Source organism: Sulfitobacter pontiacus (assembly GCF_040790665.1).
Lineage (GTDB): Bacteria > Pseudomonadota > Alphaproteobacteria > Rhodobacterales > Rhodobacteraceae > Sulfitobacter > Sulfitobacter pontiacus.
Genome location: NZ_CP160849.1, coordinates 1,720,498 through 1,945,547 on the forward strand (window position 1 = coordinate 1,720,498; position 225,050 = coordinate 1,945,547).

The following is a 225,050-nucleotide window of genomic DNA, read 5'->3' on the forward strand; positions in this document are numbered from 1 at the left end:
AGCGTGACGTTGACCATCTTGCCTTCGTCCGACAGCACTTTACAAGCTTTCAGACCGTCCCATGTCAGGGGCAGCTTCACGGTGATGTTTTCCGCGATCTCGGCCAGTTTGCGGCCTTCGGCGATCATGTCGTCCGCCTTGGTCGCGACAACTTCGGCAGAGACGGGGCCGTCGACCAGATCACAGATCTCTTTCGTGACTTCCAGAATGTTGCGGCCGGATTTCAGGATCAGCGACGGGTTTGTTGTTACCCCGTCTACCATGCCCAGATCGTTCAGCTCGGCGATGGCATCGATTTCGGCGGTATCTACGAAGAATTTCATGTTACGTCCTTCAGGTTGGAATAGGCAGCAGGAATGGCTATGTCTGTCGCCTAGGGCTTTAGCGCATCATCCGCCAAGCTGGAACCCTAATTCCCGTAACCCCGTTCCGGAGCGATTGGTGAAACCGCCAGAATTTTTTCATGCAAATGAGCTGGTGGCCGTGATGACCACCCAGCCGCTGGGCCGTGCGCTGGATTACAAAGCGCCCGAAGGCGGCTGCCATATGGGGGCTTTCGTCGAGGTGCCTTTGGGCCCGCGCAAGGTGATCGGTGTCGTCTGGGGCGCTGGGCAGGGGGATTACGATCTGTCCAAGATACGGTCGGTGATCCGCGTGCTCGATGCGGCCCCCATGCGCGAAGAACTGCGCAGTTTTCTGACCCGTGCCGCCGCATATACGCTGACGCCTATGCCCGCGATGCTGCGGCTGGCGACGCGTGCGCCGGGGTTGGGCGACCCGCCGTCGATGCGCAAGATTTACCGGCGTGGCGAGGGGGAGCCTGACCGGATGACCGACGCGCGCCGTCGCGTGTTGGAAACTCTGGCGGAGTATGGCGACCTTTCGTTCACGCTCAAGGAACTGGCCGAGATGTCGGGGGTGACGGCGTCGGTGATTAAGGGGTTGGTGACCCAGGGCGCAGTGCTGGAACAGGACAGCCCGCGCGATCTGCCGTTCATGCGCATGGACCCGAGCTTGCCCAGCAAAGAGCTGACGGAGGATCAGGCATCGGCGTCGGCGCTGCTGGCGGCGGGGGTGGCCTCGGGCACATATGGCACCACCTTGCTGCGGGGCGTGACCGGATCGGGCAAGACCGAAGTCTATCTGGAGGCCGTGGCCGCTGCGCTGAAATCCGGCAGGCAGGCTTTGGTGCTGCTGCCGGAAATCGCGCTGACCGAACAGTTCTTGCACCGTGTGCAGGCGCGGTTTGGCGCGAAGCCTGCGGAATGGCATTCGGGTGCCACGATGACAGAGCGGCGTCGCATCTGGAAAATGGTCGGGCAGGGACAGGCTCAGGTGGTGATCGGTGCGCGGTCGGCGCTGTTTCTGCCGTTCCAGAACCTTGGTCTGATCGTCGTCGACGAGGAACATGACACCTCGTACAAACAGGAAGAAGGCGTGCTGTATAACGCCCGTGACATGGCGGTGCTGCGGGCGTCGATCTGCGGGGCGCAGGTGGTTCTGGCCTCTGCCACGCCGTCGTTGGAAAGCTGGGCCAACGCCGAGGCGGGCAAATATACGCGGGTCGAGCTGACATCGCGCTTTGGGCCGGCGGTGATGCCGACGATGGGCGCGATCGACATGCGCAGCGAAGGCCTGCCGAGCGATAAATGGGTGTCGCCCACGTTGAAGGTCGAGGTCGACAAGCGGCTGGAACGGGGCGAACAGGCGATGCTGTTCATCAACCGCCGCGGCTATGCGCCGGTGACCCTGTGCCGCGCCTGCGGGCATCAGATCGGCTGCGATCATTGCGATGCGCGGATGGTCGAACACCGCTACCTCAAACGGCTGGTCTGCCACCAATGCGGCGAAAGCAAGCCCATGCCCGAGGTCTGCCCGTCGTGCGAGGTCGAAGGCAAGCTGGCTGCCGTGGGTCCGGGGGTGGAACGTCTGGGCGAAGAAGCCGCCGCCCTTTGGCCCGAGGCGCGGGTCGCGACGCTAAGCTCGGACATGTACGGTTCGGCCCGCGCGCTCAAGGCCGAGATCGCGGGGATCGCTGATGGGGCGGCGGATATCATCATCGGCACGCAGCTGGTTGCGAAGGGGCACAACTTTCCCAACCTCACGCTGGTGGGGGTCATCGACGCGGATCTGGGGCTGATGGGATCGGACCTGCGCGCGGCAGAACGAACCTATCAGCTGATGCGGCAGGTGGCGGGGCGCGCCGGTCGGGCGGAGGCTCCGGGCACCGCGCTGCTGCAGACCTTTCAGCCGGATCACCCCGTGATCCGCGCCATTCTGGCTGGGGATGAGGAGGGGTTCTGGAAAGCCGAAGCCGGAGAGCGCCGCCACGCCGGCGTGCCGCCCTATGGCCGGATGGCGGGCATCATCCTGAGCGGCCCTGATGTGGCCGCGCTGTTTGATGCGGGCAACCAGCTGGCGCGGCAGGATGCGCCGCTGCGGGCTATCGGCGCGCAGGTCTATGGCCCCGCGCCCGCGCCAATCGCACGGGTGCGCGGGCGCCATCGCGTGCGGCTGCTGGTCAAGGCCGAAAAGGCCGCGCCTCTGCAAGAGGCATTGGCGAAATGGGTCGCACAGCTGCGGTTGAAGAATGATGTGCGCATCGCCGTCGATATCGATCCGCAGAGTTTTTATTAGCGGTGCGAAGTGCTTGCCCCTGCGGGGCAAGGGCCTTCGGCGAGGATTTTAGGCCATCTGGAAGCTGCGGTTGCGCGGAGCATACGCGTGAGGCGGGTGATTTGATCTCGTCAAGGGCCGGGAACGGGGGTAAGGAATTGCCCATGACCCAATATGTGACCCTTGAAGATGCCAAGCATCAACCGTTCTGGCGCCGCCCTGTGGCGCTGCTGTTCCTGATGGCGCTGGCGATGCCGATTGCCTTCAACACATGGTCGGCGCTGCTGAATAACTTTGTGATCGAGGTCGCAGGGTTCGACGGATCGGACATCGGGTTGCTGCATACGGTGCGCGAGATACCGGGCTTTCTGGCGGTCGGCGTGATCGCGATTATCCTATTCGTGCGCGAACAGGTATTGGGGTTGGTATCACTGGTGCTGCTGGGGGTGGCGACGGCGCTGACCGCGTGGTTCCCGTCGATGGGCGGTATCCTGACGATCACCATGCTCAGCTCTATCGGGTTTCACTATTACGAGACGGTGAACCAGTCGCTGCAGCTGCAGTGGCTCAAGATCGAGGACGCGCCCCGCATGATCGGCTGGCTGATGGCGGCGGGGTCGTTGGCGACGCTGGTCGCCTATCTGGCGATCATGGCGCTGTGGGATACCTTGTCGCTGTCCTATAACATCGTCTATGTGATTGGCGGCGGGGTGACGGCGGTGATCGCGCTGGTCGCGCTGCTGGCCTATCCGCAGTTCGAGGCCCCGACACCGCAGGTCAAGAAGATGGTGCTGCGCAAGCGGTACTGGCTGTATTATGCGCTGCAATTCATGTCTGGCGCGCGGCGGCAGATTTTTGTCGTTTTTGCGGGCTTCATGATGGTCGAACGCTTTGGCTTTGATGTGCATGAAATCACCCTGCTCTATCTGATCAACCTGATCGCCAATATGATCTTTGCCCCGCTAATGGGCCGTGCAGTCGGCTTCTTTGGCGAACGCCGCACGCTGAGCTTTGAATACATCGGGCTGATCATCGTGTTTCTGGCCTATGGCGGCGTCTATTATCTGGGCTGGGGCGTGGTGGTGGCCGCGACGCTTTATGTGCTGGATCATATGTTCTTTGCGCTGGCGCTCGCGCTCAAGACCTATTTCCAGAAGATCGCCGACCCCGCCGACATTGCGCCGACGGCGGCGGTGGCTTTTACCATCAATCACATCGCGGCGGTGTTCCTGCCTGTGGGGCTGGGGCTGCTGTGGCTGATCTCGCCCGCGGCGGTCTTTTTCCTTGCGGCGGGGATGGCGCTGGTGTCGCTGTTGCTGTCGCTGATGATCCCGCGCCATCCCGTGCCGGGCCACGAGACGATCTTTTCCAATCCGCTGCCGGCCCCGGCCGAGTAGCACCCCCCTGACATAGCCGGATGTCGCGCGGCGATATCGGCGATCCTGACGGAGTTTCCCATGCCAACATTCACAGCTTTGACGACCCTAGAAGGACGCAAGCCCGCCTATGCTTTGGGCGAGGCGATGGAACGGCTGGTGCCGGAACCCACCGGTGTCGGCGTTTTCGAGATGGAAGACGGCTCGGGCCTGTGGGAAGTCGGCGGCTATTTCGAGGAAAGCCCGGATGAGACGGCGCTGGCGGTGTTGGCGGCCTCTATGGGGGCGAAGGAATTTGTCGTTTCAGAGCTGCCGGAAACCGATTGGGTCGCCCATGTGCGCCGCGAGTTGTCGCCGGTCGAAGCGGGGCGGTTCTTTGTCTACGGCAGCCATGACGCCGACAAGGTGCCCGAAGACTGCGAGCCGCTGTTGATCGAGGCGGCGATGGCCTTTGGCACCGGGCACCACGGCACCACATTGGGCTGCTTGCGCGCGTTGGACCGGTTGGCGAACGGCGGCATGGTCGGGCAGAACGTGGCAGATATCGGCTGCGGTACAGCGGTGCTGGCGATGGCGGCGGCGCGCATCTGGCCGAACCCCGTGTTGGCCAGCGACATCGACGAGGTTGCCGTCGACGTGGCCCGCGCCAATGCGGCGGCGAATAATCTGGCCGACCGTTTGATCTGCGTCGAGGCAGCGGGGTTTGACCATCCCGAACTGGCATCGCGCGCGCCCTTCGATCTGGTATTCGCCAACATCCTGAAAGGGCCGCTGGTCGCGCTTGCCCCCGATATGGCCGAGGCGCTGGCCCCCGAGGGCTATGCGATTCTATCTGGCATTTTAAACGAACAGGCGGATGACGTGATCGAGGTTTATGCGCAATCCGGCATCAATCTTGTCAACCGAGAGGTGATTGGTGACTGGACCACATTGACTGTCCAGAAAATGCCATAATCTTTGTCACTTTTCGCCACGAACAAGGTCGAATTGCAGAGAATTTGACGCATTCTTGCTTTATTATGATCTTGCGAGAGGTGGGGGCCTTTAGCGACTAGAGGCTGCCATGGTTGATGCTCGTCAACAATTTGGGACACGCGTAAAGAGTTTAGAGAGTAAGAACGTCAAGCTCGCTCGGGGCTATTACACCACCATCCGCGCCGACGGGCTGGTTGTCGCGCGGCCGGCGCGGCGCGGCCTGCGGGTGCCGACCAAATTACTGGTTGCGTTGGTGGCCCTGTTCGTCTGCTTCAAAGGGTTCGTTCTGGCGGCGATCGGTCCCACGGCCTATGACAGCAGGCTGGACAGTTTGGCGCAGGGCACCGTGATCGAACAGGCGGGGGCTTGGGTTTTGCAGGTCGATCCGGTGACGCAAACGCTTGCCCGTAAGCTGGGGCCGGTCTTTCGCGGATAGGGACGCTGCGGGACGGTGGCTTGCACCGTCATATTTCACTGTCGTAGAATAAATGAAGCCACGCAGATCATTCAGATGTGCGTGGCTTGTGCTTTGGGTTGGCAGCCCCTTGGGCGCTATGAAACATCGACCCTTAGCGGATGAAGTGGTTCATTGCGACGCGTTCGATGTCGCCACGGACCAGACCAATATCGTCGAGTTCACGGTCGGACAGCGCGGACAGGGCGTTGCGTGTGACACGTGCGTCGTTCCATTTGATGATGCTGCCGACAACGTCGCCAAGATGCGCGAAAAAGCGGTTAACAGCTGCGGCGGTGCCGTAGGTGGTTGGGGTATTATAGTAAACAGCCATGGAGCCATCCTTGAATAAAGAAAAGCCGGATAATCCGGCGGTGCGCTGTGCAATTAGGCAGAATGAAAACACTTCACAACACCCACCGGCGCATGTGTGTTCTGCGTTTGCTGCATAGCAGCATTTGGCGGTTTAGCGCCTACTCATAAGGGGTTTGCCGCTATTGGCGCGGGGGTCGTTTTCAGCGTCTTGAGCGTCGCAACCCGCCCCGAAATTCAGCTTCTAAGTTGAATTGTGACTTTTGTGTGGCGCGGTGCAAAAACCTTGGTGGATGTTCGCGTTTCGTGCTACTGCCTTGGAAAAAGAAAATTCTTGAGGATAATGGGCATATGATACGGGTAATCGGCATTGATCCGGGCTTGCGCAATATGGGCTGGGGCGTCATCGACGTGGCGGGCAGCCGCATCACGCATGTGGCGAACGGCATTTGTCAGTCCGAGGGGGCCGATCTTGCCACGCGTCTTTTGTCGCTCCATGCGCAGTTGACGCGCATCATGGTGACCTATCGACCCGATGCCGCGGCGGTAGAACAGACTTTTGTGAACAAGGATGGTGCTGGGACGCTCAAGCTGGGGCAGGCGCGGGGGATCGCGATGCTGGTGCCTGCGCAGGCGGGGCTGGCGGTGGGTGAATATGCACCCAATACGGTCAAGAAAACGGTCGTTGGCGTCGGCCACGCGGATAAGGGGCAGGTGCTTCATATGGTACGCATGCAATTGCCGGGGGCAGAGATTGCCGGCCCCGATGCCGCGGATGCTTTGGCGATCGCGATCTGTCACGCGCATCACGGGGGGGCCTCGACATTGGCGCAGGCCGTCGCAAGGGCAAGCGCATGATTGGCAAGATCACAGGACGTATTGATTATCGCGCGCCGGATCATCTGCTGATCGACGTGCGTGGTGTTGGTTATCTGGTCTATTGCTCTGACCGAACGATGGCCGCGCTGCCCGGCGTGGGCGAGGTGGTGGCGCTTTTCACCGATCTGGTGGTGCGCGAAGACCTGATGCAGCTTTTCGGCTTTCAGACATTGGCGGAAAAGGAATGGCACCGGCTGCTGACCTCTGTTCAGGGGGTGGGGGCCAAGGCCTCGCTGGCCATTCTGGGCGCGCTTGGGCCAGATGGTGTCAGCCGCGCCATCGCGCTTGGGGACTGGAACGCGGTCAAAGTGGCCAAGGGCGTCGGCCCCAAGATCGCGCAGCGCGTGGTGCTGGACCTCAAGGATAAGGCTCCGGGGGTGATGGCGATGACCGGTTCGCTGGCCGAGGCGCATGGCGAGGTCGAGGCAGCAGCAGAGGTGATCGAAACCGCTGCCCCCAAACGCCGCCCCGTGGCCCCGCCGAACCAGTCCGCGCAGGCAGAGGCGCTGTCGGCGCTTGGCAACCTTGGCTATGGTCCGGGCGATGCGGCAGGGGCCGTGGCGCAAGCCGCCGGAGAGATGCCAGAGGCCGACACCCCGCAGCTGATCCGCGCGGCGTTGAAACTGCTTGCCCCCAAAGGATAGGATGCGCATAGCCGCGTGGCCGTCCGTATGAACCTTGCTTGGATATTTGATGATCGACAGTGACCCAACTTTGCGGCCGGACCCGCAGCCCGGTGATATAGACCGCGCCCTGCGCCCGCAGATGCTGGATGAATTCGTCGGTCAGGCCGAAGCGCGGGCCAACCTCAAGGTGTTCATCCAATCCGCCAAGCAGCGGGGCGAGGCGATGGACCACACGCTGTTCCACGGCCCGCCCGGATTGGGGAAGACCACGCTGGCGCAGATCATGGCGCGCGAGCTGGGGGTCGGGTTCCGCATGACCTCTGGCCCTGTGCTGGCAAAGGCGGGCGATCTGGCGGCGATCCTGACCAACCTCGAAGCCCGCGATGTGTTGTTCATCGATGAAATCCACCGCCTGAACCCAGCCGTGGAAGAGGTGCTGTATCCCGCGTTGGAAGACTTTGAACTCGACCTCGTGATCGGCGAAGGGCCCGCCGCGCGCACCGTGCGCATCGAGCTGCAGCCCTTCACGTTGGTGGGCGCGACAACGCGGATGGGGCTGTTGACCACGCCGCTGCGCGACCGTTTCGGCATCCCGACGCGCTTGCAATTCTATACCGAGGATGAGTTGTTCATCATCGTCGATCGCAATGCCCGCAAGCTGGGGGCCCCCGCCGATGAGGGGGGCGCACGCGAGATCGCCAAGCGCGCCCGCGGCACCCCGCGTATCGCGGGCCGTCTGCTGCGGCGCGTTGTGGATTTCGCCGTGGTTGAAGGCGACGGCCGCGTGACCCGCGCGCTGGCGGATATGGCGCTGACCCGTCTTGGCGTCGACAAGCTGGGACTGGACGGGGCCGACCGCCGCTATCTGCGTCTGATCGCCGAGAATTATCAGGGCGGCCCGGTCGGGATCGAAACCATGTCGGCGGCGCTGTCTGAATCCCGTGACGCGCTGGAAGAGGTGATCGAGCCCTACCTGCTGCAACAAGGGCTGATCCAGCGCACGCCGCGGGGACGGATGCTGGCGCAGAAAGCCTGGACGCATCTGGGGATGGCTCCGCCCAAACCCCAAAGCGATTTGTTTGGCTGAGGGCGGGGAAGCCTTCGGCGAGGATTTAAGACCATTTGGAAATTGAGATGACACCACAAGAGATCGAAGCGCTGTTTACCCGAAGCGACGACAGCTATGCCTTTGCCCGTTGGGGCCGTCCGTTGGCACCTGTGGTCTTTGGCGTGGATGATGCGACGCTGACCGTGGTCAAAAGCGCGATCGAGGCGGTCTGTCAGTTGGCGGGGCACAGCATGTCAGAGACCGACCCCGAGCTTGGCAGCAATCTGATGATGTTCTTTTTCAAGGATTGGGCAGAGCTGTTGGAGGTGCCCGATCTGGACCGTCTGGTGCCTGATCTTGCCCCGTTGGTGGAAAAGCTGGATGCGGCGGGGGCCAATCAGTATCGTCTGTTCCGCTTTGACGAGACAGGCGCCATCAAGGCATGTTTCGTCTTTCTGCGCATGGACCAGCAGCTGAGCGCGATGCCCGCGCAAGCCCTGGCACTGGGGCAGATCGTGCAGTCTTTCTTGCTGTGGTCTGATACTGCGTTCCGCGAGGTGTCGCCACTAGCACTGCACGAGGGGGCGACGATCCTGAAGCCGGAGGTGGCGGCACTGTTGCGTGCGGCCTATGACCCCGTGATGCCCGTGGCAGCGCAGGACCCGTCTCATGCACTGCGTTTGTTCGCGCGGGTGGGGGCGGCGCAATGACCCACCATCTGCCGATCCGCGTTTACTATGAAGACACCGATATGGCGGGGATCGTCTATTACGCGAATTACCTGCGCTATATCGAACGGGCGCGCAGTGATTGGGTGCGCGAGATGGGAATTGACCAGTTGGCCATGAAGGCCGAAGGCGTGGTCTTTGCCGTGCGGCGGGTAGAGGCGGATTACATCCAGCCTGCGGTATTCGATGATATGCTTGATGTAGAGACATGGGCCACGTCGATCACGCCGGCCCGCATGGTGATGCAGCAAGAGGTCAAGCGCGGCGATACGATCTTGTTTCGGGCGGTGGTTACGATTGTTTGTATCGCGGCGTCAGGCAAACCCTGCCGATTGCCAGCGAAACTTCGCTCAATCCCCGTCTAGCAGGCGGATTGGCCCCATAATCCTAGCAATAGATATTGCACTCGGCTAAGCTTGTGCCAAATAGCGCCTTGGAAAACAGGGCCGTTGAGGCAGATGAAGCCCCTTTTGGGCGCAACAAAAAGAGCAGAACCGATGGAAGCAGAAACGCTGGCGGCGGCAAGCGAGATTGATTTCTCGCTCTTGGGTCTATTTCTCCGCGCAACGATTACCGTAAAACTCGTGATGATCATGCTGATCGTCGCGTCCTTCTGGTCGTGGTCGATCATCATTCAAAAGATGATCCAGTACCGCCACGCCAAAGCCGAGGCAGAGCGGTTTGACCAAGCATTCTGGTCGGGCGAACCGTTGGACGGGTTGTATGACACGATCGGGCCGGATCCGGATGGGGCCGCAGAAAAGATTTTCGCCGCCGGTATGACGGAATGGCGCCGGTCGCACCGCGAGGATGGCGGGCTGATCCCCGGTGCCACCGCGCGGATCGACCGCAGCATGGATGTGGCGATTGCCAAAGAGGCAGAGCGTCTGCAAAAGGGCTTGCCCGTGCTGGCGACCACCGGGTCCACCGCGCCATTTATCGGTCTGTTCGGGACCGTGTTCGGGATCATGAACTCTTTCATCGAGATCGCGGCCCAGCAAAATACCAGCCTTGTCGTCGTCGCCCCCGGTATTGCCGAGGCGCTTTTGGCCACAGGTATTGGCCTTTTGGCGGCTATTCCCGCGGTTATCTTCTATAACAAGCTGAGCGCGGATTCTGATCGTATTTTGGGCGGCTACGAAGCCTTTGCTGATGAATTCGCCACCATCCTTAGCCGTCAGCTGGATAGCTGAGCCATGGCAGGTGGGGTGATGAAAAAGCAGGGCGGGGGTGGCCGTGGCCGCCGTCGCGGCCGTGCGCAGCCGATGGCAGAGATCAACATCACGCCGTTCGTTGACGTGATGCTGGTGCTCTTGATCATCTTTATGGTCGCAGCACCTTTGCTGACCGTTGGCGTGCCGGTCGAGCTGCCTAAAACAGCGGCCACCGCCCTGCCGTCCGAGCAGGAGGAGCCGTTGACCGTGACCGTTCTGGCGGACGGGTCCGTGCAGATCCAGAAGACAGAGACCGGGCGTGATGATCTGGTTGCCAAGCTGCGTGCCATTTCGGCGGAGCGTGCGAGCGACCGTGTGTTCCTGCGTGCGGATGGGGCTGTGCCCTATGCCTCTATTATGGAAGTCATGGGGGCGCTGAACGCAGGTGGCTTTAGCAACATTGGTCTGGTGACTGAAACCGGCGGGCCGAAGTTGGACGGCACAGGCGCGTCAGGCGGGTAACCATGCACAAGGGGCATTACATCTCTGGCGCGGGTCACTTGGGGCTCATCGGCTGGCTATTGCTGGGGAATATCTTTACCTCGCACAGCGACCCTGTGGAGATGCAGGAGGTGTCGGTCATCTCTGCCGCGCAATATGACGAGATGGTCGCCGCAGCGCAATCCGCGCAGGCGGAGGCCGCAGCGCAGCCCGAGCCTGCCCTTGAACCGGAACCTGCGCCCGAACCAGAACCGACCCCTGAGCCCGAGCCCGAGCCCGCCCCGGAGCCGGAGCCTGTGCCAGAGCCTGAACCCATCGCACCGCCCCCCTCGGAGGACGTGAGCGATCAGGCCCCCGAGCTGCCCGAGCCGCCTGCCGATGTCGCCGTTCTGACGCCAGAGGAAGCACCCGTCGCCGTGCCGCGCCCTGTAGAGCGTGTGGCCCCCGAACCTGTAGAGGCTCCGGATCCCGAGGCGCGCACCGATGATGTGCTGCGCGAGGCCGCGACACCGGATGCGCCGGCAGACAAGGTCGTGGAAGAGGCACAGGAAGCCACCGCCCCCGAAGAGGCGACGACGCAGATTGTGACCGAAGCAACGGAAGCGCCCAAAGCGTCGCCGACCCAATCCGCACGTCCTCCGGCCCGCCGCCCCACACCTCCTGCGCCGCAGGTGGCAGAGGCACCCGTGGAGACGCCGAAACCCGAAACGCCGAAACCCGCCACACCGAAGCCGGAAACACCCAAGCCAGAGGCCCCCAAGCCGACGCCCGAACCGGCAACGGATAAGGACGCCGTGGCAGCTGCGCTCGCCGAAGCCATGGGAGAGACCGACGCGCCTGCAACGCCGGCGGCACCCTCTGGCCCGCCATTGTCGGCTGGCGAGAAAGAATCGCTGCGCGTGGCGGTATCGTCGTGCTGGAACGTGGGGTCCCTTTCCTCCGAGGCATTGCGCACTACTGTAGTGGTGAGTGTCGCAATGAACCAAGATGGCACGCCACAGACCAATTCGATCAAGATGACCAGCAGTTCGGGCGGATCACAGGGGGCTGCCAATCAGGCGTTCGAGGCCGCACGGCGGGCAATTATCCGCTGCGGCGCGCGCGGGTATCAGCTTCCTGTAGAAAAATTCGGTCAATGGCAGAATATTGAGATGACCTTTAATCCTGAAAGGATGCGCATCAAATGATTGTACGAATTCTGAGCCTCTGTCTCGCGCTTATCGGCGGTGTTGCCTCGGTCGCGCAGGCGCAGGATGGACCATTGCGGATCGAGATTACCGAAGGTGTGATTGAACCCTTGCCCTTTGCCGTGCCCAGCTTTCAGCCCGAAAGCGGGGACGCGGGGCAGATGGCCGTTGATCTGGCGCGGGTCGTGTCCGAAGATCTTGTCGGTTCTGGTCTGTTCCGCGAAGTACCGGCAAGCGCCTATATCTCGACCGTAAGCGATTTTAACGCGCCGATCCAATATGCTGACTGGAAGGCGATCAACGCGCAGGCGCTGATCACTGGTGCCGTCAGTGTCTCGGGCAATACGTTGAATGTGAAGTTCCGTCTGTATGACGTATTTTCGGGCGCTGAACTGGGGTCGGGCTTGCAGTTTTCGGGCACGGTCGATGGCTGGCGTCGCATGGCGCATAAGGTGGCGGATGCCGTCTATTCGCGTATCACGGGCGAAGGGGGCTACTTCGACAGCCGCGTCGTCTATGTCTCTGAGACGGGGCCCAAGGATGACCGCGCGAAACGGCTGGCTGTGATGGATTATGATGGGGCTAATGTGCGCTATCTGACCGACAGCTCGTCCATCGTGCTGGCACCGCGGTTCTCGCCCTCGGGGGATCGTATTCTCTACACCAGCTACGAAAGCGGCTTCCCGCGGATCTATGTGCTTGACATCGGGTCGGTGCAGCGTCGTGTGCTGGAAAGCGCTGAAGGCACCATGAGCTTTGCGCCGCGGTTCTCTCCGTCCGGCAATACGGTTGTGTATTCGCTGACCCAAGGCGGGAACACGGATATCTACACAATGGATATCAACACCGGCCAGTCGACACGGCTGACCAACACACCTGCGATCGAAACCGCGCCCAGCTATTCGCCGGACGGCAGCCGGATCGTTTTCGAAAGCGACCGTTCGGGATCGCAGCAGCTGTATATCATGCCAGCAACGGGCGGCGAGGCGACGCGGATCTCGTTTGGCGAAGGGCGCTATGGCACGCCGGTCTGGTCGCCGCGGGGCGATCTGGTGGCCTTTACCAAGCAGAACAAGGGCCGGTTCCACATCGGCGTGATGCGGCTGGACGGGTCGGAAGAACGTCTGCTGACCGCGTCGTTCCTGGATGAAGGCCCCACATGGGCCCCCAACGGCCGCGTCATCATGTTTGCGCGGGAAACCCAAGGGGCAGGCGGGGCGTCGTCGCTTTATTCGGTCGATATCTCGGGCCGGAACCTCAAGCCTGTGCGCACCCAAGAGGGCGGATCGGATCCGTCTTGGTCGCCGCTTCAGAAGTAAACAACAGCCATAGTGCCTTGGTGTTTCCCAATACCAAGGCACTATGGTAACACCGTCACAACAGACACATTAAAATGCTATCGTCAAAAAGGCACAGTCCATGAACCGCATTCTCACCGCAACTCTATTGATCGCAGCCCTGGCCGTATCGGCCTGTACCAACCCTGACCGCTTTGGCGCGGATGGCATGAATAACGGTGCCGCGAATGGCGCAGGCCTGAACGGGGGCATTATCCCCGGCAGCGCGAACGACCCGGCTTCTACGGCATATTTCCAGCAAGCCGTTGGGGATCGCGTGCTGTTCCTGGTCGACCAATCCAACCTGACCCCCGAAGGCCAAGCGACGCTGGACGGTCAGGCAGCCTGGTTGAACACCAACACCGATTACCAAGCCGTGATCGAAGGCCACGCGGACGAGCAGGGCACACGGGAATACAACCTTGCGCTTGGCGCACGCCGTGCCAATGCAGCGCGCGAATATTTGATCTCGCGCGGGATCGCCGCCAGCCGTCTTCGCGTTGTAAGCTATGGTAAGGAACGCCCGATCGAAGTCTGTTCGAGCGAGGCATGCTATGCCAAGAACCGTCGGGCCGTGACCGTACTTGCGGGCGGTCTGACCAGCTAAGTCGTCTACGTTAGGTTAGGATTTTAATATGCGGTTTGCTTTGATTGTAGCGCTTGGACTGGCCTTTGGGCCGGTCACAGCGCAGGCGCAGGATGCGCAGACTTTGGCGGATGTGCGTCAGGAACTGACGGTACTGAATGTCGAGGTGCAAAAGCTGCGCCGGGAACTGTCCACCACCGGCGGCGCGAGCGTTGCCGTGACCGGTGGATCGGTGCTTGAGCGCGTCAATGCAATGGAAAGCGAACTGCAGCGCCTGACCTCTAAAACCGAAGAGCTGGAAAACCGGATCAACCGCGTGGTCACCGACGGGACCAACCGGATCGGTGATCTGGAATTCCGGCTCGTGGAGCTTGAAGGCGGCGATGTGGGCAGCCTCGGCCAGACCTCTACCCTTGGCGGGGGCGAGATGCCCGCGACCATGGCGCCCGCCACGCCCGTGCCCGCACCAGCGGACCCGTTGGCCAATACTTCTACCCCCACCAATACCGCAGAGCTTGCAGTGGGTGAAAAAACAGACTTCGAGCGGGCGAAGGCGGCGCTCGCTGACGGTGACTTTCGCAGCGCCGCAGACCAGTTTGCGACCTTCAATCAGACCTATCCGGGCGGACCGCTAGGCCCCGAAGCCGATCTGCGGCGCGGCGATGCGCTGGACGGTCTGGGGGATACCCGCGAAGCGGCACGCGCCTATCTGGCAAGCTTTAGCGCCGATCCCGCGGGGCCTGTCGCGGCAGAAGCACTGTACCAGCTTGGCAGTTCTTTGGGGGCCTTGGGCCAAACCCAAGAAGCCTGCGTGACCTTGGGCGAAGTCGCATCGCGCTTCCCCACAAGCCCCTTCGTCGCGCAAGCCCAATCCGAACGCAGCGTGCTTGCCTGCCAGTGATCCGATGACCGACCCGCTGGCGCAGAGCATCGCCGCCAGCTTTGACCCCGCGCCGCCGCCCGTATTGGGTGTGGCGGTGTCGGGGGGCGGCGACTCTGTCGCGCTTTTACATCTTCTGAATGACTACGCCCGCAGCCACGGGATCGCGCTGCACGCAGCGACCGTCAATCACGGCCTGCGACCCGAGGCCGCCCGCGAAGCCGCGATGGTCGCCCGCCAGTGTCGCGCGCTTGGCGTTCCGCATGATACGTTGAGGTGGACGGGCTGGGACCACAGCGGCAATTTGCAGAACGAGGCCCGCAAGGCGCGTTACCGGTTGTTGGCGGATTGGGCACGGGGGCAGGGCATTGGCGCTGTCTGCATCGGGCATACCGCCGACGATCTGGCAGAGACTTTCGTGATGCGTTTGGGGCGCCGGGCAGGGGTCGACGGGCTATCCGCCATGCCTGCGATGTTCGACCGACATGGCATGCGTTGGCACAGGCCCTTGCTCAACGCTCGCCGCGCCGACCTGCGCGCGCATCTGACGCGTCGCGGGGTGACTTGGGTCGATGACCCCAGCAACGAGGATGACAGCTTTGCGCGGGTGCGCATCCGCAAGGCGCTGGCGGTGCTGACCGATCTAGGCGTTGATTCTGCCGCACTTGCCGATGTCTCGCGCCACCTTGCCGATGCCCGTACCGCGCTCGACGCGCAGATGTTTGCCGCCGCACGCGCCCATGCTCACGTTCAATGCGGTGCCGTGGCGATGGATTGGCAGGCGCTGTGTGACCTCCCGACAGAGACACGCCGCCGTTTGCTGACCCACACGATCGCCTGGATCAACGGGGCCACCTATGCTCCACGCAGCAGCGCCGTGGCAGAGGTGCTGACGGCGCTTGATGATGCCGGTGCCGCGACCGTGCAGGGGTGCGAGCTGCGGTTGAAGCGCGATAAACTGTGGAGTTACAGAGAGTTGCAGGCAGTGCGGGCGGTTGATGCGCCCGTGGATGCGCTCTGGGACGGCCGCTGGCGTCTGGAACCTTGCGGCGATGCGCCCGCGCCCGACACGCAAACCATGATCCGTGCCTTGGGCGCTGAGGGGCTGCGCAGCTTTGCTGATTGGCGCGATTTGGGCGTGCCGCGCGGCGTCTTGCTGGCCTCTCCGGCGGTGTGGCAGGGCGCGGAACTGGTCGCTGCCCCCCTTGTCGGTCGGTCGCAAAACTGGCAAGCAGTGCTCGAACGCGGCGAAGATGCCTTTTTCGCCGCACATATGACGCATTGAACATGCGCCGATCGTGTCTATCTTACACGCATTGGGCGCTGTGTTTGGTGCCGTCCCCCGGATGTAGGAGACTTTCCTTTGGGTAATATGCGCAATCTCGCCTTTTGGGTTGTATTGATGCTTTTGGTTTTGGCGCTGTTCAATCTGTTCAGCGGCTCGACCGGCGGGCTGCAAAGCCGTGAAATCAGCTATTCCGAATTTGTGACCGCTGTCGAAGCAGGGGACGTGCGCAACGTCACGCTTGATGGTGAACAGGTTCGTTTCCGTCGTGCCGATGGCAGTGACTATGTCACGATCCGGCCCGAAGACGCCGAGGTCACCAGCCTGCTGATGTCCAAGGACATCCCTGTGCGCGCTGAACCCCAGCAGCAATCCGGTTTCCAAACCTTCCTGATGTCGCTGTTGCCCATCCTTCTGCTGATCGGTGTGTGGATCTATTTCATGAACCGCATGCAGGGCGGTGGCAAAGGCGGGGCGATGGGGTTCGGCAAGTCCAAGGCCAAGATGCTGACCGAAAAACACGGTCGTGTGACGTTTGACGACGTGGCGGGCATCGACGAGGCGAAGGAAGAGCTGGAAGAGATCGTCGAATTCCTGCGCAACCCGCAAAAGTTCAGCCGTTTGGGCGGCAAGATCCCCAAAGGCGCGCTGCTTGAGGGCCCTCCCGGTACCGGTAAGACGCTGCTGGCGCGGGCGATTGCCGGCGAAGCGGGTGTTCCGTTCTTCACGATCTCGGGCTCTGACTTCGTCGAGATGTTCGTTGGCGTCGGTGCTAGCCGCGTGCGCGACATGTTCGAACAGGCCAAGAAAAATGCGCCCTGCATCGTCTTCATCGATGAGATCGACGCCGTGGGCCGGTCTCGTGGCGCGGGCTACGGTGGTGGCAACGACGAGCGTGAACAGACCTTGAACCAGCTGCTGGTCGAGATGGACGGCTTTGAGGCGAACGAAGGCGTGATCATCATCGCCGCGACCAACCGCAAAGACGTGCTGGACCCTGCCTTGCTGCGTCCGGGCCGCTTTGACCGTCAGGTCACCGTAGGCAACCCTGACATCAAAGGCCGCGAGAAAATCCTTGGGGTGCATGCACGCAAGACGCCGCTTGGCCCTGACGTAGACCTGCGCATTATCGCGCGCGGTACGCCCGGTTTCTCGGGTGCGGATCTGGCGAACCTCGTGAACGAGGCCGCGCTGACCGCCGCACGCGTGGGCCGTCGCTTTGTCGCGATGATGGATTTCGAGGCCGCGAAAGACAAGATCATGATGGGTGCCGAGCGCCGGTCGATGGTGTTGACGCAGGACCAGAAGGAAAAGACCGCCTACCACGAAGCCGGTCACGCCATCGTCGGGATCAAGCTGCCGAAATGCGACCCTGTCTATAAGGCCACGATCATTCCGCGCGGCGGTGCCTTGGGTATGGTGATGAGCCTGCCCGAAATGGACAAACTGCAAATGTTCAAAGACGAAGCCGAGCAAAAGATCGCCATGACGATGGCGGGCAAAGCGGCTGAAATCTTCAAATATGGCGCTGAAACCGTGTCGTCGGGCCCGATGGGCGATATCATGCAGGCCAGTCAGTTGGCGCGTGGCATGGTGATGCGCATGGGCATGTCCGACAAGGTCGGGAACATCGACTATTCGGAAGCGGCGGCTGGTTACCAAGCCAACGGCGGTGCGGGCGGGTTCAGCGTTTCTGCGGCCACGAAAGAGCTGATCGAATCCGAAGTGAAGCGCATCATCGACGAAGGCTACGACCGCGCCTTCAAAATGATCACCGACCACGAGGAAGAATTCGAACGTCTGGCCCAAGGTTTGCTGGAGTACGAGACCCTCACCGGCGACGAGATCAAGCGCGTCATGGAAGGCAAACCGCCACAAGACCCGGACGGCGAGGACACCAGCGGCACGGACAAACCAAGCCTGACCGCGATCCCCAAGGCCAAAGGCAAGAAGACGCCTCCGCCAAGCGGGATGGAGCCAGAGCCAAGCGTCTGACGCCTAGGCATTGATCACCAGAATACGAAAGAAAAGGCCCTGCACCCGCGGGGCCTTTTCTTTTGTCGCGGCTTTGCGCAGGTTACGGACAACGCAGCGCGAAAGGATGCCGGTCATGCCGACGATGAAAGAAACCGAGTTTACCGCAACGATCACATGGCTTGGTGTGGTGCCCAAGCTGGCCAAGGGCATCCGCGCCGAACCCCGGAGCGAAGCTTTCGCCAGCTACGCCGGTTTCGAGGATGACGTGCATGCGGGGCTGACCCGCGCGTCCTGTGTGCGGGTCACGAACCTCTATCCCAAGGGCACCGAGATCCGGAACGTGCGGCAGCTGTCGATCCTGTCTGCGGAAGAAATGGCCCTGATCGCGGCCGACATGGGGATGGAGACACTGGACCCCATGCACCTTGGCACGTCGATGGTGATCAAGGGCATCCCCGATTTCACCCATGTGCCGCCCAATGCGCGGCTGCAGGCTGCCTCGGGTGCGACGATCACGATTGATACCGAAAACCGCCCCTGCGTGCTGCCCGGTCGCGAGATTGAACAAGACAGCCCCGGCCACGGTCCCAAGTTCAAATCCGCGGCCGAGAACCGTCGCGGCGTGACCGCCTGGATCGAACGCGAGGGGCTGTTGCGCGTCGGTGATACGCTGCGCCTGTTCATCCCCGACCAGCCAGCCTGGCAGCACGGCTAGGCCCAATGGAGCGCGGGGTCACAGCGACCCGCCATGCTCAAATCAGCGACACACCCGCCGGATCGCCGCATCAAGCGCCGGATATGTCGGAATTGCCCCCTCTGCCCATGCCCTCACAGGCGTATTGAGGACATAAGAAACATAGAACGCCGACGGCGCATCAGGGAGGACATATGACCTTTAAATCCGACATCCAAATCGCACGCGAAGCCAGCAAGCGCCCCATTCAGGAGATCGGGCAAAAGCTGGGCATCAGCAGCGATGATCTGCTGCCCTACGGCCATGACAAGGCGAAGGTGTCGCAAAAGTTCATCAACTCGGTGCAGGACCGTCCCGATGGCAAGCTGATCCTCGTCACCGCGATCAACCCCACCCCCGCGGGCGAGGGGAAAACCACGACCACCGTTGGTCTGGGCGACGGGTTGAACCGCATCGGCAAGAACGCGGCCGTCTGTATCCGCGAGGCGTCTCTGGGGCCGAACTTCGGCATGAAGGGCGGGGCCGCGGGGGGCGGCTATGCGCAGATCGTCCCGATGGAAGAGATGAACCTGCATTTCACCGGTGACTTCCACGCGATCACATCGGCTCACAACCTGCTCAGCGCGATGATCGATAACCACATCTATTGGGGCAACGCGCTAGAGATCGACCTGCGCCGCGTCGTCTGGCGCCGCGTCGTCGACATGAACGACCGCGCTCTACGCCAGATCACGGCGTCCCTGGGTGGTGTGTCGAACGGTTTCCCCCGCGAGGCCGGTTTCGACATCACCGTCGCGTCCGAAGTCATGGCAATCCTCTGTCTGGCCAAAGACCTGAACGACCTGCAAAAGCGCCTTGGGGACATGATCGTCGCCTATACCCGCGAGCGTAAACCGGTCTATGCGCGCGATATCAAAGCGGATGGTGCGATGACCGTGCTGCTGAAAGACGCGATGCAGCCGAACCTTGTGCAGACGCTTGAGAACAATCCTGCCTTCGTACATGGCGGGCCCTTTGCGAATATCGCCCACGGCTGCAACTCTGTCATCGCGACCACCACCGCGCTGAAGCTGGCGGATTATGTGGTGACCGAAGCGGGCTTTGGTGCCGATCTGGGGGCAGAGAAGTTCCTGAACATTAAATGCCGCAAGGCGGGGCTGGCACCGTCCTGCGTCGTGGTCGTGGCCACGGTGCGCGCGATGAAGATGAACGGCGGCGTGGCCAAGGCCGATCTGGGCGCTGAAAACGTCGACGCCGTGCAGGCCGGTTGCCCCAACCTTGGCCGCCACATCGAGAACCTGAAATCCTTTGGCGTGCCCGTCGTCGTCGCGATCAACCATTTCGTCACCGACACCGACGCAGAAGTGCAAGCGGTCAAAGACTATGTCGCCTCGCAAGGGGCCGAGGCCGTGCTGTCCCGCCACTGGGAATTGGGCAGCGCTGGCTCTGCCGAACTTGCCGAGAAAGTGGTCGAGACGATTGATAAGGACCAGGCGGATTTCGCCACGCTCTACCCCGACGCGATGCCGCTGGCAGATAAGATCAACACCATCGCCACAAAGATCTATCGCGCGGATGGGGCGGTGATGGATCAGAAGATCCTCAACCAGTTGAAAGACTGGGAAGAGCAGGGATATGGCGATCTGCCGGTCTGTATGGCCAAAACGCAATACAGCTTTACCACCGATCCCGAAGCCCGCGGCGCGCCAACCGGCTTTACCATCCCCGTGCGCGAGGTGCGCCTGTCTGCCGGCGCGGGCTTTGTCGTGGCCATCTGCGGTGAGATCATGACCATGCCGGGCCTGCCACGGGTGCCTTCTGCCGAAAATATTCGTCTCAATGACATCGGCGATGTTGAAGGTCTGTTCTAAGCGCGTATGAACAGGGCGCGGAGGGTCGCCCCTTCGCGCCTTCGCCTGCTGTGGCAGGTGATAGCAGCGCCACAACAGACAAAGGACGGTCCCCATGACAGCGACGATCATTGACGGCAAGGCATTTGCAGCACAGGTGCGGGGGCAGGTCGCCCAGCATGTCACGCGGCTGAAGGACGATCACGGGATCACGCCGGGGCTGGCTGTGGTGCTTGTCGGGGCCGATCCTGCCTCCGAGGTTTATGTCAAATCCAAGGGCAAGATGACCAAGGAAGTGGGCATGAAATCGGTCGAACACCGGCTGGCGGACACCACATCAGAGGCGGAGCTTCTGGCCCTGATCGACACGCTGAACAAGGATGATACGATCCACGGTATCCTCGTGCAGCTCCCCTTGCCCGATCACCTGAACGAAGACCTTGTGATCGGCGCGATTGATCCGGCCAAGGATGTCGACGGGTTTCATATCTCGAACGTCGGTCTGTTGGGCACCGGGCAGAAATCCATGGTGCCCTGCACGCCGCTTGGCTGTCTGATGATGCTGCGCGACCACCACGGCACCCTGTCAGGGATGGATGCCGTTGTGATCGGGCGCAGCAATATCGTTGGCAAACCGATGGCCCAGCTTCTGCTCAACGACAGCTGCACCGTGACCATCGCCCATTCGCGGACCAAAGACCTTGCCGCTGTTGTGCGCCGCGCTGATATCGTGATCGCCGCCGTGGGCCGCCCCGAGATGGTGCCGGGCGACTGGATCAAACCGGGGGCCACAATCATCGACGTGGGCATCAACCGTCTCGACGCGCCAGAGCGGGGTGAGGGCAAGACCCGTCTGGTCGGGGATGTGGATTTTGACAGCTGCGCCAAGGTGGCCGGTGCGATCACCCCAGTGCCGGGGGGCGTGGGCCCGATGACGATCGCCTGTCTGCTGGCCAATACGGTTACAGCCTGCTGCCGTGCCCATGAGCTGCCCGAACCCGAAGGGCTGACCGCCTAAGCGGCGGTTGCCGGAACCGGCACCATCGTGCCCTGAAGCACGGCGATCAGCACCTGCTGGTCGCCGGTTTGGGCAAAGACTTCGGCCGTGACCACACAAAGCCGCTTGCCCGGTTTCACCACCTTGCCAATCGCGATCAGCCGGTCTCCGCGGGCGGGGGCCAGCAGGTTGATCTTGATCTCTGCGGTGACGACCTCGGTATCCAAGGGCAGTGTCGTCAGCGCGGCATAGCCCGCAGCGCTGTCCCCGATAGAGAACGTCAGCCCCGCGTGGCCAAACCCCTGCTGCTGGCGCGTGCCGGGCAGGATCGGTGCCTCGATCCGGATGAGCCCCTTTGACACATCACTAAGTTCAGCGCCGAGGGTCTGCATCATCGATTGTGCGTCAAAGCTGTCGCGGATGCGGGCGATTTCTTGAGGGGTCATAGGGGCTCTTTCAACATGGATGGCCGGCCCCGTGGCTGCGACTAGCGCGGCATGGGGATCGCGGTGGGCTGCGGTCCGGTAAGTATGGCGCAGGCCTGCGGACCCATCAATGCCTGTAGCACCGGCGCGTCACTGTACAACCCGCCGGTATAGGTGCCAAAGGCAGGCATGATCAGCCGTCGGTCGTCATAGAGGAAGGTCGGACGCGTCACCGACCGTCCGCGCAGCCGCAGCCGTGCCTTGGGGTGATAATGCCCCGAAACCTCGGCCTGCGCGCTTTCCTGCGCGATATGCCGGAACTGCAAGGGGCCGATCACAAGCTCGGCCAGATGCTCCCCGCCCAGTTCGACGGGACCGGGGTCGTGGTTGCCCTCTACCCACAGCCACTGCCGCCCCGCCTGCAGCCGCGCCAGCGTCAGCCGTGCCGGCTCGGGTAGGGCATGGGCCGCGTGCAGATCGTCGAAACTGTCGCCCAGACACATCACAACGCGCGCGGGCACACGGTCAAGCGCCGCCGCAAGCCGGGTCAACGTGTCCATCGTCTCGTAAGGGGGAAGCGCCGTGCCGCCGCGCCGCGCAATCCGTTCGGCTTTGCCAAGATGCAGGTCGGACACGCAGAGCAGCCCGTGATCTGCCCACCACAAGGCACCAGAGCCAAGCGCCGTCAGCCGCGCGCCGCAAAAGTCGAATTCATACCCGATGTTCATGCTGCGTTCATCACCAAGTTTGCCCGCGGGCGCAAGGGGCGCTGGCCGATGGACGCGCCTATGGCGGGGCGCAGGAGTATTTAAAAAAGGGTGAAGCGGAAGACGCCCCCGCCTGATCCCGAGGGGCGTGGGGGCGTCTTCACCCTTTGCGGTCATCGGCTCTCCAGCCTGTACCGCGGGGCGATCATGGGGCAAAATACCTAAGCGAAGGTTAATTCACCCTTTCAAAAATACTCAGCTGCGCAGCGATTGCCATGTCTAGCGCCGTTTGAGGGGGATGTTATCCGGCGCGGGTGTGATCTGTGCGAGGCCGGAGGCTTCCATCAACCGCGCGGATTCCTCGGCCAGCAGACGCTCTTCCGCCTGTCCCTTGACCGGCACACGGCCCATTTCCAGAAACAGCGGTGCGGACAGCGGGCTGACGCGGTCGAGGATACGGTGGTCAATCCGGCCCTTGATACGATGCAGCATTTCCTCGATCCGGCCAAAGTCGACCAGTCCGCGCAGGGCCTCTTCGCGGGTGATATCGAGCAGGAGGTGATCGGGTTCGTATTTCTGCAAGGTGTCATACAGGATATCAGAGCTGAAGGTCGCCTGCCGGCCAGACTTACGGGCTTGGGGAGTGTTCCGTTCGATCAGCCCTGCGATGGTGGCGGCGGCGCGGAACGTGCGTTTCATCACCGCATTGCCGGCCAGCCAATGGTCCAACCCGTCATGCAGGACTGTGGCATCAACCAGCGGGGCGGGGTCGTCGACCGGATCCAGCCCCCAGATCAGCGTGGCATAATCGGTGGCGACGAAGCCCAGGGGGTTGAGGCCCAGTTCCTCCATCCGTTTTGTCAGCAGCAGCCCGAGCGTTTGCTGCGCGTTGCGACCGGCGAAGCCGTAGAAGACCGTTTGGGCGCGGCCCTCATGGGGGAAGCTTTCGATCAGCAGGCGGCCCGGCTGCGGCAGTTGGCTGACTTCGCGTTGCAGGGTCAGCCATTCGGCCGTGTGGCGCGGCAGCTCGGGCCAGCTGTCTTGGGTGAACATGCGTTGCACGCGGGCGGAGAGCTGGGTCGAGGTGGCGAATTTGGTACCCATGAACGTGGCAACGCGTGGTTTCTTGGCGGCAGAACGGCTGACCTCTACGGTCATTTCCCGCAGCCCTTCGTATTTGACGATCTGGCCGCCGATCAGGAATGTGTCGCCCGCGCTGAGCGAGGCGGCGAAACCTTCCTCGATTTCGCCCAAAGGGGCACCGCCGCGGTTGCGTTTCATGCGGACCTTCAGCGTGTCCGTATCCTGAATGGTACCGATGTTCATGCGGATGCGCTGGCTGCTGCGGGGATCGCGCAGGTGCCATTTGCCGTTTGTGCACATCAGACGTTGCCATCTGTCGTAGGCGCGCAGGGCGTAGCCGCCTGTGGCACAGAAATCGAGGCAGGCATCAAAGGCGGCGCGGCTGAGGCTGGCATAGGCCCCGGCAGAGGTCACCTCGGCATAGAGCGCATCGGCGTCGAATGGGCCGGCGCAGGCGGTGATCAGGATATGCTGGCATAACACATCGCGGGGGCCGGGGCCGCGCGGGTCGCCGTCAAGATCGCCTGCCAATACGGCGTCGAGGGCGGCGACACATTCAACCACCTCGAACCGGTTTGCAGGTACCAGCAGCGCTTTGGAGGGCGCGTTATAGCGGTGGTTGGCCCGCCCGATGCGCTGGACCAGCCGTTTGACATTCTTAGGCGCACCGATCTGGATCACGAGATCGACATCGCCCCAGTCGATCCCCAGATCAAGGCTGCCGGTACAGACAATCGCGCGCAGATCACCGCGCACCATCGCGGCTTCGACCCGTTCGCGTTGCTGCCGATCGAGCGACCCGTGGTGGATGCCAATGGGCAGGCTATCTTCGTTGGCGAGCCAGAGATTGTGAAAGAAAATCTCGGCCTGAGCGCGGGTATTGTGGAAAATCAGGGTGGTTTTATGCTGGCGTATCTGGTCGAGCACCGCCGGAATCGCATAGGCAGCCCCATTGCCGGACCACGGCGGGGCTGCGTCCGTGCGCAGCATCCGGATGTCGGGCGGCGGGCCGGGATCGGCCAGCAGGATCGGGCAGGGGTCGGGGTGACGCGCCATGAAATGCGCGATGGCGGCGGGATCTTCGACGGTGGCTGACAGGCCCACCCGTTTCAGCCCCGGACACAGACGTTGCAGCCGCGCCAGCGCCAGCATCAGCTGGTCGCCCCGCTTGCTGTCGGCCAGCGCGTGGATCTCGTCGATCACGACACGTTTGAGCCCTTTGAACATGCGCGGTGCATCCTCGTAGGAAGTCAGCAGCGCAAGGCTTTCGGGGGTGGTCAGCAGGATATGGGGCGGGTCGGCGCGTTGCCGGCGTTTGCGCGTTTGCGAGGTGTCGCCGGTGCGGTTCTCGATCCGGATGGGGAGGCTCATTTCGGTCACCGGGGTGGTGAGGTTGCGCTTGATATCCGCGGCCAGCGCCTTGAGCGGCGAGATATAGAGCGTGTGCATGCCGTCGTGACCGCCCTCGGCCAGATCGACCAGCGTGGGCAGAAAACCCGAAAGCGTCTTGCCGCCCCCGGTCGGCGCGATCAACAGCAGGGCGGGCACCTCGGCGCGGTCCAGCATGTCTTGCTGGTGGGGGTGGATGGACCAGCCTTTGGTGGCGAACCAGTCGGAGAACTTGGGGGGCAGGGTCTGCATGGGGTGCAAGATAGGCTGTTTGCACGCGGGGGCCAGCCCCCGCACCCCCGGAGTTTATCTGGCAAAATGAAGCAGATGCCCGCGCCGGTGTCGAGCGCGGTGCTACCTGACGATGGTTTCATCCTCGACGAACATATTGGCCCAAGCACGGTCGATCAGATCAGGGCGCATCTGGTGCGGGATACCTTCGAAATCGCAGATGGAAATCATCTGGTCGATCAGGAAGATCGGCTGATAGTTGGCGAACACGTTGTTGATCGTAGGGTATTTTGTTTTCAGCAAATGGATCAGCGTCGCCTCGTCCAGTTTGATGTTTCGTTTCTTGGCGACCATGGCAAAGATCTTGAGGAAGTTTTCCTGATTGGGCCCGTCGATCTTGATCTTGAAGAAGATCCGGCGCAGGGCGGCCTGGTCGAAGATCTCATTGGGGTGGAAGTTGGTGGAGAAGACCACCAGCGTGTCGAAGGGAACTTCGAACTTCTCGCCCGATTGCAGGGCGAGGATGTCTTTGTTTTCTTCCAGCGGCACGATCCAGCGGTTGACCAGCGCCTGTGGCGATTCTGCCTGTCGGCCAAGGTCGTCGACGATGAAGATGCCGCCGGTGGATTTCAGCTGCAGCGGGGCTTGATAGGTCCGTGCGGTGGGGTTGTAGACCAGATCAAGCATATCGAGCGTCAGTTCGCCCCCGGTGATCACTGTGGGGCGTTCGCATTTGACATAGCGGGTGTCAAAGCGCGTCACGCGGCGCAGGGATTTCGGATCTTGTTTCTCTTCGGAAATGGCGGTGTGCACGATGGGGTCATAGACCGTGATTACCTGACCGGCGTATTCAATCGCGCGGGGGACATAGATGCGGTCGCCAAGCGCGTCGCGAATCCCGTTGGAGATGCTTGATTTACCATTGCCGGGGGGGCCGTACATCAGGATGGAGCGACCGGCCGTCACGGCTGGGCCAAGGTTGCCGATCAGCTCGGACGGGAGCACCAGATGGCCCATCGCCGTTTCGAGCTTTGCGCGGGTGATCTGCATGTTGCGCACGGACTGGCGCTTGATCTGTTCGCGGTAGACATCAAGCGGCACGGGCATCGGGCCGAAGTATTCCGATTGCGCCAAGGCATCCAGCGCGCGGGCCTTGCCCAGATCGGTCAGCTGGTAGCCCATTTCATTGCCGTTATTCGCGTTGAGCGTGCCCGTCGCTTCGAGAAGGCGTTGGTCGCGCGACAGATCCACCAGTTCCTGCGTGACCTGAAGCGGCAGGCAGATCGCCGCTGCGAGCTCGCTGACCATGGTGACGTTCTTGCGGAACATCGTCTTGATCATGATGTCGCGCATCATCACCACGGGCAGCTTCATCTCTTGGATGGTGCGCGGCGGAGGAGGGGCCATGACGGCGCTGGCTTGCATATTCATGAAGGCTTCTTTCATGGGGACACGGGCGTGCCCCAAGGCGTAGCGGTTGAATATGGCGAAATCAGGCCCCGAAGTAGGCACCGAGCATTAAATATGCCGCAAGCACAGTTCCAAGGGCGAGGCCCATGGGGAACTTCTTGGCTTCGTGCCAGCTGACCCATTGCGGGGCAAGATTGCGCAGGGGGGAGTATTTGGCGGCGCGGTGAATGATATAGGCGGCAACCAGCGTCGCCATGAACAGCGCCATGACAAAGCGCACATCCCCAAGCGCGATAAAGGGCGTGGCGGCGGCGATGAATTTCGCATCCCCCGCGCCCATCAGCCCGCCTGCGTTCATGAAGATGCCCACAACAAGGGCTACCACCATCGCCAGCAGGTGCCAGAGGTAGCTGTCAAAGGGCAGGGCAATCGGGCCGATCAGCACAAATACGGCGGCCAATGCGATCACCGTGACATTGGTGATCCGCATAAAGGCCAGATCGGTGTAGATCGTATAGGCACAAAGGGGCAGCGCGAAGGGCAGGAACCACAGCGCTGCGTAGCTGGTGATCTCCACGCGTTAGCCTGCGTTTTCCAGCGCGCGCAGCGACCGGACGGCGGCCTCGAAGTGCTGCGGGTGGGTGCTGATGGCGTCGCGCAGCAGCCCTTTACCGGTTTCAACGTCGCCCTTCTTGATCGCGGAGAGGGCGAGGGTGTGCAACAGTTGCGCGCGCTCCGTCTGGTCCATCTCGATCGGGGGGAGGCTGTATTCACGTTGCGCGCCACGGGCGAGGATCAGGTTGTTCTTGGCGGTAAACAGCGTTGAATCCTGCTTCACGGCCTCGCCGAAAAGGCGTTCGGCAGCCTGATAGTCGCCGCGGGTCAGTTTGGAGTAGCCCCAGTTGTTCATGACCGAACCGGGCTTGGTGGTCAGACCGATGGCGATCTCGTAAAAACTGTCGGCCTTGTCCCATTCCTGTTTGCTGTCAGCGACGATCGCCTCGAGCCGGTAGCGGTTGTAGGTTTCATGGGTGGGCGGGACGGAATCCAGCGTCTTTTCCGCTTTGGCCCAATCGCCTGCGCGGATCAGCGCATCGGCGTAATCAACCTTGTCGTCGGCGGTGGCATCCTTGGAAGCGGCAACTTTGCCCCAGACGGATGCGGCCTCTTGGTTGCGTTTGGCGCGGATCAGGGATTTGCCCAAGCTGCGCTGGATGTCGATGCGGTCGGGGTTTTCCTGCGCGGTGCGGGTGAAATAGCTGACCGCCTCGTTCGGGTCGGCCACTGTCAACATCACATCGTTGAGGTTGCTTTCATCCACGACGTTCACGTCCTGGAAGGCGCGGGTGACGGTATCCTCGCCGGATTTCTTGCCGCAGCCTGCTACTGCGACGACGCCTGCAATGCAGGCGGCCAATAGGATAGGGTGGCGCATTTTTGCGTCCTTTTACTGCTCTGCCTCGTTATGATGCTGGCCGAACCAGATAGTCGCCCGAGCCGCGCCGCACCAATTTATAACTGTCTTCTTGATCCGGGATCGTAACAGAGTTTTCCGATTTTGCGAGTGCTAAGCGCAAATTGTCACGGATTGCGTCACTTTCGCCATTATCAAGCGCATAGGCCTTGCGAAAGGTCAGCTGGGCTTCGGCGAGTTTGCCGCGTTCCATCAACACAACGCCGAGATTGTTCCAGACCTCGGGGTGGGTTTCGTCCTTTTCTACAGCGTCGCGCAGCAGCTTTTCCGCCTGACCCAATCGCCCCAGCCCAAGGTTGGCGCTGCCCAGTCCCGACAGGATTTCGGCGTCCAACTGGGAGGCGAGCGCCGCGCGGTTGAAGGCGCGGATGGCCAGTTCGTATTCGCCCGCGCGCATCAGACGGTGGGCGACCTCTACCCCGTCTTCGGCGTCCTTGCGGGTGTTGACACCGGGGGCAAAGGGGTTGTCAGGGCTGGCGCGCTTGCCCCCAAACGCGGAAAGACCGCCTGCAGAGCAAGCGGCCAATCCGGCGATCAGGGTCATACAAAGCGCGAGCCTAAAGGGTAACGCGCGCTTGGGAATGTGGATCATGCAGAGCCTTACTGACCTAGTTTGGTAATGTTCATCACCGATGGCGCGACCAGAATGATCAGCAGCGGAGGAACGGTCAGCATCATTGTGGCAAGTGTCATCTTGGTTGGCAACTTGTTTGCGGCTTCTTCGGCGCGCATCACGCGTTTGTCGCGCATCTCGGCGGCATAGACCCGCAGCGCGTCGGCGATGGATGTCCCGAAGGCGGCGGATTGTACCAGCACCGTCACAAAGGACGACACATCTTGCACGCCGCAGCGTTCGCCCATGGCGTTCAGCACGCTGACCTTGTCTTTACCGGCCTTCATCTCATAGGCGACGATTTCGAACTCTTCCGCCAGCGCAGGGTAGGAGGCGCGCAATTCGCGGGCCACACGGACGATACATTGATCAAGTGACTGGCCGGCTTCGACGCAGACGAGCATCATGTCCAGCGCATCGGGAAAACCGCGTGTGATTTCCTCTTTCCGCTCGGCGACGCGGCGGGTCACCCAATAGCGCGGCAGGAAATATCCGATGCCGCCGGGGCCCACGGTATACAGCATCATCTTGTTGGTGGTCATGCCTTCGCCGCCGCCAAGGAAGTTGATGTAGACGGTGCCGATCACCAGCCCGGCAATACCAAGCGCCATCTGTGCAAAGTGAAAGAACCGTACCGCATCGCGCGAGCTATAGCCCGCCTGACGCAGCAGCAGCGCCTTGGCGCTTAGCTCTTCCACGTCTTCGGGTTCAAGGAACTTGGCGAACTTTTGCAGCTTCTCGTTGCGGTCCGACTGGCGCAGGCGCTGTTGCTTGCCTGCATCGGCAGCCTCGGTCTGGCTCCGTTTGAGCTTGGCCAAAGGGTCTTCGGGCTGGCGCAGGATCATGACAAGCGTTGCGCCCACCATGGTCAGGCCCAATGCGCCCAGAATGGCGATCCAGCCCATGGGACCAAGTGCGGTGTCGAGTGAGTTGAGGAAATTCACAGTGAGGCCCCCTTAGACTTTGATATCGGTCAGCTTGCGCATGACGATGAGGTTAAGCGACAGGAACAGGACAACCGCGATACAGCCGGGGATGAACAGCGGGTGGGTCATGACTTCGTCATAGTAATGCGGGTCACCGAGTTTGATCACGATGAGCGCGAGGATCGGGAAGGCGGACAGGAACTTGCCGGACCATTTCGCCTCGGCAGTGATAGCACGCACGCGGCGGAACAGGCGGAAGCGGGCGCGGATGACCTTGGCCAACCCCGCAAGGATTTCGGCAAGGTTACCCCCCGATTGCTGCTGGATGGTCACAGCCACCGCGAGGAAGCGCAAATCCTGCATATCAAGCCGTTCGGCCATATCCTTGAGCGCCTCGCCAATGTCGCGGCCATAGGCGGTTTCATCGGCGATTACGCCGAATTCCGACGCAAGCGGGTCCTGGATTTCCTTGGACACGATAGAGATCGCGCTGGTGAAAGGGTGGCCCACGCGCAACGATCGCACCATCAGTTCCACCGCGTCAGGCAGCTGCTCTTCGATCATGTCCATACGCTTCTTCGCTTTGGACGAGATCCAGAAAAATACCGCCCCGACACCGATCCCGACAGAGATCAGGATGCGCACGGGCACTTCGGTATTGGTGCCGATGGTCAGCCCCAGAAAGGCGACGACCGAAAGGCCGGCCATGATCATGATCAGCTGTTTTGGCGCAAAGGCGATCGCGGCCTTTTGTGCTTTCTCGGCGAGCAGGGAATAGACCGGAATGGATTTATTATCCATGTGCTGCTGCATTTCCTTGCGCAGCTTGTCCAGAACCTCTTCGCGGCGGGCCCCTTTTTCCAGCATTTCAAGCCGGCGGTTGACCTTGCTGTTGAGGCTGATGGATTTACCGAAAGCGACCAGATACAGCCCTTCGACCAGCACAAGGACACCGACGAAGATCAGGCCATAGATAATGGGTTCTGCACTCATGATTGATAATCCTTACTTGACCACAACGGGTTCATAGATCGACGATGGCAGGTCATAGCCCCACATCTTGAAACGTTCAGAGAAGTGGCTGCGCACGCCGGTGCCGGTGAAGTGGCCGATGATCTTGTTTTCGGGCGTCAGGCCGACGCGCTGAAAGCGGAAGATTTCCTGCATAGAAATCACGTCGCCCTCCATGCCGGTGATTTCGGTGATCGACGTCATGCGGCGCGACCCGTCCTGCAAGCGCGATGCTTGTACGATCAGGTTCACAGCCGACGAGATCTGGCTGCGGACCGCTTTCAGCGGCATTTCGATACCGGCCATGGCGATCATGTTTTCCAGACGGCTGACACCATCGCGGGCAGAGTTGGCGTGGATCGTGGTCATCGACCCGTCGTGGCCGGTGTTCATCGCCTGCAGCATGTCGATTACTTCCTCGCCGCGCGTCTCGCCGACGATGATCCGGTCAGGACGCATCCGCAGGGCGTTTTTCAGACAGTCGCGCGGGGATACCTCGCCCTTGCCTTCAACGTTGGGCGGGCGGCTTTCCATGCGGCCCACATGGGTCTGTTGCAGTTGCAGTTCGGCGGTGTCTTCGATGGTCAGGATCCGTTCATCGTTGGCAATAAACGATGACAGCGCGTTCAGCGTGGTGGTTTTACCAGAACCTGTACCGCCCGAGACGATGATATTCAGACGGGTGGCGACGGCGGCTTGCAGATAGGCTGCCATCTCTTCCGAGAAGGCCCCAAAGCTCACCAGATCATCAATGCCCAGTTTGTCTTTCTTAAACTTACGAATGGAGACAAGGCTGCCGTCCACGGCAATCGGCGGGACCATAGCGTTGAAACGCGAGCCGTCTTTCAAGCGCGCATCGACATAAGGGTTGCTTTCATCGACGCGACGGCCAACGGCGGAAACGATCTTGTCGATGATCCGCAGCAAGTGCTTTTCGTCTTTGAAGGTCACGTCGGTCAGCTGCAGTTTACCCGCGCGTTCCACAAAGATCTGTTGCGGGCCGTTAACCAGAATATCGTTGACGCTGTCGTCTTTCAGCAGCGTTTCCAGCGGGCCAAGGCCGGTCACCTCGTCATACAGTTCCGAGTTCAGTTGAACGCGATCCTCGCGGTTCAACACGATGGATTTCTCGGCCAGAATCTCGGTCGAGATTTCGTTGATCTCGCTGCGCAGATCCTGTTCCGAGGCGTGTTCAAGGGCGGCGAGGTTCAGGTTCTCAAGCAGGGCACGGTGCAGTTCGAGCTTGATGTCGCTCATGCGTTGCTTACGCTTCACGTCGCGATCCTGCGGGGCGACGGTTGCGGCTTGGGCCACGCGGCGCATGCTGGCGGGTTTGGGCGCGACCGCTTCCTCTGGCTGTTGCTGGGGCGCGGGAGCCTTCGCCTTTGGGGCGGGTGTGGCTACGGCAACGTCACCTGGCTTTTTATACTTCGAGAACATCTGAATACTCTTTCTAAATTATCTGGCGCTTGGGCCGGATCAGGCGGCTTTGGCTTCGTCAGCCTTGAGGTCGTGGATAGAAGACGCGAGCTTTGCAATCTCGCGACGTAGCGGGTTCTTGGCGGCGGTATTGGCGAGCGGCAGACCGTGGTCGTTGGCCTGCGTCACCTGCTTGCCGCCATCAGGCAGCTGCACGTCGATGGAGATACCAAGGCTTTCTGCCATCCGTTTGACCCGCGCTTTGGCGTTAAGGTCGGTAAATTTCGGCGCGCGGTTCATGACATAACGCAGCTTTTCGACCGGCAGCTCTTCGGATTGCAGCGCGCGTTTGAAACGCAGGGCGTTTTGGGCGCAGCGCATATCCAGTTCGAGCATGGCAAAATAGACATGCGCATTGCTCAGCACGGTTTCGGTCCATTGCACCAGCGTCGACGGCATATCGACAACAACGTAGTCGAACTGGTTGCGCGCCATATCCAGAATCCGCGTCACATCTTCCGAGGTGATCAGATCAAGCGGCAGCATATCGGCGGGGGCGGTCAGGACCTGAAGCGTGTCTTCATAGGTCAGCAGGGCCTGACCAAAGCTTTCCTCGTCCATCTCGTCTGTCTCGATCAGCATGTCATAGACGACTTCGCGGCGCGGCAGGTCCAGATAGGTCGCCACGGCCCCGAACTGCAGATCGAAATCCAGCAGGCAGACCTTTGGCGGGTTCTTTTTGTCGGAAGTCGCCAGCTCCCACGCCAGATTAACGGCCATGCTCGTCGCACCGGTGCCACCGGCCAAACCATGTACCACGATCACAGCGCCGTCTTTATCGGCACCGGGTTTCAGCTTGGGGCCTGCCTCGATATGTTCGGCTGTGGGCTCGGGGCCTGCGCGCAGACGTTCGATGGTCGCCGCCAATTCGCCTTCGGGCAGCGGGTAGGGAACGAATTCATCCGCACCTTGACGCAACAGGGAATGGAGCGAGGCCGGAGACATGTCTTCGGCGATCAGGATCACCTTGATATGACGCGATTTGGCCTGCGAGATGATTTCGGACATCATCGGCAGGTTCTCTTCGTCCTCGGAATCAAGCGCCAGTGCAATCAGCTCGAGCGTCGCCGCTTCGGGCTGGCTGAAAAAAGCGAGGCTTTCAGAAAAGCCGAGATCACCCCAGGCTTCGCCCAAAGCTGATTCCATATCCTCGATCAGCAGGTCAAAGTTCTGTACATCACGGCTGACAGTGCAGGCGATGATCTGTGGTGCGTCAATCTGTGGCATACTGCTGCTCATACCTAAACTTCCCCTTCTTCTCTTTGGGGCGCGGCAAGGGCGGATCGGGCGTCGCCCTGTTCTTTGCCTTGCGGTCCCCTGCGTCAGACCACGGTGGCCGGGCGCAACTGTCCTATTGCAGTGAATATCCCTGCCAAGTGGGGCAAGATTGGGGCTAAATAGTTTCTATTGTTTGGTCTTTTGAAACGATCCGCAGTGATTTGCCGGATTGAAACGCAAAAGGTCCGACCGTCAGCGACGATCAGGCCTTTCTCGAGGTATCTGTTATCCGGTTATTCCGTCGCTGTACCGGTAGCAGCGGCACCGCCCGTTAGCTGAGTCGGTGGCACGGCGCTGGCAACGTAATCGCGATAGATGATCTGCGCGTATTTGCCGTCCAGAACGGTGGGATGGCGCCCGACAAAGCCGCTGACTTCGGTCACTGTGCGACGGTTCGCCCGTGCGCGGCCCTGTGTCACGATCAACGGCTGCGTTTCGCCAAAGGAAACAACGGCCTCAAGACGGCTGCGGCTGATGCCTTGTGTTGACAGATACGCAACAACGGATTGTGCTCGGCGCAGGCCCAACGCTTTATTGTAGCTGTTTGATCCGACAGCATCGGTATGGCCATACACGCGGAAGCGGACCTCGGGGAATTGGCGAATCCATCCCGCTTGGCGCCGCAGCACGGCCTGCGCGGCCCCGTCCAGCTGGGCCGAGTTAAAGGCAAAGGTCACCGTGGATTCGACTTCGCCGGCAAAGCGGTTGGCCAGATCGAAGGTGTACTGGCGTTCGCCTGTCATCACCAAACGGTTGTTCAGCGTGGCGTTTCCAAAGGTGCCCAGATCGGTCAGGGATCCTGCTTCGCGGTGGAACTGGGTATAGACCGGATCAGGGCTGCTGGCACAGCCTGCCACGGTCATCGCCAAAGCGGCGCATAACCCGGTGATTTTGCCTGTCGAAGGGATCGCTGATGTCATCTGATCAATCCAATACATAGCCATATGACCCGCTAAAGTCCTGTTTGGCAACCTCGCCAGCCGCCCCTTTGGTGGGCGCTGTGCTGCCTTTGGACGTGCGACCTGACAGGAACAATTCGCTTTCCGTGGGCGGTTTGATCCGGTCGGTGGGCAGGGCCAAAGCCTCGCCGCGGGTGGGGGTCACAAGATGGGCCGTGATAATGATCACCAGTTCGGACTGGCTGCGCTGATAGTTCGCGCTGCGGAACAACGCGCCCAATACAGGCACATCGCCGATCCAGGGTAGCTGGCTGGAGTTATCGGTGAAATCGTCGGTCAGCAGACCCGCGATCGCAAAGCTTTCGCCGTCGCGCATTTCAACCGTGGTCGAGGTTTCGCGGCGGGTGAAGGCCGAGATGTCGAAACCATTGCCCAAGGACACGCTGTTGCTGGCATCAATCGCCGACACAGCGGCTTTGAGTTCGAGGTTAATCAGGTCTTTATCCACGACACGGGGGATAAAGCTCATCTCTACGCCGAAGGGTTTGTACTGCACCGAAATCTGGTCGCCGGTCTGGGCGACAGGCACCGGGTATTCGCCACCGGCAAGGAACGTCGCCTCTTGCCCGGACAGCGCGACGAGGTTCGGTTCGGCAAGGAAGCGTACGGCGCCCTTCTGCTCCAGGGCTTCAAGCAGCAGGCCGACTTGGGTGGACCCTGCGTTAAAGCCAAACAGTACCGCGCCTGCGTTGCTGTTGGACGCAGGTGTCGTGCCGCCAAGAGAGTTTGCAATCGCGCCTGACGTATTTGTCGTATTGGTCCCGCCGTTGATCGCAAGATCATTGCCCACCAGCCCGTTCAACGCGAGCGACGCGCTTAGGGATTTGGAGACAGATCGGCTCATCTCGGCAAAGCGGACTTTCATCATCACCTGCTGGATGCCGCCGACGCTCATCAGGTTGGAGACGCGTTCTGGCGCATAGCGTTCGGCCAGATCAAGGGCGCGCTGCAGGCGTTGGGTGGAGGACACGATGCCCGACAGGACGATACCGTCGTTGGCTGTGCGCACTTCGATCTTTTCGCCGGGCAGGATCTGCCGCAGGCGTTCCTTGAATTCAGAGACATCCGCCGCGACGCGCACATCCACGTTGGTGATCAACTGACCGGCCGCATCCAGCAGGGTCAGCGTGGTCAGGCCAGGGGATTTGCCCAGCACATAGATGGTGCGATCGGAGAGGGATGAGATATCTGCGATCCCCGGATTGGCGATGCTAAGCTCGGCAAAGGGGATGTCGCTTTCAACCACAACCGCGCGGTTCATCGGGACTTCCAACACACGGTTGGTACCCTTCTTGACCACGCGGAGCGTGTTGGCCTGCGCGTCGATCGGCGCAGTCAATGCAAATGGCATCGCACCAATGGTCAGTCCCAATAGGGCTGCTTTAATAAACTTATCGATTTTCATGTGACCTGCCTTTGTGATCACGCCTCAAAATAGGGTCTTTGCGCCCGCCGTTTGCGACACTGTGCGGTCCTTTGCGTTTTTTTGCAAGAATCAATGACAGGGGGGGGCGGGTATATGTGGATTAACAGCAACATATCCGAAATGGCAAAACGCCGCGCAAAGTGATGCGCGGCGGTGTTGAGGTCCGTATTTGCCCTGCCTGACAAGCAGATCAGTTGGTGCAGGGGATCGGGATTTCGACCACTTCAGCACCACGACGAGTCCGGATGGTGCAGACTTTTTCTGTAGTTGTTTCGACTTTGACCGTTTCTTCCGTCAGGCCGAGCAGGCGGCGTTGGTCGACTTCGATCTCACCGGCGACGGTGTCATCCTCTGCCCCGACGAGCGAGAGGGATAGGTCACCCGTCGATTGCGCCTGTGCCAATGCGGCAACTTGATAGGGCTGAACGGCAACAGTCACAGTATTCGCGATGGCCGCCTCGCTGCGTTCGCCGCCGGCGCTTTGGTCGATCGCGATGATCTTGACGCCTGCCTCGATCAGTTTGGTCACGTCTCCGGTATCGGCGCGGTCGTTGCCGCCCCGGTTGATGCGGCCGGTCCAGTAGACATCGACACGGTCACCGGGGCGCAGGAAGCCCGAGACGCCGCTTGATACATCGACGCGGATCGCGAAAGCACGGCTGCCCCGTTCCAGCTGCGAGGTGAGGCCGGTATCGGCACCGGGTTCGGTCACCTTTGCCGCCATAATGGCTTCGTCTTTTTCCATCGCACGCAGCACGACACGCAGGTCATCGCTGTTTTCGGGGAAAAGCGCTGCTTCTTCGATAAATGTGCCTTCGGGGATCGCATCCTCGGGCCATTTTACCTGCCGCACATCTTCGCGGGTCAGGCGCTGCCCGTATTTCAGCGGCCCGTTGGCCACGTATACACCAACCGTCGGCACGATCTGCGCCAGAGCCTCTTGGGCCTGTTGGTTGGCGCGTTGATATTCACTGATGCGGCCCTTTGCCAGATACACAGCACCACCTGCCAAGGCGATACCGGCGAGCAGGACCAGTCCAAAAACCATCCGCATGTTACTTACCTCTCTTGAGTGTGTGCCGGTCCCAGGACGCGGCGCGAAACTTATACCAGTGGATAGGCGGTGATTGTGTTCAGACTATGGATAATCCGCGACCAAGCTGGGTCATTATAGTGGTGGATTGGGTTAGATGTCGCCCGGCGTCTGGGTCATCACCCGGTCTGCTAGATCCACAGTTCCGGTAGTCATGCTGACGACAATGAGAACCGCCAGAGATACCACGGCTGCACATAGAACAACCCAGTCAACTGTGACCGCACCGCTTGGGCTTCGCCAGAATTTGATAAGCTTCGAGAGCATTGTTTCGCCTTGCGTGATGAAGGTCTAAAAAACTGGCCGCATTCTGTCGAGCAGAATGCGGCCAGCGAAATCTCTTGGCGCGACGAACGCTTAGCCGCCAGATTTAGCCAGGGCTTTGTGTGGCCATGTAGGAGTTGGTTTTCGACGTCAGGTTGGAAGCGCCTGTTTCGATCGAGGAGTAAGCTGCGACGGCCAGGCCAACAACGGCGGCGGTCAGAACAACCCAGTCAACAGTCACAGCGCCGGATTCGTCGTTTTTGAAGTTCTTGATAAAGTTCATCATGGTATGTCCCTCCAAGGATCATAAAGTTTTCAATCTCAACCCTGTCGTCCGTTTCGATGCTTCTCTCTCAATTCCGCATCTGGCTGACTTGGTATGAGCCTATATAGCCTTGTGAATGGGGCACGAATTTGGCGGCAATTGTGACATTTCGTTTTTCAGGGCCGGTTTTTGGCAGAATTATTGTAGCCCGCTGATACGAAAAGATTTTCCATCTTCATTTTTTGTTATCCTTGATGAGAAGCGGGGCAGGATTGCATCAATTATGGCGAAATCGCCATGTTCCCTGCCATGTTTGGTTGGTTTGGCGAGGGTTTCCGTGCGAGATTGCTGAAAAAGAGCATTAAATAATCAGTGCAGGCAGCGATGTTTCGACGAATGACCGTATCTTTGATGGTGGGGATGCTGGCGGCCTCGGCTGTCTGGGCAGACGCGCCCAAGCCATTTCCGAAGTTCGAGGCAAAACGCGTAAAACCGCCCAAGCCGGGCAGTACCAATCGGATCAATGTCTTTATCGAACCCAAGGCCGACGACGTCCCCGATGTGGTCGCAACCGACTCCGGTGCCATCGTGCCAGCGTCACCGGGGCAGTATGATTGGTTCTGGGATCGTGTCTCTCCGGCGGTCGAGAAATCTGGCCCGGGCCGGCTGGAGGCCGCGATGGTCACGCTGGCAACGGCCAGCAGCAAAATCCCCGCGCCACGCATGCAACAGATGCAAGAGATCGCCAAGGCCAACGGGATCGACATCCTCCGCTCTACCATCGGGACACAGGTGTCACCTGCGCTTGTGCTCGCGGTGATCACGGTTGAATCCGCGGGGCGGCCCGATGCCATCAGCGGGGCAGGGGCGCAGGGATTGATGCAATTGATGCCTGATACAGCGACGCGCTTTGGGGTGACCGATAGTATGGTCCCGACGCAGAATATCGCGGGCGGCGTAAAATACCTGGATTGGCTGATGGGCGAATTTGATCGCGATCCGATATTGGTGCTGGCGGGCTATAACGCGGGCGAAGGGTCCGTGCACAAGCACGCGGGCGTGCCGCCTTTTGCCGAAACCCGTGACTATGTGCCCAAGGTGCTGGCCGCTTTTCAGGTCGCCAAGGGCCTGTGCCAGACCCCGCCCGAGCTAATCTCGGACGGATGTGTCTTTGCGGCGATGAACTGACACCAGTTTGGGGCCGAGTGTAAAAAGGGGCGCGGCCATCGCTGGCTGCGCCCCTTGTCGTTCATCGCGTCAGCGGATTAGACGATTGTCGCTTCGGTCGCGGCGCGCAGTTCGTCTTCCGTGACGCCATCGGCGCATTCAACGATCTTCAGCCCGCCTTCAACGACATCCAGCACACCTAGATTGGTGATGATGCGGTCAACGACGTTCTTGCCGGTCAGCGGCAGGGTGCATTCTTTCAGCACCTTGCTGTCGCCATGCTTGCTGGCGTGGTCCATGACCACCACAACGCGGCCCACACCCGCGACCAGATCCATCGCGCCGCCCATGCCTTTGACCAGCTTGCCGGGGATCATCCAGTTGGCGAGGTCGCCGTTTTCAGCCACTTCCATCGCGCCCAGAATGGCCATGGCGATCTTGCCGCCGCGGATCATCCCGAAGGAGGTCGAGCTGTCGAAATACGAGGTGCGATCCAGCTCGGTGATGGTCTGCTTGCCCGCGTTGATCAGGTCGGCGTCTTCCTCGCCCTCGATGGGGAAAGCCCCCATGCCCAACATGCCGTTTTCCGACTGTAACGTCACATCCATCCCCTCGGGGATGTAGTTGGACACCAGCGTCGGAATCCCGATGCCAAGGTTCACATACCAACCGTCTTGCAGTTCCTGCGCGGCGCGTGCCGCCATTTGATTGCGATCCCAAGCCATTATGCCGTCCTCACTGTGCGCTGTTCGATGCGTTTCTCGTGATCACCCTGAATGATGCGGTGCACATAGATGCCGGGCAGGTGGATCGCATCGCCGCCAAGGCTGCCACGGGGAACGATCTCTTCGACCTCGGCGATGCAGATCTTGCCACACATGGCCGCTGGCGGGTTGAAGTTGCGCGCCGTCTTGCGGAATACGAGGTTGCCGGTGTCATCTGCTTTCCACGCTTTGACAATCGCCAGATCCGCAACGATGCCCCGCTCAAGGATATAGGTCTCGCCGTCGAAATCCTTGTGCTCTTTGCCTTCGGCGATCACGGTGCCAACGCCGGTCTTGGTATAGAAGCCGGGGATGCCCGCACCACCCGCACGCATACGTTCGGCCAAGGTGCCTTGCGGATTGAATTCCAGCTCAAGCTCGCCGCCGAGATACTGGCGCATGAATTCCTTGTTCTCGCCGACGTAAGAGCTGATCATTTTCTTGACCTGCTTGGTCTGCAACAAGATACCGATGCCGAAATCATCTACGCCCGCATTGTTCGAGGCAAAGGTCAAATCCTTGGTGCCCGCGTCCCGGATCGCGTTCAGCAGCAGTTCGGGAATACCGCAAAGGCCAAAGCCCCCCGCTGCGATCAGCATGCCATCGTGCAGCACGCCTTCCAGCGCCTCGGCAGCGCTTCCATAGATTTTCTTCATTCCGGCTCCTTTCAAGAGAGGCTCACGGCCCTGTCGTACTATCGTTATACGACTTCTATGACGCGGCGTAACGAACGTGTCAAACCGCCGACGCTAATGTCAGCGGTACCAGTGAAGCTTGCCGGAAAATTCGGGGGAATGCGCGCCCACCCTGCGTCGGGTGGGCAGCTGTCGTCGCGGGATCAGTGCAGCCCGCAGCGAGGTCAGACGATGCGTACCTGCGTGCCGATGGGGGCAATCTGGTACAGCGCCTCGATCATGTGGTTGTAAAGCCCGATGCACCCGTCAGAGCTTTGCCGCCCGATCTTGCGCGTGTCATGGGTGCCGTGGATCAGATAGGCGGGCCAGCTGAGGTACATCGCATGGGTGCCAAGCGGGTTGTCCGGACCGGGCGGCATATACTTCAGATCGGGGTCGCGTTCGATCATGCTGGGTGTCGGTGTCCAGTCGGGCCCAACACGTTTGCGCACAATGCGGGTGTAGCCGCGTTTGGTCAGCTCGTCGCTGCGGGGCACGGAGGTCGGGTAAATCTTGTAGGTCTCGCCATCGCCGCCCCAATAGTGCAGCGCGCGGGAAGAGGTATCAGCCACGATCGCGGCTTTGCCCAATGTATCAAAGTGGTCCTGCCAGTTCTGGCTGGAAAATCCATTGGTGTTATGACGTACCGGTGCCGCGATCTCTGGCACCGGCGTCTGTGCGCGCAACAGGGCCGGCGTGAAAAGCGCCGCGCCCGCTGTCAGGATCAACCCGCGTCTTGAGAATGTCTGCTCTGCCATCTTTATGTCCTTCTACCGTGGCGATTGTCACAGGTAAAAGCAGCAAGGGCAGGGCGGGGCAACTCACATATATGTCATTTCATGAATATGTGAGTTGCGCTCTCACTCTTCCGGTGCGGTGGCCGATTTTGCGGGTGCCTTTTTGGCCGCTGGTTTCTTTGCGGGAGCCTTCTTGGCCGGAGCCTTTTTCGCAGCGGTTTTCTTTGCTGCGGGCTTCTTGGTCGCGGCTTTGCGCTTGGCAGGGGATTTCGCCAGCTTTTCCTCGATCAGCTCAACCGCACGTTCCATGGTCAGATCGGCAGGCTCGACCTCTTTGGGGATGGTGGCGTTGACTTTCTCCCACTTCACATAAGGCCCGTATTTGCCTTCCATGATGTTGACCTCGCCGCCCAGATCAGGGTGTTCGCCCATCTCGCGGATCGGTTTTGCCGCTTTGCCACGCCCGCCACGGCTGGCGACTTTCTCGGCCAGAAGCTGCACGGCGCGGTTCATGCCAACGGTGAACACCTCGTCCAGTGTTTCGAGGTTCGCATTGGTCCCGCCACGGTTCGACGTGCTGTCGGCGTGTTTGATATAGGGGCCGTAGCGCCCGATATTGGCCCAGACCATCACCCCATCTTCCGGGTGCGGGCCGATCTCACGCGGCAACGACAGCAGCATGACAGCGCGTTCCAGCTCCAGCTCTTCGGCGGGCCAGTCCTTGGGCACCGATTGACGCGGCGGTTTTTTGTTCTCTTCGGTGACGGGGCCGCGCTGCACATAGGGGCCGAAGCGCCCTTTGAACACGCGAATCTCGTCGCCCATATCCTCGCCCAGCAGTTTGCCATCGGGCGGAATAGCCGAGGCTTCGGCCTCGGGGTCGGGCGGGCCGAAGGGGCGGGTATAGCGGCATTCAGGGTAGTTCGAGCAGCCGATGAACGCGCCGCCGGACCGTGCGGTGCGCATGGACAGACGCCCAATCTCGCAGTTGGGGCACAGGCGCGGGTCGCTACCATCCTCATTGGGCGGGAAGAGATGCGGCTCGAGTACCTCGTTGATCTTCTCCAACACCTCGGTGATGCGCAGATCGGCTGTTTCCGCGATCGCAGCCGAAAAATCCTGCCAGAACCGGCCCAGCACATCCTTATAGTCGGCATCCGCCGCGCTCACCTTATCAAGCTGGTTTTCCAGATCGGCGGTGAAATCATAGCCCACATATTTGCGGAAGTAATTCTCGAGGAAGGCTGTCACCAACCGGCCCTTGTCCTCGGGGAACAGACGGTTGCCTTCCTTACGAACGTATTCGCGGTCCTGAATGGTGGTGACAACGCTGGCATAGGTCGACGGGCGCCCGATTCCCAGCTCTTCCATGCGCTTGACCAATGTCGCTTCAGTGTAGCGGGGGGGCGGCTGGGTAAAGTGCTGCTCTGGCGTGACAGAGCGTTTGTCCATCTTGTCGCCTTGGGTGATCTGCGGCAGGCGCTTGTCATCCTCGTCCACGACATCGTCGCGGCCTTCTTCGTAGACGCGCAGGAAGCCGTCGAATTTCACCACCTGACCGGTGGCGCGCAGCCCGACCTGTTCGTCCTTGCTGCCGATCTCTACCGTGGTGCGTTCCAGACGCGCACTTTCCATCTGGCAGGCCAGCGTGCGCTTCCAGATCAAATCGTACAGCTTGCGTTGATCCGGTTCGGTCAGTTTCAGCGCGTCGGCATCTTTGGTCATGTCGGTGGGGCGCACACATTCGTGCGCCTCTTGCGCGTTCTTGGCCTTGTTCTTGTAGATACGCGGTTCAGACGGGACGTATTCTGCCCCGAACCGGTCCGAGATGGCATCCCGTGCCATCGTGATCGCCTCGGGGGCCATGTCGATGCCGTCGGTCCGCATATAGGTGATGTGACCGGCTTCATAGAGCCGCTGCGCTGTGCTCATGGTCTGGCGTGCGCCCATGCCGAACTTGCGGCTGGCTTCCTGCTGCAACGTCGACGTCATGAACGGGGCCGAGGGGTTGCGGCTCGCGGGTTTTGCCTCGACGCTGGTAACCGTCAGATCGCGGCTGGTAATCGCCTGTACCGCCATCTCGGCTTGCGTTTCATTGCCAAGATCAAAACGGTCCAGCTTCTTACCGGCAAGCGTCACCAGACGGGCCTCGAACTCTTGCCCGCGCGGCGTGGCGACCAGCGCCTTGACGCTCCAGTATTCGCGGTTGCGGAAGGCCTCGATCTCCATCTCGCGCTCGACGATCAGCCGCAAGGTGACCGACTGTACCCGCCCCGCTGATTTCGCGCCGGGCAATTTGCGCCACAGCACCGGCGACAGGTTGAAGCCCACCAGATAATCCAGCGCGCGCCGTGCCAGATAAGCCTCGACCAGCGGCATATCGACCTGACGCGGGTTCGCCATTGCTTCGGTCACTGCCTTTTTGGTGATCTGGTTGAACACCACGCGGCTGACCGGCGTGTCCTTCTTGATCGACTTGCGCTTGGTCAGCGCCTCTTGCAGGTGCCAGCTGATCGCTTCGCCTTCGCGGTCAGGGTCAGTCGCGAGGATCAATGCGTTGTCGTCTTTCAGCGCATCCGCGATGGCTTTGACGTGTTTCTTGCTTGCTGCGGCGACTTCCCAAGTCATGTCGAACCCGTTTTCCGGGTCGACCGATCCGTCTTTGGGCGGCAGATCGCGGACGTGGCCGTAGGACGCAAGCACGGTGTAATCACTGCCGAGATACGAGTTGATCGTTTTAGCTTTGGCAGGTGATTCGACGACGACAACTGGCATAAAATTCGGCACCTTGGATCAAATTAATTCGCGTGGCTTATGCTGTGACATGTGGCGTGAAGCGAAGTTTGTCAATCCGCAGAACAGCGCGCCCCCTTTGATACACGGGCTATAAAGCGCCTTTTCGGGGGTGTTTCACGGTGTAATCCGGCCGGGGTTCCGGCTTCCAGATGGTCTAAATCCCGGGGGCGCTTTGGAGGGTCTCCAAAGCGGGGGCTGGCCCCCGATCTGCGGCCGCGTCACGCTCAGTCCGCGCGGGATACCAGCCCGCCTGCGTGGCGCAGGATATGCCCGTTCAGCTCAAGCTCGACCAGAACAGGCGTGGCGATCCCCGGTGCGACCGCCAGATCGCGCAGCAGCTGGTCTTCGGCAACGGGGCTGGGGCCAAGGCGTGACAATATATCGGTGTGCAGCGCTGCAATGTCGCGCTGGGGCGCGGGGGCGGCTGCTGTGGAAATGGGCGGGCTGGCGGCGGCAGCCTTTGCCGGCCCCAGTTGATCAATCACATCTGCGGCATTGCGTACCAGCGCCGCCCCGTCACGGATCAGCATGTTGCAGCCCGCGGCACGGGCATCGAAGGGATGGCCGGGCACGGCAAGCACCTCTCGCCCCTGATCCAGCGCGTCACGGGCGGTAATCAGGCTGCCGGATTTCGCCGCCGCTTCGACCACGACCGTTGCGCGGCTTAGCCCTGCGATGATCCTGTTGCGGCTGGGGAAATGCCGCGCCATCGGTTGCAGCCCCATCGGTTGTTCCGAAATGCGCAGCCCTTGGGCCGCGATGTCTTGGGCAAGCGTCGTATTCTCTACCGGATAGATCACATCGACGCCCCCCGCTTGCACCGCGATTGTGCCAGTGTCGAGCGTGGGCAGATGTGCCGCGGCATCAATCCCCCGCGCCAATCCCGAGACGACCGTAAACCCCGCCTCACCCAAACCGGATGCCAAGGCGCGGGCCATGCGCGTCCCGAGCGATGAGGCGTTTCGCGCGCCCACAATCGACACCAAGGGGCGGTGCAGCAGCTCGATATCTCCGATTGCCCATAGAAACGGGGGGGCGTCGTCAAGCTCTGCCAGAGGCGGGGGGTAGGCTGCGCAATCATGGGCAATCAAGCGCGCGTTCGCGGCCTTTGCCGCGCGCAGCTCTGCATGGACGACATTCTCGGGGCAGATGCGATAGTCTTTCACACCTGCGGCGCGGGCGACGTCGGGCAACGCCTCAAGCGCGGTACGCGCGGTGCCGTAGTCGCGCAGCATGCGGTAATAGGTGACAACGCCGACACGGCGCGAGCGCAACAGACGAAGCCGCGCAAAGCTGTCGTCTTCCAGGGTGGGTGGGACCAAGGGGGGCGTGGAAGAGGAAGGAGTGTTGTTCCTGTCAGTCATCCCGCGTCTCCGTCCGTTGCCTCACCAGCTTTAGGCAAAGCTGCTTAACGAAACGTGAACGGCAAAGGTTTAATCCGAACTACTAATCTTCTTCGGTGTGCGATCCGGTATCGGATCACCGGAGCACCTAAGTGCATTCCGGTAATCCGTTTTCACTTAGGCGGCAGCGGCACCGCCGACGGTCAGGCCGCCGATCATCAATGTGGGCTGTCCAACGCCCACGGGCACCCATTGGCCCGCCTTGCCGCAGTTGCCCATGCCCGGATCCAGCGTGGGATCATTGCCGATGGCGCGGATCTGTTGCAGCGCTGTGGCCCCGTCTCCGATCAGCGTGGCCCCTTTGACGGGGTCGCCGACCACGCCATTGCGCACACGGTAGGCTTCGGTGCAGGAGAAAACGAATTTGCCGTTGGTGATATCCACCTGCCCGCCGCCAAAACCGACCGCATAGATGCCGTCCTTGAGGTCCGCGACGATATCACCGGGGGCCACGTCGCCGCCCAGCATATAGGTGTTGGTCATGCGCGGCATCGGGGTGTGGGCATAGGATTCGCGGCGGCCATTGCCGGTTGGGGCCACGCCCATCAGCCGGGCGTTCTGCCGGTCCTGCATATAGCCTACCAGCACACCGTCCTCGATCAGCACATTCTTGGCCGAGGGCGTGCCCTCGTCATCAACAGAGATAGACCCGCGCCGGTCGGGGAGGGTGCCATCATCCAGCACCGTCACGCCTTTGGCGGCGATGCGTTGGCCCATGAGGCCGGCAAAGGCGCTTGAGCCCTTGCGGTTGAAATCCCCTTCCAATCCGTGACCGATGGCCTCGTGCAGCAGGATGCCGGGCCAGCCGGGGCCAAGCACAACATCCATGACGCCCGCAGGCGCGGGCACGGCACGCAGGTTGACGCAGGCGATGCGCAGGGCTTCGCGCGTTTTGGCCTGCCAGTCGGCGGGGTCCAGCAGCCCGTCCAGCCCGATACGCCCGCCACCACCGGCGGTCCCGCTTTCGCGGCGGCCATCCTGTTCGACGATGACCGACACGTTCACCCGCGTCATCGGGCGCACATCGCGGACAGAGGTGCCTTCGGGGCGCAGAATCTCGACCTCCTGGATAGAGGCAGAGATAGAGGCAGAAACCTGCACGACTCGCGCGTCAAGGCTGCGAGCGAAATCGTCGATCTCGCGCAGGGTGTCGACCTTGACGGGAAAGGCCGCGCCCGCGATCGGATCTTCGTCGGTATAGAGCTTTTGATTGGTCGCGGCTGGCGCATCCGCCCATGTGCCGCCCCCCGCACCCACGGCCAGCCGTGCGGTTTCGCTTGCGCGGCGCAGGGCGGCTTCGGTGATCTCGGTCGAGTGGGCGTAGCCAGAGACATCGCCCCGCACCGCCCGCAAGCCAAAGCCTTCGGAGGCATCGTAGCTGGCCGTTTTCAGCCGCCCGTCGTCAAACACCAACCCTTCAGACCGCCGGCGTTCGAAAAACAGTTCCCCGTCGTCGGCACCTGCCACAGCGTCGCGCAGGATGGACAGCGCGGCGTCACGGTCAAGCTGCGCCTCAAAGGGGTTGAAAGGCGGCTGGCTCATAAAAATGTTCCCTGAATCGTGTCATAAAAATCGCTTCGCGTCCGTTTGACGCAAGCAGAAGTCTTTATCTTGAAGTTAGAATATGATTGTAAGCGTACAGATTACAACGGGACAGCTGCCTCCAATTGCGGGGTGCTGCTGGGATTCGCTTATCAATGGTCACAAGATCAGGACGACATATGAAACATCTTCTCTCTTTTTCGGGTCTCATGGCCGCTTTTTCCGCCGTGCCAGCAATGGCGCAGGAAAACCTTCGCATCGACGGGCTGGAAATCATTGGTGAGCCGGTAGACGGCAAGATGGGCTTTCAGCCAGCCGTGACCCGCGTCGCGCAAGACATCCACGATCTGGACCACCTGATCCTGATCATCATCACCTTGATCACCATCTTCGTGACCGGTCTGATCCTTTGGGTGGCGATCCGCTATAACCGCAAGCGCAACCCCGTTGCCGCATCCTTCACACACCACACGCCGGTTGAAATCCTCTGGACAGTCGCACCGATCGTGATTCTGGTGCTGATCGGGGCCTATTCGCTGCCGATCCTGTTCCGTCAGCAGGAAATCCCGCAGGCCGACCTGACCATCAAAGCGACCGGCAACCAGTGGTACTGGTCCTATGAATATGTCGACGAGGGCTTTGGCTTTGACAGCTATATGATCGGTGCACCGGCTGTTGGCGGCGAAAACCGCAAAACACCCGAAGTTATCGCGCAGCTTGAAGCGGCCGGCTATACCGAACAGCAGTTCCTGCTGGCGACCGATACCGCCGTTGTGATCCCTGTCGGTCAGACCATCGTTGTTCAGGTCACCGGTTCCGACGTGATCCACTCCTGGGCGATGCCCGCCTTTGGTGTGAAACAGGACGCCGTGCCCGGCCGTCTGGCGGAAACATGGTTCACCGCCGAGAAAGAAGGCGTGTACTTTGGTCAGTGTTCCGAACTGTGCGGCAACGCCCACGCCTATATGCCGATCACTGTGAAAGTCGTCTCGGAAGAGGCCTATGCCCAGTGGCTTGGCAACGCGAAAGAAGAGTATGCGGGCATCCCGCAGACTCTGACCGTTGCGTCCAAGTAAGGCACAATTGCTGATGCGGGGTGCGCGAGGCGCGCCCCGGGTTCCTTTTGTATGAGAGATCGCATGACAGATACCAGCACGACACCTGCGGGCGAGTATGAGGCGCAGTTCGGCGATTATTTCGCCCTGATGAAGCCGCGCGTCATGCAGTTGGTGGTATTTACCGCACTTGTTGGCATGCTCGCAGCGCCCGAGTCTGTGCACCCCGTGATCGGCTTTGCCTCGATCTTGTTTGTCGCCATCGGGGCAGGGGCCTCGGGCGCGCTGAACATGTGGTGGGACGCTGACATCGACGCGATCATGCGCCGGACCCAAGGCCGCCCGATCCCGTCGGGGCGCGTCCAGCCGGGCGAAGCGCTGGCGATCGGTGTGGCGCTGTCGGGCATGTCTGTCGTCATGCTGGGGCTGGCGGCCAACCTGCTGGCCGCGGGTATGCTGCTGTTCACGATCCTCTTCTACGCCGTTTTCTATTCCATGTGGCTTAAGCGTGCGACGCCGCAGAACATCGTCATCGGCGGTGCTGCGGGGGCGTTCCCGCCCGTGATCGGCTGGATCATCGCCACCGGCAGCTTCTCGGTCGAGGCATGGCTGATGTTCGCGCTGATCTTCATGTGGACCCCGCCGCACTTCTGGGCCTTGGCGCTGTTCATGCGCAATGACTATGACGACGCGAAGGTGCCGATGCTGACCGTGACCCACGGCCGCCGCTCCACCCGTCGTCACATTCTGGCCTATACTGTTTTGCTGGTCATTCTGGCGGTCGGCACCGGCTTCACCTCGATCGGCGGGCCAATCTATCTGGCGACCGCGGGCGTGCTGAACCTGTTGTTCCTGATCGGGGCCTTCCGCATCTGGCAACGTGATGAAGACGACAGCGAAGCCGATGATTTCCGCGTTGAACGCAAGTTCTTCCGCCTGTCGCTATGGTATCTCTTTTTGCACTTCGGTGCCATTCTGCTTGAGGCCACCCTGCGGGGCTACGGTTTGGGAGGCTGGTAATGGGTATTCGCGCTGAACACGAGATTCACACACGCCGCCGCGGGCGCAACCTTGGCGTCGGTCTGCTGCTGGCCGCCTTCGTCGTGCTGGTCATGGCGCTGACCTTTGTCAAAATCACCAACATCGATTTCAACGATCTGCCCGGTGGTGAGCTTCAAACACAGGAGAGCAACTGATGGCCCTGTCCGGACCCGCAAAGACTGTGGTGCAAACCGTCTCTGTCGTCATCCTGATGGGGGGGCTGGCTTGGGCATCGGTACCGTTCTACGATTGGTTCTGCCGCGTCACCGGCTTTGGCGGGACGCCGGGGCAGGTCGCGGGGGCCGAGGGCGAGGTGCTGGATCAGACGATCAAGGTGCGTTTCGACGGCAGCTTGAACGAAGATATGCCGTGGGAATTCAAACCCGTCGTCAACGAGATGGAACTGCGCATCGGCGAGACCGGGCTGGCGTTCTACGAGGCCTATAACCCAACCGATCACCCCGTCGCGGGGCAAGCGTCCTACAACGTGACGCCCTATGCCGCCGGGGCCTTCTTTGAAAAGATCGAATGTTTCTGCTTTACTGAACAGGTGCTCGCCCCCGGTGAGCGTGTTCAAATGCCCGTCAGCTTCTTTGTTGACCCCGAAATCGTCGAAGACCGTGATGCCAAGTATGTACATACGATCACACTGTCTTATACGTTCTATGAAATTGACCTGCCCGAGGACTATGAAGCCCCCGATCAGGACAGCGAGACAAACCTGAATTAAGAAAAAGGTGAGGGACTGAACCAATGGCCCATGAAAAGAACCATGACTATCACATTCTGCCGCCGTCCACATGGCCATTGCTCAGCTCCATCGCCGGCTGTGTCATGCTGGTTGGTGGTGTCTTCTGGATGCACGATGTAACCCCCTTCGTCTTCTTGGGTGGTCTGGTTGCCGTTCTGTACTGCATGTTCGGATGGTGGTCCGAGGTTGTTGCTGAAAGCCACGTCGGCGATCACACCAACGTCGTGCGCATCGGTCTGCGCTATGGCTTCATCCTGTTCATCATGTCCGAAGTGATGTTCTTTGTGGCGTGGTTCTGGACCTTCTTCAAAGAAGCCCTGTACCCGATGGATGAATTCCCGGGCTCCACATATGTGCAGCCGGATATCATTCCCGTTGACGCCTTCCACCTGCCGCTGATCAACACGCTGATCCTGCTGCTGTCGGGCTGCGCTGTCACATGGGCACACCACGCGCTGGTACATGAAAACAACCGCAAAGACCTGATCGCCGGCCTGTCCATCGCGATCGTTCTGGGCATGCTGTTCACCGCGTTCCAGGCCTATGAATACTATGAACTGCTGGCCCATGACGACTGGACCTTCGGCGGCGACCTGTTCTTCTCCAGCTTCTTCATGGCGACAGGCTTCCACGGTTTCCACGTTGTGATCGGTACGATTTTCCTTGCGGTCTGCCTGTTCCGCGCGATGAAAGGCCACTTTACCCAAGAGCAGCACGTCGGCTTCGAAGCCGCTGCCTGGTACTGGCACTTTGTTGATGTGGTCTGGCTGTTCCTCTTCTTCGCCGTCTACATGTGGGGCATCTAAGCCCGCAGTCGGCTTGCAAACCGGGCCGCAATCACTAAAAGCAACAGGCGCGCGAGGGGGACCTTGCGCGCCTTTGCATTGCCGCCACCCGTCCACGGGTGCCAACCTCAAGAGAGCTTTATGCGTCGTACGCTATTCCTGCTGATTGTCGGCCTTGGCGGGGCTGCTATCCTGATCTGGCTGGGCATTTGGCAGATCCAGCGGCTGGAGTGGAAAGAGGCGATTATCGCCGACATCAACACCCGCATCGCCGCCGCCCCCGTCGACCTGCCCCCTACCGTCAACGCCGAGGATGACGCCTATTTGCCCGTCGCCGTGACCGGTTCCTATCACGCAGGCGAGGTGCATGTGCTTGTGTCCCAGAAAGACGTCGGCGCAGGCTACCGCGTTATCGCGCCTTTCACGCTAGAGGATGGCCGCCGCATCATGGTCGACCGCGGCTTTGTCCGGACGACGGACAAGGACGCCCCCCGCGCTTTGGGCCCCGCGACGGTGACGGGCAATCTGCAATGGCCGCGCGAAACCGATAGCTTCACCCCCGAGGCCGACCTGAAGGGCAACATCTGGTTCGCCCGCGATGTGCCGGATATGGCGCAAACGCTTGGCACCGACCCCGTTCTTCTGGTTGCGCGCAGCAGCATGCCTCAGCCAGCGGGGATCAGCCCGTTGCCCGTTGATACCGCCCGTATTCCCAACGACCACTTGCAATATGCCATCACTTGGTTCTCTCTTGCCGCGATCTGGCTTGGGATGAGCCTGTTCTTCTTGCGCCGCCGCCGCGCGCCCAAAACCGAAAGCTGACCCTTATGCGTTATGTCTCCACCCGTGGTTCCGCCCCCGTTTTGTCGTTCGAAGAGGCACTGCTGACCGGCCTCGCCCGTGACGGCGGCCTGTATGTGCCCGAAACGATCCCGACGCTAGGCACCGATGAGCTGCGCGAGATGGCCACGATGTCCTACGAGGATGTCGCCTTTCGTGTGATGAAGCCCTTTGTCGGCGACACATTCAGCGACGATGAATTCAAGGCACTGATCGCCAAGGCTTATGCGGGCTTCAACCACAAGGTGCGCGCGCCGCTGGTGCAGCTTGAACAGGGGCACTTCCTGCTTGAACTGTTCCACGGTCCCACGCTGGCGTTCAAAGACTTTGCCATGCAGTTGATCGGCCACATGTTCCAGGCCGTGCTGTCGCGCAAGGGGGAACGGGTGACCATCGTCGGTGCGACCTCGGGCGATACCGGATCGGCCGCGATCGAAGCCTTCCGCGGGCTGGATAACGTCGATGTCTTCATCCTCTTCCCCCATGGCCGCGTGTCCGAAGTGCAGCGCCGACAGATGACCACACCATCGGAAAGCAACGTGCACGCGCTGGCGTTGGACGGTGATTTCGACGACTGTCAGGCGCGCCTGAAAGACATGTTCAACGACCACGCTTTCCGTGACGGGGTGCAACTGGCAGGAGTCAATAGCATCAACTGGGGCCGCGTGCTGGCGCAGGTGGTCTATTACTTCACCGCAGGGCTCGCTATGGGCGCGTTGGACCGCAATGTCAGCTTTACCGTGCCCACGGGCAACTTCGGCGACATCTTCGCGGGCTACATCGCGCGCGAAATGGGCCTGCCGATTGCCGATCTGGTGGTCGCGACGAACCAGAATGACATCCTGCACCGCTGCCTGACCACAGGCGGCTACCACAAGGGCGAGGTTCATGCCTCTATCAGCCCGTCGATGGATATTCAGGTCAGCTCCAACTTTGAACGCGCCTTGTATTTCGCCTACGGCCAAGACAGCGACGCGATCAATGCGCTGATGGGCGATCTGGCGAAGGGTGGGTTTGACGTGGGCGACAATGCCCTGCGCGACCTGCAAAACACCTATAAATCCGGCCGCGTGTCCGAAGAGGAAACCAGCGAGACGATCAAGGCCTTCTACGCCGACACAAACGAACTGCTGTGCCCGCATTCTGCCATCGGGGTGCGCGTGGGGGCGGCCTTGCGTGATCCGGCGACGCCGATGATCACGCTGGCCACCGCGCATCCGGCCAAGTTCCCCGACGCGGTCGAAGCCGCCACAGGCCAGCGCCCGCCGCTGCCCGACCACATGGCCGATCTGTTCGACCGCGAAGAACGCGTGACCCGCGTGCCGAACGACCTTGAGGCGCTCAAGGATATAATTAAAGGGGGCATCGCTCAGTGAGCTTGCAACAACACCGCCTGTCCAACGGCTTTCGTATCGTAACCGAGCATATGCCGGGGCTTGCATCGGCATCTATCGGGGTCTGGGTTTCGGCGGGCGCGCGGCATGAGACGGCCACGCAAAACGGTATCGCGCATTTCCTTGAGCATATGGCGTTCAAGGGCACGGCCAAGCGCACGTCGTTGCAAATCGCCGAAGCGATCGAGGATGTGGGCGGCTATATCAACGCCTATACCTCGCGTGAAGTGACGGCTTATTACGTGCGCGTGTTGGAAAATGACGTGTCGCTGGGGTTGGATGTGATCGCGGATATCTTGCGCAATCCCGTCCTTGATAATGGCGAGATCGAGGTAGAGCGCGGCGTGATCCTGCAAGAGATCGGTCAGGCGCTGGATACGCCGGATGATGTGATCTTTGACTGGTTGCAGGAAAAGGCATACCCCAACCAACCCATCGGGCGCACCATTCTGGGCCCGTCCGAACGCGTGTCGAATTTTAGCCGCGAAGACCTGTCGGGCTTTATCAGTCAGCATTACGGCCCCGACCAGATGATCCTCGCCGCCGCTGGGGCGGTGGACCATGACGAAATCGTGCGCCTTGCTGAACAGCTGTTCGGCGACATGCCCCCCAAGCCTCTCTTCGACGTTGATGCTGCCAAATTCAGCGGCGGTGAAGTGCGCCAGTTGAAACCGCTTGAGCAAGCGCATTTCGCCCTCGGGTTCGAAGCGCCCGGCTACCGCGCCGATGATATCTATGTCGCGCAGATCTATGCCTCTGCCCTGGGGGGCGGCATGTCGAGCCGCCTGTTCCAGGAGGTCCGCGAGAACCGCGGCCTGTGCTATACGATCTTTGCGCAGGCGGGGGCCTATGCCGATACGGGCATGATGACGATCTATGCTGGCACCAGCGGCGAACAGCTGCCCGAACTGGCGGGCATCACCATTGACGAGATGAAGCGCGCCGCCTCCGACATGTCCCCGGCCGAGGTTGCAAGGGCGCGGGCGCAGATGAAAGCTGGCCTGCTGATGGGGCTGGAAAGCCCGTCGAACCGCGCTGAACGTCTGGCGCGTCTGATCCAGATCTGGGACCGCGTCCCCCCGCTGGAAGAGACCATCGCGCAGATCGACGCGGTCACCACAGGCGACGTGCGCGACTTTGCCCAGAATATCGCCGCCAGCGCCCCTGCGGCATTGGCGCTTTATGGCCCGGTAGACGGCGCCCCCACATTGGAAGAACTTCAGGAGCGTCGCGCTGCCTGATGCAACTGCTGAAACGAAAGCTTGCCATTGAAACCGAAAGGCTGACGTTGCGCCCTCCGGTGCATGCTGACTTCCGCCCCTGGGCCACCCTGCGGTCGGACAGCATCACCTACCTCACCCCGTGGGAGCCGTCCTGGGCACCGGACCACCTGTCGCGCAAAGCGTTTACCAATCGGGTCTACTGGGCCAACCGGTCGGTCTCTGCGGGGACGGCGCTGCCGCTGTTCCTGATCCGCCGCAAGGATAACATGCTGATCGGGGCGATCACGCTGGATAATATCCGTCGCGGCCCGGCACAGGCGGGCACCTTGGGGTATTGGACCGGCGAACAATTCGCCCGCCGTGGCTATATGCGCGAAGCGATCGAGGCGACGGTGCACCACGCCTTCACCCGCCTGGACATTAGCCGCGTCGAGGCCGCCTGCCTGCCCGAGAACATCGCCTCGCGCGGGTTGCTGGAAAAGACCGGTTTCAAATACGAAGGCGTCGCGCAAAGCTATCTGCAAATCGACGGGCGCTGGCGGACCCATGTGCTGTATGCGCAGCTGCGCGGGGACCGTCGGGGCAAGACCGCAGCGGGGTAGGGGTTTCTTATGATCGCTTATGTCACTGTCGGGGCAGACGACCTTGCACGTGCCAAACGCTTCTATACCGCTTTCCTGCCAGCCTTGGGCTATGCCTTGACCGAAGGTCCCGAGGGCTTGAGCTTTGTGTTGCCGAAGGCTGCGGGGCAGCCCGTGGCCTTGCCGGATTTCTACGTCAAACCGACCTTTGATGGCGCGCCGGCTTCTGCTGGCAACGGGTCGATGATCGCGTTCGAAGCAACCAACCAGGCACAGGTGCGCGTGCTACACGCCGCAGCGCTGGCCGCGGGCGGCAGCGATGAGGGCCAGCCGGGGTTTCGCGCCACCTATGGTCCGCGCTTCTACGTCAGCTACCTGCGCGACCCCCAAGGCAACAAGATCGCGTTGTTCTGTGATAATCCGGCAGAGCCGGGCAGGGATGATCCACCCCCTGCGCCGACGCGTTGATATGAAAAAGGCCAGACATCGCTGTCTGGCCTTTCGTTACTCTGATGTCCGCAGCGGCTTACTGGCGGCTTAGCGGCGGCGGTCGCGCCGCGCGCTCATCGGTTGGAAGGCGACGCCGACGTGCGCCTCGCAATAGGGCTTGCCCTGCTGTACGGGCAGACCACAGAACCAGAAATCATCCGTTGCAGGGTCACCGACGGGCCATTTGCAGGTCCGCTCTGTCAGGTCCATCAGGCCGATCTTCTTCGACTTTTTCTCGACCTCGCTCACCTTGGCAAGCGCTTCCGGGCTGATCTCGTTCGCGGAGGGCTGCGGCGGCAGCGGCTGACCGGCGGGAATGATCTTGGCGCGCGCGGGCAGGTTGGGACGGGGCGCTGGCGCGGCCTCTGCCGGTTCCGGCTCTGCGGCTTCGGGGGCGGGTTCAGCCTTGGGTTTGGCGGCTGCGGCGGGTTTTGCGGCCGGCTTGGCCTTGGCTTCCGGTTTGGCAGCCGCAGCAGGGGCGGCGGCGGGCGCTGCAGTCGCGGTCCGGTTGGACAGCCCCAGACGATGCACCTTGCCGATCACGGCATTGCGGGTCACACCGCCCAACTCCTTTGCAATCTGGCTTGCGGATTGGCCCTCGCCCCACATTTTCTTCAGGATCTCTACGCGGTCATCGGTCCAAGACATTTGGCGTCCTTAGCTAACAAGCGGCCCTTCTCAGGACCGCCGTGGAAAAATCTCAAGCCCCTATACTAATCACTGACAGCTTGGGTGCAAGGCGCGAACGGGCGATTGGGACGGCAGCGGGGACAAACGCTCCCTTAAAACCACAGCAAAGCAGCCCCGGCACCGTTCGTGCGACAGATTGCGGCGATCGCGCGCCAATTTTTGCTTTGCAAGCCGCGAAAAGCTGCTTATGCAAACGGCATGATCAACCGTTCGACATCCTCTTTGCGACGACGCCAAGGCTAATTGGCGACACCGGCCCCTGACACGGGGGGCACGGCATTGATCTTTTGCGACATAAATTGCGTCGCACCCCTTCAAATCTTATTGACCCTCTCCGTCACACATGGCCTTTTGTGCCTTTGATGCGGCCAACCCATAAGGATGATCCTGATGATCCCATCTGTTCTGCCGACCTATTCACGCGCCCCCCTGAGCTTTGTCAAAGGCGAAGGGTCCTGGTTGATTGAACAGGACGGCCGCCGATTTCTGGATCTGGGCGCAGGCATTGCGGTGAACGCGCTTGGCCATGCGCACCCCGCGCTGGTGGCGGCGCTGACCGAACAGGCGGGGCAGCTTTGGCATACCTCGAACCTCTACGAGATCCCCCAGCAACAGGAACTGGCCGACCGGCTGGTCGCACTCAGCTTTGCCGATACGGTGTTTTTCACCAACTCCGGCACCGAGGCATGCGAACTGGCGGTCAAGATGGCGCGCAAGTATTTCTACGACAAGGGCCAGTCCGACCGAACCGAGATCATCACCTTCTCGGGTTCGTTCCACGGGCGGTCATCTGCCGGGATCGCGGCGGCAGGGTCCGAGAAAATGACCAAAGGCTTCGGCCCGCTGCTCCCCGGTTTCAAACATATCGAATTTGGCGATATGGAGGCGCTTGGCGCGGCGATCACCGATACCACAGCCGCCATCATGATCGAACCGGTGCAGGGCGAAGGCGGCATCCGTCCCGTGCCGGACGCTGACCTCAAACAGATGCGCGCGCTGTGCGACACACACGGGCTGCTGTTGATCTTTGACGAGGTGCAATGCGGCGTGGGCCGCACCGGCAAGATGTTCGCCCATGAATGGGCCGGCGTCACCCCCGACATCATGATGGTCGCCAAAGGCATCGGCGGCGGTTTCCCCCTGGGCGCAGTGCTGGCTACAGAGAACGCGGCCTTTGGCATGACGGCGGGCACCCACGGGTCGACCTATGGCGGCAACCCGCTGGGCTGTGCCGTGGGCAATGCTGTGGTCAATATCATCGGCACAGACGCCTTTCTTGACGATGTGAACCGCAAGGCCGGCCTGATGCGCCAAAAGCTCGAAGGGTTGGTCGCCAGCCACCCTGACGTGTTCGAAAGCGTGCGCGGCAGCGGGCTGATGCTGGGGCTGAAATGCAAAGCCACCAACAGCGATGTCGTCTCTGCGGGTTACCGTCACGAGGTTATCACAGTACCGGCGGCGGATAACGTAATCCGCCTGCTGCCCCCTCTCAATATCACCGATGAAGACATCGCCGAGGCCGTCTCCCGCCTTGATCAAGCGGCCAGCAGCCTTGCTGCCAGCTGACCTTCATTTTGCCCTATAAACTCCGGGGGGCCGGGGGGCTGGCCCCCCCAACTCCCTAAAATTAAAAGAATACCCCATGAAACATTTTCTCGACATTCACCAAACCGATCCGGCTGACCTGCGCAGCATCATCGACAATGCCGCCACGATGAAATCGTCCCGTCTGGGCCGCCCCCGTGGTGCGCCGGATGATGAACAGCCGCTCAAGGATCACATGGTCGCGCTGATCTTTGAAAAGCCCTCGACACGGACGCGCGTCAGCTTTGACGTGGGCGTGCGTCAGATGGGCGGGCAGACGATGGTGCTCTCTGGCGCAGATATGCAGCTCGGCCACGGAGAGACCATCGCCGACACGGCACGGGTGCTCAGCCGCTATGTCGATCTGATCATGATCCGCACCTTCGAAGAGGCAACCCTGCTGGAAATGGCGGAATATGCCTCTGTCCCGGTGATCAACGGGCTGACCAACCGCACCCACCCCTGCCAGATCATGGCCGATATCATGACCTTTGAAGAGCATAGCGGCCCGATCAAGGGCAAAAAGGTGGTCTGGTCCGGTGACGGTAACAACGTCTTTGCCAGCTTTGCCCATGCGGCCAAAGCCTTTGATTTCGAACTTGTGTTTACCGGCCCGCAGACACTGGACCCCGAGGCCGCGCTGAATGGCCTCTACACAACCGAGCGTGACCCGAACAAAGCGGTAGAGGGCGCGGATCTGGTCGTGACAGACACATGGGTGTCGATGCATGATCCGCAATCGGCGCGTGAACGTCGGCACAACCAGCTGCGCGGCTATCAGGTGAATGACGCGCTGATGGCCAAGGCAAAGCCTGACGCGCTGTTTATGCACTGTCTGCCCGCGCACCGCGACGACGAGGTGACAAGCTCTGTTATGGACGGCCCAAGCTCGGTCATTTTTGACGAGGCTGAAAACCGGCTGCACGCGCAAAAGTCGGTCATGCGCTGGTGCTTGGGGAAATGAGCGACCGGCGGCCCATCGTTGTCGCGGGTGCGGGGGCGATCGGCTGCTTTGTGGGGGGCATGCTTGCCGCCCACGGTCGGGATGTTACGCTGTTGGTTCGCCCCCGCGTGGCAGAGCAGATCCGCAAGCATGGTCTGCGGCTGACGGGTTTTGACGGGCTCGACCAGCAGGTGCCTGCCGCAAGCCTGACCCTGTCACAGGACCCTGCCTGTCTTGCCGGGGCGGGAATCGTGCTGGTCACGGTCAAGACCGACGACACCGCCGATATCGCGCGGCTGGTGGCGCAGCACACGCCGGCGCTGTCGACTATTGTCAGCCTGCAAAACGGCCTCGACGCGGCCGAGATCCTGCGCGAGGCCTTGCCGCTGCATGATGTACGCGGGGGCATGGTGCCTTTCAACGTCGTCCCCCATGGCGACGGGCGGTATCACCGCGCGACCAGCGGGGATATCTTCGTCGAAACGGGCCGGATGCCACTGGCGGGCTATCTGTCTGTGCCGGGATTGCAGGTTACGGGGACGGGGGCGATCATCGGCGTTCAATGGGGCAAGCTGCTGCTGAACCTGAACAACGCGCTGAACGCCCTGTCAGGGCTGACCTTGCAGGAACAACTGCTTGACCGGCGCTGGCGACGTGTGATGGCGGCCCAGATGGCCGAGGCGCTCGCCGTGTTGAAAGCCCATGGCATCCACCCTGCATCCTCCACGCCATTGCCCGCACAGCTGATCCCTTGGGTGCTGCGCCTGCCGACGCCGCTGTTCTCACGTGTCGCGGCCAAGATGCTGACGATTGACCCGATGGCGCGGACCTCGATGTCCTATGACCTGGAAGCGGGTAAACCGACCGAGATCGACGCGCTTCAGGGGCGGATCATCGCGATGGGGGCGCAGGAAGGCGTCGCCACGCCGCTGTGTCAGCGGGTCTCTGATCTGGTGAAAGAGGCGCAGGCGCGCGGTCCGGGGTTGCCCGATATGGACCCCTCGGACCTTCGCTAGGCGGCGAGGCCATGCGCCACAGCGCTTAGTTGACCAGCGCGTTCAGCCCCAGAAAGATCATCGCTGACATGGTTGCTGCCGCGGGGACGGTGATGACCCAGGCCGCGACGATGGTCATGAAGTGCGACCGGCGCACGAGTTTTCGGCGGCGGCGTTCCTCTACAGCGATGCGTTTGACCTGACCGGCTTTGGCACCGGGGCGACGCAGGCGGCGCTCCATATGCCATTCGCGGTAGAAGCCTACGCCAAAAACGCCCCCCACAGCGATATGGGTAGAGCTGACGGGCAGGCCCAGCCACGAGGCGATGATCACGGTAATGGCCGCAGAGAGGGCGACGCAATAGGCGCGCATCGGGTTCAGCTTGGTGATCTGGCTGCCCACCATGCGGATCAGTTTCGGCCCGAAAAGGAACAGCCCGAATGAAATGCCAAAAGCCCCGATCACCATCACCCACATAGGGATAGAGACTTTGGTCTCGAACCCGCCAAATTCAGTGGCGTGTACGATCGCGGCGAGGGGCCCAACCGCGTTGGCGACATCATTGGCCCCATGTGCAAAGCTGAGCAGCGCTGCGGAAAAGACCAGCGGCAGGCCGAACAACACTTTGACGGATTTGTTGCGGTTTTCCATCCCGATCGACGCGCGGCGGATGACGGGGTAGGAAATGGCATAGGCCAGAACGCCACAGGCCAAACCGATCAGCAGGGCCGAGCCCATGTTGATCTCGACGATCTTTTTAAGCCCCTTGAGCGCCAGATAGGTAGCAAAGACACCGGACATGACGCCAATCAGGATCGGCACCCAGCGACGCGAAGCTGCGATCTTGTCGTCTTGGTAGAGGATTTGCGACTTGATCAGCGCAAGGAACATCGCTGCGACAGCGCCGCCCAAGACGGGCGAGATGATCCAGCTAAGGGCGATCATGCTCATCGAAGGCCAGTTGACTGCCGCCATCCCCGCAGCCGCGATGCCGGCCCCCATGACGCCGCCCACGACCGAGTGTGTGGTCGATACCGGCGCGCCCACCCATGTGGCCAGATTGACCCACAGGGCCGACGAGATCAGCGCGGCCATCATCGCCCAGATGAACACTTGGGAATCTGCGACCGACGCGGGGTCGATGATCCCTTTCGAGATGGTCGATACCACGTCGCCGCCAGCCAGCAGGGCACCGGCACTTTCGCAAATGGCAGCGATGATGATCGCACCGCCCATGCTCAGCGCCTTGGCCCCGACGGCGGGGCCCATATTGTTGGCAACGTCATTGGCCCCGATGTTCACCGCCATATAGGCCCCGAAGGCCGCAGCAGCGATCACCACATAGTTGGAAGGCTGCGCGCCAAAGAACAGACCGGCGACCAGCGCGGCCAATACGATGAAGGCAAGGGCAATGCCAAATCCGACCATAGGCCGCGCCACATAGGTCGCGGCCTGTTCCACCCGCGAGATGCGGTTCAGGTCAGAATCCAGTGTTTTCCACTGTTGGCCTTTGGGTCCGTCGGTCATTGCTGCCTCATTTTCTAAAACCATGCGCTCGTGGCACAGTGAAAACGGTTTCGCAAGGCCGCACGGGTGGCTATCGGGGCGTGGCGACTAGAGGTTCAGAAGGATTTCGCGCAAATCAGGCTCTGCCACCAGTTCGGCGGCTTCCTTTGGGGGCATCCAGCGGCGGGTGCGCAGGTCGACCTCGGGGTATTCATCCTCGATGTGACGGACGCGGGTTAGGTATACCTGTGCGATGACGGGCGTGGTCATCCCTTCGGACAGGCCCTTGTCATAGTCATAATACCCGATCGGCTCGCTCTCGATATCGGCCTTGGACACGCCTGCCTCTTCCCATGCTTCGCGCAGGGCGGCACCGGCACCGTCCAGTCCGTCAATCGGCCAGCCTTTCGGCACGATCCACCGGCCGGTGTCACGGCTGGTGATCATCAGGACTTCTTTACCTTCGGGGGTTTCACGGTAGCACAATGCGGCGACCTGAATACGTTTGGGGCGGCGCCAGATGGGGAGGATCATACCCTCCCACGCGCGTTTGAGTTCATGTATCATAATTAAAACGTTAACCTGTAACTTCGTTGTTCTTGCTTTTATCCGGTCATCGTAGCTGAAAAAGAGACGAGAATCAATTTCACCCCCGCAAACCCTTGTGCAGCGGCGGTGTGCATCCCACTGTTTGATGGACCTTATAGGAGATTTAGCGCGATGGCCGCAGATTTAAAGACCGCAGATATTGGCGTTTATGGTCTGGGGACGATGGGCAGTGCACTGGCGCTTAATCTGGCCGAGCAGGGGTTCCGTGTGGCGGTCAGCAACCGCGAAGCCGATTGGATCGCGCCCTTTCTGGAAGAGGCCGGACCGCTGGCGGGTCAGCTCTCGGGCCACGCGACGCTTGAGGATTTTGTCGACAGTATCGCGCAACCCCGCAGCATCTTGTTCATGATCCCGTCGGGTGCTCCGATGGATGCGATGATCGACGCGGTGATGCCGCTGCTGGATGAGGGCGACACCATCATTGATGGCGGCAACGCCGATTTCCACGACACCCGACGCCGCGCCGCCGCCTTTGACGGTACGGGGCGGCATTTCGTCGGCATGGGCGTGTCGGGCGGCGAAGAGGGCGCGCGCCACGGCCCGTCGATGATGGTGGGTGGTACCGATCACAGCTGGACCCAGCTGCGCCCCATGCTCAGCGCGATTGCGGCCAAGTTTCAGGGCGCGCCTTGCGTCGATCATCTGGGGCCGGACGGGGCGGGGCATTTCGTCAAAACCGTGCACAACGGGATCGAATATGCCGACATGCAGATGATCGCCGAAGTCTACGGGCTGCTGCGCGACGCCGGTGGGCAAACGGCACCGCAGATCGGGGCGCTGTTTGAACGCTGGCAGAAAGGGCCGCTCAGCTCGTACCTGATCGAGGTGTCCGCCGCCGCGCTGCAAACCGTGGATGCCGAGAGCGCGACGCCAATGGTGGATCTGATCCTTGATAAGGCGGGTCAGAAAGGCACGGGCCGCTGGACCCTGATCGAGGCGCTGAAGCTTGGCCAGTCGGCCAGTTCGATCGAAGCGGCCGTCGGTGCCCGTGGCTGGTCCAGCGAGAAAGACTTGCGGGTCGCGGCGGCGCCGCTCTTGCCAGATGCGGTGACCGGCGGCACGCTGCCAACCGAGGAAGAGATGAAATCGGCCCTGCTGGCCGCGCGCATTCTGGGTCACGCGCAGGGGTTCCGCGTTTTGTCTGCCGCCTCTGACGAATTTGGCTGGCAGCTGGATATGGCCCGCATTGCAGAGATCTGGCGTGCGGGCTGTATCATCCGGTCGGCCTTGCTGGACGATCTGGCCGATGCGTTCCACGCAGGATTGCCCGAGGGGGCCTTGATCCTCGCCCCCGCCATCCGCGATATGTTGGGCGATCACCTTGCTGGCCTGCGCAAGACCGTCGCCGCCGGGGTGAGCCTGGGTGTGCCCATGCCCGCGCTAAGCGCGTCACTGGCGTGGTATGACAGCATCCGAACCGCACGCGGCTCCGCGAATTTGATCCAGGCGCAGCGCGACTTTTTCGGCGCGCATGGGTTTGAACGCGGCGATATCGCGGGCGCGCACCACGGGACGTGGAACGCGATCCGGCGCGACTAGGGCGCTGGTTTAACCGCGGCGCAGGGGCGATTGCGCGAAAGGGTCTGTCTCGTAGGTGACATGCGACAGATACAGACCCTGCGGCGGGGCGACGGGGCCGCAGGCTTGACGGTCCCGCGCAGCGAGCATCTGTTTCACATCGTCGGGCGCAAATGATCCGGCCCCGACGCGTTCAAGCGTGCCCACGATGCTGCGCACCTGATTGTGCAGGAACGACCGCGCGCGCACGTCGAACTGCACCTCGACACCGCCGCCGACGGGATGCTCTGTCATATCCACACGGTCCAGCGTTTTGACCGGCGTTTGCGCCTGACAGATGGTCGAGCGGAAGGTGGTGAAATCATGCTCGCCGATCAGATGGGTCGCGGCCTCGCGCATGCGGTCGATGTCCAGCGGCTTCTTGACCTGCCAGACCAGCCCCGCCTGATGTGTCGCCGGAGGGCGACGTACCAGCACACGAAACAGATACCGGCGTTCGAGCGCGGAAAAGCGGGCGTGAAAATCATCATCCACCGCGACGCAATCGACAATCGCAATGGGCAGTGGTTTCAGATGATAGTTGATCGCCTCGGACAGGCGGAACGGGGTCCAGTCACGTTCCATATCGCAATGGGCGACCTGCGCCAGCGCGTGGACACCGGCGTCGGTGCGCCCTGCGGCGGCGATGTTATGGGCGCGCGGTTCGATCTTGGCCAAAGCGTCCTCTATCGCGCCTTGGACCGACGCAAGGTCGATCTGGCGTTGCCAGCCGACAAAAGGTGCGCCGTGGTATTCGATTTTCAGGGCATAGCGTTGCATGGCGGGCGTTTACCCTGAGGGTGGCCATCTGGCAATCCCTGACCCGCGTGCCTATGTTAGAGCGCAACGACAGGTGAAGGCGGGCACGGGCTTTGGTACTCTCAAGAATTGCCGATGGCATTTGGCGGCAGGTGGAAAATGTGCAGGACGGGGTGTCCGAGACGTTTTTCGAGCCTGTGATCCGTCTGGGCGTGACCGGTTTGGCGCGCTCCGGCAAGACCGTGTTTATCACCTCGCTTGTGGCGAACCTGCTGGACCGCGGGCGGATGCCGGGGCTGCTTGCGGCTTCCGAAGGGCGGATCGAGGCGGCGTTCTTGCAGCCGCAGCCCGACGATACCGTGCCGCGGTTCGAATATGAAAACCACCTTGCCGCGCTGACGGGGCCCACGCCGCATTGGCCCGACAGCACCCGCGCCATATCGGAACTGCGCTTGTCCTTGCGGGTGCGGCCAAACGGCTTGCTTGCGGGGTTTCAGGGGCCGCGCACGGTGCATCTTGATATCGTGGATTACCCCGGCGAATGGCTGCTGGATCTGGCGCTGATGGATGTGGATTATGCCACGTGGTCGGCGCAGGTGCTGGCGCGGATCGCCAACCGCGAAGAGGCCGCGGGCTACCGCGTGCTGGTGGAGGGGATCGACCCCGAGGCGGCGTTGGACGAACCCGTGGCCCAAGCGCTGGCCGCCAGCTTTGCCGAGTATCTGCAAACGGCACGGGCGAATGGCTATTCCGACTGCACACCGGGGCGGTTCCTGCTGCCCGGTGATCTGGCCGGATCGCCGGTGCTGACTTTTGCGCCCCTGCCGGGCGGCGAGGGGCCGCGCGGGTCACTGCTACGCGAGATGGCGCGGCGGTTCGAGGCGTATAAGCGGCAGGTGGTCAAACCGTTCTTTCGCGATCACTTTGCGCGGATTGACCGGCAGGTCGTGCTGGTGGATGCGCTTGGCGCGATCAATCAGGGCCCCCGTGCGGTCGAGGATCTGCGCGCTGCCATGAGCGATATCCTTGGCAGCTTCAAACCCGGACGCAACGGATTTCTGACGCAGCTTTTGCGCGGCAAACGGGTCGAGAAAATCCTCTTTGCCGCGACCAAGGCAGACCATTTGCACCACAGTCAGCACGCCAGCCTCACCGCGATCATGGAGGCGCTGACACGGGATGCCCGCGACCGCGCGCGCTTTGCGGGGGCTCAGACATCGGCCATGTCGTTGGCGTCTTTGCGTGCCACGACCGAAGCCACAATGACGCACAACGGCGAAACCCTAGAGGTCGTGCGCGGCAGCCTGCTGGATACCGGCAAAGAGGCCGCGTTCTATCCCGGTGAACTTCCCAAAGACCCGGCCCATCTTCTAAGTCCGGCGCGGGCGGGGGCGGAAAAATGGCTGGATCAGGATTATCAGATCATGCGTTTTGCGCCTGCTCGGCTGAACCTGCGCCCCGGTGACGGGCCGCCGCATATCCGTCTGGACCGCGCGGCGGAATTCTTGATCGGGGATCGTCTGTGACCGGTGATGATGTGACCATCGCACCCGCGCGGGTGCTGGATGCCGGTCGCCTGTCAGAGGTGATGGCCTGCGCCAATGCAGATCACGATTGGCTGCCTCAGGCCCACAGCCGCGCAGAAGAGATCGGCACTCTGGGCGATATGATCGACGTGGGCTGGGTGCAGGTGGCGCGGACCGACGGGCATGTTGTGGGCTTTCTGGCACGGCGTGCGGCCGAGATTCACGGGCTGTATCTGCACCCCAAGGCCCAAGGCAAAGGAATCGCGCAGCGTTTGCTGAACGGGGCCAAGGCACAAAGCGATCGGCTCGCGCTGTGGAGTTTCGAGGCGAACCTGCGTGCGTCGCGGTTCTACCGTGCCGCGGGCTTTATAGAGGTGGCGCGCAGCGACGGGGCAGGCAATGATTTCGGGCTGCCTGATGTGCGGTTTGAGTGGATGAAAGGGGCAGCGTGATGGCCAAGGGTCCGGTGCTATTTGACCTTGAAGAAGACACAACCGCGCGGCCTTCGGTATCGGATGCGCCGCCGGTGCCCGATGTGGGGACACCCGCGCCGCAAGGGCAGGCGATGCAGATCGCGGCACGGCTGGCCGCGCGCAAGCCGTCAAAGCTGGTGCGCCTGTTCTGGTGGCTGCTGACCACGCTCATCGGCGCGCTGGTGTCCATTGCCGCGTGGAACTTTATCATGGGGCTGCTGGCGAGCTATCCGCTGTTGGGAATGGCGATGACCGTGCTTATTGGTGCGGTGCTGCTGGTACTGGTGTTGCTCTGTTTGCGCGAATTGGCGGCGTTTAGCCGTTTGGCGCGGCTTGACGGTTTGCATCACGATGTGGGCGAGGCGCTGGCGCAGAATGATCTGAAAGCCGCGCGGGCTGTGACGGACCGGCTGGTCGGCCTGTATCAGGGCCGCGAGGATACCCGTTGGGGCCGCGACCGTCTGGCAGAGCTGCGCGGCGATCAGTTGGATGCGCAGACCTTGCTGGCCCTGACCGAGGCAGAGCTGTTGGGCCCTCTCGACATCGCCGCCAGCCGCGAGGTCGAGGCGGCGGCCCGTCAGGTTGCGACGGTGACGGCGCTGGTGCCCTTGGCGCTGGCCGATGTGGTCGCGGCGATGACCAGCAACCTGCGCATGATCCGCCGCGTCGCCGAGATTTACGGCGGACGCTCGGGCTTCTTCGGGTCGTGGCGTCTGACGCGGGTGGTGCTGTCGCATCTGGTGGCGACAGGGGCCGTAGCTGTGGGCGACGATATGCTGGAACCGATCCTTGGAGGAACGATGCTGGCCAAACTGTCGCGCCGCTTTGGCGAAGGGCTGGTGAATGGTGCCTTGACGGCCCGCGTTGGCGTCGCCGCGATGGAGGTTTGTCGCCCCATGCCGTTCTCTGAACCCCGCCGCCCCAAGGTGCGCAGCATCATCAAACGCGCGCTGTCGGGGCTGTTTTCCAAAGGCAGATAGATGCCGGGGCGAGGGGGCTTGTCGGTCGATCTGCTGCGGCCTATAAGGCTGCATATGACCCGGAACTCCGCGATCATTATTCGAATTATTTTCCCGGCGCTCTGATTGACGAGACGCCGGGCAGAGGTGCTTGAGTTTTTCGCGCCGCATCCGAACATTCACCATTCCGAAATACCGTTGCCAAAGGACGCCCGCCATGTGCGCCGACACCCCCGAAACGCTTGACTATAAATCCACGCTGAACCTGCCAAAAACCGATTTCCCGATGCGCGCGGGCCTGCCCAAACGCGAACCCGAATGGCTGGAGCGGTGGGAAAAGATCGGCGTCTATGACCGCCTGCGCGAAAAGCAGGGGCGCAAGCCCTTCACGCTGCACGACGGCCCGCCCTATGCGAATGGCAACCTGCATATCGGCCACGCGCTGAACAAGACGATCAAGGATATGATCGTGCGGTCGCACCAGATGATGGGCTTTGACGCGCGCTATATCCCCGGTTGGGATTGCCACGGCCTGCCCATCGAATGGAAGATCGAGGAACAGTACCGCCAGAAGGGCCGCGACAAGGACGATGTGCCGATCAACGATTTCCGCGCCGAATGCCGCAAGTTCGCCGCCGGCTGGGTCGATGTGCAGCGTGACGAATTCAAACGTCTGGGCATCACCGGCAACTGGGCTGATCCCTATCTGACGATGGATTTCCACGCGGAACGTGTGATCGCCGAAGAATTCATGAAGTTCCTGATGAACGGCACGCTCTATCAAGGCTCCAAACCCGTGATGTGGTCGCCGGTTGAAAAGACCGCGCTGGCCGAGGCCGAGGTCGAATACCACGACAAGGAAAGCTTTACGATCTGGGTGAAGTTCAAGGTTGTTGGCACGGATGACGCCAGCCTTGACGGCGCGCACGTCGTGATCTGGACCACGACGCCCTGGACCATGCCGTCCAACAAGGCCGTCGTCTACGGCGAAGATATCTCTTACGGTCTGTACGAAGTCACCGGCCGCCCCGAGGAATCCTGGGTCACTATCGGTGATCGCTATCTGCTGTCGGACAGCATGGCGATGGATGTGTTCGGGCGTGCGCGTCTTGATGACACGATGGTGCGCCGTTTGCGGGATGTGACGCAGGACGAGCTGGCAAAGATCAAGCTGCAGCACCCGCTGGCGGGGGCCGAAGGCAGCAATGGCGAATGGGACGATCTGCGCGACTTCCGCGCCGCTGATTTCGTGACCGACACTGAAGGCACGGGCTTTGTCCATTGTGCGCCGTCGCATGGTCTTGAAGAATATGAACTCTACCGCGGTCTGGGGATGCTGGATCAGGTGATCACCTATAACGTGGTCGAAGACGGGTCTTTCCGCGCCGATCTGCCGTTCTTTGGCGGCAAGAAGATCCTCAAACCCAACGGCAAGGAAGGCGACGCCAACACGGCCGTGATCAACAAGCTGGTCGAGGTCGGCGGGCTGCTGGCGCGTGGCAAGATCAAGCACAGCTATCCGCATTCCTGGCGCTCCAAGGCGCCGGTCATCTACCGCAACACGCCACAGTGGTTCGCGGCGATCGACCGGCCTGTTGGTGACGGGCAGGACACATTCGGCAAGACCATCCGTGAACGCGCCCTGACCGAGATCGACAACGTCAACTGGGTGCCCAAAAAGGGCCGCAACCGTCTGCACTCGATGATGGAAGCGCGCCCCGACTGGGTGCTGTCGCGTCAACGGGCCTGGGGTGTGCCGCTGACCTGCTTTACCAAGAATGGCGCGCTGCCAACGGATGAAGACTTCTTGCTGCGTAACCCCGAGGTCAACCAACGCATCGTCGAGGCGTTCGAGGCTGACGGTGCGGATGTCTGGTACGAAGATGGCGCGAAAGAGCGGTTCCTTGGCGGCATCGTGAACCCCGACGACTATACCCAAGTATTCGACATTCTGGACGTGTGGTTCGATTCCGGTTCGACCCACGCCTTCGTTCTGCGCGACCGCGAGGATGGCTCGGAAGACGGTATCGCGGATGTCTATATGGAAGGCACGGACCAGCACCGCGGCTGGTTCCATTCGTCGCTGCTGCAATCCGTGGGCACCACAGGCCGCGCGCCTTATCGTAACGTGGTGACGCATGGGTTCACGCTGGATGAGAAGGGCATGAAGATGTCCAAATCCATCGGCAACACCATCGTTCCTGAAAAGGTCGTGCAGCAATACGGCGCGGATATCCTGCGTCTGTGGGTGGCGCAGACCGATTATACCGCGGATCAGCGGATCGGGCCGGAAATCCTGAAAGGCACCGCCGACAGCTACCGCCGTCTGCGCAACACCATGCGTTATATGCTGGGCGCGCTGTCGGACTTTACCGATGCCGACCGGACAGAGCCTGCAGATATGCCAGAGCTTGAACGCTGGGTGCTGCACCGTGTGGCAGAGTTGGATCAGATCGTGCGCGAAGGCTATGCGCGCTACGACTTCCAAGGCGTGTTCCAGGCGGTGTTCACCTTTGCCACCGTTGATCTGTCCGCGTTCTATTTCGACGTGCGTAAGGATGCGCTGTATTGCGACGGCGATACGTTGCGCCGCCGTGCTGCGCGCACCGTGCTGGACATCCTGTTCCACCGTCTGACGACATGGCTGGCCCCTGTGCTGGTGTTCACCATGGAAGAAGTCTGGCTTGAGCGGTTCCCCGGCGACGAAAGCTCGGTTCACCTGACGGATATCCCTGAAACGCCTAAGGCGTGGCTGGATGCCGATCTGGCAGCGAAATGGGCCAAGGTGCGTGCCGCGCGGCGGGTTGTGACCTCGGCGTTGGAAGTGCAGCGGGTCGAGAAGGTCATCGGGGCCTCGCTTGAGGCCGCACCTATGGTGTTTGTTGCCGATGACGCTCAGCGGGCGGCGCTTGAAAGCGTTGCGTTCGAAGACGTTTGCATCACCTCGCAGATTGCCATCACCGGCGATGACGCCCCGGCAGAGGCGTTCCGTATGCCAGAGACCGACGGCGTTGCCGTGGTGTTCGAGAAAGCTTCGGGCGAAAAATGCGCACGTTGCTGGAAGGTACTGCCGGATGTCGGCACCCACGATCACGCGGGCGTTTGTGCCCGGTGTGACGAGGCTGTGTCCTAAGATGACGCCGCGCCGCTTGATCCGGAAGCTCGGGTGAAGCGGCGCAGCATCCCCACGCGCTTTGGCACCTTGGTCGTGACCGAGGATGCGGGCGCGATTACCCACCTGCATTGGGGGCAGGATACCCTTCACCAAGACAAAAGCGCGCTGCTGGATGAGGCCGAGGCGCAGCTGCGTGCCTATGATGCGGGGCGGCTGACACAGTTCACTTTGCCACTGCGCATTGGCGGAAGTGCCACGTTGCAAGCGGTCTGCGCCGAGATGTCGGCGATCCCCTTTGGCGATACAGTGACCTACGGCGACATCGCGACCAAACTGGCGATCCCGGCGCAAGTGGTGGGGCAGGCCTGCGGGCAGAATCCTGTCCCGGTCATTGTGCCGTGCCACCGTGTGATGGGGGCTAAGGGGCTGACCGGATACTCGGGTGCTGGCGGGGTAGAGACCAAGGTCGCCCTGCTACGCCACGAAGGGGCGGCAGGGCTGCTGATCTAGTTTAGAGGTTTCGTGCCGCTGCTTTGGCCCTGAGCGCCTCTATCAGGCCTCGCGGTCGTAAAGATACTGCTGCGCGACACCGGCAAACATCAGATAGACGCTGGTGATGATCAGGCCCCAATGCGCCCAGCTTTGCGGGTGGAAATCGACCCACGCGGCCCAGCCGGCAAAGAACGTCCAGCCCAATGCCATGGGCAGGGTGACCATGCGCCAACGCTCTGTCCGGACGGGATGCACGAATTTCAGCGGGGCGAACATGGTAATGGCCAAGACCGTGACAAGCACCAGCGACACCCACCATGGCGGCGACAGGGCAAAGAGCACCAGCACCAGCATGTTCCAGCATCCGGGGAAGCCCCAGAAGGAGTTATCCTTGGTTTTCATGCGTGTGTCGCAGAAATACATGGCGCTGGCGAAGGTGACGATGATGATCATGACCCAACCGCTCCACCCGTCCATGAGGCCGGAATGGAATAGCGCAAAGGCCGGAATAAACACATAGGTGAGATAATCGATGATCAGATCAAGCAGCACGCCGTCGAATTCCGGCGCGTTGGTCTTTACGTCGTATTTACGCGCCAGCGGCCCGTCGATCCCGTCGACAAAGAAGGCGACAACCAGCCAGAGAAACATCATATCCCAGCGTTCGTCGGCGGCAGCAAGCATGGCCAGCATGGCGAAAATCGCACCCGTCGCAGTGAACAGATGGACGAGAAGGGCGCGGGAATGAATATTCATATGCGACAGATGACAAATCTTTTCGACGGATGCAAAAGGAAAAGCGTGTGTTGCCGCGCAGGCTTGGGTTGACCCCGCTCGCGATTCCGCCTAAAGCCAGCAAACCAATTTCAGGGTTTGCCGTAGCGCGGCCCATATGGGTATTGCACCGGATCGCCGGAAATGCCCCGCAGCAAAAGGATAGACCCATGTCGCGCGTTTGCGAATTGACCGGAAAAGGCCCGATGACGGGCAACAACGTAAGCCACGCCAAGAACCGTACACGTCGTCGGTTCTTGCCAAACCTGAACGATGTCACCCTGCAGTCCGAAGCACTGGGCCGCGGTTTCAAGTTCCGCATCTCGGCAGCTGCTTTGCGCACTGTTGACCACCGCGGTGGCTTGGACAAGTTCATGGCGAAGGCAAAGGACACTGAACTGTCCGTCAACGCGTTGAAAGTTAAGAAAGCAATTGCAAAGTCCAGCGCCACAGCCGAAGCGCTGTCGTAAGACTTTCCAATCGTTACGATGTTGTAGCCCTGGCCCTTGGCTGGGGCTGCGTCGTTTTGGGCTGGTGCTTTTTCAAGCGCTTCGTCTAGGGTGCGGCCCATGACCCTGCGTTCCCTTTCAGCTTTGGTTCTGGCGTTGATGCTGGCCCTCACGGGGCAAAGCATGGCTGTCGCGCGCGGGGCCTCTGCGGCGACGGGGCAGATGGTGTTGTGCACCGGTGCGGGCCCTGTGGCAATTTATGTGGATGCGCAGGGCAAGCCGACCTCGGCCCCGCATATCTGCCCCGATTCGGCACTTAACGTTGCAATGGCAGGCGCGGTGGTTCTGGCGGCCGCACCGATGCGGATCGTGACCTTTGTCGCGCCGGCGGTGCATGTCCTGACTGCCGATGTGCCGCGACGTAAAACGCGCCATGACCCAAGGGCCCCGCCTGTCACTGTCTGAGCCACACCCTTCACAGACATTTTGAATATGACGACAGGATATACCAATGACACCTGCTTTGCTGACCCGCGCTGTCTGCGCATTGTTTCTCTTTTCCGCCCCTCTCGCTGCCGAAGGCATCATGGTGGATGACGCCTACATCCGCAGCTCGACCGCGAAATCCACCTCCGGTGCGGCGTTTATGGTGGTGATGAACCACTCTGGCGCGGATGACCGTTTGATCGGGGCGTTCTCCGACGTGGCCGAGAAGGTCGAGCTGCATTCCCACACCTCTGACGACAATGGCGTCATGCGGATGGGCGAGATCGAAGGCGGCGTGGCCATTGCGGCGGATGAAATGCATGCCTTCAAACGCGGCGGCGACCACCTGATGTTCATGGGCCTGAAAGGCCCGCTGGAGCAGGGCGCGATGGTGCCCGTCACACTTGAGTTCGAAAAGGCCGGTGCGGTCGAGATCGAGGTGATGGTCGATCAGGACCGCAAGCCGAGCCATGGCAAGATGAAGCACGACCGCGGTGATATGGATCACACCGGTCACGAGATGCCGAAAGACTGAGCCTTTTCACACCCATGAATGGTAGCGGCCCGATCTGTGTTAAAACGCGGGCCGCTGCTGGGGTGGGGTGCCCAAGAGTTCCACCACCCAATCTGTGACCACACGTGTCGCCGGACCGGTGCGGTGCTCGGCGAACTGGTTCCCCACGGCAGAACGTTCGAGGTTCAGCTCTACCGTATGGGCCCCATTGCGCCGCGCCTCTGCCACGAAACCGGCGGCGGGGTAGACGTTGCCAGAGGTGCCGATGGCTGCAAAGATATCGGCCTCGGCCAGATGGTCAAAAATCTCGTCCATGTCATAGGGCATTTCGCCGAACCACACGATGTCGGGCCGCGCGGCTGAGGCATTGCAGGCGGGGCAGGGATCACCGACGGCCATGACCATAGGCGCAGGCCAACGGTGGTCGCAGGCAGCGCAGAGCGCTGAATTCAGCGCGCCGTGCATATGGATCACCCGCGCGCCGCCCTGTTCGTGCAGATCATCGACATTCTGCGTCACAATCACCACCTGTCCGGCATAATTCGCCTGCAGTCTGGCCAGCGCTTGATGCGCCGCGTTCGGTGATACCTCTGCCGCCTGTTTGCGGCGACCGTTATAGAAATCGACCACCAGTTGCGGGTCGCGGGCAAAGCCTTCGGGAGTGGCGACGTCCTCGACCCGGTGCTGCGCCCAAAGCCCGTCTTCGGCGCGGAAGGTATCAATGCCGCTTTCCGCAGAAATGCCCGCGCCGGTCAGAATGACGATCTTGCTCATGTCAGCCCCTTTGTTATACGCGACAAGTGAACCAGCCACGCAGCTTTTGCGCAAGCGGTCAGCCCTCTAGCGCCTCGAAGCTGGAAGAAAGCCACGGCAACTGCGCCACCGTCGGCGCGATCATGTGGGACCGAAGCAGTTGCCGCATCGTGTCGGCAATATTCTGCGGCACCGGCCCCGTCCAGTCTGACCCCGCAAACAGCGAGATTTGTCGCGTTAATCCGGGCGTGGGGAGCGGGTGCACCGCAAGCTGCTGGTGAAACCGCTCTGCGCGGCAATAGCCGAAGGGCGTCGTGATGGCCCAGCCGATGCCCCGTGCCACCATCGCCATCAGGGCGAGATGGCTGCCGATCTCGAATTGCGAGGGCAGGGTGATATTGCTGCGCGTCAGATGGTTGTTGATCTGGTCGGCGATCAACTGGTCTGCCGCGTATTTAACGAAGGGCAGGGCGGATCGCCCCGTCATCAGCGCGGCGCTGTCGCCGTCAAAGCTGGCGGGGGTGACGATAACAAAGGGATCGCGTGCCAGCGGAATCTCGATCAGCCCGCTTTTTGCATCCCCACTGGTGGCCGCAATGGCGATATGAAGCGATTTGTCCTGCACCGACTGGATCAGCCCCTTGCTGCCGTCGGTTACCATGCGAAAGCGACAGCCCGCCATACTGTCGGCCAGTAGGGTCGCCAGACGCGGGGTGACATCGTTGTCAAAGTCGTCGATCACGCCAAGGCTCAGGTCGCTGAGGTTGGCAAGATCCATGACCGTCAGCTCGGATTGCGCGAGCCGGATATGGGTCAGCGCCGCGCCGCTGTGACGCAGAAAGCTTTCGCCCGCCGCGGTCAGGCGCATGGGGCGCGTGCTATGGTCGATCAGGGCGGTGCCTATGGCGGCTTCGAGGTTGCTGATCTGCTGGCTCACGGCGGGTTGGCTTAACCCTGTCAGTGCGGCGGCCTGTGCGACCGATCCACGGCTGGCCAGCGCCTCGAACACCTCTATACCGCGCAGGGTGATGCCCTTTTTGATCATGGTGCTAGACCTCTTCGTTCTTTCCAATTTTGTGAAGCATGCCCGATAAATTGGCAAGCTTGTCCCGGATCATGCGCCCATAGTTTCACAAAAGTGAAATGAGCCGTGGGGTGGGGTGGCGGTACTTGAAGCTTGGCCGCGCGCGGCGCACCATAAGGGAAACCACGCACCCGGAGGCCCCATGAAAATCGCAACCGCCGCATACCCGCTGGATGTCCTGACCAGCTGGGCGCAATATGAAGACAAGCTTGCAGGCTGGGTCGCAACGGCGGCCGCCAGCGGGGCAGAGCTGTTGGTTTTTCCCGAATATGGCGCGATGGAGCTTGCGACGCTCGCTGGCCTTGACGTGGCGGGCAATCTTGAGGCGTCGCTGTTTGCGGTCTCTGACCGGTTGGCGGATGCGGATGCGGCGCATCAAAAACTGGCGGCGGAATATGGCGTGCATATCGTTGCGGCATCGGGGCCCGCGGTGACGCCTGCCGCCGCGCGTCCGGTGAACCGCGCGCGTCTGATCACCCCTTCAGGTCAAGTCGGGGTGCAGGACAAGCAGATCATGACCCGATTCGAACGCGAGGTCTGGGGCGTCGTCGGCGGGGAGCCTCTGCGCATCTTCGAGACAACATTGGGCAAGATCAGCATCCTCATCTGCTATGATAGCGAGTTTCCCCTGCTGGGCCGTGCACTTGCCGATTGTGACATCATCGCCGTGCCGAGCGTGACCGAGGCGCTGGCAGGATATTGGCGTGTCCGCATCGGATCCATGGCGCGGGCACTGGAAAATCAATGCGTTACGGCCATGTCATCCTGCATCGGCCCTGCGGATTGGTCAGAGGCGCTTGGCACATCTTACGGGGCAGGCGGCATCTTCTGCCCGCCGGATGTGGGCTTTCCATCCACCGGTGTCCTTGCCGCCGCAGAGATCAACGTGCCCGGCTGGACCTTCGCCGAGGTCGACATCGCCCAGATCAGCCGCGTGCGTGCGGACGGGGTGGTTTTGAATCGAAACCACTGGGAGGATCAGTTCGGGCGTGACGCAACGGCCATAAACGTGCCTTTGATGTGAATACCCCTTGAAAAAAGGGAAAATTGCGCCCATTTAAGCCTGCGTCCTGAAATTGCAGGGCAAAGTGTTCAAGGAGAGACCATGGCCAAGGAAGACACGCTCGAATTCCCCGGTATCGTGAAAGAACTTCTGCCGAACGCGACGTTCCGGGTCGAGCTTGAAAACGGCCATGAGATCATCGCACATACGGCAGGAAAGATGCGCAAGAACCGCATCCGTGTTCTGGCTGGCGATAAGGTACAGGTGGAAATGACCCCCTATGATCTGAGCAAAGGCCGGATCAATTACCGCTTTAAATAATACGCTTTTCCGAGAATCACCTAGTGGTTTTCGGGCAGCGATCTAGGATCGCATATGAGTTTTATCCTCGGATCAGGAAGTCCGCGCCGCAAGGAATTGCTGGCGCAAATCGGCGTTGTGCCTGACGATATTCGCGCGCCCGATATCGATGAAACCCCCCATACCGCCGAACTGCCGCGCCCCTATTGTGCGCGTATGGCCCGTGAAAAAGCCGCCGCGGTGCAGGCGGGGGCCGATGATATCGTGCTGTGTGCCGATACCACCGTCGCTGTGGGGCGGCGAATCCTGGGCAAGCCCGCGGATGAAGCAGAGACGATCCGTTTCCTGCGCCTCATGTCGGGGCGTCGCCACAAGGTCATCACGGCCGTCGCGGTCAAGCGCGGCGACAAGCTGTGGCAGCGCGATGTGGTCAGCACCGTCCGCATGAAACGACTGTCAGACGCCGAGATCACGGCCTATCTGGCAACCGGTGACTGGCAGGGCAAAGCCGGCGGCTATGGTATTCAGGGCCCGGCAGGAGCCCTTATCCCGTGGATCAGCGGATCATTCACCGGCATTGTCGGCCTGCCACTGGCCGAAACCGCAAACCTGCTGCGTGCTGCAGGATATGTTTTCGCAGGAGAGACCTCATGAAGGGCCGTACGATCGTTCTGGACCATTTTGGCGACATCGAAGCCGCCGCGCTGATCGTGGACGGCAAGCTGGATGACCTTCTGATCGACAGCGACGGCCCGCGCCCCGGCACGATCTACCGCGCCATCGCGGATCGTCCGGTCAAGGGGCAGGGGGGGATGTTCCTAAAAACGCCCGACGGCTCTGCGTTTCTGCGCCAGATCAAGGGGCTCGCACCGGGGCAACCCATTCTTGTGCAGGTGTCCGGCTATGCTGAACCCGGCAAGGCCGTTCCCGTCACCCAGAAGCTGCTGTTCAAAAGCCGCTATGCCATCGTGACGCCGGGCGCACCCGGCACCAATATCTCGCGCAGTATCCGCGACGAGGAAGAACGGGACCGGCTGCTCGAAATCGCGCATGAAGCGTCCGACGGGGCCGCACATGGCCTGATTCTCCGGTCCTCTTGCGCTGGCGCGGATGCCGATGACATCGCCGATGATATCGACGCGATGCTGGCGCTGGCGGACAAGGTATTGGACGACCCATCCACCGACATGGAGGTCCTGTCCGAAGGCGATGGTCCGCATATTCTGGCCTGGCGCGACTGGGTCGCGCCCGCCGACGTCGTGACCGACCCCGGTGGTTTTGAAACCCATGGCGTGTTGGACACTGTCGACAGCCTCTCGCAGCCGCGCGTCGCGCTTGACGGTGGTGCCTTTATGTTTGTGGAACCTACCCGTGCGTTGGTGGCCGTTGATGTGAACACCGGTGCGGACGTGTCCCTTGCTGCCGGGATCAAAGCGAATATGGCCTGTGCCCGCGCCTTGCCCCGTGCCCTGCGTCTGCGCGGGTTGGGCGGGCAGATCACGCTTGACCTTGCGCCCATGCCCAAAAAAGATCGCCGCCCGTTCGAGACCGCGTTGCGCCAGGCCTTCCGCGCCGATGACGTGGAAACGACGCTGGTCGGCTGGACCCCGCTGGGCCACTACGAACTGCAACGCAAACGCGCCCGTATGCCTTTGGCCGAGGTGCTAAAGTGACCTGCCCGATCTGCGACCGTGAAGCCTCTCCCAAGTATCGCCCCTTCTGTTCCAGGCGCTGCGCTGACGTGGATCTGGCCAAGTGGCTGAACGGCAGCTACGCGACCCCCAGCCGCGACCCCGAGGATATCGAGGCCGCAATCGAAGCCACCGAGGCCGCTTTGAACGCGCCCGACAAGCCGCATTAGAACTTTCCGAAAAAACCTTTGCCAAACATGGCAAAACCCTCTGGACACCCCCGCCGCAAACTCCTAGAACCCGCACACCCGACCACTGCGGTGGTCTCCGGTGCCCGGGTAGCTCAGGGGTAGAGCAGTGGATTGAAAATCCTCGTGTCGGTGGTTCGATTCCGCCCCTGGGCACCATTTAAATCTCTGAATATAGCTGATTGTCCCAAGGAAATAAGGGTATCTCGCGGCTTTCTTGCCCTTGAGAGGCCTGAATTGCTACAGGACGCTACGGTTTCCGATCCTGCTATTGCGGCAAATAAGGGGCTTTATGGTCGCCTTTCGAAATGATGCTGCTAAGTAGGTTCGATAGTGCCAGCCCTTCCGGGAACGATGCGCGAAGGATGCCATGTTTTGTCGGTGATGCGAGCGGCGCGGATCATTTCCGGCAGATCTTGGATTCCGTCATCGGTCAGTGCGGCACCGATTGCAGTGACGAATGTCTCTTATGGGGCGCTTACGTCTTGCGGTAGGTAGGGCGTATTGCGGAAGTTCTCTGCAATTGCGCTTCTATGGTAGAGCATCTTGGAACCCGCCATTGAAACACAGCCAGAAGCAGGCACTCAGTGGTGGCGCATTTATGGTTATAGCTTGAAGAGGAGCTCTGAACCGCGCGGGACGCAGTGTCGCGTGCAAGGTTGTGGAGCCGGTATTGATAGACCGCCGCACCCCTATGGCTGCGGCGGTCTAAAGGGTCGTCAGGCGAAATCCACACCGTTTTCGATCATCGGCAGGTGGGTCACCAGATCACGCCCGGAGGCTGCGATTGCGTTGGCGAGCGCTGGACCCGCCGGCGGTGTGCCCGGCTCGCCAATGCCTGAGGGTGCTTCGTTTGTCTTGACGATATGCACCTCGATGGACTTGATGTCGCGCATCCGCAGCGGTTCGTAGTCGGGGAAGTTTTGCTGCACTACGACGCCGCCATCCAGCGTGATCTGATCGCGCATGATGTGACCGACGCCAAAGCCGATCGCCCCTTCGACCTGGGCTTTGACGACGTCGGGGTTCACTGCCACGCCACAGTCGACGGCGGCGGTGTATTTCTCGATCTGAACATAGTCATCTTCGTCGATCGAGATTTCGCAGATCTGCGCACAGTATGTGCCAAAGGATTTGTGAACGGCCACACCGTGGAAATGCCCGTCGGGCAACGGCTTGCCAAACCCGGCATTCTCGGCAGCCAGTTTCAGGACGTCAGCTTTGCGTTTTTGATCGACTGTGTCGCCGGGCAAATACGCAAGACGGAAGCTGACGGGATCCTGACCGGCTGCGGCGGCGGCCACATCCATCATGGTTTCCATGACATAGGCGTTATGGCTGTGACCGACGGAACGCCAATAGTTGACGGTTGTTGTCGGAGCCGCGTCCGTCAAGCCGATGTGCATTCCGGGGATCGCATATGGATTTTCTGCCGTCCCTTCCACCGAAGAGATGTCAACACCGTCTTTGACATAGAAAGCGTCAAATGGCCCATCTTTTGCAATGGATTGACCCGCCACGCGGTGATCCCAGCCAACAATCTTGCCCGCATCGTCCAGACCGACACGCACCTTGTGCGCATAGGCCGGGCGGTACCAGCCGCCAGACAGGTCATCTTCGCGGGACCAGACCAGTTTAACCGGGCGGGTCTGGTCGGTCATCGAAAAGGCGAGTGTCGTTTCTACGATATAGTCCGCACCCGCGTTGAAGCGACGGCCAAAGAACCCGCCTGCATAAAGGGTTTTGACCTGAATCTTGTCCATCGGGATGCCAAGGATCTGGTGCATCGTGGCGTGGTTCATGGTGGGCCCCTGCGCACCGTCATACATGATCACGCCGCCGTCTTCGGTGGCTGCGATTGTGGCCGACAGGGGCTCCATCGTTGCATGAGCAAGCATCGGCAGGAAGAATTCGCGCTCTACGACTTGGGCGGCACCTTGCAACGCTGCGGTCGTCGCATCCAATGTCGTTTCGGATGCTTGCCACTGCGGATCAGTGTTCACAGCTGCCAGTAGCTGTTGCTTGATCTCGTCGCTGCTGCGGGTTTCGGCCTTGCTCAAATCCCACTCCACCTCGATCGCGTCGCGCGCTTGAAACGCGGCCCAGGTATTTTCGGCATAGGCCACCACGCCCGCGCCGTTGGGCAGCGCCTTGGCCATGATAAATCCCGTGACGTCCTTGGCGGCGCTATCGTCGAACGACGCGACAGTTGCGCCGTATTGCGGAATGCGTTTGATTGCGGCAACCATCTGGTTATCCAGTTGGATATCCATGCCATAGATGCCTTCGCCGTTAACCTTGTCGTCGCTGTCGCGGCGCGCTTTTTGGGTGTTGCCGATCTGGGTCCAGTCTTCGGGGGCCTTCAGGACGGGCTCGACCGGCACCGCGATCTGCACAGCGGTGGAGATAAACTCACCGATCTGGCCCTCTTTGCCCGCGCCTGAAATGACGCCATTGGCAAGTGTCAGCTCAGAGACGTCCACGTCCCAATCCTTGGCCGCGGCTTGCAATAATACGTCACGCGCGGCCGCGCCTGCGGTGCGATATTGCATGAACGAATTGGCCATTGCGGTCGATCCGCCCGTGCCCTGCAGCGCGCCAAAGAACAGGTTGTTGTAAACGGCGGTATCTGACGGGGCCGTTTCGAAGGTGATATCGCTAAGCTCCATGTTCAGCTCTTCCGCGATCAGCGTGGACAGGCCCGTAGAGGTGCCTTGCCCGCCTTCAAAGCGCTTGATGATGGCTGCAACGGTACCATCGGCATAGATTTTCACGAAGGGCGTGATGGCTGTGCCGGCCTCCGACGTCGACGCGGCAAGCGCGCCCTTGGGGTCAATCCCAACGGCCAGAACGGCAACGGCCGCACCTGCACCTTTGAGGAAACTGCGGCGGGATGTGTTGATGGTCATGGCTTAACCCTCCACGATGTCTGCGGCGCGCTGGATACCGGCGCGGATACGTTGATAGGTGGCACAGCGGCAGGCATTTCCGTCCATGTAGGCGTCAATCTCTTCCACCGTTGGCTTTGGCGTTTCTTTCAACAGGCCCACCGCAGACATGATCTGACCAGATTGGCAGTACCCGCATTGCACCACGTCGAGCTCTTTCCAGGCTTGCTGTACTGCGGCACCGATCTTGTCATCGCCAATCGCTTCGATGGTGGAAACTTCAGCACCTTCGACGTCTTCGATATAGGTCTGGCACGACCGGGTCGGTTCGCCGTCGACATGCACGGTGCAAGCGCCGCACGACGCGACGCCGCAGCCGAATTTGGTGCCGGTCAGCTTCAGTTCGTCCCGGATCACCCACAGCAATGGTGTGCCCGGTTCTGCTTCGACAGAGCGTTCGGCCCCGTTAATTTTTAGCTTGATAGTCATGGTCAATCTCCATCTGGCAATACGATTGGAATGTGGGTAAACTGGTCGGTGTACTTATGTGGCGTAAAGAGTCACAGGTAAACCCGCAAGTTTACCAAGCCAAAAAAAATGGCAATTCCTGGAAGTGGTGTGTAGACCGACAGAATGAGTGAAGTGGCTGAAAATTCGGTAGATAAGCGTGGCTCGATCCTGCAAGGCGCGTTTGATGAATTCTGCGAGAATGGGTTCCTTGCGGCCAGCATGGACCGAATCTCCAAGCGGGCCGGTGCGTCCAAGCGCACCGTGTATCGGTATTTTGAAAGCAAGGAAGTGCTCTTCCAAACCCTGATGCTGCGCCAATGGAGGGTCATCGCGGACAACCTGAAGGTCAGCTACCAGCCCGGCATGGATATCCGAGAGCAACTGATTGAGATGGGACGTGCGCAGGCGCGACTTTACACGTCGCCCGAAGTCATGAACGCCAACAAGATGTTGATGACTGAGATCCTGCGGGATCCGGAACTTGTCAGGGAAATCCAGAATGAAGTCGACTATACGGCATCATTTGAACAGTTGTTCAAAGAGGCCGCCGCCGACGGGGTGCTGACGATCCCAAACCCCCGACAAGCGGCAGAAGAGTTCATATCATTGTTGAAGGGCAAGGCGTTTTGGCCGTTCATGTTGGGGGCACCCTTGGTCAGTCCTGACGAAATGGACGCCATGATTGACCAGTCGGTTGATATGATGATGAACCAATATGGCGCCTGAGCAATCAGGTCTCATGCGATCCGCCACAGCAGGAAATCGAGCATCGAACGACCTGTGACGCGAAGAGACTCAACGATATAGATCAAACTGACCAAGCCATCGAACAATACAAAGGCGTATTGCGACGGATCAGCCAACCCGTTTGGCACGGCGTAGAGCACAGCCGTGATTGCAGCCAAACGCGATATAGCGCTCCAGAACACAACGGGTGCGCGCGCGACAAGATCGCGGGTTGCCCAGATCAACAATGATGCGGCCATGATGAAGAAACCCGCAAGCGTGAAGGAAAACACGAAATTCGCAGGGTTGGGCATTTGCACAGCCTGCCCGATGATCATTGGCGCAAAGAGAAAGTTCAGCAACGCAGTGCCGAAGATGAATTTCTTGAACGTGCCGGTGGCCCTTTGTGTCGTTCAGTTATTGGGAAAACCTGCCGATGATTTTGGCAAATCAGCTGCGAGAGTTGCAGCGGCAAGCTCGGCTGCCGCTGCAGGCTCATCCGAGCCATTGTGTAGAAAGCCGACTGCTGCGGCGGTCGATTGTGGTCCGCGCCCGGTACAACTGGTGGGGTTACAAGCTGGCGTGCCAATCACGCACGGCTACACCGATCTCGTCCGGGGCGTCTTCCTGAATGAAGTGCAATCCGGGCACAGTCACTTCGGTGATATTGGGCCAACTGCGCACACGGTCACGTACCGCCCCCGTGATCAGCACGCCGGGGTCCGCATTGACGAAGAGCTTGGGAATTGATGTCTTGCCAAGCCAGTCGACATAGGCATCGACGATTTCCGTCACATCTGCTGGCTGCCCTTCAATCGGGATCTGACGCGGCCATGTCAATGTGGGGCGGCGATCTTCGCCTGCGTTGGCGAAGGGGCGGCGGTATTCGTTCATTTCTTCTTCGGTCAAATCCCGCAGGATGGAACCGGGAACCAGCGCTTCGACAAAGAGGTTCTTTTCAAGAACCATCTCCTCGCCAGCAGGCGAGCGTAGGGCTTGGAACATTTCACGGGCGCGGTCGGGAAACTGGTCCCAGCTATCACGGGTTTCGACGATTGCTTCCATGAAGGCAATGCCTTTGACGGCCTCGGGATGCGTATGTGCCCAATAGAAACCCAAACCGGAACCCCAGTCATGGATGACCAGTGTGACGTTGGCGGTGACGCCCAATTGCTCAAGCAAAGCAAACAGATATTTGCGGTGTTCGACGAAGGTATAGCTGTCCGGGCCAGAATTATCGAGCTTGTCACTATCGCCCATGCCAATCAGGTCTGGCGCGATCAGCCTGCCTTTCCCGGCAAGGTGGGGCATCACATTGCGCCACAGATAAGACGACATCGGATTGCCATGCAGGAAGACAATCGGATCGCCGGACCCTTCTTCGATATAGGCCATCTGCTTACCATGGACGGTGGCAAATTTCTTTTTGTCGCGGAAAGACGTAGTCATGCGAGTACCTCGGGCTTGTGTTTGAGTCGGGGTAGATGCAGAAGAACGATCATTCTAAAACAAGGTCAAAAATGCCAAGAACGAAATCTCAAACCCGCGAAAACCTGTTGGACAGTGCGCTCAAAACGTTCTGGAAGACTGGTTTTCACGTTGTTTCCATGGGCGATCTGGTGCGCGAAACCGGCGTGAGCCGAGCTGGAATCTACAGCGATTTTGGCGGCAAGGAGGATCTGTTCCACGCCTGTCTCGACAGATACCAGGACACCGTCGTCACTCCAGCCTTTGCGCCGGTCGAGGCCGAAGGCGCGGGAATCGAGGGCATTCAAAAGTATTTCGATAACCTTCTGGCGCGTTTCGAGGACTCGGGCGGCTTTGGTAAGGGATGCCTTGTGGGCAACACACTGCCCCAGATCCCTGAAGATGCGCAGGAAACCCGCCAAAAGCTGCGCGCGCATAGCGATCGACTGACAGCAGGCTTTCGCAAGGTGCTGGCCCATGAGAATGGGGATCATGGCTCATTGAGTGATGCCGAAATCGAGGCGCTTGCGCGCTATATCATGATCTCGGTGCAGGGTATTTGGTCCTACTCCCGTCTGACAGGGGATGTCGCGGAATTGCGCGCGGCGTCTGACATGCTCATCGCTGTGTTGAAAGCCCGGCTTCGGGGAACATCGGATTGATTCCGCCTCTGCCCGTAGGTGATTTCCAGTTCATTGCACTGGATGTCGAAACCGCCTGTGGCGACAGCGCCAGTATTTGCCAGATCGGGATCGCCTGCGTTGGCTTTGATGACAGCATTTTTACATGGTCCACCTATGTCGACCCGCTTATGCCGTTCGCGCCCTTCAATGTTGACCTGCACGGGATTGGGCCGGAGACTGTGCGCGGTGCCGGAAGCTTTGCGCAGGTCTGGCCCCAAATCTGGCCGTTGCTGTCACGCCACCCGATGGTGCAGCACAGCAGGTTCGATGAACATGCGATCAACGCCGCATGCAAAGCGCAGGGCCTTCCGCGGCCACACCTGACATGGCACGACAGCGTGACCATCGCGCGCAAGGCATGGCCCGAATTGAAGGGCAACGGCGGCCACGGTCTGGGCAAACTGAAACAGGTGCTGAACCTTGACTTTCACCACCATGACGCAGGCGAAGACGCCCGCGCCGCTGCGATGGTGGTTCTGCGGGCGCAGGCCACGACCAAAGACCACCGGCTGTTCAAACCCGTGCAACTGTCGCTCCCCTTGTAAGGGCGGCCCACCCGCCGTTTGCCTCAGCCCCAGCCCCAGCCCCAGTCATAGCTTCCGATAATTTCGGGTCCGCCAATGCGTCGCTCAGCGGAACCGAAACCATTTGAACTACCATCCAAGGCCAGGCTCCTCGCGAGCATCCGGGTGTCGGAGAGGAGATCCAGTTTAAGTGGCTACGTGGCAGCTTTGTCCCGCGTTGGGTCAGTTCGGCCCGCATCACGTTTTGCTCTTGCAGCAAAGGTCGGCAATGTGTGCTGCAACCGCCGCATCGAAGGACTTGGGCAAATGTCGGCTTTGGGCCGTTCGTATCGACTGACATCTTCGACGAGAAGCGGTCATTTGCTGCAAGTGCAAAGTTGCTCACAAGGTGCATAGCCCCTAGTTCCCTAGACACCTTCTTGGTTCACATTGAACTGTCTGTTTTCGAAGTCGACAGGCGACAGCATACGGTTTCTGACATGTTTGAGTTTCGGGTTATAGAACATTTCGATGTAGTCGAAGATGTCCTGTCTGGCCTGCTCGCGGGTTTAATATGTTCGACGCCGTACGTGTTCCCGTTTGAGCAGCTTGAAGAAGCTCTCAACGATCGCATTGAAGCTCCTATATTCGTCAAGCCTTGATCCGTGTGGATCAGGACGCGTCGCTTAGGTTTGCGTCGCAAGACAGCCATCAGAAGGGCTTGCAGCACGAGGTCTGTTGGTTGCCGCGATTGTGTCGCCCAGGTCAGTATCAGCCAATGGGCCAATGAAGATCTGCCCGACACAGAGGCCGAGGAAGAAAATCGAAAGCGAAAGTTCAGCGGCCGTATGGGTGGCGTTCATGGAGGCCGCGAGCTCACCGAGTGGGGCGAGGTACATATCGGTGGCCAATGGGGGAAAGAGGGACAAAAGGCCCAAGGTGGCGGTAACGGCAAAGGCCCGTTTTGGGATAAGGGAAATCTGTGACAGCTCGGCTCCGACAATAATATTAGACTGCGGTCTATTGGCAATTAGTGGACGGCCGTCTAGTGATCAATCACGGACTATTCTGCATCTATGAACAGGAACTGTGCATGTCAGGAAAAAGGCCAAGCGGGCGGCCCGCAAATCAAGACGCCAGCACGGCATTGAAGGCTGTGGCTCTACGTCGGGTTCGGGAACTGGGCTATGAGAAAATCTCGGTTTCGGAAATCATCGAGCAGGCTGGCGTGGCGCGCCAAACGCTCTACAACCGCTGGAATACGAAGGCTGACCTTGTCCTCGAAGCCGTTTTTGAGCAGAGCAACACCTATGCCGCTGAACCTTCTTGGGACGGGGCAGAGGATTGTCGGACCTTGCTCGAAGATTTCCTGATCCGTATTTTCGAACACTTGCGCATCGACGGGGACACCCTACGAGCTTTGATCACCGCTTTGCTCCGCCGGGCGCAGGACCGCGGAGAGCTTTCGCCGGGGCGGAACGTGGAGACACTGTCGGCCTTGATACATGGCGCGTTCTGGTATCGCTTGCTGAACCGCGGGGTGTTGGACGCTGGGTTCGCGAAAGAAATAGTGGCGGAAACCTTCGCCTGATCGTTCGGCACCCGGACTGCCTTCGGCAAAGGGTTGTCGCCGAAATCAAACTCCTTCGCCCGAAGTGCCCGAACGTAACGCTCGGAAAGAAATCAGGACGGCGGCGTCAATAGGGCCGCCGCAGCGATTGTTCCTTCCCAAACTGTGTCCAACGCGGCACCCAGTGACAGTCCTTCCCCGTGCTCCCAGAGGAAGATTGCCCTGCCCACGGCGTCGGTCGTGTAATTTGCAAGTGCAGCGGCGGCTTGCGGGTTCTTAACGCGCTGGCTCAGGCATTCTGTAAGCTCTCTGCGCTCCATCATGAGAAACCCTTGCAGAATACCTCTCGCTCTTTCGTTTGAACGCAGAACCGTGCCGATCATCTTGAGAATAGGTTCATCATTGGTCAGCGCGGCGAAGTGTTGATCCAAGAACATCTTGAGATCGTCCGCGAGCGGTCCGTTTCCGCTGCGTAACGCTTCTTTCGCAGCCTCCGAAAAGGGGGGCGGGGCCCCAACCGCAGCCGTTTCCTTGTTGGTATAGTAGTTGAAGAAAGTGCGCGTGCTGATGCCAGTTGTCGCAGCGATCTCCTCGGTCGTCACATTCTCTAACCCTTTTTTAACGGCCAAATCCAGCGTCGCCAGCTGAATCTCACGTGCCGTCTGCTGTCGTCTTCGCTCTCGTAACGAAACTGTCATGTCTGAATTCCTTGCGCACTGTGCAACATCTGCCTACAAGGCACCAAACCTGCTGGATAGTCAAGGATCGAGAAGCACATGAAAATCGGCGTTTGGAAAATGTTTGGCGCAGCGCTTGCGTTCGCGGGGGCTGCCACGATGGCGAGCGCGCAGGGCGGCCCTCCCGATGGCATGCCCGCGGCGGGGCCGCTTGAAGTAGGTGTGATCGACATTCAGATGGAGGAAATCCCACGCATTGTGACCACGCCGGGCCGGGCCGTTGCGTTTCAAGACGTTGAAGTGCGCCCGCGTGTCGGCGGTGTGGTCAAAGAGATCCTCTACACGCCCGGACAATTGCTTGAGGTCGGGGACCCGCTTTTCCGGATCGACGATGCCTCCTATCTCGCGGCTGTCGCGACAGCCCGTGCCAATCTGGCCACTGCCGAAGCCAACCTGCCTGTGAAGCAGGCGGCCTATGACCGCGCCGAACAACTCTCCGGACGCGGCTACACCGAGGCAGAGGTCGAAGCGGCGCGTGCCAGTCTGGCCGAAGCAAAGGCCACGCTTGATGCAAACAAAGCGGCGGTTGAATATGCCGAGACCGAGCTGTCGTGGACGACGATGACCAGCCCGATCGCCGGGCGTGCAGATGTATCAACCGTTTCGGTGGGGGATTTGGTTACGGCTGGGCAGGCCGACGCTTTGACGAGCATCGTCACCTCAGATCCGATCTATGTGGATATGATGGAGGCAAGCGCGCGTATCCTGTCGGTGCGCAGCGCCATTGCCGAAGGTGATCTGCAACAAAACGACACCCTTCAAGCGACATTGACGTTAGAGAACGGCGACATCTATCGTGGAACCGGGCAGTTGGTCACGCCGGGTAACAATGTCTCGACCTCCACCGGAACCGTGACCATCCGTTTCACCTTTGACAACCCGGACCACATTATCCTTCCGGGCATGTTTGTGCGGGGGGAAATCGTGCTTGGCACGATGCAAGCCTACCTTGTTCCGCAGCGTGCAGCGACGCGTGGCAACTCAGGTAAACTGACTGCGTATGTTATCGGTGAAGACGGCAAGGCCGAACAGGTGACTCTCGAAGATGACGGTACCTATCAGAACGCATGGATCGTGCGTGAGGGGCTGAACGATGGGGATCGGCTCGTTGTGGACGGCCTTTCATCCGTCCGCGCAGGGCAAGAGGTCAGCCCCGTGGCCGTGACGATCGACGAGGATGGCGTTTCTCGGGATATCGCTGCCCCCGCGGCGGAGGATTGATTGATGGCGCGTTTCTTCATCCACCGCCCTGTTTTTGCTTGGGTTCTGGCGATTGCCACCATGTTGCTGGGCGCTTTCAGTATGACGGGTCTGCCGATCTCGCAGTATCCTGATATCGCGCCCACCACCGTTCGAATTTCCGCCACCTATACCGGGGCCTCGGCCGCAACGGTGGAGAATTCGGTCACCACTGTCATCGAGGACGGGCTGACGGGGTTGGACGGGCTCACCTATATGACATCATCCTCCAGCGAAGGGGCGGCGAGTGTATCGCTGACCTTTGATGACAGTATTGATCCTGACATGGCGCAGGTGCAGGTCCAGAACAAACTGCAACTGGTCGAATCGCAGCTGCCCGACATCGTGACGAGCCAGGGCGTTTCCGTCTCCCGCTCGACGGACTCGGTCCTGATGGTCGGGGCGCTTGTCAGCGAAGACGGCAGCTATACCTCGCTTGAACTGGGCGACCTGCTGAGCAGCACGATTGAAGACCCGGTACAGCGCACGGCGGGGGTGGGGTCGATCAATGTTTTCGGCACCGAATACGCAATGCGCATTTGGTTGAACCCCGAAAAGCTGTTCCAGTATCAACTGACATCTTCGGACGTGACCACGGCCGTATCCGAGCAGAACACGAACGTGACGGTCGGCAGTCTGGGTGAACAGCCGGTGGTGAAAGGTCAGCAGTTCACGGTCTCCCTGTCGGCGCAGTCCCAGCTTGAAACGGTTGAGGACTTTCGGAACATCCTGCTGAAGACCAATACGGACGGGTCGGCCATTTACCTTGCCGATGTCGCCACGATCGAACTCGCCGAAGAGGACTACGGCAGTGTAAGCCGCTTTAATGGTCATCCGGCGGCGGGCTTTGCGGTGAACCTTTCCACCGGTGCCAATGCGGTGGATACCGCCGAAGCGGTGCGGGACGTGGTGGGCAATCTTTCTTCCGCGTTGCCCGAGGGCGTAGTGGTCGAATATCCCTATGACACCTCGCCCTTCGTCGAGGAATCCATCGACCAAGTCTATGAGACGTTGATCGAGGCGATTGTCCTCGTCTTTCTTGTCATCTTCCTTTTCTTGCAAAGCTGGCGGGCCACGATCATCCCGACCATCGCCGTGCCGGTGGTGTTGTTGGGCACCTTCGGCGTGCTGTCTGCCTTCGGCATGTCAATCAACACCCTTTCCATGTTCGCATTGGTCTTGGCCATTGGTCTGTTGGTCGATGACGCGATTGTTGTCGTCGAGAACGTCGAACGGGTGATGGAAGAAGAGGGGTTGGACGCCGTCGCCGCCACGGAAAAGAGTATGGGGGAGATTTCCTCGGCGCTCATCGGGATCGTGATGGTGCTTTCTGCTGTGTTCCTGCCGATGGCCTTCATGGATGGGTCGACGGGGGTCATCTACAAACAGTTCTCGGTCACGATTATTTCGGCGATGGTGCTGTCGCTTTTCGTCGCCCTGATCCTTACGCCTGCAATGTGCGCGCAGCTTCTCAAACCTAACCATGACAAGAAGCCTCTGCTTCCGCTGCGCTGGTTCAATGGCGGCCTTGACCGTCTGACGGGTGGCTATGCTTCGCTTGTCGGGCGGTTGTCCATGCGGCCTTTCCGTATGGTGGTGGTATTGGCCCTCGTCGGATTTGGCGCTTATTGGGTCTACGACCGTCTGCCGTCGTCGTTCCTGCCGACCGAAGATCAGGGCGTGCTTATGACCATGATCGAACTGCCTCAGGGATCGACAGTTCAGCAGACAGCCAACACGATTGAACAGATCGAGCAATACTTGCTGACCGAAGAGACCGAAATGGTCGATGGCGTCTTTGCCAATGTCGGATACAGTTTCGGGGGGTCTGGTCAGAACTACGGGATGATGTTCATCAGGCTCAAGGACTACGAAGAGCGTCCTGGGCTTGATGCGGCTGATCTGATGATGCGGGCCAATGGCAAGTTCTTCCAGTCCCGACTGGGCAGCATCTTTGTTCTTCAACCGCCTGCCATTCCGGGGCTGGGTACCTCTTCGGGCTTTGCAATGTACCTCGTCGATCAGTCGGGCGCGGGTCAGGAAGCGCTAAGCGATGCCGCAGATAAACTGGTCGCGGCAGGGCTTGCTGACGGTCGCGTGACCAACCTGCGCGGCAATGATGCTGCGACGGAACCGTCGTTGAAATTGCGTATCGACCAGCAGAAGGCCGAGGCTTTGGGCGTGTCTTTGTCGAGCGTGAACGCCATGCTCGCGACCGTGTTTTCTGGCACCTATGTCAACGATTTCCCGCTGGGCAATAACCTGCGCGAGGTCATTGTGCAGGGCGGTGCGGACTGGCGCATGCAGCCTGACGACATAGATCATTGGTATGTGCGGAACGACAGTTCGGAGATGGTGCCACTGTCGGCCTTTATCAGCCGCGAATGGGAAACTATCACGCCCAAACTGTCGCGCTATGGCGGCACCCGCGCGCTGGAGCTTTCCGGCGAAGCGGCAGCGGGCATCAGTTCGGGCGATGCGATGGAGGTGATGGAACAGCTTACCGCTGATCTGGACGGGTCCTACGCCTCGGCCTGGACAGGGCTGAGCTATCAGGAACGGTTGTCCGGCGATCAGGAAGCCATTCTCTATACGATCTCGGCGCTGGTCGTCTTTCTCTGTCTCGCCGCCCTCTACGAAAGCTGGGCCGTGCCTTTTGCGGTGATGCTTTCGGTGCCCGTGGGCATTCTGGGGGCGCTGGTGACAACGTGGTATTTCGGACAGTCGAACGACGTCTATTTCAAGGTAGGCTTGCTTACCACGATCGGCCTTGCGGCGCGAAATGCCATTCTGATCGTTGAGTTCGCGGAATCCCTACGGGCGGAAGGCAAAGTATTGCTGGAAGCCACCGTCATGGCAGCGCGCCAGCGTCTGCGCCCCATCCTAATGACCTCCCTTGCCTTTGGTTTTGGCATCATGCCGCTGGTGCTCGCCTCCGGGGCAGGGGCCAATGCGCAAAAATCCATCGGGACGGGGATGCTCGGCGGGATCATCTTTTCGGCGGTCATCGGGATCGTGATGGTGCCGGTCTTCTACGTCGCCGTAATCCGAACAACAGAAATTTTCCGTAAGCGAGTGGAGAAAGCTCAGTGAAACCTTACTATCTCGTACTGGGTCTGCTTGTCGCGGGCTGTGCTGTCGGCACTGATTACCAGCGCCCCGAAGTGGCCATGGAAACCCGGTTTGTCGGTGGCAATGCAGAGCAGATCGGCGCGGTAGCCACCCAGCAGTGGTGGCTGAACTATAAAGACTCGATCCTCACGAGTTTCATTGCACGGGGTCTTGCCCAAAACCTTGATGTGATCGCTGCGGGTGAGCGCATACGCCAAGCGCAAGCTGAGTTGCGCACAACCGGGGTTAACGCTGCGGCGGACGGATCGCTGACCGGATCAGTGACCACATCCGGTGGCGACGGCACCAGCGGTACGAGCACCGTCGAAAGCGGGTCTTTGGGTGCCTCGCTGGTGATTGATCTCTTCGGTGGTATCCGGCGCGAGCGCGAGGCCGCTGTTGCTTCGCTTACTGCCGCCCGGGCGGAGGAAGAGACCGTTCGTCTTGCATGGCTGGCCGAACTTATCGCTGCCTATTCCGACGCGCGCTATTACCAAGAGGCGATGGCCTTGACGCGCACCGCCATCGCTACGCGCGAAGAGACGGTGAGCATCACCCGAAGCCAGTTCGATGCGGGCGCGGCCACCGAATATGAAGTGGCCGAAGCGCAGGCCTTGCTTTCGACGGCGCGGGCCGATTTGCCGCAGTTCGCCGCCTTGTTTGACGCAAATGTCTACGCCATTGCGACACTGCTGAATGAACCCGCGGGCCCGATCAAGGCACAGATGCAAAAAGGTGCGCCCCAACTCTCCAGCCCCGGGGGTGCGCGCACCGGCGTACCTGCGGACCTGCTTCGCAATAGGCCCGATGTGCGCAGCGCCGAAGCCGATTTGGCCGCTGCCGTTGCCAACGTGGGCGTCGCCGAGGCCGCGCTTTACCCGGCCTTGTCCCTGTCCGGAACGGTGGGCCGCACGGACGCCACAGATGCGTGGAGTTTCGGGCCGCAATTGTCCCTTCCAGTATTCAATCAGGGCCTCTTGAAAGCCAGCCGTGACGCGCAACTCTCTGTCGCACGGCAGGCCGAGATCGCTTGGCGGGCCTCGATCAACGAAGCGGTCGAGGATGTCCAAGTCGCACAGTCCAACCTCACCCGCGCGCGCCAGAGGGCGCAGCTGCTGCGAACCGCCGCCAGCGACTACGGCCGGGCGCTGACATTGGCACAGGAGAATTATCGAAACGGTGCCATCACGCTGTTGAACCTGCTGGAAACCGACCGGAATACCAATGCCGCAAGGATCTCGGCGGCCTCGGCCACGAATGAAGCGGCGCAGGCCTGGGCCACGCTGAAGATCGCGACGGGGGCAGGGGCGGCGGTAACTGGTCACCCGAGTAATTGAGCACATATCAACGCTGGTCGTGAAAGGCCGAACACATGAAACATACTGGAAAAATTGCCGCCCTGATCGCCGTTGCTGGGTTAACTTGCGTTACACTGATCTTGTTCGGAGCGCGCTTGGGGCTTTGGGAACCGATCATAGGGTTCGGGCTTTACCGGAGCTACTTTAACGCAATCGGGGTGGGCATCTTCAGCGCGGGGCTGATCGCTTTGGCCATCCATCTTGGCCGGGGCGAAAAGGGTTGGGCTGCGATCGGCGGCGTGGTCACGCTGCTTGGACTGGGGGTCCTGTTTCCCCTGATTTCAAGCACTGTGAACCCCCAACCGCGCGCGGCGCCAATCCATGACATCACGACTGATACCGCCAATCCCCCGGCCTTCGAGGTGCTGGATGACACCCGCGCGGGTGCGCGCAACACGCTCGAATACGGCGGTGTAGAAGTGGCAGACCAACAAGCGACAGCCTATCCCGATATTGTGCCACTTGAGACCGGCCTGAGCACGGACGCAGCCTTTGAGCGGGCATTGCAGGTGGCAGGCGAAATGGGGTGGGAGATCGTTGCGACCGATCCAACCCGTCATCGGTTCGAGGCCACCGCGCGCACATCAGTCTTCTATTTCGCCGACGATATTGTCGTTGCAGTTACCCCTGCCGAGAACGGGAGCCGCGTGGACATGCGCGGCGTTTCAAGGGTGGGGCGCAGTGACCAAGGCGTCAATGCAGCGCGCATTCGTACCTTTCGACAACAGTTCCATAAGGAGTGAGCAATGAGGTTTCCAAGCTCAAACTTGGCCTTTGCCGCGCTGATCGTATTGGGCCAAAGTATCCCATTTTCGGCTCATGCGGAGGCACCAAGCCTCCAGACCGACGGGCCCGTCATTCATCTTGCCGATAACCTTGACGAGGAAGCGTCGCTCGGCTGGTGCATCGATACTGAAGGGCGCGGTCTGAGCGATCAGCTTCACGCCCATTCATGCAAACCGGAAGGGGACGACGTGTTGTTCACCTATGCGGCAGAGACGGGCATGATCGCGTCGGCGACCTATGATGGTCTGTGCATGGCGTATAATGATCCGGAGAATGCCGAAAACCCATTTGGTCTGATCTCCTGCGACAAGGCTGATCCCGCACAGCAGTTTGTTTATGACGACGCGAGCATGGAGATGCGTTTGGCCTCGGACCCTGCACAGTGCGTCACCGTTGCCGAGATAATTGACGATGCGGGCCCATACCAGTCCCGCGACCTGATCCTCGCGCCATGTGGCGCATTGGAGGCCAGCTTCAAACAATGGGTCATTCGAAGGTAAGAAGCATTAACGGTAACGCATATCGGGAAGCACTTGGTTTAGTCGGTGAAGATCGTAGCGGGAAAGCTTGTATTTTATAGCCAAAAGTGTCTGAAGGAGACTTTCCTTGCCCGCCGGCCCAAGGTCCGGTTTGGGCCGTTCGCTGCGTCCGACACGATGGGTGGCTTATGTATTTTGACGGTAGGTGCGAAGATTCCCTATAAAGGTGGGGAGATCGGCTATTAAGCTTTAGATCGCCGAACGAACGAACGGAGAATTTGCCCCGCAACCCTTCGCTTACGTCAACGCGCGGTGGCGGCGGCGTTGTTGGGTTGACCACAGACGGTACACCTCAAGAGCGACCAGAGGCGCAAAATGCACGAGAGCCGCGCCGACGCCGCCCCAATCGTGCAGGGCAGCCCAGTGGATGAGGGTTAGTATAGCCGCAGCATAGACAAACTGCTGTAGCTTTTTCCACGACCGCCCAAGGCGGCGCACCCATGCGTCTGTCGACGTAACAGCCAATGGCACAAAGATAAGAAAGGCGATCCAGCCGGTCCAGATGTACAGCTTTGATACCTCGCCGCCAGTGAAGGCTATGGCGCCTTCATCAATGAGGTAAAGCACCGTGTGGGCCAGCGCGTAGAAGAATGCGGCCACGCCAAGATAGCGCCGACGCTTCATCAGCCAGCGCGGCCAGCTCGCATCGCGAAAAAGCATCATCAGCGGGGTGATCATCATCGCGATGATCATGAACCGCGCGGCGAATTCACCGGTGGGATGCAAAAGAGTTTTGACCGCGTCCGGCGTGCCGGAGGTCAGGCCAAGGGTCATTGGAATGGTGGGGAGGCTCAACAGCGCCCAGAAGGTGATGGGGTGATCCCATGTGGATTTCAGCACGCAAATATCTCCGAAAGGTTGGTCGTTCTACGCGGGTCGCGCCGCGTATCTGTGGCGATCAGCGTAACAGCGAGGTGAAATAATCTTCCCAGCTTTGATGCGGGCGTCCGGTCGCGGTTTCATAATCGCCGGGGGCGTCAAAGGCACCGCGGCGGATGCCGTCGTAGATGCCGCCGATAATCGGGCCGATAAAATCGCCAAGCTCGGCGGTGCGGTCAGCGACATAGTCTTCGGCCGACATGCCGCGATAGGTAAGCGCTGTGCCATATGCGGCGTTCATATACTGCGTTAGTTCCGCCTGAGTGATCGGCGTGCCGTTCAAATCAAAGGTTTGACGGTTCAGCTCGTCCCGCGTCAGCAAAGCGGCATAGGCATGGGCCAATTCGGAACGGGTCGTGTAGCCGCATTTGCCGTCCCCCGCGCTGTTGGCGATCTCGCCCTTGGCGCGGTAGCTGTCGATATATTCAACGTCAGGCTCGATGTAGATGCCGTTGCGACCGATGGTCCAATCCAGACCGCTGGCGCGGATGTCGGCCTCGGTCTGGCGGTTGCTCTGCACGACGGGTGAGAAGGCGGTCCCGACTTCGGGACCTTGAATGCTGGTGTAGACGATCTTGCGAATGCCGGCGACCTTGGCCGCCTCGATCACGTTGCGGTGCTGGCCGATGCGGTCTTCGGGCGGGGCCATGCCTGAGACGAGCACAAGGGCATCAACGCCTGCAAGGGATGTTCGAAGCGCGTCCGGCTGGTCATAGTCGCCGGGGCGCACCTCGATCCCTAACTCGGTGACATTGCCCGGCGTCCGGGCGAGGCCGATGACCGAGGCGTGATCTGTTCGTTCTATGAGTTTGCGGGCGATTTCTTGACCGAGTTGTCCTGAAACGGCGGTGACAGCATAGCGCATGGGGCTCTCCTTTGACTGTGGTCTCGCTGGCGGGGCCTGACGGGCCCTGCCAGGTTGCGGATATTAGCCGTGGTAGGCTTTGCTGACGGCAAAGCTGTCTTCGAACCAGTGCCACAGCACCACCTGACCATCGCGGACCTTGGCACGCAGGGCAAAGGTGAAGGGGCCAGTCTCTTTGCCGGATTTCGTGGTGATGCCGCTCATCTTACCAAAGACGGCAACGGTGTCGCCTGCGGCAAAGGCATCTGTGTTGTCCCAAGCGGTTGTCTGAAAATTCTGGCCAAAGACGCCAAGAAAGTCGAAGACTGCCTCCTTGCCGCGTGCCTCACCGATCCACGGCAAGCTTTCGTCGCCCTCGTTGTGCCAGACCATATCCTCGGCCATCAGGGCCCGCATTTTCTCCATATCGCCCGCCCCCATAGCGCCCATGAAGGCCATTACGGTGTCAAAGCTCTCTTGTGTAACCGTGTCCATTTCTTTTGCTCCTGCGTGTTGTCCGAGAAGGATGGCCAGAGATGCGCCGAGTGACGTTCTCAGAAGGGTTCTGCGTTTCATGTGTCGCTCCATATCGGGTGCCCCGAAGGAATGGGGCCTTGGTTAAGTTCAAGATTTCGGGTGCCACTCCGCGCGGCACCCGAAAAGTTCGGGCCAGCTGAGCTCTCAGGCGGCGTAGGTCCAGGTGAGCTTGGGGTCTTCGCGGAAGGCAAAACGCTCGAGGTGGCTGGTAATGACCTGCACGACCTTATCGAGAGCGGCCCGGTCATCGGCTGTCGCGCTCAGTGACAACTGGCCCTTTGTTGCGGCCAGTTCACATGCCCCGAAAGGCAGTTCGATATGGCCGTTTTGGCGCGTGTGGGTGACGGGCACCTTGTGGCCGAAATGTTTGCAGAGCGTGCCCAGATAACGCTCTGCGCTTTCGGTGTTGAGATGAGTGGTCGCTTTCATGGCGGTGTTCCTCGTGTTGCAAGGAACATCTATTCCCGGCGCATTGATCGGGGTATTCATGGAATCCAGAAGTGATAGTTCCGGCAGGCCGAACAATGATCGATCAGCTAAAGCATATGGCCATCTTCGCCCGGGTGGTGGACGAAGGCTCGTTCCGGGCCGCGGCGAAAGCCCTTGGCGTCGCACCGTCGCGGGTGAGTGAAACCGTCTCCGAACTTGAAGATTTCCTTGGCGTGACACTGCTTTACCGCACAACCCGCAAGATCGCGCTCAGCAACGAAGGGCGGATGTTCTACGCCCGGGTGACCGACATGCTGCGAAGCGCCGAAAGCGGGTTGAATGACCTCAACGCCCTGTCGTTGGAGCCGGTGGGCGCGCTTAGGGTGTCGATCCCTGCCTTTATGTCGTCATCGACCCTGTCGACGGTGATCGCTGAATTTTCCCGTCTTCATCCGCAAGTCGCTCTGTCGTTGGCTTTTTCGGATCAGAGGATGGACCTTATCAACGATGGTTTTGACGTGAATATCCGCGCGGGCTGGCTCGACGACAGTGCGATGATGTCGCGCAAACTGGGTGAAAGCGCGCGCGCCTTGGTGGTCGGCAGCGACTATGCCGCAACGCGCCCGGCCCCCGAGCATCCTTGCGATCTGGAAGACTGGGACTGGGTGCGCTACCGACATCGCTCAGACTATACCCGCCTTAGCGGCCCCGGTGGGGAAGAGGCGAAAGTTCTGGGCCAAGCCCGGCTGGAAGTGGACAGCGTGGATGCCCTCTACCATTTCGCCTGCAAGAACCTTGGCGCCACGGTTCTGCCCGAGCATCTCGCCGCCCGGGGGGAGACGGAGGGCAAGCTGAGCCGCCTGTTCGCCGATTGGCGGCTGAAACCGTTGGGAATTTTTGCCGTCTGGCCAGACACCTCGCGCCGCGAGAACCTCACGCTTCTGTTCGTTCGGTTTTTGGCAAAAGAGCTCCATCAATAGGACGGTGCCTATCGGGCCATTTGGTCCGGCATGAAGGGGCATCTGCCACGTCGCCTTAGTTTACCTCATGGTGCGGCCAAATGAGCCTTTCGCTGAACGAAGCCCCGGTGCAGGTGGCTGAACGCAAGGCCAAAAGATACGATCTTTGCCGGGTCCTCGCTCCTTCGGACAAAGATGCTCAGATGACGGCCCAAGTCCCGAAGGTCAGCGCACTTGGCGGGTCGCTCACGATCATCGCAACCCTTTCAAATTCTGAGGCGATGATTTTGTAGATCATCGCAACCCTTTCCCAAGGTGATCAAGCAGCAGCCGGACCTTTGGCGAAAGATGCCGGTTCTGCGGATAGATCGCCCAGATGCCATCGTCCGGCGCGCGATACGTATCCAAAACAGAAATCAACCGACCGGCCCGCAGCTCCGCCTCTACATAATAATCCGGCAGCTGGATGATCCCGAGGTTCTTCAGCGCCGCATCGACCAGCGATGCGCCGCTGTTGCAGCGGAGATTGCCTTTCACCCGGATGTGGCGGGTGGTTCCTTTTTCCTGAAACCGCCAATAGCCCAAAGTGCCTTGCAAACAGTTGTAGCCGTCAAGTTCGGACAGGGTGTGCGGGGTTCCGTGAGAGGAAAGGTATTCGGGTGCCGCGCAGGTGTAATGCCTGCGAGAGGCCAGCCGCTTTGCCATCATGGAGCTGTCTTCCAACTCTCCCAGCCGGATTGCGAGATCGTAGCTTTCCGCTACAAGATCGAGCAGCTGATTGGTCAGCCTGAGGTTGACCTCAAGATCAGGATAGCGCCGCACGAAGTCGTTGACCAAAGGCGCGATGCGGTTCTCGCCATATGTCACCGGGGCTGTAAGGTTCAGCCGTCCCTTGGGGCTTTGATGCAGATCGGTGATCGCGCGCTCGGCTTCGGCCAGCCCATCAAGCACCTGCCGGCAATGGTTGTAATACACCTGACCCGTCTCGGTGATCGTGACCTTGCGCGTGGTGCGGTAGAACAGCTTGGTGTCCAATCGCGCCTCAAGTGCGCCGACTTGGCGGCTGACCTGAGCCGTAGAAATACCCAAGCTGTTGGCAGCAGCTGTAAAGCTTTGGGCTTCAGCGACGGCCACAAATTCTGATACCCCCTCCCAACTCAGCATGATGTTCCTTTCAATCTTAATGGCCGAAGAACTATTGCTAATAGGTAACGGTGTTTTGCAGATATCTCTGATTATCGCCAGTGGGAAACAGTGTAAATGACAGTCCCTACACCGTCACCCGCCAAAATAATCCTAACCGCGAAGTGAGCCCCATGACCGATATCATCAAATGCAAAGCGGCCGTCGCCTGGGCCGTTAACGAACCTCTCTCGATCGAGGAAATCGACGTAATGCCGCCTAAGGCTGGCGAAGTGCGCATCAAAATTATCGCCTCGGGCGTTTGCCATACCGATGCTTTCACTTTGTCGGGCGAAGACCCCGAAGGCCTGTTCCCGGTCATTCTGGGCCATGAAGGGGGCGGGATTGTCGAATCCATCGGCGAGGGCGTCACCAGCGTGGCGGTGGGTGACCATGTGATCCCGCTCTACACGCCAGAATGTGGCGAGTGCAAATTCTGCAAATCCGGCAAGACCAACCTCTGCCAGAAGATTCGGGAAACCCAAGGGCGCGGTCTGATGCCCGACGGCACCAGCCGGTTCTACAAGGATGGTCAGCCCATCCTGCACTACATGGGCTGCTCGACCTTCTCGGAATACACAGTGCTGCCCGAGATATCGCTTGCCAAGGTTAACCCCGATGCGCCGCTTGAAGAGGTTTGCCTTCTGGGCTGCGGCGTCACTACCGGCATGGGGGCTGTGATGAACACCGCGAAGGTCGAAGAGGGGTCGACCGTTGCGATCTTCGGCATGGGCGGCATTGGCCTGTCCGCCGTGATCGGCGCGACCATGGCCAAGGCCAGCCGGATCATCGTGATCGATATCAACGAAAGCAAATTCGATCTTGCCCGCAAGCTGGGCGCCACCGATTTCATCAACCCCAAAGATCACGACAAACCCATTCAGGACGTGATTGTCGAGATGACCGACGGCGGCGTGGATTATTCGTTCGAGTGTATCGGCAACGTCAATGTTATGCGCTCGGCGTTGGAATGCTGCCACAAGGGCTGGGGCGAATCCGTAGTCATCGGGGTTGCCGGGGCGGGGCAGGAAATCTCTACCCGTCCGTTCCAGTTGGTCACGGGGCGTGTCTGGCGGGGGTCGGCCTTTGGCGGGGTCAAGGGACGCTCCGAGCTACCTGACTATGTCGAGCGCTACATGAACGGCGAATTCAAGCTGAATGACTTCATCACCCACGCCATGGGGCTGGAACAGATCAACGAAGCCTTCGACCTGATGCATGAAGGCAAGAGCATCCGTTCAGTCATCCACTTCGGCGAATGATCTTCCGCCGGTCGCGCCGTCTGTAGGCGCGGCCGGGGTGATCTGCAAGCGTTGCTGGAAAGCCTAAAGTCAGCCCACCTCGCGCCGCTGTGCATCCCTGACCAGCGCTGCCATTCGGTAGAACCCATGCGCCATCTTGGTGAAAGGCGTGAGCAGGAAAAACGCCAGCACCGCGCCGAGATGTATGACCAAAAGACCCGGCATCCAGCCGGTGCCGCCTGCCGCATAGAGCAGCAGCCCCGATAGTCCGACAAACCCCAGCAATCCGGTAAAGGCTATTTCGCCGCCAAAGGCATTAGTCGCGCCGAGCGATTTGTCAGACCGCAGCTTAAGCCAGACCATCTTGCTACAGCCCAACACCAATAGAATGCCACCTGAGAGCCCAAGAATCTTTGGTGCCGAAAACAGCCCATAAGGGGCGGGCATATCCAGCAGATAGTGCATCAGGGTTCCTACGCTGGTCGAAGCGAAACACAGCAGAAAGCCATACATGATTGCCTGATGCGCATAGCGGCGGGCATGGGTGAAGCGGTCTTCGTCTTCAAAGTTGCAGCCGTCGCCGTGGCCGCCCTTGAGGTTGCGCATGTTCGCGACAGAGGCGATGGCCCCGCGCAAATGCGACAGGCGAACCCGGGTGCCGCCCACGGTTTGCCAGTAGCGGCGCAGGCCGATGGCAATGCTTATCAACGGAAACAGAAAGGCGGGCAGGAAGATCGCTACCATCGCATTGTGAGACAGTACCGCATAGAATCCTTCGCCTCCTGCGGCGGCCAGCGCACGGGCAGCCCAAAACAGCAATGCAAAGCCCAAGACAGTGGCGAGCACGATGGCGAGGCCGTTTTTCTGGAAGGCTTTCCCGGCGGCACGTGGAAAGGCAAACTCTTCCCAACTGTCTTGGCGCACATCGGCCAAGGCTTGCGGCAAGTTCAGTTCAAACTCATGCGGGGCGGTGTATTGGCAGGCGTAGTAGCAGCCCCGGCAATTGTGACAGAGGTTCGCCAGTTGCGTTAGATCCCCGTCCGAAAAGGCGCGTTCGGCCTGAAGGGCAGGGAAAACCGAGCAGTACCCCTCGCAATAGCGGCAGGCGTTGCAGATTTCGGCCTGACGGCGGGCCTCTTGGAGTAGATCAATTTGCATGGGCTGCGGCCTCCTTGCCTGCGATACGTCCGAATACGGTGCCGATGGTCATGCCGAAACCGGCGAGGTAGCCTTGGCCCAGAATCGACCCGGCCATGGTTTCGCCCGCCGCCCAAAGGTTGCTGGCAAGGCGGTCGTCGATGGAGCATTGCGCGTTTTCATCCACCTTCAGCCCGAGATAGGTAAAGGTGACGCCAGTGCGCAGCGAATAGCCGTAGAACGGCGGCTTGGTGATCGGTCGCGCCCAGTTGGTCTTGGGCGGGGTGAGGCCGGAGGTGGCGACCCCGTCCAGCTCGGTGGGGTGAAAGCCGCTTTGATCGCCGCAGGCTTCGTTGAATTCGGCCACGGTCTGCTCTAGCGCGTCGGCGGGCAGGCCCATTTTGCCCGCCAGTTCCGCCAGCGTGTCTGCCTTGATCGGCGGGAACACCGAGGGCATAAACAGGTTCAGCGATTTGGCATCGATGATGACATAGCCGACCTGATCGGGCTGCGCGGCCACCAGTCGGCCCCAGATGGCATAGCGTTTCGGCCAGACATCCTCACCCTCATCATAGAACCGCTGTGCGTCTTTGTTGACGACGATGGAGAAGGGCACGCAATCCAGCCGTGTGACGATCCCGCCATCGAATTTCGGTGCCCGCCCGTCGATGGCGACGGCGTGACATTGGGTCGGGTCGCCAACCTGCGCGATGCCTTGATCCAGCAGGTCCGCCAATACCACGCCGCGGTTGTAGGGCGTGCCGCGGATCAGGAAATTCTTCGCCGCTGGCCCCCATGCGCGTGCCAGCCAGTCGGTGTCGGCCTGAAATCCGCCAGAGGCCACGACGACGGATTTGGGCGAGAGGCTCTTGGCGGCCCCCTCATGGGTATAGTCCACCCGCGTCACCCGGTCGCCTTCCAGCTCGAGGTGGGTCACGGCGGCTTCATAGAGCACCTCCACGCCCAGCCTTTCGGCAGTGCGGTAATAGGCGTTCACAAGGCTTTTGCCACCGCCGCGAAAGAAGGCGTTGGTGCGCGCCAGTGACAGGGTGCCCGACAGCGAAGGCTGAAACCGCACGCCATGGGCTTCCATCCACGGCAGGCATTCCTCGGAAGAGCGGATGGCGAGGCGTGCGAGATGTTCATCCGTCTTGCCACCCGTCACCTTCATCAGATCGGCGAGGTATTCCTCTTCGGTGTAGCTTTCGACCAATGGGCCCAAGGGGCCATGGTGCATGCAGCGGAAGTTGCGGGTGTGGCGCGAATTGCCGCCCCGGTAGGGTTTTGGCGCGGTCTCAAGGATCAGCACGCGGGCGCCGTCTTCGGCGGCGGTGATCGCGGCGCAAAGGGCCGCATTGCCGCCGCCGATCACGACGATATCGTAGGTCTCGGTCACAGCAGGTCTCCGTCATAGGTTTCATCGCGCGTGGGCTGCGCGCGCAGGGCGCGCACCCGAACCCGTTGGGCCGCTTCGATATGCGCGCGCATCGCCGCTTCGGCGAGGGCGGCATCACGGGCCTTGATCGCATCCAGAACGCCAAAATGTTCCTCCACCGCTTTCTCGGCACGGGCAGGATCGGTGAGCGTCGTCGGGCCGAGGATCATCAGCGTCTTTTGCAGTGTATGGATCGACCGGGTGAGAAAACGGTTCTTCGCGGCGTCCAGAAGGGCTGCGTGGAACTGGCGGTTGAGGGTGAAGGCTTCGGGCACATTGCCCAGGGTGGCAAGCTGCTGGTTCATGTCCTGCAACTCTTCAATCTCGATGTCCGAGGCAGCGCGGGCGGCGAGCCGTGCGGCGGTGCCCTCCAGCACGGCGCGCATCTCGTAGAGTTCCATCACCTCGGCGTAGTCCAGCGTGCGGATGCTCGCCCCTTGGCGGGGGATATGGGCCACGACACCGTCTGCCTCTAACTGTCGGATCGCTTCGCGCACGGGGGTGCGGGAAACGCCCAAACGTTCGGCCAGTTCGGTCTCCCGCAGGCGGTCGCCGGGATTCAGCCGACCGGCACGCAGTTCGTCCATCAGTTGCGCATAGGCAGAATTGCCCTGCGGTGTGCGGTCTTCTTCGCTCATAAAACGCCCCCAAAGGTCATTATTGCATACATGTGGATACAATAGTATGCAATAACGATCAAGTCCGATAAACTGCAGGAGTGGACCCCATGCGCATTGCCCAACCAACCCGAAACCGGTCGCTTACCCTCATCCTCGCCGGGGCTGGCACTTTGGCCTTCTGGTGGCTCGACCTGCCGCTGCCATTCCTTTTCGGCCCTATGGCCGCCTGTCTTATCGCGGCGCTGTCGAACCTGCCGATCAAAGGCTTCGGTCAAGTTTCGGTGGCGGCGCGCACGATCCTTGGGGTGGCGGTTGGGGCTTCGATCACGCCTGATCTGTTTCACCAACTGCCACAAATGGCGATGTCGGTGGCGCTGGTCCCGGTCTTTATTGCGTTGATCGGGATTATCGGCGTGCCGTTCTTTCGGCATGTTTGGGGCTTCGACGCGCCGACAGCCTATTACGCCGCGATGCCGGGTGGCTTGCAGGACATGGTTATCTTTGGCACCGAAGCGGGGGGCGATCCGCGCGCGCTGTCCCTGATCCATGCCACGCGGGTGCTGATCATCGTTACCCTCGCGCCTGCTTTCCTGACGCTGGCTTACGGGACGGGGCTGACCAATCCTATCGGCGCGCCGGTGACGGAACTGCCAGTGGGAGAGATGGCCCTGATGGCCGCCGCCGCCCTGATCGGCTGGAAGGGAGGAGAGCGGATTGGCCTGTTCGGTGCCTCGATCCTCGGCCCCATGAGCGTCACCGCTGTCTTGTCACTGGCTGGCCTGATCCACAGCCGCCCGCCCGCCGAGGCCATCCTGGCCGCGCAGTTCTTTATCGGCTGCGGGATCGGCGTGCATTTTCTGGGCGTGACATGGCGCGAGCTGACGCGGGTGGTGCTGGCGGGCATCGCCTATGTGCTGGTGCTCGCCGTTTTGGCCGCAGGTTTCACCGGGCTTGTCACTTGGGCCGGGTTGGGTAACCCGGTCGAGGCATTCCTTGCCTTCGCGCCGGGCGGGCAGGCCGAGATGACGGTGCTGGCCATCGTGACCGGTGCGGATTTGGGCTTTGTCATCACCCACCATCTGACCCGCATCGTGCTGGTGATCGTCGGCGCGCCGCTGGTTGCGGGGTTTATGGCGCGTAGACGGAAGGGTTGATCATATGGATCGGAGCGCCTGCCGCATAGGCGTTCACCTGTTCGAAGATATCCGCGAATTGCTTGTCGAATTCATCCTCGGTGACAAAGCCGATATGCGGGGTGGCGATCAATCTGGGATGCGAGAGCAGCGGGTCGTTGGGATCGGTCAGCGGCTCGAAATCAAAGACATCCACCGCCGCCGCGCTCAGATGCCCGGCGTTAAGCGCTTGCAGCAGCGCGCCTTCGGCAATCAGTCCGGCGCGGGAGGTGTTCACTAATACCGAACGCGGCTGCATCGCACCGAGGTCGTCGGCGGTGACACTGCCGCGCGTCTCAGATGTAAGTCGCAGATGCAGCGAAACCACGTCACAGGACCCGAAAAACGCCGCGCGGCTTTCGGCGACGGTCTCACCATCCGCTTTCGCCCGCGCGCGCCCGGCTTCGGAACTCCACCAGATGATCTCCATCCCGAAGGCGCGGGCATAGTCCGCCACCACACGTCCGATACGCCCATAGCCATAAAGCCCCAGCCGCCGCCCGCGCAGACTGCGCCCTACGCCTATCTGCCAGTTGCCTGCCTTCACGCTCGTCATCTGCTGCGGCAACTGCCGCATGGCCGCAAGGATCAGCGCAAAGGTCAGTTCCGCCGCCGCATGGTTGGCCCCATCCGCACCTTTGTTGGAACACAGCAGCACGCCCTGATCGGTGCAGGCCGCGACGTCCACATGCGGATAGGCACCGCGCTGCGAAATCAGGCGCAGGTTTGGCAGACGCTCCAGCAACCCCCGCGTCACCTTGGTCCGCTCGCGAAAGAGTACGACGCAGTCGGCATCCTGTAAACGGTCGGCCAAGATCGCCTCGTCAGGCTGATGATCCGTCCAGACGGTGACATCATGCCCCGCCAGCAGGTTAAAGCAGGGCAGTCCGCGCAGGGTGTCGAACCAGTCGTCGAGTATATGAACCTTCATCCCTGCACCCTATGCTGAAAGCGCGTTGATCGCTTTGCTGACCCGTTCGTGCAGGATCAGCAGATCGGGGTCGCGGTCTTTTTGAGTGTTGAGGCTGGCGATCAGCTCGGCACGCAGTTTTTCCAGATCACGGCGGGCGGTTTTGATTTTCTCGTAATTGGTCATCATTCGCTTCTCAATGGGACAACAAAACGGGGATTTTGATCTTTTCCAGCACCTCGGCGGTCACGCCGCCAAGGAAATCTTCACGAAATTTGGAATGCTCATAGGCACCCAGCACCAGCAGCGAGGGGTCATGGCGCTCGCAATAGGACAGTAGAGTCTGTGAAACCGGATGGGTTGTCGGAAAGTCCTCATGCACCGCTTCGACGCCGTGGCGGTCGAGGTGGGTCATCAGATCGGTGATCGGCCAGGATGTGCGTTTGCCGACCGTCAGCACGCTGACCCGGCCATCGGCCTCAAGCAGGCGCAAGCTGTCCGACAGCGCCCGCGCGGCGGCGCGACCACCGTCCCATGCCAGCGCCGCGTGGCTGTGCTGCGCGCCTGCGTCATAGCCCGCGGGCACCACGATCACCGGACGCCCGGACTGCAAGGCGATGCGGTCCGGGTGGTGGGTCACATGGGCGTCATCACTCTCGGTACGGGCACCGACGATCAGCATGTCGTAGTACCGCGCGCCTTCGGAAAGCAGCATGTCGATGCGGCCGGTCTCTTCGCGGAAATCCAGCGCGTCGCCCAGACCGAGGGCGGGGCGGAGTTCTTCGAACCGGCGGATGACCTCGGCCAAGATTTCGTTGTTGGCAGCCTCCAACAGGGCGCGAGCCTCTTCGGGGATCCAGCGGGAACGACGGTCGATCACCTCATGCGCGGTATGCGCAAGGATCGCCGTCACATGTGCGCCGCGCTGTTTGGCCAGTGAGGCGGCATAGCGCAGCGCGGCGACGGAAGCGTCCGAGCCGTTGAAGGCGACAAGCAGGTTCATCACGGGCATGTCAGCGGCCCTCCCAAATGCGCGAGGGGACAAAGACACAGCCATCCGCCAGCTTGCGGGCCGTCCGCAGCAGCCCGGCGGAGTTCAGCGCGAAGCCGTCGGACGTGTCGTAATCCACCAGCACGTCAATCGTGCCAGAGGCATGTTCGAGCACAACGTCGGCGGGGCTTTGAATGGGGCGTTCCAACAGGCCATCGGCCACACTGCCGGGGGTGAGCGCGCAGGAAGCAAGGCATTGCGCCCCGGTCACCGCCATGGAGGGGTGCGTGTTCCACGGCATGAAATAGCGCGTCGCGATGGTGCCACCGTTCTGGGCTGGGGCGAGCAAGCCGAACTTCGGCGTAACGGATTTTGCCACGTCTCCCATGCCCATGGCGGCCCCGGCCTGAAGGCGGATGGCTTCCATACGGGCAAAGAAATCCGTGTTCGCGTCAAGCTCGGCCACGCTCTCGTACCCCGTCAGGCCAAAGTCCGCCGCGCGGGCGATGACCATCGGCATGGCAACATCCATGCAGGTGACTTCGATCCCGTCAAAGGTATTGCGGATCTTGCCCGTGGGCAAAAACGCCCCGGTCGAAGAGCCGACGACCCCCATGAAGTTCAGCGCCACGGCTGCACCGGTGCCGGGCACGCCCGCGATCTCGGTGTCGCCGTCATAGGTAAGCACGCCGCCGGGGGTCAGCACTTTGGAGAGCACCTTGGCCCCAGTGTTGACGGCGTGGATCTTCACATCCGTCACATCGCCGGTGGGCTGGACGAGGCCCAATTCCACCGCCGCAGGGCCAACACCGGACAGGATGTTTCCGCAGGTCGGTTTGAAGTCGACCAGCCGATCCTCGACCGAGACTTGGGCGAAGAAATAGTCCACATCGGCCCAACCGTCGTCTGAAGGCGATAGCATCGCGACCTTGGTGGTGACCGCCGCGCCGCCGCCGATGCCGTCGATGTTGAGCGGATGGCCGGAGCCGACCACGGCGAGCAGCACTTCGGCGAGGGTTTCGCGGTCTTGGGGCAGATCCGCGCGGTTGAAGTATGGCCCCCGCGAGGTGCCGCCGCGCATGAAGAGATAGGGGATAGCAGTCTGTGTCATCTCTAAGCTCCTCAGTTCAGCGGCCAGGGCAGATCGACTGCGCCTTGCAGCAGACCCGGCGGGAAATCACGGTTGAGTGCCCCGGCCATGACGCACATCAGCGCGATGCCGCAGGCCGTCAGGATCAGGGTTTTCGGCCAATGCGCCTGTGCGCGAACCCGCAGGAAGCTGATCAAAAAGCCCAAGAGCGCGAGGATGAAGCCGACGAAGTATGTGGCGACGATCAACCCCACGAACCACGCCAGCGTGCTCCAGAGGCCATAGGGCGCATCCGCGTCCTCGCCCGAGACTTCCTTGTCGGCAAAGATCGCATCGCTTTCGGGACGCAGGATCATCTGCACCAGCAAGATCAGTAGCGCAGCCAAGGCGATGCCCCCCACGACCAGCGGCACGATCTTGTCTGTCATGTTGTAGTCGGGGATTAGCGAGGCATTGATCAGCGCGGCCACCACGTAGCCCATGATGATCAGCAGAAAGACCAACGGCGCGCGTTTGGAACCGGACTGAACATCGCCCTCGGCCATGATCGACTTGGCCTGACGCAGGCCCAGCACGACAGAGACCACGGTGACGATCAGCAGCACGATGACGATAGGGGAGAAGATATAGTCCATCCCATCCTCAAAGGATTTGCGGAACCGGAACGACGCGATCTGAAACGCTTGGTTCGAGAATTTCTCGACCGGGTTCGACAGGACGAAACCGATCAGGAAGGCCGGGCGCGACCAGTCAAAGCGGCGCAAGAAGATACCGATCAGGCCGATCACGAAAAGCGCGAGGATGTCTTCGAAGTTCTGCCCCGACTGGAACGCCGCGAAGGAGATCAGCATGAACAGGAAAGGCGCGAGGTAGGTGAAGCGGATCGTGGTCAGCTTGGCGATTCCGCCCGAAGCCGCGATGCACAGCAGCGTGCCGACGACATTGGCCAGCGCCAGCAGCCAGACAATCGAATAGGTGATGTCGAGGTTGTCGCGCAGCATCGAGGGGCCGACTTCGATCTCGCCGGACCCCAGCAGGGCGATGGCCCCGATGAAGATCGCCATGGAGCCAGAACCGGGGATGCCGAACAGCAGGGTAGGGACCAAGCCGCCGCCCTCTTTCGCGTTGTTCGAGCTTTCCGGCCCGATCACGCCACGCACTTCGCCTTTGCCGAAATTCGATTTGTCTTTCGTCGTTTGAACCGCGTGCCCGTAGGCGATCCAGTCAACGACTGACCCACCAAGGCCGGGGATGACGCCGACCACCACGCCGATCAGTGAGCAGCGGACCGACAGCCATTTGTTGGCCACCCAGTCGCGCACGCCGTCGCCCCAGCCCGCGCCGAGTTTGGCTTCTTTGGAAATCGCCCGGTCTTGGCGCAGGAGCGATACGATCTCGGGCACGGCAAAGATGCCAAGGCCGACGATCACCAGTTTCAAGCCGTCTGTTAGATAGGGGATGTCATAGGTCGCCATCCGCAGGGAGCCGCCCGCATCAGCCTCGCCGATGGTGCCAATGAGCAGGCCAAGCCCCGCTGCCGCCAGACCTTTAAGCGCTACGCGCCCCGCCAGCACCGCCACCATCGACAGGCCGAGGATCGAGATCATCAGCATCTCGGGCAGGCCGAAAGACAACACGATGGGACGCGCAACAACGATGAACAACGTCAGGAAAGCCGCGCCGACCAGACCGCCGAAGAGCGATGAGGTGAAAGCCGCCGAAAGCGCCCGCGCGGCTTGGCCTTTCTTGGCCATGGGAAAGCCATCGAGCACCGTAGCTTGGCTGGCCGAAGAACCGGGGATGCCCATGAGGACGGAAGCGAAAGTGTCTGAGGTCGGCACGACCGCGACCATGCCGATCATCAGCGCCAGACCCAGCACCGGGTCCATGCCGAACATGAAGGGCAAAAGCAGAGACAATCCCGCGATCCCACCGAGGCCGGGAAAGACGCCGACAGCCAGGCCCATGACGACGCCCAACACCAGATATCCCAGTACTACAGGTTGCAAAATTAGAGCCCATGCCTGGCCAAGCGCAGGCAGAGCGGTTGCGAACAGATCCATCGCACCGACCTCGAAATGTTAAATTAAAGGGAGGGGGTGGCCCCGGGGCGCGCCCGGGGCCGTGGGGGTCTCGCTTACTTCAGCGAAACGCCATAGGCTTCTTGCAGCCAGTTGGTGACGAAGGCCTTCGCCTCCGCGGAGACGGTCGTGCCGCGCTGCGTCGCCTTTGCCGCGCCTTCACCTACGAAGACGGGGTATTTCCCGACGCGCTTCTCGGCGATTTGGGCGAAATCTTCGCGGTTGCGCACCGCGTCGAAGGCTGCCGTGTAGGTTTCGATCACGTCATCGGGCGTCCCTGCGGGCAGGAAGGCGATCTTTTGCACCGGAAAACCTGCGATAAAGAAGGCTTTCCACGCGTCCCAAGCCTCACCTTCGGTCTCACAGCCTTCGGTGGCTTCGCAGACTTCCTTGAAGGTCAGGATGTCGGGGAAGGTGGGGTCACGAACGATGTTGCCATCGTCGTCCAGCGCGCCCCATGTCATCATCGGCACGGCTTGACCCTTTTCGACCAGATCGGCAGAGGCACCGAGGTAGCTTGACGAGGTCTGATAATCGATCGTGGCCTCGCCGCGCTCAAACATAAGACGGCCATCGCCACGGCCCTTGATGCCAAAGACCGGCTCAACATTCATGCCCAGCATCTCCCATGCCAGCAACGGCACGAGGTCAAGGCGCGTGGCCCCCTGCGAACCGTAGATGAAGTTGATGTCTTTGAGGTTATTGGCGGTGCCATCAAATTTTTCACCGTCCGTAGGGTTCAGATAGGCGACCCCGCCGGTGCCCGATGCCATGACAGGCTTCCAGTCGCTGTACTCATACCGCACACGCGGATCGTCCAGCAGATACGGGAATTGGGTCGAGCCGGAGGTGCCGAAAAGAACCGTGCCCTCGTCATGCTCTTGCTCTTGGAACCAGTTGGCGCCTTTGGTTGAACCAGCGCCCGGCATGAATTTGACCACGACGGTGGGGTTGCCGGGCAGTTCTTCGGAAAGGAGCGGCGCAAAGAAGTTGGCCCATTTGGCCGAGCCGCCCGTTTCCGAGAAGGGGATGACCCACTCGATGGTTTTCCCTGCAAAGTCGACCTCGGCCAGCGCCGGGGCGGCAAGGCAAGCAGCAGATACAGCGGTTGCGGCGAAATACTTGATAGTCATTGGTGTCCTCCCGTAGACATTCTGTATCGGTCAGACTTTCACGCCTGCCGTAATTCGTATTTGTTTCAGGGAACGAATCCCTCCTCCAACACGGGCACACTGCCTTTCCAACCTTGCGCGAAACTTGCGCATCAGGATTAAGTTTTAATCATGCGCATTGCAGTTATCGAAGACAATGAGGCTCTGGCACAGGGAATTGCCCATCGCTTGCGCGATCGGGGCCATGCGGTGGACCTGCTGCATGACGGGGAAGATGCTGACATTTTCTTGCGACACGAGGGGGCTGACCTGATCGTGCTGGACTGCAACTTGCCCGGTTGTGACGGGCTGGAAGTTCTGAGCCGCTTACGGCGTCGTGGCGACGGGACACCGGTGATCCTGCTGACTGCACGGGCTGAAACATCAGAGCGAGTAGCAGGGCTGGATGCCGGAGCCGACGATTACCTGACCAAACCCTTCGAGATGGATGAGTTGGAGGCGCGATTGCGGGCCATGGCGCGGCGCAAGAACCTTGAGTTCGCCGCCCGCGACGCGATTGGCCCATTGGTCTTTGACCGCACGAACCGGCAGTTGCTGGAGGGGGAGCAGCCGCTGGCCTTCCCCCGCAAAGAACTGGCGACGCTGGAATGTCTACTGGAACGGCGCGGACGCATCGTGTCGAAATCCCAGTTGATCACCCATGTCTACGGCACCGGTGCCGCGCAGGAAGACAGCGCCATCGAGCCGCATGTGTCCCGTCTTCGCAAACGGTTAGAGCCCTTCGGCATCCGCATCAAAGCCGCCCGTGGGCTGGGCTATATGTTGGAGGTCGACAGCGCATGACCTCGATGTCGCTGCGCTCTCGGCTGTTCATGCTGATCCTGCCGCCGCTGCTGCTGCTTTCGATCGTTCTGGGGTTTTGGCGCTTTGAAGTGGCGCAGCGCACCTCTGAAACCCTGTTCGACCGGAGCCTGCTGGCCGCGGCCTTGGCAATCTCTCGCGATGTGGCAATCTCAGGCGGCGATGCGCTTTCTCCCAGCACGCGGGATTTCGTCTCGGACGCGGGGGGCGGGGAGCTTTTTTACCACGTCACGGGTCCTGGTGGCATCTACATTACCGGCTATGCCTATCCGCCCGTTTCCGGCGGCCGGGCAGGCGAGGATCGGCTGGACTACACGAAGGCGGAATATCGGGGCGAGCCCGTGCGGGTTTTGCGGATGCGAGAGAGTACGACCATCGGCAACCTCACGGGCGATACGATCGTCACCGTCTGGCAAAGGGACAGTGATCGCAATGCCTTTGCCGCCGCTCTGGCGCGCCGCGCGGCGGCGTTGATCGCCAGCCTGATGGCAGCCCTTGCTTTGGTGGTCTGGTTCGGGGTGAAGATCGGCCTGCGCCCCTTGAACGATTTGCAAGATGCGATCCAACACCGATCCCCCGATGACCTGCGCGATATCCGTCGCCCGGTCCCGGCCGAGGTCTTTGGTATTGTCGCCACTTTGAACCGGCTTTTCGGGCAGGTGCGCCAGAGCATTGAGGACCATCAGGTCTTTATCTCCAACGCCGCGCATCAGCTGCGCAACCCCGCCTCCGCACTGTTGTCATTGGCCGAGGTTTTGCCAGATGTCAGCGACCCGCAAGAGCGTCGCCTGCGCGAACGTGAATTGATTGCCGCCGCACGTAAATCGGCGCGGCTCGCCAATCAGTTGTTGTCTCTCGAACGGTTGCGCTACGACGAGGCACCAACATTCGATAGACTGGAACTTAACGCTGTCGCTGCCGAAGTCTGCCGCGACTTTGCCCCGACGGTCCTGTCGCGGGACATAGGCTTTGGCTTCGAGCCATATCCTGCCCCTTTGCCGGTGAATGGCGACAGCGTGCTGATGGGTGAGGCGATCACAAATCTACTTGAAAACGCATTGTCCCATGGGGGCCCAGGCCTCTCAGCGATCCGCGTGAGCACCGTGGCCGAGGCGGGGTATGCGGTGCTGACCGTACAAGATGACGGCATCGGCATCCCCAAAGACAGCACGCAGGCCGCGTTTCAACGGTTCGGTCAATTAAGCGAAGGGGAGGGCAGCGGGCTTGGGCTTGCCATCGTTCAGGATGTCCTGCGCCGTCACGGTGGTGACGTCGAGCTGTTGCCGCAGGAGCGGGGGTTGGTCGTGCGGTTGAAAGTCCCGTTGGTGTCGCCGGTCGCAAAGCCCTGACACAAACAGCGCGCCGCTTACTACTCAAATTCGTGTACCCAGTTACATAGGTAAATGCATCGATCCTGTCGACTGCGTCTTTGTTTGGTGCAGACTTACCGTTCTAAATCAAATTCGCTTGCTTGCAGGTATTTAGCTTTATGCAATTCGGTTTCTTGGTCTGCAAGCGGCGCATAGGGAGCGGCAAGGCGACAGAGTTCCGATCGTGCGACAAAGCACGAATTGCCGTTTTGGGCGGATTGCGGACCTTCGCTGCAGGTGCGAAGCTTGGGGAAGGCAATGGTGAAAGCGGGCGTATCACGAGCGGCTAAGACTTCATTGTCTTTCTAAAAAGCTGGCCTGCCCAAAGTCGACAGATCCACGTGCCGGTGGGACTATCCTGAATTTTGTGCGCTGACGTGGTAACTGCTCACAGAGGAGACCCACGTATGAGCATCGACAAAGACTTGCTAGACCGTCTGATGGAAGGGCGTTCACCCGGTGACCTGTTTGGCAAGAACGGCATCCTGGCGGAGCTGACCAAGGCGCTGGCGGAACGCGCGCTGAGCACAGAGATGGATGTCCATCTCGATGAAGAGCGCGCAGATGATGCGTCTGAGGGCCAGAACCAGCCGCCCAATCGGCGCAATGGCAGCAGCCAGAAGACCGTGACCATGGACAGCGGCAAGGTGGTTCTGGACATTCCCCGCGACCGGAACGGCACCTTCGATCCGATGCTGATCGCGAAGTATCAGCGGCGCTTTCCTGAATTCGACCGCAAGATTGTCAGCATGTATGCCCGGGGAATGACGACCCGAGAGATCCAGGGGCATATCGAGGAAATCTACGGCGTCGAGGCCTCGCCCAGCCTGATTTCCGCGATCACCGACGCGGTCATGGAGGAGGTCACCGCCTGGCAGAACCGCCCGCTGGATCCCTGCTATCCGATCGTCTTCATGGACGCGATCCGGGTCAATATCCGCAGCGACGGGGCGGTCTCGAACAAGGCGGTCTTCGTGGCCCTCGCGGTGCTGCCGGATGGCACGCGGGACGTTCTGGGCCTGTGGTTTCAGGCCAATGAGGGCGCGAAGTTCTGGGCCAAAGTGCTCAGCGACCTGCGCAACAGGGGCGTCCAGGACATCCTCATCGCCGTCGTGGACGGGCTGAAGGGCTTTCCCCAGGCCATCGAGGCCGCATTCCCCCAGACTCGGGTCCAGACCTGCATCGTCCATCTGCTGCGCCATTCCATGAACTTCGCCAGCTACAGGGACCGCAAGGCCGTCGCCGCCGCCCTAAAGGCGATCTACACGGCCGTGGACGTCGAGGCGGCAGAACTGGCTCTGGCTGAGTTCGAGGACAGCGATCTGGCAAGGCAGTATCCGGCGATCGCGCCGAGCTGGCGCCGGGCCTGGAACGAGGTCATCCCGTTCCTCGATTACCCGCCCGAGGTCCGCAGGCTGATCTACACCACGAATTCCATTGAGGCCTTGAACTCGAAAATTCGCCGTGCCGTCAGAACCCGAGGTCATTTCCCAAGCGACGACGCTGCGGCGAAATTGATCTATCTGGCGCTCAATGCTACATCGACCGAGTGGAAGCGTTCGGTCCGCGAATGGCACGCTGTCAGATCTCAGCTTGCCATCATGTTCGAAGACCGCTTCCCGATGGCGTAAGAAAACGCGTCACGCACAAAATTCTGCACAGTCTCGTGCCGGTTTGTTCGATTTCAGAAAAGCAGGCGGATGCACGATACAGGAGCTTGCTATTTTCTTTGCCAGTGGACCGCGATCGCTTGAACGTGGGACTAGAGCCATCTTTCAAACGACCGCGGCACTGCGATTACTTCCCGGTGAAAGTGTATTTGCCTTCTGCCCGCACATACAGCATGCAATCATCTTCGATCTGGCAAGACAGATCATATGATCCGCCTGTTTCAGAGCCGAAATAGCTGCCGGGAACTAGATCGCTTTCTGTGGAGCCTTCCGGGACGGTTAGGTCCGTTTTGCCGGAGATTGTGACAGCGCGCAGCAATCCAGCATTGCTTTCGAGCGTGCCGGAAGTTCCTGCCGGAATTTTCAGGAATGTTGCATTGGCTGCGCTGCTCTCTCCCCAAAGGTAGGCGAGCTGTGGGGCGGCGGTGTTGTCCTTGGCGGCAGGCTGATCGATCCATGTCACATCATCCGTGCTTAGCCAGACAACGTTGCTTGAATCCAAATTCACTGGAAGTTCATGGTTGTCAAAAGCCTCTTCGGTCGGCCGGACCAGATATGGCCCTTCGAGGATCTCCAAAAAGATCGTTGCGCCGCCCTCTGCCGCCGCAGATGTGATGTGAGGCTCACCCGCCGGCTGTGACCAAAAAGAGCCCGGCCCCATCCACATGTTTGCGGCATCGGGATCATCATTGTGGACAGCACCTTCGATAACGATGCCCCGATAGGTAATGTTGTGAATATGGGGCGGCGAAGAAAAGTTCTCTCCGAATTTGATAATGGCACCGGTGGGCACGTCTTTGGCGATATCCCCCCAGAGCACGCCGGCCTGAGGTGCTGCGTCTCCGCGTGCTGGGTTGAGCGGCTGATAAGTAACATCCGAAAATTTCACGATCTCGGTGGCTTCTTGTGCAACGGATTGCTGCGAACTTAGCGACAGGGCTATTGCGGCTATGGGCAGAACGGAGTGTTTCATCATGTCATATACTTTCGTGGTTAAAGCGTCTTGGCTCGTTGCCGGGAGTGAGATACTATGAAACCAAAGAATGATAATGGCTTCAAAAAATAATATACTATTTGGCTGTGGCAAATAATGATTAGCGATCTGAAATTGCTGGAATTGTTCGTTCGGGCAGCGCGGTTGGGAGCTATCGGTAAGGCCGGTGCAGAGTTTGGTTTGTCGCCGACGAGCGCGACGCAACGCATTCAGGCACTCGAATCCGAAGTGGGCGCGCAGCTTTTGCACCGGACAACTCGAAGCGTCAGCGTGACGCTTGAAGGGGAGCGCTTGCTGAAACATGCAGAGCGGATTTTCGAGACGGTGCAGGACGCCATGCTTGACGTAAGTGGCGAAAATCAAGTCCTGCGCGGCACTCTAAGATTGGCTGGCCCTGCCTCATTCGGGCGGAAGTACATTGCGCCATTTGTGACGGAATTCTTGTCGATGCATCCGGGTTTGACCGTGCAACTCCACCTTAGTGATACGGTTTTCGACATCGTGGATAACGGGTTCGATTGTGCTATCCGGTTGGGTGCTCTGGAAAGTTCGAGCCTCAAGGCGCAAAAGCTTAGTTCATGTCCACGTATTCTGGTTGCTGCGCCAGACTACCTAAAAGCGATGGGCACGCCACAAACGCCACAGGACCTGGTTCATTTTGACTGCGTAATTCGCGATGCATTGCAGAATTGGAGGTTCAAAGGGCCTCATGGGGAGGAAGATGCCGTCAAAGTCGCGGGCCGTTTTGTGACCAATCTTGCAGAGGGTGTTACCGAAGCTGCCATTTCCGGCTTTGGCATCGCGCGCAAATGTACATGGGAAGTTGCCGAGCATCTTGAAAGTGGTGAACTGGTAACTGTCCTAGACAGATATAGCGTAGCGCCGGAGTGGAACATTCACTTCATGCGCCCGCCCGGCGGGATCGAGCCGCTTCGGGTCCGGCAATTCAGATCGTTTATCAAACAAAAGATGGCGCAGGTGCCGGCTTTGGGGCAGTGAAGCGGTTTTTACAATGACCGGTAACTTGCGACCCCGACCGAACGGCGCCGTTTTGGATTATGGTGCCCGATATACACAGCAGGGCATATATGGCGGCCGGATTGGATTGGACTGGGCGTGAGATTGACCTCAAGGCGTTCGTCAACAAGCGTCTCATGTTTTCACAAAATGAGACGCTTACATTTGTGAAAATGTTCGTGTTTCGCTATGCTTTATAAGCCTAATTCAGCACGTCAGCCCATTCGGGGTGTTTTCGAAACTGTGAGGCGGCGAAGGGGCACAGCGGCACGATCTTTTTGCTTTGCTCTCGCATGTCAGCGACAATTTGTTCGATAAGCATCTGCCCGTACCCGCGACCCCGCAAGGCGTCGTCGACTTCGGTGTGGTCGATGATGACGATCTTATCTCCAGCCTTGGAGAAGGTCGACACGGCCTCGCCATCCTTGGTTCGGAGGACATAGCGTCCCCCTGTTTCTCCGTCTTCAAAATCCACCTGCATGAGGATCTCCGTCAAGTTTTCAACTGGGGTTCAGCTATTCAAATGGTTCCAGACCTCGCTCATGACGACCGAGCCTTCGCCCACCGATGACGCCACTCGCTTGACCGAGCCGGACCGCACGTCGCCAACTGCAAAAATGCCGTGGGTCGATGTTTCAAACGGCGACCGGCCACCGTTTTCGGTGCCTGTCAGAACGAAGCCCTTATCGTCTAACGCGGCGTGCCCGGCCAGCCACTCTGTATTGGGTGCCGCCCCCGCCATGATGAAAACTGTGCGGCTGTCATAGCGATGGTGCGTGCTGTCGGCTTTGTTTTTCACTGTTACTGCGGATAGCTTTTCATCGCCATGCAGATCGGAAATTTCTGCTTGGTAATGGATCGTGATCCGTGGATCGGCCTCAAGACGCGACGACAGATAGTCCGACATAGAGGCGGCAAGGCTGCCGGAGCGCACCAGAAGATGCACATGCGCAGCTGTGCGGCTGAGGAACATGGCCGCTTGGCCCGCGGAATTGCCGCCGCCTACAACGATGGCATCCGAGTTTCGGCAAAACCGAGCTTCCATTTCTGTGGCGGCATAATAAACGCCAACGCCTTCGAATTCTTCCAGTCGCGGGATCGGCAGCTTGCGATACTGAACACCCGTAGCCACCACAATCGACCGTGCACAGAGTTCGCGTCTGTTTGAACAGGTCGCGTAAAAGCGGTCGTCGCGATAGGCTAATGCCTCGATCCGCAATGGCATGGCAAATCGGGTGCCGAATTTCATCGCTTGGACTTCGCCGCGCCAGACAAGGTCTCCACCTGAAATTCCCGTTGGAAATCCCATGTAGTTTTCGATCCGGCTGGACGTGCCTGCCTGTCCACCGATGGCGATATCTTCTGCGACGACGGCAGATAGCCCCTCGGCACCGGCATACACCCCTGCGGCTACGCCCGCAGGCCCGCCCCCGACAATCAGGACATCGACCACTTCGCCGTTCGGGATCACCAGCTCAAGCCCCAATGTCCGAGCGAGCTTTTCCGGCGTCGGATCGTAAATCACCTCACCGCCAAAGATCACCGCAGGGCCACAACCTTGTAGATCACAGCTTGTGCGTTCCGCGTCGGCCTCGGCACTATCAAGATCAATCAGTTGCGCCGCGATCCGGTTGCGCTGTGCAAAGACGGCGATCTTCTGAATATCCTTGTCAACATCCGAGCCGATCAACTTGAGCTCGGTTTGTCCATGCTCGATGTTTCCGCGGCGTCTGGCGGCAAAAACAGTCAAAATTATATCGCTCATCTCGGGGATGCGGGACATCAATTTAATCAGGTCTGCGTTTTGGACCGCGATCACTGTCGAGGTTTCACACGCCCTCATTTGGATCATCGACACCGCACCGGACAGCGTCCCGATTTCACCGGTAAATTGGGATGGCCCCATCGTGGCCGCGATTGTCCGCTCCTGCGTAATCGGATGCACAACCTCTAGCTCGCCGCTTTCAATATAAAGCAATTCCTCCAGCGGATCACCGGGTCGAATGATCGTGTCGCCTGCGGCATAGGTCCGTATCGTTCCAACCTGTCGCAGCGCTTCGACATGGTCCGCATGCAAGGGCGTCCGCTGCATCTGACTAAGATCGTTGGCAAAGCTTTCCATGCTTGGCGTCCCTTTTCGCTATTTGTTGGTTGCTCTCGGCGCGTCGCACCCCCGTTGATGAGAATAAACGCATGATGCACAGGCGCTCAATGAACCTTATGTTACAGGCATGCCGCACGTTATTTCCGTCGCATATTCGGGCGGCCTGAACCGCCCGGATATATCGCTATGTTAAGGCACAACCCGGCCTTAGAACGGCGCGAAATTGTCAAAATCTTCCGTTGGTACGGACCACCTGTCCTTGGCCGAGATTTGCGGCGTCGGGGTGCTGCCATGCGGAATTTGTCCGTGTTGACCATACAGCCACAGAACAAAGTTATAGCGTTCGCCTTCAGTGATCGGCTCGGACGCGTGGGGGACGCTGCCGTGGTGGATCAGGGCGGTGCCGGGTTCAAACGTAAGTTTTTCAACGCGGCGTGAAACCGGATCGATGAAGCTGACGGCCGAACCGGAGTACCCTTCATCGGGCAGGTTCAGGTTGATGTTCAATGTCACCGCTGAGGCATCCGAATGGGGGCGCAGGGACGTATCTTTGCTGGCCTGCCACCGGATAGAGAACCCGAATGTTTGTGTGTCGTAGCCTACAACGTCAGGAAATAGCAGACGAGACACGGGCCGCATGTAGGCGTCCATCATCTCGCGGTAGAAGCCCTGAAACCCGGGCGCGGCCAGATACCCTTCGGAGCGCGGGTCAAGCATAGCACCACCGCGGTTCAGCACGATCCCGTAAGGGGGGCGCAATGGGATGTCCGCATCTGCAACGCCGTCAAGGTATTCACGCAGGGCCGCAAGACGTTCGACGTCAAAGAATTGCGCGCGATAGACGCCGGGGAAGACTTCTTCCCACAGGTCCTTGACCGCACCTTCGGCTGTCGGATCTACCCAAGCTTGTTCCACAGCCGCGCGCAGTTTCGGATCGAGAATAGAGCTGTCGAGCTGAGGCAGCTTAGCCTCGTTCTCCGTCTGCCATTCTGACCAAGCGCGTTCAAACAGATCGCGGTTCTGGTTCCAGAATTGTTGGACAGAGAACTCGCGGTTGAGCATTTGTTCCCGGCTTGGGCGCGCAATGGCACGGGCTTGTTGAAGAGATGAAAGGGTCATTTAGAAGCATCCTTCTTATGTTGGAGCAGGTTTGATAAGCAGCACTTATTGATCTCTCTCAGCTTGATAAACGGGCGTATTTTGTAATCAAAATTCGGTTAATGGATATAATCGTCAGTTCGGGTTGGGACGCAGTTTTTCTTCAAAATCCTATTTCGGAAAAACGAATGGCGCGGCGAGCCGAAGCCCGCCGCGCCATGCCGAACGCGCCTTGTGGTGCTTTATACGTCCACGACCACCTTGCCGATTGCCTTGCCGCTGGCAAGCCGATCATAGGCTGCACCGACCTCTTCAAGGGTAAACTGGGGCTCATCCACGACCGGTTTCAATGCGCCGCTATCAACCAGCTTTGCCAGTTCGGCCAGGATTGCACCGTGGTCTGCGCGGTCTTTGTCATGCAACATCGGGATCAGCATGAATACGACATGCAGTGAGGCACCCTTCAGGTGGGCCGGTGTCAGGTCAAGCTCTGCCAGCGCGAGCGTCGTGGCCACATGGCCGTTCAGGGCGACCGCGTTGAATGAGTTCGTCAAGTTGCCAGCGCCGACTGTATCCAGCACCGCGTCGAAACCTTTGCCGTCAGTATGCTTGGCGACGTAGTCCTCGACGGTTTCCGCTTTGAAATCGATCGCTTCGGCACCAAGGGCGCGCACAACAGATAGGCGTTCATCGCCGCTGTCGGTGGCATAGACATCTGCGCCGAACTCACGCGCCAATTGCACGCCGATGTGCCCGACACCGCCGGAACCGCCATGGACAAGCACCTTCTGGCCTTTGCCAACGCCAGCGCGCTTGAGCCCCTCGTAAGCGGTGATCCCGACCAGCGGGATCGCGGCCGCTTCACGCATGGAGAGGGATTTCGGCTTTTTCGCGATCAGCCGTGCATCAGCCGGCATGTATTCCGCCAGAGCGCCCTGAAGGTTGGCCAGACCACCGGCGCAGCCATATACTTCGTCGCCCACGGCGAAACCGGTCACACCCTCGCCGACTTCTTCAATCGTGCCAGCAAAATCCATGCCCAAAACAGCAGGTGTAGCGGGGGCAAAACCAAGGTCCGTGCCCATATTGCGGATCATCATGTCGATTGTGTTGATACTGGTTGCTTGAACGCGAACAATCACATGACCGGTGTCTGCGGTTGGTTTGGGCAGCTCGGTCAATGCAAAGACGGAGTTGGGTCCGTATTCGGAGAGGGCCATGGTTTTCATCGGATTTTCCTTTCGATGTGTTTGTTGACACAGAACTAACACGTCTGAATATTTGGGTAATCGGTGCAATTCGGAGTTCAGTTTTCGGATTTTTAAGGTAATGCTGTCATCTGCGCATGGACGGCGACCAAACAGAAAGAACCGCACCGTGAATACTGGCGCGGTTCTTGAGTAGTGACCTTAAAAAGGGGAGTTTAGTTGATGTCTTGAACCTTCATGACCAGATCGCCCCAATTGCGCTGGTTCTCGATGTCGTGCTCAAGCCCTTGTTCGTCAGCCACTGTGAAACGCTTTATGGCCGGGGTTTTGCTGGTCGCTTGATAAAGCCAATAGGCCTCTGCCTTCAGGGCTTCTTCAATGGGTTTGTCGATAGACTCGTAAACCATCTGCTTGCAGGCGTTAATCGAAGCCGCGGGAAATTTGGAAATGCGCCGCGCCAGCGCGTCAACGTAGGGGCCGATCTCATCGGGCTCGAGCGCCTTGTTGATTGTGCCGAACCGTTCCGCATCATCTGCGTCGTAATCATTTGCGCTAAGGATAATTTCCAACGCTTTGCCTAAACCGGTTTGACGGGCCATGCGCGACGCGCCGCCTCCACAGGGCAGAATGCCCATGCCGACTTCCATTTGCATGAATTTGTACTTGCCACGCGCGGCGAACCGCATGTCGAGCGCCAGTGCCAGTTCATGGCCTCCGCCACGAGCAAACCCTTCCAGCTTCGCAATGGTCGCTTGCGGCACCCTGCTAATCCGTTCGCATACCATTTGTAGGTCAAGCAATACCACGTTTTCGCGCGAAACGGCTTCGATCGCCATATCTTTAAGAAGCTCCGTATCGTAATGCGCCACCCAGATTTCGGGGTGCGCCGACTGGAAGATTACAACCTTTGTATCGCGGTCCCGCTCAAGCCGCATGGCAAGGCTGTTCAGGTCGGCGAGCATCTCTTGTCCCTGAACGTTGACCGTTCCATAATCGAACGTCACGGTAGCGATGGCATCTTTGACATCGACGCTAAACGTTGTGAAATTCTCGTACTTCATAGCATCTCTCCGTTGTGGTGCCCTGTTTTGCGCAGGGCTTGAGTTGTGAGCCGAAGCTCTTTGTCGTGCCCCTATGATGAGATGATCCAAATTTTGGATAAACGGGGGCGAAGTTAGCTACAGAATTCGGATTTTGAATATAAATTGCGTGCCGCTTTATTGCTGAGTCGATGTCCGTCTTTCTTCGACGCGCAGAGCAATTCCTGCTCAAGGTGCGCCACACTCTGGCTCAATGTGTCTCAAACTCTCTCACGGTGAGACAGTTTGCGCGAGCAAGCCCCGCGTGGGCGTCAGCACCGTTGTTCTGCGGCCTAACAGGATCAATCTTCACCATAGCGTTCATGCGGCAGGGAGAGGCCGTGCACATGGGAGGAGGAATTCATGTCACCAACACGCGAAGAACAGCATTGGATGTATCGCAATATGGTCACGAGCCGGAGGTTCGAAGAAGCCATTGCGAAGATCTATTTCGAGGGAAAATCACCGGCGTTCAACATGGCCAATGGGCCGATCCCGGGTGAAATGCACCTGTCCGACGGGCAGGAGCCAGTGGCGGTGGGGGTTTGTGCGCACCTGACTCCCGAGGATGTGGTCACAGCCACCCACCGTCCACACCATCAGGCTATCGCCAAGGGCGTTGATCTGGACAAAATGGCCGCTGAGATCTTCGGTAAGAAAACCGGCTTATCCGGTGGTCGCGGCGGGCATATGCATCTGTTTGATGATAATGTTAACTTTGCCTGTTCTGGCATTATCGCGCAGGGCATGGGCCCCGCCGTGGGGGCGGCGCTCAGCCGCAAGATGCAAGGCAAGCCGGGCGTCGCCGTGGCCTTCGTCGGTGAAGGCGCGGTGAACCAGGGCGGTTGGCACGAGGCGATGAACCTTGCCGCCGTTTGGAACCTGCCCTTTATCTGCGTGGTCGAGGATAACGGCTGGGGCATTTCTGTCGCCAAAGAAACCGCCAGCAGCATCGGCAGCCATGCAGACCGCGCGGCGGCTTATGGCATCCCCGGAAAACGGATCGAGGGCAACGACCCCTATGCCATCTTTGAAGCAGCAGGCGAGGCGATTGCCCGAGCACGAGCGGGTGAAGGCCCATCGCTGCTGGAATGTGAAACCTACCGTTTAGCGGGCCACTTTATGGGTGACGCCGAGGCCTATCGCCCCGAAGGGGAAAAGGACGCGCTGTTTGAAAAGGATCCGATCCCCAAAATGAGGGAAAGATTGCTCGCCGAAGGGGCTGCCAGCGAGGCGGACTTGAACACGATCGAGGAAGAATCTGCTGCGCGCGTTGATGCCGCGATCAAGTTCGCCCGCGAAAGCGATGATGCAGCCCCCGAAGATGCGCTGACGCGCGTGTTCGCAGCATAAACGGGAGGGAGAGACATGACCAAATCGAACGAGAGAAAGCTGACCATCGCCCGCGCTATGGCCGAAGCCACCGCACAGGAAATGCGCATCGATCCCTCCGTCTTTGTGATGGGCGAGGACATCGGCCCTCTGGGTGGCGTCTATGGCAACACCCGTGGGTTAATCGAGGAGTTCGGGGCAGAACGCATCCGTGACACACCGATTTCCGAAACTGCCTTTATCGGTGCCGCTGTTGGTGCGGCGCAGGATGGCATGCGTCCGGTGGTCGAACTGATGTTCGTCGACTTCTTTGGCGTCTGCTTTGATGCGATCTACAATCTGATGGCCAAGAACATCTATTTCTCCGGCGGCAACGTGAAAGTGCCAATGGTCCTCATGACTTCAACCGGTGGTGGCTATTCCGACGGCGGCCAGCATTCGCAGTGTCTGTACGGCACCTTTGCTCACCTGCCCGGAATGAAGGTTGTGGCCCCATCCAATGCCTATGACGCCAAAGGGTTGATGACGGCCGCCATGCGCGACGACAGTCCGGTGGTTTACATGTACCACAAGGGGCTGCAGGGCATGGGTTGGCTTGGCACCGAGGCGGGGGCGACTGTGCATGTGCCGGAAGAGCCCTACACACTGGAAATCGGCAAGGCCAAGGTTGTGCGCGAAGGCAAGGACGTATCCATCGTCAGTTGCGGCATGGGCGTTCACAACGCGCTGAAGGCCGCCAAGAAACTCGAAGAACAAGGCGTCAGTGCCGAGGTCGTCGATCTTGTCAGCCTTGTCCCACTGGACCGTGACACCATCCGCGCCAGTGTCGCCAAGACCGGCAGGCTGATTGTCGTGGACGAGGACTATATGAGCTACGGCCTCTCGGGCGAAATCATCGCCTCCGTGACCGAGCATGATATCTCGGTTCTCAAGGCCGCGCCGAAACGCGTTGCCTTCCCCGATGTGCCGATCCCATTCGCGCGGGTGATGGAGCAGTTCTGCCTGCCCAACCCTGACAAGATCGTCGCTGCCTGGGACGAGATGCAAGCGGCCTGAGCCGAACAAAAACCAACAAATCACTAATCAACGGGGTCGCATGCAGCGCGACCCCGAACAGGAAAGGACACTTCAAATGGCAACAGATATCGTCATCCCATCCGACCTCTGGGAAGAGGACGAAGAAACAGTGATCACCGGCTGGCTTGCTGATGATGGCGCGACCGTCGAAGAGGGCGCACTCGTGGCCGAGATAATGACCGCCAAAGTGCAATACGAGATTAACGCACCGGCTTCTGGCACACTGCGGATCAAGGAAGAGGCCGATGCCGTTGTGCCCAAGGGCGCCGTCATCGGGTCGGTCGAATGACCAAGGTCGTCCCTCTCAAGGGCGTGCGCGGCATGATCGCGGATGCCATGACCAAAAGCCTCGCGACAGCCGCGCAGCTGACCCACCACGGCAGCGCCGATGCGACGGCGCTGATGGCCGAAAAAACACGCCTGGACGCGGCAGGTACCAAGATATCTGTCGAGGATCTCTTGATGCTGGCCGTGGTGCGTGCCCTGAAAAAGAACCCCGACGCAAACGGACGTGTCGAGGGGCGCGAGGTGCATTTGTCTGATGCGGTTGACCTGTCGGTGGCTATCGCCTTGCCCGGCAATCTGTTGGTCGCCCCTGCCATGTTCGGTGCCGATGCGATGGATGTAACCGAATTGCGTGCGGCGCGGCAGGATCTGGCCGCACGGGCCAAGATCAACAAGCTGACCGTGACAGAAATGACCGGCGGCACATTCACCGTCTCCAACCTCGGCCTCACGCGGGTGGAACATTTCACGCCGATCATCAACGCAGGGCAAATCTGCATCCTTGGTATCGGGCGTTTTACGGATCGCGCGGTGCGGGGCGAGGATGGCGGGATCGAATTGCGCCCCCATGTGGGCCTGTCGCTGACCTTTGATCATCGCGCGCTTGATGGCGCACCGGCGGGTGATCTGCTGACCTCGATCTGCGAAGAGATCGAAAGGATGGCGGTGTGAACGCACCTCTCACATATGTGGAGGGCGTGGCCGAGGGGCTTGCCCTTGAGGCAGCGGCCTTCGCGGCGCAAGGCGCTGTAACCTGTCTCTGGAGCCCACGCCGCCGCGCGCTTGTCTGTCCGGCAAGCCTGAGGCTCAAGCCCGGATTTGAAACGGCGAAGCGTAATTCAGCCACGCGCGGCTGGCCGTTACATCTGCGCCCCACGGGCGGCGGCGCGGTCCCCCAAGGGCCGGGGGTCTTAAACCTCGCGCTGGCGTTTACCGCTGATCGGACGTTCACCATCGAGGATGGATACCGCCTGATCACACGGATCATTCAGAATGCAATCCCCGCCGGTTGGGCAACGGGTGCGACCCCGAACAGCTTTTGTGACGGCGCATGGAACCTGTCCCTGAAGGGCCGCAAAGTCGTTGGCACGGCACAGCGCATACGCCCTGTCGGCAACGGGCAGCGCCGCATTCTGGCGCATGCGCTGATTTTGGTGGAGGGCGATCTGGCCGCCGGGGCAGCAGCCGTCGATGCGTTTCAGCGTGACCTTTCCCTTGGCCCAATTGACGCAGGTGTTCACACGACGTTGGACAGGGCCATCCCGTCGCAGCGTGATCCGATGAACACATTGGCTGCATCACTTAATGAAATAGCACAGCGCGACATTCTGCGCGCAACACAGCATTTAGGTCGCCGAGCGGCCTGAACCCAAACCCGCGTTAACAACAAGGGTAATCGATACCAAAGAGGAGGAACCAATCCATGACAGCCTATTCAGTTCTGGCCGTGACACCCACCGGCGACAGCTGGATCCCCGGATATATCGAGCCGGTCGGCAAGATCATCGCCAAACATGGCGGCAAGTATATTGCGCGCACAACCAGCCACGAACAGGTCGAGGGGGAAGACCAGCCCGCAGCCCTGCGCGTGATCCTTGAATGGCCGAACACGCAAGCCGCCCGCGACTTCGTGAATGATCCGGACTACGCGCCCTATCTCGAGGCCCGCCACAAGGGATCGACCAGCGTTCATTTCATCATCGACGGCAAGGACGAGCTTGCCTGAGAACCTTAAGATACCCAGCGATGTCCTTGCGAATTCCGCAACTGCCGACGGCCTGTGAGGACGCCAAGATAAGCCAAATAAACCCACAATGTGATTGTGATCTGTACTCTATCACACCTCGCACGTGAGGTTCGGCGAAATGACGGAGCAAAGCGCTCCGGTCGCCTTTGACAGGCAGTCCTTATTTACGCGACGGTGGGCCGGCCTGTTTCAGGTCGGCCGCCGGATCTCGTATAACTTCAGTTTCCGGTTAATCGTTGCGCGCCCCATGCCAAGTACGCGAGCAGCTTCGCTGACATTCCACCGACTGTTGCTGAGCGCATCAAGGATCATGCTGCGTTCGTCATAGGCGGTTACCGGATTGGCGGCTACAATGGCGCAAACCGGTTCCGGTATCGCAGCGGCCAGAGGAGCGCCAACACAGGCTTGTTGCAAATCAAGCAGGTTGATCCGGTTGTCCTGTGCCGTTGCCAATGCGTTCTGAAGCGCGCCGCGCATTTCGCGGACATTGCCATGGAACGGTAGGCGACAAAGCGCATCTTTGGCCTCGGCGCTGAAGGTGACGTTACAACCGGTCAGCTGCGCGCACAGGGCCTGTGCCAAAACCTCTGGATGTTCACGTCTTCGAAGCGGGGGCAGGAAGACCTTTGAGCCTGTTAGAAGATAAAATAGGTCGTCTCTGAAATGCCCCGCGTTGACGGCGTCTATCAAAGGTTTGCGGCTGGTGGAAACCACACGCAGGCGGCTGTCATGCCCATAGGCATCCGTTTGGTGGCGGTGTTCTTCCTGTTCATTCAGGAAACGTCGCAGCTCTGCCTGCGAAGTGCGCGGCAACTCGTCCACATTGTCAAACACCAAGGTCGCGCGGACGCCCTTGCCATAGGACATTCTTGAAACGACGCGGGCTTGCTCAATGACCCTGCGCAAATGGTCTGTGTCGGCGTCACTCTCGCCAAGCGTCGCACAATCCAGATCGAAAACCGGTGCGTCAGGGGCATCGGTTTGCAGCAATGCGGCCACAAGCGCGGATTTCCCGGTTCCGGTTTCGCCTTCCAGATGCAGCATGGCTGTGTCTTCCAACATGGTTCGCGCACGGCGACAGGCGGCAGCCATGCTATGACTTCCGGTCGCCAACTGCTGTAGCGATGGTGGCAAGCGCCGTTTGCGCGCAGGGCCGGGCGGCAGCGGCTTGGGCATCCGTTGGGGTGCGGCGGTCTTTGGCACAGCAACCGTCAGGTTCACGGCGGCACCATGATTGGCTGGAATCGAAAGTACCCTCTCGAGCACATTCACCAGCCGATTGCTGTCGACGTGAAAGATCGCCTCGAACGCCTGACCTCTCAGCGATGCAGCGTTTGCACCGTCAATGCAGGCGGAAACGGTCGAAGTGGCACCGATAATCATCCCTGCCTCGTTCACGGCGACCAGTGCATCTTCGGATAGGACGTGATCACGCCCCACACGCGAGACCGTCACAAGCATCGCGTCGTTGAATTCCTTTTCAAACAGGTTGCGCTGAATGCGATGCGCAGTCTTTGCCAACAGCTGCTGCCCAAACAGATAATCGGCGCGATTGCCCCGATCGACAGAGACAAGATTGATTGCACCAATCATCCCCCCGTTGGCATCCAGAACCGGAACGCCGGTACAGGCGAACTGTCTGAGCGTCGAAAAGTAATGATCCGCACCGCGCACAGTGATTGCGTGGCCCGTCCGCAAGGCCATGGATACGCCGTTTGTACCGGCCACGCGTTCGTCCCAACATGACCCAAGAGCGATGCCGTTCCATCCGTCAGAGCCACTCGTCGCCCCGCTATGCTCGATCCGAACAGAGACGCCATCGGCGTCGGTGACAACCAGACAATGACCGATTTCGCCCGCGACCGAAGCGAGATGTTGAAAGAAGCCCTGCCTGCCGCCGGTGCTCTCGACAATCTGTTCAAGTCGGGGGGCAACTTCGGAGGATTGGAGGCGCATGATAGGCCGCCCGGTATCGTGCCGCAGGTTATACTGCCGCGCACACCGGTCCCAGGATGCGGCAATCGCATCCGTTTGATTTGAGGTAATGAAACCTCTCATCACGTCTCCTCCCGACTCTTAGCTTAATGCGCAATCCCCTTGATCGGCAAACGTTTTGGGACGCCTCAGGTGCCAGCCAACTCGCGAATAGCCGCCATCAGTTGCGCGACATGTGCGCGGTCGGCGGCGGCGGGATGGGGCCGTGCGATGCGTCCTGCGTCGTTGTCGTAATACTGCCCCGAGGCATTGGCGAATTCCTCGGACACTGCCGCACGGCGCAGGATGTCAGCCCCGATCCGCAGGTCATTGCCCGCCATTCCATAGGATTCCTTAACCATTTTTGTGGCAAGAAGAGACCCCGGGTTGACCGAGACAAACACCGGCCCTTCGGGGTGTTCGCGCGCCAATTCCTGCGACCAGATTGTCAACGCCAGCTTGCTTTGCGCGTAGGCTTCATTGTGGCCAAGCTGTTGCTCACCGCGCATGGCCTTGATGTTGACGGGCGCTTGTGCTGCTGAGGAAAGGCTCACCACGCGACCGTCTTTTGGGATGATCGGCAGCAGACCAACGGTCAAAGCCCAGGGCGCGATTGTGTTGACCATGAAACGCACGTCCAAGCCGCTGTCCGTCTGTGTGTTCGGAACCTTCAGAACCCCGGCATTGTTGATCAACACATCCAGGGTGTCATGTTTGGCACGGACATCTGCCACCAAGGCGTTAACATCCTCCAGCAACGAAAGGTCAGCGCGGTAGGTTTCCGGATCGCCCCCGACCTCGCGTGCCGCGGCTTCCAACTTGTCCGCGCTGCGCCCGTGCAACAGGACGTTGTGGCCCTCGGCAGTCAGCGTCTTGGCTGTCAAAAGGCCGATCCCGTCCGTCGCGCCGGTGATAAGAATTGTCTTGGTCATGTGAATGTCTCCTCAGGTGTGCAAGGCGCGGGGGGGGGGGCGCTCTTTAATAGCGAACCAACGTACGGCTCTCGATGCTTTGGCGGGGCGCCGTGACTGTCGGGGTCTCGACCAGATCAATCGCACTGTGGCCAACGCAGGGGCGGCCGGAATTGTCGTAAATGTTGAAAAACGCGACCTCGTCAGGCGTCATCCGCGAGCGGTAAACCCATTCGTGCGCGTCGTCTTTTGCCAACCCCATCACCTGGCCTTTGCGATCGGGGTAGATCAAGTCAATCACGATCCAATCTGCGTCTCTGACCGTCGACGGCCGAATAAAGCCAAGAGGAGCCGAATTGATCGGGTTCGCGATCGGGCGCCAGACGTTGATAAAGGCATAATGACCCCGCGCCCATTCATCGGCCTGTCCGGGGCCAAGAATATCCACAAGACGCCTTTCCGCACCCTCGCGGCTATAATCGCTGTGGACGTGGCGGGCCGGGCGGCGCTTGGCCTGCGGATCATCGATGCGCACTGTATGATCAAAGGTGATCACCTCTGTTGCGCCAACTTCCTGTTTCAATAGATCGGCCAGTTCGGCATCATATCGGCTTTGCCAATTGCCACCTTTGAAATCCAATATAGCCGTTGGGGAGTTGGCAAAAGCAAAGCCATCCTCTGCAAAATCCGTGACGGCCTCGCAGTTCCGTTGATCCTTCACTGCGATTTTGGCTGCGGAAAACTCCGGCTCGATGAGGTTGCCAGCAATGCCATCCACATCAATTTCGAACGCCTGCCGAAACGGCTTGTGGACGTGATAATTCACGGTTCCGGTCTGTGTCATCAGAGCCTCCTTTCCATCATGATCGGGCCAGTCTGCTCGGCGGATTACCGCAAAAGCCTTGAGTTGATGTCATCCTTAGGATGCGAATTTATACCTTGTACTTCGCGCAATAAACTGCCGGGAGTGGAGTTCACTTTCTTGATTTTGGGTATAATTGATGGACGCCGATCACCTGCGATTATTTGTAATGGCAGCAGAGCGGCTCAATATCAGCGCTGCGGGTCGTGAACTTGGCCTTGCACCTGCCGTGGCAAGCGCCCGCCTCGCCAAGTTGGAAACTGAATAGCCCCTAGATTTGTAGACGCTTTCTTCCCTAACTTTGAGGCAAGGAGGCCGTTATGGGGAAGCCAAATTTCAGTGACGATTTCAAGCGCGATGCCGTCCATCAGATAACAGTGCGGGGGTATGCCGTTCGCGAGGTTTCACAACGGTTGGGCGTTAGTACATATTCGCTCTACAAATGGATGAAGTTCTACGCAAAAGCTGCGTCACAGACATCATCTGTTGACCACGAAGCTGAGAGCCGCAGGCTCAAGCGTGAGTTGGCCCGTGTGGCCGGGATCCGCGCAGAGATCGGGTACAAACGTAAGCTGGGCAAGTATGGTGGAAGGCCGTCAGTCGTCGTCGACAACACGTTAGACCGGCAGTTTGATGTGACAGCGCCAGAGACCGCCTGGGTGTCCGATATCACTTACATCAAAACCTATGAGGGGTTTCTCTATCTGGCGGTTATCATCGACCTCTACTCACGACGTGTGATCGGCTGGGCGACACAATCGCGGCAACCAACAGACCTCGTGCTGCAAGCCCTTCTGATGGCTGTCTGGCGACGCAAACCTAAGCGACGCGTCCTGATCCACACGGATCAAGGCTTGACGAATATAGGAGCTTCAATGCGGTCGCCGAGAGCTTCTTCAACCTGCTCAAACGGGAACACAACGGGGAAACCCAAGCTGCCCCTGGGCACCATTTAAACTCTCCGTTGAAAACTTTCCCGCCGTAGACGCCGGCGTTGGCTCCTTCCGCTTCCGATGACCCTCCGGCTTGCAGTTTCCGCTTCTTGGCGCGAGGCTGCGATCGTGGGCGTTCGCTTTGGGAGAGGCGGCGTGGACAGCATATTTGGGGGAGGACAGACCGATGGCGGTTGATGCGGGGCGGTTGACGGATTTTGCTACGGCTATTTTGGCGCAGGCAGGGAAGGATGCAGGGCGGGCGGCGAAGGTTGCGACGCGGTTGGTGGGGGCTAATCTGGCAGGGCATGACAGCCACGGGGTGGGGATGATACCCGCCTATGTGGACGGTATTCTTGCAGGGCAGTTGGACGCTGCGGCCGATATCGAGCTGGTGCAGGACAAAGGACCGTTCCTCTTGGTCGATGGCCTCCGTGGCTTTGGCCATATCGTGGCAGAGCAGGCGATGACGCTGGCGATTGATCGCGCGCAGACCCACCATTTCGCGATGCTGTCCCTGCGCAACAGCTTCCACCTTGGGCGGTTGGGCGACTGGGGCATCATGGCGGCGGAGGCGGGGTTTATCTGCATCCTATACGCGAATGTTCAGTCCGCGCGACCGCTCGTGGCACCCTTCGGCGGCAGTGATGCGCGGTTTGTCACGAATCCTTACTGCACGGCGATACCGGCGACCGAAAAGCATCCGATGTTTGTGCTGGATATGGCGACCAGTACCATCGCCATGGGCAAGGCGCGTGTGGCTCAGCTTAGCGGCAAGCCCGCGCCCGAAGGAGCGTTGATTGATGCGCAGGGCAATGCCACGCGCGATCCGTCGGTGGTATTTGACGGTGCTGGCGGGGCGTTGACGGCCTTCGGGCAGCATAAAGGGTTCGGGCTCGCCTTGCTGGGGGATATCTTGGGTGGATCGTTCAGCGGGGGCGGGGCCTATGCGCCCGAGCGCGAGGTGCCCGACCGGATCGTGAACAACATGATGGCGATCTTGATCGATCCGAATGTCTTTGGTCTTGCGCAAAGCTTTGGTGTGGATGTGGACAGCTATACAGATTGGGTCAAGGCATCCCCGGCAGCGCCCGGCACGGCGGGGGTGCAATTCCCCGGCGACCCCGAAAGGCGCAGCACGGCAGAGCGATCGGCCAAGGGTATTCCGCTGGATCCAGGCACATTGGCGCAACTGTCGGAGGCGGCGCGCAAGGCGGGTGTTCCCGCGTCAGAACATCTCTGCTCTACCTCTGATTGACGTCACCCTGCGCAATCGCGCCTCTCGCGGTCTTTTGTTGACTCAAGGAAAGGCGGGCTCTTATCCTCTTCCACAGGGCGGAACCACGTTTCACAAGAAAACGGGCCGCTAACCCTGCCGCAGACGCGAATGTTTAGCGCCGCAGGAATTTCTGGGAGGAAAGATATGAACGTATTGAAGACGACGGTCGTGGCATTTGGGTTCACGGCTTCCATGGGGGTCGCGCAGGATCTGGACCTGCCGCGTCAACTGAGCTGGACAGCCTATGACACCGGGTCGGCGGGCTATAATCAGGCCGTGGCAATCGGTGCTGCGTTGCAAGATGCCGCGGGGGTGAACCTGCGCGTGCTGCCGGGCAAGAACGACGTGTCGCGCACAGAGCCATTGCGACAGGGGCGGGTTGAATTCTCGGCCACGGGTGTGGGCGGTAGTTTTATGGCGCAGGAAGGTGTGTTTGATTTCGGGGCCGAAAACTGGGGCCCGCAGCCGATCCGCGTGCTGCTGGCGAACAACGGTGGCGCGATCAACCTTGCGGTCGGTGTCGCGGGCGATCTGGGGATCGAGACCTATGCCGACCTCAAGGGAAAGCGCGTGTCCTATATCGTGGGTGCCCCTGCATTGAACGTGAACACCGAAGCCTATCTGGCCTATGGCGGCTTGACCTGGGACGATGTGGAGCGGGTTGATTTCGGCGGGTTCGGGGCCAGCTGGACCGGCCTGATCGAAGGGCAGGTCGATGCGGCTTTTGCGTCGACCAACTCGGGCAAGGCATATGAGGCCGAAGCGGGGCCGCGCGGGCTGTTCTGGCCGCCGATTGATCCCGACGACACCGAGGGTTTCGCCCGCATGCAGGAAATTGCCCCCTTCTTCACGCTGAACAAAGCCAAGGTCGGGGCCACCATCGACGGGACCGACGGCTATCAGGGCGCGGGCTATGCCTATCCGGTGCTGACCTCGATTGCGGCCACGGACGAAGCGCTGGTCTATAATATGACCAAGGCGATGGTAGAGCTGTTCCCGAAATATGACGGCAATTCCCCCGGCATCGGTGGCTGGGCGCTGGACAAGCAGAACATGGAATGGGTGGTGCCCTACCACGAAGGGGCGATCCGCTATTTCGAAGAAGTGGGCGCTTGGTCCGACACCGCGCAGGCGCATAACGACAAACTTGTGAAACGCCAAGAAGCGCTGGCCGCGGCATGGGAAGCGACGAAAGCGTCCAACCCCTCTGACTGGGAAGCCGCTTGGTCAGAGGCGCGCCGCAAGGCCTTGGCAGACGGCGGGTTCTCTGTCGTTTTCTGAACCTTTCCAAAGTTCGGGGCGGGCTGGTCATGGTGCCGGCCCGTTCCTGCTGTGCCGCTTACCGGCCCGTACCCCCTAATATGAAAGCGTTTTTATGACCGATCCCGATACATCGCGCGCCTCGCAGCCGAAGTTCGAGGAGGTGGCGATTGACGGTGCCACCCCGGCAGAGCGGATCTCGGGGGTGGCACGTTGGGTCGTGGTGATCACGACGCTGCTGTCGCTGGTGCTGGTGGTGAACCAGCTTTTCAACCTTCAGCTTTTCGGGATTGTGCTGATCGACGGGCGGTATCTGTATATCCTCGGGGGGATGTTCCTAGCGTTGACGTTCCTGATCTTTCAGGCCCGCGGCGGCAAGGGGGGGGAGCCGACACTGCTGGACTGGGTGCTGTTTGCCGCTTCGGTCGGGACCACGGGCTATCTGGCGCAGACCGCGCAGCAGAACCTGTCGCAGGGGTGGGAATATGCAGCCCCTGAAACGGCGCAATATGTCTCGGTCATATTCTTCTTCCTGATCCTAGAGGCAACGCGACGGGCAGGGGGGCTGGTGTTGTTCCTGATCGTCACCCTCTTTGCCTTTTACCCGACATTCGCGGGCCACGTGCCGGACCCGTTTTCGGGCTTTCAAAGCACGTTTCTGCAAACGGTACCTTACCATATCTATTCCGCCGAAAGCTCTTTCGGCATTCCGATGAAGGCGTTCGGCGGCGTTGTCATCGGCTTCATCCTGTTCGGCGCGGTGCTGCAACGGACAGGCGGCGGGCAGTTTTTCAACGATCTGGCGCTTGGGCTTGTGGGCGGCTACCGCGGGGGCGCGGCGAAGGTCTCTATCTTTGCCAGCGGCTTTATGGGGTCGATGTCCGGCTCTGTCATTTCGAATGTCTTGACCACGGGGGCGGTGTCGATCCCCGCGATGCGCAAGACCGGATTCTCGGCCAAGACCGCCGCCGCGACAGAGGCCTGCGCCTCGACTGGCGGGGTATTGATGCCGCCGATCATGGGGGCGACGGCCTTTGTCATGGCGTCCTTCCTGTCACGCCCCTATGTCGAAATCGCCTTGGCCGCCGCGATCCCCAGTCTGTTGTTCTACTGGGGGCTTTTCGCGCAGATCGACGCCTACTCCGCGAAACGCGGGCTGCGCGGATTGCCCAAGCCCGACCTTCCGCGCCTGCGTCAGGTGATGATCGAAGGCTGGCCCTATATCTTCGTTTTCGCGCTGCTGCTCTATATGATGATCGGGCTGCGGCAGGAATCCTCTGCGCCCTTCTATGCGACCGCGTTGCTGCTGGTGGTGAACCAGTTCCGCGCCAGCCATCGTCTGAACCTGAGCCGCCTTGGCAATATGATCGTCGGTGTCGGCATGGGGCTGTCAGAACTGACCGCGATCCTGCTGGGCGTCGGGCTGATCGTCGGGTCGTTCTCTGCTACAGGGCTGGCGGGCACATTGGTGAACGAGCTGGTGTTTCTGGCCGGCGACAGCACGTTGATCCTGTTGCTGATGGGGGCGATCACCGCCTTTATCTTCGGCATGGGGATGACGGTGACCGCCTGCTACATCTTCCTTGCGGTGGTGCTGGCCCCCGCGCTTGAGGCCGGCGGGCTGAACCAACTGGCGGTGCATCTGTTCATTCTCTACTGGGGCATGGTCAGCTATATCACACCTCCGGTAGCGCTTGGGGCTTTTGCGGCCTCTACCATGGCGGGGTCCAACCCGATTGCCACGGGGTTCGAGGCGATGCGCCTTGGCGGTGTGATCTATATCGCGCCCTTCTTCTTTGTGTTGAATCCTGCGTTGATTGGTCAGGCCCCCGCGTGGGAGGTCGTCGTCGCGCTGAGCTGTGCGATGATCGGGGTGACCCTGATCTCGGCGGCGCTGCAGGGTTACATCAGCCTTGTCGGCCCGATTGAAGGCCGTGGGGCGCTACCGATGCGGGTGGCGCTGTTCTTTGGCGGCGTGCTGATCGCCATGCCGCAGAACGATCTGGCCGGTTTGGGCTACAGCCTGTCCTTTCTCATCGGGGTCGCCCTTTGTGCGCTGCCGATGTTGCGGGCGTGGCAGGCGACCTCCGCCGCGCGCGTTACCCCCTAAGGCGAAGGTGGCGGCGCGCGCTTGTCGCGCGCCTTTCCCCGCAGCCGTGTGCCTGCCGGTTACATTTTAAGCGATCCCGATCTTTGGTGCCAAAAAATGAGGCGCGGCTAGGGGCGTGTCCTGTGACATGCCATTTTTTCTAGCGACTCCGCCACTGCCCTAGGCATCTTGGCCTTGTGCCGACACAGGCAACACCGTCGCACGGCAAGCGATCCTGGCAGATGTAACAAGCCATGCGACGATCACAACAATATGCTGCGCCTCCTGTCTAACGTGCTTGGGGGCCCCGGAAAAGTGCGTTCTGACGCGCGGGGTAGCAGCGCCAACAGGGGATAGAAGATGACAACATTCACCAAACTCGCCGCCTGCGCGACCGCTGCATTGATGGGCTCCACCTCGCTGGTGATGGCGCAGGACTGTGCCGATCCGGTCAAGGTCGGCGTGCTACACTCGCTGTCGGGGACCATGGCGATTTCCGAGACGACGTTGAAAGACACCATGCTGATGTTGATCGACGCGCAGAACGAAAAGGGTGGCGTATTGGGCTGCGAGATTGAGGCGGTCGTGGTTGACCCTGCCTCCGACTGGCCCTTGTTCGCAGAGAAAGCGCGCGAGCTGCTGACCGTGAACGAGGTCGACGTGATCTTTGGCAACTGGACCTCTGTGTCGCGCAAATCCGTGCTGCCCGTGATCGAAGAGCTGAACGGCCTGCTGTTCTACCCCGTGCAATACGAGGGCGAGGAATCATCCAAGAACGTGTTCTACACCGGTGCCGCGCCCAACCAGCAGGCGATCCCTGCGGTTGATTACTTCCTCGAAGAGCTGGGGGTCGAGAAATTCGCCCTGCTCGGGACCGACTATGTCTACCCGCGTACCACCAATAACATTCTGAAATCCTATCTGATGTCCAAGGGCATTGCCGAAGAAGACATCTTTGTGAACTACACCCCGTTTGGCCATTCCGATTGGGCCACGATCGTTGGCGATGTCGTTGCACTGGGGCAGGACGGCAAGCAGGTTGGCGTTGTGTCGACCATCAATGGGGACGCGAACATCGGTTTCTACAAAGAGCTCGCCGCGGCGGATGTATCGGCGGATGATATCCCCGTCGTTGCCTTCTCGGTGGGCGAGGAAGAACTGTCGGGGCTCGATACATCGAACCTTGTCGGGCATCTGGCGGCGTGGAACTACTTTATGTCCGCAGACACTCCTGCAAACGCTGAATTCATCGAACAGTGGAAAACATCCATCGGCGACGACAAACGCGTGACCAATGACCCGATGGAAGCGCATTACATCGGCTTCAACATGTGGGTGAATGCGGTTGAACAGGCTGGCACCACCGATGTCGATGCCGTGCGCAGCGCGATGTACGGGCAGACCTTCCCGAACCTGACCGGCGGCACCGCCGAGATGCTGGTGAACCACCACCTGTCCAAACCCGTGCTGATCGGCGAGATCACGGCAGACGGTCAGTTCGACATCATCAGCCAGACCGATCCGGTGCCCGGCGATGCCTGGACAGACTTCCTGCCCGAAAGCGCTGTGCTGACCTCCGATTGGAAAGATCTGGAATGCGGCATGTACAACACCGAAACGGAAACCTGCGTTCAACTGACCTCTAACTACTGATCCTGAACGCCGGGGCGGGCAGGCTGACTGGCCGCCCCATCACCTTATTTCCCAGACTTACCACAAGGGTTCCCTATGTTCCGCCACCTGTTAATGCTCCTCTGTTGGGTGGGCATCGTGGGAACGGCACAGGCGCAAGATTTGCAGCCCGTGCTTCAAGCTCATGCCGATGAAATTGCCAAACCCTCGCGCAGCTCTGTCTCTGTCGCGCTGGATGATCTGGTTGCCTCCGGTGCGCCGCAGGTCAGCGCGTTTCTTGAACGCTGGCAGGACAAAGGGGTCTGGCAACGCGACGCGGATGGTGTGTTCTTTTTCGGCACCGAGACAGGCGACACGCTGGCCTTGCGCGATATCGACAGCGATGCGGAAAGCACGGCACCTGCAAGCGGGTTTTTGCAGCTGAAACCCAATGGCGGGGTGCGCCGCCTGATCGGCACTGCGCTTGTGCAGTTCCAACTGACCGACCCTGACCTTGCACGCCGTCAAAGCGCCGTCGATTCAATCGCCCGCCGCCCAGAGGCGGACCAACTGGCACCCCTGCGCGCCTCGGTCGGGGCAGAGACAGACGCGGCGCTGAAGGCCCGCAAGATCCAGCTGACCAACTTCCTCTCTGCCAGTTTTGGCGACACAGCCGCCGATCGTATCGCCGCGATCACATCAATGGCCAGCGATACCTCGATCGAGGCGCGGGCGGTGATGAACCAGATTCTATCGACCAAAACAGCGACGCCGTCTGAAACACCCAGCGGCAACGTCGTACGGGTGCTGACACCGAGAGAGGATATTTCACCCGATGCGGCCTATGCGCAGCTTGTGGCGGCTGATCTGGCCCCTTCGCCTGTGCCCCCCGCCGCGATCCGCGACGCTTTGGCGGCGAACGTTGTCAACGGGCGTGTGGGTGGTATCCCGACAGCGCGGCTGAATACCGATGCGGCGCGTGCGACGGCCTATGCCGCACTTGCCGCTGCGGGCACCGTGCCGCCGCTGGTGACTGCGCGGGACCAGCAAGATGCCATCGCAGGCATGACGTTCTACGAGGTGTATGATGAGCCCGACAGCGCCGTCACAGACGCCGCGCGGGCCGCGCTCGACAGTATCGAGACCCGCGTCGCCGCCGCGCAAACCCTTGACCTGACGCTGGACGCGCTGTCGCTCGCGTCGATCTATTTCCTTGCCGCTATCGGCCTTGCCATCACCTTTGGCGTCATGGGGGTCATCAACATGGCCCATGGCGAGTTTATCATGATGGGGGCCTATACCGGCTATGTCGTGCAGCTGTTCGTGCCCGATTACACGCTGTCGATCATCATCGCCCTGCCGCTGGCCTTTGCGGTCACATTCGCCGCCGGTGTGGTGATGGAGCGGTTGGTGATCCGGCACCTCTACCACCGTCCGCTAGAGACGCTGCTGGCGACTTTCGGGATCTCTATCGCTTTGCAGCAACTGGCCAAGAACATCTTTGGCACGCAGGCCCGCCCGCTGACCTCTCCGGCTTGGCTGGACGGGGCTTGGGTGATCTCGGATGTGATCCAGATCAGCTATATCCGCATCGCGATCTTCGTGTTGGCGCTGCTGTTCCTGGGGCTGATCCTGTTTGTGCTCAAACGCACCCGACTGGGGCTAGAGGTGCGCGCCGTGACGCAGAACCCCGGTATGGCGGCCAGCATGGGCATCAACCCCGACCGCATCAACATGATGACCTTCGGCCTTGGCTCAGGCATCGCGGGGATCGCGGGGGTAGCCATCGGCCTTTATGCCAAGGTCACGTCCGAGATGGGGGCCGATTACATCGTGCAATCCTTCATGACCGTGGTCGTGGGCGGCGTCGGGAACGTCTGGGGCACGCTGGCTGGGGCCTCGCTTATCGGGTTCCTGCAAAAGGGGATCGAATGGTTCAACCCGTCCAATACCCTCGCGGCACAGACCTATATGGTGCTGTTCATCATCCTGTTCATTCAATTCCGTCCCAAGGGCATCGTTGCCCAAAAGGGTCGGGCAGCGGCGGATTGATCCATGCGTAAAACATTCATTTCCGAAAACCCTTCCGTCCTGTGGTTCATCGCGCTGTTGGGGCTGTTTACCCTCGCGGTCGCCATCGGGTCAGAGGCGACAGGCACGGGCCTTATCTCTACCTCTATGGTCAAGACCTTGGGCAAAACGCTGTGCCTGTGTCTGATCGCCATCGCGATGGATGTGGTCTGGGGCTACTGCGGTATCCTGAGCCTCGGTCATTTCGCTTTCTTCGGCATCGGCGGCTATGCCATCGGCATGTGGCTGATGTATGCGCGGACCGAAGGCATCGTGTTGTCGAGCCTTGAAGGTCAGGTGATCCCGCCCACACCGCAAGAGGTGCAGGACGCCATCGGTAACCAGATCTTCGGCGTCGTTGGCAGCTCTGACTTTCCGTGGCTCTGGGCCTTTTCCGACAGCCTGTTCCTGCAATTGCTGATGGTGGTGATTGTGCCGGGGCTGCTTGCGCTAATCTTTGGCTGGCTGGCGTTCCGCAGCCGTGTCACGGGCGTTTACCTGTCGATCCTGACGCAGGCGATGACGCTGGCGCTGTCGCTGTGGCTGTTCCAGAACGACAGTGGTCTGCGCGGCAACAACGGGCTTTCCGGTTTGCAGAATATTCCGGGGTACGAAGACACCTCGCAGGCGACCATCAGCCTTGTGTTCTTTATGGGGTCGGCGCTGGCGCTGGCGCTTGGGTATATCCTCTTTGCATGGGTGGTATCGGGCAAAATGGGCAGCGTGGTGCAAGGCATCCGCGATAACGAGGCCCGCGTCCGCTTCCTTGGCTACCGTGTGGAACGCTACAAGCTGTTTATCTTTACCCTGACCGCCGTGATCGCCGGTATCGCCGGGGCGCTTTATTACCCGCAGGCGGGTATCATCAACCCGGCAGAGATCGCGCCGATTGCATCGATCTATCTGGCGGTCTGGGTCGCGATTGGCGGGCGCGGGCGGCTTTACGGCGCGGTGATCGGGGCGGCATTCGTATCCTTGCTGTCCAGCTGGTTCACGGGCGGCGGTGCCCCTGCCATCAATCTGGGGTTCTATACGATCCTATGGACCGACTGGTGGCTGGTACTGCTTGGCGTATCCTTTGTTTGCGTCACCTTGTTCTTCCCCAAGGGGATCGGCGGCCTGTTTGATTATCTGGTGAGGAAACCGTCATGAACGATACCCTGTTAGAAGTCTCCGGCGTGTCGAAATCCTTTGACGGGTTCAAGGCGATCAATAACCTGTCGATCCAAATCGCAGAGCCGGAACTGCGCGCTGTGATCGGGCCGAACGGGGCGGGCAAGACCACCTTTATGGACATCATCACCGGCAAGACGCGCCCCGACAGCGGCCATGTCGTCTGGGGAGAGCGGAATATATCGCTGCTTGGTATGTCAGAGGCGGATATCGCGAACGAAGGGGTGGGGCGCAAGTTTCAGAAACCCACCGTGTTCGAAGCGCAGACCGTGCGGCAGAACCTTGCCATGGCGCTGAAGAATCCGAGGGGGCCGCTGGCCGTCCTGCTGCACCGCAAAACCCCGTCCAACGCGGCGCGGATCGAAGGCATTGCGGCAGAGATCGGCCTGACCGACAGCCTGACCCGCATCGCCGGAGAGTTGAGCCACGGGCAGAAGCAATGGCTTGAAATCGGCATGCTGCTGGCGCAGGAGCCGCGTCTGCTGCTGGTCGACGAACCCGCCGCCGGCATGACGGTTGAGGAACGTGAAAAGACCACCGATATCCTGAAACGCGCTGCCAAGACCCGCGCCGTGGTGGTGGTCGAACATGACATGGAATTCGTGCGCAGGCTCGACTGCAAGGTCACGGTGCTGCACGAAGGATCGGTGCTGGCCGAAGGCAGTCTTGACCACGTGACATCCAACCCGAAAGTGATCGAAGTTTATCTGGGGCGCGGCCATGCTTGAAGTTGAAAATCTGGACCTGCACTATGGTCAAAGCCGCATTCTTTACGAGGTGTCCTTTCAGGCCCCCAAGGGGCAGATCACGACCTTGATCGGCAACAACGGGGTCGGCAAGACCTCCACCCTCAAGGCGATTGCCGGGCGGCATCCGGCGTCGGCGGGCACGATCACCGTTGATGGAACTCCCGTGCGTTTGACCACGGCCTTTCAGGCGGCGAATGCGGGCATTGCCTATGTGCCGCAGGGGCGCGAGGTTTTCCCGATGATGACGGTAGAGGAAAACTTAGAGACAGGGTTTGCCTGCCTGCCCAAGGCCGACCACCACATTCCCGATCACATCTACGATCTGTTCCCTGTCTTGCGGGATATGAAGGCGCGGCGCGGGGGGGATCTGTCGGGCGGGCAGCAGCAGCAGCTTGCCATCGCACGGGCGCTGATCACGCGACCGCGGGTCTTGTTGCTGGACGAACCGACTGAAGGCATCCAGCCCAATGTGATCCAGCAGATCGGGGATGCGCTGCGGTTGCTGCGCACCCAAGGCGACATGGCGATTGTATTGGTCGAACAGAATGCCGATTTCGCCTATGCGCTGGGCGACAGCTTTATCGTGGTCGAAGGCGGGCGCAACGGGCCGCGTAAGCTGAAGGCCGATTACACCAAGGATATGCTGATCGCCGATCTGGCGCTTTAGGCCACCATCGCCACGTCGGGGTCTTCGGTCGAGGGGCAGGTGAACCAGAATACGGTTTCCTCCCCCGGCACACTGTCGAACCCGATTTCGCCGCCCATGGCCTCTACCAGATGGCGCGAGATATTGAGCCCAAGCCCGGTGCCACCGCGCTGTCGCGTGTTCGATGCCTCGGCCTGCGAGAACGGCTGGAAGATGCGTTCGCGGAACTCCTCTGAGATGCCGTTACCCAGATTGGTGACAGAGATTTTGGTCATGTCGCCCACTGGCGCTGTGGTCACTGTCACGGCGGTTTCGGGGTAGGCGAACTTGCAGGCATTGGACAAGAGGTTGGTCAGCACCTGCATGATGCGGTTCTTGTCGGTCAGCACGTGGTGATCGGGATCGGGCGTGTCTACGTCGATCTCGACCTTCCATTCGCTGGCATAAGGCTCTACCTGCTCGGCGGCGAGGGTGACGATATCGCCCAGCTTCTCCGGTTTCGGCACAACGGTCATGCTGCCTGCGTTGATCTTTTCCATGTCCAGAATGTCATTCACCAACGCGACAAGCCGGTCGCAGTTGGCCGTGGCGATCTGCACCAGACGCACCGCGCCGGCATCCGGATCGTCCTGTGTCTGGGCCTCGAGCAGCCCCAACGCCCCCTTGATAGAGGTCAGCGGCGTGCGCAGTTCGTGGCTGACGGTGGCGACAAAGTCGTGCTTCATCTGTTCAAGTTTGTTGCTTTCGGTGATGTCGATCTGAATACCCAGCATCCGCAGGGCGCGCCCGTTCTTCGCCCGCTCTACCACGACCGCATCCGATTTGATCCAGCGCCAGTTGTCCTGACCAACGCGGATGCGAAAGCGGGCCTCGGCGCGGTCGGTCATCCCGTTCAGACAGGCGAGTTCGATCTTCTTGACCACCGCCGCATCATCGGGATGCACATGCTGCATCTTATCGTAATAGGGGTTCTGACAGGCGGGGTCAGCGGGATGGTGCATGATGTCGCGCCATGTGTCCGACACTACAGATGTGCCATTTTCCAGATCAATGTCAAAGACCCCGATATGCGCACTGCTGAGCGCGAGGCTCCACCGTTGTTCGGTTTCCGCGATCTTGAGCGTGCGGCGTTCGCTGTCGGTGATATCGCGCAGCATCAAGGTGATACGCGTCTCTGCGTCGGCGGTAAGCCAGGTGTTCTTCTCGACCTCAAGTGTGCGGGGTTCTGTCGTACCTTTGTGGGGCGGCACCACGACTTTCACACCGCCGTCGGCACGGTGGATGTCGACCTCGGGGAGCAGGTCTTGCACGAAGTCGCCCGTCGCGTCCTTGCGGTGCCCGGCAGCGATCAGATGCTGTCGCGCGGCATCGTTCAGATGCAGTATTTCCCCCGATTGCCGGACCGAGATAATCGGCAGCATCGCGTTTTCGAGGATTGATCGTTTCTCTTGGTGTTGCGTCTCAAGCTCGCGGGTTTTGTCGGCCACCGTCTGGTTGATGGTCAGATTACGTTTCAGGATCACCGACTGGATGATCAGGATCAGCGCCGTGATGGTCAGCGACAGCGCCAGCACGATCCATTTGGCGTTGTTCGGTTGCGCGGCCTCGAAGGCCGGGGTGCTGGCCCAGTGCAGGGTCATGCGTTGGCCATAGCCCGTATGGTTACCTGAAAATTCAAAGGCCGGGGCGGGGGCATCGCTGGCGACGGTTGGATGGTGCTGGAACGGGGCGCCATTCTCATCATAGAAGGACACATCCAGCGTGATGAGGTCATTTTGCGCGGCGAAGAGATCGCTAAAGATTTCGTCCACATCGACCATCGCAAAGGCGACGCCCAGAAACGCCGCATCAGGATCGCGGGTGCCGTCAGAAGCGGCGGCAGGGCGGAAAATCGGTTTGATCAGCAGGGCATGGCAATTTTCACCGTGGAGCGCAGGGGTTGTCGAAAGCGTCTTGCCACTTGCATAGGTGGCGAGGGCCGTGGCCAGAAGATCTGCGTTGCTTGAAAACTCTGTCCCGACCATGCCGGCGAAGTTTTCCGTCGGTGTGGCGCGCTGGATCACGAAATCCTTCAGCGTGCCGTCGGTTTCGTCATACACAGGGACGGCAAAGCCGATGGCATCTAGCACGTAAGAACCGTCTGCAATATGGACCGACGTCGCGTAGGTCTCCATATCCTGCGCCGTCACCTCGTCAGAGGCAGCGACAAAGCCCGCGACACCGTCGAGCGTCCTGCCGTATTCGTCGGCGCGCCGCCCCATTGACGACAGCCCTTGGCTGACCAACGCGTGAAACCTGTCCTGCGCTTGGACCTGCACAGTATTGCCCGCCACAAAGAAGAACAAAAAGGAAAGCCCGATGCAGACGCAAAGGGTAAACAGTTGGAAGTAGGCTAGCTTGCGCGGAATTGTCATCGTTGCCCTGTCACTCAGTCCTGCACAGAGGGTCGTACGCTCTGCATCTCTCGAATTTCTCTGCCATCGTTAATGGTTTCTGAAACTGGCGGAATTATGGCGCTGTTGCTCATTTCACACAAAGCGCTTGCGGCCTTGGACGTGTTTGCAGCGCATATACCAAGGGTGTTTCGGGAACCCGCCGCTGTTTCGGGTCGTTTGTCTTGGGGATGTGATCAAATAGCCACGTGAGAGCGGGCCTTTTGTGCACCCGCTGATTCAGTAACGAGTAAGGAAGACCCCATGGAAGAAGTCGACGCCAACCCCGGCCTGATTTTCGATAAACTTGACGGCTGGTTGGACGGCTTTTTCAGATTGCTCCCGAATATCGGCGTCGCGCTGGTTGTGGCCGTGGTGTTCTGGTTTCTGGGAATGGGCATCGGCGCGCTGATCCGCAAATCCGCCGGGCGCCGCGGACGCGAGAATCTGGGCGACGTGGGCGGGGCACTGATGCGGTGGGCCGTGACCATCATCGGCTTCATGCTGGCGGTGACCATCGTCGCCCCGACGGTCACACCGGGGGATCTGATTGCCGGTTTGGGCGTCAGCTCTGTCGCGATCGGCTTCGCCTTCAAGGATATTTTGCAGAACATGCTGGCAGGTATCCTGATCCTGCTGCGCCAGCCCTTTGAAGTCGGCGACCAGATCGTGTCGGGCGGGCATGAGGGCACGGTCGAAAAGATCGAGACCCGCGCCACGATGATCAAGACCTATGACGGTCGCCGCGTGGTGATCCCGAATTCGGACATCTATACAGACAGCGTGGTGGTCAATACGGCCTTTGACACGCGCCGGTCGGAATATGACATCGGCATCGGCTGCAGCGACGACTGGGATACCGCGCGCAAGGTCATGCAGGATGCCTGCGCCAGCGTTGAGGGTGTAGAGACCGACCCAGCCCCCGAAACGATACCGGTCGAACTGGGCGATTCCGCCAACATCGTCCGCTTGCGGTGGTGGACGAAGTCGGACCGTGCGTCGCAGATCCATACCTTCGGGGCGGTGCTGCAGGCGGTCTATAAAGCGCTGGATGAAAAAGGGATCGATATGCCCTATCCGACGCAGGTGCATCTGTTCCACGACCAGACCGAAGCCACCGACGGCGACCGCCGCGCGCAGCGCGAGGGGTGGCCCGCGGGCGAGGGCGACGTGCCGAAATCGCGTGCTCAGCAACGCGACGAGAAAGAAGAGAAAACGCGTCGATCCGACGCCTGATCAATCCAGAGAAGAAGGGATTATATGTTTTTCGACAATACGGTACTCGATGTTCTGGCCCGCGGCTTCGTGCTCAGCGGTGTGGCGCTGATCTGGATCATCCTCATGGTGCGGATCGTCGGGCTCAATTCCTTCTCCAAAATGACGAACTTCGACTTTGTGACCACCATCGCCTTCGGCTCTTTGCTGGCGGGGGCGGCGCAAGCGTCGGATTGGAAAGCCTTCTTCCAGACTTTGGTCGCGACCGCTTGCCTGTTCCTTTTCCAGTTCACGCTGTCCTATCTGCGCCGTCGGTCTGAAACCGCTTTGCATACCATCCAGAACGCGCCGGTCTATCTGATGGAGAATGGCAAGATCTGTGAAGAGGCGATGCGGGTCAATCGTGTGTCGCGCAGTGACCTGATGGAGAAGCTGCGCGAATCCAACGTCATGCGGCTGAGCGATGTGCGTGCCGCCGTCTTCGAGACGACGGGCGAAGTCTCTGTTCTATGCGGGGACGAGGTTGATGACGCGATGCTGGAATACGTCCAACGCGTCTAACCGATATACCTGAGTATTTAAGTCGCTTGTGGCGGCGGACGTTTTGCGCGATCTGTGGGGTATGCCTGTGACCTTGTCAGATTTCGAAGCCTCCGCCCACGCGACCCTTGCCGCTGATGTGTTTGCCTACCTCGAAGGCGGCGCAGAAGGGGAGCTGTCGCTGCGCCAGAACCGCGCCAGCTTTGGCCGGATCGGAGTGTTGCCACGCCTGTTGGCGGACTGTGCAGGCGGCCATACGCGCACGACGATATCGGGGCAGCCCGCGGCGCATCCGATCATGGTCGCGCCAATGGCATTCCAACGGCTGTTCCACACGGATGGCGAAACTGCGATTGCAATGGCCGCTGCCGCTCAAGACGCGGTGATGGTGGTCAGCTGCCAGACCAGCACGGCGCCCGAAGACATCGCCACCATTCCGGGGCGACGCTGGTTCCAGCTTTATATGCAGGCGGATCACGATAGCACGATGACTTTGGTCAACCGCGCGGTGGACTGCGGGGCAGAGGCGCTGGTGGTGACGCTTGACGCGCCGATCAACGGCCTGCGCGACCGCGAGGTTGCCGCGGGCTTCGTGCTGCCAGATGGCGTGCGCCCCGTGATGCTGGACCCGCTGCCGCAGCCGCCGCGACCGCAGTTGCAAGACGGGCAGAGCGTGGTGTTCGACGGGATGATGGTCTTTGCCCCCACATGGGCAGACCTGACGCGGCTGATCGCGGACAGCCCCGTTCCGGTGATCATCAAAGGCTGTCTGCGTGCCACGGATGCGCGGCGGTTTGTCGATGCCGGTGTTGCGGGGATCGTCGTGTCAAACCACGGGGGCAGGGTGCTGGATACTGTTCCGGCCCCCGTCACGCAATTGGCCGCCGTGGTGCAGGCGGTGGGGCAGGATGTGCCGGTCTATCTGGATGGCGGCATCCGGCGCGGGAGCGATGTGTTCAAGGCGCTGGCGCTAGGGGCCGAGGCTGTGCTGGTCGGTCGCCCCGTGATGCACGGGTTGATCGTCGACGGGGCACGCGGGGCCAGTCAGGTGTTGCGTCGCTTACGGGACGAGCTGGAAGTGACGATGGCCCTATGCGGCTGCGCAACAGTCGCGGACATCACCCCCGATATGATCACAGCCTTCGGCGGCGACCCGATCAGCGAAAGCGATAGCTGATCGGGATTGCCAGATTGAACGGGCCGGCACCCATGGCAGAGGGCGGGCGCGGCAGTGTTTGCAGCCGGTCAAAGATATCCAGCGCCGCCTGATCCAGCACGGGCCAGCCGGAGGATTTGGAAACCTCGCGCGCTTTGATCTGACCGTATTGATCCAACGTGAAGGCCACGGTTGTGGTCCCCTCGGCGCGGGCTTCGCGGGCGCGGCGGGGGTAGTCCTTGGCCGCGTTCAACGCCAGAACCAGCGATTTTTGCCAATCCGTGATCTCTGCCCGTTCGGCATCTGTCAGCCCCTGTTCCTTGGCCGCGCTTTGGTCCTGTTCGTCCTGACCCGCGCTTGCCTTGGGGGCGGCAGCCGTGCTTTGCGCGGCGTTCTCGTTTTCGGTCTCTTCCTGCAACTCGGTCGGCGTTTCGGTCGCCTCCTTGTCGGTGTCGACTTCCTGATCGGGGTTGGCGATCTTGAACTGCAGTTCGGGGTCGTCCGGCGTGTGCGGTATCTGTGCCAGCAGCGGATCGTTCGACGCTTTGGCTTCCTCGCGTTCGGCCGGGCTTTCGAGCGTGGCTTGGCTATCCTCGGCGGGTGGCCCGTCGGGGAGGTCGGTTTCAGGCGCGGCCATGATCATCTCGACCTCGGCCAGATCGATCAGCTCGCGGCCCTGAATGCCCGCTTCTTCCGGTGGCTCGTAGGGCGCGGCCTGTGTCAGCCAAAGTGCGACCAGCGCGCCATGCACGCCGATGCTCAGCCCGGCCCCCAGCATCAACCCGGCACCATATCGCGGGGCGTAGGCAAAGCTCATTCTGCGGTGTCCTGCGCAGCGGGGGCAGGCGAAGCGGTTGCCACGTCACCTGCCGCCGCAGGGGCGGCCCCGCCCTCGTCCTCAAGCCCGACGAGGCCGATCTTCAGATAGCCTTCGCTGCGCATGCGGTTCATCACGGCCATCACCTCGCCATAGGGAACCGAACGATCAGCATTGATATAGATGCGCGTGCCCAGATCCAGACGGGTCAGGATGCCAAGCCGCATGTTCAGATCCCCCAAGGATACCTCTTCTTCGCCCACGCTCAGGCTGAGGTCCTGATGGATGGTGACAAAGACCGGATCATCGGGGCGCGGCGCGGGTTTGCCGGTGGCGACCGGCAGCTCTACGTTGACGTCCACGGTAGACAGCGGGGCCGCCACCATAAAGATGATCAGCAGCACCAGCATCACGTCGATAAACGGTGTGATGTTGATATCCGCATTGGGGGCAAGATCGTCGCCGCCGTCAGAAAGTCGCACGCCCATCGGGGTTACTCCGCTGCCAGTTTGGTGGCGATATCAGGGGTGGTATGAGGCACGTCGGCGGTACGCTCTGCACGGTCCAGATCACGCGACAGGCAGCGCTCCACCAGCGCCGCGGCATCCCCCACACGCGCGCGGTAGCCGGTGACGACGCGGGTGATGTGGTTATAAAGCAGCACGGCGGGGATCGCGGCGACCAGACCGATGGCGGTGGCCAGCAGCGCTTCGGCGATACCTGGGGCGACGACGGTCAGGCTGGTGCTGCCGCTTTCAGCGATGCCGATAAAGCTGTTCATGATGCCCCAGACCGTGCCGAAAAGCCCGATGAACGGTGCCGTCGACCCGATGGAGCCCAAGATCATCGCACCAGACTGCATCGAGCGCGCGGCCCCCGCTTCGATCCGCGAAAGCTCGGATGCGACGCGTTCCTTGATGCCCGCCTTGTTCAACCCGTCAGAGATGTCGATCTCGGCCAAGGCGGCGCGGATCATGGCGCGCATGGGGCCGGAAAAGGATTTCGCCTGCGCGCCTTTGACGGCACCTGCTTTGGCAAGCTTGCGGTAGGACCGGCGCAGCCGTGCGTTGGCCCAGCTCACCTGCAGGATCTTGCCCGCCCACACGGCCCAGCCCAGAACCGAGGCGATGGCCAGCCCGAACATCACCGCCTTCACGACGATATCGGCCCCCATGAACATCGCCAGCGGCGAATGGCCACCCTGTTGCGCGGCGACGCGCATCGGCTCGGACAGGGCAGGGCCGATCCATTCGTCAGCCCATGTGATCAGCGCGATATTGACCGACGCGGTGTCGGCTGCGGCCAGTTGCGGGGTTGCGACAAGGACGGCCGCCAGAAGGATGCTTGGAAATTTCATATCAGGTCTCTGCCCATTGTCGGATGAGGTTGTGGTAGATGCCGGTCAGGCGCACAGCGGTCGGGTCGTTCAGACCCGCGCTGGCCGACAGCTCTTGGATGGATTGATCCAGATCGAAGAGAATCTCGCGCTGGCCGCCGTCGCGGATCATCGACTGCACCCAGAAGAAGGACGCAACACGCGCACCACGGGTGACAGGCGTGACCTGATGCAGCGAGGTTGACGGATAAAGCACGCAGTGCCCCGCCGGCAGTTTGACCGACTGGGTGCCGTAGTTGTCTTCGATGACCAGCTCGCCACCGTCATAGTCGTCGGGGTCATTCAGGAACAGCGTGCACGACAGGTCGGTCCGCAGCCGCTGGCCGGTTTGCGGGTTCACGCGGATGGCATTGTCGACATGCACGCCGAAGGTCTCTGCCTCTTCGTAGCGGTTGAACATCGGGGGCAGGACATGCAGCGGGAGGGCAGCGGAAACCCACGTGGGGTTGCCCATCAACCGCTGGAGCACCAGCGTCTGCAGATCAGGCAGAACGGGGCTGTCGAGGGGAATTTGCTGATTGTGCTTGGTTTGCGCCGATTGCGCGCCAGCGGTGTTGCGGCCGTCGTCCCATCGGGCCGTGTCGATCACGGATCGGATATGGGCAACTTCCTGCGGTGACAGGATATTTTCGACGCAAAGCAACATGGTGTATCCTTTCGAGGGGATCGGCTGGCGGCGCGGGTCTGCGCCGCCAGCCTTGGGTGTGTGGTTTAGAACTTCATGCTGACAGAGATGGACGCAGAGCGACCCGGTGCCACATAGACGAACGGCGTGCCGGAGCGGTACAGCGCGTCATAGTAGGTTTCGTCCAGCACGTTATCGATGCGGAAGTTGACCGAGGCATCATCCGTGATGTGGTAATCCGCCATCAGGTCAAAGCGCCAGTAGCTGGGCAGCTCGTTGCCGTTGGTGGCCGCGAATGTGCCGCCCTGAACGCTGCCGCGCCATGTGGCTTGGCCGCCGAAGCTCCACTGGTCGTTGTAGTCGTAACGGGCCAGTACGTTAAACTGCTCGTGCGCGATATTCGCGAACTCTTCGCCAACGTTGTCGGGGTTGCTGCTTTTCAGCACTTCGCTGTCCATCAGGGTCGCACCGCCGAACAGGCTCAGCTTTTCGGTGATGTTGCCGCCAAAGCCCAGTTCGATCCCGCGGACGCGGTATTCACCGGTCGCGGTGGTCACAACAGGTGCGCCGCGGCCGCCTGTGCTTTCACGGGCGTTGTCCTTGGTGGTTTGGAACAGCGCAGCGGTGGCGGTCAGGTTGCCGAACTGCCATTTGGTGCCCAGTTCAATCGCGGTGTTTTCTTCGGGCTCCAGCAGCAGGTTCGAGGAATCGATCCCGTTGTAGCTGCCGCCGCCTGCGTCCAGTTCATCCCCGACAGGGTTGGTGGAGGTGGCATAGGACAGATAGATCGACCCGTTGTCGCGGGGTTTCCAGACAACACCGGCATTCCAGTTGAACATGGTGTCATCGCGCGACAGCGTATCGGCACCGGCTTCCGTGGTGGTCCGGCTGACGCTGTAGTCATCCAGACGGGCACCAAGGTTCAACTGCCACTGCGGATTAAAGGTGATCGTGTCGTTCAGATACAGCGACCGTGTGGTGACATCGGTCAGCGTGGCATCTGCACTGCGGACAGGTGTCGCTGTCGAACAGCCGCTGACATCGGGGTTGTAGATCGCGACGGAGCACCCTTCGAGACGGTCCTCGGCAGTGCCGCCCCCCACTTCGGAGGATAGGCCGACATAGCCGCGCTGGCTGATCTCTTCACGCGACAGCGCAAAGCCCGCGATCATGTCATGGCGCGCCGACCCGGTGTTGAAGCCAAAGGAAAGCTCGCTGGTGTTCGACGCCACTTCGTTGACCTGATACCGGCTTTTGGGGGAGGCCGTCAGCGTCCAGTTCTGCGGATCGGCATCCGAGGTGTCAGGGCGTTCAGGTGCCGACACGATATAGTCGTTCTCGGTCCGGCTGAGACGGGAGCGGTTGGTGAAGGTCATGCCCGGTGTGATTTCAAAGGTCGCGCCGAAGGTGGCAACGCTTTGTGTCGCATCGTGGAAATCGCGGTCTGGGTTGCCGTAGAATGTGTCACGGTCCAGCGTCGGACGGCCTGCAGCGGATTCGGTGAAGGGCACGCCGTTGGTGCCATCCCATGGCACACCCCAGTCCGGCATCTGTTTCATCTGCAGCTGGTAGGCTTCGAAATCCAGTGTCAGACGGTCGGTCGCTTCGTATTCGGCAGCGATGGACAGACCCAGACGGTCGTCTTTGCTCCCGTCGCGGCCGGCAACGTCGCTGACTTGGGCGACGGCACCGATGCGGGTCTTGAAGCGGTCGTTCCAGACCTTGTTCCAGTCGACTTCCTGACGCGCCAGATCGGCGGTGCCAAAGGTCGTGGTGGTTTTGACAAAGTCCGTGTTCTGCGCCTTTTTAGTCACCAGATTGACCGCGCCGCCCGTGGTGGAACGCCCACCGATGGAGCCGGACGGGCCTTTGGTAATCTCGACCTGTTCGGCCATAAATGTTTCGCGCACGGCCACGCCGGAATCGCGCACGCCGTCGATGAAGACGTCGTTGGAGGACCGGAAACCGCGGATGAACAGAACGTCGCCGAATGCGTTGCCGCCTTCGCCGGTGCCCAATGTGATGCCGGGGGTGGTGCGGGCGAGCTCACGCACCGATGTCGCGTTCTTGTCGCGCAGCACTTCCTGGGTGACTGCGGTAACGGTGCGCGGTGTATCGACCAGCGGTTGCGTCAGCAGCGAGTTGCCCGATTGAACGGCCTGATATCCGGCTTCGGGGTTGGCGTAGGGCGACAGACCGTTCTCGCCGGCGACGGGCGCGGCGGGGGCAGCAGCAACGGGGGCCTCGGCCACGACGGGTGCAGGGGCGGGTGCCGGTGTCGCGCGGGGTGCAGGGGCCGCCGCGGCGCGTTTCTTGGCGGGTTGTGGCTTGGGCTTGGCGGCCTGCGGCTCTGAGGTTTCAACGTCGATACCGGGAAGCAGCAGCGGCTCGTCGCTGGATTGCGCATAAAGTGCTGCAGGAGACGTCGCGCCGATGGCGGCGGCCGTCATCATGCCGATGCTGCGGCTGGCCGTGTGGCCACGCAAGCTGTGTGGTGTTTTCGTCTGAGTCATATCGCCCTCGTCATTGCCCATTCGGGCTGTTTTTAGGGGGCTGGTCTGGACGATTGGCTACCTATTCACGGGCGGGTTACTAAGGCTGATAAAAACAATCAAGTATTAAACTTCGGCAACCTTACAAAAATTTCAATGGGTTGTAGCGTTGCACGTAAGGCGTTGATCGGGCGCGAGAAACGCCCGTTAATGCAGCGTCGGTGCTGCTTCCATTTGCGCGACCTCGCTTGGCGCGCTCAGGCGCATCCGTTTGAGCGCCAGCCCGAAATCCGCAGCAAGCGATGCCACCAGCGGGGCCATATCGGCGCGTACCAGCAGGGTCGCGATCAGCATCGCGTCTTCGCGCTGTCCGTCCGTGGCTGTCGCGATGAAGTTCGCAAAGCAGGATTCGTCCGATCCCAGACATTTGCACGTGACCGAATGGCGCATCAAAGGCCGCCGCCCGAACCGTGCACAAAGCGAGCATAGCTGTTCAAACGTAGCGAGCGCCTTGCTCCCGTTGGTGTGGCCGAGGACGCTGGCAAAATCGCTGCTGACTTTTTCCTGTGCGTCAGGCCCGTCACACCACATCCGCAAATAGATGACCGACGCGGCCTGAAGGCTGTCCAGCTCTGTGATGAACCCTACCGGGGCACCGCCGGGGTGCTGATGTGCGTCATTCATTTGGTCAGGATCAATTTGCCAGCGCGTGTGATTCGCAAGGTGTAGGTCTGGGTATCCAGCACGATTTGGGCCAGATCTCCGCCTTCGGTCAGGTCGCGGGCAGAGTAGGTCGGCAGCGCGTTCATCGGGGCTTGGGTCTTTGGGGGGGCATGAAATGTCATAGGGCTGCTCTATCAATGGTCATGGAAAAGGAACGTTGCACGCGGCACCGATCATCAGGCAGCCCTGCGGCTTGGTCCTGACGGTGAACGGCAGTCTGCGTTCTGGGGAATGGTCTCATCGTGGGACTCCTCACATCATATGTGTCGGGCGTCCCCGTGATCACAGGCGGGGTGGCTAGACGTTTCCATAAACCTGATTGAAATTATAGGGTATGTCAATCCGACAGTTTTAGTCGGAATACTTTGGGCGCATTTTTGTTTGTCTGTGTCGTGCAAAAGAATACCCCCCGCAGCACGGGGCGGCGGGGGGTATCAGGTGCTTTGACTGGCAAAGCACACACGTCGGTAAGGGTTGCGTTATTGCGTCTTCATCTCGGCGCGCAGGCCGCGGAAGATTGCGTAGCACAGGAACAGCAGCACCACAGTAAACGGCAATCCGGTTGAGATAACCATCGACTGAAGCGACTTGAGCCCGCCCGCAGACAGCAGCAATACGATCGCTACGGCACCTTCGAAGATGCACCAGAACACGCGCTGTGGCGCAGGTGCATCGACCTTGCCGCCTGCCGTGATCGTATCGATCACCAGCGAGCCGGAGTCAGACGAGGTCACGAAGAACACGATGACCAAGACGATCCCGATCAGCGATGTGATCCCGGCAAGTGGCAGCGCATCCAGCATAGCGAACAACTGGCGTGGCAGCTCGGCTTCTTGCGCGGCTGTGTAGCCGTCGCTGATCACCTGATCGATTGCCATGCCACCAAAGACGCTCATCCACAGGACGCAAACGAGGCTCGGGATCAGCAGAACGCAGGTCAGGAACTCACGTACGGAACGGCCACGGCTGACGCGGGCGATGAACATGCCGACGAAAGGCGACCAGCTGATCCACCATGCCCAGTAGAACGATGTCCAGCCTTGCATAAAGTTCACGTCTTCACGGCCGATCGGATTGGACAGACCGGGCAGATATTCCGCATAGGCCAGCAGCGATGACCCGAAAGTCGACAGGATCGCCAGCGTTGGTCCGACCAGCAGCACGAAGGCCAACAGCAAAAACGCCAGACCCATGTTGATCTCTGACAGGACTTTGACACCGCCATCAAGGCCGCGCAGCACGGACACGGTCGCAATCGCGGTGATGCCGGTGATCAGCAGAACCTGAGTTGTTGGACCAACCGCCACACCAAAGAGCTCGTTCAAGCCCGCGTTGGCTTGCGTGGCGCCCAGACCAAGCGATGTCGCCAGACCAAAGAGCGTTGCAAATACGGCGAGAATGTCGATCACGTGACCGGGCCAGCCCCAGACGCGTTCCCCCAGGATCGGGTAAAAGGCAGAGCGGATAGTCAGGGGAAGACCCTTGTTATAGCTGAACAGCGCCAGCGCCAGACCAACAACGGCATAGATCGCCCAGGGGTGCAGGCCCCAGTGGTAGATCGTGGCCGCCATACCCAGACGCACCGCTTCGGCCTGATCGCCCGCGGCCGCGCCCAAAGGTGCCCAATCGGTGCGCAGGCCGTCTTCGCCAACAGCGGTGCCGCCCATGGAGCTCGAGAAATGCGATAGCGGTTCAGAGACGCCATAGAACATCAGACCGATGCCCATGCCCGCCGCGAACAGCATCGAGAACCATCCAAGGTAGGTATAGTCGGGGCTTGCTTCGGCCCCGCCAAGACGCACACGGCCCAAAGGCGTGATGATCAGGAACAGGCAGAACAGCACAAAGATGTTGCCGGCAGAGATAAAGAACCAGTCAAAGCCCTTTGTCACCGACGAGAACAGCCATGTGAACAGCGCGCCAGACTGTTCGGGCAGCGCGAGTGTATAGAATACAAAGGCAACAATACACACACCCGAGATCGCGAAGACCGGGTTGTGAATGTCGAAGCCGAAGGGCCCCACGCTGCCTTCTTTGTTGTCTTGGCCGATCTCGTAATCCGTGTCGATTACGGCAGCGGCCCCGTCGGGTGTCGGGATACCCGGCGACGTTTCATCTGTCATTAGATGCTCTCCATTTTATGTATTTGCGACTAATCATAGCGCAACTCCGACAAAACGACCACCGCTGCGCGGGAATTAAGTAAATGAATATCATGGCTTAGCCCCCGGATGCGGGCTTGACGCCCCGTTTGCGGGTCGCGGGCTATGCGTTTTTTCCGTGCTTTACCGCGAATCCCCTCTTTGGATTCGGGTGAAACAACGGGGCGGATCCGCGTGCCGCAATGCCCAAGCCCGTCTGAACGGAGGGGGCAACCGCACCGCGGGATAGCGCCCTATCCCAAAAGATATGCCGTCCTATCCGTCCATGGCCCCGACCCACCTGCTTGCGCAAATGAAAGCGTGGGCGTCTGCGGTCACCATGGTCCCATGACAAATTTTTTCATCATGGGGGATGATATGAAAGTTACTTGCACACTACCAATTATCGCAACCGCGGCACTTCTGGCCGCTACCACTGTCAGCGCCGAAGGGTTCAGCCTGTCCGGTGCGCGCTCTGCCATGCAAAGCGACATCTCGTTCAACGTCATGCAATCCGCAGGGCAGGGGCAGATCAAGCTGCGCCATAAGGTCCAGCCCAAAGCGCAGGTCCGGTCCAAGACCGTGAGCAGCCGCAGCCGGTCTTTCCAAGAGCTCAGCGGGGTCAGCACTGCCGCCGACCTTAAAAGTCTCATCGCTTGGGCCGAGGCAGGTCCGAAGGGCTATGACGCCGTGCAATACGGGGCCAAACGGCTGCCGCCACAGCGTCCGACGCAAATGACCATCGGCGAGATCTACCGCTGGATCGACCGCACGCCGGGCCAACCGCATGCCATCGGTCGATATCAGTTCATTCCGTCCACACTGCGCAGTCTGGTGCGACAGGCGGGCCTGAGCAAGAATGACCGCTTTACCTCGGCGGTGCAGGACGGGCTGGCGGATATCCTTCTGGTCGATGCGGGGTTTAACGCCTTCAAGAAAGGCAAGATCAGCCGCCACCGCTTTATGGAAAACCTCGCGCGTATCTGGGCTGGTTTCCCGACCTCTAACGGGCGGTCCTATTATCACGGCTATGCAGGCAACAAGGCCGTCATCTCGTGGAACGAGTTCGACGCCGTAATGAAGAAGATTTTCGCAACCAAACGCGGCTGATCCCCGCGTTAGGGCTTGTTCCGGGCGGACAGCCGTGGCCCAATGGCCGGGTCTGGTGTCCGCCCCGCGGAAGAATCGGGAAGCTGGTGAAACTCCGGCACGTGCCCAACGCTGTAATGGGGATGGTTTGCGCATAGGCCACTGGATTATTCCGGGAAGGCGCGCGGACCAGACGACCCTAAGTCAGAAGACCGGCCAGACAGTACAGCTTGCCCCGCATGGACAGCGGGATTGGCGCATAAACGTATTGTTGGGGACTGAACAATGCCGATACCCTCTGCGCTGGCACCCGCCGCGCCTTTTTCAGATGCTGAACGCGACGCCGTCTACAAGGCGATCTTTACCCGCCGCGATGTACGCGATCAGTTTTTACCCGATCCAGTGGCCGAGGATGTGTTGCACCGCATACTGACCGCCGCGCATCACGCACCGTCCGTCGGGTTGTCACAGCCGTGGAATTTCATCGTCATCCGCGATCAGGCCGCACGCGATCAGGTCTGGCAAGCCTTCAACCGCGCCAACGAGGAAGCCGCCCAGATGTTCGAGGGCGACCGCCAGACAACCTACAGGTCGCTGAAGCTCGAAGGCATCCGCAAGGCGCCGGTCAATATCTGCGTGACCTGTGACCGCAGCCGTGGCGGTAAGGTCGTGCTGGGGCGCACCCATAATCAAAGCATGGATCTTTATAGCACCGTCTGCGCGATCCAGAACCTCTGGCTTGCCGCCCGCGCCGAGGGCATCGGGATGGGCTGGGTCAGCGTGTTCCGCGATGCCGATCTGCGTGACCTGTTGAAGATCCCCGACCGGATAGAAATCGTCGGCTACCTGTGTCTGGGCCACGTGGACGAGCTTTACCAGACGCCCGAACTTGAGGTGAAAGGCTGGAGCAAACGGCTCCCCGTGGACGAGATGATCTTTGACGGTACGTGGCAGGGCGACCCGTAGTCACCGTCCGTCCCGCTCACGTTGTCATCTCCCGCAGTACGGGTAATTTGCGCGGTCAGCGGAACTATGCCGGTTCCCTGACGTTGCCTTTGTGAAGCCAGTGCATCCCGCGTCTGGCACGCAAAGAGGAAGTATTCAAAATGGGCGGTATCATTTATCTCGTTGGTCTTGTGGTCGTGGTTATGGCGGTGCTGTCGCTGGTCGGCTTGGCGTAAGCAAACGCCGGGGAGGCATTTACATGAACACGACACTCACTGAAAAAACTGCCGATGGATCCTATGTCGACTGGCCCGCAATTTTCGCGGGCACTGTTGTCGCTGTGGCGATTGGCCTCTTGCTGACCACCTTCGGCGCGGCACTTGGCCTGTCGTCGATCACGCTGGACGGAACCGACAATTCATCGACGCTTGAACTGGTGCTGACCGCGCTGTGGATGGTGATCACGCTGGTCGCCTCCTATCTGGCCGGTGGTTATATCGCGGGCCGCATGCGCCGCCGCGTCGAAAGCGCCACGGATGATGAAGTCACTGCACGTGACGGGATCAACGGTCTGGTTGTTTGGGGCCTCGGCTCTGTGATCACCGCCGTGATGCTATCAAGCGCGCTGAGCTTTGCAGCCAATACTGCCGGCAACGTCGCAGCGGGTGCAGGCAAAGCGGCTGGTACGGTCGTCGAAGCTGCGGGCTCTGCCGTGGGAGGTGCTGCCTCCGGACTGGCCGATGCGGCGGGTGCTGCCATCCCGGATGAGGCCAAGAATGATCCGACAGATTACCTGTCGAACCAGCTTCTGCGCCCCAATCAGGTCGACCCCCTGACAGCCGATCCCGAGCAATTGGCAGAGCAGACCGCCAGCATTGTTGCGAATATCTACCGCACGGGTGAGGTGAGCGAGGAAGACCGGACCTATCTTGCCGGCGCTGTTGCCGCACGCACCGATCTGACCCAGGCGCAGGCGAAAGAGCGTGTGGACCAGATTGTGACCCAAGCGCAGGAAGCACGTCAGGAAGTCGAAGACGCTGTTGCCGCCGCCAAGGCCGAGGCTGAACAAGCTGCGGCAGAGGCGAAAGAAGCAGCGGTTGAGGCTGCGCAAACCGCGCGTAACGCCGGTATCCTGACCGCCTTTGTGCTGGCCGCTGCGTCGCTGATTGCCGGTGTGGCATCTGTCGCAGGGTCGGTCCATGGGGGTCGCCACCGCGATCAGGGCCGTCTGTTTGCCGGTCTGACATATCGCGGCTAAATTGCTTCACGTGAAAATCAAAACCCCGGCGGCGCAAGCGGTCGGGGTTTTCTTATACCATCGTGATTCGGGATGTTCCGGGGCAGGGAACGCTGCGACGCCTTCAGGCGCATCCATGGCACATGCCAAAACCGCAATGCCAGATAAATAAGGCCAGCTAAATAAGGCATCAGGGCAAAGCGATATGTTTAAAGGGGGGATCTGGTGCTGAAGGGGAGGATTGAACTCCCGACCTCGTCATTACCAATGACGCGCTCTACCACTGAGCTACTCCAGCACTGTGGGCGGGTGATTAGACCCATTCGCAATATGGTGCAAGCGTAATCTGGACCATATCGGTCCGCTGCGCTAGACAATCGACATGTCAAAGGATACCGCCCCACAAAAGCCGCCAAAACCCAATGTATTGCGGGAAGACAGGCTGAAAGCCGCGCTGAAAGCCAATATGGGCCGACGCAAGGCACAAGCGCGTGCGCGCAGCGACAAAAGCCAAAGCGACGACACGCAAAATAATAACGCGCAGACAGATAACGGGCCGACCGGCCAAACCAAGGAAGGCTGAACGATGGATTCGATTGTGGTCAAAGGCGGCGGTGCGCTGTCGGGACAAATTCCGATTGCGGGGGCCAAGAACGCCTGTCTGACGCTTATGCCCGCGACCCTGCTGTCCGAAGAGCCGCTGACGCTGACCAACGCGCCGCGTCTGTCCGACATCCGCACCATGACCGAATTGCTGCGGTCCCTGGGGGCAGAGGTGACATCGATGCAGGACGGTCAGGTTCTGGCGATGTCGTGTCATGGCGAGATCAACACGCGCGCCGAATATGACATCGTGCGCAAGATGCGCGCGTCGAACCTTGTGCTGGGGCCGCTGCTGGCCCGCGAAGGGCACGCGCAGGTATCACTGCCGGGCGGCTGCGCGATTGGTGCGCGTCCGATGGATATTCACACCGATGGTCTGGCCCTGATGGGCGCAGAGATCGACTTGCGTGACGGCTATCTGCACGCCAAGGCGCAAGGCGGGGCATTGAAAGGTGCGGTCATCGACTTCCCCTTTGCCTCTGTCGGCGCGACCGAGAACATCATGATGGCGGCGACCTTGGCCAAGGGCACGACGGTGATCAACAACGCCGCCCGCGAGCCCGAGATCGTGGATCTCGCGGATTGTTTGCGTGCCATGGGCGCGCAGATCGAAGGCGACGGCACCAGTCGGATCGAGATTCAGGGCGTTGACCGTCTGCATGGGGCCACCCACCGTGTTGTGACCGACCGGATCGAACTGGGCACCTATATGCTCGCCCCGGCGATGTGCGGTGGCGAGGTTGAATTGCTGGGCGGGCGCATCGACCTGCTGTCGGCTTTCTGCGAAAAGCTTGACGCGGCAGGGATCGACGTGACCGAGACGGACAAGGGTCTGAAAGTCGCGCGGCGCAATGGCGTGATCAACGCGGTTAATGTCACGACTGAACCTTTCCCCGGTTTCCCCACCGACCTGCAAGCCCAGATGATGGCGCTGCTGTGTACAGCGGACGGTACCTCGGTGCTGGAAGAGAAAATCTTCGAGAACCGCTTTATGCACGCGCCCGAGCTGATCCGCATGGGGGCCGATATCGAGGTCCACGGCGGCACCGCGACGGTTCACGGGGTCAAAAAGCTGAAAGGTGCGCCGGTGATGGCGACCGATCTGCGCGCGTCGATTTCCCTGATCCTTGCCGGTATGGCCGCCGAAGGCGAAACGCGCGTCAGCCGTGTCTACCATCTGGATCGCGGGTACGAACATGTGGTGGCTAAACTGCGCGGCGTGGGCGCAAATATTGAACGGATCAAAGACCAATGACCGAAGATGCACGTTTCGAAGACGGGCGCGAAGCCCCGCTGAACCTCGGCGCGCTGGATGCCGATGACCTCAAGGTGATCTCCTCGCTGGCGCAGGATGCCGTGTTTCCGGGATCGGAGATGCGCTGGCTGCAAAAAGAGGGGCGCTTTGCCCTGCTGCTGAACCGCGTGCGGTGGGAAGACGCGGGCAAATCGCGCCACGCCCCGGAACGCGTGCAAACAATCTTGATGTTCAGCAACGTGCAGCGCGTGTCCAGCCAAGGCGTGAACAAGGGGGATGCGGATACCATCCTGTCGCTGTTGCAGATCGAGTTCACCGAAACCGATGCGCCCTCGGGCGACGTGCTGCTGACCCTCGCGGGGGACGGTGTGATCCGGCTGACGGTCGAAGCGCTGGATGTGACCTTGAAGGATGTGACGCGCCCCTATGTGGCCCCGTCGCGCAAGCTGCCGGAACATCCGGCCTAAGCGTTCTTCCACATTCTGTGCCGTGCGGGTCGCCCGTGTGGCATCCCTTCTCAGCCCATTGCACGTTGCAAAGGACATCCGATGCCCCAATTCCTAGACTTCGATCAGCCCGATTTCGAACAGGCGTTCACCGCGCTGCTTTCTGCCAAACGTGAAGACAGCCCCGACGTGGACGACACAGTGGCCGAGATCATCGCGCAGGTGCGGTCCAAAGGCGATGCCGCCGTGATCGAGCTGACCCAGAAGTTCGACCGCATCACGCTGACCCCCGACACCCTGCGCATCACCGCTGCTGAAGTCGACGCCGCGGTTGCCGAAGTCTCGTACGCGGATCGCACAGCGCTTGAACTCGCCGCGGCGCGTATCCGTGCCTATCACGAACGGCAGCTGCCCGAGGATGCACAGTGGCAGGACGACGCCGGTGCCACGCTCGGCTGGCGGTGGAGCGCGGTATCCGCCGCAGGGCTTTATGTGCCCGGTGGTCTGGCAAGCTATCCTTCCTCTGTCTTGATGAACGCGATCCCGGCCAAGGTCGCGGGGGTAGAACGGCTTGCGATGGTCGTGCCCACGCCGGACGGGGTGCTGAACCCGCTGGTGTTGCTGGCTGCGCGGCTGGCGGGCGTTGACGAGATTTACCGCATCGGTGGGGCGCAGGCGGTGGCCGCACTGGCCTATGGCACCGACACGATCCCCCCCGTCGACAAGATCACCGGCCCCGGCAATGCCTATGTCGCTGCCGCGAAACGGCGGGTGTTTGGCAAGGTGGGCATCGACATGATCGCGGGCCCGTCCGAAATTCTGGTGATCGCGGATGGGGACAACGATGCTGACTGGATCGCCCTTGATCTGCTCAGCCAGGCCGAACACGACGAAAGCGCCCAATCGATCCTGATCACCACGGACAAGGCCTTTGGCCGCGCGGTGTCGGATGCTGTGGATGCACGGCTGGAAACGCTGGAGCGGCGGGTGATTGCGGGCACCAGCTGGCGCGAGAACGGGGCGATCATTACCGTGCCGGATCTGGCGACAGCCGCCAAGCTGAGCAACCGTATCGCACCTGAACACCTTGAACTTTGTGTCGCGGATGTGGATGCGCTAAGCGCGCAGATCACCCACGCCGGGGCGATCTTCCTTGGTCAATGGACGCCCGAGGCGATTGGCGATTACGTGGGCGGGCCGAACCACGTGCTGCCCACGGCGCGCTCTGCACGGTTTTCCAGCGGGCTGTCTGTGCTGGACTTTATGAAGCGCACGACACTGGCACGGATGACGCCGGACGCGCTGCGCACGATCGGCCCGTCGGCGGAACGTCTGGCGCGATCCGAAAGCCTTGAGGCGCACGGTCTGTCGGTCACCGCAAGGCTGCGCAAACTGAACGACTGACGCAACGGCCCTTTGCCCGGCCCGCCGATGTCAATTGTAGAACCCCGCCGCCCGGTCTAAGGTCGGCGGGATAGACACTAAATGAGACGTCCCCATGTCCCGGATCACGCATATCGCGCTTGACGACGCGAACCTGCCCCCGCCCACGCCCGAGATAGAGCAAGAGCGCAAGGTCGCCATGTTTGATCTGCTGGAGGACAACGTCTTTACCCTGCCGTCGCGCGATGATCGCCCGGTGCCACAAGGGCCGTACCATCTGGGCCTGTCGATCCGTGATAAACGGCTGGTGTTTGATGTGAACACCGAAAGCGCTGAAAAGGCGGCGGAATTCCATCTGTCGCTGGGGCCGTTCCGGCAGGTTGTCAAAGACTATTTCCAGATTTGCGAATCCTATTTCGAGGCGGTCAAGAAATCCGCCCCCTCGCAGATAGAGACCATCGATATGGCACGGCGCGGGATTCACAACGAAGGGTCTCGGGTGTTGCAAGAGCGGCTTGAAGGCAAGGCCGAGATCGATACAGATACGGCCCGCCGCCTGTTCACCCTCATCTGCGTTCTGCACTACGGCGGCTAGATGACCCAGAAACTGCCCCAATCGGTGCTGTTTTGCTGCGATCACAACGCGGTGCGGTCGCCTATGGCCGAAGGGTTGATGAAAAAGTTCTACGGCACGGGCACCTATGTGCAATCCGTCGGCGTGATGAACGATCTGGAAATCGATGGTTTCTCTATCGCGGTGTGCCAAGAGCTCGACGTGGAACTATCCCGCCACCGGTCCCGCAGTTTCGACGAGATGGAGAATTGGGGCGATGATCTAAGCTCTTTCGATCTGATCATCGCGCTGAGCCCGGCCAGCCAACGTCGCGCGCTGGAACTGACGCGGTTCTATCATCTGACTGTGGAATATTGGCCGATCCTCGACCCGACAGGGCTGGGGGAAACGCGCGATGCCAAGATCGCGCAATACCGCGCCGCCCGTGATCAGATCAAAGACCGTCTGATTGACCGTTTCGGCCCGCCCACGCGGCCACAGATTTAGGGCAGGGGCGTACCCCTGCCGCCAGTGTCACGGTCTTAGGTGGCGCTGCACAGCGTCGATGCTGTCTGGCCATAGGCTTTCCATACAGCCCAGAAATCATTGTCGCTTTTGCGGTCGGACTGGCGTGCCTCTTGCAGGCTGTGAGGGTCCGAGAAAACGCGTACGCCACGGCGCTGTTCTGACGAAGAAAGCTCTTTGTCGGCAACGGCCTGGATACAGCCGCAGCGCGCCGCGCTCGCCTGTTTGCGCCCCGATTTCATGCAAGCGTTGTGGATCGGCCCGGTGGCGAACAAGACAGCGCCCCGGCCAAAGCCGCCGCTGGGGTTATAGCCGCGCGGTCCGCCGCAAGCGGCCAGCGTGCCAACAACACAGATCATCGTGAAAAGTCGTACCATCGTTTTGCCTCATCTCTCGGACGCCGGGTTGATCCCGAGGCTGCCCTAACTGCTGCTGGCATTTATGCCGTAAAACTGCAGATTGAGCAATTCACGATTGAGGGCGCAAAACGGAAATGCCTTTGCCCGAACAGGTCGGGCAAAGGCATGTGTTGCTTAGAACTTCCAGCGCGCACCAACGAAGGTCACGTCCAGATCCTGATAGGATGCCGACGGATCGTCGAAGTCATAGGTGCGGTGTGTTGCGTAAAGCTCGGTGTTGTACGCGTCGAGACGCTGAACAACGGCGACACCCACGGAAGAGGTGCTGGACCCTGCGACAACAAAGTCGTTCCCGTCGTAGTAATCAACGGAGAAGGATGTCGAACCCGCCGCGATGTAATCACGGGTGATGCCCGCTTTGATGTAGGCGTAGTCTGCGTCACCCGCAACGCGGCGACCTGCGGAAACCGCGAGGTTCAGACCGGTTGGTTGGTGCAGAACAGCGGCGGAGCCCATGACGAGATCGTTGCTGGTGTCGCGGAACGAATAGCCCAAGCGCGCGTCGACCGAATAGTCGCCGTAGTCTTGAACGTAGCGTGTGCCAACATCGGTGTAGTCGTTATCATCGCCCGAGCTCAGGACTTCCTGACCGTAGGAAACCGATGCGGAGAAGCCGTTGAACACAGGTGTGTCATAGCGCACGCGGAAACGGCGGCTGCCGTCGAAAGAGCCGTTGGTGTTCCCGATTGTGACGGTGGACAGGGTGCCATCCGCGAAACGCAGTTGCTGGCTGCCCGCGATGTCGCTGATGCCCACATAGGCGGCAACACCGGTGCCCGAGAAGTCAGCTTCGGCGGAGCCATCTGTCGACGTGCTGCCTTGACCAAACGAGAAGATACCCGCGTTTGGCGTGCGGTATGTCAGGTCCAGTTTGCGCAGTTCGGTGCGGTGGTAGTCGAAATCCAGGCTGTCGTCGTCGCCATTGATGGCGGAAGACCCGGTCAGGCCAAGGCCTGCTTCGAAGGTCAGACGCAGTTCGGACCCGTTTTGCAGCGCTTGGGTCATGGTCAGACCAACGCGGCTGTTGGAGTTGTCGTTGTCGATAAACGTGGTGTTTGTGTCTTCACCATCGTCAACGCTCAGAACGCCAAAGTTCAGTTGGCCGTAAACGTCCCAGACGGGGCCTTCTTGGGCCTGTGCCAGCGCGGGAAGCGACGCCAGACCAAGGGCTGCAACGGTCACTGTGCCAAGCGAGTGTTTCATCTTCATCTCAAAATTCCTTATTCGCCCGATCTGCAAGGGTGCAGACCATTTGAGAAGGCCGATCTAACGCCGCCGCCCGCGGGATAAAACCATAAGGCAGCCATACGAAATGCCGGTGTTGCAACATTGCTAAAGGGGGCGGTACCGCGCAGTACTGCCAAGCGCCTTGATATATTGGCGTTGGCGGCGGTATGCGGTTTCTGCATGGCAGGTGACCGCGAAAAAATCGCATCCCCCCTTTGACGTTTGCGATCAGAATGCAGGTAAATCCGCCGACGCGTGTTAAATGCCCTAAGGATCAAGGGGAACAGGCGATCCAGCCCATTGACCAGCGCTTGAATCCGCACCATATCCTTGCCTCATGACACCACTTTCACATATCCGCAATTTCTCCATCGTCGCGCACATCGATCATGGTAAATCCACGCTCGCCGATCGCCTGATCCAAGAGACGAACACCGTTTCCCTGCGCGATATGAAAGCGCAGATGCTCGACTCGATGGATATCGAGCGCGAGCGCGGGATCACGATCAAGGCCCAGACGGTGCGGATCAACTACACCGCCCAGAACGGAGAGGAATATATCCTCAATCTGATCGACACCCCCGGTCACGTCGACTTTGCCTACGAGGTCTCTCGCTCCATGCGCGCGGTCGAAGGATCGCTGCTGGTCGTGGACAGCACCCAAGGCGTAGAGGCGCAGACGCTCGCCAACGTGTATCACGCGATTGATGCGGATCACGAGATCGTGCCGGTGCTCAACAAGATCGACCTGCCTGCGTCCGACTGCGACCGCGTGGCGGAACAGATCGAGGATGTGATCGGGATCGATGCTTCCGAAGCGATCCGTGTTTCGGCCAAGACGGGTCAGGGCATTGTCGAAACGCTTGAAGCCATCGTGCATAAGCTGCCCGCACCAAAGGGCACGCAGGACGCGCCGTTGAAGGCGATGCTGGTCGATTCATGGTACGACAGCTATCTGGGCGTCATCGTTCTGGTGCGGATCATGGATGGTCAGCTGAAAAAAGGCGACCGTATCCGCATGATGCAGAACGGGTCGGTGCACCACGTCGACCGTATCGGCGTTTTCCGTCCCGCCATGACCGAGATCGACAGCCTCAACCCCGGCGAGATCGGGTTTCTCACCGCATCGATCAAACAGGTCCGCGACACACGGGTCGGGGATACAATCACGCACGAGAAAAAGGGCACCGAAACCCCGCTGCCGGGCTTTAAGCCAGCGCAGCCCGTGGTGTTCTGTGGTCTGTTCCCAGTGGACGCCGCTGAGTTCGAAGACCTGCGCGACAGTATCGAAAAGCTGGCGCTGAACGACGCGTCTTTCAGCTTCGAGATGGAAACATCCGCCGCCTTGGGTTTCGGCTTCCGCTGCGGCTTCCTTGGCCTGCTGCACCTTGAGGTCATTCGTGACCGGATCGAGCGCGAGTATGACATCGACCTGATCACCACCGCGCCGTCGGTTATCTATGACATCCACATGAAAGACGGCACGGTCGAGCAGTTGCACAACCCCGCCGACATGCCCGACCTGACCTTCGTGGATCACATCGAAGAACCCCGCATCAAGGCGACGATCCTTGTGCCGGATGACTATCTTGGTGACGTGCTCAAGCTGTGTCAGGACCGCCGCGGCATCCAGATGGACCTGACCTATGCGGGCAGCCGCGCGATGGTTGTTTATGATTTGCCGTTGAACGAAGTCGTTTTCGACTTCTATGACCGGTTGAAGTCCGTGACCAAGGGCTATGCCTCGTTCGACTATCAGATGATCGGCTACCGTCAGGATGCGCTGGTCAAGATGTCTATTCTGGTTAACGACGAACCTGTCGATGCGCTGAGCACTATGGTTCACCGCGACCGCGCCGAAATGCGCGGCCGTGCCATGGTTGAAAAGCTTAAAGATCTGATCCCGCGTCACATGTTCAAGATCCCTATTCAGGCGGCCATCGGCGGCAAGGTGATCGCGCGCGAAACCCTATCGGCGATGCGCAAGGATGTGACCGCGAAATGCTACGGCGGCGACGCCTCGCGGAAGCGCAAGCTGTTGGATAAACAGAAGGCGGGTAAGAAGAAAATGCGCCAGTTCGGCAAGGTCGACATCCCGCAAGAGGCATTTATCTCTGCTTTGAAGATGGACAGCTAAGACGATTATTCCAAAAGGGGCGCTTCATGCGCCCCTTTTCGTTGGAACGACACCAAAGGTCAGGGCAGCTCTGTCATCTGTGCAGGCACAGCCCCACCGTCCAGCAGCCGCGCCAGACAAGCGTGGGTGAACCCCCAGATATCTTCGTCATGCACCAGGTGGTGGGTCAGAAATCCCATGGGTTCCAGCGGGTCAGTCAGCCCTTTGCGGCGGTCCTGCAGCTGTTTGGTGATATCCGCAATCAGCGTGTCCGGCGGGACAAGGCTGCGGGTGCCGCGCCAGAAAATCGGATCGATATGGGTGTTGATCTGCACCAACCCCGCGGCGGCAATCCGGTTATTCCGCGGCAGATAGGTCGACACCCCGACATAGCCTGCGTCTGCCAGCACCGGCAGCAACCCATCGTCCAACCGGTTCCACGGCGGCACAAAGATCGGCAGCAGGTCGTCGCCGAAAAGCCGTCGCATCCGGTTCAGCGCTTGGGCCAGCTCGTGGGCCGCATCGGGGCGCGGGTGCCCGAACTCTGCCTTTTTCGCCCCGTCGGGCGCGTGGCTGATATGCTGCCAGCCATGCACCAGCGGACGGATCATCGGACGGTCCTTGCTATAGGCGGCAAGCGCGGGTTCTGCATGTTTAGGGATCACGGCGATATGCACGGGCAGGGACAGGTCCTCCGCCAGTGCGGCAAGGCGATCCAGCGCAGGGGTTGGGGCGATGGCATCATCATCGCGCCACCAGATCGGCAGGTGCAATCCCTCTGCGCGCCATATTGCAAGCTCGGCGTCAAGATTGGCCCAATCCACGGTCATCGCGTGCCCTTTCGCATCGTCTCGGTCAGGGTGACCGTCCTCGCGGCCCCGTCAAACCCGTCTGTCTGCGCAGGTCGGGTCGGAGCGGCGTGCAGAGTTGCCAAGGCGGATAGCAACCTGTCCGGTGTCAGATCAGCGCTGCGCAGCACCTCGATCCCCGGTAGCGCGGACAGCGCATCGGCGCGCAGCCCCTGTTCCACCTCGTTGCCGGCGTCAAAGGGGACAAACAGCGCCCGCACCCCGCTTTGCAGCACATCCAGCGCGGTATTGTAGCCGCACAAAGAGACAGAGGCGGCGGCGTGATACAGCATCTGGCGGAATTCGGGGCGCGCCGGTTCGATCACCACATTCGCTGGGGCATCCTGCATCAGCGCGGCGCTGCGTGTGGCTGCATCCTGCCCCCCCAGCAGCAAGCGCCAGACCCGCCCCGCATCGCGCGCGGCCGCGGCGCGGCAGGTGTCGAACACATGCGCGCCCACATCGCCGCCCCCTGCGCTGACGATAATCTCGCCCGCGCCAAGCCGGTCGGGATGGGGGCTGGCGGGGGGCGGTGCGACGAAACCGGTATAGCGCAGCTTGCCCTGCATCGCGTCCGACACCGGCCAGCTGAGCGAGAGCGGCGTCACGGCCTCGTCCGCATGGACCAGCACCGCATCGTAATACTGCGCAACCAGATCATCGGCCAGCTGCGCCTTGGCGGGTTTGGATGGCGGCGCGAGGATATCGCGCACCGATGCGCAGATCAGTGGGCGCGCGGGCAGGGCATCTGCGGCGTCAAGCAGGGCCAGGAACTCTGCCTTGAGGGTCCGGCGCCCAAAGGGGAACAGTTCGGTGATCAGCAGATCGGGGGTGCGGGTCTGGATGTGGGCGATCAACATCTCGCGTCGCGCTGCCTTCAACGCTTCAGAGGCGACCGCACCATGTTCATCCAGCAGCCGTGCGAAATCCACACCGTCAGAGCGCAGCGGGGGCAGTTGCACCACGTCAACGCCCTCGCTGTTCAACTGCGGTGCGGGCATCCCGCCCGAGACGACCTGCACATCATGCCCCGCCGCCCCATAGGCGCGGCCAAGGGTCAAGGCGCGGGCCAGATGGCCGGTGCCCAGCAGATGTGTGACGACGATGCTGACCTTCATAAGCGCGGCTCCAGTCGGATGGGATCAGGCTGGGCGGCCCAGCCCGTGGGTGAAATATCCAGTAGATATAAGCGGTTGCGCTTGATCTGAAAGGGGGCGGGGCCAGCGAAATCCCAGCCGGTCGCATGGGCCAGCAAAACACGCATCACGCCGATATGGCAGACGGCGACAGTGTCGCGCGTCAAGCCGTTGGCCCAAGGGATCAGCCGTTCGCGCAGGCTGTCGGGGCTTTCGCCGCCGGGTGGGGTGTAGCCCCAGCCCCAATCCTCGATATCGCGGAACCCGCTGGCGGGGTCTGCCTTAAGGTCCACGCCGTGCAGCCCTTCCCACTTGCCCCAGTCCATCTCCATCAGCGCGGGCGCGGTTTTCGGCGCGCGGTCTGCGACCAGTCGGGCGGTTTCAGCGGCGCGAGACAGGGGGCTCGACACAAGATCGGCACGGTCCCAAGGTGCCGGCAATGCCAGCGCCGCCAGACCGGCGCGGGCGTCATCATCCAGCGGGATATCCGTGCGCCCCTGAATGCGGCCCGCACGGTTCCAGCCTGTATGCCCGTGGCGAAGCAGGGCAAGCCGGATCATGGGCGCACCCCGCAGCTTTCCAACCCCGCCAGCAAGGTCGCGGTGGCAGTGGGAAGCAGATGATGTTGCGCAACAAAATCGCGGGCGGCTTGGGCGCGTGTTTGGCGTAGGGTGGTATCCGCCAGCAGCGCTGTGATCTGTGCGGCAAGCGGGGCAGTGCCGCTTTCCGGCGCGGGATAGGGGCCGGGGGCCAGCACATCGCGCACGCCGGGGCGGTCTTGGGCCACGACGGGCAGGCCCGCGGCCTGCGCCTCCAGATAGGCGAGGCCAAAGGCTTCGTTCACCCCGGGCCAGAACAGCAGCGCTGCATGACGATAGGCGGCGGCCATGGTGGTCGCATCAAGCTCCCCAAGAAACCGAACCGCGTCGCCAAAGGGGGCCAGCATCGTCTCTATCTCGGTGCGGGCGGGGCCGTCACCCGCGATATCCAACCGCCAGCTGTCTGCTGGCAGCAGCGACAGCGTCTCCGCGATGATCTGATACGAGGCGCGTTTGTCGCCGTCGCGCAGCATACCGACAGCCAGCATCGGGCCATCCAGCGCGGACGGCAGAGGCAAAGCGTCCTGTGCGAGATACGGCGGCAGATGCACCAGCCGCTGCCCCGCGGTCTGATCGCGGCGCAGTGTCTCGGCATCTCGGTGCGTGAGGTAAAAGATCACATCCGCCGCGTCGCTTGCGGCTTCGGCAGCTTGGGCGAAACCGGCCCACGGACCTGTCAGCCGTTTGCGCGCGCGGCTGGATTCGACCAGCAGATAGGGGATGCCAAGGGCGCGGGCGACGGCGGGGCCGATCAGGTCGGGGGCCTTGTAATAGTTGTGATAGGTGATCCACGCCTGCCAGCCTTCGGTACGACCGCGGGCGGTGGCTTGGGGCACTTCGGCCTCGGCAGCATTGAACAGCAGGGTCTGCGCCGCGCTGTCGCCCGCCCCGTCGCGGCTGCGCAGGGTGCTGGCGACTGTGACGGTCGCGCCCCCCCGTTGCAGGGCAGTCATCAACCCACGCGCCATCGCCCGATCCCCCGAGGGTACCGGATGATCAGGCGACTTTAACGGAGCGTAGAACGCAAGCCGCATCAGCCGCCCTGTGCCAGCATCGCCGTCAGCCGCTTGTGGAGCTGGCGAATGCCGGGGGCCATGGTGAATTCTGCATGCAGCCGGTCGTGGGCGGCCTCGGCCAGCCGAGGGCCAAGCGATGGATCCTCCGCAAAACGCTGCATCGCCTCGGCAAGGGCGGCGGGGGCATCGTCGCTTAACACGCCGGTGGTGCCGCTGGTGATGAACTCGGGGATGGCGGATACGGGCGTGCTGAGCAGCGGAAGCTTCTGGCTTGCCGCTTCCATCAGCACATTGGGCAGCCCGTCACGGTCACCGTCCTTGGCAATGCGCGAAGGCAGCACGAACAGATCGGCGGCGCGCATGGCGGCGATCACCTCTGGTTGGTCGCAGGCCCCGCGCCAAGTGATCCGGTCGTTGATCCCGTGCGTTTCAGCGCGTGCTTTCATCGGTTCCGACAGGTCCCCGCCGCCGATATGGGTCCAGTGCCAGTCAAACTCATTCGGCAGCAGCGCCAGCGCGTCGATCAGGTTGTCAAAGCCCTTCTTCTCGACCATGCGCCCGACAGACATCATCTGGAACGGATCGCTTTTGGCGCGTTGGACCCGGGTTGGCGGTTCGGGGAAACGCGCCAGATCCAGCCCGTGATAGACCAGATCGATCCGGTCCGGGGCGGAGGTTAGACTGCGCAGATGTTGCGCGTTAAAGTCCGTGCAGGTGGCACCAAAGGCGGCTCCGTGGCTGGCGGGGTTCAGCTTTTCGCGCAACTCCCATTCGGGCGAGGTCCAGATGTCCTTGGCGTGGGCAGAAAAGCTCCACGGCAGGCCCCGCAGGATCGCGGCATAGCGCGCGACCGAGGACGGGGTGTGCAGGAAATGCGCATAGATGCCGCGGGTCTCGGCGGGAAGCTCATGTGCCATGACGCAGGCCTGCCCAAAGCGGCGGCGGCGGTTGGGGGTGTCATCGCGCACGAGGTCTTGTTGGAAAACCTCCCATGCCGCGTCGTAACCGGGCATGGCTTTCGCGGCCTCTTGTGCTGCGGCCACACGTTCGGGATCGTCGCGCAGGTATTCCGGCAAATAGCGCACGCGGGCTTGCAGCCGGTCGTGCAACGGGTGGGTTTTCGTATCGGTCGGGTGGCGCAGCGACCAGATGTCGAACCGCAGACCGGCTTCTTCAAGGGCGACAAGTTCTTGTGCGATGAAGGTCTCGGACAGGCGCGGCCAGCCTTTGACTACAATGGCGAGGGGGGCGGGGGTGTCGGTCATGCGCCACCGCCCATCAGGGCGCGGCCCCGTTCAACCACCACGTCAAGCCCGTCGAGCAGCCCGTCGGCACCGGCTTGCGAGGGTTTGTTCTGATGCGGCAGGTTGCGGATTGCGGCGATCATCGCCTGCGGCGTCATGCCATCACGGGTTTCTTCCAGCATACGGACAAGCCCCAGCTCTTCGGCGCGGCTGGCACGGATCCATTGTTCCAACCGGGGCACGGTGCGCGGCACGATGACGGCGCGTTTGTCAAAAGAAAGCACCTCGCAGAAGGTGTTGTAGCCGCCCATGCAAACCACGCCCTCAGCCCCGACATAAAGCTGTTCGATCCGGCTATCAAAGCCAAGCGCGGTCACCCGCCCGCCCAGCTTGGCCACCCGCGCGTCAAAGGCGTCGCGGACGTCGCCGGACAGGAAGGGGCCGTAGATCAACTTGGCTTTTGGCGTCAGGTCGGGGTCTTGCTCGTAGGCGTCCAGCACCAGCGACACCATCGCGGCACCGTCCCCGCCGCCGCCGGGGGTAATCAGCACATAGGGCTCTTCGGCGGGGGGTGTTTCGTCCGGGGCCTCGCGGCGCAGGTAGCCGGTCCAATGCATCCGGTCGTGGGCCGCCTGCGACAGGGGCAGCCCCTTGGTCGGGTCATACACATCTCGCATGCCGTAGACCCAAATCTCGTCATAGTATTTCTCGGTCGCCTCAACCGCGCCCTTGCGTTCCCATTCGGCGGCCAGCACCTCGGGTTCGTCCAGCACGTCGCGCAGGCCCAGCACGACTTTGGTGGTGCCATTCTCGCGCAGCCAGTCAAGGCTGGGCAGCAGTTCCCCGCGAAAGCCCGTCGGCTCTTTATCCACGATCAGCAGATCGGGGGTGTATTCCTCGATCGCGGTGCGGATCAGACCGGCCCGCAGGGAGGTGACCTCGTCGATATCAAGGCCAAGCGTTTGCGCCACATAGCTGCCGTCGGCCAGCTTCGTCACGCCGGGTAGGCGGATGTGGTCGACGCCTTTGGGAAAGGTGAAACGCCCCGCGACGGGGGATCCGGTCAGGATGATGGCGGAGGCATCTTCGTCGCCGTCCATCAAGGCGGCAGCCAGTGCGCGCGACCGCCGTAAGTGGCCCAATCCAAAGGTGTCGTGGCTATAGAAAAGCACCCGCCGCGCTGGTTTGCCATTGCGGGCGTTGTTCGAGACCGTTTGGCGCATGGGCCGATCCTAACTTAGTCAAATATCCTTGGCCGCACCTATCAGTCTGGCGGCTAGAAAGCGTTTATTGTCGAAGGCAGGTGAACCCGTCCCGCCCGATGCACCCAGAAACCGAATACACTCACATCACCTTGGTCTGCCGGTCGAACAGGCCAGTGGAAATACCTTAGGCATCTATGGCGAACATGTCATGCATTTCAGCACCTTCCGCCGTCGCCGCCCCTGAATGGGCTGCGAAAACCGGCGTTTGAGGGGGCCAAGCCCGTGGGAAGATGCGGCGCGTGTCATATTCGGCGTCCTTCGCGGTTCATCGTCAGGGGGAGTAGGTGGGGCCGGGGGGTTAAGATTGCAATGGCACGGGGGGTGGCTTAGCGTTCTGGGACTGCGCCCCAAGGCCATGAGCGAGGACATATGCGGCATTTCATCTTCACCCTTCTTTTGTCGCTGTGGGTCTTGCCCTTTGCCAACGCCGCGACGGCGCAAGGGGTTCTGTCTCTTTTGCCAACAGCCCAGGAAACTGACGTCAACGATGCAGAAGGCGAGGCCGCACGCCTGCAAGAGGTCATCAGACAAGCCGCCGAAAGCGGGGTCAGTGTGGTGGTCGTCGATAGCGCGGGCCAATTGTTGAACCAGCCCGCAGCAGCCCAGCCGGCCGAGGGCGACCAGCAAGAGGCGGCGCTGGCCAAGGAAAGCTCACCGCTGATGCACCTGCAGGAACGGGGCAACCAGTTCCGCACTGCCTTGATCGAACGCATCGTGCAGTTGCCCGACGCGATCAACGAGGTGATCTATATTCTGCGCGCCGCCAGCCCGGACGGCACGCTATGGGCCTTTGGTGAGACGCTGCTGGTGGCGCTCGCGCTGTTTGCCGTCGGGGCCGTGGTCGAGGTAGAGCTGTTCGGCAAGCGAATGGCACGCGGCTTCGTCACCGCCAAAGTGCAGGCGAAGCCCGTCGGCTATACCGAAAAGATGCCGTTTCTGGTGTTTCGGTTTTTCATGGGGATCATCGGCGTTCTGGTGTCGATGGTGGTGGCCTATATTCTGGGCACGCTGCTGTTTGGACCGCTTGAAGACACGGCGATCCAGTTCACTGTCACGCTGATCAACATCGGCTATTTCGTCTGTCGCGTGGCCGCGGGCCTGTGGCGGATGATCCTGTCACCCTTCCTGTCGCAATACCGCATCCCTGTGTTCAGCGACCGCGACGCCAAACGGCTGCACCGCTGGCTGTGGATGATGGCAAGCCTTGATACCGTCGCGATCCTGTTCGGTATCTGGATCGCTGAACTGGGGCTGAACTATGATGTCTATGCTTTCATCGCCTCCCTGATGTCGGCGGCGATCGTCGTGGCGAATATTCTGATGATCTGGGTCAACCGCCGCCCCATTTCAAACGCGCTGCGGCAGGGCAAGCCCGCGTCGGAATGCAGCGCCGTGGGGCGTTTTATGTCGCGGGCCTGGGCACCGCTGGTGGTGGCCTACGCGAGTTTTGCCTGGTTCGAACTGACCTATGATCTTGTGCTCGAGAACCCAAGCTCCGTGCCTCTGATCGCGGGGGCCTATGGTATTCTGGTGTCGATCATAGTGGTCTACGGCGTAATCAACTATGCTATTGAACGCGGCTTTGCCCGCGCGCGCATGATGCGCCGCCTGAACGAGCTGCGCCGCGAGAAGCGCGCTGATGCCGCCCTGGACGAGGATGCGCCCGAGGCCGCCGACGCTGCGCAAACGGATGATACCATGTCGCTGGACGAGGCTGACCGACAGGCGGCAATGGTGCCACGCCAAAGTCTCACCAGCTTTGAAGGTCTGGCGCGGCGCGTGGCCGGTATCCTCGCCTTTGTTACGGGGGCCTATGCGTTCTTCTATATCTGGGACACAGAGGCAACGTTGATGGTCGAAAGCCACGCGGACAAGCTGCTGGACGTGATGGTGATCCTGTTTATCGGCTACGTCGTCTATCACGCCTTCCGCATCTGGATCGACAGCAAGATCGAGGCCGAAACCGCCGACCAGCCCGAGGCGGAACTGGGCGACGAAGGCAGCGGCGCGTCCTCTGCCAGCCGATTGGCAACGCTGCTGCCGCTGTTTCGCAACTTTGTCCTGATCGTTCTGATCGTGACCATCGCCCTCATCGTGTTGATGGAATTCGGGATCAATGTCGGCCCGCTGTTCGCCGGTGCGGGGATCGTCGGTGTTGCTGTCGGCTTTGGCAGCCAGGCACTGGTGCGCGATATCTTTGCCGGCGCGTTCTTTCTGTTCGACGATGCCTTCCGCAAGGGGGAATACCTTGATGTGGGCGGCGTGAAGGGCACGGTCGAGAAAATCTCGGTCCGGTCGTTCCAGCTGCGCCACCATTTGGGCGCGCTGCACACCATCCCCTTTGGCGAGCTGCAGGTGATGACCAACTACAGCCGCGACTGGGTGATCATGAAGCTGCCGTTGCGGGTGACCTATGACACCGATGTCGAACGCGTTCGCAAGTTGATCAAAAAGCTCGGCATCGCGCTGCTGGATGATCCGGTGATCGGCGATAACTTTATCCAGCCGCTGAAATCGCAGGGCGTGATTGAAATGCAGGATTCCGCTATGATCATCCGGGTCAAGTTCATGACCAAACCGGGGGATCAATGGCTGGTGCGCAAGAAGGTCTATGAGGAAATCCGAGCCTTGTTTGAGCGCGAAGGAATCCGTTTTGCCCATCGGGAGGTCACTGTGCGTCTGGCCGACGGTAAGGTCAAAGACCTGAGCGACGAGGAACGCGACGCGGTGACCGCAGCGGCGCAGGCATCGCTGGAAGAAGAGGCACAAACCGGCCCGGAACTGGGCGGCGACGACCGATAGCCGCGTCTCGCGCAGTTGTGACATTGAAACGACGGCGGCGGGCGCTAGCATCATCCTCACCTGCAACAGGAGAATTCCCATGAAACAGTCCAGACGCCAATTCCTGACGACCACCGCCGCCACTGCCGGGGTTGTGACGCTACTGCCTTATGCCGCGCAAGCCGCGGCTCACGGCGGAAATATGTTCCCCATGACCGGCGGCGAGGTCAAAGTGCACCCCATCGACCACGCGTCCTTTGTGATGGAGACGCCAGCCGGCGTGATCTACTGCGATCCCGTGGGCGAGGTCGCCAACTACAGCGATTTTGCCACCCCCGATCTGATCCTGATCACCCACGAGCACGGCGATCACTATAACGCCGAAACACTGGCCGGTGTGGTGGGCGAAAACACGCAGATCCTTACCAATCCTGCGGTCTATGACATGCTGCCCGAGGCACTGAAGGCCAAGGCGAATGCACTGGCCAATGGCGAGCAGGCGATGTTCAACGAGGTCTCGATCGAGGCGATCCCCGCCTATAACACCACCGAAGAACGCAAGCAGTTCCACCCGCAGGGGCGTGACAACGGCTATATCGTGAACCTCAGCGATTTCCGCGTGTATATCTCGGGCGATACCGAAGCGACGCCGGAGATGCTGGCGCTAGAGAATATCGATCTGGCGTTTGTCTGTATGAACCTGCCGTTTACCATGGACGCGACCTCGGCCGCGGCTGCGGTGTCGACGTTCAAACCCTCTTTCGTCTACCCCTACCATTACCGTGGGCGCGACGACGGCACGCAAGACCCCGCCGCCTTTGCCGCCATGGTCGGCGAGGGGATCGAAGTCAAAATGGGCGACTGGTACTAACCCGGCGCAGCGGGGGGCCAGCCCCCCGCACCCCCCGGGATTTAGACCATTTGGAACTGAAGGCCCCAGTGGGTCAGGATTTATACGGATCAAGACTTGCGCGCAGACCATCGCCCAAAAAGTTGAACGCCAGCACCACGACGATGATCGGCAGCATGGGAATGGCGGTCCACCAGTAGATTTCGATGCTCGCCAGATTTTGCGCGTCATTCAGCATGACGCCCCAGCTGACGGCGGGTGCGCGTAGGCCCAACCCGAGGAAGCTCAGCGCGGTTTCCCCAAGGATCATCGCCGGGATCGACAGGGTCGCGCTGGCGATCAGATGCGACATGAAATTCGGCAAGAGGTGTTTGCGGATCACCCGTGCGGGCGACGCGCCCATCATCTCGGCCGCTTTGACGTATTCCTCTTCACGCAGGCTCAGGAATTTTGACCGTACCGCCCGCGCCAGCCCGGGCCAGTCCAGAATCCCGAGGATGATCGAGATGATAAAGAACACCGACACGGGCCCCCAGTTCGACGGCACCGCCGCCGAAAGCGCGAGCCAGAGCGGGAGTTCGGGCAAGGACCGCAAAATCTCGATCGCGCGGTTGACCAGCCAGTCGGTCTTGCCGCCGAAGTAACCGGCCAAAGATCCAAAGAAGATCCCCAGCACAAAGCTGACCGTGATGCCGATCAACCCCACCGTCAAGGACAGCTGCGCGCCATAGAGGATGCGGCTGAACACATCGCGCCCCAACCGATCCGATCCCCAGAGAAACACCGTCGCCCCGTCAGGCGCGCAGAACAGGTGGGTGTCGCTGGGGATGAGCGCAAAGAGGTGGTAGGTTTCACCCTTACAAAAATACTCAATCTTGCGCGGGTTGCTGGTATCGGTGTCGTATTCCCAGCGGAAATTCACCAGATCCGCAGTGCCCGTCGTCTCGTAGACAAAGGGGCCGATGAAACTGCCCTCGTGCCAAAGGTTGATGCTTTGGGGGGGCGCGTAGATGTGTTCGGCATTGCGCTCGTTTGGTGTGTAGGGCGCGATGAACCCCGCCACTGGCAGGATCAGATAGCAGAAGGCCAGAAACAGCCCGGATACCAGCGCCAGCTTGTGCCGCCGGAACTTGCGCCACATGAGCCGCGCGACAGAGGCGTCCATCTCGGCCCGCTCAGGCGCGGAAAGATCGGCGTCGTCGGTCCAGGGGGTGGTGTCGACAAAGCGGTTGTCCGGCTGGATGCTCATGAGCTGCGTGCCCCGTAACGGATGCGCGGATCAAGCAGGACCAGCAGCATGTCAGAGATCATCGTGCCGATCAGCGTCAGCAGGGCCACGAACATCAGGATGAACGCCGCGAGGAACTGGTCTTGGGACTTCAGTGCCACCAGCAGATAGGGCCCGATGGTTTGCAGGCCCAGCACCACCGATACCAGCACAGAGCCCGAGACCATCGCAGGCAGCAGGTTCCCGATATCCGCGACAAAGGGGTTAAAGGCCACGCGCAGCGGATATTTCGACAGCAGCCGCGCGGGGCCCATACCCTTGGCCTTGGCGGTCTCCACATAGGGTTTATCAAGCTCGTCGAGCATATTCGCCCGCAACCGCTGCATCATCGCGGCGGCACCGGCGGTGCCGATCACGAAGGTCGGAACGATCAGGTGCAGCAGGACCGAGCGTACTTTCTCCCAAGACATGGGCTGGCCCTCAAGCTCGGGGGCCATAAGCCCGCCAATCGGCAGGTCAAAGTATTTATGGCCATAGTAAAACAGGATCAGGGCCAGCAGGAAGTTCGGTGTCGCGAGCCCGAGATAGCCCAGAAAGCCGGCGGTATAATCGACCCAAGTCTCGGATTTGGCGGCGGCAAGCACCCCTAGCGGCAGGGCGATAAGATAAACGAATAATACGGCGGCGAGATTGACCAGCACCGTCATCCATAGCGCATCGCCGACGATTTCGCCCACGGGGCGGTCAAACTCGAACGACCAGCCGAAATTGCCTTGGATCAAGCCGGCAAACCCCTGCGGCCCCGGCACCATGCCGACCCAGATCAGGTATTGCTTCCAGATCGGTTCATCCAGCGCGTATTCGTGGCGCAGAAACTCGGCCTTGGCGACGCCTTCGGCCTGACCCGTGGCGCGCAACTCGGCGATCTGGTTCGACAGATAGTCGCCGGGGGGCAGGTTGATGATGACGAAGACCAGAAGCGAGACCACCCAGAGGGTCAGCAGCATGGTGATGAAACGCCACACGGCGTATCGGAGGAAGATCATCGGCTTACCTGCACATGGGGGTTTTGGAAGTAGAATTCGTCGATGCGGTGAATGCCGAAATGCGCGCCGGGATCAAAGGCCCAGATTCCATGCTCCGGTACATTCATCAGATCGTTTGAGACGACGACGGGTTGCGGGGCCTCGGCCAGCACGCCGATGGCGAATTGCTGTTCGGCGTGGATGGCGAGCATCCGCTTCCAGATGTCTTCGCGCACCTGTGGGTCGTCGGTGTGGTTCCAGTCATTCGCCAGCAGCATCAGCCGTTTCGCGGGCTGCATATCGGGGGGCGACCCGGCCTGTCCGACTGTTTGGTAGTATTGTCCCCACATCGGCCAGGCAAAGAATTCCTGATTGGTGGGCGCCAGATAGGAAGGAGAGGTCGACGGCCCCGGAAGCCCGTTGTCCCAGCCGAACCAGACCGAGGCCATGGTCCGCCCCGCATAGATCCGGTTGCGCAGGATATCGCGGTCCAGCGGGCGCATGATCAGGCGGATGCCCAGATCACGCCATGTGTCCGCGATGATCGCCAGCGCGTTTTCTTCCTCGCTGCGTTCGCCAGCGGTTTCGATCACGAATTCCATCGGGCGGCCATCGGGAAGCTTGCGGAGCCCTGCGGGGGTGCGGTCTGTCAGACCCATATCATCCAGCAGCGCGTTGGCGTGGGCGAGGTTCATCATGGACCACGCATGTGTGTTGTCGTCGTTGTAAAGCGCGCTTTGCGACAGGGCGGACATGCCGCCTTCGCTGGCGAGGCCGAAATAGAGCGCGCGGTTGATCATGCGTCGATCGATGCCGAGGCTCAGGGCGCGGCGAAAACGCACGTCGCGCATGACCTCGCGCCACACGGGGTCGGCGAAGTTCAGGTTGGGATAGATGGCGATCTGGCTGGCGGCGCCGTTGGCCCAAAGCAGGGTGCGGTATTTTCCGCCGTCCGCCTCGCCTTTCTTGAGGATCGCGACATCTGGGAAATCGAGCCCGCGCGCCTGCAGGTCGACCTCGCCAGCGTTGGCCTTGGCCGCGATCAGCCCACCGCCGACCACGGTCATCTGTACCACATCGATATAGGGCAGCTGCACGCCCCGGCTGTCGATACGGTGGAAATAGGGGTTACGCACAAAGAGCTTGCGCGAGCTGTCCTTGTCCGAGGTGTTGATCCACGGCTGCAGGGTCGGCAGCGCGGGGTTGTCGAACTTGTACATATTGTCGCGCTTGTTGTGCAGCGCGGCCCAGCTTTTGACCCGCGCGGCTTTGACCTTTTCGACCAGCGCATCGGGATCGGCGAACTTCTTATGGAACTGCGACAGGTAGTGGGCGGGGCGATAGATGAACGGTGGGCTTGCTTGCGCCAACAGCGGCAGAAAATTCGGATTGGGGATCTGCCATTCGAAGACGACCGTATGTTCATCGGGGAAGGTGACCTTTCCCATGCGGTTGTCCACGATCATGAAGTCCGGCGGCCCGCTGGGGGTGATGTCCGGGTCGTTGGCAACATTTTCCCACCAATAGCGGAAGTCATCCGAGGTAAAGGGCATGCCGTCCGACCAGCGGTGACCGGGGCGCAGGTGAAGCGTGAATTTGCGCCCTTCTTCCACGTCCACCGCCGCGAGGATATCGGGGGCAAGCGTGTAGTCAGGCTGATACCCCACCAGCCGCGCATAGCCGTAAACCACCATTTGCCGCACGTCCTTGGTGCGCGAGATCAACGTGCGTAGCGTCCCGCCCTGACGCCCGAAGCTGCGGCCCTTGGCTTCGAGATCGACGATCAGCGGCTCTGACGGGATGCGGTCCTGCACGTGGGGCAGGCTGCCGGCGTTGACCTCTTGTGCCCAAAAGCTGCTTTCTTGCAGCACGGGGCCGTCGCTATGCGCGGCAAGGGGCGCAAAGGCGAGGGTCGCGGCGAGGGCAAGGAAGAACTTACGCATGACAACGTACCTTATGGCCGGGCTCAAGCTCGCGCAGGGCGGGGGCGTGATGGCCTTCAAAGCGGAACTGTTCGGGCCAGAGCATAGGAGAGCCCGCGCCCTTGGCGACCAGATCAAGATCGATGGGCCGGCTGATGTCGGGTTCGGGCTGTGCCGCGATCAAGGCGCGGGTGTAGGGGTGTTGCGGATTGTAGAACAACGTGTCGGGCGGGGCCTGTTCGACGATCACGCCAGCGCGCATGACCGCGACCTCGTCCGCGATGCGGGCAACGACCGCCAGATCGTGGCTAATGAACAGATAGCTCAGGTTGGCGCGGTCGCGGATGTCTTCGAGCAGGGTTAGAATTTGCTCTTGGACCGAGACATCCAGCGCCGAGGTGGGTTCGTCGCAGATCAGCAGCTTCGGGTCGAGCGTCAGCGCGCGGGCAATGGACAGCCGTTGGCGCTGGCCGCCTGAAAACGCATGCGGGAAACGGCCAAGCATATCAGGGTTCAATCCGACCCACCGCAGCATTTCGGCTGCCTTTTCACGGCGGTCGCGGGCGGTGCCGATGTTGTGCACCTCCATCGGTTCGGTCAGGGCTTGCTGCACGCGCATCCGCGGGCTGAGCGAGGAATACGGGTCCTGAAACACCATCTGCGCTTGCCGTTGAAATGCGGTGCGTTCACTGGGCGACAGATCATGCACGGCCAGCGGTGCGGCGGCGGGGTCGGGGCGAAACAGCACTTTGCCGCCGGCATCGGGACGTTCGGCCCCCATGGCGATACGGGCGCAGGTGGTCTTGCCCGATCCGCTTTCGCCGACAATCGCCAGTGTCTTGCCACGGGGCAGGTGCAGGTCAACGTGCTGGCAGGCGGATACGGACACCGGCTTGCGCCAGCCGCCTGCCCGCATGGTGTAGGTCTTTGACACGTCGCGCAGATCAAGGATCACATCGTCTGCGGGCTTCGTGGATGCGGGGGCAGGGGCGGCCACGGCGGGGATCATCGGGGCGGCAGCGAAAAGCTTGGCGGTGTAGGGGTGGGCAGGGCTGCCCAACACCTCTTGCGCATCGCCCCGTTCCATCACGCGGCCCTTGTTCATCACCACGACACGCTGCGCCATATTCGCCACGACGCCCAGATCATGGGTCACAAGGATTACGCCCATACCGGTTTCTGCCTGCAACGACCGGATCAGCCCGAGCACCTGCGCCTGTGTCGTCACATCCAAGGCGGTCGTCGGTTCGTCCGCGATCAACAGCTCGGGCTTGGCGACCATAGCCATGGCGATCATCGCGCGTTGGCGCATCCCGCCGGACATCTCGAACGGATAGCTTTTCCAGGCGCGCATTGGATCGACAAAGCCGACCTTCTCAAACTGTTCGAGCACGGCACGCTTGGCCGCCCTTCGTCCCATATTGCGGTGCAAGCGCAGCACTTCGGCGACCTGATCCCCAAGCCGGTGCAGCGGCGACAACGACCGCATGGGCTCTTGAAAGATCATCGAGATGCGATCCCCCCGAATGGCGCGCATCTTTTTCTCGGACAGGGCCAGCAGGTTGACGGCACCCTCGGCGCCGTTGAACCGGATCGATCCGCCGCGCATCTGTGCCGCATCGGGCAACAGGCGCAAAACCGACCGGCAGGACAGCGTTTTGCCGGACCCGCTTTCGCCCACCAGCGCGAGGGTCTCACCCGCGTTCAACGCAAAGCTGACGCCGTCCACGACCGACGGGCCGTTGCCGAAACCGATCGACAGATCATTTACTTCAAGAAGGGGGGCCATTGTCATCCCAAGCGGGTCAGAGCGATCATTACCTATCGAGTGAAGCCGATAAACACCCAAGCGTCTAGGGGGCAGCGCAAAAACCAAGCGTCAGCGGTACACAAAGGGGGGCGGCGTCCCCATGTTGCATCAGTACGACCCAACCCGAAGGAGAACCGTGATGAGCCGCCTGGACATTTTTATCGACCGTATGGTGTCACAGCGTGCGTGTCTCGACCATGCCGCCGCGTTGACGCAGACAATGACGGGGCCGGTGTTCGAGCTGGGATTGGGCAATGGCCGTACCTTTCACCACATCCGTGAAACGATGCCCGACCGCGATATCTTTGTGTTTGAGCGCGCGGTTGCATCGAATCCCGATAGCACGCCCGAGGACCATCAACTGATCCTGGGCGATGTGCACGAAACCCTGCCTGCCGCGCGGGCGCGCTTTGGCGCGAATGCGGCGCTGATTCACGCGGATCTTGGCGGGCATAACCTTGCAAAAAACGATGCTTTCGCGCGTGAAATCTCGCCTTTGATCGAACCGTTATTGGCCGTCGGGGGCATCATGGTGTCCAGTGACCGGATGTATTTCGACAATTTGATCGAAATCCCCTTACCACCTGAAGCTGTGGAGGGGCGCTGCTTCATGTACCGCCGCGAGAAGTCGTGATCTGAATTAAGTTTTTGATAAGTATTGGTTAAATGGTGAGCGGCGTCGGTATTCCGGCGCCGCTTTAAGTTTCGCTTGCACGTTCCATATCCCCTCCCTAGTGTGCGCCCGAGACATAGTGAAACGATGTTTCGCATGGTAAAACAATTCTTGGGAGGGAATTACATGTCCTTTTTGAAAAACCTATCTTTCGCTGCTGCAATGACTGTGGCTGCTTCCGTTGCCGGTGCTGAAACCGTGCTGATCCACGGCGAAGCAGGCCCGAATCGTGGTGCCCGTGCCGACGCGTTGCAGTGGTTCGCCGATCAGGTTGCAGAGCGGTCGGAAAACGATCTGCGCCTCGACATCCAGTGGGGCGGCGCGCTGTTCAAGGCGAATGCGGCTGTACAGTCCATCGGTGACGGTGTGGCGGATATGGGGTCGGTGATCGCGGTGTATTACCCGCAGGAAATGGCCGCCTATGGCATCGCCGATCTGCCCGTAAACAACCCAGACGCCTGGGTAGGTATGCGCGCCACGGACGAGCTGATGCGGTCGAACCCCGCGATTGCGGAAAACTTGGCTGAAAAGAACCTCGTGTACATCGGCACATGGACCACCAGCCAGGTGAACATCGGCTGTAAGGGTGATGCGATCCGTTCGGTTGCCGATATCGCGGGCAAGAAAGTACGCGGCACAGGGGCCTATGGTAAGGTCTTTGGTGACGAAGGCGCGAACATGGTCAACATGTCGATCTATGACGCGTACCAAGGGCTCGACACCGGTCTGATCGACTGTAGCCAAGGGTATTCCTACGCTGTTGCCGCGCTGAAGCAGGCCGAAGTCATGGACAACTACACCCTCCTGAACTGGGGCCAGGTTGGCGGCGTCGGCATCTTCATGAACAAAGATATGTTCGATGCGCTGTCCGAAGATCAGCAAGGCGTGCTGTTGGAAACCGGTGCTGACCTGTCCGATGAATTCGGCCGCATGATCACAACCGCGAACGACAACGCCATTGCCGCGATGAAAGAGCAAGGCGTCGAAGTGCTGGAACTGCCCGCAGAAGAGCGCGCCAAGCTGGTCGAAGGCGGCGAGAAGTATCTGGCCGAGTGGGTCGAGACAGCCAACCGCACCGGTCTGCCGGGCGAGCAACTGCTGGAAGACTACAAGGCGCTGATCGCCAAATACACGCAAGAGCGCGACGAGAACGGTTACCCTTGGGCAGCTGACAACAACTAAACACAAGCTTTGGGAGGAGCAGGGACCATGTTGGTACCACTTGAGAAAATCCTGTTGGGGTTGGGCGCGGCTGCGGTCATCCTTTTGGGGATCTTGATCACGTCCAACGTGGTCGCACGCGCCGTCTTCGCATCTAGCGTACCCGATAGCGTCACTTTGGTTCGGGAGCTGATGGTCGCGGCCATCCTCCTGCCCCTTGCGGCAGCGACCGCAAACCGCGCTCACGTTAGTGTGGCTTTTGTATCCGACCGGTTCGGGCCCAAACTTCGGTCCTGGCTTATTGTGCTGGGGTCGGTCATGGGGATGATCGCCTTGGGCGGTCTGATCTATTCCGGCGGCCGCGAATTCCTGAGCGTTTGGGAAAAGGGTAGCTTTTTCTACGGTGATCTGAACCTGCCCAAATGGCCCGGACGTCTGTTGTTTGTGGTCGGTATCGCCGCCTGCTGGCTGCGTCTGGCGGAACTGGCGATGCGCGATGTGCGGACCATCCTGTCCGGGGGCATCGTCTCGGACGAAGAAAACCACACAATCGAGCTCGTTGCCGAAAAAGAGGTGCTGTAATGGATGCGTCGACCATCGGGCTGATTGCCTTTGCTGCCGTTCTGATCCTGTTGGCGCTGCGTGTGCCGATTGCCTTTGCGCTGGCCAGCGTCGCGACGATTGCGACCTTCTTTATCTTTGCCTTCCGCACTGGCACTTTCATGCCTGAACGTGCCATCCGTGCGACAACGTCGATGGTGTTCTCGAACTCCTTTGACCTGATACACTCCTACGATCTATCGATGATACCGCTGTTTGTCGCGCTTGGGCACATTGCCTATCGCGCGGATATCACGACCAAGATCTACCACGCGGCCAAGGTCTGGCTGACACGTCTGCCCGGCGGTGTTGCCATGGCAAGCGTCATGGGCTGTGGCGGATTTTCGGCCATTACCGGCAGCTCTATCGCCTGTGCCTCGACCATGGGGAAAATCTGTACGCCCGAGATGCTGCGCATGGGCTATGACCCGCGTCTGGCAACAGCGTCGGTCGCGGCAGGGGGCACGCTGGGCTCGCTGATCCCGCCGTCGGTTCTTTTCATCATCTACGGTATCTTCACCGAAACCTCGATTTCGTCGCTGTTCCTCGCGGGTGTTTTGCCGGGGCTGCTGACGCTGGCGGGCTTTATCCTCGTGATCGCCGTCTGGGTCTGGCGTTCGCCCGAAATCGCCCCTTCGACAGCGACACGCTACTCCGCCAAAGAACGCTTTGCGGCGGCGGCTGAAAGCTGGCCTGCGGTCATGCTGTTCGTGTTGATCATCGGCGGTATCTACGGCGGTATCTTTACGGCGACCGAAGCGGCGGCTGTTTGCGTGGTCGCGGCGACGCTGATCGGTTTTGCGCAGCGCAAGCTGACCTTGCAGGGCCTGTGGGACGCGGTGAAAGAGACGTGCATCCAGACCGCAGCGATCTTCTTTATCGCGGCAGGGGCCAAGATTTTTGTGGCCTTTATCGCCCTGACCAACGTTGCCCCGATGATTGTGAACGTCGTGGCCGAGGCAGAGCTGTCAGTCGTGGTCCTGCTGCTGGCGATTGCCGCGATCTATCTGCTGCTTGGCATGTTCCTTGATCCCATCGGCATCATGGTTCTGACCCTGCCACTGATGATCCCGCTGGTGGAAAGCTATGACATGAACCTGATCTGGTTCGGTGTTGTGGTGATTAAACTGCTGGAAATCGGGCTGATCACGCCGCCTGTCGGGTTGAACGTCTTTGTTATCGCCAATGTGGTGGGCAAAGAGGCTCCGATCGACAAGATCTTTGCCGGTATCACGCGCTTCCTCAGCGTTGACGTGATCGTGCTGGTGCTGATCATGTCCTTCCCGATGATCTCGCTGCTTATTCCTATGGCGGCGCGATGAGTGGGGACACCACAGACAGGAAGTTTGCCAACACTCTGGCGCGGGGGCTTGCTGTATTGCGGGCCTTTCGCGCCAGTGACAGCGGGCTGACCCACGCGCAGATTGCCGACCGGACGGGGCTGCCCAAGCCTACGGTGTCGCGGCTGACCTATACGCTGTGCGAACTCGGCTACCTCAGCCATGGCGGGCGCAATGACCGCTTTCGGCTGGGGCCGTCAGCCATCGCGCTTGGCTCTGTCGCGTCGGTGGCGGTGAACTTTCTGGATTTGGTGTCCGACGCCATGCAAGAGCTGGCCGATAAAACGGGCACGCTATTGCTGGTCGCCGTGCGCGACGACGAGAAAATGATGCTGGTGCGCACATGGCGGCCACAGAATGCATCGACCATCTGGCTGGAGCCGGGGCACCGGATTCCAGTGTTCGGATCGTCGTCAGGCATGGCCGTCGTGGCGTCACTTGGCGAAGAGCGCTTTGAGCAGTTGACGCCCGAAGCGGATATGCGAAGGTTCCGGGCGGAGGGATATTCGCAATTGATAGAACAAGGGTTCGCCTACGCGTCGGAGGGCACACGATATGCCAGTACGATCAACGCCGTAAGTGTCCCCTATTTTGCCGAAGAGTTCGGCGAACCGGTATCGTTCACCGCCGGGGCCATGCCACATGATTTGCCCGATTCCCGTATCGTGCAAGAGGTCGGCCCCGCGTTGCGTGAACTGGTGCGCGCGCTTGAACAGCGCACCGGGCGCACCCCCGCGCTCAGCCGCCGGGACTGAAACAAGACTAGACCAAGGAATATGCTAAATGACTGACAAGATTGGATATACCCGCAAAGGCGACGTGGCCGTGCTGCGGATCAAGAACCCCCCGGTCAATGCGTTGTCCCATGCTGTTCGTGAAGGTCTGGTTGCCGGTATGGCGCAGGCCGAGGCCGATGACGGCGTCAAGGCCGTGGTTATCGTCGGCGAGGGCCGCGCCTTTATCGCCGGTGCGGATATCACCGAATTCGGCAAAACGCCGCTGGAACCTTTCCTGCCGGATGTGTGCAAACGGATCGAGGATTCCCCGCTGATCGTTGTTGCCTCCATGCATGGTGTGTCCTTGGGCGGCGGGCTCGAGATCGCGCTGTCGGCGCATTACCGTGTGGCGCAGCCGTCGGCCAAAGTGGGCCTGCCCGAGGTACATCTGGGCCTGATCCCCGGTGCCGGTGCGACCCAGCGTTTGCCGCGTCTGATCGGTGTGGACCCCTCGCTTGATCTGATCACCTCTGGCCGTCAGGTCAAAGCGGCCGAAGCGGAAAGCCTTGGCATCGTCGATCAGGTCACCGAGGGCGACCCCGAGGATGTGGGCGTCGCCTATGCCGAGAACCTGATCGCCACCAACGCACCGCGCCGCCCCGTCAGCGAGATGGCCGCACCCGCGCCGATCGACTGGGATGCGGCTTATGACGGGACGCTGAAAAAGGGGCGGGGGCAAATCTCTCCGGCGCAGGCGGTCCGCGCGGTTCAGGCCGCGGCAGAGCGGCCCTTTGACGAAGGCATGCTGGCCGAGCGCAAGATCTTCATGGAGTTGATGGAGACAGACCAGCGTCAGGGCATGATCCACGCGTTCTTCTCTGAGCGTGCGGTAGGCAACCTGCCGGAACTGAAAGGCGTCGAACCCCGCGCGTTGCAATCCATCGGCATCATCGGCGGCGGCACCATGGGCGCAGGCATCGCCACGGCTGCGCTGTTGGCAGGCTTCAACGTCGTGCTGATCGAGATGAAGGAAGACGCCGCAGAGGCCGCGCGCGGTCGCATCGCGGGCAATCTTTCCGGCGCGCTTAAGCGTGGCAAGATCACGCAGATGAAATATGACGCGATGACCAACACCGCGCTTGAGGTGTCGATCAACTATGACAGCCTCGCCTCGGTCGATCTGGTGATCGAAGCCGTGTTCGAGGACATGGGTGTCAAGAAAGAGGTGTTCGGCAAGCTTGATGCCGTGTGCAAACCCGGTGCTATTCTGGCGTCCAACACGTCCTATCTGGATGTGGACGAGATCGCGGCCAGCACCTCGCGCCCTGCGGATGTGATCGGGCTGCACTTCTTCTCGCCTGCGCATATCATGAAGCTGCTCGAAGTGGTGGTCGCCGAAAAGACCGCCCCCGATGTGGTCGCCACGGGCTTTGCTCTTGGCAAGGCGCTGAACAAGATTTCCGTGCGCGCCGGTGTCTGCGACGGGTTTATCGGCAACCGTATTCTGGCAACCTACCGCACCGCTGCCGATCACATGGTGCTTGATGGCGCATCGCCGTTCCAGATCGATAAGGCGCTGGTGGATTTCGGCTTTGCCATGGGCCCCTTTGCCGTGGGCGATCTGGCCGGACTCGATATCGGCTGGGCCACACGCAAGCGCAAAGCGGCGACGCGCCACCCTGCCGAACGCGTGCCGACATACCCCGACAAGATCTGCGAAGCGGGCAACTTCGGTCAGAAGACCGGCAAAGGCTACTACATCTATGAGGCCGGATCGCGCGGCGGCGTGCCGAACCCCGAAGTATCCGAGCTGATCGCCGCCGAACGCGCCGAGCGTGGCATCACCCCGCGTGACTTTACCGACGCAGAGATCGTCCGCCGCTATATGGCCGCGATGGTCAACGAGGCGGCAAAGGTCGTGGGCGAGGGCATCGCGAAGCGGCCCTTGGATGTGGATATGGTCCTGCTCTTTGGCTACGGCTTCCCGCGCTACTGGGGTGGCCCGATGAAATGGGCCGACCTGCAAGGGCTGCCTGCACTGCTGGCCGACATCGAAAGCTACGCCAAGGAAGACGCCTGGTTCTGGGAACCCGCGCCGCTGCTGAAACAGTTGGTGGCCGAAGGGCGCAACTTTGACGACCTGAACAAACAAGCCGCTAAGTAAATGAACAAGGGCGCAATGCCCGACAGTATAAACCGGAGGAAGACAAATGGATCTGAGCTATAGCGACGAAGAAAAGGCTTTCCGCGCCGAAGTGCGGGCCTTTCTTGAGGAAAAGCTCCCCAAGGAAATGAGCGACAAAATCCGCAAGGGTGAAGAGCTGGGTAAAGACGGTCAGGAACAGTGGCATGCTATCCTGAACGCCCAAGGCTGGCTGGCCCCGAACTGGCCCAAGAAATTTGGCGGTGCGGAATGGAACGCGGTGCAGCGTCACATTTTCGAAGAAGAAGCCGCTGCCGCCTATGCGCCGCGCATTGTGCCTTTTGGCCTGTCGATGCTGGCCCCCGTGCTGCAAAAATTCGGCTCGCAAGAGCAGAATGACTACTGGCTGCCCCGCATCCTGTCGGGCGAAGACTGGTGGTGTCAGGGCTATTCCGAGCCGGGTGCGGGGTCCGACCTTGCATCGCTCAAGACCGAAGCGGTTCTGAACGACGAAGGCACGCACTACATCGTCAACGGCCAGAAGACCTGGACCACGCTGGGTCAGCACGCGAACATGATCTTCTGCCTTGTACGCACTGACAAGACGGTCAAGCAGCAAGAGGGTATTTCCTTCCTGCTGATCGACATGGACACCCCCGGCGTCGAAGTGCGCCCGATCATCCTGCTCGACGGCACCCACGAGGTGAACGAAGTCTGGTTCTCGGATGTGAAAGTCCCGGTCGAAAACCTTGTCGGCAAAGAGAACGAAGGCTGGACCTACGCCAAGTACCTGCTGACCCACGAACGCACTAACATCGCGGGCGTCGGGTTCTCGCAAGCGGGTCTGACTGCGGTCAAACGTATCGCCAAGGCTGAGATGTCCGGCGGCAAGCCGTTGATGCAGAACCCGCATTTCGCGGCACGTGTGGCGCAGGTTGAAATCGACCTGATGGCGATGAGCACCACAAACCTGCGCATCGTCTCAAAGGCGGCAGCGGGCGCGGCACCGGGCGTTGAATCGTCCATGCTGAAGGTCAAAGGCACGATCATCCGTCAGGAGATCAACGACCTCGCACGTCGTGCGGCGGGTGCCTATGCGATGCCATTCGCATCCGAAGCGATCGAAGGGTCGAACCTGGCCCTGCCTGATCCGTTGAATGCCGGCCCCGTCGCCGCGCAATATTTCAACAACCGTAAACTGTCGATCTTTGGCGGCTCGAACGAAATCCAGCGCCAGATCATTGCCAAAACAACGATGGGAGGTGGAGCATGAACTTCGACCTGACAGAAGAACGCCAAATGCTGCAAGACAGTCTGCGCCGTTTCCTGCGCGACAAATACGATACAGCAGCCCGCAACAAGATCCTTGAAAGCGACACCGGCTTTTCCGCGGACATCTGGAACGGTCTGGCCGAACTGGGCGTCATCGGCGCACTGTTCACCGAAGATCAGGGCGGCTTTGGCGGCGCTGGTTTCGACATCGCCGTCGTGTTCGAGGAACTGGGCCGCGCAGGCGTGGTCGAACCCTTCCTTGATACCGCCATTCTGGGCGGTGGTCTGATTGCCGACCTGGGCAATGACGACCAGCAGGCCCACGTTGAAGAACTGATCGGTGGCGCGTTGCAGGTGGCTTTTGCCCACGGCGAACCCACCAGCCGCTATGACCTGAACCAGGTGACCTCCACGGCCAAGGTCGATGGCGACAACGTCGTGCTGAACGGTCGCAAGGCCGTTGTGGTCAACGCTGAAAACGCCGACATGCTGATCGTTTCTGCCCGCGAAAGCGGCGAGGCAGGCGACGAAAACGGGATCTCGCTGTTCCTCGTGCCGGCGGATACCAAGGGCATCACGCTGCAAGGCTATGCGCTTTTGGCCGGTGGCCGTGCCGCCGAAGTCACGCTGGATGATGTGTCCGTCCCTGCCTCTGCCCGTCTGGGTGAAGCGGGCAAGGCGTTCAAGGCGATCGAGGCGCGCGTCGCTGCGGCCAATGTCGCGATCTGTGCGGAAACACTGGGTGCGATGGAAACGGCAACCCGCCTGACCCGCGAATACCTGATGACCCGCAAGCAGTTCGGCAAGCCCATCGGCACGTTCCAGGCGCTCGCGCACCGCATGTCCGACCTGCTGATCGAGATGGAGCAGGCGCGCTCTGCCGTGATCGTAGCCGCGGGTAACCTCGAAGCGGAGTACAAAGCGCGCGAGACGCATATCTCTGCCGCCAAGAACCTGCTGGGTCGCGCGGGCCGTCTGGTTGCCGAAGACAGCATCCAGATGCACGGCGGTATCGCCATGACGCAAGAATACGAACTGGCCCATATCGCCAAGCGTATCATCATGGCAGACCACCGCTTTGGTGACACCGACCACCATCTGGAGCGTTTCATTGCCCTTGCAGCAGCCTGATGAAAGCCAGCTGATCCGGGACGAGACCGGCACCCAAACCCTGGTCGGATATGTCGTCGACATATCCGATCCGGCCCACGGGCGCTGCTTTCTTGATCTGGGTCCGCAACACTTCAACCGCCATGGGGTTCTTCATGGCGGTATTGCCGCCACATTGCTGGATAACGCCTGTGGCATGACCGGATCGCTGAGCGTGGATCCCACCGGCCAGCACCCGTTCCTCACGATCTCGCTGACGACCCAGTTTCTGGCCGCGGGGCAGCCCGGGCGCGTGACCGCGACCGGCACGATCAAGGGCGGTGGCCGCAGTCTGCTGTATATCGATGCTGAACTCGTCCACGAAGACGGCACGGTCATTGCGACATCCACAGGCGTGTTCAAGCGCGTCCCACAGGAGAAACTGAAATGAGCGCTCGGATCGAAGACAAGGGTGACCGGATCGTCATCTGGAACGGAAACGCGCATAAGCGGGGGGCCCTGTCGCCCGAGCTTTACGCCTGCATCGGCCAAGCGATTGAAATGGCCGCCGAGCCGCGTATCCGTGCCGTGATCCTCACCTCCGAAGGGGATTTCTTTTGCGCGGGCGGCGATCTGAATGTCCTGATCGCCCGCCGCGACATGCCCAAAGATGAACGTCGGGGTAAGATCAACGAATTGCACAGCCTGATCCGCGCGATCCGGTCCTGTCCGGTGCCGGTCATCGCCGCCGTCGAAGGCGGTGCCGCGGGGGCAGGGCTGTCTTTCGCGCTGGCCTGCGATCTGATCGTTGCCGCCGCCGGTGCCAAGTTCACTGCTGCTTACGTCAAGGCAGGGCTGGTGCCCGATGGCGGGCTGACCGCCTCACTTGCGCGTGCGCTGCCGCGGCAGCTCGCGATGGAGATGTGCATGTTGGCGCAGCCCGTCACCGTTGAACGCATGCATGATCTGGGCGTGGTAAATGCCGTCACCGACAAGGGCGGCGCGTTTGAGGCCGCAATGGCGCTTGCCGACCGCTTGGCCGCAGGCCCCCGCGAAGCCCAAGGGGTGATCCGCGGGCTGGTCGCGCAGGGCTATGACGTGTCCGAGGCCGACCAGCTTGAAGCGGAATGTGACGCCATGGCCCATGCCACTGGCGCAGATGAAGCCGCCGAAGGCATCGCCGCTTTCCTCGAGAAGCGCACACCGAATTACGGCGGCTGACCCTCGGCCACCGATTTATTGACCCAACCCGCAGCCAGACGCGCTGACCGGGTTCTGAAAGACTGCGGGGAGGCAGAGAATATAATGGTACGTGTAGAGCAATTTCTGGCGGATCAAGTGGCCGCACGCGGGGACGCGCCCGCGCTGAGCGACAGCACAGGGGTACGCTGGACGTACAAGATGTTCGACAAGGCAAGCGATGACATCGCGCAGGCGCTCAAGGATGCCGGTGTGCAGCCCAACGACCGCGTGCTGATGCTGTCGGAAAACTGTGCCGCCGCCGTGGCTACTGTGTTTGGCACGTGGAAAGCCGGCGCAGTCATCATCCCCGTCAACGCACGCCAAAGCGCGGGCGAAATCCAGCGGATCATTGACCACGCGGCACCTGCTGCTGTGCTGATGACCTGCCACGCCTCACCCGATGCGACAGCCCATGCGGAACGGCTGGGTGCCGCAGAGATCACCGGTGCCTTCGGCGCGATGCATCTGGCCACCCCGATCGCCAGCAACCCTGATGGCGATTTGAGCGATGTGGCCGTGCTGCTGTATACGACCGGCACAACGGGCGACCCCAAGGGCGTCATGCTGACCCATGCCAACGTGCGCTTTGGCGGCAATGCCTCGGCGACGCTGCGGGGGATCAATGCGGGCGATGTCGTCTATGGCGTGTTGCCGCTGACCCATGTTTTCGGACTGTGTTCGGTTATGACTGCATCCTGCTGCGCCGGTGCCGAAATCCGGCTGGAGGCGCGTTTCTCGGCTGAAAAGCTCTATACTGCGCTGACCACGGGGGTGAACTTCCTGTCGGCCGTGCCGCAGATGCACGCGCTGCTGATGCAATACACGAAAGAGCAGGGGCTGACGCAGCTCAACTCCAAAACGTTGCGCTATGTATCTTCGGGGGCGGCACCGCTGGACCCCACGTGGAAGCGCAAGGCCGAAGCCTTTTACGGCGTCGCGATCCAGAACGGCTATGGCATGACGGAATCCACCGCCGGTATCTCGGCCACCAGTAACCCGCTGGGATCGCCCGATATCTCGGTCGGTCCGTCCTTGCCCGGTGTCGAGACCAAGATTGATGATACCGTCGAAGGCGGCAGCAATGGCAAGGGCGAGGTCCTGACCCGTGGGGCCCACGTCATGAAGGGCTACTACAAGAACCCCGAGGAAACCGCCAAAGTCCTCGGCCAGGATGGCTGGCTGCGCACCGGCGATCTGGGGACGTTCGACGAACACGGTCACCTGCATATTCTGGGCCGCTCGAAAGAGTTGATCATCCACGGCGGGTTCAACGTCTACCCGCCCGAGGTAGAGGCCGCGATCAACGATCACCCGCAGGTCATTCAGGCCGCCGTGGTGGGCCGGTCCACCGGCAATGACGAAGAGGTGCTGGCCTTCGTCCAGATCGCCGAGGGCGATACGCTGGACCCGCAAGACCTGAAGGCCTTCGTTACGGAACGGCTGACTGGCTATAAACGCCCCAGCCAGTTTATCATCGGAACGGCCCTGCCTGCAGCGCCCACGGGCAAGATCCTCAAGCACAAGCTGATCGAGACGTTCAAGGATCAGCTGGCCTGAATGGCTTCTGATTGTTCGCTTTGAGATGTTCAGGAAAAAGGCCGGTCCCCCGTGGTGGGGGCCGGCCTTTTCCTTTGTCGCTGGTGTGCGGCTGGCGCTTAGACGTAGACGTCTTCGGCCGCAGCGCGGATAGCGCGGATGTTTTCGCCGTAGGGGGCAGGGTTGCTGACCGACCCGCCACGGAACACGGCGGAGCCTGCGACCAGCACATCAGCCCCCGCCTGCGCCACGCTGGAAGCGGTGTTGACGTCCACACCTCCGTCAATTTCGATATGCACCGGACGGTCACCAATCATCGCGCGCAGGGTGCGGATCTTGTCGCTCATGTCGATGAACTTCTGCCCGCCGAAACCGGGGTTCACGGTCATCACACAGACCAGATCGGCAACGTCCAGCAGATGCTCTACCGCTGCGGCAGGCGTGCCGGGGTTCAGCGCGACACCGGCCTTGGCACCGGCACCGCGGATCGCTTGCAGCGTGCGGTGGATGTGGGGGCCTGCTTCGACATGGGCAGTGATCACATCGGCACCGGCTTTGGCGAAGGCATCAATGTAGGGATCAACGGGTGCGATCATCAGATGCACGTCCATCACGCCCTTGATATGGGGGCGGATCGCGGCGCAGGTGGTTGGGCCAAAGCTGATGTTCGGGACGAAATGCCCGTCCATTACGTCGACATGTACCCAGTCCGCGCCCTGTGCTTCGATGGCTTCGCACTCTGCCCCGAAATTGGCAAAGTCGGCAGCAAGGATGGAGGGGGCGATTTTGATCGAACGGTCGAAGGTCATGGGATCGGGCCTTTTGTGAAAGGGAGGGGGCTGATGCAGCGGTGACGCCCATATAGGCAATGTCGCGCGCGCTGGCAATCTGGGGAGCCGTCGGCGAGGATTTAAGGCCATTTGGAAGCGGGCGAGGCTGGGTGCCAAAGGCCGTGACGCTTCGTTCTTGCGGGTGGTTTTCGGGGGGCGTGCGCTTGACACTACGTCATGCCACGACCCATTGTGCGCGCAAATTCAAGGGGAGGATATCATGACCACATTCAACCGCCGCCAGACATTGGCGACCATGGGGGCCGCTGCCGCGGTCGGGCTTGCTGCACCGGCTGTTGCGCAGGGCAAAAAGATCACTCTGGGCGCGCTGCGCTTTACCAGCCATTCCGGCACATTCGTGGCCTATCAGCGCGAGTATTTCAAGCAGGCCGGTCTGGATGTCGAGCTCAAGTTCTTTCAGGCCGCGCAGCCGATGGCCGTGGCGATTGCCAGCGGGGATGTCGACTATGCCGTGACCGCGATCTCGGGCGGGCTGGTGTCGCTGGCGGATAAGGGTGCGATCAAGGTGATCGGCGGTGCTTTGTCTGAAGAGAAGGGCATTGACGGGCAGAAGTTTCTGGCCTCGGACGCGGCCTATCAGGCGGGTGTGACCGCGCCTGCGATGCTGGACGGGAAGAGCTTTGGCATGACCACGGCGGGATCGTCGTTCCATTATATGGGGTCAAAGATGGCGCAGGCCGAGGGGATCGAGCTGTCGTTCAAGCCGTTGCAGAAGGTGGGTGCCATCATCGGCGCGCTGAAGACCGGCCAGATTGATGGCTGGTCCATCGTGCCCCATATCGCCAAGCCACTGGCGGGCTCGGGTGCCGTGCATATCATCGGGAACGTCTCTGATTATCTGCCCGACTATCAGGTCACCACGGTCTTTACCTCGACCAAGAACGCGAGTGAGGAAAAGCAGCAGACGCAGGATTACCTTGCGGCCTATGCCAAGGGGGTGGCCGACTACAACGCCGCGATGATCGAACAGACCGCCGGTGCGGAAGGCGTGGCCGAGATGGTCAAGCTGATCCACAACTACGTCTACACGGACAAGACGCTAGAGGCCGCGACGCCGGGGATTGTCAACGGCACCATGCGTCTGAACGAGGGGGCCGCGTTGAACGTCGCCTCTGTGCGTGACCAGCTGAGCTGGTTCCAGTCCGAGGGGCTTGTAGATGCGGATATCACGCTTGAGACGTTGATCGACACTTCATTCGTCGACACCATCGGCGCCTGATCGCGCCATCTATACCAACGACAGGTCGGGCAGGCTTTGCCCGGCCTTTGATATTTCAGGACGTTTCTCATGGATCTTAGGTTAGCGGGGGTCAGCCATACCTATGGCGAGACCGAAGTGCTGCGCGATATCAACCTTGATATTCCGTCAGGGCAGATTGTCTGCATCGTCGGGCCTTCGGGCTGTGGCAAGTCGACCCTGCTGCGGATGCTGGGCGGGCTGGAGCAGCCGACTTCGGGTCAGGTGTTGCAACTGGGCACGCCCCCAGCCGGCTGTCTGAATCCGCTCACCTACGTATTTCAGGACTTCGCCTTGCTGCCCTGGCGCAGCGTGCGCGGCAATGTGGCGCTGGTGCTGGAGGATCACGGTCTGGACGCCGCCGCGCGGGCGCGGATCATCGACGATGTGCTGGCGCGTACCAAACTGACCGAGTTTGCCGATGCCCTGCCCAAGCAGCTTTCGGGCGGGATGAAACAACGGGTCGCCATCGCGCGCGCCCTGGCGGTGAACCCCGCGGTGATGTTGATGGACGAACCGCTGAGCGCCCTCGACAGCCAGACGCGCGAGCTGTTGATGGACGATCTGATCAGCCTGTGGACACGCCAGCCCTTTACCGCCGTCTATGTCACGCACAATCTGGCAGAGGCCGTGCGGCTGGGGCACCGGATCGTGGTTCTATCTCGCCGCCCCGGGCAGATCCGCGAAGTGGTCGAGCTGACCACCCCGCTGGCAGAGCGCGCCTATGGCGATGCCGCACTTGAGGCGCAACAACAACATTTGTGGGGGTTGATGCGCGAAGAAGCCGCCGCCGCCGATGCGGAGTTGATCCATGTCTGATACAGCACATACAAACAGCCGCCCCGTCGCCTTTCGCGGCGGCGGTTTTGCCCCCAAGCAACGGCGGGGCATGGGGGTCTTGGTCTTTGTCCTGCTGATCCTGCTGGCCGAATGGGGCACGCGCAGCGGCTTTATCTCTAACCTGACATTGCCGCGCCCCTCGGATGTGGCGATGACCTTTGTCGAGCTGTGGCAATCGGGGATGCTGTTCAAACACCTGGCCCCCTCGCTCAGCCGCTTGGCTGTGGGGGCGACGCTTGGGGCCCTGGTTGGTGTCGGCGTCGGGGTGATGATCGGGCTGTTCAGCTATGTGCGTGCCGGGCTGGTGCCCTTGGTTGCGGCGCTGTTCCCGATCCCCAAGATCGCGCTTTTGCCGTTGTTTGTGATCTGGTTCGGCATTGACGAGGGCAGTAAATACGCGCTGATCGCCTTTGGGACATTCACGCCGACGGTCGTGGCGACCTATGCTGCGGTGGACAATGTGGACCGCGGATTGATCCGCATGGGGCAGAGCTTTGGTCTGTCGTGGTGGTCGATCGTGCGCAAGATCGTACTGCCGGGGGCGATGCCGGGCATCCTGTCGGGGCTGCGCATCTCTTTGGCGATTGCGATCATCCTGTTGGTGGCTGCTGAAATGCTGGGCGCGGAATATGGCATCGGGGCGTATATCCTTGAGGCCGGCAGTCTTTATGATCTTGAACGTCTGTTTGCGGGTGTCGTGATCCTGTCGGTGTTGGGGGTTTGCGTGAGCGCCGTGATTGCCGCCATCGAAACCCGCGTGCTGCGCTGGCGGGTCTGACCGGAGGGAACCCGTTTCGGGCATAGGTCGTTATTCTTTCACACCAAACAGTGCAGAGGGGACGACGATGTCAGGGATATCCAAGGGCACCAAGGTCAAATGGGACTGGGGGCAGGGCACTGCCAGTGGCAAGGTGACAGAACGCTTTACCAAAAGTGTGACCCGTACGTTGAAAGGGTCCGAGGTCACGCGCAACGGGTCCGATGATGATCCGGCACTGCTGATCGAGCAAGACGACGGGGATGAGGTGCTCAAGCTGTCGTCGGAAGTCGAGCCCGCCTGACAAATGGGCGGCGCGGGGCTGACCTACTATGGCGATGACCGCCCCGGCATTTCGCGTCAGCGACGCGGGCGCGGGTTTACCTATAAGGCACCGGACGGCACTACCATCGCCCGCGGAGAAGAGCGCGCGCGGCTGGAAGCGATGGCGGTGCCGCCCGCCTATGAAGACGTGTGGATGACGCCTTTGGTGAACGGGCATTTGCTGGCCACGGGGCGCGACACCCGTAATCGCAAACAATATCGCTATCACGAAAAATGGTCAGAGGCGCAGGCAGAGACGAAATTCGCGAGCCTGGTGGATTTTGCGCATGCTTTGCCGCGCCTGCGCCGCTTTGTCGCCCGCGATCTGGATCAGCAGGCAGGGGAGCGCAGCTTTGCCTTGGCCAGCGCCGTCACGCTGATCGACCGCGCGTCGCTGCGGGTGGGTAATCCGGACTACACGCGCGAGAATGGCAGCTATGGCACGCTGACCCTGCGGTCGAAACACGTAAAGCTCGACGGGAATGTGATCCGGCTGCGCTATACGGCCAAAGGCGGCAAGAAGGTGCGGCGGCAGATCAATGACCGGACGCTGGCCAAAACGCTGGAGAAAATTAACGACCTGCCGGGGGCGGAGCTGCTGACATGGGCCGATGCGCAGGGCGAGGTGCATCAGTTGAACTCAGCCGGATTGAACGCCTATATCGCCGAAGCATCGGGGTGCGACGACTTTACCGCCAAGACGTTCCGCACATGGGCGGGCACCGTTGCCGCCTTCGAGGCCGCCGAGAAGGGGCGGGCCACCATCAAGCAATTGGCCGAAGCCGCCGCCGCACAGCTAAGCAATACGCCGACCGTGGCGCGCAACAGCTATATCCATCCGGCGGTGATTGATCTGGCGGGCGAAGCGCCGCCCGAGATCAAGGTCGGGCGCAAGACCGGGCTATTCGCCTCGGAAGCGCGGCTGCTGACGTATCTGGAACAGGTCTGAGCCGCGTTTACGCGTCGCTGTCCGGTGTGCAGAACATATCATAGACGACTTCCATGATCTTTTGCGGACGGTCATCGGCCAGCCTGTAAAAGATCGTTTTGCCGTCGCGGCGTGGCGTTACCAGCCCTTCTAGCCGCAAGCGTGACAGCTGTTGGGATACCGCCGCCTGACGGGCGGACAGCAGCTCTTCCAGCTCGGTGACGGATTTTTCGCCTGCAGAGAGGTGACACAGGATCATCAACCGCCCCTCATGGCTGATCGCCTTGAGGAAGTTAGAGGCACGTGCGGCGTTTTCGGCCATACGGTCCCGATCGGCTTGGCTCATTTCTGTGTCGGAACCGGGGTTACCCACTGGTTAACATCCTTGGCTGAATAAAGGGGGATTGGCGTGCGCATATCGCAAGGGGCGCTAGCTTTTGGCGGGGTCTGGCATCAATTTGGCGTCGGATAGCATTTTTTCCAGAACGCCCCAAAAGAAATCTTCGCCCGGGTAGCCTTCGATGCGCGACACCTCATGGCCGTCGACCATCAACACGAACGTCGGCGTGTAATGCAGGCCGCGGGCAAAGTGCAGATCGGCGGGTTTGTCATCGTTGATATCAACGCGGCGCAGCGGGGCTGCCTTGCCCGCTTGGGTCTTGGGATAGATCGGGGCGATCTGGTCATCCCAACGGGCACACCATACGCAGCCCTGTTCCTCGACCATGATCAGCGCGGTCTGGGCCGCTGCGATCACAGGGGAAACCGCAAGGCCTGCGGCCACCAAGAGAGACAAGAAAGCAGTGCGCAACCGCATAGGGAATTCACCTGTTGATTTCAAAATACTTAATGTGAATATGTGAATGGCACAAGATAAAGGCAACCTGCATGCTTGAAATCACCTTTCTGGGCGCGGCGTTTGCCGGGCTTTTGTCCTTTTTGTCGCCCTGCATCCTGCCGATCGTGCCCTTTTATCTGAGCTATCTGGCGGGCGTCGGCATGAACCAGATCACGTCGGACGGGCCGGTGGATGCCGCCGTGCGCCGGCGCGCGGTGATCGCGGCGCTGTTCTTTGCGGCGGGGGTGATCACGATCTTTGTCGGGCTGGGGGCGGTGGCCACGACCTTTGGCCAGATCGTGCGAGACTATTTTGATATTTTGCGATGGGTCGCTGCGGCTGTTATCATTGCGATGGGGCTGCATTTTTTGGGCGTGATCCGTATCGGGTTTCTATATCGCCAGTTTCGTGCGGATGCGGGGAACACGACGGCAACCAGTTTTCTGGGGGCCTATGTGATCGGGCTGGCCTTTGCCTTTGGTTGGACCCCTTGCGTCGGGCCGGTGCTTGCGGCGATCCTGTTCACCGCCGCGGGGGCCGAGACGGCGGGCTCGGGCGCGCTGTTGCTGCTGACCTACGGCGTGGGCATGACCGCGCCTTTCGTACTGGCGGCGCTGTTCATCGGGCCGTTCATGCGCTGGATGGCGGGGTTCCGGCAACATCTGGGCACGGTAGAAAAGGCGATGGGGGTTCTGCTGATTGTCTTTGGCCTGCTGATCGCCACCAACTCGATCAACTATATTGCGCAGTGGATGCTTGAAACCTTCCCTGTTTTCAGCGCCATTGGCTAACAACCGGAGGGACTTTTGATGAAGATGATCCGAAACGCTTTGGCCGCGCTGGCGGCTGTCGCTTGTATGGTGACTGCGGGCACTGCCGCGACCCTGGGGGATGACGGTTTGCACAAGACCGCCTGGATGCGCGAGACCTTCAAAGATCTGCGCGACGATCTGGCCGAGGCGACGGAGGAGGGTAAGCGCCTGATGGTCATCATCGAACAGCGCGGCTGCATCTACTGCAACAAGATGCACGAAGAGGTTTTCCCCCTGCCCAAGATCGATGCCTACCTGCGCGAGAACTTCTTTGTCGTGCAGATCAACATGTTCGGGGATGTCGAGGTCACCGACTTTGACGGAGAGACATTGCCCGAGAAGGAGATGGTGCGCAAATGGCGTCAGATGTTCACGCCGACGCTGATGTATTTCCCCCAGACCGTGGACGAAGGGCAGACGGCGGTTGAGGCGGCGGTCGCGACGGTCCCCGGTGCCTTTGGTCCGGCGACGACCTTTCACATGATGAACTGGGTCGTCGACAAGGGATATGAGGGGGACGAGACGTTCCAGAAATATCACGCGCGTATGCTCATTGAAGAGCAGGAATAACGGCGGTAGGATCCGCTAAATGCCGTGCTGCTATAAGAAATTCAATAAATTGAATTTATAGTTGCGTCATTTTGGCGCGGGCAGTAGGGTTTTCAAAAGGAATGTCTGTGGGAGGACGCATGAAAGTTTCCGTATTTGCCTTGGTGGCCTCTGTCGGCTTTGCCGCGGCGGCGCATGCGGCCGACGTGGCCCCCGGTGACGTGGTCTATGATGAGTATGGCGCGGTTGAACAATCGCTGACCGGCACCCCCGGCAACCCCGAAGAGGGGGCCAAGATCGTGGGCAGCAAAAAGCTTGGCAACTGCATCGCCTGCCATCAGGTCAGCGCTTTGCCCGATATCCCGTTCCAGGGCGAAATCGGCCCGATGCTGGATGGGGCGGGGGACCGCTGGACCGAGGCTGAATTGCGCGGCATCGTGGCCAATGCGAAGATGTTGTTCGAGGGAACGATGATGCCCGCGTTCTACAAGGACAGCGGCTATATCCGTCCGGGCAAGGGATATACCGGCAAGGCGGCTGACGACACGCTGGGGCCTATTCTGGCCGCCCAGCAGATCGAGGATGTCGTGGCCTATCTTGCCACGTTGAAAGACTAAGAACCCCACCCAGCGGGATCTGATCAGGAGTGATGATAATGGAATTTACACGACGTAGTGCGATTGCGATGGGGGCAGGTGCCTTTGCCGCACTGTCCCTGCCCAAGCTGGCCGTGGCCGCTGCCGGGGATGACGCGATTGCTGCCTTCACCGGCGGTGCAGAGATGGCTGATACCGGCGTGACCCTGACCGCCCCCGAGATTGCGGAAAACGGCAATACCGTCCCGATCGAGGTCGACGCCCCCGGTGCCACTGAAATCATGGTGCTGGCGCTTGGTAACCCCACGCCGCCTGTGGCGAACTTCAAGTTCGGCCCGCTGGCAGCAACGCAGCATGCCTCCACCCGTATCCGCTTGGCGGGCACGCAGGATGTGGTGGCGATCGCCAAGCTGGCCGACGGCTCTTTCGCCAAGGCGACCAGCACAATCAAAGTAACAATCGGCGGCTGCGGCGGCTAAGGCGAGAGGAAGAAAAACATGGCATCTGGTGTAAAACCCCGCGTCAAAGTCCCCAAGTCAGCAGCAGCTGGCGAGACCATCACGATCAAGACCCTGATCAGCCACAAGATGGAATCCGGCCAGCGCAAGGACAGCGACGGCAACACGATCCCGCGGTCGATCATCAACCGTTTCACCTGCGATTTTAACGGCGAGAATGTGATCGATGTGGCGATGGAGCCCGCGATATCGACCAACCCGTATTTCGAATTCGACGCCACCGTGCCCGAAGCGGGGACATTCACCTTCACGTGGTATGACGATGACGGCGATGTCTACGAGGAAACCAAAGACATCGCGATCAGCTAAGCGTCTGCATCCTTGGGAGGAACAGGAATGAGCAATTTCACAAAAGGTCTGGGCGCGTGCCTTGCTGCGGCGCTGATGTCGACGGGGGCCTTCGCCGATCCCGTGGATGATACGCTGGTGATCAACGAAGAGATCGACATCGTGACCCGCACTGCCGCCCCCGCGCATATGGCGGACGCGGTAGACGAGGTCATGTCGGGCTGGCTTTTCCGCGGCACCGAGACCCGTGCGATGCAGGCCGATGATTTTGACAACGCGGGCATGATTTTTGTGGAACAGGCCGAAGATGTCTGGAACACCGCCGACGGGTCAGAGGGTAAATCCTGCGCGGATTGTCACGGGGCCTCGGCCGAGATGGCGGGCGTGCGTCCGGTCTATCCCAAGTATGTCGAAGCCGCGGGCGAGGTGCGCACGCTGGAAATGCAGATCAACGATTGCCGCGAGAACCGCATGGGGGCGGAAAAGTGGAAATACACTGGCGGCGACATGGTGAACATGACGGCGCTGATCTCCTCTGTCTCGCGGGGGATGCCGGTGAACATCGCCATCGACGGTCCGGCCCAATCCACATGGGAGCAGGGCAAAGAGATCTACTATACCCGTTTCGGCCAGCTTGAACTGTCCTGTGCCAATTGCCACGAGGACAATTATGGCAACATGATCCGTGCCGACCACCTGAGCCAGGGCCAGATCAACGGCTTCCCGACTTACCGTCTGAAAAACACCAAGCTGAACGCGGTGCAGGCCCGTTTTAAAGGCTGTGTACGCGACACCCGTGCCGAGACCTTTGACCCCGGCAGCCCCGAGTTTGTCGCGCTAGAGCTGTACGTCGGCTCGCGCGGAAACGGGCTGTCGGTCGAAGGGCCCTCTGTCCGGAACTAACCTGAAAAGACCCGTTTCGTCGATGCGAGGCGGGTCTTTTTATCATATTGTTATTCAAATATGCGCATATGAATTGCGCGTCGAAAAGGCCAACCTATGATCTCTCGTCGTGATTTTCTTCAGGCCAGCATGGCTGCAACGGCTTTGTATGGTGCGTCGTCCTTTGGCAACTGGGGCAAGCTTGCCGCGCAGCAGGCGTTGACGCAGGATAAATTGCTTGAATTCGACACTTTCGGGAATGTCAGCCTGATCCACGTGACCGACATTCACGCGCAGTTGAAACCGATCTATTTCCGCGAACCTTCGGTCAACATCGGTGTGGGCGAGAACCGCGGGAAGGTGCCGCATCTGACCGGCGTGGATTTCCGCAAGCTTTACGGGATCGCGGACGGCAGCCCCTCGGCCTATGCGCTGACCTATAACGATTTTTCGGCGCTGGCGCAGGGCTATGGCAAGATGGGCGGTCTGGACCGTGTGGCGAGTGTGGTCAACCAGATCCGCGCGGACCGGCCCGATGCGCTGCTGCTGGATGGCGGCGACACCTGGCACGGCAGCTACACCTGCTACCACACGCAAGGTCAGGACATGGTCAACGTGATGAACGCGCTCAAGCCTGACGCGATGACCTTTCACTGGGAATTCACGCTCGGCTCCGACCGCGTGGCAGAGATCGTCGAGGGGCTGCCCTTTGCCGCCCTGGGGCAGAACATCTTTGACGCCGAATGGGACGAACCGACAGAGCTTTTCCCACCCTACAAGTTCTACGAGACAGGTGGCGTCAAAGTCGCGGTGATCGGGCAGGCTTTCCCCTATATGCCGATCGCCAACCCCGGCTGGATGTTCCCCGAATACTCGTTTGGTATCCGCGATGAGCGGATGCAGGAAATGGTGGACGAGGTCCGCGCCAAAGGGGCCGAACTGGTCGTCTGCCTGAGCCACAACGGCTTTGATGTGGACAAGCAGATGGCGGGCGTGGTGACGGGGATCGACGTGATCCTGTCGGGTCACACCCATGACGCGCTGCCCGAGCCTGTGCTGGTGGGCGACACGATCATCGTCGCCTCGGGGTCGAACGGCAAATTCGTCAGCCGCGTCGATCTGGACGTGCGCAACGGCCGCATGATGGGCTTCCGCCACAAGCTGATCCCGATCTTCTCTGATGTGATTGCGCCTGATCCGGCGATGAGCGCGCTGATCGACGCACAACGCGCCCCCTATCTTGACCAACTGACAGAGGTGATCGGCACCACTGCCGAAGACACGCTGCTCTACCGGCGCGGCAATTTCAACGGCACGTGGGATGACCTGATCTGCGACGCGCTGCTTTCCGAGCGCGAGGCCGATATCGCGCTGAGCCCCGGTGTGCGGTGGGGGCCGTCGATCCTGCCGGGACAGGACATCACGCGCGAGGATATCTGGAACGTCACCTCCATGACCTACCCCGAAGCCTACCGGACCGAGATGACCGGTGAATTCCTGCATGTCGTGCTGGAAGACGTGGCCGACAACCTGTTTAACCCCAATCCCTATTACCAGCAGGGCGGTGACATGGTGCGCACAGGCGGGCTTGGCTACCGCATTGACGTGACCCAGCCCCAAGGCAGCCGCATCACTGAACTGACCTTGCTGAAAACCGGTGAACGTATCGATCCGGCCAAGACGTATCAGGTTGCAGGCTGGGCCAGCGTGAACGAAGGCACCGAGGGCCCCGCGATCTGGGACGTGGTCGAAAGCCACATCCGCAAGCAGGGCAGCGTGTCGCTGGACCCCAACACCAGCGTCATCGTCAAGGGCGCGTAACAGGGCAGCATGAAAGGCAAGGCCATGGCACCACGGAAGACAGCGAACAGACGGGCCTTCTTGCGTGGCGCGGCGACTGCTGGACTAGGGGCGATGGCGGCCCGTAGCGCTGCCGCGCAATCGCCCGATCCCATGATTGTTGAACCGCAACCCTGGGCGCAGGGCTTGGGCGATGGGGTGGATGTCACGCCCTACGGTCTGCCAATCCGGTTCGAGCAGGACGTGGTACGGCGCAATGTGCCTTGGCTGACGGCGGATACCATCAGTTCGATCAACTTCACCCCGATCCACGCGCTGGACGGTACGATCACCCCGCAGGGCTGCGCCTTTGAGCGGCATCACTCGGGCGCGATCGAACTGTCGAAACAGGATTACCGCCTGATGGTGAACGGGCTGGTGGACCGCCCGCTGGTGTTCACCTACGCCGATCTGGAGCGTTTCCCGCGCGAAAATCACGTATATTTCTGCGAATGTGCGGCCAATTCGGGTATGGAATGGGCGGGCGCGCAGTTGAACGGGGCGCAGTTCACCCATGGCATGATCCATAATATGGAATACACCGGCGTGCCCCTGCGGTTGCTGCTGGAGGAAGCGGGCTATGACCCTGCGGGCAAATGGGTCTATGTCGAGGGCACCGATGCGTCGTCGAACGGGCGGTCGATCCCGATGGATAAGGCGCTCGACGATGTGCTTGTCGCGTTCAAAGCGAATGGCGAGGCGCTGCGCAAGGAACATGGCTACCCCGTGCGGCTTGTCGTGCCGGGGTGGGAGGGCAACCTCTGGGTCAAATGGCTCCGCCGGATAGAGGTCACGGACGCGCCCGTCGAAAGCCGCGAGGAAACGTCGAAATACACCGATACGCTGGCCGATGGCACCAGCCGCAAATGGACGTGGGCGATGGACGCGAAATCCGTCATCACCGCACCAAGCCCGCAAGCGCCGGTGCCCCATGGGGCGGGGCCTTTGGTGATCACCGGGCTGGCATGGTCAGGGCGCGGTGCGATCACCCGCGTGGATGTGTCGACGGATGGTGGTGCAAGCTGGCAAACCGCGCGACTGGCCCAAAAGGGCACGCCGATGGCGCTCACCCGCTTTTACCTCGATGTGCAGTGGGACGGCACAGAGATGCTGCTGCAATCGCGTGCGATGGATGACACGGGCTATGTCCAGCCGACGAAAACGCAACTGCGCGCGGTGCGGGGGCTGAACTCTGTCTACCATAACAACGGCATCCAGACATGGTGGCTGCACGCGGACGGGAGCGTTGAAAATGTCGAAGTTTCTTAACAGCATTGCTTTGTGCCTCATCGCTACGGCCACGGCTTTGCCCTTGGCGGCGGCCCCCTTCGGTCTGGGCCGCGCCGCGCTGCCGGAAGAGATCGCGGCCTGGGATGTGGACGTGCTGCCCGATGGGCGCGGTCTGCCCGAGGGGCAGGGCGATGTGCTGACGGGCGAAGCGATCTTTACCGAAAAATGCGCCGCCTGCCACGGGGACTTTGCCGAAGGCCGCGGGAATTGGCCTGCGCTCGCGGGCGGTCAGGACACGCTGGCGGATGCCGATCCGGTCAAGACGGTCGGGTCTTATTGGCCGCATCTGTCCACAAGCTTCGACTATATCCGCCGATCCATGCCCTATGGCGATGCGGGAACGCTGACGGCGGATGAGGTCTATGCCATCGTGGCGTATATCCTCTATTCCAACGATCTGGTGGCAGAGGAATTTACCCTGTCCAAAGACAACTTCGCCACGGTCCGGATGCCCAATGCCGACGGTTTCCTTCGCGATGACCGCGACACCACCGAAGTGCCGCGCTGGCAGGTCGATCCGTGTATGGAGGACTGCAAGGAAAGCGTGAACGTTACTATGCGCGCGCTGTCACTGGATGTGACGCCCAAGGACGCCGCCCCCGCGACTGAGCCGCAAGAAACGCCCGTTGCCGATGTCGAGCCAGTGTCAGAGCCTGCTGCCGACCCTGCCTTGCTCGCCGATGGAGAGTTGGTGTTCCGCAAATGCAAAGCCTGCCATCAGCTGGGCAAACGCGCCAAAAACCGCGCGGGCCCGGTCCTGAACGGGATCGTCGGTGCGCCTGCCGGTGGGGTCGAGGGGTTCAAGTACTCGCGCGCCCTGATGGCGCAGGCAGAGGATGGGCTAATCTGGACACCCCAGACGCTGGACGCTTTTCTGGCATCACCGCGCAGCTTCATGAAGGGCACCAAGATGGGGTTTTCCGGCTTGAAAAGCGATGCCGAGATCAAGGCGGTGATCGCCTATCTGAACAGCTTTCCTGCCCCGTGACGGCGCGGATGACTGGCGGCGCGCGTCGAGGATGTTAGGGTAAGCGCGTGCCCCTTTGTGAAAGGACCAAGGATGAGATCGTTACAGATTGCCGCAGCACTTTGCCTTTATGCCGCACCGCTCGCCGCTCAGGATCAGGCCGTGACCTACGTATACGACGGCAGCTTTGACGATGCGACCTTCGCGGTCGAGAACGCGATTGTCGGCAAGGGGCTGGTCATCGACCACGTCAGCCACACAGGCGAGATGCTGGCACGTACCGCCAGCGATGTCGGCAGCGAAGTCGAGATCTTTCGCGCGGCAGACGTGTTTCTGTTTTGCTCTGCCGTGGTGTCGCGCAAGGTGATGGAGGCGGACCCGATGAACATCGCCCATTGCCCCTACAGCATCTTTGTCACCGACATCGATGGCGCGGTTTCTGTCGGGTATCCGACCTACCCGGACGGCCCCATGCAAGAGGTGCAGGCCCTGCTGGACGAGATCACGCAAAGCGCGCTGGACGGGTTTTGAATGCTGCCGCTGTTGCGTAGAAAAGGCGGCAGGCACAGGACGCTTTGTCGCGGCGGCTGTGGCGGTCCGGCAGCACAATCCGCTTCCTTGACAAAGAATTCCATAGTATGAATGTGTTCGACTCGACGACGGGGCGCAGCCTTCAGATGTCGGGCGAAAAAAGCGCAAACGGAGCAGGTGACCATGACTGAATACCCCGTGAATATGGATGTCGTCCCCGATGTCTCGGGCCACTTTGATCCGGTGACCAATACGATCAGCTATATCGTGCGGGATCCGAACTCCAACGCCTGTGCGATCATCGATTCCGTGATGGATATCGACTATGCCGCCGGACGGATCACCTATGACCACGCGGACAAGCTCATCGCCGAGGTCGAAGCGCAGGGGCTCGCGCTGGAGTGGATCATTGAGACCCACGTCCATGCCGACCACCTGTCCGCCGCACCCTATATCCAGCAAAAGCTGGGCGGCAAGATCGGCGTCGGAGAGCAGATCATGACCGTGCAGGACACTTTTGGGAAAGTGTTCAACGAGGGGACGGAATTCCAGCGCGACGGCTCGCAGTTCGACGCCTTGTTCAAGGATGGCGACCGCTACCGCGTCGGCGGCATGGAGTGTTTTGCCATCTACACCCCCGGTCACACGCCCGCATGCATGGTGCATGTCATGGGCAACGCTGCCTTCACGGGCGATACGCTGTTCATGCCCGACGGCGGCTCTGCCCGCGCGGATTTCCCGGGGGGCGACGCCGGAGAGCTGTATGACAGCATCCAGAAGGTTCTGTCCCTGCCGGACGATATGCGCCTGTTCATGTGCCACGACTACGGGCCCAATGGGCGCGATATCCAGTGGGAAACCACCGTGGGCGAAGAGAAGGCGCATAACATCCATGTGGGCGGCGGCAAAACGCGCGCCGAATTCATCGCCTTTCGCACCGAACGCGACGCGCAGCTGTCGATGCCGAAGCTGATCATCCCGTCGCTTCAGGTCAACATGCGCGCAGGGCATATGCCGCGTGACAAGGACGGGAACCTGATGCTCAAGGTGCCGGTGAACGGGTTGTAATCGGGTGCGTATCCCCGCCGCTGCCCGCCGCTATCTGCCTGTCCTCGACTGGGGGCGCGACTATGACAGGGCGGCCTTGTCCAATGATCTGATCGCGGCGGTGATCGTCACGATCATGCTGATCCCGCAATCGCTGGCCTATGCGCTGCTGGCGGGGCTGCCGCCCGAAGCGGGGCTCTATGCATCTATCGCGCCGATCCTGCTTTATGCCGTCTTTGGCACCAGCCGCGCGTTGGCGGTGGGGCCGGTGGCGGTGGTGTCGCTGATGACCGCGGCCGCCTTGGGCAATATCGCCGATCAGGGCACGATGGGCTATGCCGTCGCCGCGCTGACGCTGGCCTTGCTGTCTGGGGTGATGCTGCTGGTGATGGGCGTTTTCAAGCTGGGGTTTCTGGCGAATTTCCTGTCCCACCCCGTGATCTCGGGCTTTATCACCGCCTCTGGCGTGATCATCGCCGCCAGCCAGATCAAGCATATTCTGGGCATCGATGCCTCTGGCGGCAATCTGGCAGAGCTGCTGATGTCGATCTGGGCCAATCTGGGCACGGTGAACGGGACGACGGTGGTGATTGGTGTGTCCGCGACGCTGTTTCTGTTCTGGGTGCGCAAGGGGCTGAAACCTTTCCTGCGCGCGCGCGGCGTTGGCCCACGGGCGGCGGATGTGGCGACCAAGGCGGGTCCCGTGGCGGCGGTGGTTGTCACCACATTGGCGGTCTGGGCTTTCGATCTTGCGGGGCAGGGCGTCAAGATCGTGGGGGCCGTGCCGCAAAGCCTGCCGCCGCTGACCCTGCCGGACCTGTCGTTCGATCTGATGGGCAGCCTGCTGCTGCCGGCCTTTCTGATCTCTGTCATCGGGTTTGTTGAATCCATCTCTGTCGCGCAAACGCTTGCCGCGAAACGGCGTCAGCGCATCAATCCGGATCAAGAGCTGATCGGTCTGGGGGCGGCCAATATCGGCGCGGCCTTTACGGGGGGCTATCCGGTCACGGGGGGCTTTGCACGGTCTGTGGTGAACTTTGACGCAGGGGCGCAGACACCGGCGGCGGGGGCCTATACCGCCGTGGGGCTGGCCGTGGCCGCACTGGCGCTGACGCCGCTGGTCTTCTTTCTGCCGCAAGCGACTTTAGCCGCGACGATCATCGTGGCCGTGCTGACGCTGGTGGATTTCTCGATCCTGAAAAAAGCATGGGGCTATTCCAAATCCGATTTCGCTGCCGTGCTGTCCACCATGTTGATCACCTTGGGCAGCGGGGTCGAATTGGGGGTGACCTGCGGGGTGGTGCTGTCGATCTTTCTGCATCTCTATAAAACCACCAAACCGCATATTGCCGAAGTCGGGCTGGTCCCGGGCACCGAACACTTCCGCAATATCAACCGCCATGAGGTCGAGACCTGCCCGACGGTGCTGACCCTGCGCATCGACGAGAGCCTGTATTTCGCCAACGCGCGGTTCCTGGAGGATTGCATCTACGACCGGCTGGCGGGCAATACCTGTCTGCGCCATGTCGTGCTGATGTGCTCTGCCATCAACGAGATCGACTTTAGCGCGCTGGAATCGCTTGAAGCGATCAACGCACGGCTGCGCGACATGGGGATCAAACTGCACCTGTCCGAGGTCAAAGGCCCCGTCATGGACCGTCTGAAAAAGCAGCATTTCATCTCGGATTTGACAGGCAGCGTGTTCCTGTCCCAGCATGCAGCCTATGTCGCCTTGGGAAAAGCTGCCGCATAGTCACCCATCGTTTGCAAGTTTCTGTTTGATCGTTACAACTGCTGTCAGGGGCTGCGGAACGGCGTTCCGCAGCGGGGAGAGAACTATTTCAGGACAGTGATATGATACCGATCAATCCGCCGGCACCGGCGACGACACCCACGAAAACCATCGTCGAGGTCGTGCGCGACAACGCCAAAGCACATCCGGAAAAACTTGCGCTGGTCTGTGACGGGCAAACCGTCAGCTGGGGGGCATTCGACCAGCGCATCAACAAGATCGCCAATCTGCTGCTGTCGATGGGGGTGAGCAAGGGTGACAACATCGCGATCATCTCGCCCAATTCCATTCCCTATGCAGAACTGTTTATGGGCATCCTGCGGGCAGGGGCCTGCGTGACGCCGCTGTCGACGATGGCGTCGCCCGATGCGCTGCAAAAGATGCTGACCGACTGCGGCGCGCGCGCGATCTTTGTCGCGGCGCAATATCTTGAACTGGTCGATGGCTTTATCGCTGATCTGGATCTGGCGCGCTTTGCCATTGATTTCGACCATCCCGCATTTCAGCCTTATGGCGCTGCGGTTGACGGGGCTTCGGACTCCGACCCCGAAATCCAGATCGAGATGTCGGATGCGTTCAACCTGATCTATTCCTCGGGCACGACCGGCACGCCCAAGGGCATCTTGCACAATCACTGGATGCGGTCGGCGCAGATGGACCGCGTGTCGCCCAACGGATATGACGATAACGCCCGCACGCTGCTGTCGACGCCGCTCTATTCCAACACAACGATCGTGTCCTTCCTGCCGACGCTCTATGGCGGCTCGACCGTCTATCTGATGCCGAAGTTCGACGCCCGCGGGTACCTCGAGATCGTGCAGCGTGAAAAGATCACCCACACGATGCTGGTGCCTGTGCAATACAAACGCATCATGGACGTGGCTGACTTTGACGCCTTTGACCTGTCATCGATGCAGGTGAAATTCTCCACCTCCGCGCCGCTGCGGGCCGAGGTCAAGGCGGATGTGCTGGCGCGCTTCCCCGGTAAGCTGCTGGAATACTACGGTCTGACCGAAGGCGGCGGGGTCACGGTACTGAATTCTGCCGAACATCCCGACAAATTGCATACGGTGGGCCAGCCCGCGCCGGGCAATGAGATCCGCCTGATTGACGAGACCGGCGCAGAGGTTCCCAAGGGCACCGTGGGCGAAATTTGCGGCCGCGGGCCGACGATGATGGCGGGGTATTTCGGGCGCGATGACCTGACCGCTGACTACATCTGGCGCGACGCAGCGGGCAACGTCTTCTTTCGCTCGGGCGATATGGGCCGTTTTGACGAGGACGGCTTTTTGATCCTGTCGGACCGCAAGAAAGATATGATTATCTCGGGCGGGTTGAACATCTATGCCGACGATCTTGAACTGGTGCTGCTGGCGGACCCCGATGTGACGGATGCCGCCGTGATCGGCGTGCCCTCTGACGCTTGGGGCGAAACGCCTTACGGGTTGGTGGTGCTGCGCGAGGGGGCGACGCGTTCGGGCGAAGATATCTGCGCTGACGCCAACGCCAAGCTGGGTAAAAGCCAGCGTCTGTCGGCGGTGGAACTGCGCGAAGAACTGCCGCGCAGCTCTATCGGGAAGATCCTCAAGAAAGAATTGCGCGCGCCCTTCTGGGCGGCGGTTTCTGCGTGAACAAGGAAGATGACATGAGCGAACAAGACGATACAGACCAGATGAATGGCGCCGATAGCCTTGTGCAAACGCTGCTCGATAGCGGGCTTGATACCTGTTTCACCAACCCCGGCACGTCGGAAATGCACTTTGTTGCCGCGCTGGATCACGTGCCCGGCATGCGCTCTATCCTTGTCCTGCAAGAGGGCGTGGCGACGGGGGCGGCGGATGGGTACTACCGTATGTCCGGCAAGCCCGCCTGCACCCTGCTGCACCTTGGGCCAGGGCTCGCCAACGGATTGTCGAACCTGCATAACGCGAAAAAGGCAGGCTCGGGCGTGGTGAATATTGTCGGCGAACATGCGGTCACGCATATCGAGCTGGACGCGCCGCTGACCTCTGACATCGAAGGGATCGCGCGGCCCGTGTCCCATTGGGTGCACACGTCCATGTCGGCGGCGGATGTGGGCGCGGATGCGGCCCGTGCGGTGCAGGCGGCAAATGTGGCACCGGGGCAGGTGGCGACGCTGATGCTGCCCAGTGACACCGCTTGGAACGAAGGCGGCGCTGTCGCGCCCGCGCGAGAGCCTGCACAGCGCCCTGCCTTTGACGAGGCTGCATTGGAGGAAGCCGTCGCCGCGCTGTCCGGCCCTGACAGCCTGCTGCTGTTGGGCGGTGCCGCGCTGAGCGCCGAGATGCTTGAGATTGCGGGGCGGATCGCGGCCAAAACGGGCTGCAAACTGCTAAGCGAATGGGCCAATGCGCGGCAGGAACGCGGGGCAGGGCGTGTGGTGGTCAACCGCGTGCCCTATCCCATCGATCAGGCGCTAGAGACGCTGGCCCCGTTCAAGCGCATCGTTCTGCTGGGCGCACGCGCACCCATCGGCTTTTTCGCCTATCCGAACAAGCCCGCGATCCTGACCGCCGAGGGCACGCAGATCACCAACCTCTGCACCACCGCGCAGGATATCGCAGGGGCGCTGGACGCGCTGTGCCGCGGTGTGGGTGCGGCGGACACTCCACCCGCCCATGTGGCTGAAGCCGCCACCCCCGACAAACCCAGCGGCCCGTTGGAGCCGGGCGGCATCGCGCAAGCCCTAGCGCGCACCATCCCCGAGGATGCGATTGTCATCGACGAGGCGATCACCACAGGCCGCGCGTTCTTCCCCGCAACAGCAGGGGCCCCGAAGCACACTTGGGTGAACAACTGCGGCGGGTCCATCGGCTATGGCATGCCCGTGGCGATTGGGGCGGCCGTGGCCTGCCCTGACCGCAAGGTGATGGCGCTGATCGGGGATGGCAGCGCGATGTACACGGTACAAGCGCTTTGGACGATGGCGCGCGAGGGGCTGGACATCACCATCGTGATCTTCGCCAACCGCGTCTACAAGATCCTGCGTGGCGAGCTGACCAATGTCGGCGTCAGCAATGCGGGCCCCAAGGCGATGGATATGCTGTCGCTTGACCAGCCGACGCTTGAATTTGCACAGATGGCAAAGTCGATGGGGGTAGAGGCGACGCAGGTCACAGATTGCGAAGCGCTTGAGCTCGCGATCGAGACAGGGTTGGCGCACAAAGGCCCGTATCTGATCGAAGCGGTGATGTAGCGCCCGCGCCAACCACCCTATACAAAAAGGCCCCCGATCAGCGCTGATCGGGGGCCTTTTTCTATTTCAGTCATCCGCGTCTGTTAGCGGTCTGCACCACTGTCGCCGTCGGCATCATCGCTGTCCGGCACATCGTCTGCCTCGATCGGCTTGGACACGGTTTTGGTCGGCGGCAGGTCTGTGTCCTGCGCGGCGGGGCCTTCGATCTTGAACGGCTGGGTGGTGCCGTCCTTGTTCTCGCCCAGCCAGATGGTCTGCTGCGGGAAGGGGATCTCGATCCCGCGCTCGTCAAAGACCGTCTTGAGGTAGCCGTTGTACATACGCCCGATGCCCCATTGCTTGCCGGGATCGGTCTTGATCCGCACACGCAGTACCACGGCGCTGTCACCAAGGGATTGCACGCCGAACCATTCCAGCTCTCCCATGATGCTATTGGCGATGTCTGGTTCGTTTTCCATCATGCGGTCGAAGGCGTCGAACATGGCCTGCTTGGCCTCTTCGACATTCTCGCGGTAGGCGATGCCCATGTCACAGACCGTGTAAGAGAAGCCGCGCATATAGTTGCTGACCACATCCACGGTAGAGAAGGGGATCATGTGGAACACCCCTTGCACATCGCGCAGGGACACAGAGCGCACCGACAGCTTTTCGACGGTGCCAGTGGTGCCGCCCACGGTGATCACATCGCCCACGTTGATGACATTCTCGAACTGGATGAACACACCGGTGATGATGTCTTGCACCATCTTCTGCGCGCCGAAACCAATCGCCAGACCCAAGACCCCGGCAGAGGCGAGCAGTGGCCCGATATCCAGCCCGATCTCGCTCAGCACGAACATCAGCGTGAGGATGATCAGCGTAATGGTCGCCGCATTGCGCAGCAAGGTCAGCAGGGTGGTTTCCCGCGAGGTTGGCACAGCCCCGTATTCAGGGTTCAGCTTGTAGTCGACAAAGGATGTCAGCGCGAGCCAGATGCCGAAGGCCACCGTCAGGATCAACCCGACAGAGATCAGCGCCTTGGTCACTGCCAGCCCGACCTGCCCCTCAAGCCAGCTGCGCATGTCGATCGTGCCGATTACGTCCAGCGTAAAGAACAGCACGCAGACCAGAAGGAACAGCCGCAAGGCGCTGAAGGCGCGGGGGACAAAGGTGTTGATGCGACGTTCCAGCAGCGGCAGCTTGGCGTTCACGTCCTCGGGCAGTGAAATGCCGCGGTGCACGGCCTGTGCCAACCATCCCGACAGCAGGGCGGCGATGATGATCGCGGCAAGGATCTTGCCCGACCCGACAATCGCGTTCAGCGTGACCTCGGCGGGCTGGGTCATGACCACGATGAACATCACCGCGATATAGGCCAGTGCGAACCAGTGCCAGATGCCTGCCAACCCGTGCAGCGTGCGCGCGATAAAGCCGCGGCGCGCCTCTGCGATGGTGGCGGGGTCGACGCCCTCGGCGGCTTGCGCCTCGCTGGGGTCGGCCTCGCTTTGTAGCCAACGGGTGACGGCCTTGCGACGGCGCAGCACGATGTAGACAAAATACAGCAGTACGAGGACCGATAGAAGAGCCGACACGCCAGCGCCCGCGGCCGTGTTGACGCTTTGGTTGACGATTGGCACGACCAGCAGTTGCCCGTAGCCCAGAACACTGACCACGATGCTCAGATAGCGGGTCAGCGCCGCGGCGGCCTTGTCATCGACGGGCACCAGACGCAGGCCCGACGCAACGGGCGAGAGGAACGACCGGATGACGACTTTGGTCATTTCTACCAGCAGGAAGGCGTTCAGATACATCGACTGGCGGATGCCGATCTGCCCGACTTCGCCAACGGCGAGGATGGTGATCAGATAGCCCGCGGCCCAAGCCACGATGACGATAAAGGCGTCCAGCAGGTTCGACCCCAGAAACAGCCCGATAGAGCGGAAGAGGCCCACATGTTCAGCCGTGCGCCCCATGCGCGCATATAGCCCTCGCGCAAGGTAGCGCAGCACCACAAAGAGCGCGACGGTGATCGCAATGACCGCAAGCAGGCCGGGGATCGCTTCCAGCAATACGGTCAGCTCCGCGCCGCTGAGGCCAGAGAAGACCTTGCCGCCGCGTTCGAACCCGTTCCAGAAAGAGGTGAGCGTGCTGACTGTGTCTTGTCCGATCTGCTGGGTGATCAGGGCGATTTGTCGCCCGACCGATACGCCTTCGGCATCCGCGGCTTCGGTGATCGTTTCAATCGCGGGGTTTTCATCACCCGCAGGGTCGCCCGAGGCATCCAGCGACTTTTCAAGGTCCGCGATCAGCGCCGCGCGGGCGTCATCGTCTTTGAGCACCTCGAGCAGGGTATCCAGCGGTGCCTTCGCCTCTGCCTCGGGTGTCGTTTCGGTTGTTTCCGTGTTGGAAGATCCGCCTCCGGTGAACAGCGATTGCGCCTGCGCCGCGAAGGGGGCGAGCGTCAGGAAGAGTGCCACCACAAGCCCCGTCAGTACGTAGAGCCACCCTTGGGCTGGCATCGCGATCTTTCCGGTTTTTGACATGGGGGCCTCTTTCAACACACTAATTTACACTACGAGATAGGGGACCATTCCCTATTTCCACTGTTTTTCGCTTATGGGCGGTCTTGGACGTAAAGAAAACCCGATGGCAGGGCAAGTCTGCGCATCGGGCGGTCTTTTGGTCACGGCACTAACGAGTTTGTTTACGCTGTGGAACTGCCGGTGATCACCTCGGCGCGCGGGGCCTCGGCTTTGGTCGGGGCGGGCTGCTTTGGCTGCGGCTGTTTGCGTGCCGCTTCGGCCAGCAGGGCGGCGGCATAGCACACAGCGATGGCGGCCAGCGGCAGGGTCCACGGCAGGGCGGTGACCGTAGGTTCGATATCCATCATGATCTGTCCGGCCAGTGCAAGGATCGTCCCTAGCCCAAAGACCAGCAGGCCGTGGCTGCCCATCAGACGCAAGGGGGCCGCATAGCGGTGTGCGCAGATGCGGGTCACTACGGGGAGGCACGAAAGCACATAGACCAGCGCGAGGATATGCACCAAGCGCGGCAGCGCGAGCATCGACTTGTTGTGCGTCGTGATGTTGCTGGGCAGGCCAAGCCCGCCAAGCTGCGCCATCTTGTTGTTCATGAACGATCCCAGACCGGGCACGTAGCGCCAGGCAAAGATGAACAGCAGCAGACCGAGCGCCAGCTTGAACAGGATCGGAGAGTTGCGGACCAGCCGTTCGTCCTTGCGATGACGCACACCGATAGCAAGGCCGATGACAAAGATGAACTGCCAGGTGAGCGGGTTGAAGAACCAGCCGCCGCCACCGGGGTGGTTCGGGATGGTCAGTCGGGTGGCTCCTGCATAAAGCCAGAACGCCCCTGCAACGGCCAAGGTCGTGCGCGGGGCGTAAAGCACAGCGGCGATCAGCGCAGGGCCTGCCAGCAGCAAGACGGTATAGGACGGCAGAATGTTCACATAGCCGATCTGATATCCCAGCGTGACCAGCCCCGCCATCGCGGCACCGGTCTGGTCATACAAAAGGGCGAGGTTGTGCATCACACGAAACTCCGAGCGCACAAACGTATCTGCCGCCCAGGCATAAAGACCGATGGCCGCGACCGTCAGCACAATATGCACGATATAAAGCTGCCACGCCCGCCGCCACAGCGGGGCCATCGCATCCCAAAGACGCAGCTCGCCCGACATCCAGCGGCCAATGGCGGGGGAATAGGCGATGCCCGCCGCGATGCCCGACATGATAAAGAACGCCTCTGCCGCGTCGGAGAACCCGATGTTGCGGATGGTCAGATGCTCCCACGGGTTGCCGGGCATGTGGTCGATAATGATCATGATCAGCGCCAGCCCGCGAAACGCATCGATGCGCGGATCACGCGCGCGGCGCGGCAGGTCGACGCCGCGCCGGATGGGAATAAGCTGGGCGTCAGGCCGGTTGGGCGATTGTGTCATGCGACGATCCTTCTGGGGCGGCACCCGATCTCAGGTTGTCGCGATAGGCTGCAATGACGGCGGGCGTGGCGCGTTCTTGCGGCGTGGTAAAGACTTGGCCGGTGCTCTCGTGCGAGGTCACGGCGATCAACAGTGGCGCGATCGACATGGGCAGCGTCACCGGCAAGAGCCAGAAGATCAGGTTCGGCACCCAGAGATAGACGGCAACGGTGACCGCGATCCCGAACAGCGATACCCAACGGCTGGCACGCCAGCTTTCGGCGAGGGTAAGCCGCCCTTCGCCGCGTGCGGTCGCAGGCCAGCCGCCATCCTTGCCGGCAAACACCTCGGCGACGGCGCGGCTTTGATACATCAGCATCACGGGGGCGATCAACGCGGTCAGCAGGATTTCAGACAGAACCGACCCAAGTGCGCGCAGCGCCCCGCCAAACCCCTTGGCGCGGCCCGTTGCAGCCGCTTCGCCAAAGATCGCGAGCTTGGGCAGCAACAACAGCCCACCGATCCCAAAGGCAAGCGCCACGATCTGGAAGGTCTTGTCGTCGGGGAAGACGGGGAAAAGCTGATAGGCGTTGGGGAAATAATCAGGGCTGGCATTGGTCGCGGCGGCCAGCAGCGACACGATCAGGAAGGCCCCCCAAGCGACTGAAACCAGATAGGCCATGATCCCCTGGACAAAGACGAACCGGCTCCACCCGTGCAGCCCGGGGGCACCGACCAGACGCATGTGTTGCAGGTTGCCCTGACACCAGCGGCGATCACGGCGCGCAAAGGCGAGCAGATTGTCGGGGCCTTCCTCGAAAGAACCGGCGATGCGGGGGTCCATCTCGACGCGCCAGCCGCCGCGTACCAGCAGGGCGGCTTCGACATAGTCATGGCTTAGGATGGTGCCGCCGAAAGGGGCGGGGCCGCTGAGTTCTGGCAGGCCGCAGCATTGCGACAGGGCGCGCACACGGGCGATGGCATTATGCCCCCAGAAGGGGCCCGCGCGCCCCTGCATACGGGCCAGACCGCGCGCGAAAACGGGCGAGTGGAAGCTGGCCGAGAATTGCATCGCACGACCAAACAGCGACCCCGCGCCAAAGATCTTGGGCAGGGTTTGCAGCAGGCCAAGGCTCGGATCTGCCTCCATCCGTGCGACAAGATGGCGGATCGTGTCGCCCTCCATCAGGCTGTCGGCGTCAAGGATCACGACGTATTCATAAGCCCCGCCGGATTTGCGGATGAAATCCTCGACGTTGCCTGCCTTGCGGCCATATCGGTCGGTACGGTTGCGGTAGTAGACCGGGTTCGCAGCGCCTTCATCGCCCAACAGCGGGGCCAGCGCCGCGCGCTCTGCGATCAGGGCGTCGGGGTCAAAGGTGTCGGACAGAATGGCGAAATCGACGGGTACATTCGCGGCCTGCATGGATTGGCGCATTGCCATAATGCGCGCGCAAACCTCGGTCGGGTTTTCGTTGCAGATCGGCACAAGGATCGCCGCCGGGGGAAAATCCGCGTTGCTCAGATCCATCTCAGGGAGGGGATCGAAAGAGGGCACGCCCAAAAACGCCTGCCCCGCCCCCCAGGCCAACCAAGCAGTCGTAAGCGCGATAAGCGCCACGGCGAAGCCGTCCCAGATATCAAATCCGGTATTAAGCCCCGCTTGCGCCAGGGTCGCGGCTGCCGCGGTTGCGCAGAGCAGGGCAAAGCAAATGGCACCAACGCGGCTGACCCGCGTGGCACCATCGCGTAAGTAAGAGGGCATGTCAGGCATTACGCATGAAGATGCGGCTCACCACCTCGAACAGGGAGGGGCGGGCATCATGCTCTAGCACCTGCCGCGGCATATCCAGCGGGGCAGGGCGAGGCGCATAACGGTCAAAGTCGGTCATTTCTTCGGTGGTCACAGTTGATGTCACAGACGTATTCATTCTTTCAGCCATTGGTATACCCAAGTCTCGGTCAAGCTACGGTCGCCCGCGACCAGATTGGCGCGCAGTTCAACCGTTGCATCAGTTTCGGCGACGACCTCTAGAACCAGTCGCCACATGTGATCGTGGCCGTCGATCTGCTGCAGTACTTGTCCTGCAACTGTGCCGCCGGCGATGTTTACATTGGCTCCAACAACGTTCTCGGCGTTTGGTTCCCCTAAAGTTGCACCTTCGAAGTCGATGACAAACTTTCGGCGATCATTGCGCGGTTTTACGCCCGCGATGCCCCCATTTCCGGCAAGAGTGCGCGATACTTGGGCAAGTGTCGAAGACGCGCCGGGCGGGTTCATCCCCCAGTTCAGACGGTAGGAAATGCTTTTGCTATCCCCCGCCGCGAACCCGTTCTTGTAGGTCCAGAAGGCGACGATATTGTCGTTCCCCTCCAGATCCGACGGGATCTCGATCAAGCGGACCATGCCTTCGCCCCAGTCCCCTTTGGGTTCGACCATCAGCGTCGGGCGCAGCTCGTAGTGGGCTTCGGCGTCCAAATAGTCGTCAAAGGCACGGTGGCGCTGCACAAGGCCAAAGGATTTCGGCGATTGTGCACCAAAGTATGAATTGGCGAGCTTTGGCGGGTTGTTCAGCACGCGGAACAGCGTGTCTTGGCCGGTGTTGACCACCAGCGCCTCGCTGTCGTGGACGCGGGCACGGTAATCGTCAAAGCCACCCTGATCGTTCAGCCCGAACAGATACATCGATGTCAGCGGCGCGACGCCCAGTTGCTGCACGTCCTGACGGAAGAACAGTTCGGTGGTCACATCCATCGTGGTGGTGGCACCGGGGGTCACGGTGAACTTGTAGGCCCCCACGACCGACTGGCTTTCCAGCAGGGCGTAAAAGGTCATCTTCGTCTCGCCGGGGGCGGGGCGCTGCAGCCAGAAGGCGCTGAAGCGGGGGAATTCCTCGGGCTCGGAAGTGGCAGTGTTCACCGCAAGCCCGCGCGCGCTGAGGCCATAGCGGTTCCCCGCCCCCAAGGCACGGAAGTAGCTCGCCCCGAGGAAGGACACGATCTCGTCGAACTGCTGCGGATCGTTCAGCGGCGCATTCATGCGGAAGCCCGCGACGCCGGGCAGCTCGGTGCCAGTCGGGATCTTTTCAAGCGCTTTGGACTGGTAGATGAAATCATCCGAGGTAAAGCCAAGCGGCTGTGCCTTGTCATTGACGATCTCGTAAAGCGACACAGTGCCGTCAAACAGCCAGCCGGGGTGATAGGCATGTACCACCGCCTGCGCCGCAGGGCCCTTCCAGATCGCGCTGTCCTCGCGGAAGCGGATGTTGCGGTAGTCGTCATAGTCCAGCGTGGTAAAAGGCGCGCCCAGTTGCGTCGGCGCGGTGTACTCTTCACCCGCGAGGTTGCGTGCCCGTTCGATCAGAATATCAAAAGAAAAAGGCTCCGCCGTATCACTGGCCTGCGCCCAAGCAGCAGTGTCTTGCAAACCGGTTGTAGCAGCGAAAGCCAAAGTTGCCCCCCCTGCGCGCAATACTGACCGGCGAGACATCGGGCGGGAGCGAGACAAATGATGCATCAAAAATGATTCCTGTTCGTTGCTGCATTGCAGAATTCATATAATTACGCGGGAAGTTCAATAACATGAAGCATGATGCGCAAAATTTTGCTGCACAGTGCGGGGTTTACGCGAAAATTGCGAAATCAGCGCGGCATCATCCGGCAATATTTGCAAAGACATAGCGCCCCTGAGTGCAGGTGTTGTCTAGCCTCTTTGAAATACAGCGGAAATTTGCCGGAAATGACGTTCAATCGCCCTAGAATAAGATTGGTTGGCATCACAGGCCCGCAATGCCACCCTAAAGGGAATCTGTGTGTGTATCAGTAAACAAGAATACAAAAACGAGGACAAAATGGACAATAAAGACCTTCCATCGCTCCCGCTGGCGCTGCTGCCCGTCGTTCTGACGCTTGGCCTTCTGGCGCTGCAACTTTTCTACTATGGCGACTTCACGCCGCATATTCCCCTCATCCTCGGATTGGCCATCACGTCCCTGCTGGGTGTGTTTCGCGGTCAGACGTGGATGGACATCCGCGAAGGCGTGTTCCACGTGATCCACGTGTCGATGCCGTCACTGGCGGTGTTGATCGTGGTCGGCATGATCGTCGGCGTCTGGATCGCGTCGGGCACGGTGCCTACGCTGATCTATTACGGGCTGACCTTGCTCACCCCGTCGATCTTTCTGGCAGCCGCGATGATCCTCTGTGCAGTGGTTTCCCTGTCGTTGGGGACCAGCTGGGGCACAGTCGGCACCATTGGTCTGGCGCTGATGGGGATCGGTGCGGGTTTCGGTATCCCGGCCTATTGGACCGCCGGTGCGGTCGTGTCGGGCGCATTCTTTGGCGATAAGGTATCGCCGCTGTCGGACACCACGAACCTGGCGCCTGCGGTGACGGGGACGAATGTCTTCGACCACATCAAGAACATGCTGCCCACGACCGTGCCTGCGATGATCATCGCGCTGGTGATCTATGTGGTCGTCGGCTTCATGCTGATCGAAGAGGGTGCAGGCGATGTCAGCAGCATCAATCAGATCACAACCGGTCTGGAGGAACGCTTTAGCCTCGGGATCATCCCGCTGACGCCGGCCTTGATCGTGATTGTGCTGGCGCTGATGAAAAAGCCGCCGCTGCCGTCGCTGTTTGCCGGTGTGCTGGCCGGTGGACTGGTGGCGATCTTCTGGCAGGGCGCGGGGCTGCATGACGTGTTCGCCTTTGCGCAGTCGGGCTATTCCATCGACACGGGCATCGCCGACATCGACAGCCTGCTGAACGCGGGCGGCATCCAGTCGATGATGTGGACCATTTCGCTGATGTTGATTGCCTTGGGCTTTGGCGGCGCGCTGGAGCGCACCGGCTGTCTGGAGGCGATCATTCTGGCGATCGTCAGCCGGGTGAAAAGCTTTGGCGCGGTACAAAGCTCGGCCATCGGGACGGCATTTGCGACCAATATGGTTGCGGGTGATCCTTATATCTCTATCGCGCTGCCGGGCCGTATGTACGCGCCCTTGTACCGTGGGATGGGCTATTCGACCCTGAACCTCAGCCGCGCGGTGGAAGAGGGCGGCACGCTGATGAGCCCGCTGATCCCGTGGAACGCCGGTGGTGCCTTTGTGATCTCGGCTTTGGGGCTGGGGGTCATGGACGGTAACCTGACCAACCTGCTGTATATCCCGCTGGCCTTTGCCTGCTGGACGGCACCGCTGATCGGTGTGTTCTATGCGGTGACCGGTCTGTTCTCTCCCAAAGCCACGGACGAAGATCGGGCCGAATGGGACAAATCCGGCGAAGACATCATGGACCTTGGCGACCATGAGCTCGCCTACGAGCAACCGGCCGCGACCTGATCGCGCCTGCACCGACACAGATGAAAGCCGCAGCGCCAATGTGCGCTGCGGCTTTTTTTCATGCCCTCAGGCCTACGCCTTCAGCCTGTCGCGAAGCGTGTTCTTGACGATCTTGCCATTGGCGTTGCGCGGCAGGGGATCGGGGTCGAATGTCGCGAAATCGGGAGCTTTGTAGTCCGCCATCTTTGTGCGTGCGAAAGCCTTGATCGCATCAAGATCGAGCGCGGTATCCGTGGTGTGGATGAAAACATGCATCTTTTCCCCCAGCACCGGATCAGGGCAGCCGATGGCGGCACATTCGATCACGGAGGGGTGGGCGGTCAGGGCGTTTTCGACCTCGGCGCTGTAGATGTTATAGCCGCCGCGAATGATCATATCTTTGCGGCGGTCGTGCAGGCAGATGAACCCCTCGGCATCGCGTGACCCCATGTCGCCGCTTTTCCAGTAGCCGTCGTAAAACTCGGAGGCGGTGCGGTCTGCGTTGTCCCAATAGCCGGGCACGGTCATCGCGCCCTTGATCCAAAGCTCCCCATGGGTGCCGTCGGGCACGTCGTTGCCCTGAGGATCGACAATGCGGATGTCGGCGCAGGGCACGGCGATGCCGATGCTATCCGCGCGTTTGGTGCCGAACCCCATCGGCAGGATCGTTACGGCAGAGGTAAGCTCCGTCGCGCCATAGGCGTTCATCAGGCAGAGGTTCGGCAGCTTTTCCGACAGTTCGGTGATGGTGGATTGCGGCATAGGTGCGCCGCCGTAGCCCCCGATCCGCCAGTGTTGCAGGTCGTAGTCCTCGACATTGCAGCGCAGCAGGAACAGGTTGTACATCGCTGGTACCATCAGCGTCTGCGTGACCTTTTCATCAGCGGTCAGCGACAGGAATTCATGTGCACCAAAGACCTCCATCATCACGGTGCAGCCTGCGGTTTGCAGCATGGTAAAGACCGTGGCGACCAGCCCGGTCACATGGCTTGCGGGCACGCACAGCAGCGACCGTTCACCGGCCCCCAGCTCCATGCAAAGCTCGAAATGCATCGCGGAATGGACGATGTTCAGATGGGTCAGCGTCGCCCCTTTGGGCTGGCCTGTGGTGCCGGAGGTATAAAGGATCACCGCGATGTCATCCTCGTGCAGCGGCACGGCGTCGGTCAGCGGGGTCTGCGCGGGCAGCGTGTCAAACGCGTCGGACCCCGCCACTGTGCCGCCAACGCAAAAGCGGTGGGTTAGCCCGGGCAGATCGGCCGGTGCGGGCAGGCGGTCGGCGACATCCATGCCATGCACGGCGATCTTGGCCCCGCATTGACGCAGGATAAACGCCAGCTCTGGCGTGCCTTCGCGGATGTTGATCGGCACGGCAATCGCGCCAAGCCGCAGACAACCCATCATGGTCGCGATGAATTCCCAGCGGTTCGACAGCAGCAGCGCAACGCGGTCGCCCCTTTCGACCCCACGCACGCGCAGCCCTGCGGCGATGCGGCCCACGTGCAGGTCAAGCTCGGTATAGGACAGTCTGGTCTCGCCGCTGACCACGGC

General features: G+C 60.8%; 213 protein-coding genes, 2 tRNA genes, 3 pseudogenes and 1 riboswitch (2 of these 219 only partly in view). Of the genes and pseudogenes, 128 read left to right on the top strand and 90 right to left on the bottom strand.

Features of this window, described 5'->3' with window-relative positions; all coding sequences use genetic code 11:
- Positions 1 to 323, bottom strand: partial view of a fructose-6-phosphate aldolase gene (gene fsa, locus AB1495_RS08435; protein WP_009826101.1) — the start only. 331 nt of this gene lie to the left of the window's left edge; the window shows 323 of its 654 coding nt (coding positions 1–323); its start codon is at positions 321 to 323; the stop codon falls past the left edge of the window.
- Between the two features lie 118 nt (positions 324 to 441).
- On the opposite strand from fsa, the gene AB1495_RS08440 reads away from it, so the two are divergent.
- From AB1495_RS08440 to AB1495_RS08455, 4 genes are all read left to right on the top strand, one after another.
- On the top strand, positions 442 to 2,637 hold the full coding sequence (locus AB1495_RS08440) for a primosomal protein N' (protein WP_139283812.1): 2,196 nt from the start codon (positions 442 to 444) through the stop codon (positions 2,635 to 2,637).
- 143 nt (positions 2,638 to 2,780) lie between these two features.
- Positions 2,781 to 4,013 (top strand): MFS transporter, encoded by a 1,233-nt coding sequence (locus AB1495_RS08445; protein ID WP_074635867.1) that lies wholly within the window; start codon positions 2,781 to 2,783, stop codon positions 4,011 to 4,013.
- A 60-nt stretch (positions 4,014 to 4,073) separates the two neighbouring features.
- Positions 4,074 to 4,946 carry a 50S ribosomal protein L11 methyltransferase gene (locus AB1495_RS08450; RefSeq protein ID WP_009826104.1) on the top strand — a complete coding sequence of 291 codons (873 nt, stop codon included), beginning with the start codon at positions 4,074 to 4,076 and terminating at the stop codon, positions 4,944 to 4,946.
- A 109-nt stretch (positions 4,947 to 5,055) separates the two neighbouring features.
- Entirely contained in the window at positions 5,056 to 5,403 is a 348-nt protein-coding gene (locus tag AB1495_RS08455) for a hypothetical protein (RefSeq protein ID WP_037943314.1), read from the top strand.
- A 133-nt stretch (positions 5,404 to 5,536) separates the two neighbouring features.
- Here the strand turns inward: AB1495_RS08455 and AB1495_RS08460 are convergent, their stop codons facing one another.
- Entirely contained in the window at positions 5,537 to 5,755 is a 219-nt protein-coding gene (locus tag AB1495_RS08460) for a DUF1127 domain-containing protein (RefSeq protein WP_005851636.1), read from the bottom strand.
- A 329-nt stretch (positions 5,756 to 6,084) separates the two neighbouring features.
- Between AB1495_RS08460 and ruvC the strand changes: the two genes are divergently transcribed.
- The 16 genes from ruvC to folD all read left to right on the top strand — a co-directional run bounded on the left by ruvC (position 6,085) and on the right by folD (position 21,483).
- Positions 6,085 to 6,591: a crossover junction endodeoxyribonuclease RuvC gene (gene ruvC, locus AB1495_RS08465; RefSeq protein WP_009826106.1), complete on the top strand. Its 507-nt coding sequence runs from the start codon at positions 6,085 to 6,087 to the stop codon at positions 6,589 to 6,591.
- Positions 6,588 to 7,256, top strand: a complete 669-nt coding sequence (gene ruvA, locus AB1495_RS08470; RefSeq protein WP_037943315.1) for a Holliday junction branch migration protein RuvA — start codon at positions 6,588 to 6,590, stop codon at positions 7,254 to 7,256. The genes ruvC and ruvA overlap by 4 nt, the downstream gene beginning before the upstream one ends.
- Before the next feature lie 49 nt (positions 7,257 to 7,305).
- Positions 7,306 to 8,325 (top strand): Holliday junction branch migration DNA helicase RuvB, encoded by a 1,020-nt coding sequence (ruvB, locus tag AB1495_RS08475; RefSeq protein WP_009826108.1) that lies wholly within the window; start codon positions 7,306 to 7,308, stop codon positions 8,323 to 8,325.
- Between the two features lie 47 nt (positions 8,326 to 8,372).
- Positions 8,373 to 8,996, top strand: a complete 624-nt coding sequence (locus AB1495_RS08480) for a hypothetical protein (RefSeq protein WP_074636271.1) — start codon at positions 8,373 to 8,375, stop codon at positions 8,994 to 8,996.
- Positions 8,993 to 9,379: a tol-pal system-associated acyl-CoA thioesterase gene (gene ybgC / locus AB1495_RS08485; protein ID WP_074635866.1), complete on the top strand. Its 387-nt coding sequence runs from the start codon at positions 8,993 to 8,995 to the stop codon at positions 9,377 to 9,379. The genes AB1495_RS08480 and ybgC overlap by 4 nt, the downstream gene beginning before the upstream one ends.
- Positions 9,380 to 9,511: 132 nt before the next feature.
- Positions 9,512 to 10,207 (top strand): protein TolQ, encoded by a 696-nt coding sequence (gene tolQ / locus AB1495_RS08490; RefSeq protein WP_005851646.1) that lies wholly within the window; start codon positions 9,512 to 9,514, stop codon positions 10,205 to 10,207.
- Between the two features lie 3 nt (positions 10,208 to 10,210).
- The gene (gene tolR, locus AB1495_RS08495) at positions 10,211 to 10,690 is read left to right on the top strand and encodes a protein TolR (protein WP_005851648.1); all 480 of its coding nucleotides are present in this window, start codon (positions 10,211 to 10,213) and stop codon (positions 10,688 to 10,690) included.
- 2 nt (positions 10,691 to 10,692) lie between these two features.
- Positions 10,693 to 11,856, top strand: coding sequence for an energy transducer TonB (locus AB1495_RS08500; RefSeq protein WP_074635864.1), 1,164 nt, complete (start codon positions 10,693 to 10,695; stop codon positions 11,854 to 11,856).
- A complete protein-coding gene (gene tolB, locus AB1495_RS08505; RefSeq protein WP_005851653.1) occupies positions 11,853 to 13,175 on the top strand; it encodes a Tol-Pal system beta propeller repeat protein TolB in 1,323 nt (440 codons plus the stop codon). Before AB1495_RS08500 ends, tolB begins: the two co-directional genes overlap by 4 nt.
- Positions 13,176 to 13,275: 100 nt before the next feature.
- On the top strand, positions 13,276 to 13,800 hold the full coding sequence (gene pal, locus AB1495_RS08510) for a peptidoglycan-associated lipoprotein Pal (protein WP_005851654.1): 525 nt from the start codon (positions 13,276 to 13,278) through the stop codon (positions 13,798 to 13,800).
- 28 nt (positions 13,801 to 13,828) lie between these two features.
- On the top strand, positions 13,829 to 14,680 hold the full coding sequence (ybgF, locus tag AB1495_RS08515; RefSeq protein ID WP_074635862.1) for a tol-pal system protein YbgF: 852 nt from the start codon (positions 13,829 to 13,831) through the stop codon (positions 14,678 to 14,680).
- 4 nt (positions 14,681 to 14,684) lie between these two features.
- Entirely contained in the window at positions 14,685 to 15,944 is a 1,260-nt protein-coding gene (tilS, locus tag AB1495_RS08520) for a tRNA lysidine(34) synthetase TilS (protein ID WP_074635861.1), read from the top strand.
- Between the two features lie 78 nt (positions 15,945 to 16,022).
- Positions 16,023 to 17,939 (top strand): ATP-dependent zinc metalloprotease FtsH, encoded by a 1,917-nt coding sequence (ftsH, locus tag AB1495_RS08525; protein WP_074635859.1) that lies wholly within the window; start codon positions 16,023 to 16,025, stop codon positions 17,937 to 17,939.
- Positions 17,940 to 18,054: 115 nt separating this feature from the next.
- Positions 18,055 to 18,636 carry an MOSC domain-containing protein gene (locus AB1495_RS08530; RefSeq protein WP_074635857.1) on the top strand — a complete coding sequence of 194 codons (582 nt, stop codon included), beginning with the start codon at positions 18,055 to 18,057 and terminating at the stop codon, positions 18,634 to 18,636.
- Positions 18,637 to 18,809: 173 nt separating this feature from the next.
- Positions 18,810 to 20,486 (top strand): formate--tetrahydrofolate ligase, encoded by a 1,677-nt coding sequence (locus tag AB1495_RS08535; protein WP_074635855.1) that lies wholly within the window; start codon positions 18,810 to 18,812, stop codon positions 20,484 to 20,486.
- Positions 20,487 to 20,580: 94 nt separating this feature from the next.
- Complete coding sequence (gene folD / locus AB1495_RS08540; protein ID WP_074635853.1) at positions 20,581 to 21,483, top strand: bifunctional methylenetetrahydrofolate dehydrogenase/methenyltetrahydrofolate cyclohydrolase FolD; 903 nt, start codon at positions 20,581 to 20,583, stop codon at positions 21,481 to 21,483.
- Here folD and AB1495_RS08545 read toward each other — a convergent pair.
- The 15 genes from AB1495_RS08545 to AB1495_RS08615 all read right to left on the bottom strand — a co-directional run bounded on the left by AB1495_RS08545 (position 21,480) and on the right by AB1495_RS08615 (position 37,516).
- Positions 21,480 to 21,908 (bottom strand): PaaI family thioesterase, encoded by a 429-nt coding sequence (locus AB1495_RS08545; protein WP_074635851.1) that lies wholly within the window; start codon positions 21,906 to 21,908, stop codon positions 21,480 to 21,482. The two genes, folD and AB1495_RS08545, sit on opposite strands and share 4 nt — an antisense overlap.
- 41 nt (positions 21,909 to 21,949) lie before the next feature.
- The gene (gene pdeM, locus AB1495_RS08550; RefSeq protein ID WP_074635849.1) at positions 21,950 to 22,615 is read right to left on the bottom strand and encodes a ligase-associated DNA damage response endonuclease PdeM; all 666 of its coding nucleotides are present in this window, start codon (positions 22,613 to 22,615) and stop codon (positions 21,950 to 21,952) included.
- Between the two features lie 258 nt (positions 22,616 to 22,873).
- Entirely contained in the window at positions 22,874 to 25,318 is a 2,445-nt protein-coding gene (locus tag AB1495_RS08555) for a ligase-associated DNA damage response DEXH box helicase (protein WP_074635848.1), read from the bottom strand.
- Positions 25,319 to 25,420: 102 nt separating this feature from the next.
- On the bottom strand, positions 25,421 to 26,728 hold the full coding sequence (locus AB1495_RS08560; protein WP_074635846.1) for an ATPase: 1,308 nt from the start codon (positions 26,726 to 26,728) through the stop codon (positions 25,421 to 25,423).
- 61 nt (positions 26,729 to 26,789) lie between these two features.
- The gene (locus AB1495_RS08565) at positions 26,790 to 27,284 is read right to left on the bottom strand and encodes a prepilin peptidase (RefSeq protein ID WP_074635844.1); all 495 of its coding nucleotides are present in this window, start codon (positions 27,282 to 27,284) and stop codon (positions 26,790 to 26,792) included.
- Between the two features lie 3 nt (positions 27,285 to 27,287).
- Positions 27,288 to 28,142, bottom strand: coding sequence for a lipopolysaccharide assembly protein LapB (locus AB1495_RS08570; RefSeq protein ID WP_037943332.1), 855 nt, complete (start codon positions 28,140 to 28,142; stop codon positions 27,288 to 27,290).
- Between the two features lie 28 nt (positions 28,143 to 28,170).
- Complete coding sequence (locus tag AB1495_RS08575; RefSeq protein WP_005851668.1) at positions 28,171 to 28,725, bottom strand: tetratricopeptide repeat protein; 555 nt, start codon at positions 28,723 to 28,725, stop codon at positions 28,171 to 28,173.
- Positions 28,726 to 28,781: 56 nt separating this feature from the next.
- Entirely contained in the window at positions 28,782 to 29,699 is a 918-nt protein-coding gene (locus AB1495_RS08580) for a type II secretion system F family protein (protein ID WP_005851669.1), read from the bottom strand.
- Between the two features lie 51 nt (positions 29,700 to 29,750).
- Positions 29,751 to 30,713, bottom strand: coding sequence for a type II secretion system F family protein (locus AB1495_RS08585; RefSeq protein WP_005851670.1), 963 nt, complete (start codon positions 30,711 to 30,713; stop codon positions 29,751 to 29,753).
- A 12-nt stretch (positions 30,714 to 30,725) separates the two neighbouring features.
- Entirely contained in the window at positions 30,726 to 32,171 is a 1,446-nt protein-coding gene (locus AB1495_RS08590; protein ID WP_037943335.1) for a CpaF family protein, read from the bottom strand.
- Positions 32,172 to 32,210: 39 nt separating this feature from the next.
- Positions 32,211 to 33,449 (bottom strand): AAA family ATPase, encoded by a 1,239-nt coding sequence (locus tag AB1495_RS08595; RefSeq protein ID WP_064216185.1) that lies wholly within the window; start codon positions 33,447 to 33,449, stop codon positions 32,211 to 32,213.
- A gap of 272 nt (positions 33,450 to 33,721) precedes the next feature.
- Complete coding sequence (locus AB1495_RS08600; RefSeq protein ID WP_074635842.1) at positions 33,722 to 34,426, bottom strand: OmpA family protein; 705 nt, start codon at positions 34,424 to 34,426, stop codon at positions 33,722 to 33,724.
- Positions 34,413 to 35,852, bottom strand: a complete 1,440-nt coding sequence (locus tag AB1495_RS08605) for a type II and III secretion system protein family protein (protein WP_037943338.1) — start codon at positions 35,850 to 35,852, stop codon at positions 34,413 to 34,415. Before AB1495_RS08605 ends, AB1495_RS08600 begins: the two co-directional genes overlap by 14 nt.
- Before the next feature lie 211 nt (positions 35,853 to 36,063).
- Positions 36,064 to 36,927 carry a Flp pilus assembly protein CpaB gene (cpaB, locus tag AB1495_RS08610; RefSeq protein WP_074635840.1) on the bottom strand — a complete coding sequence of 288 codons (864 nt, stop codon included), beginning with the start codon at positions 36,925 to 36,927 and terminating at the stop codon, positions 36,064 to 36,066.
- 409 nt (positions 36,928 to 37,336) lie between these two features.
- The gene (locus tag AB1495_RS08615; protein WP_074635838.1) at positions 37,337 to 37,516 is read right to left on the bottom strand and encodes a Flp family type IVb pilin; all 180 of its coding nucleotides are present in this window, start codon (positions 37,514 to 37,516) and stop codon (positions 37,337 to 37,339) included.
- A gap of 375 nt (positions 37,517 to 37,891) precedes the next feature.
- Here AB1495_RS08615 and AB1495_RS08620 point away from each other — a divergent pair, with 375 nt between their 5' ends.
- Entirely contained in the window at positions 37,892 to 38,683 is a 792-nt protein-coding gene (locus AB1495_RS08620; RefSeq protein WP_074636269.1) for a lytic transglycosylase domain-containing protein, read from the top strand.
- A gap of 77 nt (positions 38,684 to 38,760) precedes the next feature.
- Here the strand turns inward: AB1495_RS08620 and AB1495_RS08625 are convergent, their stop codons facing one another.
- From AB1495_RS08625 to tldD, 6 genes are all read right to left on the bottom strand, one after another.
- A complete protein-coding gene (locus tag AB1495_RS08625) occupies positions 38,761 to 39,387 on the bottom strand; it encodes a 3-oxoacid CoA-transferase subunit B (protein WP_005851679.1) in 627 nt (208 codons plus the stop codon).
- Positions 39,387 to 40,082, bottom strand: a complete 696-nt coding sequence (locus AB1495_RS08630) for a CoA transferase subunit A (RefSeq protein ID WP_005851680.1) — start codon at positions 40,080 to 40,082, stop codon at positions 39,387 to 39,389. The genes AB1495_RS08625 and AB1495_RS08630 overlap by 1 nt, the downstream gene beginning before the upstream one ends.
- 203 nt (positions 40,083 to 40,285) lie before the next feature.
- The gene (locus tag AB1495_RS08635; RefSeq protein WP_005851682.1) at positions 40,286 to 40,858 is read right to left on the bottom strand and encodes a L,D-transpeptidase; all 573 of its coding nucleotides are present in this window, start codon (positions 40,856 to 40,858) and stop codon (positions 40,286 to 40,288) included.
- Positions 40,859 to 40,960: 102 nt separating this feature from the next.
- The gene (gene topA, locus AB1495_RS08640; protein ID WP_074635836.1) at positions 40,961 to 43,612 is read right to left on the bottom strand and encodes a type I DNA topoisomerase; all 2,652 of its coding nucleotides are present in this window, start codon (positions 43,610 to 43,612) and stop codon (positions 40,961 to 40,963) included.
- Between the two features lie 245 nt (positions 43,613 to 43,857).
- Positions 43,858 to 44,997, bottom strand: coding sequence for a DNA-processing protein DprA (gene dprA, locus AB1495_RS08645; protein ID WP_074635833.1), 1,140 nt, complete (start codon positions 44,995 to 44,997; stop codon positions 43,858 to 43,860).
- A 156-nt stretch (positions 44,998 to 45,153) separates the two neighbouring features.
- Positions 45,154 to 46,578, bottom strand: coding sequence for a metalloprotease TldD (gene tldD / locus AB1495_RS08650; RefSeq protein ID WP_074635831.1), 1,425 nt, complete (start codon positions 46,576 to 46,578; stop codon positions 45,154 to 45,156).
- 179 nt (positions 46,579 to 46,757) lie between these two features.
- Here tldD and coxB point away from each other — a divergent pair, with 179 nt between their 5' ends.
- The 10 genes from coxB to AB1495_RS08700 all read left to right on the top strand — a co-directional run bounded on the left by coxB (position 46,758) and on the right by AB1495_RS08700 (position 54,716).
- Complete coding sequence (coxB, locus tag AB1495_RS08655) at positions 46,758 to 47,654, top strand: cytochrome c oxidase subunit II (protein ID WP_037965074.1); 897 nt, start codon at positions 46,758 to 46,760, stop codon at positions 47,652 to 47,654.
- A gap of 63 nt (positions 47,655 to 47,717) precedes the next feature.
- The gene (cyoE, locus tag AB1495_RS08660) at positions 47,718 to 48,653 is read left to right on the top strand and encodes a heme o synthase (protein ID WP_005851689.1); all 936 of its coding nucleotides are present in this window, start codon (positions 47,718 to 47,720) and stop codon (positions 48,651 to 48,653) included.
- Positions 48,653 to 48,829, top strand: coding sequence for a hypothetical protein (locus AB1495_RS08665; protein WP_005851690.1), 177 nt, complete (start codon positions 48,653 to 48,655; stop codon positions 48,827 to 48,829). Before cyoE ends, AB1495_RS08665 begins: the two co-directional genes overlap by 1 nt.
- A complete protein-coding gene (locus AB1495_RS08670; protein WP_074635829.1) occupies positions 48,829 to 49,404 on the top strand; it encodes a cytochrome c oxidase assembly protein in 576 nt (191 codons plus the stop codon). Before AB1495_RS08665 ends, AB1495_RS08670 begins: the two co-directional genes overlap by 1 nt.
- Before the next feature lie 23 nt (positions 49,405 to 49,427).
- The gene (locus tag AB1495_RS08675; protein WP_005851694.1) at positions 49,428 to 50,231 is read left to right on the top strand and encodes a cytochrome c oxidase subunit 3; all 804 of its coding nucleotides are present in this window, start codon (positions 49,428 to 49,430) and stop codon (positions 50,229 to 50,231) included.
- Positions 50,232 to 50,351: 120 nt separating this feature from the next.
- Positions 50,352 to 51,032 carry an SURF1 family protein gene (locus tag AB1495_RS08680; RefSeq protein ID WP_074635827.1) on the top strand — a complete coding sequence of 227 codons (681 nt, stop codon included), beginning with the start codon at positions 50,352 to 50,354 and terminating at the stop codon, positions 51,030 to 51,032.
- 5 nt (positions 51,033 to 51,037) lie between these two features.
- Positions 51,038 to 52,426 (top strand): threonine synthase, encoded by a 1,389-nt coding sequence (thrC, locus tag AB1495_RS08685; RefSeq protein WP_074635825.1) that lies wholly within the window; start codon positions 51,038 to 51,040, stop codon positions 52,424 to 52,426.
- Entirely contained in the window at positions 52,423 to 53,685 is a 1,263-nt protein-coding gene (locus AB1495_RS08690) for a pitrilysin family protein (protein WP_005851699.1), read from the top strand. The genes thrC and AB1495_RS08690 overlap by 4 nt, the downstream gene beginning before the upstream one ends.
- Positions 53,685 to 54,269, top strand: a complete 585-nt coding sequence (locus AB1495_RS08695) for a GNAT family N-acetyltransferase (protein WP_005851700.1) — start codon at positions 53,685 to 53,687, stop codon at positions 54,267 to 54,269. Before AB1495_RS08690 ends, AB1495_RS08695 begins: the two co-directional genes overlap by 1 nt.
- 9 nt (positions 54,270 to 54,278) lie before the next feature.
- Positions 54,279 to 54,716 (top strand): VOC family protein, encoded by a 438-nt coding sequence (locus AB1495_RS08700; protein WP_074635823.1) that lies wholly within the window; start codon positions 54,279 to 54,281, stop codon positions 54,714 to 54,716.
- A gap of 69 nt (positions 54,717 to 54,785) precedes the next feature.
- Here AB1495_RS08700 and AB1495_RS08705 read toward each other — a convergent pair whose 3' ends face one another.
- Complete coding sequence (locus AB1495_RS08705; protein WP_005851702.1) at positions 54,786 to 55,385, bottom strand: GcrA family cell cycle regulator; 600 nt, start codon at positions 55,383 to 55,385, stop codon at positions 54,786 to 54,788.
- Positions 55,386 to 55,817: 432 nt separating this feature from the next.
- On the opposite strand from AB1495_RS08705, the gene AB1495_RS08710 reads away from it, so the two are divergent.
- The 3 genes from AB1495_RS08710 to AB1495_RS08720 all read left to right on the top strand — a co-directional run bounded on the left by AB1495_RS08710 (position 55,818) and on the right by AB1495_RS08720 (position 58,970).
- Entirely contained in the window at positions 55,818 to 56,993 is a 1,176-nt protein-coding gene (locus tag AB1495_RS08710; RefSeq protein WP_074635821.1) for an aspartate aminotransferase family protein, read from the top strand.
- Between the two features lie 76 nt (positions 56,994 to 57,069).
- A complete protein-coding gene (gene argF / locus AB1495_RS08715) occupies positions 57,070 to 57,975 on the top strand; it encodes an ornithine carbamoyltransferase (RefSeq protein WP_009826142.1) in 906 nt (301 codons plus the stop codon).
- Entirely contained in the window at positions 57,972 to 58,970 is a 999-nt protein-coding gene (locus tag AB1495_RS08720) for a 2-dehydropantoate 2-reductase (RefSeq protein WP_074635819.1), read from the top strand. Before argF ends, AB1495_RS08720 begins: the two co-directional genes overlap by 4 nt.
- A 25-nt stretch (positions 58,971 to 58,995) precedes the next feature.
- Here AB1495_RS08720 and AB1495_RS08725 read toward each other — a convergent pair whose 3' ends face one another.
- Both AB1495_RS08725 and AB1495_RS08730 read right to left on the bottom strand, forming a co-directional pair.
- A complete protein-coding gene (locus AB1495_RS08725; protein ID WP_074635817.1) occupies positions 58,996 to 60,477 on the bottom strand; it encodes an inorganic phosphate transporter in 1,482 nt (493 codons plus the stop codon).
- An 87-nt stretch (positions 60,478 to 60,564) separates the two neighbouring features.
- Entirely contained in the window at positions 60,565 to 61,023 is a 459-nt protein-coding gene (locus tag AB1495_RS08730; RefSeq protein ID WP_009826145.1) for an NUDIX hydrolase, read from the bottom strand.
- A gap of 153 nt (positions 61,024 to 61,176) precedes the next feature.
- On the opposite strand from AB1495_RS08730, the gene gndA reads away from it, so the two are divergent.
- Positions 61,177 to 62,604, top strand: a complete 1,428-nt coding sequence (gene gndA, locus AB1495_RS08735) for an NADP-dependent phosphogluconate dehydrogenase (protein ID WP_074635815.1) — start codon at positions 61,177 to 61,179, stop codon at positions 62,602 to 62,604.
- Positions 62,605 to 62,613: 9 nt separating this feature from the next.
- Here the strand turns inward: gndA and truA are convergent, their stop codons facing one another.
- Complete coding sequence (gene truA / locus AB1495_RS08740; RefSeq protein WP_074635813.1) at positions 62,614 to 63,402, bottom strand: tRNA pseudouridine(38-40) synthase TruA; 789 nt, start codon at positions 63,400 to 63,402, stop codon at positions 62,614 to 62,616.
- A 92-nt stretch (positions 63,403 to 63,494) separates the two neighbouring features.
- On the opposite strand from truA, the gene AB1495_RS08745 reads away from it, so the two are divergent.
- The 5 genes from AB1495_RS08745 (at position 63,495) to AB1495_RS08765 (ending at position 69,964) form a co-directional block, all read left to right on the top strand.
- Positions 63,495 to 64,907 carry a YcjX family protein gene (locus AB1495_RS08745; protein WP_167543138.1) on the top strand — a complete coding sequence of 471 codons (1,413 nt, stop codon included), beginning with the start codon at positions 63,495 to 63,497 and terminating at the stop codon, positions 64,905 to 64,907.
- The gene (locus AB1495_RS08750) at positions 64,904 to 65,359 is read left to right on the top strand and encodes a GNAT family N-acetyltransferase (RefSeq protein WP_074635809.1); all 456 of its coding nucleotides are present in this window, start codon (positions 64,904 to 64,906) and stop codon (positions 65,357 to 65,359) included. Before AB1495_RS08745 ends, AB1495_RS08750 begins: the two co-directional genes overlap by 4 nt.
- Positions 65,359 to 66,360 carry a YcjF family protein gene (locus AB1495_RS08755; protein WP_074635807.1) on the top strand — a complete coding sequence of 334 codons (1,002 nt, stop codon included), beginning with the start codon at positions 65,359 to 65,361 and terminating at the stop codon, positions 66,358 to 66,360. The genes AB1495_RS08750 and AB1495_RS08755 overlap by 1 nt, the downstream gene beginning before the upstream one ends.
- Positions 66,361 to 66,556: 196 nt before the next feature.
- Complete coding sequence (gene ileS, locus AB1495_RS08760) at positions 66,557 to 69,472, top strand: isoleucine--tRNA ligase (RefSeq protein ID WP_074635806.1); 2,916 nt, start codon at positions 66,557 to 66,559, stop codon at positions 69,470 to 69,472.
- A gap of 33 nt (positions 69,473 to 69,505) precedes the next feature.
- Positions 69,506 to 69,964: a methylated-DNA--[protein]-cysteine S-methyltransferase gene (locus tag AB1495_RS08765; protein WP_074635804.1), complete on the top strand. Its 459-nt coding sequence runs from the start codon at positions 69,506 to 69,508 to the stop codon at positions 69,962 to 69,964.
- Between the two features lie 42 nt (positions 69,965 to 70,006).
- Here AB1495_RS08765 and AB1495_RS08770 read toward each other — a convergent pair whose 3' ends face one another.
- Positions 70,007 to 70,702, bottom strand: coding sequence for a phosphatidylcholine/phosphatidylserine synthase (locus AB1495_RS08770; protein WP_074635803.1), 696 nt, complete (start codon positions 70,700 to 70,702; stop codon positions 70,007 to 70,009).
- Between the two features lie 188 nt (positions 70,703 to 70,890).
- Between AB1495_RS08770 and rpmB the strand changes: the two genes are divergently transcribed.
- The 3 genes from rpmB (at position 70,891) to AB1495_RS08785 (ending at position 72,190) form a co-directional block, all read left to right on the top strand.
- On the top strand, positions 70,891 to 71,190 hold the full coding sequence (rpmB, locus tag AB1495_RS08775) for a 50S ribosomal protein L28 (protein WP_005851725.1): 300 nt from the start codon (positions 70,891 to 70,893) through the stop codon (positions 71,188 to 71,190).
- A 99-nt stretch (positions 71,191 to 71,289) separates the two neighbouring features.
- Positions 71,290 to 71,634, top strand: coding sequence for a hypothetical protein (locus AB1495_RS08780; protein WP_037965101.1), 345 nt, complete (start codon positions 71,290 to 71,292; stop codon positions 71,632 to 71,634).
- A gap of 46 nt (positions 71,635 to 71,680) precedes the next feature.
- Entirely contained in the window at positions 71,681 to 72,190 is a 510-nt protein-coding gene (locus tag AB1495_RS08785; RefSeq protein WP_074635801.1) for a copper chaperone PCu(A)C, read from the top strand.
- Positions 72,191 to 72,229: 39 nt separating this feature from the next.
- On the opposite strand, the gene AB1495_RS08790 is transcribed toward AB1495_RS08785, so the two are convergent.
- Positions 72,230 to 72,943 (bottom strand): NAD-dependent deacylase, encoded by a 714-nt coding sequence (locus tag AB1495_RS08790; protein ID WP_074635800.1) that lies wholly within the window; start codon positions 72,941 to 72,943, stop codon positions 72,230 to 72,232.
- Positions 72,944 to 73,001: 58 nt separating this feature from the next.
- Positions 73,002 to 73,967, bottom strand: a complete 966-nt coding sequence (locus AB1495_RS08795; RefSeq protein ID WP_074635798.1) for a LysR family transcriptional regulator — start codon at positions 73,965 to 73,967, stop codon at positions 73,002 to 73,004.
- A 181-nt stretch (positions 73,968 to 74,148) separates the two neighbouring features.
- On the opposite strand from AB1495_RS08795, the gene AB1495_RS08800 reads away from it, so the two are divergent.
- From AB1495_RS08800 to AB1495_RS08825, 6 genes are all read left to right on the top strand, one after another.
- Complete coding sequence (locus AB1495_RS08800; protein WP_009826158.1) at positions 74,149 to 75,030, top strand: carbon-nitrogen hydrolase family protein; 882 nt, start codon at positions 74,149 to 74,151, stop codon at positions 75,028 to 75,030.
- Positions 75,031 to 75,111: 81 nt separating this feature from the next.
- Positions 75,112 to 75,330: a translation initiation factor IF-1 gene (gene infA, locus AB1495_RS08805; RefSeq protein ID WP_005851736.1), complete on the top strand. Its 219-nt coding sequence runs from the start codon at positions 75,112 to 75,114 to the stop codon at positions 75,328 to 75,330.
- A 54-nt stretch (positions 75,331 to 75,384) separates the two neighbouring features.
- On the top strand, positions 75,385 to 75,963 hold the full coding sequence (locus tag AB1495_RS08810) for a nucleoside triphosphate pyrophosphatase (RefSeq protein ID WP_074635797.1): 579 nt from the start codon (positions 75,385 to 75,387) through the stop codon (positions 75,961 to 75,963).
- Positions 75,960 to 76,982, top strand: coding sequence for a ribonuclease E/G (locus AB1495_RS08815; protein ID WP_074635795.1), 1,023 nt, complete (start codon positions 75,960 to 75,962; stop codon positions 76,980 to 76,982). Before AB1495_RS08810 ends, AB1495_RS08815 begins: the two co-directional genes overlap by 4 nt.
- The gene (locus AB1495_RS08820) at positions 76,979 to 77,170 is read left to right on the top strand and encodes a DNA gyrase inhibitor YacG (RefSeq protein WP_074635793.1); all 192 of its coding nucleotides are present in this window, start codon (positions 76,979 to 76,981) and stop codon (positions 77,168 to 77,170) included. The genes AB1495_RS08815 and AB1495_RS08820 overlap by 4 nt, the downstream gene beginning before the upstream one ends.
- Positions 77,171 to 77,272: 102 nt before the next feature.
- Positions 77,273 to 77,347, top strand: a tRNA-Phe gene (locus AB1495_RS08825).
- A gap of 560 nt (positions 77,348 to 77,907) precedes the next feature.
- On the opposite strand, the gene AB1495_RS08830 is transcribed toward AB1495_RS08825, so the two are convergent.
- Both AB1495_RS08830 and AB1495_RS08835 read right to left on the bottom strand, forming a co-directional pair.
- Positions 77,908 to 80,097, bottom strand: a complete 2,190-nt coding sequence (locus AB1495_RS08830) for a xanthine dehydrogenase family protein molybdopterin-binding subunit (RefSeq protein ID WP_074635791.1) — start codon at positions 80,095 to 80,097, stop codon at positions 77,908 to 77,910.
- A 3-nt stretch (positions 80,098 to 80,100) separates the two neighbouring features.
- A complete protein-coding gene (locus AB1495_RS08835; protein WP_074635789.1) occupies positions 80,101 to 80,565 on the bottom strand; it encodes a (2Fe-2S)-binding protein in 465 nt (154 codons plus the stop codon).
- Between the two features lie 144 nt (positions 80,566 to 80,709).
- On the opposite strand from AB1495_RS08835, the gene AB1495_RS08840 reads away from it, so the two are divergent.
- Positions 80,710 to 81,312: a TetR/AcrR family transcriptional regulator gene (locus AB1495_RS08840; protein ID WP_074635787.1), complete on the top strand. Its 603-nt coding sequence runs from the start codon at positions 80,710 to 80,712 to the stop codon at positions 81,310 to 81,312.
- Positions 81,313 to 81,323: 11 nt separating this feature from the next.
- Here the strand turns inward: AB1495_RS08840 and AB1495_RS08845 are convergent, their stop codons facing one another.
- Positions 81,324 to 81,626 (bottom strand): hypothetical protein, encoded by a 303-nt coding sequence (locus tag AB1495_RS08845; RefSeq protein WP_139283810.1) that lies wholly within the window; start codon positions 81,624 to 81,626, stop codon positions 81,324 to 81,326.
- 256 nt (positions 81,627 to 81,882) lie between these two features.
- Complete coding sequence (locus AB1495_RS08850) at positions 81,883 to 82,761, bottom strand: haloalkane dehalogenase (protein WP_074635783.1); 879 nt, start codon at positions 82,759 to 82,761, stop codon at positions 81,883 to 81,885.
- Between the two features lie 35 nt (positions 82,762 to 82,796).
- On the opposite strand from AB1495_RS08850, the gene AB1495_RS08855 reads away from it, so the two are divergent.
- Together AB1495_RS08855 and AB1495_RS08860 are read left to right on the top strand one after the other, a co-directional pair.
- Positions 82,797 to 83,441, top strand: a complete 645-nt coding sequence (locus AB1495_RS08855; RefSeq protein ID WP_244268920.1) for a TetR/AcrR family transcriptional regulator — start codon at positions 82,797 to 82,799, stop codon at positions 83,439 to 83,441.
- On the top strand, positions 83,438 to 84,007 hold the full coding sequence (locus AB1495_RS08860) for a 3'-5' exonuclease (protein ID WP_244268918.1): 570 nt from the start codon (positions 83,438 to 83,440) through the stop codon (positions 84,005 to 84,007). The genes AB1495_RS08855 and AB1495_RS08860 overlap by 4 nt, the downstream gene beginning before the upstream one ends.
- 386 nt (positions 84,008 to 84,393) lie before the next feature.
- Here the strand turns inward: AB1495_RS08860 and AB1495_RS08865 are convergent.
- Positions 84,394 to 84,737: pseudogene (locus tag AB1495_RS08865) on the bottom strand (IS3 family transposase); the annotation flags it as partial.
- Between the two features lie 276 nt (positions 84,738 to 85,013).
- On the opposite strand from AB1495_RS08865, the gene AB1495_RS08870 reads away from it, so the two are divergent.
- Positions 85,014 to 85,556 carry a TetR/AcrR family transcriptional regulator gene (locus AB1495_RS08870; protein ID WP_367581958.1) on the top strand — a complete coding sequence of 181 codons (543 nt, stop codon included), beginning with the start codon at positions 85,014 to 85,016 and terminating at the stop codon, positions 85,554 to 85,556.
- Between the two features lie 92 nt (positions 85,557 to 85,648).
- Here AB1495_RS08870 and AB1495_RS08875 read toward each other — a convergent pair whose 3' ends face one another.
- Entirely contained in the window at positions 85,649 to 86,233 is a 585-nt protein-coding gene (locus AB1495_RS08875) for a TetR/AcrR family transcriptional regulator (protein ID WP_074635777.1), read from the bottom strand.
- Positions 86,234 to 86,311: 78 nt separating this feature from the next.
- On the opposite strand from AB1495_RS08875, the gene AB1495_RS08880 reads away from it, so the two are divergent.
- The 5 genes from AB1495_RS08880 to AB1495_RS08900 are packed head-to-tail and all read left to right on the top strand — an operon-like array spanning position 86,312 to position 93,266.
- Entirely contained in the window at positions 86,312 to 87,493 is a 1,182-nt protein-coding gene (locus tag AB1495_RS08880; RefSeq protein WP_074635776.1) for an efflux RND transporter periplasmic adaptor subunit, read from the top strand.
- Positions 87,494 to 87,496: 3 nt separating this feature from the next.
- A complete protein-coding gene (locus tag AB1495_RS08885; RefSeq protein ID WP_074635773.1) occupies positions 87,497 to 90,604 on the top strand; it encodes an efflux RND transporter permease subunit in 3,108 nt (1,035 codons plus the stop codon).
- Entirely contained in the window at positions 90,601 to 91,959 is a 1,359-nt protein-coding gene (locus AB1495_RS08890) for an efflux transporter outer membrane subunit (protein ID WP_074635771.1), read from the top strand. The genes AB1495_RS08885 and AB1495_RS08890 overlap by 4 nt, the downstream gene beginning before the upstream one ends.
- Before the next feature lie 35 nt (positions 91,960 to 91,994).
- The gene (locus AB1495_RS08895) at positions 91,995 to 92,723 is read left to right on the top strand and encodes a DUF1499 domain-containing protein (RefSeq protein WP_074635769.1); all 729 of its coding nucleotides are present in this window, start codon (positions 91,995 to 91,997) and stop codon (positions 92,721 to 92,723) included.
- A 3-nt stretch (positions 92,724 to 92,726) separates the two neighbouring features.
- Positions 92,727 to 93,266: a ricin-type beta-trefoil lectin domain protein gene (locus tag AB1495_RS08900; RefSeq protein WP_139283808.1), complete on the top strand. Its 540-nt coding sequence runs from the start codon at positions 92,727 to 92,729 to the stop codon at positions 93,264 to 93,266.
- A 276-nt stretch (positions 93,267 to 93,542) separates the two neighbouring features.
- Here AB1495_RS08900 and AB1495_RS08905 read toward each other — a convergent pair whose 3' ends face one another.
- The 4 genes from AB1495_RS08905 to AB1495_RS08920 all read right to left on the bottom strand — a co-directional run bounded on the left by AB1495_RS08905 (position 93,543) and on the right by AB1495_RS08920 (position 95,994).
- Positions 93,543 to 94,145 (bottom strand): sulfite oxidase heme-binding subunit YedZ, encoded by a 603-nt coding sequence (locus AB1495_RS08905; RefSeq protein ID WP_074635765.1) that lies wholly within the window; start codon positions 94,143 to 94,145, stop codon positions 93,543 to 93,545.
- Between the two features lie 58 nt (positions 94,146 to 94,203).
- Positions 94,204 to 95,049, bottom strand: coding sequence for an NAD(P)H-binding protein (locus tag AB1495_RS08910; RefSeq protein WP_074635763.1), 846 nt, complete (start codon positions 95,047 to 95,049; stop codon positions 94,204 to 94,206).
- Positions 95,050 to 95,112: 63 nt separating this feature from the next.
- The gene (locus AB1495_RS08915) at positions 95,113 to 95,523 is read right to left on the bottom strand and encodes a nuclear transport factor 2 family protein (RefSeq protein WP_244268916.1); all 411 of its coding nucleotides are present in this window, start codon (positions 95,521 to 95,523) and stop codon (positions 95,113 to 95,115) included.
- A 186-nt stretch (positions 95,524 to 95,709) separates the two neighbouring features.
- Positions 95,710 to 95,994 carry a DUF2218 domain-containing protein gene (locus tag AB1495_RS08920; protein WP_037967306.1) on the bottom strand — a complete coding sequence of 95 codons (285 nt, stop codon included), beginning with the start codon at positions 95,992 to 95,994 and terminating at the stop codon, positions 95,710 to 95,712.
- 95 nt (positions 95,995 to 96,089) lie between these two features.
- Between AB1495_RS08920 and AB1495_RS08925 the strand changes: the two genes are divergently transcribed.
- A complete protein-coding gene (locus AB1495_RS08925; protein WP_074635760.1) occupies positions 96,090 to 96,974 on the top strand; it encodes a LysR family transcriptional regulator in 885 nt (294 codons plus the stop codon).
- Between the two features lie 80 nt (positions 96,975 to 97,054).
- Entirely contained in the window at positions 97,055 to 97,246 is a 192-nt protein-coding gene (locus AB1495_RS08930) for a hypothetical protein (protein WP_139283806.1), read from the top strand.
- A 1-nt stretch (position 97,247) separates the two neighbouring features.
- Here AB1495_RS08930 and AB1495_RS08935 read toward each other — a convergent pair whose 3' ends face one another.
- Positions 97,248 to 98,117, bottom strand: coding sequence for a LysR substrate-binding domain-containing protein (locus tag AB1495_RS08935; protein ID WP_074635758.1), 870 nt, complete (start codon positions 98,115 to 98,117; stop codon positions 97,248 to 97,250).
- A 161-nt stretch (positions 98,118 to 98,278) separates the two neighbouring features.
- On the opposite strand from AB1495_RS08935, the gene AB1495_RS08940 reads away from it, so the two are divergent.
- Entirely contained in the window at positions 98,279 to 99,397 is a 1,119-nt protein-coding gene (locus tag AB1495_RS08940; protein WP_367581974.1) for an S-(hydroxymethyl)glutathione dehydrogenase/class III alcohol dehydrogenase, read from the top strand.
- A 69-nt stretch (positions 99,398 to 99,466) separates the two neighbouring features.
- On the opposite strand, the gene tcuB is transcribed toward AB1495_RS08940, so the two are convergent.
- The 3 genes from tcuB to AB1495_RS08955 are packed head-to-tail and all read right to left on the bottom strand — an operon-like array spanning position 99,467 to position 102,586.
- Positions 99,467 to 100,534, bottom strand: a complete 1,068-nt coding sequence (gene tcuB, locus AB1495_RS08945) for a tricarballylate utilization 4Fe-4S protein TcuB (protein ID WP_074635754.1) — start codon at positions 100,532 to 100,534, stop codon at positions 99,467 to 99,469.
- Positions 100,524 to 101,909 (bottom strand): FAD-dependent tricarballylate dehydrogenase TcuA, encoded by a 1,386-nt coding sequence (tcuA, locus tag AB1495_RS08950; RefSeq protein ID WP_074635752.1) that lies wholly within the window; start codon positions 101,907 to 101,909, stop codon positions 100,524 to 100,526. Before tcuA ends, tcuB begins: the two co-directional genes overlap by 11 nt.
- Complete coding sequence (locus AB1495_RS08955; protein WP_005851792.1) at positions 101,906 to 102,586, bottom strand: GntR family transcriptional regulator; 681 nt, start codon at positions 102,584 to 102,586, stop codon at positions 101,906 to 101,908. The genes tcuA and AB1495_RS08955 overlap by 4 nt, the downstream gene beginning before the upstream one ends.
- An 89-nt stretch (positions 102,587 to 102,675) precedes the next feature.
- On the opposite strand from AB1495_RS08955, the gene AB1495_RS08960 reads away from it, so the two are divergent.
- Positions 102,676 to 103,722 carry an AbrB family transcriptional regulator gene (locus AB1495_RS08960; RefSeq protein ID WP_074635751.1) on the top strand — a complete coding sequence of 349 codons (1,047 nt, stop codon included), beginning with the start codon at positions 102,676 to 102,678 and terminating at the stop codon, positions 103,720 to 103,722.
- On the opposite strand, the gene AB1495_RS08965 is transcribed toward AB1495_RS08960, so the two are convergent.
- From AB1495_RS08965 to AB1495_RS08990, 6 genes are all read right to left on the bottom strand, one after another.
- Positions 103,697 to 104,671 (bottom strand): D-2-hydroxyacid dehydrogenase family protein, encoded by a 975-nt coding sequence (locus tag AB1495_RS08965; protein WP_074635750.1) that lies wholly within the window; start codon positions 104,669 to 104,671, stop codon positions 103,697 to 103,699. The genes AB1495_RS08960 and AB1495_RS08965 overlap by 26 nt on opposite strands.
- Before the next feature lie 9 nt (positions 104,672 to 104,680).
- Positions 104,681 to 104,839: a hypothetical protein gene (locus tag AB1495_RS08970; RefSeq protein ID WP_009826174.1), complete on the bottom strand. Its 159-nt coding sequence runs from the start codon at positions 104,837 to 104,839 to the stop codon at positions 104,681 to 104,683.
- A 7-nt stretch (positions 104,840 to 104,846) separates the two neighbouring features.
- Positions 104,847 to 105,662 carry a universal stress protein gene (locus tag AB1495_RS08975; protein ID WP_074635748.1) on the bottom strand — a complete coding sequence of 272 codons (816 nt, stop codon included), beginning with the start codon at positions 105,660 to 105,662 and terminating at the stop codon, positions 104,847 to 104,849.
- 1 nt (position 105,663) lies between these two features.
- A complete protein-coding gene (locus AB1495_RS08980; protein WP_074635745.1) occupies positions 105,664 to 106,752 on the bottom strand; it encodes a 4-oxalomesaconate tautomerase in 1,089 nt (362 codons plus the stop codon).
- Between the two features lie 11 nt (positions 106,753 to 106,763).
- Positions 106,764 to 108,794 (bottom strand): tripartite tricarboxylate transporter permease, encoded by a 2,031-nt coding sequence (locus tag AB1495_RS08985; RefSeq protein ID WP_074635743.1) that lies wholly within the window; start codon positions 108,792 to 108,794, stop codon positions 106,764 to 106,766.
- 74 nt (positions 108,795 to 108,868) lie between these two features.
- A complete protein-coding gene (locus tag AB1495_RS08990; RefSeq protein ID WP_074635741.1) occupies positions 108,869 to 109,945 on the bottom strand; it encodes a tricarboxylate transporter in 1,077 nt (358 codons plus the stop codon).
- Between the two features lie 150 nt (positions 109,946 to 110,095).
- Here AB1495_RS08990 and AB1495_RS08995 point away from each other — a divergent pair, with 150 nt between their 5' ends.
- The 3 genes from AB1495_RS08995 to AB1495_RS09005 all read left to right on the top strand — a co-directional run bounded on the left by AB1495_RS08995 (position 110,096) and on the right by AB1495_RS09005 (position 113,786).
- On the top strand, positions 110,096 to 110,767 hold the full coding sequence (locus AB1495_RS08995; RefSeq protein ID WP_005851808.1) for a response regulator transcription factor: 672 nt from the start codon (positions 110,096 to 110,098) through the stop codon (positions 110,765 to 110,767).
- Complete coding sequence (locus AB1495_RS09000; protein ID WP_074635740.1) at positions 110,764 to 112,134, top strand: sensor histidine kinase; 1,371 nt, start codon at positions 110,764 to 110,766, stop codon at positions 112,132 to 112,134. The genes AB1495_RS08995 and AB1495_RS09000 overlap by 4 nt, the downstream gene beginning before the upstream one ends.
- 428 nt (positions 112,135 to 112,562) lie before the next feature.
- Positions 112,563 to 113,786, top strand: a complete 1,224-nt coding sequence (locus AB1495_RS09005; protein WP_367581959.1) for an IS256 family transposase — start codon at positions 112,563 to 112,565, stop codon at positions 113,784 to 113,786.
- Positions 113,787 to 113,952: 166 nt separating this feature from the next.
- Here AB1495_RS09005 and AB1495_RS09010 read toward each other — a convergent pair whose 3' ends face one another.
- Entirely contained in the window at positions 113,953 to 114,801 is an 849-nt protein-coding gene (locus AB1495_RS09010) for a DUF4437 domain-containing protein (RefSeq protein ID WP_244268869.1), read from the bottom strand.
- A 114-nt stretch (positions 114,802 to 114,915) separates the two neighbouring features.
- On the opposite strand from AB1495_RS09010, the gene AB1495_RS09015 reads away from it, so the two are divergent.
- Complete coding sequence (locus AB1495_RS09015) at positions 114,916 to 115,818, top strand: LysR family transcriptional regulator (protein ID WP_074635210.1); 903 nt, start codon at positions 114,916 to 114,918, stop codon at positions 115,816 to 115,818.
- Between the two features lie 220 nt (positions 115,819 to 116,038).
- On the opposite strand, the gene AB1495_RS09020 is transcribed toward AB1495_RS09015, so the two are convergent.
- From AB1495_RS09020 to AB1495_RS09040, 5 genes are all read right to left on the bottom strand, one after another.
- A complete protein-coding gene (locus AB1495_RS09020; RefSeq protein ID WP_139283793.1) occupies positions 116,039 to 116,317 on the bottom strand; it encodes a GNAT family N-acetyltransferase in 279 nt (92 codons plus the stop codon).
- A gap of 30 nt (positions 116,318 to 116,347) precedes the next feature.
- Positions 116,348 to 117,958, bottom strand: coding sequence for a cyclic nucleotide-binding domain-containing thioredoxin-disulfide reductase (locus AB1495_RS09025; protein ID WP_074635212.1), 1,611 nt, complete (start codon positions 117,956 to 117,958; stop codon positions 116,348 to 116,350).
- 189 nt (positions 117,959 to 118,147) lie between these two features.
- Entirely contained in the window at positions 118,148 to 119,059 is a 912-nt protein-coding gene (locus AB1495_RS09030) for a 2OG-Fe(II) oxygenase (RefSeq protein WP_074635213.1), read from the bottom strand.
- A 221-nt stretch (positions 119,060 to 119,280) separates the two neighbouring features.
- Positions 119,281 to 120,267 (bottom strand): zinc-dependent alcohol dehydrogenase family protein, encoded by a 987-nt coding sequence (locus AB1495_RS09035; protein WP_074635214.1) that lies wholly within the window; start codon positions 120,265 to 120,267, stop codon positions 119,281 to 119,283.
- A 194-nt stretch (positions 120,268 to 120,461) separates the two neighbouring features.
- Positions 120,462 to 121,307 carry an enoyl-CoA hydratase/isomerase family protein gene (locus AB1495_RS09040; protein ID WP_074635215.1) on the bottom strand — a complete coding sequence of 282 codons (846 nt, stop codon included), beginning with the start codon at positions 121,305 to 121,307 and terminating at the stop codon, positions 120,462 to 120,464.
- Between the two features lie 381 nt (positions 121,308 to 121,688).
- Here AB1495_RS09040 and AB1495_RS09045 point away from each other — a divergent pair, with 381 nt between their 5' ends.
- The 6 genes from AB1495_RS09045 (at position 121,689) to AB1495_RS09070 (ending at position 125,745) form a co-directional block, all read left to right on the top strand.
- A complete protein-coding gene (locus AB1495_RS09045) occupies positions 121,689 to 122,678 on the top strand; it encodes a thiamine pyrophosphate-dependent dehydrogenase E1 component subunit alpha (RefSeq protein WP_244268871.1) in 990 nt (329 codons plus the stop codon).
- A gap of 15 nt (positions 122,679 to 122,693) precedes the next feature.
- Entirely contained in the window at positions 122,694 to 123,713 is a 1,020-nt protein-coding gene (locus tag AB1495_RS09050) for an alpha-ketoacid dehydrogenase subunit beta (RefSeq protein ID WP_074635216.1), read from the top strand.
- Between the two features lie 76 nt (positions 123,714 to 123,789).
- The gene (locus tag AB1495_RS09055) at positions 123,790 to 124,023 is read left to right on the top strand and encodes a biotin/lipoyl-containing protein (RefSeq protein ID WP_074635217.1); all 234 of its coding nucleotides are present in this window, start codon (positions 123,790 to 123,792) and stop codon (positions 124,021 to 124,023) included.
- A complete protein-coding gene (locus AB1495_RS09060) occupies positions 124,020 to 124,691 on the top strand; it encodes a 2-oxo acid dehydrogenase subunit E2 (RefSeq protein WP_074635218.1) in 672 nt (223 codons plus the stop codon). The genes AB1495_RS09055 and AB1495_RS09060 overlap by 4 nt, the downstream gene beginning before the upstream one ends.
- A complete protein-coding gene (locus tag AB1495_RS09065) occupies positions 124,688 to 125,386 on the top strand; it encodes a hypothetical protein (protein WP_074635219.1) in 699 nt (232 codons plus the stop codon). Before AB1495_RS09060 ends, AB1495_RS09065 begins: the two co-directional genes overlap by 4 nt.
- A 56-nt stretch (positions 125,387 to 125,442) precedes the next feature.
- Complete coding sequence (locus AB1495_RS09070) at positions 125,443 to 125,745, top strand: DUF1330 domain-containing protein (protein ID WP_074635220.1); 303 nt, start codon at positions 125,443 to 125,445, stop codon at positions 125,743 to 125,745.
- Between the two features lie 210 nt (positions 125,746 to 125,955).
- Here the strand turns inward: AB1495_RS09070 and AB1495_RS09075 are convergent, their stop codons facing one another.
- From AB1495_RS09075 to AB1495_RS09085, 3 genes are all read right to left on the bottom strand, one after another.
- On the bottom strand, positions 125,956 to 127,722 hold the full coding sequence (locus AB1495_RS09075; RefSeq protein ID WP_159431864.1) for a sigma-54-dependent Fis family transcriptional regulator: 1,767 nt from the start codon (positions 127,720 to 127,722) through the stop codon (positions 125,956 to 125,958).
- Positions 127,723 to 127,889: 167 nt separating this feature from the next.
- Positions 127,890 to 128,672, bottom strand: a complete 783-nt coding sequence (locus AB1495_RS09080; RefSeq protein WP_074635222.1) for an SDR family NAD(P)-dependent oxidoreductase — start codon at positions 128,670 to 128,672, stop codon at positions 127,890 to 127,892.
- A 46-nt stretch (positions 128,673 to 128,718) separates the two neighbouring features.
- Positions 128,719 to 129,495, bottom strand: a complete 777-nt coding sequence (locus AB1495_RS09085; protein WP_074635223.1) for a CmcJ/NvfI family oxidoreductase — start codon at positions 129,493 to 129,495, stop codon at positions 128,719 to 128,721.
- 157 nt (positions 129,496 to 129,652) lie between these two features.
- Here AB1495_RS09085 and AB1495_RS09090 point away from each other — a divergent pair.
- The 10 genes and pseudogenes from AB1495_RS09090 to urtE form a co-directional block, all read left to right on the top strand.
- Positions 129,653 to 129,778: pseudogene (locus AB1495_RS09090) on the top strand (LysR family transcriptional regulator); the annotation flags it as partial.
- Between the two features lie 55 nt (positions 129,779 to 129,833).
- A pseudogene (locus AB1495_RS09095) lies at positions 129,834 to 130,429 on the top strand (DDE-type integrase/transposase/recombinase); the annotation flags it as partial.
- Between the two features lie 203 nt (positions 130,430 to 130,632).
- On the top strand, positions 130,633 to 131,703 hold the full coding sequence (locus tag AB1495_RS09100) for a malate/lactate/ureidoglycolate dehydrogenase (protein WP_074635225.1): 1,071 nt from the start codon (positions 130,633 to 130,635) through the stop codon (positions 131,701 to 131,703).
- 165 nt (positions 131,704 to 131,868) lie between these two features.
- A complete protein-coding gene (locus tag AB1495_RS09105; RefSeq protein ID WP_074635226.1) occupies positions 131,869 to 133,005 on the top strand; it encodes a TAXI family TRAP transporter solute-binding subunit in 1,137 nt (378 codons plus the stop codon).
- 94 nt (positions 133,006 to 133,099) lie between these two features.
- Positions 133,100 to 135,094, top strand: coding sequence for a TRAP transporter fused permease subunit (locus tag AB1495_RS09110; RefSeq protein ID WP_074635227.1), 1,995 nt, complete (start codon positions 133,100 to 133,102; stop codon positions 135,092 to 135,094).
- 339 nt (positions 135,095 to 135,433) lie between these two features.
- A complete protein-coding gene (gene urtA, locus AB1495_RS09115) occupies positions 135,434 to 136,726 on the top strand; it encodes an urea ABC transporter substrate-binding protein (RefSeq protein WP_005851848.1) in 1,293 nt (430 codons plus the stop codon).
- 75 nt (positions 136,727 to 136,801) lie between these two features.
- Positions 136,802 to 138,736, top strand: a complete 1,935-nt coding sequence (gene urtB / locus AB1495_RS09120; protein WP_074635228.1) for an urea ABC transporter permease subunit UrtB — start codon at positions 136,802 to 136,804, stop codon at positions 138,734 to 138,736.
- A 3-nt stretch (positions 138,737 to 138,739) separates the two neighbouring features.
- Positions 138,740 to 139,906 (top strand): urea ABC transporter permease subunit UrtC, encoded by a 1,167-nt coding sequence (urtC, locus tag AB1495_RS09125; RefSeq protein ID WP_074635229.1) that lies wholly within the window; start codon positions 138,740 to 138,742, stop codon positions 139,904 to 139,906.
- A complete protein-coding gene (urtD, locus tag AB1495_RS09130; protein WP_037943507.1) occupies positions 139,903 to 140,655 on the top strand; it encodes an urea ABC transporter ATP-binding protein UrtD in 753 nt (250 codons plus the stop codon). The genes urtC and urtD overlap by 4 nt, the downstream gene beginning before the upstream one ends.
- On the top strand, positions 140,648 to 141,343 hold the full coding sequence (urtE, locus tag AB1495_RS09135; protein ID WP_074635230.1) for an urea ABC transporter ATP-binding subunit UrtE: 696 nt from the start codon (positions 140,648 to 140,650) through the stop codon (positions 141,341 to 141,343). The genes urtD and urtE overlap by 8 nt, the downstream gene beginning before the upstream one ends.
- On the opposite strand, the gene AB1495_RS09140 is transcribed toward urtE, so the two are convergent.
- A complete protein-coding gene (locus AB1495_RS09140; RefSeq protein ID WP_074635231.1) occupies positions 141,340 to 143,736 on the bottom strand; it encodes a PAS domain-containing sensor histidine kinase in 2,397 nt (798 codons plus the stop codon). The genes urtE and AB1495_RS09140 overlap by 4 nt on opposite strands.
- Before the next feature lie 282 nt (positions 143,737 to 144,018).
- Between AB1495_RS09140 and AB1495_RS09145 the strand changes: the two genes are divergently transcribed.
- The 3 genes from AB1495_RS09145 (at position 144,019) to AB1495_RS09155 (ending at position 146,686) form a co-directional block, all read left to right on the top strand.
- Complete coding sequence (locus AB1495_RS09145) at positions 144,019 to 144,990, top strand: mechanosensitive ion channel family protein (protein WP_074635232.1); 972 nt, start codon at positions 144,019 to 144,021, stop codon at positions 144,988 to 144,990.
- A 24-nt stretch (positions 144,991 to 145,014) separates the two neighbouring features.
- The gene (locus tag AB1495_RS09150) at positions 145,015 to 145,530 is read left to right on the top strand and encodes a DUF421 domain-containing protein (RefSeq protein ID WP_037943516.1); all 516 of its coding nucleotides are present in this window, start codon (positions 145,015 to 145,017) and stop codon (positions 145,528 to 145,530) included.
- A gap of 61 nt (positions 145,531 to 145,591) precedes the next feature.
- A complete protein-coding gene (locus AB1495_RS09155; RefSeq protein ID WP_074635698.1) occupies positions 145,592 to 146,686 on the top strand; it encodes an alpha-hydroxy acid oxidase in 1,095 nt (364 codons plus the stop codon).
- Here AB1495_RS09155 and AB1495_RS09160 read toward each other — a convergent pair.
- The 8 genes from AB1495_RS09160 to AB1495_RS09195 form a co-directional block, all read right to left on the bottom strand.
- The gene (locus AB1495_RS09160; RefSeq protein ID WP_074635233.1) at positions 146,667 to 147,482 is read right to left on the bottom strand and encodes an energy transducer TonB; all 816 of its coding nucleotides are present in this window, start codon (positions 147,480 to 147,482) and stop codon (positions 146,667 to 146,669) included. The genes AB1495_RS09155 and AB1495_RS09160 overlap by 20 nt on opposite strands.
- Entirely contained in the window at positions 147,479 to 147,970 is a 492-nt protein-coding gene (gene exbD / locus AB1495_RS09165) for a TonB system transport protein ExbD (protein ID WP_074635234.1), read from the bottom strand. The genes AB1495_RS09160 and exbD overlap by 4 nt, the downstream gene beginning before the upstream one ends.
- 5 nt (positions 147,971 to 147,975) lie before the next feature.
- The gene (gene exbB, locus AB1495_RS09170) at positions 147,976 to 148,839 is read right to left on the bottom strand and encodes a tonB-system energizer ExbB (RefSeq protein WP_005851866.1); all 864 of its coding nucleotides are present in this window, start codon (positions 148,837 to 148,839) and stop codon (positions 147,976 to 147,978) included.
- Position 148,840: 1 nt separating this feature from the next.
- A complete protein-coding gene (locus AB1495_RS09175) occupies positions 148,841 to 149,524 on the bottom strand; it encodes a Fe2+-dependent dioxygenase (protein WP_074635235.1) in 684 nt (227 codons plus the stop codon).
- Positions 149,525 to 149,589: 65 nt separating this feature from the next.
- Entirely contained in the window at positions 149,590 to 152,016 is a 2,427-nt protein-coding gene (locus AB1495_RS09180; RefSeq protein WP_244268873.1) for a TonB-dependent siderophore receptor, read from the bottom strand.
- A gap of 186 nt (positions 152,017 to 152,202) precedes the next feature.
- On the bottom strand, positions 152,203 to 152,679 hold the full coding sequence (locus AB1495_RS09185; protein ID WP_005851872.1) for a hypothetical protein: 477 nt from the start codon (positions 152,677 to 152,679) through the stop codon (positions 152,203 to 152,205).
- Positions 152,676 to 152,840: a hemin uptake protein HemP gene (gene hemP, locus AB1495_RS09190; RefSeq protein WP_009826214.1), complete on the bottom strand. Its 165-nt coding sequence runs from the start codon at positions 152,838 to 152,840 to the stop codon at positions 152,676 to 152,678. Before hemP ends, AB1495_RS09185 begins: the two co-directional genes overlap by 4 nt.
- A 357-nt stretch (positions 152,841 to 153,197) precedes the next feature.
- On the bottom strand, positions 153,198 to 154,841 hold the full coding sequence (locus AB1495_RS09195) for a BCCT family transporter (protein ID WP_074635237.1): 1,644 nt from the start codon (positions 154,839 to 154,841) through the stop codon (positions 153,198 to 153,200).
- 366 nt (positions 154,842 to 155,207) lie between these two features.
- Here AB1495_RS09195 and AB1495_RS09200 point away from each other — a divergent pair, with 366 nt between their 5' ends.
- From AB1495_RS09200 to AB1495_RS09210, 3 genes are all read left to right on the top strand, one after another.
- Positions 155,208 to 155,969 (top strand): hypothetical protein, encoded by a 762-nt coding sequence (locus tag AB1495_RS09200; RefSeq protein WP_005851877.1) that lies wholly within the window; start codon positions 155,208 to 155,210, stop codon positions 155,967 to 155,969.
- A gap of 36 nt (positions 155,970 to 156,005) precedes the next feature.
- Positions 156,006 to 156,184: riboswitch (cobalamin riboswitch) on the top strand.
- A gap of 49 nt (positions 156,185 to 156,233) precedes the next feature.
- On the top strand, positions 156,234 to 156,914 hold the full coding sequence (gene bluB, locus AB1495_RS09205; protein ID WP_009826217.1) for a 5,6-dimethylbenzimidazole synthase: 681 nt from the start codon (positions 156,234 to 156,236) through the stop codon (positions 156,912 to 156,914).
- A gap of 238 nt (positions 156,915 to 157,152) precedes the next feature.
- Positions 157,153 to 158,151 carry a hypothetical protein gene (locus AB1495_RS09210; protein ID WP_005851883.1) on the top strand — a complete coding sequence of 333 codons (999 nt, stop codon included), beginning with the start codon at positions 157,153 to 157,155 and terminating at the stop codon, positions 158,149 to 158,151.
- Positions 158,152 to 158,353: 202 nt separating this feature from the next.
- Here the strand turns inward: AB1495_RS09210 and AB1495_RS09215 are convergent.
- Positions 158,354 to 158,428, bottom strand: a tRNA-Thr gene (locus AB1495_RS09215).
- Positions 158,429 to 158,512: 84 nt separating this feature from the next.
- On the opposite strand from AB1495_RS09215, the gene AB1495_RS09220 reads away from it, so the two are divergent.
- The 6 genes from AB1495_RS09220 (at position 158,513) to AB1495_RS09245 (ending at position 162,877) form a co-directional block, all read left to right on the top strand.
- Positions 158,513 to 158,713: a hypothetical protein gene (locus AB1495_RS09220; RefSeq protein WP_009826219.1), complete on the top strand. Its 201-nt coding sequence runs from the start codon at positions 158,513 to 158,515 to the stop codon at positions 158,711 to 158,713.
- A 3-nt stretch (positions 158,714 to 158,716) separates the two neighbouring features.
- Positions 158,717 to 159,988 carry a UDP-N-acetylglucosamine 1-carboxyvinyltransferase gene (murA, locus tag AB1495_RS09225; protein ID WP_037943535.1) on the top strand — a complete coding sequence of 424 codons (1,272 nt, stop codon included), beginning with the start codon at positions 158,717 to 158,719 and terminating at the stop codon, positions 159,986 to 159,988.
- Complete coding sequence (locus tag AB1495_RS09230; protein ID WP_005851890.1) at positions 159,985 to 160,455, top strand: DUF2948 family protein; 471 nt, start codon at positions 159,985 to 159,987, stop codon at positions 160,453 to 160,455. Before murA ends, AB1495_RS09230 begins: the two co-directional genes overlap by 4 nt.
- 81 nt (positions 160,456 to 160,536) lie before the next feature.
- Positions 160,537 to 161,838: a histidinol dehydrogenase gene (gene hisD / locus AB1495_RS09235; RefSeq protein WP_074635238.1), complete on the top strand. Its 1,302-nt coding sequence runs from the start codon at positions 160,537 to 160,539 to the stop codon at positions 161,836 to 161,838.
- A gap of 94 nt (positions 161,839 to 161,932) precedes the next feature.
- Complete coding sequence (locus tag AB1495_RS09240) at positions 161,933 to 162,412, top strand: UPF0262 family protein (RefSeq protein WP_009826222.1); 480 nt, start codon at positions 161,933 to 161,935, stop codon at positions 162,410 to 162,412.
- Entirely contained in the window at positions 162,413 to 162,877 is a 465-nt protein-coding gene (locus AB1495_RS09245) for a low molecular weight phosphatase family protein (RefSeq protein ID WP_074635239.1), read from the top strand.
- Positions 162,878 to 162,912: 35 nt separating this feature from the next.
- On the opposite strand, the gene AB1495_RS09250 is transcribed toward AB1495_RS09245, so the two are convergent.
- On the bottom strand, positions 162,913 to 163,272 hold the full coding sequence (locus AB1495_RS09250) for a hypothetical protein (protein WP_107277672.1): 360 nt from the start codon (positions 163,270 to 163,272) through the stop codon (positions 162,913 to 162,915).
- A gap of 156 nt (positions 163,273 to 163,428) precedes the next feature.
- Complete coding sequence (locus tag AB1495_RS09255) at positions 163,429 to 164,523, bottom strand: porin (RefSeq protein WP_005851901.1); 1,095 nt, start codon at positions 164,521 to 164,523, stop codon at positions 163,429 to 163,431.
- Positions 164,524 to 164,878: 355 nt separating this feature from the next.
- On the opposite strand from AB1495_RS09255, the gene lepA reads away from it, so the two are divergent.
- A complete protein-coding gene (gene lepA / locus AB1495_RS09260; protein ID WP_037963537.1) occupies positions 164,879 to 166,678 on the top strand; it encodes a translation elongation factor 4 in 1,800 nt (599 codons plus the stop codon).
- 59 nt (positions 166,679 to 166,737) lie between these two features.
- Here lepA and AB1495_RS09265 read toward each other — a convergent pair whose 3' ends face one another.
- The 6 genes from AB1495_RS09265 to AB1495_RS09290 form a co-directional block, all read right to left on the bottom strand.
- Entirely contained in the window at positions 166,738 to 167,487 is a 750-nt protein-coding gene (locus AB1495_RS09265; protein WP_074635240.1) for a polysaccharide deacetylase family protein, read from the bottom strand.
- A complete protein-coding gene (locus tag AB1495_RS09270) occupies positions 167,484 to 168,623 on the bottom strand; it encodes a glycosyltransferase family protein (protein WP_074635241.1) in 1,140 nt (379 codons plus the stop codon). The genes AB1495_RS09265 and AB1495_RS09270 overlap by 4 nt, the downstream gene beginning before the upstream one ends.
- Positions 168,620 to 169,201, bottom strand: coding sequence for a histidine phosphatase family protein (locus tag AB1495_RS09275; RefSeq protein WP_064216729.1), 582 nt, complete (start codon positions 169,199 to 169,201; stop codon positions 168,620 to 168,622). Before AB1495_RS09275 ends, AB1495_RS09270 begins: the two co-directional genes overlap by 4 nt.
- Entirely contained in the window at positions 169,198 to 170,208 is a 1,011-nt protein-coding gene (locus AB1495_RS09280) for a glycosyltransferase family 4 protein (RefSeq protein ID WP_074635700.1), read from the bottom strand. Before AB1495_RS09280 ends, AB1495_RS09275 begins: the two co-directional genes overlap by 4 nt.
- A gap of 65 nt (positions 170,209 to 170,273) precedes the next feature.
- On the bottom strand, positions 170,274 to 171,521 hold the full coding sequence (locus tag AB1495_RS09285) for a glycosyltransferase family 4 protein (protein ID WP_074635242.1): 1,248 nt from the start codon (positions 171,519 to 171,521) through the stop codon (positions 170,274 to 170,276).
- Positions 171,518 to 172,723, bottom strand: a complete 1,206-nt coding sequence (locus AB1495_RS09290; RefSeq protein WP_074635243.1) for a glycosyltransferase family protein — start codon at positions 172,721 to 172,723, stop codon at positions 171,518 to 171,520. The genes AB1495_RS09285 and AB1495_RS09290 overlap by 4 nt, the downstream gene beginning before the upstream one ends.
- A gap of 411 nt (positions 172,724 to 173,134) precedes the next feature.
- On the opposite strand from AB1495_RS09290, the gene AB1495_RS09295 reads away from it, so the two are divergent.
- Together AB1495_RS09295 and AB1495_RS09300 are read left to right on the top strand one after the other, a co-directional pair.
- Positions 173,135 to 175,567: a mechanosensitive ion channel family protein gene (locus AB1495_RS09295; protein WP_074635244.1), complete on the top strand. Its 2,433-nt coding sequence runs from the start codon at positions 173,135 to 173,137 to the stop codon at positions 175,565 to 175,567.
- Between the two features lie 79 nt (positions 175,568 to 175,646).
- On the top strand, positions 175,647 to 176,417 hold the full coding sequence (locus tag AB1495_RS09300; protein ID WP_064216243.1) for an MBL fold metallo-hydrolase: 771 nt from the start codon (positions 175,647 to 175,649) through the stop codon (positions 176,415 to 176,417).
- A gap of 73 nt (positions 176,418 to 176,490) precedes the next feature.
- On the opposite strand, the gene AB1495_RS09305 is transcribed toward AB1495_RS09300, so the two are convergent.
- Genes AB1495_RS09305 through AB1495_RS09320 form a run of 4 tightly spaced genes read right to left on the bottom strand, consistent with a single transcriptional unit; the run spans position 176,491 to position 182,360 of the window.
- Positions 176,491 to 177,645 carry an ABC transporter permease gene (locus AB1495_RS09305; protein WP_074635245.1) on the bottom strand — a complete coding sequence of 385 codons (1,155 nt, stop codon included), beginning with the start codon at positions 177,643 to 177,645 and terminating at the stop codon, positions 176,491 to 176,493.
- Positions 177,642 to 178,670 carry an ABC transporter permease gene (locus tag AB1495_RS09310; RefSeq protein ID WP_005851921.1) on the bottom strand — a complete coding sequence of 343 codons (1,029 nt, stop codon included), beginning with the start codon at positions 178,668 to 178,670 and terminating at the stop codon, positions 177,642 to 177,644. The genes AB1495_RS09305 and AB1495_RS09310 overlap by 4 nt, the downstream gene beginning before the upstream one ends.
- Entirely contained in the window at positions 178,667 to 180,592 is a 1,926-nt protein-coding gene (locus tag AB1495_RS09315; RefSeq protein ID WP_074635246.1) for an ABC transporter substrate-binding protein, read from the bottom strand. Before AB1495_RS09315 ends, AB1495_RS09310 begins: the two co-directional genes overlap by 4 nt.
- On the bottom strand, positions 180,585 to 182,360 hold the full coding sequence (locus AB1495_RS09320; protein ID WP_197145917.1) for an ABC transporter ATP-binding protein: 1,776 nt from the start codon (positions 182,358 to 182,360) through the stop codon (positions 180,585 to 180,587). Before AB1495_RS09320 ends, AB1495_RS09315 begins: the two co-directional genes overlap by 8 nt.
- 160 nt (positions 182,361 to 182,520) lie before the next feature.
- Between AB1495_RS09320 and AB1495_RS09325 the strand changes: the two genes are divergently transcribed.
- The 11 genes from AB1495_RS09325 (at position 182,521) to AB1495_RS09375 (ending at position 194,174) form a co-directional block, all read left to right on the top strand.
- Positions 182,521 to 183,015: a class I SAM-dependent methyltransferase gene (locus tag AB1495_RS09325; protein WP_074635248.1), complete on the top strand. Its 495-nt coding sequence runs from the start codon at positions 182,521 to 182,523 to the stop codon at positions 183,013 to 183,015.
- Between the two features lie 165 nt (positions 183,016 to 183,180).
- On the top strand, positions 183,181 to 184,236 hold the full coding sequence (locus AB1495_RS09330; protein ID WP_074635249.1) for a C4-dicarboxylate TRAP transporter substrate-binding protein: 1,056 nt from the start codon (positions 183,181 to 183,183) through the stop codon (positions 184,234 to 184,236).
- 27 nt (positions 184,237 to 184,263) lie between these two features.
- Positions 184,264 to 184,797, top strand: a complete 534-nt coding sequence (locus AB1495_RS09335) for a TRAP transporter small permease (RefSeq protein ID WP_074635250.1) — start codon at positions 184,264 to 184,266, stop codon at positions 184,795 to 184,797.
- The gene (locus tag AB1495_RS09340) at positions 184,797 to 186,137 is read left to right on the top strand and encodes a TRAP transporter large permease (RefSeq protein ID WP_005851928.1); all 1,341 of its coding nucleotides are present in this window, start codon (positions 184,797 to 184,799) and stop codon (positions 186,135 to 186,137) included. The genes AB1495_RS09335 and AB1495_RS09340 overlap by 1 nt, the downstream gene beginning before the upstream one ends.
- Complete coding sequence (locus AB1495_RS09345) at positions 186,134 to 186,910, top strand: IclR family transcriptional regulator (protein ID WP_009826240.1); 777 nt, start codon at positions 186,134 to 186,136, stop codon at positions 186,908 to 186,910. The genes AB1495_RS09340 and AB1495_RS09345 overlap by 4 nt, the downstream gene beginning before the upstream one ends.
- Positions 186,911 to 186,938: 28 nt before the next feature.
- Positions 186,939 to 189,035, top strand: coding sequence for an FAD-dependent oxidoreductase (locus AB1495_RS09350; protein ID WP_074635251.1), 2,097 nt, complete (start codon positions 186,939 to 186,941; stop codon positions 189,033 to 189,035).
- Positions 189,036 to 189,081: 46 nt separating this feature from the next.
- On the top strand, positions 189,082 to 190,287 hold the full coding sequence (locus AB1495_RS09355; RefSeq protein ID WP_005851934.1) for an acyl-CoA dehydrogenase family protein: 1,206 nt from the start codon (positions 189,082 to 189,084) through the stop codon (positions 190,285 to 190,287).
- Positions 190,284 to 191,417, top strand: a complete 1,134-nt coding sequence (locus tag AB1495_RS09360) for an acyl-CoA dehydrogenase family protein (RefSeq protein ID WP_074635252.1) — start codon at positions 190,284 to 190,286, stop codon at positions 191,415 to 191,417. The genes AB1495_RS09355 and AB1495_RS09360 overlap by 4 nt, the downstream gene beginning before the upstream one ends.
- On the top strand, positions 191,398 to 191,826 hold the full coding sequence (locus tag AB1495_RS09365; RefSeq protein WP_005851938.1) for a PaaI family thioesterase: 429 nt from the start codon (positions 191,398 to 191,400) through the stop codon (positions 191,824 to 191,826). The genes AB1495_RS09360 and AB1495_RS09365 overlap by 20 nt, the downstream gene beginning before the upstream one ends.
- Entirely contained in the window at positions 191,823 to 192,596 is a 774-nt protein-coding gene (locus AB1495_RS09370) for an oxepin-CoA hydrolase, alternative type (RefSeq protein WP_074635253.1), read from the top strand. The genes AB1495_RS09365 and AB1495_RS09370 overlap by 4 nt, the downstream gene beginning before the upstream one ends.
- 84 nt (positions 192,597 to 192,680) lie before the next feature.
- The gene (locus tag AB1495_RS09375) at positions 192,681 to 194,174 is read left to right on the top strand and encodes a class I adenylate-forming enzyme family protein (RefSeq protein WP_074635254.1); all 1,494 of its coding nucleotides are present in this window, start codon (positions 192,681 to 192,683) and stop codon (positions 194,172 to 194,174) included.
- A gap of 98 nt (positions 194,175 to 194,272) precedes the next feature.
- On the opposite strand, the gene rpe is transcribed toward AB1495_RS09375, so the two are convergent.
- Positions 194,273 to 194,962 (bottom strand): ribulose-phosphate 3-epimerase, encoded by a 690-nt coding sequence (gene rpe / locus AB1495_RS09380; RefSeq protein ID WP_074635255.1) that lies wholly within the window; start codon positions 194,960 to 194,962, stop codon positions 194,273 to 194,275.
- A gap of 241 nt (positions 194,963 to 195,203) precedes the next feature.
- Here rpe and AB1495_RS09385 point away from each other — a divergent pair, with 241 nt between their 5' ends.
- The 5 genes from AB1495_RS09385 (at position 195,204) to AB1495_RS09405 (ending at position 199,111) form a co-directional block, all read left to right on the top strand.
- On the top strand, positions 195,204 to 196,223 hold the full coding sequence (locus AB1495_RS09385; protein ID WP_074635256.1) for an ABC transporter substrate-binding protein: 1,020 nt from the start codon (positions 195,204 to 195,206) through the stop codon (positions 196,221 to 196,223).
- Positions 196,224 to 196,292: 69 nt separating this feature from the next.
- Positions 196,293 to 197,060, top strand: a complete 768-nt coding sequence (locus AB1495_RS09390) for an ABC transporter ATP-binding protein (RefSeq protein WP_037963492.1) — start codon at positions 196,293 to 196,295, stop codon at positions 197,058 to 197,060.
- Positions 197,053 to 197,859: an ABC transporter permease gene (locus AB1495_RS09395; RefSeq protein WP_197145919.1), complete on the top strand. Its 807-nt coding sequence runs from the start codon at positions 197,053 to 197,055 to the stop codon at positions 197,857 to 197,859. Before AB1495_RS09390 ends, AB1495_RS09395 begins: the two co-directional genes overlap by 8 nt.
- Before the next feature lie 67 nt (positions 197,860 to 197,926).
- Positions 197,927 to 198,142 carry a DUF2945 domain-containing protein gene (locus tag AB1495_RS09400; RefSeq protein WP_074635257.1) on the top strand — a complete coding sequence of 72 codons (216 nt, stop codon included), beginning with the start codon at positions 197,927 to 197,929 and terminating at the stop codon, positions 198,140 to 198,142.
- A gap of 3 nt (positions 198,143 to 198,145) precedes the next feature.
- Positions 198,146 to 199,111 (top strand): DNA topoisomerase IB, encoded by a 966-nt coding sequence (locus tag AB1495_RS09405; RefSeq protein WP_037963489.1) that lies wholly within the window; start codon positions 198,146 to 198,148, stop codon positions 199,109 to 199,111.
- A gap of 7 nt (positions 199,112 to 199,118) precedes the next feature.
- Here AB1495_RS09405 and AB1495_RS09410 read toward each other — a convergent pair whose 3' ends face one another.
- The gene (locus AB1495_RS09410; RefSeq protein ID WP_074635702.1) at positions 199,119 to 199,436 is read right to left on the bottom strand and encodes a helix-turn-helix transcriptional regulator; all 318 of its coding nucleotides are present in this window, start codon (positions 199,434 to 199,436) and stop codon (positions 199,119 to 199,121) included.
- 84 nt (positions 199,437 to 199,520) lie between these two features.
- On the bottom strand, positions 199,521 to 199,907 hold the full coding sequence (locus AB1495_RS09415; protein ID WP_074635258.1) for a hypothetical protein: 387 nt from the start codon (positions 199,905 to 199,907) through the stop codon (positions 199,521 to 199,523).
- Positions 199,908 to 199,978: 71 nt separating this feature from the next.
- On the opposite strand from AB1495_RS09415, the gene AB1495_RS09420 reads away from it, so the two are divergent.
- From AB1495_RS09420 to AB1495_RS09485, 14 genes are all read left to right on the top strand, one after another.
- Positions 199,979 to 200,719 carry a cytochrome c biogenesis CcdA family protein gene (locus AB1495_RS09420; RefSeq protein WP_037963484.1) on the top strand — a complete coding sequence of 247 codons (741 nt, stop codon included), beginning with the start codon at positions 199,979 to 199,981 and terminating at the stop codon, positions 200,717 to 200,719.
- 18 nt (positions 200,720 to 200,737) lie between these two features.
- Positions 200,738 to 201,310 (top strand): thioredoxin family protein, encoded by a 573-nt coding sequence (locus tag AB1495_RS09425; protein ID WP_074635259.1) that lies wholly within the window; start codon positions 200,738 to 200,740, stop codon positions 201,308 to 201,310.
- A 119-nt stretch (positions 201,311 to 201,429) separates the two neighbouring features.
- Positions 201,430 to 201,906, top strand: coding sequence for a sulfur oxidation c-type cytochrome SoxX (gene soxX / locus AB1495_RS09430; RefSeq protein ID WP_074635260.1), 477 nt, complete (start codon positions 201,430 to 201,432; stop codon positions 201,904 to 201,906).
- A 38-nt stretch (positions 201,907 to 201,944) separates the two neighbouring features.
- Positions 201,945 to 202,364 carry a thiosulfate oxidation carrier protein SoxY gene (gene soxY, locus AB1495_RS09435; RefSeq protein WP_037943596.1) on the top strand — a complete coding sequence of 140 codons (420 nt, stop codon included), beginning with the start codon at positions 201,945 to 201,947 and terminating at the stop codon, positions 202,362 to 202,364.
- 18 nt (positions 202,365 to 202,382) lie between these two features.
- The gene (gene soxZ / locus AB1495_RS09440; RefSeq protein WP_037943597.1) at positions 202,383 to 202,712 is read left to right on the top strand and encodes a thiosulfate oxidation carrier complex protein SoxZ; all 330 of its coding nucleotides are present in this window, start codon (positions 202,383 to 202,385) and stop codon (positions 202,710 to 202,712) included.
- A 27-nt stretch (positions 202,713 to 202,739) separates the two neighbouring features.
- Positions 202,740 to 203,594, top strand: coding sequence for a sulfur oxidation c-type cytochrome SoxA (gene soxA, locus AB1495_RS09445; protein ID WP_074635261.1), 855 nt, complete (start codon positions 202,740 to 202,742; stop codon positions 203,592 to 203,594).
- A 96-nt stretch (positions 203,595 to 203,690) separates the two neighbouring features.
- On the top strand, positions 203,691 to 205,394 hold the full coding sequence (gene soxB / locus AB1495_RS09450; protein WP_074635262.1) for a thiosulfohydrolase SoxB: 1,704 nt from the start codon (positions 203,691 to 203,693) through the stop codon (positions 205,392 to 205,394).
- Positions 205,395 to 205,418: 24 nt separating this feature from the next.
- A complete protein-coding gene (gene soxC / locus AB1495_RS09455) occupies positions 205,419 to 206,681 on the top strand; it encodes a sulfite dehydrogenase (protein WP_074635704.1) in 1,263 nt (420 codons plus the stop codon).
- Positions 206,665 to 207,690 (top strand): c-type cytochrome, encoded by a 1,026-nt coding sequence (locus AB1495_RS09460; RefSeq protein ID WP_074635263.1) that lies wholly within the window; start codon positions 206,665 to 206,667, stop codon positions 207,688 to 207,690. Before soxC ends, AB1495_RS09460 begins: the two co-directional genes overlap by 17 nt.
- 72 nt (positions 207,691 to 207,762) lie before the next feature.
- The gene (locus AB1495_RS09465) at positions 207,763 to 208,200 is read left to right on the top strand and encodes a DUF302 domain-containing protein (protein ID WP_074635264.1); all 438 of its coding nucleotides are present in this window, start codon (positions 207,763 to 207,765) and stop codon (positions 208,198 to 208,200) included.
- A 183-nt stretch (positions 208,201 to 208,383) separates the two neighbouring features.
- Positions 208,384 to 209,268 carry an MBL fold metallo-hydrolase gene (locus AB1495_RS09470; protein WP_074635265.1) on the top strand — a complete coding sequence of 295 codons (885 nt, stop codon included), beginning with the start codon at positions 208,384 to 208,386 and terminating at the stop codon, positions 209,266 to 209,268.
- Between the two features lie 4 nt (positions 209,269 to 209,272).
- Entirely contained in the window at positions 209,273 to 211,000 is a 1,728-nt protein-coding gene (locus AB1495_RS09475; protein WP_074635266.1) for a SulP family inorganic anion transporter, read from the top strand.
- A 101-nt stretch (positions 211,001 to 211,101) separates the two neighbouring features.
- Complete coding sequence (locus AB1495_RS09480) at positions 211,102 to 212,670, top strand: class I adenylate-forming enzyme family protein (RefSeq protein ID WP_074635267.1); 1,569 nt, start codon at positions 211,102 to 211,104, stop codon at positions 212,668 to 212,670.
- Positions 212,671 to 212,684: 14 nt separating this feature from the next.
- Positions 212,685 to 214,256 carry an acetolactate synthase large subunit gene (locus tag AB1495_RS09485; RefSeq protein ID WP_244268875.1) on the top strand — a complete coding sequence of 524 codons (1,572 nt, stop codon included), beginning with the start codon at positions 212,685 to 212,687 and terminating at the stop codon, positions 214,254 to 214,256.
- A gap of 83 nt (positions 214,257 to 214,339) precedes the next feature.
- Here AB1495_RS09485 and AB1495_RS09490 read toward each other — a convergent pair whose 3' ends face one another.
- The 5 genes from AB1495_RS09490 to AB1495_RS09510 all read right to left on the bottom strand — a co-directional run bounded on the left by AB1495_RS09490 (position 214,340) and on the right by AB1495_RS09510 (position 221,665).
- Entirely contained in the window at positions 214,340 to 216,778 is a 2,439-nt protein-coding gene (locus AB1495_RS09490; RefSeq protein WP_074635268.1) for a mechanosensitive ion channel domain-containing protein, read from the bottom strand.
- Between the two features lie 161 nt (positions 216,779 to 216,939).
- Positions 216,940 to 218,196, bottom strand: coding sequence for an OpgC family protein (locus tag AB1495_RS09495; RefSeq protein WP_074635269.1), 1,257 nt, complete (start codon positions 218,194 to 218,196; stop codon positions 216,940 to 216,942).
- Positions 218,171 to 219,949: a glucans biosynthesis glucosyltransferase MdoH gene (gene mdoH / locus AB1495_RS09500; protein ID WP_074635270.1), complete on the bottom strand. Its 1,779-nt coding sequence runs from the start codon at positions 219,947 to 219,949 to the stop codon at positions 218,171 to 218,173. The genes AB1495_RS09495 and mdoH overlap by 26 nt, the downstream gene beginning before the upstream one ends.
- A complete protein-coding gene (locus AB1495_RS09505) occupies positions 219,942 to 220,106 on the bottom strand; it encodes a hypothetical protein (RefSeq protein ID WP_167543136.1) in 165 nt (54 codons plus the stop codon). The genes mdoH and AB1495_RS09505 overlap by 8 nt, the downstream gene beginning before the upstream one ends.
- Positions 220,103 to 221,665, bottom strand: a complete 1,563-nt coding sequence (locus tag AB1495_RS09510) for a glucan biosynthesis protein (protein ID WP_167543137.1) — start codon at positions 221,663 to 221,665, stop codon at positions 220,103 to 220,105. The genes AB1495_RS09505 and AB1495_RS09510 overlap by 4 nt, the downstream gene beginning before the upstream one ends.
- A gap of 361 nt (positions 221,666 to 222,026) precedes the next feature.
- On the opposite strand from AB1495_RS09510, the gene nhaC reads away from it, so the two are divergent.
- Positions 222,027 to 223,520, top strand: a complete 1,494-nt coding sequence (gene nhaC / locus AB1495_RS09515) for a Na+/H+ antiporter NhaC (protein ID WP_037944945.1) — start codon at positions 222,027 to 222,029, stop codon at positions 223,518 to 223,520.
- A gap of 72 nt (positions 223,521 to 223,592) precedes the next feature.
- Here nhaC and AB1495_RS09520 read toward each other — a convergent pair whose 3' ends face one another.
- On the bottom strand, positions 223,593 to 225,050 hold the 3' portion of the coding sequence (locus tag AB1495_RS09520; RefSeq protein WP_074635272.1) for a class I adenylate-forming enzyme family protein. Its footprint extends 144 nt past the window's final position; the window shows 1,458 of its 1,602 coding nt (coding positions 145–1,602); its start codon lies off the right edge, out of view — the gene reads right to left on this strand; the stop codon is at positions 223,593 to 223,595.

What these genes read in the sequence shown, in the direction of transcription:
- AB1495_RS09355 (WP_005851934.1), top strand. Translation starts at nt 189,082, where the DNA reads ATGGATCTGAGCTATAGCGACGAAGAAAAGGCTTTCCGCGCCGAAGTG.
- cpaB (WP_074635840.1), bottom strand. Translation starts at nt 36,927, where the DNA reads ATGCGGATGGTTTTTGGACTGGTCCTGCTCGCCGGTATCGCCTTGGCA.
- AB1495_RS09410 (WP_074635702.1), bottom strand. Translation starts at nt 199,436, where the DNA reads ATGAGCCAAGCCGATCGGGACCGTATGGCCGAAAACGCCGCACGTGCC.
- hisD (WP_074635238.1), top strand. Translation starts at nt 160,537, where the DNA reads ATGCCCCAATTCCTAGACTTCGATCAGCCCGATTTCGAACAGGCGTTC.
- coxB (WP_037965074.1), top strand. Translation starts at nt 46,758, where the DNA reads ATGAAACATCTTCTCTCTTTTTCGGGTCTCATGGCCGCTTTTTCCGCC.
- AB1495_RS08915 (WP_244268916.1), bottom strand. Translation starts at nt 95,523, where the DNA reads ATGGACACGGTTACACAAGAGAGCTTTGACACCGTAATGGCCTTCATG.
- AB1495_RS08705 (WP_005851702.1), bottom strand. Translation starts at nt 55,385, where the DNA reads ATGTCTTGGACCGATGACCGCGTAGAGATCCTGAAGAAAATGTGGGGC.
- AB1495_RS08575 (WP_005851668.1), bottom strand. Translation starts at nt 28,725, where the DNA reads ATGACCCTGATCGCCGGATTGGCCGCTTGCTCTGCAGGCGGTCTTTCC.
- soxB (WP_074635262.1), top strand. Translation starts at nt 203,691, where the DNA reads ATGATCTCTCGTCGTGATTTTCTTCAGGCCAGCATGGCTGCAACGGCT.
- AB1495_RS08920 (WP_037967306.1), bottom strand. Translation starts at nt 95,994, where the DNA reads ATGAAAGCGACCACTCATCTCAACACCGAAAGCGCAGAGCGTTATCTG.
- tolR (WP_005851648.1), top strand. Translation starts at nt 10,211, where the DNA reads ATGGCAGGTGGGGTGATGAAAAAGCAGGGCGGGGGTGGCCGTGGCCGC.
- urtC (WP_074635229.1), top strand. Translation starts at nt 138,740, where the DNA reads ATGCGTAAAACATTCATTTCCGAAAACCCTTCCGTCCTGTGGTTCATC.
- AB1495_RS09320 (WP_197145917.1), bottom strand. Translation starts at nt 182,360, where the DNA reads ATGGCCCCCCTTCTTGAAGTAAATGATCTGTCGATCGGTTTCGGCAAC.
- AB1495_RS09295 (WP_074635244.1), top strand. Translation starts at nt 173,135, where the DNA reads ATGCGGCATTTCATCTTCACCCTTCTTTTGTCGCTGTGGGTCTTGCCC.
- AB1495_RS08560 (WP_074635846.1), bottom strand. Translation starts at nt 26,728, where the DNA reads ATGAATATGCAAGCCAGCGCCGTCATGGCCCCTCCTCCGCCGCGCACC.
- AB1495_RS08630 (WP_005851680.1), bottom strand. Translation starts at nt 40,082, where the DNA reads ATGAAGAAAATCTATGGAAGCGCTGCCGAGGCGCTGGAAGGCGTGCTG.
- AB1495_RS09025 (WP_074635212.1), bottom strand. Translation starts at nt 117,958, where the DNA reads ATGGAAAGCTTTGCCAACGATCTTAGTCAGATGCAGCGGACGCCCTTG.
- AB1495_RS09290 (WP_074635243.1), bottom strand. Translation starts at nt 172,723, where the DNA reads ATGCGCCAAACGGTCTCGAACAACGCCCGCAATGGCAAACCAGCGCGG.
- AB1495_RS08780 (WP_037965101.1), top strand. Translation starts at nt 71,290, where the DNA reads ATGACCCTGCGTTCCCTTTCAGCTTTGGTTCTGGCGTTGATGCTGGCC.
- AB1495_RS08455 (WP_037943314.1), top strand. Translation starts at nt 5,056, where the DNA reads ATGGTTGATGCTCGTCAACAATTTGGGACACGCGTAAAGAGTTTAGAG.
- AB1495_RS09050 (WP_074635216.1), top strand. Translation starts at nt 122,694, where the DNA reads ATGACCAAATCGAACGAGAGAAAGCTGACCATCGCCCGCGCTATGGCC.
- AB1495_RS09505 (WP_167543136.1), bottom strand. Translation starts at nt 220,106, where the DNA reads ATGAATACGTCTGTGACATCAACTGTGACCACCGAAGAAATGACCGAC.
- AB1495_RS09040 (WP_074635215.1), bottom strand. Translation starts at nt 121,307, where the DNA reads ATGAAGTACGAGAATTTCACAACGTTTAGCGTCGATGTCAAAGATGCC.
- AB1495_RS09465 (WP_074635264.1), top strand. Translation starts at nt 207,763, where the DNA reads ATGAGATCGTTACAGATTGCCGCAGCACTTTGCCTTTATGCCGCACCG.
- AB1495_RS09280 (WP_074635700.1), bottom strand. Translation starts at nt 170,208, where the DNA reads ATGGCGCGTGGGTTGATGACTGCCCTGCAACGGGGGGGCGCGACCGTC.
- AB1495_RS08925 (WP_074635760.1), top strand. Translation starts at nt 96,090, where the DNA reads ATGATCGATCAGCTAAAGCATATGGCCATCTTCGCCCGGGTGGTGGAC.
- AB1495_RS08725 (WP_074635817.1), bottom strand. Translation starts at nt 60,477, where the DNA reads ATGACCGACGGACCCAAAGGCCAACAGTGGAAAACACTGGATTCTGAC.
- AB1495_RS09020 (WP_139283793.1), bottom strand. Translation starts at nt 116,317, where the DNA reads ATGCAGGTGGATTTTGAAGACGGAGAAACAGGGGGACGCTATGTCCTC.
- AB1495_RS09285 (WP_074635242.1), bottom strand. Translation starts at nt 171,521, where the DNA reads ATGACCGACACCCCCGCCCCCCTCGCCATTGTAGTCAAAGGCTGGCCG.
- AB1495_RS08460 (WP_005851636.1), bottom strand. Translation starts at nt 5,755, where the DNA reads ATGGCTGTTTACTATAATACCCCAACCACCTACGGCACCGCCGCAGCT.
- AB1495_RS08720 (WP_074635819.1), top strand. Translation starts at nt 57,972, where the DNA reads ATGAGCGACCGGCGGCCCATCGTTGTCGCGGGTGCGGGGGCGATCGGC.
- AB1495_RS08880 (WP_074635776.1), top strand. Translation starts at nt 86,312, where the DNA reads ATGAAAATCGGCGTTTGGAAAATGTTTGGCGCAGCGCTTGCGTTCGCG.
- AB1495_RS08995 (WP_005851808.1), top strand. Translation starts at nt 110,096, where the DNA reads ATGCGCATTGCAGTTATCGAAGACAATGAGGCTCTGGCACAGGGAATT.
- AB1495_RS09370 (WP_074635253.1), top strand. Translation starts at nt 191,823, where the DNA reads ATGAGCGCTCGGATCGAAGACAAGGGTGACCGGATCGTCATCTGGAAC.
- AB1495_RS09315 (WP_074635246.1), bottom strand. Translation starts at nt 180,592, where the DNA reads ATGCGTAAGTTCTTCCTTGCCCTCGCCGCGACCCTCGCCTTTGCGCCC.
- AB1495_RS09480 (WP_074635267.1), top strand. Translation starts at nt 211,102, where the DNA reads ATGATACCGATCAATCCGCCGGCACCGGCGACGACACCCACGAAAACC.
- ruvC (WP_009826106.1), top strand. Translation starts at nt 6,085, where the DNA reads ATGATACGGGTAATCGGCATTGATCCGGGCTTGCGCAATATGGGCTGG.
- AB1495_RS08605 (WP_037943338.1), bottom strand. Translation starts at nt 35,852, where the DNA reads ATGAAAATCGATAAGTTTATTAAAGCAGCCCTATTGGGACTGACCATT.
- AB1495_RS09250 (WP_107277672.1), bottom strand. Translation starts at nt 163,272, where the DNA reads ATGGTACGACTTTTCACGATGATCTGTGTTGTTGGCACGCTGGCCGCT.
- AB1495_RS08770 (WP_074635803.1), bottom strand. Translation starts at nt 70,702, where the DNA reads ATGAATATTCATTCCCGCGCCCTTCTCGTCCATCTGTTCACTGCGACG.
- AB1495_RS09195 (WP_074635237.1), bottom strand. Translation starts at nt 154,841, where the DNA reads ATGACAGATGAAACGTCGCCGGGTATCCCGACACCCGACGGGGCCGCT.
- AB1495_RS08845 (WP_139283810.1), bottom strand. Translation starts at nt 81,626, where the DNA reads ATGCCCAACCCTGCGAATTTCGTGTTTTCCTTCACGCTTGCGGGTTTC.
- AB1495_RS09060 (WP_074635218.1), top strand. Translation starts at nt 124,020, where the DNA reads ATGACCAAGGTCGTCCCTCTCAAGGGCGTGCGCGGCATGATCGCGGAT.
- AB1495_RS08935 (WP_074635758.1), bottom strand. Translation starts at nt 98,117, where the DNA reads ATGCTGAGTTGGGAGGGGGTATCAGAATTTGTGGCCGTCGCTGAAGCC.
- AB1495_RS09405 (WP_037963489.1), top strand. Translation starts at nt 198,146, where the DNA reads ATGGGCGGCGCGGGGCTGACCTACTATGGCGATGACCGCCCCGGCATT.
- AB1495_RS09510 (WP_167543137.1), bottom strand. Translation starts at nt 221,665, where the DNA reads ATGTCTCGCCGGTCAGTATTGCGCGCAGGGGGGGCAACTTTGGCTTTC.
- AB1495_RS08635 (WP_005851682.1), bottom strand. Translation starts at nt 40,858, where the DNA reads ATGGCAGAGCAGACATTCTCAAGACGCGGGTTGATCCTGACAGCGGGC.
- AB1495_RS09000 (WP_074635740.1), top strand. Translation starts at nt 110,764, where the DNA reads ATGACCTCGATGTCGCTGCGCTCTCGGCTGTTCATGCTGATCCTGCCG.
- AB1495_RS09255 (WP_005851901.1), bottom strand. Translation starts at nt 164,523, where the DNA reads ATGAAGATGAAACACTCGCTTGGCACAGTGACCGTTGCAGCCCTTGGT.
- AB1495_RS09100 (WP_074635225.1), top strand. Translation starts at nt 130,633, where the DNA reads ATGGCGGTTGATGCGGGGCGGTTGACGGATTTTGCTACGGCTATTTTG.
- AB1495_RS08670 (WP_074635829.1), top strand. Translation starts at nt 48,829, where the DNA reads ATGGCCCTGTCCGGACCCGCAAAGACTGTGGTGCAAACCGTCTCTGTC.
- tolB (WP_005851653.1), top strand. Translation starts at nt 11,853, where the DNA reads ATGATTGTACGAATTCTGAGCCTCTGTCTCGCGCTTATCGGCGGTGTT.
- AB1495_RS08445 (WP_074635867.1), top strand. Translation starts at nt 2,781, where the DNA reads ATGACCCAATATGTGACCCTTGAAGATGCCAAGCATCAACCGTTCTGG.
- tilS (WP_074635861.1), top strand. Translation starts at nt 14,685, where the DNA reads ATGACCGACCCGCTGGCGCAGAGCATCGCCGCCAGCTTTGACCCCGCG.
- AB1495_RS08545 (WP_074635851.1), bottom strand. Translation starts at nt 21,908, where the DNA reads ATGACCCCTCAAGAAATCGCCCGCATCCGCGACAGCTTTGACGCACAA.
- soxA (WP_074635261.1), top strand. Translation starts at nt 202,740, where the DNA reads ATGAGCAATTTCACAAAAGGTCTGGGCGCGTGCCTTGCTGCGGCGCTG.
- AB1495_RS08830 (WP_074635791.1), bottom strand. Translation starts at nt 80,097, where the DNA reads ATGACCATCAACACATCCCGCCGCAGTTTCCTCAAAGGTGCAGGTGCG.
- AB1495_RS09335 (WP_074635250.1), top strand. Translation starts at nt 184,264, where the DNA reads ATGTTGGTACCACTTGAGAAAATCCTGTTGGGGTTGGGCGCGGCTGCG.
- AB1495_RS09400 (WP_074635257.1), top strand. Translation starts at nt 197,927, where the DNA reads ATGTCAGGGATATCCAAGGGCACCAAGGTCAAATGGGACTGGGGGCAG.
- infA (WP_005851736.1), top strand. Translation starts at nt 75,112, where the DNA reads ATGGCCAAGGAAGACACGCTCGAATTCCCCGGTATCGTGAAAGAACTT.
- AB1495_RS09485 (WP_244268875.1), top strand. Translation starts at nt 212,685, where the DNA reads ATGAGCGAACAAGACGATACAGACCAGATGAATGGCGCCGATAGCCTT.
- AB1495_RS08530 (WP_074635857.1), top strand. Translation starts at nt 18,055, where the DNA reads ATGCCGACGATGAAAGAAACCGAGTTTACCGCAACGATCACATGGCTT.
- AB1495_RS08975 (WP_074635748.1), bottom strand. Translation starts at nt 105,662, where the DNA reads ATGCCCGTGATGAACCTGCTTGTCGCCTTCAACGGCTCGGACGCTTCC.
- urtA (WP_005851848.1), top strand. Translation starts at nt 135,434, where the DNA reads ATGACAACATTCACCAAACTCGCCGCCTGCGCGACCGCTGCATTGATG.
- AB1495_RS09300 (WP_064216243.1), top strand. Translation starts at nt 175,647, where the DNA reads ATGAAACAGTCCAGACGCCAATTCCTGACGACCACCGCCGCCACTGCC.
- soxZ (WP_037943597.1), top strand. Translation starts at nt 202,383, where the DNA reads ATGGCATCTGGTGTAAAACCCCGCGTCAAAGTCCCCAAGTCAGCAGCA.
- AB1495_RS08680 (WP_074635827.1), top strand. Translation starts at nt 50,352, where the DNA reads ATGCGTCGTACGCTATTCCTGCTGATTGTCGGCCTTGGCGGGGCTGCT.
- AB1495_RS09395 (WP_197145919.1), top strand. Translation starts at nt 197,053, where the DNA reads ATGTCTGATACAGCACATACAAACAGCCGCCCCGTCGCCTTTCGCGGC.
- AB1495_RS09080 (WP_074635222.1), bottom strand. Translation starts at nt 128,672, where the DNA reads ATGACCAAGACAATTCTTATCACCGGCGCGACGGACGGGATCGGCCTT.
- AB1495_RS08620 (WP_074636269.1), top strand. Translation starts at nt 37,892, where the DNA reads ATGACCGTATCTTTGATGGTGGGGATGCTGGCGGCCTCGGCTGTCTGG.
- ileS (WP_074635806.1), top strand. Translation starts at nt 66,557, where the DNA reads ATGTGCGCCGACACCCCCGAAACGCTTGACTATAAATCCACGCTGAAC.
- AB1495_RS09055 (WP_074635217.1), top strand. Translation starts at nt 123,790, where the DNA reads ATGGCAACAGATATCGTCATCCCATCCGACCTCTGGGAAGAGGACGAA.
- AB1495_RS08700 (WP_074635823.1), top strand. Translation starts at nt 54,279, where the DNA reads ATGATCGCTTATGTCACTGTCGGGGCAGACGACCTTGCACGTGCCAAA.
- AB1495_RS09070 (WP_074635220.1), top strand. Translation starts at nt 125,443, where the DNA reads ATGACAGCCTATTCAGTTCTGGCCGTGACACCCACCGGCGACAGCTGG.
- AB1495_RS08875 (WP_074635777.1), bottom strand. Translation starts at nt 86,233, where the DNA reads ATGACAGTTTCGTTACGAGAGCGAAGACGACAGCAGACGGCACGTGAG.
- AB1495_RS08625 (WP_005851679.1), bottom strand. Translation starts at nt 39,387, where the DNA reads ATGGCTTGGGATCGCAATCAAATGGCGGCACGCGCCGCGCAGGAACTG.
- AB1495_RS08900 (WP_139283808.1), top strand. Translation starts at nt 92,727, where the DNA reads ATGAGGTTTCCAAGCTCAAACTTGGCCTTTGCCGCGCTGATCGTATTG.
- AB1495_RS08835 (WP_074635789.1), bottom strand. Translation starts at nt 80,565, where the DNA reads ATGACTATCAAGCTAAAAATTAACGGGGCCGAACGCTCTGTCGAAGCA.
- AB1495_RS08535 (WP_074635855.1), top strand. Translation starts at nt 18,810, where the DNA reads ATGACCTTTAAATCCGACATCCAAATCGCACGCGAAGCCAGCAAGCGC.
- hemP (WP_009826214.1), bottom strand. Translation starts at nt 152,840, where the DNA reads ATGACATTTCATGCCCCCCCAAAGACCCAAGCCCCGATGAACGCGCTG.
- AB1495_RS08555 (WP_074635848.1), bottom strand. Translation starts at nt 25,318, where the DNA reads ATGCAGACCCTGCCCCCCAAGTTCTCCGACTGGTTCGCCACCAAAGGC.
- AB1495_RS08580 (WP_005851669.1), bottom strand. Translation starts at nt 29,699, where the DNA reads ATGGGCTGGATCGCCATTCTGGGCGCATTGGGCCTGACCATGGTGGGC.
- tcuB (WP_074635754.1), bottom strand. Translation starts at nt 100,534, where the DNA reads ATGCAAATTGATCTACTCCAAGAGGCCCGCCGTCAGGCCGAAATCTGC.
- AB1495_RS08810 (WP_074635797.1), top strand. Translation starts at nt 75,385, where the DNA reads ATGAGTTTTATCCTCGGATCAGGAAGTCCGCGCCGCAAGGAATTGCTG.
- AB1495_RS08855 (WP_244268920.1), top strand. Translation starts at nt 82,797, where the DNA reads ATGCAGAAGAACGATCATTCTAAAACAAGGTCAAAAATGCCAAGAACG.
- nhaC (WP_037944945.1), top strand. Translation starts at nt 222,027, where the DNA reads ATGGACAATAAAGACCTTCCATCGCTCCCGCTGGCGCTGCTGCCCGTC.
- AB1495_RS09330 (WP_074635249.1), top strand. Translation starts at nt 183,181, where the DNA reads ATGTCCTTTTTGAAAAACCTATCTTTCGCTGCTGCAATGACTGTGGCT.
- AB1495_RS09390 (WP_037963492.1), top strand. Translation starts at nt 196,293, where the DNA reads ATGGATCTTAGGTTAGCGGGGGTCAGCCATACCTATGGCGAGACCGAA.
- AB1495_RS08570 (WP_037943332.1), bottom strand. Translation starts at nt 28,142, where the DNA reads ATGCGCCACCCTATCCTATTGGCCGCCTGCATTGCAGGCGTCGTCGCA.
- AB1495_RS08500 (WP_074635864.1), top strand. Translation starts at nt 10,693, where the DNA reads ATGCACAAGGGGCATTACATCTCTGGCGCGGGTCACTTGGGGCTCATC.
- AB1495_RS09490 (WP_074635268.1), bottom strand. Translation starts at nt 216,778, where the DNA reads ATGTCAAAAACCGGAAAGATCGCGATGCCAGCCCAAGGGTGGCTCTAC.
- AB1495_RS08960 (WP_074635751.1), top strand. Translation starts at nt 102,676, where the DNA reads ATGCGCATTGCCCAACCAACCCGAAACCGGTCGCTTACCCTCATCCTC.
- AB1495_RS09350 (WP_074635251.1), top strand. Translation starts at nt 186,939, where the DNA reads ATGACTGACAAGATTGGATATACCCGCAAAGGCGACGTGGCCGTGCTG.
- soxC (WP_074635704.1), top strand. Translation starts at nt 205,419, where the DNA reads ATGGCACCACGGAAGACAGCGAACAGACGGGCCTTCTTGCGTGGCGCG.
- AB1495_RS09010 (WP_244268869.1), bottom strand. Translation starts at nt 114,801, where the DNA reads ATGATGAAACACTCCGTTCTGCCCATAGCCGCAATAGCCCTGTCGCTA.
- exbD (WP_074635234.1), bottom strand. Translation starts at nt 147,970, where the DNA reads ATGGGCGTGCGACTTTCTGACGGCGGCGACGATCTTGCCCCCAATGCG.
- AB1495_RS09220 (WP_009826219.1), top strand. Translation starts at nt 158,513, where the DNA reads ATGTCAAAGGATACCGCCCCACAAAAGCCGCCAAAACCCAATGTATTG.
- AB1495_RS08675 (WP_005851694.1), top strand. Translation starts at nt 49,428, where the DNA reads ATGGCCCATGAAAAGAACCATGACTATCACATTCTGCCGCCGTCCACA.
- AB1495_RS08885 (WP_074635773.1), top strand. Translation starts at nt 87,497, where the DNA reads ATGGCGCGTTTCTTCATCCACCGCCCTGTTTTTGCTTGGGTTCTGGCG.
- AB1495_RS09415 (WP_074635258.1), bottom strand. Translation starts at nt 199,907, where the DNA reads ATGCGGTTGCGCACTGCTTTCTTGTCTCTCTTGGTGGCCGCAGGCCTT.
- AB1495_RS08450 (WP_009826104.1), top strand. Translation starts at nt 4,074, where the DNA reads ATGCCAACATTCACAGCTTTGACGACCCTAGAAGGACGCAAGCCCGCC.
- pdeM (WP_074635849.1), bottom strand. Translation starts at nt 22,615, where the DNA reads ATGAACATCGGGTATGAATTCGACTTTTGCGGCGCGCGGCTGACGGCG.
- AB1495_RS08595 (WP_064216185.1), bottom strand. Translation starts at nt 33,449, where the DNA reads ATGAGCAGCAGTATGCCACAGATTGACGCACCACAGATCATCGCCTGC.
- cyoE (WP_005851689.1), top strand. Translation starts at nt 47,718, where the DNA reads ATGACAGATACCAGCACGACACCTGCGGGCGAGTATGAGGCGCAGTTC.
- AB1495_RS09375 (WP_074635254.1), top strand. Translation starts at nt 192,681, where the DNA reads ATGGTACGTGTAGAGCAATTTCTGGCGGATCAAGTGGCCGCACGCGGG.
- AB1495_RS08970 (WP_009826174.1), bottom strand. Translation starts at nt 104,839, where the DNA reads ATGATGACCAATTACGAGAAAATCAAAACCGCCCGCCGTGATCTGGAA.
- lepA (WP_037963537.1), top strand. Translation starts at nt 164,879, where the DNA reads ATGACACCACTTTCACATATCCGCAATTTCTCCATCGTCGCGCACATC.
- AB1495_RS09145 (WP_074635232.1), top strand. Translation starts at nt 144,019, where the DNA reads ATGGAAGAAGTCGACGCCAACCCCGGCCTGATTTTCGATAAACTTGAC.
- AB1495_RS08710 (WP_074635821.1), top strand. Translation starts at nt 55,818, where the DNA reads ATGATCCCATCTGTTCTGCCGACCTATTCACGCGCCCCCCTGAGCTTT.
- AB1495_RS09045 (WP_244268871.1), top strand. Translation starts at nt 121,689, where the DNA reads ATGTCACCAACACGCGAAGAACAGCATTGGATGTATCGCAATATGGTC.
- AB1495_RS09230 (WP_005851890.1), top strand. Translation starts at nt 159,985, where the DNA reads ATGACCGAAGATGCACGTTTCGAAGACGGGCGCGAAGCCCCGCTGAAC.
- AB1495_RS09030 (WP_074635213.1), bottom strand. Translation starts at nt 119,059, where the DNA reads ATGACCCTTTCATCTCTTCAACAAGCCCGTGCCATTGCGCGCCCAAGC.
- urtB (WP_074635228.1), top strand. Translation starts at nt 136,802, where the DNA reads ATGTTCCGCCACCTGTTAATGCTCCTCTGTTGGGTGGGCATCGTGGGA.
- AB1495_RS09175 (WP_074635235.1), bottom strand. Translation starts at nt 149,524, where the DNA reads ATGTTGCTTTGCGTCGAAAATATCCTGTCACCGCAGGAAGTTGCCCAT.
- AB1495_RS08985 (WP_074635743.1), bottom strand. Translation starts at nt 108,794, where the DNA reads ATGGATCTGTTCGCAACCGCTCTGCCTGCGCTTGGCCAGGCATGGGCT.
- AB1495_RS08965 (WP_074635750.1), bottom strand. Translation starts at nt 104,671, where the DNA reads ATGAAGGTTCATATACTCGACGACTGGTTCGACACCCTGCGCGGACTG.
- AB1495_RS08585 (WP_005851670.1), bottom strand. Translation starts at nt 30,713, where the DNA reads ATGAGTGCAGAACCCATTATCTATGGCCTGATCTTCGTCGGTGTCCTT.
- AB1495_RS09075 (WP_159431864.1), bottom strand. Translation starts at nt 127,722, where the DNA reads ATGCGCCTCCAATCCTCCGAAGTTGCCCCCCGACTTGAACAGATTGTC.
- AB1495_RS09270 (WP_074635241.1), bottom strand. Translation starts at nt 168,623, where the DNA reads ATGAAGGTCAGCATCGTCGTCACACATCTGCTGGGCACCGGCCATCTG.
- AB1495_RS09140 (WP_074635231.1), bottom strand. Translation starts at nt 143,736, where the DNA reads ATGACAATTCCGCGCAAGCTAGCCTACTTCCAACTGTTTACCCTTTGC.
- AB1495_RS09325 (WP_074635248.1), top strand. Translation starts at nt 182,521, where the DNA reads ATGAGCCGCCTGGACATTTTTATCGACCGTATGGTGTCACAGCGTGCG.
- AB1495_RS09180 (WP_244268873.1), bottom strand. Translation starts at nt 152,016, where the DNA reads ATGACTCAGACGAAAACACCACACAGCTTGCGTGGCCACACGGCCAGC.
- AB1495_RS08840 (WP_074635787.1), top strand. Translation starts at nt 80,710, where the DNA reads ATGAGTGAAGTGGCTGAAAATTCGGTAGATAAGCGTGGCTCGATCCTG.
- AB1495_RS08730 (WP_009826145.1), bottom strand. Translation starts at nt 61,023, where the DNA reads ATGATACATGAACTCAAACGCGCGTGGGAGGGTATGATCCTCCCCATC.
- AB1495_RS09015 (WP_074635210.1), top strand. Translation starts at nt 114,916, where the DNA reads ATGATTAGCGATCTGAAATTGCTGGAATTGTTCGTTCGGGCAGCGCGG.
- thrC (WP_074635825.1), top strand. Translation starts at nt 51,038, where the DNA reads ATGCGTTATGTCTCCACCCGTGGTTCCGCCCCCGTTTTGTCGTTCGAA.
- gndA (WP_074635815.1), top strand. Translation starts at nt 61,177, where the DNA reads ATGGCCGCAGATTTAAAGACCGCAGATATTGGCGTTTATGGTCTGGGG.
- AB1495_RS08600 (WP_074635842.1), bottom strand. Translation starts at nt 34,426, where the DNA reads ATGTATTGGATTGATCAGATGACATCAGCGATCCCTTCGACAGGCAAA.
- AB1495_RS08930 (WP_139283806.1), top strand. Translation starts at nt 97,055, where the DNA reads ATGAGCCTTTCGCTGAACGAAGCCCCGGTGCAGGTGGCTGAACGCAAG.
- bluB (WP_009826217.1), top strand. Translation starts at nt 156,234, where the DNA reads ATGCCGATACCCTCTGCGCTGGCACCCGCCGCGCCTTTTTCAGATGCT.
- AB1495_RS09085 (WP_074635223.1), bottom strand. Translation starts at nt 129,495, where the DNA reads ATGACACAGACCGGAACCGTGAATTATCACGTCCACAAGCCGTTTCGG.
- AB1495_RS09160 (WP_074635233.1), bottom strand. Translation starts at nt 147,482, where the DNA reads ATGAGCTTTGCCTACGCCCCGCGATATGGTGCCGGGTTGATGCTGGGG.
- AB1495_RS09495 (WP_074635269.1), bottom strand. Translation starts at nt 218,196, where the DNA reads ATGACACAATCGCCCAACCGGCCTGACGCCCAGCTTATTCCCATCCGG.
- AB1495_RS08800 (WP_009826158.1), top strand. Translation starts at nt 74,149, where the DNA reads ATGAAAATCGCAACCGCCGCATACCCGCTGGATGTCCTGACCAGCTGG.
- AB1495_RS08615 (WP_074635838.1), bottom strand. Translation starts at nt 37,516, where the DNA reads ATGATGAACTTTATCAAGAACTTCAAAAACGACGAATCCGGCGCTGTG.
- AB1495_RS09345 (WP_009826240.1), top strand. Translation starts at nt 186,134, where the DNA reads ATGAGTGGGGACACCACAGACAGGAAGTTTGCCAACACTCTGGCGCGG.
- AB1495_RS09385 (WP_074635256.1), top strand. Translation starts at nt 195,204, where the DNA reads ATGACCACATTCAACCGCCGCCAGACATTGGCGACCATGGGGGCCGCT.
- AB1495_RS09155 (WP_074635698.1), top strand. Translation starts at nt 145,592, where the DNA reads ATGCCTGTGACCTTGTCAGATTTCGAAGCCTCCGCCCACGCGACCCTT.
- AB1495_RS09470 (WP_074635265.1), top strand. Translation starts at nt 208,384, where the DNA reads ATGACTGAATACCCCGTGAATATGGATGTCGTCCCCGATGTCTCGGGC.
- mdoH (WP_074635270.1), bottom strand. Translation starts at nt 219,949, where the DNA reads ATGCCTGACATGCCCTCTTACTTACGCGATGGTGCCACGCGGGTCAGC.
- ybgF (WP_074635862.1), top strand. Translation starts at nt 13,829, where the DNA reads ATGCGGTTTGCTTTGATTGTAGCGCTTGGACTGGCCTTTGGGCCGGTC.
- AB1495_RS08815 (WP_074635795.1), top strand. Translation starts at nt 75,960, where the DNA reads ATGAAGGGCCGTACGATCGTTCTGGACCATTTTGGCGACATCGAAGCC.
- AB1495_RS08795 (WP_074635798.1), bottom strand. Translation starts at nt 73,967, where the DNA reads ATGATCAAAAAGGGCATCACCCTGCGCGGTATAGAGGTGTTCGAGGCG.
- AB1495_RS09420 (WP_037963484.1), top strand. Translation starts at nt 199,979, where the DNA reads ATGCTTGAAATCACCTTTCTGGGCGCGGCGTTTGCCGGGCTTTTGTCC.
- AB1495_RS08850 (WP_074635783.1), bottom strand. Translation starts at nt 82,761, where the DNA reads ATGACTACGTCTTTCCGCGACAAAAAGAAATTTGCCACCGTCCATGGT.
- folD (WP_074635853.1), top strand. Translation starts at nt 20,581, where the DNA reads ATGACAGCGACGATCATTGACGGCAAGGCATTTGCAGCACAGGTGCGG.
- rpe (WP_074635255.1), bottom strand. Translation starts at nt 194,962, where the DNA reads ATGACCTTCGACCGTTCGATCAAAATCGCCCCCTCCATCCTTGCTGCC.
- tolQ (WP_005851646.1), top strand. Translation starts at nt 9,512, where the DNA reads ATGGAAGCAGAAACGCTGGCGGCGGCAAGCGAGATTGATTTCTCGCTC.
- AB1495_RS08590 (WP_037943335.1), bottom strand. Translation starts at nt 32,171, where the DNA reads ATGTTCTCGAAGTATAAAAAGCCAGGTGACGTTGCCGTAGCCACACCC.
- AB1495_RS09305 (WP_074635245.1), bottom strand. Translation starts at nt 177,645, where the DNA reads ATGAGCATCCAGCCGGACAACCGCTTTGTCGACACCACCCCCTGGACC.
- topA (WP_074635836.1), bottom strand. Translation starts at nt 43,612, where the DNA reads ATGCCAGTTGTCGTCGTCGAATCACCTGCCAAAGCTAAAACGATCAAC.
- urtD (WP_037943507.1), top strand. Translation starts at nt 139,903, where the DNA reads ATGAACGATACCCTGTTAGAAGTCTCCGGCGTGTCGAAATCCTTTGAC.
- ruvB (WP_009826108.1), top strand. Translation starts at nt 7,306, where the DNA reads ATGATCGACAGTGACCCAACTTTGCGGCCGGACCCGCAGCCCGGTGAT.
- AB1495_RS09005 (WP_367581959.1), top strand. Translation starts at nt 112,563, where the DNA reads ATGAGCATCGACAAAGACTTGCTAGACCGTCTGATGGAAGGGCGTTCA.
- AB1495_RS08910 (WP_074635763.1), bottom strand. Translation starts at nt 95,049, where the DNA reads ATGCGCTATGCTGTCACCGCCGTTTCAGGACAACTCGGTCAAGAAATC.
- AB1495_RS09210 (WP_005851883.1), top strand. Translation starts at nt 157,153, where the DNA reads ATGAACACGACACTCACTGAAAAAACTGCCGATGGATCCTATGTCGAC.
- AB1495_RS08990 (WP_074635741.1), bottom strand. Translation starts at nt 109,945, where the DNA reads ATGACTATCAAGTATTTCGCCGCAACCGCTGTATCTGCTGCTTGCCTT.
- AB1495_RS09245 (WP_074635239.1), top strand. Translation starts at nt 162,413, where the DNA reads ATGACCCAGAAACTGCCCCAATCGGTGCTGTTTTGCTGCGATCACAAC.
- ybgC (WP_074635866.1), top strand. Translation starts at nt 8,993, where the DNA reads ATGACCCACCATCTGCCGATCCGCGTTTACTATGAAGACACCGATATG.
- AB1495_RS08480 (WP_074636271.1), top strand. Translation starts at nt 8,373, where the DNA reads ATGACACCACAAGAGATCGAAGCGCTGTTTACCCGAAGCGACGACAGC.
- AB1495_RS09425 (WP_074635259.1), top strand. Translation starts at nt 200,738, where the DNA reads ATGAAGATGATCCGAAACGCTTTGGCCGCGCTGGCGGCTGTCGCTTGT.
- soxX (WP_074635260.1), top strand. Translation starts at nt 201,430, where the DNA reads ATGAAAGTTTCCGTATTTGCCTTGGTGGCCTCTGTCGGCTTTGCCGCG.
- exbB (WP_005851866.1), bottom strand. Translation starts at nt 148,839, where the DNA reads ATGAAATTTCCAAGCATCCTTCTGGCGGCCGTCCTTGTCGCAACCCCG.
- AB1495_RS08980 (WP_074635745.1), bottom strand. Translation starts at nt 106,752, where the DNA reads ATGACACAGACTGCTATCCCCTATCTCTTCATGCGCGGCGGCACCTCG.
- murA (WP_037943535.1), top strand. Translation starts at nt 158,717, where the DNA reads ATGGATTCGATTGTGGTCAAAGGCGGCGGTGCGCTGTCGGGACAAATT.
- AB1495_RS09200 (WP_005851877.1), top strand. Translation starts at nt 155,208, where the DNA reads ATGACAAATTTTTTCATCATGGGGGATGATATGAAAGTTACTTGCACA.
- AB1495_RS08785 (WP_074635801.1), top strand. Translation starts at nt 71,681, where the DNA reads ATGACACCTGCTTTGCTGACCCGCGCTGTCTGCGCATTGTTTCTCTTT.
- argF (WP_009826142.1), top strand. Translation starts at nt 57,070, where the DNA reads ATGAAACATTTTCTCGACATTCACCAAACCGATCCGGCTGACCTGCGC.
- AB1495_RS08755 (WP_074635807.1), top strand. Translation starts at nt 65,359, where the DNA reads ATGGCCAAGGGTCCGGTGCTATTTGACCTTGAAGAAGACACAACCGCG.
- AB1495_RS09340 (WP_005851928.1), top strand. Translation starts at nt 184,797, where the DNA reads ATGGATGCGTCGACCATCGGGCTGATTGCCTTTGCTGCCGTTCTGATC.
- AB1495_RS09035 (WP_074635214.1), bottom strand. Translation starts at nt 120,267, where the DNA reads ATGAAAACCATGGCCCTCTCCGAATACGGACCCAACTCCGTCTTTGCA.
- AB1495_RS09110 (WP_074635227.1), top strand. Translation starts at nt 133,100, where the DNA reads ATGACCGATCCCGATACATCGCGCGCCTCGCAGCCGAAGTTCGAGGAG.
- dprA (WP_074635833.1), bottom strand. Translation starts at nt 44,997, where the DNA reads ATGACTGACAGGAACAACACTCCTTCCTCTTCCACGCCCCCCTTGGTC.
- AB1495_RS09275 (WP_064216729.1), bottom strand. Translation starts at nt 169,201, where the DNA reads ATGATCCGGCTTGCCCTGCTTCGCCACGGGCATACAGGCTGGAACCGT.
- AB1495_RS08665 (WP_005851690.1), top strand. Translation starts at nt 48,653, where the DNA reads ATGGGTATTCGCGCTGAACACGAGATTCACACACGCCGCCGCGGGCGC.
- AB1495_RS08955 (WP_005851792.1), bottom strand. Translation starts at nt 102,586, where the DNA reads ATGAGCGAAGAAGACCGCACACCGCAGGGCAATTCTGCCTATGCGCAA.
- AB1495_RS09105 (WP_074635226.1), top strand. Translation starts at nt 131,869, where the DNA reads ATGAACGTATTGAAGACGACGGTCGTGGCATTTGGGTTCACGGCTTCC.
- rpmB (WP_005851725.1), top strand. Translation starts at nt 70,891, where the DNA reads ATGTCGCGCGTTTGCGAATTGACCGGAAAAGGCCCGATGACGGGCAAC.
- AB1495_RS09150 (WP_037943516.1), top strand. Translation starts at nt 145,015, where the DNA reads ATGTTTTTCGACAATACGGTACTCGATGTTCTGGCCCGCGGCTTCGTG.
- truA (WP_074635813.1), bottom strand. Translation starts at nt 63,402, where the DNA reads ATGCAACGCTATGCCCTGAAAATCGAATACCACGGCGCACCTTTTGTC.
- AB1495_RS09265 (WP_074635240.1), bottom strand. Translation starts at nt 167,487, where the DNA reads ATGACCGTGGATTGGGCCAATCTTGACGCCGAGCTTGCAATATGGCGC.
- soxY (WP_037943596.1), top strand. Translation starts at nt 201,945, where the DNA reads ATGGAATTTACACGACGTAGTGCGATTGCGATGGGGGCAGGTGCCTTT.
- ruvA (WP_037943315.1), top strand. Translation starts at nt 6,588, where the DNA reads ATGATTGGCAAGATCACAGGACGTATTGATTATCGCGCGCCGGATCAT.
- AB1495_RS08895 (WP_074635769.1), top strand. Translation starts at nt 91,995, where the DNA reads ATGAAACATACTGGAAAAATTGCCGCCCTGATCGCCGTTGCTGGGTTA.
- urtE (WP_074635230.1), top strand. Translation starts at nt 140,648, where the DNA reads ATGCTTGAAGTTGAAAATCTGGACCTGCACTATGGTCAAAGCCGCATT.
- AB1495_RS08790 (WP_074635800.1), bottom strand. Translation starts at nt 72,943, where the DNA reads ATGAGCAAGATCGTCATTCTGACCGGCGCGGGCATTTCTGCGGAAAGC.
- AB1495_RS09185 (WP_005851872.1), bottom strand. Translation starts at nt 152,679, where the DNA reads ATGAATGACGCACATCAGCACCCCGGCGGTGCCCCGGTAGGGTTCATC.
- AB1495_RS09460 (WP_074635263.1), top strand. Translation starts at nt 206,665, where the DNA reads ATGTCGAAGTTTCTTAACAGCATTGCTTTGTGCCTCATCGCTACGGCC.
- pal (WP_005851654.1), top strand. Translation starts at nt 13,276, where the DNA reads ATGAACCGCATTCTCACCGCAACTCTATTGATCGCAGCCCTGGCCGTA.
- AB1495_RS08695 (WP_005851700.1), top strand. Translation starts at nt 53,685, where the DNA reads ATGCAACTGCTGAAACGAAAGCTTGCCATTGAAACCGAAAGGCTGACG.
- AB1495_RS09310 (WP_005851921.1), bottom strand. Translation starts at nt 178,670, where the DNA reads ATGATCTTCCTCCGATACGCCGTGTGGCGTTTCATCACCATGCTGCTG.
- AB1495_RS09240 (WP_009826222.1), top strand. Translation starts at nt 161,933, where the DNA reads ATGTCCCGGATCACGCATATCGCGCTTGACGACGCGAACCTGCCCCCG.
- tldD (WP_074635831.1), bottom strand. Translation starts at nt 46,578, where the DNA reads ATGAGCCAGCCGCCTTTCAACCCCTTTGAGGCGCAGCTTGACCGTGAC.
- AB1495_RS09360 (WP_074635252.1), top strand. Translation starts at nt 190,284, where the DNA reads ATGAACTTCGACCTGACAGAAGAACGCCAAATGCTGCAAGACAGTCTG.